The sequence below is a fragment of the Arthrobacter sp. 10N410 genome, from assembly GCF_056394945.1.
This window is the reverse complement of the sequence record NZ_JBFTIP010000001.1, coordinates 1-222701: the sequence shown is the minus strand read 5'-3', so window position 1 is coordinate 222701 and position 222701 is coordinate 1. Positions and strand designations below refer to the sequence as shown.

Genomic DNA, 222701 nt, shown 5'->3' with positions numbered 1-222701 from the left:
CGCTCGGCCGGCACTTCGAGGAGCCTGAAGAGCCCACCACACCCAACACCGAGATCGCTCCGTTGTGGTGGCAACGGATCGGCGGCGATCCGGAAGCGGCCAAGGACGCCGTACGTGCCGGCACTGGCAATGAAAATGGCTCCGCAGTCAATGTGGCGGTCATCGACAGCGGCATCGACGGCAAGCACCCCGACCTGAACGTCCAGGGAGGGATCGACTGCACCTCCGGGAAACCGGTCGAAGTGACGCCCATTGACGTGCTTGGCCACGGCACGTCGGTGGCCGGTGTCATCGGTGCCCGCAACAACGGCTCCGGCATCATCGGCGTGGCACCGGGCACCCCGCTCTGGTCCGTACGGGTCGTCTCCAACACCGGTTCCATCACCGAGGAGAGCCTGATCTGCGCCATTGACTGGGTGACCTCAACGCACAAGGACGACAACGAGGACAACGACATCGCCGTCGCCAATATCAGCATCGGCGGCCCGGGCTCCGACACCGCCAACTGCGGCAAGGGCACCGACCCGATGCACTACGCGATCTGCCGCTCGGTCAGGGCCGGCGTGGCGTACGCCGTCGCAGCCGGAAACTCGGCCGCAGACCTCGCCGGGACGGTCCCCGCGGCCTACCACGAGGTGCTGACCGCGACCGCCATGGCGGACTTCGACGGAAAGCCCGACGGACTCGCTGCCAGCCTGTGCGGCCGTGATGACTGGCGGCGCCTCGGACAGTTGGACGACCGGCCGGCGTTCTTCTCGAACTTCGCCGTCAACGCCAGGGACAAGGAGCACACGGTCGCCGCGCCGGGTGTGTGCATCCTGTCCACCGTGCCCGGTGGCTACGGCGTGAACCATGGCACCAGCTTCGCCAGTCCGGCAGTGGCAGGCGCAGTGGCCCTGTGCATCGACCAGGGAGCCTGCCAGGGATCGGGCGCGGAGCTCACCCAGCAGTTCCTGGACACCGCCGAGTCGTACAACAGCCGGCACCCGGACTTCGGGTTCATTGGAGATCCGCTCCGGCCGGCCGGTGCGAAGTACTACGGCTATCTGACTCAAATCACCCGGCTCTAAGGCGCCCGCCGCAGCCACGCTGCCCGTTTCGACGGTTCCCTGCCGAATCGACGTTTGGATACGTCGAGGGTGCACGGAACCGTCGAAACGGCGGAGCGGGAGCCGACGGCGGGTCAGGCCACCGGAGCGCCTGCGAGCCGGCCGGCCGGCGGCTCCGCCGCGACGCCGGCGTCGTTCGGATAGATCATCTCTGCGGGCGCGTTGGAGTTGCGCTTGGCCAGGGGGTAGAACACCAGGGCGGTGACCACAAGGCCCACCAGCCACGAGATGTCGGATCCACCCAGCACCTTGGTCATCGGGCCCGTGTAGAGCGTCTGCGCCAGGAACGGAATCTGGGCGACGATGCCGATCGCGTAGGAGATCAGCGCCGTTTTGTTCCACCGTCCGTAGCGGCCGTTCGGGTCGTACAGGGCCGGGATGTCGACCTTTTCCTTGGAGATCAGGTAGTAATCCACGAGGTTGATGGAGCTCCAGGGGATGAAGACCATAAGCAGCAGCAGCACGAAGTTCTTAAAGTTGGCGAGGAAGTCCGGGGAGGCCAGCATGGCGATCAGCACGGTGAGTCCGATGAAGCCGATCACGTAAGCGAACCGGGTCCGCGACCGGGCGGCGGTCTTGCGGGTGAAGGCCGTGACGGACGTCAGCATGGTCATGTAGCCGCCGTAGGCGTTCAGGGTGTTGACTGTCAGCTTCCCGGTCACAATGACCAAGTAGATGACGACGGCGATCAGGCCGCCGCCGCTGAGGTTGCCCAGGAAGGCAACCTGGCCGTCCAGGAACCGCTGGCCCTTGGGCAGCGCCAGCGACGCGAACAGCGCGCCGAGCGTCATGGACCACTGGGAGCCCAGCACGGTGCCGAGGAAGGCGGCCAGGAAGGTCTTCCGTGCCGGGGTTTTCGAGGGCAGGTAGCGCGAGTAGTCCGCGACGTAGGGACCGTAGGTCAGCTGCCAGCCGGCGCCCAGCGAGATGGCGAGCAGAAAAGTGGGGAACTCGAAGGTGCCGGAGGCGAGAAGGGCCCCGACGTCCTGGCTCGCGAAGAGCCGGATGCCAAGGTAGGTGAAACCCAGTACGCCGATGACGGTCGAGATGCGGCCCAGCACGTGGATGTACTTGTAGCCCAGCGTGGCCACAAGCACCGTTAGCGCGCCGAAGATCACCATGCCCACGGCGGGGGTTCCGGTGCGGGTGATTTGATCAATGGCCTGGCCTGCGAGGACGGTACCGGTCGCCGCGAAGCCGAGGTACATGATGATGACGAGCACCAGCGGAATCACCGCCCCGAAGACGCCGAACTGAGCCCGGCTGGAGATCATCTGCGGCAGGCCGAGCTTCGGTCCCTGGGCCGCGTGCAGAGCCATCACCGCGCCGCCGAGCAGATTGCCGATCAGAAGCCCCAGAATTGCCCAGAGCGCATCGGCGCCGAACAGCACGGCAAGGGCGCCGTCGACGATCGCCGTAATCTGCATGTTCGCCCCGAACCACAGCGTGAACTGCTGCCCGGGAGATCCGTGGCGTTCATTTTCCGGAACGAAGTCGATGGAGCGGCGCTCGACGCGCCGCCCGGCGGTTTCCGTTCGTGTCGAAGCTTGCATGCTCGTCCTCACTAGAGATCTGGGTGGGTTTGTCCGTCCATCTGAGCACGTCCCGTGATCTGCATCACGGGGGTAGCCGGCGCTTGTGTCCGGGATTCCGGACAGTTGGCAGACTGATGCCCACGCTCCCGCCCGATTCTTCCGCAGCCGGCCGGCACCCGTTTCGACGGTTCCCTGCCGGTTCGACGCTAGGAAACGTCCGGTGTGCACGGAACCGTCGAAACGGCGGGGGAACCGCGCCGGATAGCCGCCGTTTACCTCCCGGAAACAAACCCGACACGCGCCCTTCACGAAGGGACGATTTCTGTAACTTCCCCGCAACGTTGCGCCCGACTGCCTGAAACACGCCGCCGGGAGGATTGAACCCGGTTGGGGACCGGCGGCGAGGTGTCCCGGTACGGCGATTTGTTGGAAGGGAACGCAGGTGGAACTCACCGCGGGAAACGTCTGGATCATGTTCTCGGCAGCCCTAGTGCTGCTGATGACCCCCGCCCTCGGGCTCTTTTACGGCGGCATGACCCGGGCCAAGGCCTCCCTGAACATGATCATGATGAGCTTCGTCTCGGCCGGCATCGTGGGTGTCGTTTGGGTACTCTGGGGCTACTCGATGACCACCGGCAAGGGCTTCCTGGGCATCTTCGGGGATCCCTTCGCCAACTTCGGGCTGGCCAGGCTCATGGGCTCCCCCGACCTCCTCAAGGCCGGCTTCAGCGCAACCTTCGCGATCATCACCGTCGCCCTGATCAGCGGCGCCATCGCCGACCGCGCCAAGTTCACCGCCTGGGCGCTCTTCGTTCCGGTTTGGATCAGCGTCGTCTACTGCCCGCTGGCCTTCATGGTCTGGGGCGGCGGGCTGATGAGCGCCGGCGGTGCCGTGAGTTCCGTCTTCGGCCAGGTGATCGACTTCGCCGGCGGCACCGTGGTGGAAATCAGCTCCGGCACCGCCGCCCTGGTCCTGGTCCTGATCCTGGGCAACCGCCACGGCTTCGGCAAGGACCCGGCACACCGCCCGCACAACATCCCGTTCATCATGCTCGGCGCCGGGATCCTCTGGTTCGGCTGGTTCGGCTTCAACGCCGGTGCCGCGACGACGGTGGAACAGGCGGGCCTGATCTGGGTCAACACCCTCGCCGCCCCCGCGGCCGCCATGCTGAGCTGGCTCGTGGTCGAAAAGGTCCGCCACGGCCACCCCACCTCGCTCGGTGCGGCCTCCGGCGTGGTGGCCGGCCTCGTCGCGATCACTCCCTCCTGCGCCAACGTCAGCCCGCTCGCCGCCGTCGGACTGGGCCTGGTGGCCGGCGCCGCCTGCTGCGTGTTCGTGGACTTGAAGTACAAGTTCGGCTTCGATGACTCGCTCGACGTCGTCGGCGTCCACCTCGGCGGCGGGCTGATCGGCACGCTCGCGCTCGGCCTCATCGCCCTGCCGGCGGACGGACATGGCGGAGGGCTCTTCTACGGCGGCGGCCTGCACCAGCTGGTCGCCCAGACGGTCGCCGTGCTGATCACTGTCACGCTGTCCGGCCTGGCCACGGCGGTCATCGGGCTCGCGATCCACAAGGCCGTCGGTTTCCGTGTCAGCCACGAAGCCGAGGTGGCCGGCGTGGACCGCTCCGAGCACGCCGAAACCGCCTACGAATTCGACGGCCTGGCCCACAGCCGCTTCAACCCGTTCGGCCACCACGCCCAGGCGCACCACGCCGCCGCTGCACCGCACGGCCAGCAGGAGCGCGTCAAGGAAGACAGCCTCGCCTAAGCGCGGCCGGGCACGGAGCACGGCCGAATCAACCGCCTGACAGAATGGCCTCATGGAACTCGCCCTCGGACTGCTGGTTCTCGTGGCCGTTGTCTGTGCCGGCAGCGCACTGGGCCGGAAGCTCAACGTTTCCGTTCCCCTGCTGCTGGTGCTGGCCGGCGTCGCGGGGTCCTTCCTCCCCTTTGTCCCGCGCATTGAGCTGAACCCGGAGCTGGTCCTCGTCGGGCTGTTGCCCCCACTGCTTTACGCCGCCGCCTTGCGGACCTCGCTCTTCGATTTCGGTTCCAACCGCCGCGCCATCGCGCTGCTCTCGGTGGGCTACGTCATCTTCGGAACCCTCGCCGTCGGCTTCGTGGTCTGGTGGCTGTTCCCGGAAATCCCGCTGGCCGCCGCGATCGCCCTGGGCGCCGTCGTCGCACCGCCGGATGCCGTGGCCGCGACGGCCATCGCCCGGAAGGTGGGCATGCCCCGCCGGATTGTTACCATCCTGGAGGGCGAATCCCTGGTCAACGACGCCACCGCGCTGGTCTGCCTGCGCGCCGCCATCGCGGCGATCGCCGGGACCGTGTCCGCGGCCGGGATCGCCGGCGGCTTCCTGCTCGCGGCCGGCGGCGGGCTGGTGGTCGGCCTGGCTGCCGCCTACGTGCTGACCGAGCTCCGCAAGCGGATCCGCAACGTCGCGATCAACACCTCGACATCGCTGATGGCCCCGTTCGTCGCCTACCTTCCGGCCGAGGCGATCCACGCTTCCGGTGTCCTCGCCGTCGTCGTCACCGGGCTCGTAATGGGAACCAAAGCGCCGTCCATGCCCAACGGCGCGGCCCGGCTGAGCCAGCGAAGTAACTGGAACACGGTGCAGTTCCTGCTGGAAAACTCCGTGTTCCTGCTGATCGGACTGCAGGTCCGGACCATCATCGAGGGCATCCAGGACGACTCGCTTGGCGCCGGCCGGATCTGGGCGGGCTGCGCGGTGATTCTGCTGGCGGTGTTGCTGCTCCGGCCGGTGTGGGTCTTCCCGGCGACATACCTGCCCCGGCTGATTCCGAGCGTGCGGCGCGATGACCCGGCGCCGCCGTGGCAGTTCGCCGCGATCGTGTCCTGGGCCGGGATGCGCGGGGTGGTGACGCTGGCCGCGGTGCTGGTGCTGCCCGCGGACCTGGAGCACCGGTCCGTGCTGATCCTGGCCGCGATGGTGGTGGTCGGCGGGACGCTGGCGTTGCAGGGCTTCACCCTGCCGGCACTGGTCCGGCTGCTCCGGGTCCAGGGCCCGGACCAGCGCGAGGATGCCCTGAACCAGGCGTCCCTGATGCAGCTGGCTACCGCGGCCGGGGTGGAGCGGCTGCAGGAACTGCGCACCGACAACGACCCGCCGGAGGTGGTGGCCATGCTCAAGCGGCGCACCCAGGAGCGCGGGCTGGCGGCCTGGGAGCGGCTCGGCCGGCCGACCTCGGAGGCCGCGACCCCCAGCCAGCGCTATGCCCAGCTGCGGCTCGCCATGCTGGAAGCCGAACGGGCCAAGGTGCTGGAACTGCGGCGCGGCGGCGCCTACGCCCACGAGGTTCTCAGCGAGGTTCTGGACCGGCTGGACGTTGAGGAATCCATGCTGGACATCTCGCTTGAGGAGCTGGACACCCCCGCCGAGGGCGGCGGCGAAGGGATCGCGAGGCCCGGCGGGGTATGCGGCCACCTCGAGTCCGCACCCGACCCCGACGTTCCGCACGAGCCCTTCTGCGCGGACTGCCGCCGCGAAGGCACGACGCCGGTACACCTCAGGATGTGCCTGGCGTGCGGGAACGTGGGCTGCTGCGATTCCTCCCCCGGCACGCACGCCTCCCGGCACTTCGAAGCGACCGGCCACCCCGTCATGCGCAGCATCGAACCGGGCGAGGACTGGCGCTGGTGCTACGAGGACGACCTGCTCGGGTGATGCCAAGTCCGCCCGTCGCGCGTACCCTCGGTTTGTGGACATTGTTGAGTTTCTGTCCGAGCGCATTTCCGAGGACGAGGCGGCGGCCCGGACACTCCTCAGCGACCGGACCGTCTCCAAATCCGGCGAATGGTACGAACAACGGCTGCTGCTCGAATGCGAGGCAAAGCGGAGGCTGATCGGCGTCGTCGAAGCGGCTCGGCAGTCGGCGCTGGCCTCGATGGTCAGCGACTCACTCCAGGAGGCCCACTGGGCGCCGCGGTCGCTGGACTGGATGGAGCGCTCCCTGCAGGCCTTGGCGTTGCCCTATTACGACCACCCGGACTTCGAGCAAGGCTGGTTGCACCCCTGAACTGCGGCCCGCCACGCCCGGCCCGCGTCCCCTGAAATATCCGCGGCCGGGATGCCGTTAGCCCGGATATGACAACAATCGGAATCATCGGTGCAGGACACATTGGCAGCCAGCTCGCCCGGAAGGCGGTCCAGCTCGGCTACGACGTCGTGATCAGCAACTCCCGGGGGCCGGAAACCCTGGCGGAACTCGTCGCCGAACTGGGCCCGCATGCCCGCGCGGCAACCGCGGCGGAGGCTGCGGCGGCCGGCGATTTCGCCGTCGTCACGGTCCCGCTGAAGAACATCAAGGACATCCCGGCGGAACCGCTTGCGGGCAAGATCGTGGTCGACACGAACAACTACTACTGGGAGCGCGACGGACGGTTCCCGGCGCTCGACAACGGCGAGGCCACCACCTCGGGGCTGCTCCAGGAGCACTTGCCCAAATCCAAGGTCGCCAAGGGCTTCAACCACATCATGTCCACCCAGATCGCCACCGACGGCACCCCGGCCGGTACGGAGAACCGCCGCGCACTGGCCACCGCGAGCGACTTCCCGGAGGCGGCGGAGCTTGTGACGCGGCTCTACGACGAGTTCGGCTTCGACACCGTCAACATCGGCCCGCTCTCCGAAAGCTGGCGCGTGGAACGGGACCGCCCGGCCTACGTCGTCCGCCAGAATGCGGCCGAACTGCGGGAAAACCTGGCGAAGGCGCCGCGCACCGTCCGCGCGCACTAGCCCGCCGAGGTGACAGTTCACGGCAGTGTTCGGCCTGGACACTGCCGTGAACTGCCACTTCGTGCAGCCTGAACGGCCGGGTTCACCGTGGCGTGCGGCCGAGGGACGGTGCCCGCTTCGGCCAGGCAACGACCAGCAGCCACACGGACCACACCAGGATCAGGGCTATTCCTGCCAACGTGGGAATGGTGTTTGCCGCCGAGAATCCCTCGGAGCCGATGATCCAGCCCTGGGCAAGGTAGGCCAGCCCGGAGACCGCCATCGGATATCCGGCCAGTCGGGCGGTCCCGCCCGCGCCGACAACCACGGCGCCGGTCAGGACCAGCGCGGCGCCCAGCACATAGCTCTGGTAGCTCCGCATGCCCCACTCCAGCCACCGGACACCCTCGGCGGTCGCAAAGCGGGCTGCCTTCTCCGGTTCCGCCGCGGCAGCCCAGGCGTCCACGGCCTGCTTGAGGGCCACCCCGTCGACGGCCTGCAGCGCGGCGTACAGCGCCAGCGCGGTCACGGCCGCAACAGCACCGAACCGCGCCGCCCAGGCGATCGGCCCCTCCGGCGCCTTCAGCATCATCAGCAGGACCAGCAATCCGGCGACCAGAAGCGCCATACCGGCGAACTGACCCAGGTGGACCGCGGTCCAGATGCCGCTTCGGGCGTACTCGGCGAAGGTCGCCGGGTGGTCGTTCGCGCTGGCGGAATCGGCATGAAACAGCCCGGCAACCACGGAGACCGCGAAGCCGGCAAACGCCAGGGCGGAGCCTAGGCGCAACCGGGCAGGTGGCGGCTGCCCCGGTTCGGCAGAATCCGCCGGCCGCGGGCTTTGGCTGCCCTCGGTTCCCAACTTTTTCATGGGCATCGCCCGCCTCGTGCCGACGCGCAATTGCGCGATGGGTTCTTCTAATCGCAGGCTACGCTGGTTGGACGTTCGGGACCACAGCGTTCTAGCCGCGCTTCCAGAGCCGGCGCCACCAAGGCCGTTGCGGTTCCGGCTCGGCCGGGGCCACGACGGCGGCCCGGGCCGCCCGGCGGTCGCGCCAGCGGGCCACCTCGGCGTCGACGTCGCGGGTCTTGGTGATGACCGGGGGGCCGCCTTGGAGCTGCCGGCGGGCGTCGACCACGCGGGCGTTGAAGTCGGCCAGGATATCGCGCACCTGTTTCTCCGTGAACTGGGCATCCAGGCGGGCGTCGAGTCCGGCGTCCTCCGTGCGGAGCAGGATCGCCGCCGGGCCCAGGCCGGTGAGGTTCTCGCGCTGGAGCAAACCCTTCACCCACCAGTCCGGGTCGTAGACTTCGCCGAGGCCCGGGATGGGTTTGCCCGCGTACTTCAGGTTGTCGAACTTCCCCTGCGCCATGGCGTCGCGGATCAGGTATTCGGCCTTGGCGGCGTCGTCTACCTTTGCGCGTTTTTGCCGGAGTTCCTCCTCGGCGGCGCTCAACTCGTCGTTCTCCTGGACCGTGCTGCCGCTGGCCCGGATGGAGCGCAACTCGGCCGCCCGTTCCACCCGGCGCCGGAACGCCGAGCCTCCCCCGCCGCTCATGAGCCACCGTCCTTCCCGGCTGCCGGAATCCCAAATCTGGGTTCAAGTATGCGCAAATCAAGGCGGCGGCAAAAGGTGCGGCAGCGATGAGACGGGAACCTAACCCCCCGGTAACGCGGCGTTAATCCGCCCGTGCGAGGCTGGTGACTTCGGATTAGCACAGAACCCTTCCTGCACAGCAGATCCCAAGGAGTCTCAGCCGTGAACAGCCAAGAGCACAATCCGTCCGACAGCCCCCTGCCCTCCAGCGGCGGCGCTTCGCCCCACGAGCTGAGCAGCACGCACGTCACCCATGTCCGGGAAGACGTGGCCATGGCCGGCCGCTGCGCCAACGTCCATCTGCCCACCGGGCGCACCTGCACCCTGCCGGTCCGCCACCCGGGCGCGTGCAGCTTTGTCGGACCCGAGGAAGCGGAGACCATCGCAGTCCACTAGGCTCGCAACCGCGCGGGCACCCCGCGAAAACGGCCCCGCAAAAACGGCCCGCCCGCGGCACAGCCGCAGTTTTCTGCAAGGAAAAACGGCACCCTCGGCCGGGTGCGCCGTCCCACAGCTATGATCAGATTTTTAGCAGCCGATCTAGCTGAGGGAGATCAGGTGCCCCGTGAGGCCCTGCGGCTGCGCTCCGAAAGCGCGCCGTCTGAAGAACCACCCGCCGCCAACACCAGTGCGGCACCGCCATCCCGCCCTGCGCCACTCGACGCCACGTCGCTGACCCGAGCGGGTATTGCCGGCTGGGCCGCCCGGCTGGGACCCCCGGGCCGGAGGCGCCCAGGTCCCGTCGGCTGGCCCACGTGGGCGGCATCGCCGCCATCGCCGCCCTGGTCCTGTACCTGGCCTGGCGCCTGCTGTTCACTCTGCCGTCCGGCGAGTGGAACCTGACCATCGCCTGGATTCTGTTGACCTTCGAGGCCCTGCCGCTGGCCGGCCTGGTCCTGAAGGCGTGGTCCGTGTGGAACATCGACAGCCACCCGCCGGCCCCTGTGGCCGAAGCCCCCAACGGCATGCGGGTGGCAGTCCTGATCCCCACGTACAACGAGCCCATCGAAGTCCTAACGCCCACGGTGGCGGCGGCCTGTGAGCTTGCCCCGGCGCACGAAACGTGGGTTCTCGACGACGGTGACCGACCCTGGGTGGAGGAAATGTGCGCGGCCTACGGCGCCCGGTATGTCCGCCGCGAGGTCCACGACCATGCCAAGGCCGGCAACATGAACCACGCCCTGGGCCTTATGGCCGCAGACCGTGCCGCGGGCGGCCCCGGCATCGACATCATTGCGGTGCTCGACTGCGATCATGTTCCGCTTCCGACTTTCCTCACCGCTACCCTGGGCTGGTTCGAGGACCCAGAGGTCGCCCTGATCCAGGGTCCGCAGTCGTTCTACAACGGCGGCGCGTTCGACGACGATGGCATCACCGGCGAGCAGGGCACTTTCTTCAACGTCCTCATGGCCTCCCGTAACGTCCCCGGCGCAGGACCGTTCTGGTGCGGGTCGACGTCGTTGTTGCGTGTGAGTGCGCTGGAAGAGGTGGGCGGCGTCGCCACCGAAACCATCACCGAGGACATGCACACCACGCTGAAACTCATCCGGCGCGGCTGGCGGACCGTCTACCACCACCAGACCCTCGCCGTCGGGCTTGCACCGGCTACGCCGGACCAGTACCTGCTGCAGCGCCGGCGCTGGGGCATGGGGGCGATGCAGATCCTCGTGCACGAGAAGTTGTGGGCTGCAAAGGGCTGGATGTCGTGGCGGAATTACCACGAGTACCTCAACGGCACGCTGTGGTGGCTGGAGGGCATCGCAACGCTTGTGGCCTTCCTGATTCCGGTCCTGATCATGGTTTCCGGGGCGCAGACCTCCACCGCCGGGCCCCTTTTGTTCCTCGGGGTCTTCCTGGTCATGTTCACAGTGCGGCTTTGGGGTTCGAAGCAACTCATGCGGAACGAAATCCACTGGCCCACAGCCTTCGCTTTGCGGATCTTCCGCGTACCGGTGGGCCTGGCATGTTTCTGGTGGCTTATGTCCCGCAACGTCCTCGAGTTCCAGGTCACGCCTAAGGGAGCCGCGGATTCACGGCTCCGCGGCCGCACGCCACGCATCCTAATCGTGATGGTTGTCCTGATCACCGCAGTCATTCTCTACGCTGCGGCCGGGCTGGCCGGACTGGTTCCCTGGCGCACCACGGCAGGTTCCACGGTGGCGTCGGGCGCCTGGCTGGTGCTGGCCGGCGCTGTTCTGGTTCTGGGCACACGGCGGATCCGGGCCGTCGAATTCGCTACCTCCCGCCGCAACGCCTATCGCGTGGAAGTCGCGGCGCCGGTGGAGGCAGCGGGCACCAGGGGTGAACTGCTGGACATTTCAGTGGGTGGCGCGGCCGTCCGTTTCCCGCACGGAACACTTCCAGCGTCCGGCGTGATCATGCTCCGGCTGCCGGAGGCGGACCCGGTCCCGCTGCGGGTCGTCAGGCTCACGGAGCAACCGGACGGATCCCAGGTCGCCTCCCTGCGGGCAGCCGACGACGACTGGGCCGTCCACCGTGCGCTCTCGCTGTGGATCTTCCACACGCCCGCCGGGGCGCTGCCCGAATTCCCGCCCGGAGTACCCGCTGCCGCGTCCCTGCGGGGGCGCTGACAACAGGCCCCTTGGCCCCTCGCCGCGCGCAGCGAGATGACAGTTCGCGGCGGTGTTGCGCCCAAACATTGCCGCGAAGTGCCATCTCGGGGGCTTTTCAGTTGTTCAGGCAGAGCACGAAGCCGGGGAAGACATGGCGGCCGGGACGCCCGCCGACGACGTCGATCGCCCGGCCGAGCTCCTGCAGCTGGTCCACCGACATCTGCAGCGGCGGTTCGTCCGGCTGGTGGGTGGTGTAGATCGGGTAGTCGACGCCGGGTTCCCGCGACATTTCGATGTGGCAGCCGATGACATGGCTGACGGGGTGCGCGGCGCAGAATCGGATCAGCCGGTCGATCGTGTCCACAAACGCCGGCCAGTCGTGGATGTAGAGGCGCCCGGGGTAAACGGTGTCTCCGGTGAGCAGGATGCCGGTGTACGGGTCGTGGAAGGTGACGGCGGCGCTGTGGTGTCCCGGGCTGGGCCAGCACTTCAGGACCCGGCCGCCCAGGTCCACCTGGGCCCGCCGGTCTGCGGGACCGCCGGCGGGACCGCCGTCGTCGTCCCCAAATCCGAAGAACTCCCACGCGCTGCGCTGCTCAGCATCCACCACAAGGGTGCCCGGCCGGCCCGCGAACTGGGCATCGCCCGCAACATGGTCACCGTGCGGATGGGTGTGCAGGACCAGCAGCCCATAGCCCTCACGGGGGTGCGCGGCCAGCCAGGTGTCGATCAGTCCGTCGACGACGCGGCGCAGCGGGAAGAACTCCGCGGAGGCCGTGGCGCCGGTGTCGATCAGCACGGCCCGGGCATTGCCGAACAGCAGGAACATGAACGGCGCCTCGTAATTGACCGCCATATTCTGGCGCAGCACGAAGGTGTGCGCGTCATAGGCGTGCACCTGGATGTCGGGGTCCGTGTTGTGTTTCGCCGACTCCGAGCCGTGGATCCAGGACACGTTGAGGTCACCGGGACGGGGCACGTCGGAGGTGAAGTCGATCGCTGCGGATGCTCCCATGGCTACAGTCCCGGCAGGACTTGTTCGCGGACCTGCTTGCGGAGGATTTTGCCGAGCATGGAGCGGGGAAGATCCGGCACCGGGACGATCCGGCGCGGGACCTTGTAGCCGGCGAGGTGCTCGCGGCAGTGGGCGCGGAGGGCGTCTTCGTCCAGTGCGGTGCCCGGTTCAAGTTCGACGGCGGCCACCACCATTTCTCCGCCGCGCTCCAGCGGCTTGCCCACGACGGCGGCGTCCCTGACATCCGGGTGCAGGCGCAGCACCGCTTCCACCTCGGTGGGCGACACGTTGAAACCGCCGGTGATGATGAGTTCCTTGGCCCGGTCCACCACGGTGGTGAAGCCGTCCGGGTCCACGGTCACGACGTCGCCGGTGCGCAGCCAGCCGTCGGCGGTGAGGGTTTTCGCGGTTTCCTCGGGGTTGTTCCAGTAGCCCTGGAAGACCTGTGGCCCCTTGATCAGCAGCTCGCCAGGCTGGCCCTGCAGGACCTCCACGGTCGGGTCGTCGACGTCGACCACCTTCATCAGGGTCGACGGGAAGGGGACGCCGATGGTCCCGGTGCGGCGTGTGGGGTGGAAGGGGTTGCCGAGCGCCACCGGAGAGGACTCCGTCATGCCGTAGCCCTCCACGAGCAGGCCGCCGGAGACGGATTCCCAGAGCTCCACGACATGGTCCGGCAAGTTCATGGCGCCGGAGATGCAGTACCTGCAGGAGCGCAGCGAGACGCCCTTCTCCTTCGCGGCCATCGCGGTGCGCTCGTAGATCGGCGGGACCGCGCAGTACACGGTGGCGGGCGACTTCTTCATCGCGTCCAGCACCAGGTCCGGGTCGAACTTGGGGAAGAGGACCAGCAGGCCCTGTTTGCGGATGCCGTAGGTCAGATACAGCGTCATGCCGAAGGCGTGGAACATCGGCAGGATCGCGTAGAACACTTCCTTGCGGTACTCCGCGCCGGCCATCCAGGCTTCCCCCTGCAGGGCGTTGGAGTACAGGTTGAAGTGGGTGAGCATCGCACCCTTGGGCCGCCCGGTGGTGCCCGAGGTGTACTGGATCGCGGCGAGGTCGTTCACCGAGGGACGCGGGTGCGCGGGGTCGATCCTGCCGTGGCCCAGGAGCTGCTTCCACGGCGTGGTTCCCGGCGCTGGGGCGGTCAGCGAGGCCCGCGCTTCGCGCAGCTTCTTGACCGGCAGGGCCAAGGCCAGGCGCTTGGCCGCAGGGAACGCCTCAAGCAGGTTGACCGAGACCACGTGGTCGATTTCGATGTCTGCGGGGAACTCGCGGATGGCGGCGGCGGCCTTGTCCCAGGCGATCACGACGCGGGCCTGGTGGTCCTCGAACTGGTGCCGCAGTTCGCGGGAGGTGTAGAGCGGGTTATGTTCGACGACGACGGCGCCCAGGCGCAGCACCGCGTAAAAGGCGACGACGTGCTGCGGGCAGTTCGGCAGGATCAGCGCGACCCGGTCGCCGGCCCGGACACCAAGTCGGCGAAGCCCCTCGGCGGCCCGGTCCACCTGCTCGCCGAGCTCCGAGTAGCTGGTCCGGCGGCCGAAGAATTCCAGCGCGGGGGCGGTTCCGGCCTCGGCCACGGACCGCTCCAGCATCGCGACGAGCGACTCCGTGGGCAATTCGATCTCGGCCGGGACGCCCGGCTGGTAGTTCTTCACCCAGGGCTGCTGGTCGGTATGCTCCATGCCCACATCATTTCGCGAACTCCGGGCTGAGGGCGAATCCCGGGCCCCGCCCACCCAACTAGCTGGCAGTAGTTGTCGTTATGAGCCCTCAAAACGTCAACTACTGCCAGTCAGTTGGGCGTCCTACAGCGCGGACCAGCCGCCGTCGGACGCAAGGATGGCACCGTTGACGTTGGTGCCGTCGTCGCTGAGCAGGAAGGTGATCGAGGCCGCCAGCTGCGCCGCTGTGGCCGGGGTCGGGATGTTGGCGCCCATCAGCGGGCCCAGCCGCTCGGCGGCCAGCTGGGAGCCCCAGTCGGCGACGATGTTGGTGATCGTTGCCCCGGGCGCCACCGCGTTGAAGCGCAGCCCCTTCGGCCCGTACATCACCGTGGAGTTCTTGGTCAGGCCGACGACGGCGTGCTTGGACGCGGTATAGGCGGCGCCGGCGGCGGACCCCCGCAGCCCGGCCTCGGAAGTCACATTGACCACGGAGCCGGTGCCGGCCTCGAGCATCAGCGGCACAACGGCGCGGGTCAGGCGCTTCAGGGCGGTGACGTTGATCCGGAAGACCCGCTCCCAGACGGCGTCGTCCACCTCGTGGATCGGGGCGAAGTTGTCCATGATGCCTGCGACGTTCGCGAGCGCGTCCACGCGGCCGCCCGCGGCGGCCACGACGGCGGCGACCGTTTCCTCGGTGGAGATGTCGCCGGCCACCGGCACAAGATCCAGACCCGCGTTCCGGGTCACGAGGTCATCCAGACGTTCCTTGCTGATGTCCGCCGCGATGACCTTGCCGCCCTCCTTCGCGACGCGCAGCGCGGTGGCCAGGCCGATGCCGGAGCCGGCGCCCGTGACGATAACGGTCCTGCCGGCAAAACGGCCCGGAGTGATGGTTTCCTGCCATGAAGCTTCGTTGCCCATGATGTCCTTCCAGACGTAGATGACGGTGACGACTGCGCAAGGTCCCGCCGTCGTAGTTTGACGGGAGGGCGCACGGTTGTCCACAGTGGGTCAGTGCTCTTGAACGTTGAACAAAGCGCCCCGGGCACCCGTGCCCCCGGCACCCGCCCGCCGCGGCAGCAAATTGCGGCCCTCGTCGGTTTTCTGGCGGCTTCCTTGGCCGTATCGCTAATCGGTTCGCTGCCGATCAGGATGAACAGCGACTGGTACGCGGCCGCGGACACGGCGCCGTGGACCCCGCCGGGGTGGATGTTCGGCTCGGCGTGGCTGGTACTTTACGCGGCCATGGCCGTGGCGGCTTGGCTGGTGTGGCGGCAACGGCTCTTCCCGCGCCGCGCGGCGCTCAGAGTCTACGGCGGGCTGCTGCTGCTGAACCTTTTGTGGCCGCTGATGTTCTTCGGCCTTTATCCGGTGATGGGCACCGCGGCCCTGTGGCTGGCGCTGCTTGTGATCGCCGCCCACGCCGCGTTCGCGACCGTGGCCGTGCTGCACTTCGGGCCGATCAGCACGACTGCCGGGGTGCTGATGCTGCCGTACGTTTCGTGGCTGGTGTTCTCGGCCAGCCTGAACCTGTACGCGGCCTTGAACAACTAGTTCAAACCCAGAGGACGACGGCGGGCTGAGTTCCGCCGTCGTCCTCCTGGTTAACGCTGTGGCACGTTCGCCCGTCGCTCAGGCGTTGGCGTGCTCGGCGAGGATCGCGTCCACCTGGCCGAGGGCGCCCTTCATGCCCTCCTCCATTCCCATGGCGACGATCTTCTCCATCTGCTCCTCCGTCTCGAAGGTGGACAGCACGGTCATCCGGGTGCGGTCGCCGGTCGGCTCCAGCGTCACGACGCCATGGATCGTGCCCATCTCGGCCACCGGCTCGCCATTGTCGTCCGAGAAGCCGTCGTCGAACTCCAGGCCGCGCGGGGCATCGATGGCGACAAAGCGCCACCAGCCGCGGGCTTTCTCCCCGTCCGGTCCCGTCATGTAGTAGCTCGCCTCGCCGCCGGGGACAAAGTCGTGCTTCTCGAAGGTGGCCGGCCAGGTGGGCGGGCCCCACCAGCGCTCGAGCTGGCGCGGATCCGCCCAGATCTGCCAGACGCGCTCGACGCCGGCGTCGAACTCCGCGACGACGCTGAGGCTCAGGGCCTCAAGATTCTTGACTGAACTGATGACTGTCATGTCGAACCCTTCCTATGCTTCTGCTTCGGTGCCTTCTGCCTTGCCTGCTGACTTCTGGTTGGTTTGTGGATCCGCTTGCCCCAGCAACTCGGCGATCCGTTCGGTCCGCTGCCGCCAAATGACCTCGTACTCATCGAGCAGACTGCGGGCCTTGTGCAAGCCCGCGTGGTTGGCCCGCACGATCTGCTCCCTTCCGCGTTTCTCCTTGGTCACCAGGGAAGCGCGTTCCAGCACCGCCACATGCTTCTGTACGGCGGCGAAACTCATGGCGTAGAGCGCGGCGAGCCCGGAAACGGAGTACTCCCCCACCGTCACGCGGCGCACGATGTCCCGGCGGGTCGAGTCGGCGAACGCCTGGAACAAGCGGTCGACTGCTTCGTCACTCAACTGATCTACAACCATTTGGTTGTAGAATAGGCCCGCGCCAAAGGAGTGTCAATGGGTGGCCGTGCGCCTCACCCCAGGAACGTCCGGTGGATGTCGCTGCCGTAGCGGCCGATGATGTCCCGCTTGGCTCTCCTGAAAGCTTCGAGGTCTCCGGCGTGGCCGTGCTGCTCCACGCGGCGCCGGGCTAGCTCGTCCGCGATCACGTCCAGGAAGAGTTCGGCCAACAAAAGGCGCGCCGAATCGCGGAAGCGTCCACGGCCGTCAACGTACAGCTGGACCGTGGGCGCGGCGGTGTTGATGATGACCTTCCGTTCGTCCACGCTGTAGACGGCACGGTCGGCACTGTTGTGCAGGCTGCGGAACTCGTAGCCGGTGAAGAGGTCGACGCCGTGGTCCCGGCTCGGGCGGCGGGCCTCCGGGTGCGCCGCCGGCTGCACCGGCGCATCGGCGGGCACCGCATGATGCGGGGGCTGGTCGGCGCTGCGGTGCGAGGCGTGTTCGGCGATGACGATTTCGCACAACGCCCAGTAGTCGCCGGCACGGACGGTCACCTGGCCCCGTTCGTCCGGCCGCTCCCCCGTCACGGTCCATTCGAGCCGCCGCGCTTCCCCCAGCGCGCCGACGGCGATCGGGACAGGTTCCGGGTCGATCCGCAGCGTGCCGGGCAGGTCCACCTCGAACGTGAGCATTCCGTCGGGCAACCGGGCCGGATCCAGCAGCAGGGAAACACGGAACGGATGCCCCGGCGGACGGTAGTAGAAGGGGGTGGTGAAGCGCAACGCCGCGGGCCGCTCCCCCGCAGGGGAGCCGCCACCGGGCGCCGGGGAGGTTTCCAGGCCCAGGTCGACGACGGCGGCCTCGTTCATGTGCTGCAGCAGGTGCTCGATCATTTCGGCGGTGCGCCCGGAGGTGGTGGCGCGCTCAAGATGCGTGAGCTTTTCCTTCTCGGCCTGCACGGCGCCGGCGATCATCCGGCTGACGGCCTCGGAAAACGCCGCCACAAAGGGGTCCCGGGGGTTCAGTCCCTCGCGTTCGTCGCTGATGATCGCCCGGCCGCGGCCCAGCATCCCGGTCAGCGCGTCGCAGGATACGACGCCGAAGAGGTATTCGGTGCCCACCTGGTTTTCGAACGCGAACAGCTGGCAATCCAGTGCGGCCATCCCGGACAGAACGACGAGGCCGTTGGTGCGCTCGTCTCCCTTGAGTGTCAGCTCGGTCCCTGTGGCGCGTTTCAACGTCAGGGTGAACGGATACGCCCGGCCTTCAAAGCTGACGCTTCCGTCCTGGTCCGGGCCGAGCAGCAGGTCCGCAGGCGGCTCCTGGAACCTGACCGGCTCGCTTCGGTGGTCGCCCGATCCGGGCTGGCCGTGCTCCAGCTCCACGCTGCGCCGGCCCAGCACCGCACGCAGGTAGAAGTTGTCGGACAGGGACTGCAGCAGGGTGCTGTACTGGGTGATCCGGACGCGGGGATTGTCGACGACGATGCTCACCCGGGTGCCGCTGGCAGCCGGTGCTTCGTCGATCCCCAGCCGGGCGTAGTCGGCCGGGAACGCGCGGCGGTCCTCGCCGCCGTCGTCGTAGAGGTAGCCGCCGTTCTCGCCGCGGAAGACGTCGATCCGGGTGAAGCGGCCGCCCTGGATGGTCTCGATCCAACCGTGGCCCAGGCCGAAGATCGCTTGCTTGAGGCCGCGGCCGAAGTAGCCGCGGCCGTCACCCTCGCCGCGCGCGAGCGGGCTGTGCGCGCCGCCGTAGCTGAGGATCCGGCCGGCCTGATCGAAGGACATCCCTTCCGCCTGGTCGCTGACCATCAGCACGGCCCCGGTGAGGTGCCGCTCGTACCGGACATGGATCCGGCCACTGACGTGGGCGCCGGCCTTTTCGAGCCGCGCGTAGCTGTCGTCGCTGTTGGTAATCAGCTCCACGAGCGCTTTCTCCACCGAGGCGAAGCGCCGCGAGTCGATCCCGATCACGCGCTGGTCCACTTGGATTTCGGCAACCGTCATGCTGATTCCCTCGCTCACAACTGAAGTTGCTGCCGGCCGTTCCTCAACCCGTAGCCGCAGGTCCGGCCCGATACGTGGAGCGTAGCAGTTCCGGGCTATTTGGCGCGGGTGTGCGAAATCGAGGCAGCGGCGAGGGCGGTCGGCTGCTAGTGCGAGGCGGGCCTGGGAACCGAGGCTTCCAGGTCGTCCGTCCCAAGTTCTGCCGGGCTCTCGATAAAGCCGCTCAGCCACGCGACGGCGTCGGGCCGAGAGGTGAAGAATTCGTGAGGGTATTTTGTGTCCCGGCTCGTGGCAGCGGCCACGACGCGGTCGACAGCGCTGGAGCCAAGGACCGCAATGGCGAGAACGTCGACAGACTTGGCGAACTCGTACCGGGCGGCGGCGCTGATTTCCACGTCAGTCATGACGGAGAGCATCGGCATCTGCCGGCCCTGGCTGATCAACTCGGTGGCCCGCATGGCATCCCGGGCGTCACCGACGTCGACAAACGAGCCGGGGGCCCAGACGGACTCGATGATGCCGTCGCTGATGCGGAGGGAATTCTTCCCGTTCGCGGCGCGGATTGGTTCTGGCATCATCTGGCCAATTCTAGGCGCGCTCAGTCCGCTCGCGTGGACAACACGGCGCAGAAGCGTGCCTCCATCCTCGACCCTTTGCCGGCAAAGCCGCCGCCATGTGGGAAGCCGGCTGTTTACCAGCCCTCCATCAAGGGTTCATTACCGATAAGTAACTTGGGGTGGTCCTGTTGAGAACCATCCATTGAGAGGCTCCCCCATGAGCGCGACTCGAACCCGAGGCATCCTCACGGCCGCCGCAGCCTTCGTCCTGGCGGCGTCCGCAATCGGCGGCACGGCGGCAGCCCAGGCCGCCGGCACCAACGATCGGCCCAACGCAAACAGCGCCGGTTCCGGCAGCCACCGCGAAACGGACAGCGCGCTGGCCGAGGCCTTTAACGGCGTCGACCGCAGCACGAACTGGCAGCAGACCGGCAAGCTGAAGCTGAAGTTTCCGACGTACCACACGGAAGGAATCGCTTTCAGCCAGGAGCACATCTTCCTCTCGGCCGTGCAGATCATCGAGCCGACCACAAAGTTCCCGTCCCCGCAGGGAGGATTCGACCGCACGGCGGGCAAGGGCGTCGGCCACCTGTTCGTCATGGACAAGGCCGGGAATCTGCAGAAGGACATCATCCTGGGCGAGGGCGACATGTACCACCCCGGCGGCATCGACTTCGACGGCGCCAACGTCTGGGTCCCTGTTGCCCAGTACCGGCCCAGCAGCAGCGCCATCATCTACCGGGTGGACGCAAAAACCCTCGACGTGCACAAGCAGTTCGAGGTGAAAGACCACTTCGGCGGCATCGTCATGGACAAGCAGACCGGCCACCTCGTGGGCAACACCTGGGGATCGCGGCGCTTCGCCGAATGGGACCTGCGCGGCAGGCAGCTCTCCACCTGGCAGAACCCGAACTATTTCATCGACTACCAGGACTGCCAGTACGTGCCGACCTCGAAGATGCTCTGTGGGGGCATCACCAACCTCCCGCAGGCCCCCGGAGCTGGCGGCCCCGGCGCCAGCTACGAACTCGGCGGGATGGCCATGATCGATCTCAAGACCCGCAGCGTGACCCGCGACGTCCCGTTCCAGCAGTGGTCCACCGCCGGGCACGTGGCAACCCGCAACCCGTTCAAAATGACCGCCGACGGGAACCACCTCACCTTGAAGCTGGCCCCGGACAACGGTGACGAGGGCAACGGCACCGAGATCCTCACCTACGAAGCCACCGTCGCCCCCGCCAAGTAGCGCGCCCAACGCCTTGGAAAAGAAACGATTGGATACCCCCTTGCAGCACTTCTCCCCTAACCGCTTCACCCGTAAACGCTTCGTTGCCGCCACGAGCGCCACCGCTCTGGCGGCATCGGCGCTGGCCGCCGGCCTGATCGGCGTTGGCGTGGGCCCGGCATCCGCCGGCGAAAAACACGAAGGAACCGCAACGCCGATCAAGCATGTGGTGGTGATCTTCCAGGAAAACGTCTCGTTCGACCACTACTTCGCCACCTATCCGAAGGCCGCCAACATTCCCGGTGAAACCCAGCAGGGCACCGGCACCAAGGCGGCTGCGTTCACCGCGGCCAAGAACACGCCGAAGAAGATCAACACGCTCGCCACCGCGGGCCTGCTGGCTCCGGACAACCCGAACGCCGCGCAGCCGGCCCGGCTTTCGCCAATGCAGGCCGTCACCTGCGACCAGGACCACAACTACGGCGCCGAGCAGAAGGCCTACAACGGCGGCGCGATGGACAAATTCGTTGAGTACACCAGCCGGGACTCCTGCGGTACCAACCAGTACGGCCGCCCCGGGTTGACGATGGACTACTACGACGGAAACACCGTCACGGGCATCTGGAACTACGCCCAGAACTACGCTATGAGCGACAACCACTTCAGCACCGTATTCGGGCCCTCCACCCCGGGCGCGCTCAACCTGGTCTCCGGCCAGACCCACGGGGCCACCGAATACACTGCTGCCGGGCAGCCCGTGGCCACGCCGGCGGGCGGCAGCAGCACTGTCCGCCAGCCAGACGCGAACGGCGTTGGCACGGTCATCAACGACCCGGACCCGGTCTATGACGATTGCTCGAACAACAGCCACGCCAAGGCTGGCAACCTGGCCGGCATGAACGGCAAGAACATCGGCGACCTGCTCAGCGCAAAGGGCACGTCCTGGGGCTGGTTCCAGGGCGGCTTCACACCGACCACGCCCGCGACCGGAACCACCCCGGCGTCGTGCCTGTCCAGCCACACGAACGCCGCCGGCGCCAGCGTCGTTGACTACTCCCCCCACCACCAGCCGTTCCAGTACTACGCGTCCACCGCCAACCCGCACCACGTGGCGCCGGCGTCGGACGCAGAGATCGGCCACAACGGCAGGGCCAACCACCAGTACGACCTCACCGATTTCAACAAGGTGGTCAATACCGACAACATGCCGGCCGTCTCCTTCCTGAAGGCGGGGATGTACCAGGACGGCCACGCCGCCTACTCCGACCCGGTCGACGAGCAGAAGTTCATCACCAACACCGTCAACCAGATCCAGAAGTCCAAGAACTGGGAGAACACGGCCGTGGTGCTCGCCTACGACGACTCGGACGGCTGGTACGACCACGTCGCCGCCCAGGTGAAGAACTCTTCCAACAGTGCCGACGACGCCGCGTGGTGCCAGAGCGCCGCGGCCAGCGGCGTCCCGATGGCCGGCGGTTATGCCGACCGCTGCGGCCCGGGCCCGCGCCAGCCGCTGGTCGTTATTTCCCCCTTTGCGAAAAAGAACTTCGTGGACCACACCGAGACTGACCAGGCCTCGATCCTGCGTTTCATCGAGGACAACTGGCACACCGGCCGGATCGGCGACGCCTCCGCCGACGCCACCGCCGGCTCGGTGAATGGCATGTTCAACTTCAACAAGCAGCGCACCGGCAAGGTGCTGCTCGACGAACAGACCGGCGCGGTTGCGTCGATCACCAACAACGACGGCGACCCCAGCCGCCGGAGGTAACACGCGCCGCGACCTGCCGAAGGCGGGCGGCCATCCAGAGACGCCACCCGGCGATGGCCGGGTGGCGTCTCTGTGCTGGCTCATGGAAGCGCAATACCCGCCTCCAGGAATCAAACACCCTAGGATCTTCGACATGGAGACCTTCCTCTGGCCAGGCTGCGCGTCCGATCCCCAAGGTGAACCCAAGGTCGCCGTGCTTGTCCCGGGGGCGGGCTACAAAGTCGAATCTCCCCTACTGTTCTGGCCCGCGGAGCAGCTGAAGGACCGCGGATGGCAAGTTCACGGAATCCGCTGGACCGAGGACGACGAGCCCGGCGATGATCCCCGCGGCTTCGCCGCCCGGGCGGTCGAACAAGCGTTTGCCGGGGCCCCGCGCGCCGCCGAACGGCTCATCGTGGCCAAATCATTTGGAACCCTCGCTATTCCTTGGGCAGAAGAGGCTCAAGTACCGGGTGTTTGGCTTACGCCTATCCTCACGGATGGGGTGATTCGGAGAACGCTTACCGGCACTCGGAAACGTGATCTGCTGATCGGCGGCTCCAAAGACAAGCTATGGGTTATCGACGGCTTATCCGAGACTGCAGGCACGTTCGTCGAAATCCCGGGTGCCGACCACTCCCTGCAAATTCCGAACGATTGGCGCGCTTCCCTGTCGTCCCAAGTCCAGGCGTTCACTGCTGTCGAGAGCTTTCTGGCCGGCTAAGGCCGACGCCCTGGCCCAGCCCCGCGCAGCTCAGCCCAGGGCTACCAGGAACGCCAGGCCGGCCAGCACAAGGGACACCGGGACCATGACACGCCGTTCGTCCTTGCTCTTTGAGGCAAGGTTGGGCAGGACGCTGAACAGCAAATAGGCCGCGATCACCCACATAGCCACCACCGCAATGGAGGGCGCTGGCAGGACTGAAATGAATTCCGCCCGGTCCAGGGCAACCAGCGCAAAGGCAGCGTAAACGACGATCGACACGGCACTTCCGACGCGGAGCCGCGCCGGAAGCACCGCGCGTTGGCCGCCCCAGGCAAACCGGCCGAGCGGCAGCCCGACGATCAGCAGCAACTGAAACACGGCAAGTGCTCCGAGCACTGCACAGAACGCGAGGGGGATTTCCGGCACCATGAGCTGAAGACTAGCGGGCTGGACGGAGCGGCCGTGGTTACGGCGCGACCGTCAGCCGCGCTGCCGGTCCTTGCTCAGGCGATCAGCCGGGTGTCAAAGAACTCTTCCGCGAGCCGGATCAGGTGCTCAGGGACGTCGGCGTCCTCGCCATGGCCACCATGGCCGAGGATCACGGCGGTGCCCCGCGCGACGCCGGCGAGGTCCAGGCCGCAGTCGTTCATCAGTTGGGCGGCGCGCAGGTTCGCCGGGAGCTGGGTAATCACGCCTTCGGCGTTGAGGTAGACGTGCCAGTTTCCGCGGCTGACTCTTTCAAGGTCTCCGCCCACCAGCCCTTGTAGGGTTCGCTGGTCGGTTTCGATGGTTTCCACCCGGACAGGTTCGCTGATCCGGGCCGGGATTATCAGTGCTGTATATCTCTTAGTCATTTTAGGTCCGCTGTTAATAACAACGGCGTAGTTCGCCGTGTTCCCGGGGGCTGGAGGCAGCCCCGCCGCCCCGGGAGACCCTCAAAACGCAGGCGGACGACGGCGGGAGCTTCCCGCCGTCGTCCGCTTGCGTGGTTTGCCGGCAACCGCGCCGGCCGAATTCCGGTCAGACGGACAGCGGGACTTCCTCCGCCACGTCGTCCTGCGCAACCGGCTCCTGCCGCGCCGGGCGCATCGCCGCTACGGCGCCGCCCGCCACGAGAACCACGGCGCCGACGCCCATGTACAGCATGGAAGCTGTCCAGTGCGCGTCCAGCAGGGCGCCGGTGATGAGCGGGGCGACGATGGCGCCGACGCGGCCGATTCCGATCGCCCAGCCGACGCCGGTGCTCCGGACGGACGCGCCGTACAGGGCGGGGGTGATGGTGTACATGCCGGCGATGCAGCCGTTGATCAGCATGCCGACGACGCCGCCCGCGACGAACGCCAGGGCGAGGATGCCCGCGGTGGAGATGAACATCACCATGGTGGCGGCCGAGAGGACCGCAAACGCGATCATCACCTTGCGGCTGTTCCAGCGGATGGTGAGCAGGCCGTAGAGCAGGGAACCGAAGGTGCCGCCCAGGGTGAGCATGAGGCCGCCGATCACGCCCTGACTCTCGGTCATGCCGGCGGTGACGAGCAGCCGCGGCGTCCAGCTGTTCACGAAGTAGAACCCGAACATGGTGGCAAAGAAGGCCAGCCAGACGAGCCAGGTGGAACGGCGGTTGCCGGCGGTGAAGAGTTCAGAAAGCTTGTTCCTGTGCAGCGCCACTGCGGCGGACGCGGGGATCTGGGTCAGTTCGGGCTGGCCGATCTTGCGGGCAATCTTGTTGAGGCGATCGAGGACGTTGCGCGGGCGACGGCTGGTCAGGAAGTCCACCGATTCGGGCAGCAGGACCGCCAGCAGGACCAGGACGACGCCGGTGCAAATGCCGCCGAACACGAAGACCGAGCGCCAGCCGAAGTTTGCCTGGAGGGAGACCGCGGCAGCGCCGCCCAGCGTCGCGCCGATGCCGTAGCCGGCCGTGTAGATGCTGATGGCCAGCCCGCGCCAGCGTTTGGAGGAGTATTCGCTGGCGATCACGTTGGTGCAGGCCAGGATGCCGCCGATGCCCAGGCCCGTGACGACGCGCCAGATCCCCAACTCCACTGCCGAATGTGCCAGTGAGGCGAGCAGCATGCCGGCGGTGGCAAGGCCAACGGAGACCAAGACCATGGGCCGGCGGCCGATGACGTCGGCGAACGGTGCAAGGCCCAGCGACCCGATGGCCATGCCGACCAGGCCGGAGCTCAGCAGGATGCCCAGCTCGGCCCCGCTGAGGCCGAACTCGCGCGTGACGCTGTTGGCCGTGAAAGCCATGGCCAGAACGTCGAAGCCGTCGAGGGCGTTAAGGATGATGCACAATCCGACGATCAGCCATTGGTACAGGGACATGCGGGACGCGTCGATGCGTTCTTGGAGTTGCATGAGACTACTTTCTGGAGGCCGCGGACAGTCCGGGCGGGTACAAAGTTGCGTGCCGAACGGCGGGTGTGCGCCTTCGGTGCCAAAGCCCGCCGCCGGGGATCGTCGTCGAACTCCCGGTAGCCGGACAACTATCTATACTGATAGCTAGATGTGGCGTGAGACACAGCCTAACTATGAACATAGTTAGTTGACAAGAGTTTTGATGAAGCAGGGCCCGTATGTCGCGATGCGGCCGACGGGCCCGATGGAAAGGACCGGTGGCGAGGTGAGTCTGCGCTACGCCCTGCTTGCCCTGCTGACATCCCAGCCCCTGACGGGCTACGACGTGTTCAAGCAGTTCGAACAATCCGTCGGCTACGTCTGGCACGCTCCGGACTCGCAGATCTACCCGGAGCTCCGCCGCATGGAAAAGGACGGCCTGCTGCGCGGCGTCGAGGAAGCCTGGGGGAAGAAGGGCAAGAAGAAGCGCTACCACATCACCCCGGAGGGCGTTGAGGCCTTCCGCGCCTGGATCAACACCACCCTCGACTACACCCGCGAGCGGGACCCGATCCACCTCAAGGCGGCATACCTGGAGTGGGCCGAGCCGGATGCCGCGCGGGCGCAGATGCAGGCGCACATCGCCTACCACTCCTCGCGCGCACAGCAGTGGCAGGAGATGATTGCCGCCCTGGAGGACCGGAGCAATCCCATCCTGGCAACCCGCCTGGAGGCGGCGCCTGAAGCCGATAGGGCCAAGATTGCCGGCTACAAGATCTTCACCTACGAGGGCATGATCGAGCGCGCCAACGCCGAAATCCAGTGGGCCAGGCGCGGCTTGGAACTGATCGACAAACTGGAATCCTGACCGGAGAACGGCCCGGAAGCCGCAGGGCTTCCGGGCCTTTCGCATGCCCCGGCACGCCCGCCGTCGGAAACTCACCCCTTGCCACTACCTATGAACATAGTTATGCTGTGACGCAGACCACTACCTATGTAGATAGATATAGCGAAGGAATGACATGACCGCGATGATGCAGTCCGTTAGTTCGACAACCAACAAGGTGCTGGGGTACCCGCTTAATGCCTGGTATGTAGCCGCCTGGGACCATGAAGTGACCCGGAAGCCGATGTCCCGGCGGATCGCGGACCGCCCGCTCGCCCTGTACCGCACGGAGGACGGCAAGGCCGTGGCGCTGGCGGACGCATGCTGGCACCGGCTGGCTCCGCTTTCCATGGGCAAGACGCTTGCCGGGGATGAGATCCAGTGCCCGTACCACGGCATCGTTTACAACTCCGCCGGCCGCTGTGTCTCGATGCCGGCGCAGGAAACCATCAACCCCAGCGCCACGGTCCCGTCCTTCCCGGTAATCGAAAGGTACCGGTATGTCTGGGTCTGGCTGGGCGATCCGACCCAGGCCGACCCAACATTGGTCCCGGACATGCACCAGATGAGCTCGGATGAATGGGCCGGCGACGGCGAGACCATCTTTGCCCCGTGCAACTTCCAATTGGTGCTGGACAACCTGATGGACCTCACCCACGAGGAGTTCGTCCATTCGTCCTCGATCGGGCAGGACGAACTGAGCGAGTCCGATTTTAAGGTGACCCAGGACGGCGACACCGTCACCGTGTCCCGCTGGATGCTCGACATCGACGCGCCGCCGTTCTGGCTCAAGAACATGCGCGACAAGTTCCCTGGCTTCGAGGGCAAGGTGGACCGCTGGCAGATCATCACCTTCCAGTCGCCGTCGACGATCAACATCGACGTCGGCGTCGCGAAGGCAGGCACCGGGGCGCCGGAAGGCGACCGCAGCCAGGGCGTGAATGGCTTCGTCATGAACACCATCTCCCCCGAAACCGCCAAGACCTGCCACTACTTCTGGGCTTTCATGCGCAACTACCGGCTGGAGAGCCAGCTGATCACCACCCAGCTTCGCAACGGCGTCCACGGCGTCTTCGGCGAGGACGAGGCCATGCTCAAGGCGCAGCAGGAGGCGATCGACGCGAACCCGGACTACGAGTTCTACAACCTCAACATCGACGCCGGCGGGATGTGGGTCCGCAGGCTGATCGAGCGCCAGCTCGCCGCCGAGGGCCGGCTCATTCCCACCGTCTGACCGACCCCAGACCCGTCCAGCCCGGACCCCTCCAGCCCAGCGAGAAGTTAGAAGAAAGTCATGGCAGCAAGCAACATCGAAGTCTGGCAGACCGGAACCGTCGTCGAGGCGGAGTCCGTCACCGCCGAAACCCGGCGCCTGGTCCTGTCCCAGTCGCTACCGAAGAAGGCGGAGCCCGGCTCGCATATCGACGTCATGGTCACGATCAACGGGGAACGCCACAAGCGCTCCTACTCCGTGGTGGATTCCAGCGAGGATGGCCGGCGCGTGGCCATCAGCGTCTTCCGGGCGCCGCAGTCCCGGGGCGGCTCGGTCTTCATGCAGGGCCTGGAAGTCGGGGACCAACTGGAGATCACCCAGCCGCTGCAGAACTTCCCGCTCCGGGTGGGCGCCCCGCGCTACGTGCTTCTGGCCGGGGGCATAGGGATCACCGCGATGGTCAACATGGCGCGGGTGCTGCGCAACATCAAGGCGGACTACACCCTGGTCTACGCCGGCCGCAGCCGCGCCGCCATGGCCTACCTGCCCCAGCTGGAAGCGCTGCACGGCGACGCGCTGCGGGTGCACGTGGATGACGAGGGCACGGCGCTGAAGGTCGATGAGTTGCTGGCCGGGGTGGATCCGGAGACGGAGCTCTACATGTGCGGACCGATCCGGCTCATGGACGCGGTCAAACGCGGCTGGGACACGCGCGGCCTGAGCGTGCCGAACCTGAGGTACGAGACCTTCGGCAACAGCGGGTGGTTCGACCCGGAGGAGTTCGTCGTCCGCGTCCCCCGGCTGGGCGTGGAGACGACCGTCGGTCCCGGCGAGTCCATGCTGGAAGCCCTCGAGGGCGCGGGAGTGGACATGATGTTCGATTGCCGCAAGGGCGAATGCGGACTCTGTGAAGTGCGGCTGCTGGGCCTGCAGGGCACCGTCGACCACCGCGACGTGTTCTACAGCGAGCGCCAGCAGCAGGCTGCGGCGAAGATGTGCTGCTGCGTCTCACGGGCCGTCAGCTCGGAAACCGGAGCGCGGGCGGATGCAACAGGGGAACGCGCCGTCGTCACCATCGACGTCTGAGGTCACCCGGCGCCTGTTGCCTGCCGCCCATTCGATCGGTTCGATAGGCGCCGCGCGTCCGGTCCGGCACCAGCTCGGCTCCGAATCAACATGGAGACCGAAAGCAGAGGGGGCCCATGCGCGTTCAGCAGGAAGCGACTGCCGCCGAGGCAACAATGCTGTGGCGGCATGTCCTCCCGACGGAACTGGGTCCCTGCACTGTGCATGTCCAGTCGGGCCTCAAGCAACGAGGGCCGGCGTCGGCTACTGCGGACGTGTACCTTCACGGCGCCGCGGGATCCTGGACCACCTTCCAGCCCTTGCTCGCCGGAGTGCCGGACCGGGCGCGGGTGCTGATCGACCTGCCGGGCTGGGGTGGATCCACCGAAAATGCCCGGATGGAACACTTCAGCATCGATGCCGCGGGCCGGGCTGTCGCGGGGATCCTCGACTCGCTCGGGTACCGTCGGTGGAATCTGGTGGGGCACTCCATGGGAGGCTTCCTCGCGCTGCATATCGCCGCGGCCTGGCCCGAGCAGGTGGTCAGCGTCGCCGCCATTTCGGCTACCACCTTCGGTGTGTCCGAGGCGGCCCGGAACCCGCTGCGCGGCCTCGTCAGGCTCCCGGCGTTCGTGGGCATGCTCCTGCTCATGCGCACCCTGGCGGCCCTCGGCCCGGCCGGGTCAGCGCTGGTACGTGCGACCGGCAGGGCTCCCGTGATGCGGCCACTGATGTCCCCGTTTTTCGCAGCTCCCGCAGCCATCCCCGCAGGGGTTGTGCGCGGGCTTGGCGATGACGCCCGCCCGGCAAGCTTCTCCGCCGCCGCCCGGGCCGCGGCCCACTACGACTTGAACCGGTGGCGCAGCATCCGCTGCCCGGTGCTGGCGACCCGCGGGGACGTGGATGTCTTCACCCCGCAGTCCGATCTGCACCGTTTGGGCGAAGTGGTCCCGCACGCCCAACTGGTGACGATCCCGCGCTGCGGCCACTTCGCCACCTTCGAGCGCCCGCTGCAAGTAATGCGCCTGCTCGATGGTCTTTGGGGCCGCCGGATTCAACCCGCCCAGCGTTCCCAGTAGTCGTCCGCGGACTGCAGGAAGCGCCTGCGCCGGATTCGTTCTCCGAAGAGGGGGTGGCTTTCCGGCCTGCCCAGCGGGCTGGACGCATTGCCACTCGGGGTGAAGCTGACGGCGATGACTGCGGCAATTACGAATATGGACAGGAAGGTCAGCGCTGTGAGGATCAGCCCGTAGGCCGGCCCCGGCGGCTGGCCATGGCGGGTACGAAGCCGGAAGCCGCCAAGGTAGCTGCCAAGCGAAGTCCCGCGGGCATAGAGCGCCCAGTTGGTGGCCAAGGCGGTGAAGAGGATCAAGACAAGAGGGATCCAGCGGCCGGGCGCGAGTACGAACAGCAATACGGTCGGAGCCCAGACCAGAAGCGAATCGATAAGAAGCGCGAACAGCAGCGAAGGCCAGTCGACGATCGCTGGTTCGGGGGTATTCACGCAGTGATTCTTGCACGCGGCAATCGGTGGTCCGCCCATGCGACACCGGATCCGATCAGATTTGTTCAACGCCGCGCCCATCCGGCACCTGCCGTCTGCGGCTGTGACCAGTCTCACCCGCAATAATCGCCCTCTGGCTTGAGCCGGCCACTCGGCGCTGTGCATCATGAAAAGGCAGGCAGGGGCTCGAATCCCCGCCCGCGCAGCCCCGAGGTTCGCTCCGACGCTCCGCGTCCGAATCGAATCAGGGGCACCATCCTGGTGGACGCAATGAGGCCAAACCGGTGAGCTCGCAGAGCTGCCCACGGTCTCAGGCGTTCCTGGTTTGGCCTACGGCGGCTCCGCATCGGTGCGGCAGCCGGACACCCGGATTCATGAATGGAAGCACTGAACAATGACGTTTGAAACTGCCAACACTGTCACCCACAAGCTCTGGGACCGCTCCACGATGCACCACGAACTGGACGCCCTGGTCCACGATCTCTCGGTCCGGCACAACACCGCGAAGTCCAACATCGCGGTCCACGCCAGCGGCCCGAACACGTTCACGCTCAGCCTGGACCACGGCGCGGCCAACCTGGACTCGGCCTCCGCCTAAGAACACAGCGCAGCACTAAACGACGACGACGACGGCGGGAGCTTCCCGCCGTCGTCGTCGCGTTTGCGAGCGGGCGGCACAGCCGCCCACCGGTCAGGAGAACCGGGCCGGCCGGAAGGTGGCGAGCATGGGGTGCTTCTTCCCGGTCATGATCTCGCCCGCGAGGAGCTCGCCGGCAATAAGGCCAAGCGTCGCCCCCGAGTGGGTGAAGGCCACGAAGCAACCTGGCACCTGGCCGAGCTCCCCAAGGACCGGTTCGCCGTCGCCCGGGATGGGCTTGTACCCGATCTTCCACGAGGCCGGCTTGAGCTCAGGATGGCCGGCGATCAGCTTGGACGCTTCATCGGCGAGTTCCTGAACCACGTCGTCGGAAATGCTGAAGGTACCGTCGGCGTGTTCGCTGATGTGCTCTTCGTACCAGTCGTGGTCCAGGGCCAGGGCGTTTCCGGGGTTTGGCCGCACGGCCGCCCGCGGGGTGTTCAGCACGGCCTTCAGTCCGTGATCCACTGGCTTGGTCAGAACCAGCATGGAGACCGGGGAAGCGTTGGGGATGTCAACGCCCAGGGGAGCGACGACTGCGGGCGTCGCGGCGCCGCACGCCACCAGGATGGCATCCGCTGCGTAAGTATCGCCAGCGGCCGTCTGCACGCCGCTGGCCCGCCCGGCGTCGACCGCGACGGAGACCTTGCCGGCATTGAGCACCAGTTCACCGCCCAGCTCGTGGAACTCCTCCATCAGAAACTCCACCAGTTCAGGCAGGCTGACCCACCCCTCGCCGGGGTTGAAGATGGCACTCTCGGGCACGGCATCCGGGTCGACGCCGGGAACGGCTGAAGGGAGTTGTTCGGGCGCCAGCAGTTTGGAGTTGTAGCCGATGGACTCCTCGTAGTCATGGCGGGCGAGGGTGGCAGCCTGCTGTCCCGCGGCGTGCCACATGAGGCCGCCGCCGAACTGCAGCCAGTCCCGGTCCGGATCCGCAGCGAAGAGGGTTCGGTAGCGGTCCACGCCGGCGACCCGGAGTTGGTGGTACGGGGTGGAGCGTTCTCCGGCGGAGTTCAGCCAGGACAGCGAGCGGCCGGTGGCCTCGCTGGCCAGGCCGTGTTCGCTCAGCAGGACCACCGAGGCCCCTTCGCGGAGCAAGTGGACGGCGGTGGAGACGCCGAGGATACCGCCGCCGATGACGGCGACTCGTTTGGTTGAGGGCGTGGAGGACATGGGTCTCCCTTTCGTTCCGTAATGGGTGCTTGAAATTTCGCGCTGGCATTGCCCGGGCGGCGCGAGGTATGGCTAGGCGAAGGCGCGGAGGTTGTCGATAACCCTCAGGACCTCAAGTGACTCCTCGGGGTCGACCGGCAGCGGGCCCTCCCCTCGGAGCGCCGCGGCCAGCCGGGTATAGAACTCGGGGTAAGCGCCCGGCCGGGCAGGCACCGCCTCGGAGGTTCCGTTTACGCCGAGGACCCCCCAAGAGTCCTCGGGCTCCACGCCGTAGGCCGGATCCGACGGCAACATGCCGCCTGCCAGCGCGGGTTCCTGACTGTCCAGACCCCACTTGGTGTACCCGGCCCTGGAGCCCAGAACGTGGAATCGCGGGCCGACCCGGGCCGCCATGCCGTTCATCCAGAGCCGTGAGCGGACTCCGGATTCGTGGAGCAGGGACACGAAGGCTTCGGTATCGGCGCCGTCTGGGTGTCCGTGGTTGGCGGTCTCCCCGTAGCTCTCCGCGACGGGACCGAACAGCTGGACGGCTTGGTCGATCAGGTGGGCGCCCAAGTCGTTGAGGATGCCGCCGCCGTCGGACGCCGCTGCAGTGTCCCGCCAGTTCCCGAAACCGTCCGGCCGCCACCACTCAAAGCGCGACTCGAAGCTGCGGACGTCGCCCAGCGCTCCTTTCCTAACCAGTTCCCGGAGCGTCAGGAAGTCGGCGTCCCAGCGCCGGTTCTGAAAGACCGTGAGCTGCACGCCGGCGTCGGCCGCCCGGGAGATGAGAGCTTCACCGTCGGCCGGGCTGGTGACGAATGGTTTGTCCACCACGAGGTGCAGGCCGCGGTCCATTGCCGTTGCGGCGAGGTCGTAGTGGGTTTGCGGAGGCGTCCCGAGAACAACCAGGTCCAGGCTTCCGGCGAGGGTGAACAGTGCCTCCGGCGTCGGCACGATCCGGGCGTGCGGGTAGAGCCTGGCCGCCTCCCCGGCACGGGCCGGATCCGCGGTGACAATGACGTCCAGAGAGTAGCCGGGATGAGCCGCGATCAGCGGCGCGTGGAAGACCTTGCCGGAGACACCGAAGCCGACGACGGCGGTACGGATGGGCTCCGCTGCGCCGCTGCCCATCACAGCACCTCCGAGAGGAACCGCTGGAGCCGTTCGCTCTGCGGGTTGTCGAAGAGCTGGGCGGGGGTGCCGGATTCGACGACTTCGCCTTCGTCCATAAAGACGACCTGATCGGCGACTTTGCGGGCAAAGCCCATCTCGTGCGTGACCACCAACATGGTCATGCCGCGCCGGCCCAGTCCCGCCATGAGGTTCAGCACGCCCTTGACCAGTTCCGGATCCAGCGCGCTGGTGGCCTCGTCGAAGAGCATGACTTCCGGTTCCATAGCCAGGGCGCGGGCGATTGCGACGCGCTGCTGCTGTCCGCCGGAGAGGTCCCGGGGACGGTGGTCGGCGCGCTCGGCGAGGCCCACCTCGGCGAGGCGGCGGCGGGCGCGTTCCCGCGCTTCGGCTTTCGGCATTCCCTTGACGCTCCAGAGGGCCAGGGCGACGTTCTCAAGGGCGGTGTGGTCCGGAAAGAGGTTGAAGTGCTGGAAGACCATGCCGATGCGGGCCCGCAGGAGATCCGGTTTGACCTGCAGGGCGCTCTCACCGGCCAGGAGGACGTCCCCGCTTTTGGGTTCGTGCAGCCGGTTGACCCCGCGGAGCAGGGTGGACTTGCCGGAGCCGGAGGGCCCGATGATGCAGGTGGTGGTGCCCGGCGCAACGTTGAGGCTGACGTTCCGGAGCACCTCGATGTCCCCGTAGGCCATGGTCAGGTTTCTCAGTTCCAGGCTGGAACCGTGGAAGGTCTCAATGTCCGGCGCGGTATTGCTGGCGGTGTTGCTTGCGAGGCTCATGTGTTGCTCCCGGTGGTCAGCGGTGAGGCCGCGGCGAGTTCGTTGACTTCCTTGAGGCCGCTGCTGGGGGCGGCTGGGCGGCGTCGGCCGGTGCGGAAGCGGTTGTCGAAGTAGTTGACCAGGTGGGTCAGCGGGACCGTGACCACCAGGTAGAAGATCCCGGCCAGGACCAGCGGGGAGAGGTTGCCGGAGAGGACGGCGGCATCCTGGCCGACGCGGAACAGCTCCCGTTCGGAGACCAGCATGCCCAGGAAGTAGACCAGCGAGGAGTCCTTCACAATGGCGATGAACTGGTTGACCAAGGCGGGCAGGACCCGGCGGACACCCTGCGGGACAACCACGAGAGCCATCGACTTCGCGTAGCTCATGCCCAGCGCCCGGCAGGCTTCGCCCTGGCCTTTGTCCACGCTCTGGATACCGGCGCGGAAAATCTCGCCGATGTAGGCACTGGCAATCAGGCTCAGCGCGATGATTCCCAGGGGGTAGGGCGAGGGGCCGAATATCGACTGGCTGATGCGGGCGAATCCCTGGCCGATCAGCAGGATGGTCAGGATGGCCGGCAGCCCGCGGAACAGGTCCGTGTAGATCCGGGCCGGGACACGGAGCCAGGCCGACGGGGATATCCCCATCACGGCGACGACCATGCCGAGGGCAACACCGAGGATGGTGGCGGCGACGGAGATTATGAGGGTGTTGAGGAGGCCGACTCCCAGAAGCTGGGGCAGCACTTCGGCCATTGCGCCGAAGTCGAAAAAGGTGCGGGTGATGGTGCTTAACCAGTCCATGGTGTCTCTCAGACGTAGGTAGCTTGTGGATCCCGGGCGGGCCGCGTGGTGCGGCCCGCCCGGTCAGGTGGCAGCGGGGCGGCTGCCGGAGGTGTCCGCCGTGCGGCTTACTTGCTGGACGTGGGGCTCGGCGACGGGCTTGCCGCCTGCTCGGCCTTCGGCAGGTACTGCTTGGGCATCGGCGATCCCGGGAACCACTTCTGGTACAGCTTCTTCCAGGTGCCGTCCTCCATGGCGGCGGACAGTCCCTTGTTAAGCGCGTCCTTGAAGGCCGTCTTGCCCTTCGCCACGGCGAACCCGGCGGGGGCGTCGAAGGACGGGATGTCAGCCGCGCTGACCAGTCCGTATTTCTCTTCGTAGGCCTTGGCTGCCTCGTAGTCCAGGAAGTGGGCGTCCACGGATCCGCTGTTCACGGCAGAAATAGCGGTGTTGTTGTCCGGGAAGCGCACCAGGCTGGCCGAGGTGAAGTTCTTGACGGCGTAGGCCTCCTGGAGCGTTCCCTGCACGACACCGAGGCGTTTTCCGGCGAGCGCGTCAGCGTTGGCGATGCCCGAGTTCTTGGTGGTGATGACGGTCAGGTAGCCCGCCAGGTAGCCATCCGAGAAGTCGACGGTTTGCTTGCGCTTGTCCGTGATGCCGATCGCCGCGACGCCGGCGTCGAACTGGCCGTTGGCGACGGCGGCGAGCAGCCCGGAGAAGTCCTGACCGGTAAAGACGACCTTGTCGATACCGGCGCGGTGGGCGACATCCTTGAAGAGTTCGACGTCGAAGCCGGTGAAGTTCCCCTGCGCGTCGGCGAAGGTGTAGGGCTTGGAGTCACCGAGGCTGGCTACACGAATGGTGCCGGGCTCGATCAGACCGTAGGGGTTGTCCGCCGGCGACGACGAGGCGGAGGAGGCTCCGCCGCAGCCGGACAGTGCGAGAACCGCGGCAACAGCAGCGGCAATGAGCGCCCCGGGGCGCAGCTTGTTTCCTGTGTTCACAGCGTTTTCCAATCGTGGGGTGGGGAGCGGGTAGGCGGGCAGTGTGCCCCGTAGTGGGTAAGGGCCGATGCGGGTCTTGCTGAGTCCGGTCTCAGTCCCTAGGATTGAGACCGGACTCACATCGATTGCTAGAAATGTAATCGAAGCCACATGGGGCGTCAAGGGTCCGCTACGAAAGGCCGTCATGAAGAGTGATGCTTCCCGGCGCCGCGATGTCACCGTCGCCGACGTCGCCCGGGCTGCCCAGGTGTCCAAGGCCCAGGCGGCCCGTGCCCTGGGCAACTACGGCGCCGTGAGCGAGGACGTGCGCGAGCGGGTGCTGGCCGCCGCCGAGGAGCTTGACTACCGGCCTAATGAGCTCGCCCGCAGCATGAACACGGGAAAGTCGCACACCATCGGGGTGGTGGTGGGCGACATCGAGAACCCCCATTTCGGCCTCGCCACCCGGGGCATTACGGATACCGCCAAGCGCAGCGGCTACAACGTCATCCTGATCAACACCGACGAGGACACAGCCGCGGAAATCGATGCCGTGAGGGTGCTGCTGGACAAGCGCGTGGACGGTTTGATCGTGGCGCCCGCGTCTTCGGTCGAGACGCAACACCTGCGGCGCGTTCACGAGTCGGGCCGTCCGCTGGTCCTGCTGGACCGCAAGGCGCCCGGGCTCGATGTCGACACCATCGCCGTCGACATGGAGGATATCTCCCATGAGTCCACGAGTTACCTGATCAATACCGGCCACCGCAGAATCGCCTTCATCTCCACGCTCCGGACGGACGAGCCGTACCGCGAGGGGATGCCGTTGGACTCGTCCCAGATTTCGGACCGGCGCGCCGGCCTGCAACGCGCGTTCGCAGACGCTGGCCTGCAGCCGCCGGATGATCTGATCCGCCTCAACGCCGGCGATGACGAGTCGATCCGCAAGATCACCCGCGAGCTGCTGCAACGCCCGGACCCGGCGACGGCGATCATCGCCTCCGACGGGTTGATCGGGCTGAGTGTGGTCGAGGCTATCCAGGAGCTCGGCCTGTCGATTCCGGAGGATGTTTCTTTCCTCATGTACGACGACTTCGCCTGGACGCGGCTCACCACGCCTCCACTTACGGTCATCGCGCAGCCAGTGTACGAGATGGGCGTAGCCGCAGCCGCGGCCCTGATCCGGCAGATGGAGGGCCGGAAGGCGCCTGCGGCCGCGCCGGTGTTTACGGCCGAGCTGATCCGCCGGGGCTCCGTCGCGGCACCGGCGCGCGGTTAGGCGACGACGTCGGAAGCCTCGCGCAGGCTGCCGCGCGTTGGCCAGTTCGCGCTCGTAGCGCCGCCGCTCCGGGGCTGAGCAGAAGATCATAAGGTCCCGCGGTTCGGTCCTGTCCGCGGTCCGGGTCACCGAGAGCACCGGCCGGCGCTGCCCGCCGGGACCCAGGATCTCGATCGAAAGCTCGGCAAGGTGGCGGTCGCGTTCCAGCTTTGGTCCGGCATGCGAACTTGGCCTACTTGGTATAGGTGTAGGTTCCAAGATGCAGTACGGTTGTGGTCGGGGTTTTGACTAAGGCCCAGTCAACAACCAGCGGGGCCCTGCCGTCGGCATAGTAGAAGGTGGCCTGCGCCCCGTCGAAGACGACTTTCCCTTCTGCTACGTGAGCGGCTTGCATGTCGTTCCCGTTGATCAACGTCCAGCTGGCGTCGTTCGCAATGGTCAGATGAAAGTTCTCTGATACGGCCCCTCCCCCCTTCCAATGTCCTTCCACGCCCTCGGGTACAAGGGGCGTCGGAGTTGGGGTGACCGGCGGTGGCGTGCTTGAGACTACCGATGACGCGCCGACATACGCCGTTGAACTGCTGGCGGGTACAGGCGAAGGTGCCCCACCGGCAGGGAAGCCCGCGAGAGTGCCACTGGTGAATAGCGCCGTAACTAACGTTCCCGCCAAGGCGAATCCGCCGGTTATCCATGCGGCCTTAGCCGCCGTGTCCCTTTGCGACTGGTCCATGTCGCCTCCTGGTCTCAGCCCCTGTGCCCAGACTGATCCGTGGGTCAACAATGTGTCAACACCCAGCAGGCGAACAGCCTCACGGTCGCATTCACATTCAGGTGAGCTGCATCACATACTGGAACCCTGGCGGAAGCCCCGCCAAGAAGAAGGGCCAGTCGAGGGATGGGAGCAGAGCATGATGAGCCAGGACCACACGGCACCGGAGACCAAAGGTGTTAAGTCGGAGTTGCTTGCCACGGTTGACCTTGGCCCGGAGATCGAGGGCATGGCAGGGCGCCAGCTTCGAATGCGGATGGTGACCATCGAGCCGGGCGGCGTCTTCGGTCCGGTTCACGACCACAAAGGCCGGCCTGGCCTCGTCTACATTCTGCAGGGAACGATCACCGACCACCGGAATGGAGTCGCTACCGACTACGGGCCGGGGGCAGGATGGCCCGAGGATAGGGAAACTCTTCACTGGCTGGAGAACAGAGGAACCGTTCCGGCGGTGGAGATCTCGGTCGACATCGTCAGCCAGGAGTAATCCCGCGTCCTTCACGCCGAGACGCCAGCCATCCGGCGGCCTAGAGGGTTGCGGCTTCTTCCTGGGCCAGTCTGATCATCCGCAGCTCGTCCTCCACGGCTCGGGCGGGCCAGTAGTCCTTTGCCAACTCGTCGGCGCGGACTCGGTCTGCCGCCGGGAAGAGCTTGCCGAACAGGCCGGCCGCTTGCAGCAGGGCAATCAGCGCCGTGGTCCTAGCGTCGGGCGCGGGCGCAGCCGGCGTGCCGGCCCCGGTGGGCGTCCCGGCCACGGGCGTCCCTGCCGCGGACGTCCCGGCGTCGGGCCCCGTCGAAGGAGACGTCCCGGCGTCGGGCCCCGTCGAAGGAGGCGCCCCGGCGTCGGACGTTTTCGCATCAGGTGCGCCGGGGACCGGTGCGGCACCGCTGAGTGCAGCCTCGAGCTTCTTCAGAAGCGCAGCTTTCGAAGCGTGGTCCACCTCGGGGTACCGGGTGGACCGGAACACGCCGAGGTGTTTTTCGCCGACATGTTCCACGATGCCCAGTGCCGCCATCCGCTCGTAGACACGCTGCACTTCGGCGCGGCCCTCCAGCATGGCGACCCACCGTTTGGGAGTGTGAGGCCGTGATTTGCCGCGGATGAGCTCCAGCTCGTGCTGGAAATCCGTCGGCGGGGCGGCGCGGGTAGCCCGGACGTTCTTCCCCTGCAGCTCGATGGCACCGATCAGCTCCAGCTCGGCCAAGATTGCCCCCGCCAGCGTGGTTCTGAGTGCAAACACCGGCACCTCCGGTTTGCCGTCTTTGTCGTTCGTCGCCAACAGCAGGAAGGCCTGGGGAAGGTTCAGCTCCGCCGGCTTCGGCGTTTCAGCGTTCATACCAACATGGTGGCGCGGTTGGTCAGCCGCCGCATGAGGATTTCGTCCCGGGTCCCCGGAGATAAATGCCCTCGACTCCCGCCGTGCCGACCGGTAAGGTTCCCCGCATCTGTTCCGGACACTTCTGGAGGCCATGGTGCTCAAGCGAATCAGCAGGATGACAGGCGCACTGGCGGGGCTGCTGCTCACGCTCGGCATGATCGCACCATCAGTGCCGGCTGTAGCCTCGACGGGCTACGACATCGACTCCGCCTCCAGCCTGCAGGTGGTGGTCAACAAACACCGGCCGTTGGACCCCGCCACCTACGTGCCGGCCCGGCTGGTCAGGGTCCAGGGGGAACAGCTGCGGACCGAGGCCGCGGACGCCTACAAACAGTTAGCCAAAGCCGCCAAGTCGGCCGGCGTGAACATCATTCCGGTCAGCGGCTACCGTTCTTACAGCCAGCAGGCAAGCCTCTACGACAGCTACGTGCGCCAGTACGGCCAGGCGACGGCCGATACCCTCGCCGCGCGGCCCGGCTTCAGCGAACACCAGACCGGGCTGGCGATGGACATCGGCAACGCCAGTGGGGTCTGCGCCCTGCAGGCCTGCTTCGCAAACACCCCGGCCGGTAAGTGGGCGGCCGCGAATGCCGCGAGCTATGGATTCATCATCCGCTACCCCGCGGGGGCCGAGGACGTTACCGGCTACACCTACGAGCCTTGGCACCTGCGTTTCGTGGGAAAGGCCATCGCCCAGGAGATGAAGGACTTCCCCACCCTCGAGGATTACTTCGAGCTGGAACCCGCCCCTGATTACCTCTAAGCCAACGAACGCCCAGGACCCCGCGAGGCGATAACTTGGTGGAATGACGGCTAGCTATAGGTACGACGTCGAGATCCTGCACCTGCTCGTGTCGCCGGCGCACGCCTACTTCGGCCGCGCACGGGAGGGCGCCGCCGACGTCCCCACCGCAGACGCCGAGAAGGCCACGTTCTTGGCCGGCAAGGGCATCGTCGGCGACCGGTTCTTCGGCAAGGCCGCGCACATGGATGCCGCCGTCACCGTGTTCGCCGTCGAGGCCCTCGAAGCCATCGCCGCAGAGCTGGGAACGGCAGCCCTTGACCCACTGCTCACACGTCGCAATGTGCACATCAGGGGAGCCCACCTGGCCCCGCTGCTCCGTCACGAATTCGCGTTGGAATCCGGCGGCGAGCTGGTGCGGCTCAAGGCCGGGCGGCCGGCCCATCCGTGCGCCTGGATGGATGCGATGCTCGCCCCGGGCGCCCACAAAGCTATGCGCGGGCGGGGCGGTGTGCGGTGCCAGGTGCTTTCGGACGGGGTCCTGCACCGCGGCCCGGCAGTGCTGATCAGTCCGGTCCCGCTTGACCCGGACCGCGCGGGCGAACCGACGCTGCTGCGCCCATCGCGCTTGCCCTAGTCCGACGCATGCCGTCGACTCGCCGACGAAACACAGGGGCACGAGCAGACGGTATCCGAACGCCGGGCGGTCCTGACAAAAGAGGGCAAAGTCCCGGCCCGCCGGTTCGCGACACGGGACCGGTCAGCCAGGCCGGGCTTCGCTTTCGTAGACTCTAGGGAGATCCGACGTGTCCCCTCCGGAGACATGCCCGCCACAGGAAGAGTCATCGATGAAGATTATCGTCCTAGTCAAGGAGGTCCCCGACACCTACGGGGACCGAAAACTGAACCTTGAAACAGGCCTCGCCGACCGTGAAGCCAGCGAGACAGTCATTGATGAGATCGGCGAGCGGGCCCTGGAGCTGGCCCTGACGTATGCCGACGCGAACGAGGGCACCGAGGTGACCCTCCTTTCCCTCGCTCCCGAGGGCGCGACGGCCACCATCCGCAAGGGGCTGGCGATGGGTGCGGCGAGCGCCGTCCACGTCTCTGACGAGGCGCTCCGGGGCGCTGACCTGGGGCTTACCGCCGAAACCCTCGCAGCCGCGATCCGCCGCGTCGAGTTTGACCTGGTCATCACCGGCAACGTCTCCACCGATGGATCCGGCGGCATGATTCCCGCGATGCTCGCCGAGCTGCTTGACGTGCCGCTTGCTTCCGGTCTCAGCGCCGTGGAGATCAGCGACGGCGCGGTGTCCGGGACCCGGGGCGTGGAATCCGGCGTGCAGCAGGTATCGGCGAAGCTGCCTGCGGTTATTTCCATTACCGAGGCGCTTCCCGGGCCGCGCTTCCCCAACTTCAAGGGAATCATGGCCGCGAAGAAGAAGCCCCTTGAGGTGCTGACCCTTGGCGACCTCGGGATCTCGGCCGACAACCCGGACGCGGCGCGGTCGATCATGCTGGCGGTGGCCGAGAAGCCCCCGCACGCTGCCGGCGTCAAGATCGTTGACGAGGGTGATGCCGGCGAGAAGCTCGCCGACTTCCTGATCGAAAACCGACTGGCGTAGGAGTAACGACATGACTGAATTCCCTCGTGACGCAATCCTCGTCGTCGTGGAAGCCCTGGCTTCCGGTGAACTTGAGAAGGCTGCGGCCGGGCTCTTCGGCGCTGCCGCCGCGGTGGGCACGCCGGTTGCCCTGGTGCTTGCCGAGCCCGGCGCCGGAACGGCCGCCGCCGCGGAGGCCGCGGACCTGGGCGCCGCCCGCGTGCTGATCGCAGAGTCTACGGATCCGTCCGCGCTGGGCGTGCCGGGCGTCGACGCGCTTGCCACCGCGGCGGAGCAGGTGCAGCCGGACGCCATCCTGATTTCGCATTCCCTGAACGGACGGGACCTGGCCGGCCGGTACGCCGCCCGGTCACGGGCAGCGGTGTGCGTCGATGCCGTCGGTGTGTCCCGCGACGACGAGGGCGTGGTGGCACACCACTCCGTCTACGGCGGCGCCTACAACGTGACGTCGACGGCCACGTTTGGCGCGCCGGTCATCACGGTCCGCCAGGGCTCCATCGAAGCGCGGGCTGCGGCCCAGCCGCCGGCGTCGGAAACCCTGGCGGTGCCCCCCTCCGGGAAGCCGGCAGCGCGGGTCGACTCCTTCGAGGAGGCCGTCGCCGCCACCTCGCGGCCGGAGCTGCGCGGTGCCGCCAAGGTTGTCGCCGGTGGCCGCGGCCTCGGCTCGGCCGAACAGTTCGCCCTCGTTGATCAGCTCGCCGATACGCTCGGCGCTGCCGTTGGTGCTTCGCGTGCCGCGGTGGACGCAGGCTTCGTTCCGCAATCGCAGCAGGTCGGGCAGACCGGGGTTTCGGTGTCCTCCCAGTTGTATATCGCGCTTGGTATTTCCGGCGCGATCCAGCACCGGGCCGGCATGCAGACCGCGAAGACGATCGTCGCCATCAACAAGGACGCGGACGCGCCGATCTTCGAGATCGCCGACTTCGGCGTGGTGGGCGACGTGTTCAAGGTTGTCCCTCAGCTGATCAGCGCCCTTGAGGCCCGGAAGAAATAGCGATGGCAACTCATTCCGGGTCCATCCGACGGGGCCTGCCGCGCGTGCCGGGCGGCGAGCCCTGGCCGCCAGCAGGCCAAGCACCCGCGCGCCTGCTTTCCTCCGCGGCTGCTGCGCAGGAAACGGAACCAGATACGACGGCGCTGTCCGCTCCGGTGCCCGCAGTCAGCGCTCCTGCCGTGGACGTCCCGGCAGCAGCTGCGGGCGGGTGGCAGCTTCGCCGGGGCTTGCCGCGGGTGCCGGGCGGCGAGCCCTGGCCGCCCGCCGGCGAGGTCGCGGCACCGGTGGCATCCGTGTCAGAGGCTCCGGCCCCAGGCGGCGAGCCTGCGCCGACGCCGGCCGCGCCGGTCGCGCAAGCGAAGCTCGCCGCTGCCACCCCCCAAACGGAACCAGCGGCGACGTCGGCGGCGGCTGCTCCGGTCACCGCACCGGCCGCGCAGACGACGGCGGGAGCCACCCAGCTTCGCCGCGGACTCCCTCGCGTCCCCGGTGGCGAACCCTGGCCTCCAGCGGGCCTGGCTCCCGCGCGTGCTGCCAGCCCCGCTTCTGTTTCTGCGGTGCAGGCAGCCCCCGAGCCCGTCGTGCCGGCGCCTGCCCCGGCTGCCGCCGTCGTCGTCGCGGAGACCGTTGCCGAAGCGGAGCCACCGGCGCCGTCGAGTGAACCGGTCCCCATATCCCCCGCGATCACAGCCGCCCCGGCACCCGTGGCCACGCCCGTCGTCGCTGAAAAGCCCGCAAAGCCCGGAAGGCCGAAGGCCGCAGCAAGGCTCTACGGCTCCCGCACCCCGGCCCAGTGGGTCAAGCTCGCCGTCGTCGCCGTGGCCGCCGCCGCAATTCTTGTCCTCGCCGCGCGCGGAGTGACCACGCTGCCGGGCGTGCCGGAGTTCCTCGAGAGGTACCCCGGCGAATATAGCCTGCCCGACACCGCCGAGACCGGCTTCCCGTGGTGGGCGCAGTGGACGCATTTCCTGAACATTTTCCTGATGGTGCTCATCATCCGCTCCGGCTACCAGGTGCGCACGCAGCAGAAACCGCCCGCGTTCTGGACCCCAAAGCGCGGTGGCAAGAAGGTCAGCATCAACCTGTGGCTGCACCAGTCGCTCGACGTCTTGTGGTTGGCCAACGGGCTCATTTTCGCGGTGCTGCTGTTCGCCTCGGGCCGTTGGATGCGGATCGTCCCGACCAGCTGGGAGGTGTTCCCGAATGCGCTCTCTGCACTCCTGCAGTACATGACACTGGACTGGCCGGTCGAGAACGGCTGGGTGAACTACAACAGCCTGCAGCAGTTGATGTACTTCCTCGTGGTGTTCATTGCGGCCCCGCTCGCGGCAATCACGGGGGCTCGCATGAGCGAGTTCTGGCCCAAGAACGCGACAACGCTGAACAAGGCCTACCCGGTGGAGGTGGCGCGTGCGCTCCACTTCCCGACAATGCTGTTTTTCGTGCTGTTCATCCTGGTCCACGTGTTCCTGGTGTTCGCGACCGGTGCGCTGCGCAACCTGAACCACATGTTCGCCGGCACCGACGAGATGAACTGGGTGGGGTTCTGGCTCTTCGCGGCCGCCATCGCCATCACCACGGCCGGGTGGTACGCCGCCCGGCCGCTCGTGCTGGCACCCCTCGCCAAGCTGTTCGGCAAGGTGAGCAGCCGGTAGGCGTCAAACGACGGTCTGCCTCGATCGCGAATCGCTATCGAGGCAGACCGTCGAGGCTGGAACTATCGGTCCTGTTCCCTGTTTGCGCTGGATTCCGGAGAACGGGGGCCGGCCGCCGTCCAGCCATTCTGATCATCGAATAGGGGGCGCCTGACGGCCAACAAATGTTGTGCCAGCGCCACATCCGGCTGGCCGGGATACGTTTCCACGAGTCCGCTGAGATGTTGTCTTTCGCGCTCACGCTCCGGGTCGGCGTCCGCCATCAAGGCCCCAATGATGGTCATGGCCAGGCGTCGGATCTCCGGCATCCGCTTCTCGCCTGAAGCTCCGGTGGCCCTGTTGCCGTCGGGGCCGGAACACGAAATCCCGGGTCTGCCATGACTGCGTTCCGGAAGCGAAGACGGACTGGTTGGCATCTGGTGTCCCTTATTCCTGTTCCAGTAGAAGCTGGAACGGATCCACGGCCATACGCGCTCCTGGGAGCGGGTGCTCAACGCGGCGGACTCTATCACTATTGTACGCCCGTACCGCAAGGCCCCGCTTGGGCGACCAGCCAAACCGTGCAGCAGATCCCGCGTCTTGCCGTGACAGCAGAAAACAACTTGATGAGCGTTCCTAAAGATGATAATGACAGCCATCTTCTGCTGTTAGGGTTACGGAAGATCGGGCATTCGCTCGTCGATAAGGGCAAACCGGGTGCGAATCCGCGACGCAAAGCTACGGGGCCCTAGTGGTCGGCCGGGCCGCCAACAAGGGATTCCATCATGGTTTCGATCTCCTCCACCCCCGTTCGCCTCCGAAAACATAGCAGCGTCGCCTCCGGCGCCCGCCGCCTCCATTCACGACGCCGCACGGCGGCGGTCGCGATCGGCTTATCCGCCGCCTTGGGGTGGACCATCGTGAGTCAGTCCCCGGCCTTCGCCGCCGACGCCCCGTGGGGCTAGGAACGGCGGCCGCATACTCCGTCCTGGGCGGAACGACCGTTACCAACACCGGTCCCACGACACTGGCCGGAGAGCTCGGCGTCTACCCGGGCAGTGCAATCACCGGCTTCCTCCCCGGGGTCGCTGCAGGCGCTACCCACGCGGGTGACGCTCAGGCCGGTCAGGCACAGTCGGACTTGACCACCGCCTACAACGACGCAGCCGGCCGCGCCGCCACTGCCAGCGTCGCCGGTGACCTCGTCGGGCAAACCCTGACCCCCGGCGTCTACAAGTCCACCGGCCCCCTGGCCGTCGGTGGTGCCTTGACCCTGAACGGACAAGGGAACCCGAACTCAGTGTTCATCTTCCAGGTCGCCTCCACCCTCACGACAGCGTCGGCGAGCAGCATCGTCCTCACCAACAGCGCCCAGGCGTGCAACATCTACTGGCAGGTCGGCAGCTCCGCAACACTCGGCACTGCGTCAAGCTTCGTCGGAAACATCCTGGCCCTCACCTCAATCACCGCGACGACCGGCGCCACCGTCCAGGGACGGGCACTGGCCCGCAACGGTCAAGTCTCCCTGGATACCAACGTCTTCACCCTCCCCGGATGCGAAACAGGGTCCGCGGCACCGTCGCCCTCCGCTACCGCTTCACCTTCAGCCGGCGCGGCCCCCAGCCCCAGGGCCACTGAGGCAGGTACCGCGATCGGGGCGGTGCCCCGGACGGGCTCCGCCGGCGTCAGTGCGGGCTCAGGGACGGGTACGGGCACCAGTGCCGTGACGGGAGCGGAGAACGCCGGGACCGGCCTTGGAACAGGACCGGCCACCGGGCGGGGACGGAATATCGACACTGCGGTAGAAACCCATTCCCCTGGCACAGGGTTCGCCATCGGGGCGACCGCTGTGCTGACGGGCCTGATGGGAGCATTGATGCTGGCCCGGAGAAAGCGCTCGGCTCAAGGGAATAACTAAGAGAAGCGGCCCCTTTCGTGGACGCGGAAAAGCCGCCGCAAAAAGACCCCGTGGTTGGCGATCTCTCCTTGACCCGCTCTTCACGTGATGGTCATGCCGCCAAGGGCGGGTCCCGCACCGGACTACTCATTGGCGGCACATTGACCGCGCTTCTGCTGGCCGTTCTAGTCACCCTCATTGCCCCGCCAGGCCCGCCGGCCAGGTCGGCACCCACCCCAGCCATCACGCAACCCGCCGCCGTTCAAGGGGTATCGCCGTCGGCGCCGGGAGCCCAGGCCAAGCTGGGCTCGCCGCCGCTGCACATCGCCTACACCGGCATCGACATGAACCAGGACCTTTTGCCGCTGACACCGGCTCCTGGTCAGGGCTCCATCACTCCCCCCGATACGCTCGACGCCTACTGGCTGACGTCGTACGGCAGCCCGGGCTCCGCCGACACCACCTACATAATCGGCCACAGCTGGCAGGACCGGGACACGGCCTTCAACCACCTCAGTACCCGCGCGAAAGCCGGCGACCGGATCACGGTCACAACAAAGACAGGGCCTGCGATTTACACTGTCAAAACTGTCACCACCGAGAACAAAAACACCTTGAAAAACAGCAGAATCTGGGACAAGGTACCCAACCGCCTCATTCTGATTAGTTGCTACACCGCCGATCTGTGGGGCACGAACATCATCATCACCGCCGATCAGATACCCGGCTCGTGACGGCCGCTAGGCGGCCGATCCGCGGACGACGTCGGGAGCAGCCAGTACCCAATAAAGCTCATCATGCTTACTATTGAGGCTTCGGCTGCCAGCCAGCCGCGCGCTGCAGCAACCGCCCTATCCGAGGAGTGCCGATGTCGCTGAGCAAGGGAACACCCGTGGAATGGAACACGCCCCAAGGCACCACCCACGGCAAGATCGTGGAGAAAAAGGTCCGCGACTTCGAGCTGGACGGACACACCCACCGGGCCAGTGAAGACGAGCCGCAGTATGTCGTGGAGTCCGCCAGGACCGGGGCCCAGGCAGCGCACAAAGCCTCTGCCCTGACCGAAAAGAAGTAGCGCCATGGCCGGGCAACACCACGAGGTCATCATTATCGGCGGAGGTAACGCTGGCGTCTCCCTTGCGGCCCGCCTCCAGCGCTACGGACTGAAGGATGTGGCAGTGGTGGAGCCCGGCTCACATCACTACTACCAGCCGCTGTTTTCCCACGTCGCCGGCGGAAGGGCCAAGGCCAAGGACGCCGTCCGGCCGCAGGAGGCCGTCATGCCGCGGGGCGTGGAGTGGATTCGGGACAGCGCCACGGGCATCGACCCCGACGCCAACACGGTAATGCTGGCCTCGGGCGGCCAGTTGGGATACGGCCACCTCGTGGTCTGCCCCGGGATGCAGCTGGACTGGGACAAGATCCCGGGCCTGGCCGAAGCCGTTCATTCCCCGTCCGGCGCTTCCCACTATGAGTTCGAGCTGGCAACAAAAGCCTGGACGCTGCTCAAAGGCCTCAAGGCAGGGACCGCCGTTTTCACCATGCCCTCCGGCCCGATCAAATGCGGCGGCGCTGCGCAGAAGCCGATGTACCTGGCCTGCGATTACTGGCGAAAGCACGGGGTCCTCCAAGACATTCGGGTAGTGATGGTGCAGCCCTCCGACACGGTGTTCGGCGTGCCGGGAGTGGATGACGAGCTGAACCGCAAGATCGCCGAATACGGCATAGAACTGCGTCTGAACAGCGAAGTCGTTTCAGTGGAGCCATCGGCGCAGACCGTCCTGATCAAGAACAACGTCACCGGTATCGCCGAGGAACTGCGCTACGACGTGCTCAATGCCGTGCCGCCGCAGTCTGCGCCGGACTGGCTCAAGGCCACCGACCTGCCCGCCCCCGGCGACTCCGGCGGATTCGTGGAAGTGGACCCGCAGACGCTCCGGCACGTCCGGTTCCCGAGCATCTGGTCGCTGGGGGATGCCGCAGCCACCCTCAATTCCAAGTCCGGCGGCGCGTTGCGAAAGCAGACCAACGTCCTGGCCAAGAACCTGGTCGCGGCCCGAGAGGGAAACCCCCTGCCGGAAAAGTACGACGGCTACTCGGTGTGCCCCTTCACGGTGTCCCGGTCCACGGCTGTCTTCGCCGAGTTCGACGACGAATACCGGCCCATGCCCTCCATTCCGAAGGTGCCAACGTGGAAAGAGAGCCGCGCATCCTGGGTGGTGGACCGCGACATCTTTCCTCGGGTCTACTGGAACCTGATCCTGAAGGGACGCGCGTAGCCCCGCGCTCTACACTGGCTGGATGGAGGCTACGGTCCGCGGTGTTCCTGTGCATTACGTCGAGTCCGGCAGCGGTACGCCGGTTCTCGCTTTGCACGGCGTCGGCGTGGACCACCGCGAAATGGCCCATGCCCTCGAACCGGTCTTCACTGCAGCTTCTGGGTTTCGGCGCCTGTACCCTGACTTGCCGGGGATGGGCCTCACGCCGGCGCCCGCGGCCCTCGCCAGCAACGATGATGTCCTGGACCTCCTGCTCGGCTTCATCGACAACACCATCGGGGCTGGACCGCTTCTTGTCATAGGCCACTCCTATGGCGGGTATCTAGCCCGTGCCGTTGCCCAGCACAGACCGGAGCAGGTGATCGGGCTGGCGCTGGTCTGCCCGGTGGGGGCCCGCACCGGCAACGTGCCTGAACACACGGTTCTTGTGTCATCGGCCGGCCTTGGCGTCGAGCTCAGCCCGGAGCTCGAGGCTTCCTACCGCGGCTACTTTGTGGTCCAGACGGCTGAGACGCTGCGCCGGTTCCGGGACGCCGTGGCCCCGGCGGCGCAGCTCGTTGACGAATCCGCCCTGACGCGGATTTTTTCGCGCTGGGAACTGCAGGAGCGCCCGCAGAGTGTGAAGACCTATCCGCATCCCGTCCTGATCCTGGCGGGACGGCAGGATTCCACCGCCGGTTACGCCGCCCCGGCCGATCTCGCGGGGCAGTACCCGCGCTGCACCCTGGCCGTCCTCGATCACGCCGGCCATGCATTGTTGCATGAGCAGCCCGCCCTGGCTCAAGCCCTGATCGTTGAATGGCTCGCGCGGGTGCGTGAGCACTCCGCGGCCTGATACGCCCCCTCTAGAGTCCACCCGGAACCAGTTAATCCATTCGGTATAGTATTCCGATGGGCTGGCAGCTCTTGCACCGGTCCCCCTCACCCTCAGACCAAGGAGCCTCGTGGGCGTGCAAGCAACGGAACTGACGGTCTCCGACAACCGGCCGGGCCACGCCCCCGCCCGTGACGCAATGCTGGGCGGGCTGATCGGCATCCTGGCAGGGCTTCTCGGATTGGGCCCCTGGTTAATCACCGGGGCACAACTGCCCCTGCAGAACCTGTGGGCCGCCGACGTCGCTCCGGACCGGATGCCGGCGTCGCTTCTGCCGCTCAGCCAGTACGAGCTCACCACCCTCGTCGCCCTCCTCACGGTAGGCGGCGCGGTGGCCGGACTCGCGGTGCGTCTCTGGTCCCCCGCCCGACGCCGACTGGCGACGTGGTGCGCAGCAGCCGGGGTTCTCGGTGTCCAGTTCACCGCGTCCGTCCAGTCCTTCACCGTGCTCGACGGCGGACTCGCGGGCGGAACGATGGCCCGCCTGTACTTCGCCGGCCTGCTGGCGGGCGTGGTCCTGTCCGTCGCGGCGGCCCTCGTCGCCCTCCTGCTGGTCTCGTCGACGTCGCGGGCCCCGGTCGCACTGGGCGTCGGACTCATGGCGGTGCCGTTTGCGTCGTGGCTGGTGGAGTGGGTTGCGGGCGTCGTCGGGCCCCTCAACATCCCGGCAGCCGTGCCGACGGCCGCTCGCTGGATTCCCGCCATCCTGGTCGGCTGCGCTTTGGCGTGGTGCGGCCTTCGCCCTGCGCGTCGTGCCGTGGTGTGGCTGGTGGACCTGGCCCTGTTGTGGGTGGTTCCGGCCCTGTTTATCTCCGTCAATTACGTCCTCGGAACGCGCGTGGCGGCGGGCGACCTGCAGGAGATGCTGTTGATGAGCCGGCAGATCCTGGCGGCCACCCTGGGACCCGCGGGCGGGGCAGGACCCCTCGTCCTGCTGGCCTTCGTCCTCGCCCTGGCAGGGCTGGGTGCCCGGACCGTCGCAGTTGGCCGTCGGCGGGCCCTGCCCGCCGACTGACCCGGCCGTAACAGCGCAGCCGGCTTCCGCCAGGCCGCGGCTGTGTTCCTACCGGCCGGTCGTCATTACACTGGGACGCATGACCGAGCACGAACCGGTCCCGCCGCACACCGCTGTGGCCCCCGACGCCGTCGACGCCCCCTTGCGAAGTTCGAAGCAGCGCTCCCGCACCTTCTACGGGATCCTGCTGAACACCGGCCTGGCCAACATCACCACCAGTTACCTGTGGTTTGCGCTGACATTCTGGGTGTATTTGGGGACGCGCAACGTGATCGCCACCGGAGTAGTCGGCGGCGCGTACATGCTGCTGATCGCCCTTTCCAGCATCAGCTTCGGCACGTACGTCGACCGCTACCGCAAGCTGGCCGTCATGCGTTTTGCCGCCGCCTTCACCCTGGCGATGTTCGTGCTTTCGGGCGTGATGTTCCTGCTGACGCCCGCCGACTCGCTGCTGGACCTGACGCAGCCGTGGTTCTGGACATTCATGCTGATCGTCCTGCTCGGCGCCGTGGTGGAGAACATGCGCAACATCGCGCTCGCGGCCACGGTGACCATCCTGATCGACCCGGACCGGCGGGCCAACGCCAACGGGCTGGTCGGGATGGTGCAGGGGCTGATGTTCATCGTCACCTCGGTGTTTTCCGGTGTGTCGGTCGGGCTGCTGGGCATGGGCTGGACAATCGTCGTGGCCGTGGCGCTCACCGCGCTGGCCTTCGCCCACGTGCTCACCCTGCGCATGCCCGAGGAGGTCCGCGCCGCCGCCACGGACGCGCAGGGCGGCTTTGACCTGCGGGGCTCCCTCGCCGCCGTCGCCGCCGTTGCCGGACTGTTCGCGCTGATTCTCTTCTCCACGTTCAACAATTTCATCGGCGGCGTCTACATGGCCTTGATGGACCCCTACGGCCTGGAAATGTTCCCGGTAGAACTGTGGGGCACGTTCCTGGCACTGGGTGCCACCGGCTTCATCGTGGGAGGGGCGCTGGTCAACAAATTCGGACTGGGATCCAACCCGTTGCGCACCATGCTCCTCGCAGTGATCCTGATGGGCCTCCTCGGCGCGGTCTTCACGCTCCGGGAGTGGGCCTGGCTGTACGTCGCCGGCATCTGGCTGTACCTCGTCCTGGTCCCTGTCGTCGAGGCCGCCGAGCAGACGGTCATCCAGCGGGTGGTGCCGCTGCAGCGGCAGGGGCGCGTGTTCGGATTTGCCATGGCCTTCGAATCCGCCGCCGCGCCGATCACAGCGTTCCTGATCGCGCCGATCGCCCAGGTCTGGATCATCCCGTACGCGCGGTCCGCTGAGGGGGCCGCCCAACTGGCCCCGCTGCTGGGCGAGGGGACATCCCGCGGTATCGCCCTGGTGTTCCTGATCTCAGGAATCATCCTTATTGCGGCCGCGCTGCTGGCCTTCCTGGCCCCGGTCTACCGCCGGGTCTCGGCGTCGTACGCGGGGACGGATGCGGGTGTATCGCCGTTGGTGGACGGCCGCTAGGACGCGGGACCGGTTCCGTCAGGCAGGCTGGCATCGATTGGAAAGGTCATGAAGGCCGGGGTTTCGTACGGGTGCGCGGACAGTGCCGCGCTGACGACGGCGTTCCGCCGGGACCGCGGATAAATGGCTTCGATCCGCGTTTCCGGGACTTCCTCGGGGGAACCGACGGCGCCGATGGCCGGGGTCGCGCCCGGCAGCGGCGTGAAGCGCCCGGTCCCTTCGAGGCTGAACGAGCAGTGCGAGTAGTGACCCAGCCTGCCCGCCCCGGCATCGCCAATGGCTTGCCGGACGGCGTGCGCAGCGTCGGTGGGGACGTAGATGACCAGGCAATCCATAGGCTCCATGGCTGAAAGTCTGGCACGGGGCCGCCTCGGCCGCGCGGATAAGGCTGGCGCCGTCAGCTGGCGGGGTCGTACTGGAAAGCCCGCACCTCCTGCGCGCAACGGCAGGAGGCCGCGATCTTCGCTGCCCACTCCAAGGCCGCCTCGTACGAGGGCAACTCCAGCACCGAATAGCCGCCTTCAAGCTGCGCCGTCTGCGGGTAGGTGCCCTCGCGCACGGTCCCGTCGCCGTCGACCATGACAGGCGGGATGCTCTCGTCGATGCCGCCGCCGAACACCCAGACGCCTGCGTCCTTCGCCTCCTGGACCACCGCGTGCGACGCATCCGCTACGGACTATAGCTCTTCCTCGGGGAAAACCATGGCGGCACTCGGAAACGAGATCAGGTACTTGGTCATGGCGTCGACTCCTTCTTCGCAGCACAGGGATGGCGCTTATCCTTGCCGATGCCCCAATGCCGTGCAAGATCTCCGCGGCCCCGCAGAGCGCCACAGAAATCGCCCTCAATTAGTACGCGGAAAGAATCATCCCAGGGTGGGAGTATGTCAAAAGTATGGTCACCCACAAAAGGAGCATCAATGCCGCTGGAAGACCTCAAGGACAGCCCGAGCGACTTCGACTTCATCATCGGAAGCTGGACCGTGCGACACGAGCGACTCAACCAGCTCTTCGCGGCATGCACCGAGTGGACCGAGTTCTCCGGCTTATCGTCGACTTTCAAGACGCTCGGCGGTTACGGAAACCTTGAAGACAACCTCCTGAGATTCCCCGACGGCGATGCGCGGGCGATCGCCATTAGGTCGTACTCGCCAGACCTCGGGACATGGTCAATTTGGTGGTTGGACGGCCGCAACCCGGGCACCCTTGACACTCCGGTCATCGGAAAGTTCGATTCCGGCATCGGGACCTTCTTCGCGGACGACAACCTGAACGGCAGCCCTATTCGCGTGCGGTTTACCTGGTTCTCAACGACCCAGAATCCGCGGTGGGAGCAAGCGTTCTCCAACGACGGCGGAAAGTCCTGGGAGACGAATTGGCGGATGGAATTCAGTCCGGCCTAACGAAAACTTTGGTTCACGACCCCAGCTGGTCCCGGCGGCGCCGTAGTGTCGCAGCCTCGGCCGAGTTGCCGGCCAGTTCGATGGCTTTCTCGTACGCCGCCCGCGCCTCCAGGGCGCGGCCCAGCCTCCGCAGCAGCTCCGCGCGGGTGGCGTGGTATGCGTGATACCCGGCCAGGTCGGATTCAAGTCGGTCGACGGCGGCCAAGGCCACCTGCGGCCCGTCCAGTTCCCCCACCGCGACGGCGCGGTTGAGCGCGACGATCGGCGACGGGTCGATGGCCACCAGCTGGTCGTAGAGCGCGACGATCTGTGACCAGTCGGTGTCACGGAAGTCGCGGGCAGAGGTGTGAACGGCGTTGATCGCCGCGAGCAGCTGGTACGGCCCCGGCGCAGCCCCGGACGCCAGGCGCTCCCGCACCAGGCGGTGGCCTTCGGCGATCAGCGCCGCGTCCCAGGTTCCCCGGGCCTGCTCGTCAAGGGTCACCAGCTCGCCGCCTGCCGAGACCCGGGCAGCGCTGCGAGCCTCGGTCAGGAGCATCAGGGCCAGCAGCCCGGCCACCTCGCCGTCGTCGGGCATCAGGCCGCGGAGCAGGCGGGTGAGCCGGATGGCCTCGGCGGTCAGCTCGGAGCGGACGGGGTCGGTGTCGGGTCCCGTCGCCAGATAGCCCTCGTTGAAGACCAGGTAGAGCACGGCGAGCACGCCGGAGACACGCCCCGGCAGGTCCTCGGCGGCCGGCACGCGATACGGGATCCGCGCGGCCTTGATCTTGGCCTTGGCGCGGGTGATCCGCTGCCCCATGGCGCTCTCCTGCACCAGGAAGGCCCGGGCGATCTCCGGCACGGTAAGCCCGCCCACCATCCGCAGGGTCAGGGCCACGCGGGCCGGCAGGGCTAGGGCCGGGTGGCAGCAGGTGAAGATTAGCCGGAGCCGGTCGTCGTCGATGGCGGAGGGAGGTTCGGGAGGGTCGTCGTCGAACACCAACTGGGCCTCCTGGTGTTTGCCGTCGCGTTTGTTCTCGCGCCGGAGCCGGTCGATGGCCTTGCGCTTGGCCGTGGTGGTCAGCCAGGCGCCGGGGTTGGCGGGGACGCCGTCGGACGGCCACCGCTCAACGGCAGTGGCAAACGCCTCGGCCGCCGACTCCTCTGCGAGGTCGAGGTCGCCGAAGCGGCGGGTCAGGGCGGCTACCACCCGGGCCCAGTTCTCCCGGTAGGCCTGGCTGACGGCGCCGCCGATGTCGGGTCCGTTCACAGGAACGGCCGCACCTCGATTTTCCGGTTGCAGGCCTTCGATCCCTCGGCGGCGAGCTTCAGGGCGACGTCGAGATCGGGAGCCTCAATGATCCAGAACCCGGCGAGGTACTCCTTCGACTCCACGAAGGGCCCGTCGGTCATCACCGCGTCCCCGCTGCGGTTGTCTATGACGGTCGCCGTGTCCGGGAATCCGAGGCCGCCGGCGAAGACCCAGTGCCCGTCGGCCTGGAGCTGGTCGTTGAACTCGTCAATGGTCGCCATCTCCTCCGACGGCGCGAGCTCAAGCTTGTCGTTGATCACGGACAGCAAATACTGCATTTTGAGTCATCTCCTGCGGTTTGGGGCACCCCTTCTGGACGCCCGCTCACCCTTACTACGAACAACTCTGCCGCTATTCGACAGGAAATGGCAGCAGCCCGCACCGCGATTTCGCCCCGATCCAGGCGGCCCTAAACCCCACGGCCCGGATGCCGTAGCCTAGGACCCACCCACTCGAAGTGGAAGGACCGGCATTATGAGCTTTACCTCCTCCGGCCGCGCCCAAACCCCCGTCCTGGACATCGGCTACGAGTCCACCGGCGATCCGCGCGGGACGCCGGTGGTCCTGCTGCACGGATTCCCGTACGACGTCCGGGCCTACGACGACGTCGCCGCGATCCTCGCCGGTGAGGGCGCCTTTGTGCTGGCGCCGTACCTTCGCGGCTTCGGCCCGACGCGTTTCCTCGACCCCGCAACGATGCGCTCAGGACAGCAGGCGGCCCTGGCGCAGGATCTGCTCGACTTCCTGGATGCCCTCAACATTGAGAAGGCCGTCGTGGCCGGCTACGACTGGGGCGGCCGGGCGGCTTGCATCGTGGCGGCGCTGGAGCCCGACCGTGTCGCCGGCCTCGTCACCGTCAACGGCTACAACATGCACAACCTTGCCCGGTCCGGCGAGCCGGTGAACCCGGAGTGGGAGCGGAGCTACTGGTATCAGTACTACTTCCACTCGGAGCGCGGGCGCCGCGGGCTGGAACGGAACCGGGACGAACTGTGCGAGCTGCTGTGGCGCACATGGTCGCCGTCCTGGGTCGGGGCACGCGAGGCGTTTCCCGCCAGCGCCCCGAGTCTGCACAACCCCAACTTCGTCGACGTCGTTATCCACTCCTACCGCCACCGCTACGGACTGGCCGACGGCGACCCTCGGTATCAGCGGTTCGAGGACCTGATTGCCCAGGAGCCGAGCATCACCGTTCCCACGGTGGTGCTGGAGAGCGGGGACGACGGCGTCGGCGGCCCGGCGGCGAGCGAGGACCGGGACCATTTCACCGGCCCCTACAGCGAAATCCTGCTGCCGCGCATTGGACACAACGTCCCGCAGGAGGACCCGGGCGCGTTCGCGCAGGCCGTGGTGAGCCTGCTCGATTAGGGCGTATTGACGGGATTCATCAACGAGATCTGCCGTTTGATCTGTTCGAGCTCATCCTCGAGCCGGTCGACGGTGGCGCGGTACTTTCCGAACTCGGCCGCCCGGCGCCTGGCCATCGCGAAACTGATGCCGGCAGCGAGCACGGCCAGCGGGAACGACACCAGCAGGCCCCAGCCGGACACGGCCAGGAAGTCCAGCGCGACGGGAAGGGCGTGCTTGAAGGCCAGAAACTCATTCACCCCGCCCACCACGCTGTTCAGGGCCGAGTCCAGGGGAGCCAGAAATTCGCCCACGACGGGCGTCCCCGCGAACGACGGCGCGCTCAGCGGCTGCTCTCCCCCGGACCAGCGCGGATCACCGAAGTGGTTCAGGATGTAGATTCCGGCCCCCGCGTTGAGGGCCGCGAACAGCAGGACGGAGCCTAGCGCGGTCCAATGCAGCCGGCGCGGACGCCAGAGGCCCGCCGCGAGCGCGAAGACGGCAGCCGCAACCCAGGGGAAGATGCGCAGGTTGTCGAGGCTCATGCCGCCCAGTAAATCCAAGGAAATTGTCCGCCGCTCAAAGTTTGGTTCGCTGCTTGTTCCGATCGCAAGCGAGCTTATCCCAGTCATTGGCCGGCCTCCGACGGCGGGTGTGGCGGCAGCTGACCTACGTCGCCCAGTCGTCGTCCCCGTACGCCCGGCCGCGGAAGTGCGCACGGAGGTACTCCCCGACGACGGCGGCACCCAGGTCCCCGGTGTCAGGCGCCACCACCCGGCCGTCGACCCGCCGGGCCATCCGGGCGACGAAGCGTTCCAGGCCCGGATCATTGCCCAGCCGGAAGAACGTGGCCTGGACGCCGGCGCGGCCCAGCCGGTCCAGCTCGGCGACCGTGACCCGGATGGTCTCCGGGTCCGGCGGATACGAGAACCACGACTCGCCGTCGGACTCCAGGTGCGCGGTGGGTTCGCCGTCGGTCACCACCAGCAGGACCGGCTGCATCGACGGGTGCTGGCGGAAGAACCGGCCGGCCAGCAGCAGCCCGTGGTGCAGGTTGGTGCCCTGTTCCCGGAATGCAGGCAGGGCCGTGAGCTCGCCGATGTCCATGGTCTGCGCGTAGCGTCCGAACGTGATCAGCTGCAGCCGGTCGCCGCGGAACTTGGTGGACACGAGGTGGTGCAGGGCGAGCGCGGTGCGTTTCATCGGCACCCAGCGCCCCTCGGCGGCCATCGAGAAGGAGACGTCCACCAACAGCGCGACGGCGGCCTGCGTGCGTGCCTCCGTTTCGGTGACCTCGATGTCGTCCACGGCCAGGCGCAGGCCGTGGCGCGGGTCGCGGCCGTCGGCGATGGTGCGGCGGATGGCGTTGGTGATGGTGCGGGTGACGTCCCACGGTTCGGCGTTGCCGAACTCCCAGGGCCGGCTGGAGCCGGTCTGCTCGCCCGCCGCCCCGGCCACGCGCGTGTCCCGGCGGCCCTGACGGCCGGAGAGTTGCTTGGCGGTGTCGCGCAGCAGCGACCGGCCGAGCCGCCGCATGGCCTGCGGGGAGAGCTTCAGGTCGCCGTCGGCGCCGCGCTGCAGGAAGCCGCCGTCGTGCATGGCCCGCTCGATCTCCGCCAAAGTGCGGGCGGACACCGCCGCGTCCGGACCGAGCTGGCGGGCCAGGGCGTCCAGGTCCAGGTCGTCCAGGCGGGAGCCGTTGTAGGACTGCGAGAGCTGTTCCGCCAGCTCATCCAGCTCGGCAAGGTCCTGCAGCACGCCGGTGCCGTCGCCGAGGCCCAGCCCTTCCTCGCCCTCGAAGCGTTCGGAGCCGGACCAGTCCTCCCCGGGGCGCAGCGCCTGCAGGTTGGCATCGAGTTGACCCAGCTGTGCCATAAGCTCCGGCGATCCGAACGCCTGGGCGGAAAGCCGCATCAGTTCCTCGCGCTGCTCGGCGGACATGGACTGCATGAGCCGCTGCGCGGCGGCCGCGCGCTGGGCAAGCGCGTCGATTAGCTCCTCGACCGACTGCGGGTTCTCCTGGAAGTGCTGCCCATGGTTGGCCATGAACTCCTGGAAGTCCGCGTCGGTGTCCTCGCCGCGGCGATGCTTGTCGAGAAGTTCGTTGAGGTCGGCCAGCATCTCGGCGACGGCCGCGCGGTCTTCCTCCGTGGCGCCCTCCAGCGCCTCCTTCATCCCGGCGAACCGCTGGTCCAGGATTTCGCGGCCCAGCAGGTCCTTGATCTGCTCGTAGGCCTCGCGGGCGGTGCTGGACTGCCAATCGTAGGAGGCGAGCTCGTTGACCGCCGCCGCCGTGGATTTGGGCAGGTTCTGCAGCTGCATCTCGCGGAAGGCGCGGTCCGTGTCGTCCATCCGCACGTCGCGGGCCAGCTGTTTGCGCTCCTCCAGCACCGCGGTCTCCAGCAGTTTCTGGACCTCGTTGAGGGTGCCGTCCAGCCGGTGCTGGCCCAACAGGTCCCTGCGCCGCTGCTGGACGCGGCCGGCGAGCTCGTCGAGACCTTCCCGGTTCCGGCCGCCGCGGCGCAGGTACTCCTGCAGGGCGTGCCGGGGCGAGTAGCCGGCCATCACGTCCTCGGCGACGGCGTCCAGCGCCTCCGCGAGGTCCACCGGCGGCGCGAGCGGATCGGGCCCGCCCGCGTAGCGGCTGTAGCGGGACCGGTGGTGAGCGGTCATGGGCCCTCCTTAGGTGCCGTTACCCGTAGACGGTCGCCTCGTCGTCGGAGTCCTTGGAGATCCGGCGAGCGAGGTAGAGGCCTTCCAGGGCCAGTTCGACGGCGGCCGCGCGCTGCCCGTCGTTTTCCGCGCCGAGGCGCGCGCCGATGTCGTCGTAGAGGCTGGATCCGTTCAGCGGCGGGAGGTTGTCCAGGAACTCCCGCGCGGTGACCAGTTCCCCGGTGGTCACCGTGGTGTGGCCGTCCAGGGCGGCGACGAGGTCGCCCATGTCGAGGCCGTGGAAGTGCGCCCGGACGGCTTCGGCGGTGGCCATCCGCAGCAGGTGGTCCAGGATGTCCTGTTCCCGGCCTTCCTCCCCGGCTTCAAATTCGATCTTCCCGGCGAGGACTTCCACGGCGGCGTCCAGGTCGATGATCCGGGCGATGGCCTGGTCCTCGCCGCGCACGCTGGCGCGGCGCAGGGCGGCCGCGGCGACGGTTTCGGCGCCGGCGATCGCGAACCGGGCGGACACGCCGGAGGTCTGGTTGATCGCCGGTGACTGCCGCAGCGCCCGGGTGTAGCGGGCCAGGATTTCGAGGATGACGGGCGGGACGCCGGCCACCAGGTGGCCCTCCTGCCGGATGACGGCCACCTCGTCGTCGAGCTCGATCGGGTAGTGGGTGCGGATTTCGGCGCCGAAGCGGTCCCGCAGCGGCGTGATGATCCTGCCGCGGTTCGTGTAGTCCTCCGGGTTGGCGGACGCGACCACCAGGACGTCCAGCGGCAGCCGCAGCACGTAGCCGCGGATCTGGATGTCGCGTTCCTCCATCACGTTGAGCATGGAAACCTGGATCCGCTCGGCGAGGTCCGGGAGTTCGTTGATGGCGATGATGCCGCGGTTGGAGCGCGGCACCAGACCGTAGTGGATGGTTTCCGGGTCGCCCAGACGGCGGCCCTCGGCCACCCGCATCGGGTCGACGTCGCCGATCAGGTCCGCGACGGAGGTGTCCGGCGTCGCGAGCTTCTCGACGTACCGTTCGGAGCGGTGCCGCCATGCCACCCGCAGCCGGTCCCCCTCGGTGAGGACGCGGGCGCGGGAGTGCTCGGTGAGGGGTTCGTAGGGGTGTTCGTTCAGTTCCGAGTCCTCGATCACCGGCGACCACTCGTCCAGCAGCCCGGCCAGGGTCCGCAGCAGCCGGGTCTTGCCCTGGCCGCGTTCGCCGAGCAGGACGACGTCGTGCCCGGCGAGCAGGGCGCGTTCGAGCTGGGGCAGGACGGTGCGGCTGAAGCCGTACATCCCGGGCCACGGGTCGCGGCCGGCGGCGAGCGCGGCGAGCAGGTTGTCGCGGATTTCGCGGCGCAGGTCCTTGTGAACGTGGCCGGAGGCGCGCAGTTCACCAACAGTGAAGATTTCGGGGCGATCACTCACTCCTCCACCGTAGACCTGTACCCGGCGGGGAATCGAGGGATTTGGTGAGATTCCTGCGCACTGGGCGTCTGGGCGGCCTAGGCTGGATCTTGATGACTGCACCCACGTCCGGACCTTCAGCGCAGCCCCCGCCGCAGGGCACGCTTCTGCTTCTGGTGCGCCACGGGGAGACCCCGACGACGGGCATGGTGCTGCCGGGCAGGGCGCCGGGACTGCACCTGTCCGACCGCGGCCGGGCCCAGGCCGAGCGGGTGTCTGAACGGCTCTCCGGCCTGCCGGTGGACGCCCTCTATTCCTCGCCGCTGGAGCGGGCCTGCGAGACGGCGGAGCCGACGGCGGTGCGCACGGGTCTGGCAGTGAAGCACGACAACGGGCTGCTCGAGTGTGATTTCGGCGAGTGGACCGGCGCCGCAATCGCGGACCTGGCGGTCCTGCCGGAGTGGCAGACCGTGCAGCACAGCCCGTCTGCCTTCCGCTTCCCGAATGGTGAGAGCTTTCCGGAGATGCAGGCGCGGATTGTCGGGGCGATGGAGGCGCTGCGGGAGGCCCATGCCGGGGGCGTGGTGGTGTGCTTTTCGCACGCCGATCCGATCAAGGCCGCCGTCGCCCACGCCTTGGGCACGCCGCTGGATCTGTTCCAGCGGATTGTGATCAGCCCGGGCTCGGTCTCGGCCATCACGTTTGTGGACGGCCAGGATCCCGCGGTGCACATGGTGAACTCGACGTCGGAACCGCTCAGCGGCCTGAGGGCGTCATGAATAGGGGCAGTCGGTGTCCGGCCGGGAGCTGAGACTGCTCACCGAGGGCAGCATCGAACTGCTGGGCCTCATCCCGCGCAGCAGCAACCAGACGTTCCTAGTCCAGGTCACCTGCGGCGAGGACATCGGGTACGCGGTCTACAAACCGGAAGCCGGAGAAAGGCCGTTGTCCGACTTCGAACCTGGCCTCTATAAGCGCGAACTTGCCGCCTACCTGCTCAGCGAATCGCTGGGCTGGGGCTTAGTGCCCTTCACCGTCATTCGGGAGGACGCACCCCTGGGCGTCGGGTCGCTGCAGTGGTTCATCGACTGCGACTTCCAGGAGCACTACTTCACCCTGTTCGAAGGCGCCCCCGAGACCCACCGCGAGCTGGCCCGCATCGCGCTGTTCGACTACGTCGCCAACAACACGGACCGCAAAAGCGGCCACGTGCTGCGCGGCGACGATGGCCGAATCTGGGGCATCGACCACGGGCTCTGCTTCTCGGCAGCGTTCAAGCTGCGCACCGTGATCTGGGACTTCGCCGGCGACCCTATCCCCGGTGCCCTGCTGGAGGACATCGCCCCGCTCGCCGAGTTCGTCCCCGCCGAACTGGCGGAACTGCTCGACGACGATGAGGTCACCGCCCTGCAGCGCCGCGTCCAGCGCTTGCTAGTCGCGGGGGTGCTGCCAGTGGACCGCACGGGAATGCGCTACCCGTGGCCGCTCGTGTAAGCACGGCGCCCACGATTTTGCGATGTGCGCTCGGAGACCATGACGTTCTGAAGCCCAGCCGCTCGACCGGACGCTGCCTACAACTTCGTCAGAAAAACTTCAGAACGCACCTGACGACATTGGTCATGGTTCGCGACCCACAGCCAGCGTTGAAGACACAACGGCGGGGCGAGGCGCATGAGAGCGGCGGCGCGACCCGGACGATACATAGCTGACGTCCGTCGCTAGTCGCTCTTCGCCCCCTCGGTTTCAATTCGAAGCTCGACCGCCCGAGCAATGATTTGACGATTTGTCGTGCTTGCACCGAGGATCGCTATCCGGTTGGCGAACTCAGTCTCCCCGAGTTGCACGGCAAGTCTGCCCAGAACCTCATCCGCGAAACTTGAGGAAATCGTGTCGAGATGCGTCATGTTCAGAACAATCTGGGGGACACCTGCACTTAAGTAGTTCATGATTCGTGTCCGGATTTCGCTGCCCTCTTTCCTCGAGCCGATAGAGCTCTCAAGCTCGGCGGCATCGAGTTCGTAGTAACCGTCAACCGTCTCGATGGATTCAAGAAGGTCACTGGATGAAAATCGAGAACCCAAAACCTCACCGATACTTACTTTGGTTTCGCAGTTAAGCTGCCAATCCACAGTTGTGCCGTGGTGAGATTCCAAGTCCAAAAGCGGCCGATGAGCGTCGGAGACAGCCGTGGCAACGGCATGCTCCCTGAAGGTCCAAGTGCCTTTGCCAGAGTGGATACTGAGCGAACCACCATTGAGGTCGACAGACCGGCTGAGACCGAATAGTCCGTTTCCTTGGTTTTGACTGCCCTTACTCGTGATTCCCTGCTGGACTGCCAGCCCAATTGCCTGATCTGCGGTCTTGATGGAGTCGTAGGAAAATCTACCTGCTTTTGCCCCCATTCCCATGGCGCGGTGTATACCGATTCCCGAATCACTCACTGAAATCACGCACTGCCTGGTGACTGTATGGAGCTGCATCATCACGTAACCGCACGAAGCTTGGCTATGTTGAAATACATTGTCGAGAACTTCATAAATACACCAGTTCAAAGTGTCGAATACGCCCTCTTCGCAGGGCATTCGATCCAGGAGGGAACCCATGAAACGCCGGGTGAGCTCGCCCGCTTCCTTCTCATTCCGGTATTTCCAAACAACGTCCGTGAGTTGCGCTGTGTGGTCGGGGTCATCAGCAACGTTCATAGGGTTGAGAACGTGCGCAAGAGAACGTTCATGCCCCACTTTGCCAATGTGGAAGGTATGTCCTCGTTCCTTAAGAAAATCTAGCGCACAAGCAAAAGGAACAGCCCCGTTGGGATAGACCTTGTCTGTATGCTCGAAGTCCAAGCCTATTGATTGCTCGAGTGGCGTAGAAGCTACCCAGGACAGTAGCCTTCTAGCTGAAGCGGGGCCGGACAGGTCCCTAACCGCGAAATCGCGAACCTCCCTAGAGGACCGTCGTTCTGTTGTTTCCGTCAAGTGCGATCCCTCTTGGGTAGTTAGAAATACATATGTGTGTATTGAGAAACTGAGTGTATCCCGAGGCCTACCTCGGCAGCCGGGGAAATTTTGCTCCTTCGCCCGCCCTTTTATGTATAGGCGAACGCTCCAACTGCAGGATCGTCACGGCCGCCAGATGCACTTTCCAGCTGCAAAGGTAAATAATCCGAGCATCCGAGTAACTCCGTCCGATGCGTCGGCGGACAGACTCGGCCTATTCCGCGTGGCCCGACGACTCAGGGCGCAGTCCGAGTCCTGCGATTTCCTAAACACTGGCGGCGGCGAGCTCTCTAGCACCGCGCAAGTCTTTAGAAGCGGTGAACTCCTCGGCCGGGGCGTTTTCCTGATATTCGACGAGTTCGACGTGATGCTCCACTAGGGCTTCCTTGACCGCCGCCGGAGTCGCGTAGAAGTACTCGCGACGCAAGTTGACTAGGTTCACCCGCCGGCCAGAGAAGTGCTGGTGGAGCATGGTTTCGATGCCCACCGCGTCCTTTGAGAAGAAGAGTGCGTGCACGTCAAAGAGGAACGGAACGGAAGCATCTCCGAGTTCGCGCACACGATCCATGGGGTTGAGACGGCGCGTCATGCCGATCTTCACCACTCCGTCCCCGAAGGCTCCCAGGTTGGAGATAACGTACACGTACCCGGCACGGGTGTTCAGAGCGTTGTCTTCGGCGTCGGCAAGCTTCGCCTCGGCTTCGTCCAGCTGTTCCTGTACGCGCTGTACGCCCTCAAGGTCTCCGGATGCCTGGAGCTGGAGAAGCACATTGGCGTAGTGATCGACTTCCTTCTTCTGTTTGGCCTTAAGCGCTTCCCATTCGCGCTGGGCTTTGACCGCCTCACGTGCTTCAGCTCGGGCTTCCGCCTCGAGTTGCTTCTGAATGGCTACGGCCTCCAAGTGCCGGGCAGCGAGCTCGAGCTCCTTCTCGCGGAGAGCGTGGAAGGCGTTAGTGATTTGAAGGCCGATCATGGTGCCACGCTTAGCGATCTGCTCACGTGCCTTCTCAAGACGGGCCGAGGCGGTATGTAGGTTCCCGGCTTTCACCGTCTTAACGCAGTTCTCGGCCTCGGCGTTGTAGGCGCGCAGCAACAGCGCGGAAAGGTCTCGGACGAACTTGGATCCTTCCTTCGTGGAACCGTTGAAGGTGAACCCGGAGACTGTGGTGACCGCGGTCTTCTCACGCAGCTTGTCTTTGATGCGGGCGCGGACAGCCGCCAGCTCATCGGCGAGCTTCACCGAGGTCTCAGCGGGATGCTCGTAGTCGTAGAACCCGATGTTGTGCCGGTCGGCGACCTGCCGGACATCAAGGACTTCGCTTCGGACCGCCACGAGCTCGGCTTTCGCCGCAGCAAGCTCCCGCTCCGCCGTGGCAATGTTGCCCGCCAATTCGGCGACATGGCGTTCCTTGTCCAACGTATCCATGTCCCCAAACCTCTGCAGATCGGCGAGCATCTGAACATTGGCCAGGTACACCTCATCCGCGTACTGCTTCAGTCCGTTCGCTGGCAGTGGCGGGGCGCCGATGCCCGTTCGGTAAGTTTTCTCGGCACTTATCCCGAACCCTTCAGCTGGAGCTCCGAAGGATTTCTTGTACTGCTTCAAGATGTCAAGCAAGACCCACAGCACACCACCCGCCAGGATCAGACTGGCTAGGAACGCCTGAGTCGGAAGGATGGCCATGACGATGAGGCAAGTGGAGGCTAAAGCGATATGCCTCGCGAAGCCGACGGGCTTCTTCTTCGGTTTCTCAGGTTCTTGCGCAGGGCCGGATGACAAGTCAGACATGGTTCCCCCAATAGTCACGTGATTGTTTCTCGTACGGTAGCAGCACACGCAGACAGAAACGCCTTCAACGGCGGTGCGGTTGCTCCGCCCGATGTAACCGCGGCCAGCCGCCGTCGGACGCGAGAATGGCGCCGTTGTCGCCGTCGCGGAGCAGGCATGTCACGGAGGCAGCGACCTGAGCGGTGGTGGCTAGCGAAGAGACTGTGGCGTGCAAGATCGGGCCGGTTTCTTCACCGCGGTTCGGGATCCCTAGTTGGCCTCGATGTTGGTAGGAGAGGCCGAGGGTGACTGCGTTGAAACGCAGAACCCTCGGGCCGGGATCGGGATGCGATGTATGCGGCGCCCCACCGGGCCGTCGCAGCCGAGCCACTCTGGAAGCTGACTAGAGGTATGGGTCCCATCCTTGCAGCTTGCTGTTGAGCAACAGCGCGGCGGTGTCGAACATTCCAGGGTCGTCTACTTCTGATGCAGACGCGACGGTCCTCAAGCGCTCGGTGGTTTGCTGAGTGAGCGACTCTATCTCGCTTGGCCATGGCTTCAGAGATTCGAGCGTGATGTTGAGGGCCTTCGCATAGGAACCAAGGGCGATTTTGCTACTCACGCACGTAGCAGCGTCTATTCCCGCCTGCCTGCTGCTGAGCACGCCAGAGCATCGGTTTGTCCGGAAGTCATCGAAGTTCTCCGTGAGCTGAGGACGGATTTCAGCTACGGCGCTGGCCACTTCTGAGACAGTGCTGGTGGTCTCCGTCGGGGTAGGTGCCTCGGAGGGGGCGCTCGACACCGAAGGCTCCGCTGCCTGGGTGCTTGAGCTGCACCCGGCTAGGGCCAGTGTCAGCATGAGGGTAAGTCCGAGCGATCTTTTCAACAGAATCTTTCTGGCAGGAGAGCGGATAGGGACCGCTTCGAATATTGGATGCCCCTTGATGCAGCACCTGAGATCCAGTTGCTTTGAGCGGCACATGGCAGATTATCGGGGCCCGAGGTTTGACGGATAGCAGACACGCTGACTTTGGAAGCGTTGGCCGTCACACATTACGCCGAGAATCGGCTCCTAAACGGCCGCGAGGCTGAACCTTAGGACGCGGGCCCGTATTGAAGCACGCGGGTTGTCCGCTCGTGGGCTCCGCCTAGCGGCCAAGGGAGAGCGCCCCCTCAAACCTCAGCCACCGGAGCCGCGAACTGCGCCGCGTACAGCGCGGCGTACGCCCCGCCGGCCTCCAGCAGTGACGCGTGTGTCCCCTGTTCCACGATCTGGCCGGCTTCCATCACCAGGATGAGGTCGGCGTCGCGGATGGTGGAGAGCCGGTGCGCGATGACGAACGAGGTCCGGTCGGACCGCAGCGCGCTCATGGCCTTCTGCACCAGTACCTCGGTGCGGGTGTCCACGGAGGACGTCGCCTCGTCCAGGATCAGCACCGAGGGCCGGGCCAGGAACGCCCGGGCAATCGTCAGGAGCTGCTTCTCCCCCGCCGAGACGTTGGCGCCCTCGTCGTCGAGCACGGTGTCGTAGCCCTGCGGCAGGGACTTCACAAACCGGTCCACGTACGTCGCCTTCGCCGCCTCCAGGATCTCCGCCTCCGAAGCATCCGGCCGGCCGTAGGCGATGTTGTCCCGGATGGTCCCGCCGAACAGCCACGTATCCTGCAGCACCATCCCCATCCGCGAGCGCAGCGCGTGCCGGGACATCGCGGCGACGTCCACGCCGTCCAGCGTGATCCGCCCGGCGTCGAGTTCGTAGAAGCGCATCATCAGGTTCACCAGCGTGGTCTTGCCCGCCCCGGTCGGGCCCACAATCGCCACCGTCTGCCCCGGCTCCGCCACCAGGCTCAGCTTGGAAATCAGCGGCTTGTCCGGCGAGTAGGCAAAGGACACGTCCTCGAACACCAGCCGCCCCCGGCCCCCAGAAGGAGCCACGGACGGCACCGGGTCAGGCGACTGCTCCTCGGTGTCCAGCAGCTCGAACACCCGCTCCGCCGACGCCACGCCGGACTGCAGCAGGTTCGCCATCGAGCCCAGCTGGGCCAGCGGCTGGGTGAACTGCCGCGAGTACTGGATGAACGCCTGCACATCGCCCAGCTGCATCGCCCCGGACGCCACCTGCAGCCCGCCCACCACGGCGATCCCCACATAGACCAGGTTCCCGATGAACGTCATGGCCGGCATGATCAGCCCGGAAATGAACTGGGCGCCGAAGCTGGCCTGGTACAGCTCCACGTTCTTCTGCCGGAACGTCTCCTCCACCTCGCGCTGCCGGCCGAACACCTTCACCAGTGCGTGCCCGGTGTAGGTCTCCTCGATCTGGCCGTTCAGTTCGCCGGTGTTCTTCCACTGCGCCACAAACAGCTTCTGCGAGCGCTTGGCGATCACCGTCGTCGTCACCAGGGTCAGCGGAATGGTCACCAGGGCGATGATGGCCAGCGTGGGCGAGAGGATCACCATCATCACCAGCACCCCGGCCACGGTCAGCACCGAGGTCACCGCCTGGCTGATGGACTGCTGCAGGCTCTGGGAGATGTTGTCCACATCGTTGGTCACCCGACTGAGCAGCTCGCCGCGCTGCACGGTGTCGAAATAGCGCAGCGGCAGCCGGTTGATTTTCGCCTCGATCCGCTCGCGCAGCCGGTACACGGTGCGCTGCACCACGCCGTTGAGGATATATGCCTGCATCCACATAAACGCCGAGGCGAGCACATAGAGCACCAGCGCCCACAGCAGCACCGAGGACAGCGCGGCGAAGTCGATCCCGGTACCGGGCGTCAGCGCCATGGCGCTGAGCATGTCCGCCTTTTGGTTCTCCCCCGCGGCCCGCAGCTGCGCGATCAGCTGGGCCTTGCTCACCCCGGCGGGCAGCTGCTTGGACACGACACCGGCGAAAATCAGGTTGGTGCCCTCGCCCAGGAGCCGCGGCCCGATCACGGACAGTGTCACGCTCACGACGGCGAGCAGGAGTACCAGCGTCAGCCAGATCCGCTCGGGGCGGAGTTCGCCCAGCAGCCGTTTCGCGGACGGGCCGAAGTTCATCGCCTTCTCCGCGGGGATGTTCATCCCCGCGAACGGGCCGCCGTGGCCGGGGCCGCCGCGCGGTCGCGGGATCCGCAGCGGGGCCTCCTGGCCGGAGCCGGCCGGCTTCCCGCCGGCACCGCCGGCACCGCCACCCGAGCCTCCGGCGCCGCCGGAAGCAGAAGCCCGGGACTCGACCTTGCTCATACCGCCTCCTCCGCCGCGAGCTGGGAATTCACGATCTCGTTGTACGTCGGCGAGGTCTCCAGCAGCTCCTCGTGCGTGCCGTGCGCGACGATCCGGCCGTCGTCGAGCACCAGAATCTGGTCCGCATCCACAATGCTGGAAACCCGCTGGGCGATGATCACCAGCGTCGCGCCGGCAGTGTGCTGCCCGAGCGCCTGGCGGAGCCGGGCGTCCGTGGCGGTGTCCAGCGAGGAGAACGAGTCGTCAAAGATATAGAGCTCGGGGCGTTTCACCAGCGCCCGGGCAATCGCGATCCGCTGCCGCTGCCCGCCAGAGACGTTGGTGCCGCCCTGCGAGATGGGCGCGTCCAGGCCGCCCTCCATCTCCCGGACAAAGTCCTCCGCCTGCGCGATGGACAGCGCCCGCCAGAGCTCGTCCTCGGTGGCGTCGGGCTTGCCGTAGAGCAGGTTGCTGCGGACCGTGCCGGAGAACAGGTAGGGCTTCTGCGGGACCAGGCCGATGTGCCCCCAGAGCAGGTCCGGGTGCAGTTCCCGGACGTCCACGCCATCGATCCGCACCGAGCCGGAGGTGGCGTCGAAGAGCCGCGGCATCAGGTTCACCAGGGTGGTCTTCCCGGACCCCGTGGAGCCGATGATCGCCGTCGTCTGCCCGGCGCGGGCGGTGAAGTCCACGTCCGAGAGGACCGGCGCCTCGGCACCCGGGTAGGCGAACCCGACGTCGCGCATCTCCAGCTCGCCGCGGGCTGCACCGGCGAGGCTGACCGGGTGCTCCGGCGGCCGGACGCTGGATTCGGTGCCCAGCACCGCGCCGATCCGGTCCGCGGAGACGGCGGCGCGCGGGATCATGATCGCCATGAAGGTGGCCATCATGACGGACATCAGGATCTGCATCAGGTAGCTCAGGAACGCGATCATGGTGCCCACCTGCATGGAGCCGTCCTCGATCCGGAACGCGCCGAACCAGATCACGGCCACGGAGGAGACGTTGAGCACCAGCATTACGGTGGGGAACGCGAGCGCCATCAGCCGGCCGGCGCGCAGCGCGGTGTCCGTGACGTCCTCGTTGGCCCGGCCGAAGCGGGCGGTCTCGATGTCCTCGCGGACGAAAGCGCGGACCACGCGGATGCCGGTGAGCTGTTCGCGCAGCACCCGGTTGACCGTGTCGATCCGGGTTTGCATCAGCCGGAACAGCGGCACCATCCGGGTGACGATCAGGCCCACGGCGATGAGCAGCACCGGCACGCTGACCGCAATCAGCCAGGACAGCTGCACGTCCTGCCGGACCGCCATGATGACCCCGCCGATGCTCAGCATGGGCGCGGTGACCATCAGCGTGGCGGACATCAGCACCAGCTGCTGGACCTGCTGGACGTCGTTGGTGGATCGGGTGATCAGGCTGGGCGCGCCGAACCGGGTCACCTCCTGCTCGGAGAACTCCGCCACCCGGGTGAAGATCGCCCCGCGCACGTCCCGGCCCAGCGCCATCGCGGCCTTCGCGCCGAAGTAGACGGCGGCGATGGTGCAGGCGATCTGCAGCAGGGTGACCATCAGCATCACGCCGCCGACGCGCATGATGTAGTCCGTGTCCCCGCGCGCCACACCCTGGTCGATGATGTCAGCGTTCAGGGTGGGCAGGTACAACGAGGCGATGGACGCCGCCAGCTGGAAGACGACGACGGCGAGCAGCAGCCGCCGCTGCGGCCTCAGGTATTCGACGAGCAGTTTCCAGAGCATCCGGTCTCCAGTTCTTGCACGGTCCCCGGTTGGTGGTCCGGAGGTCAGTTTACGTCCGGATGCTGGGCGCGGACGGGGTTATTCTCTGGGCGGACTCGGCGCGCGTCGACGCGGGCGCCGCCAGATCTTGACACGGTCTTAATTTGATCCGCTGACCTGTCATTGGCACTGCGCAACGTCGAGTAGCGTTGCTCCCAATCGGCCAGAAACGGAAGGAAGTCTTGTCATGGAGTATGTCGTGCTGCAGGTGATCCTAAAAGAGAAGCTGTGGGGAACCGGCTCGGGAAACCTGACTTCTCTGGAGAAGACCCTCAACGATCAGGCCGCAAAAGGCTATCGCCTCCACACCATAACCACCGCCAGCAGCGGGAGCAAGGGACTCGGCGGCGGTGACCGCATACAGGCAACCATGGTGTTCGAGCGCCTCGGATAGTCGCACCTCGCTGTGGCGTCGGGACGCCATGGCATCCTCCGGCGAGTCCGTTCGCAGGAAAGCGGTCGTGCTCCAGATTGAGAGGAGGTCGAGGTTCGCTCACGGAATTTGACTGCCCGGAGGCAGGAGTTCGCTCAGCAGGCGACCCTGCGCCGTGATCAACTTCTTTCGGGAACAGCCGTCAGTTAATCCCGGACCAAGGTGTACCTTGGCCGAATGCTGAGCATTGGTTCGATCGTGATCAGGGTGGAAAACCTCGAACGCCAGATGGCTTTCTGGCAGGCCGCGCTGGGCTACGAGCCGCGGCACGAGCCCCTCGACGACTTTGTCATCCTGCAGCCGCCGGCCGGTGCCGGCACCTGCATCTCCCTAGACCGCGTTCCCGCGGCCCTCCAGATCCCGCCACGCCTGCATCTGGATCTTTACACCGACCAGCAGGACGCCGAAGTGCAGCGGCTCCTGGCCCTGGGCGCCACCCCGGTCGAGTGGAGCAAGCGGCCGGCGGACGCGGACTACGTGATCCTTGCCGACCCGGAGGGCAACCGGTTCTGCGTGGTGGACACCGCCGGGACGGACAACTCGCCGTCGTCCATTGAAGAAAGCGAACGTCTGAGTGCTGGCGCACATTCCTTAAGTCGGCGCCTCAGTCCGCTGGCTTGCGAGCCAATTACGACGGAGGATACGGGCTAGGAGGCGGGATCGGCGTCGTGTTTCGCGGGCTGATGGCCTTGGACGGCGGCGCGGACGTCGCCCTTTTGGTGCCCGTCCTTGTGTCCGCTGTCCTTCTTGCCGAACGGCAGCGCTTTGAGCAGCGGCTGCAGGATCGCCATCACGACGAGGCCCCAGGCGAGTCCGAGGACGGCCGAGCACAGGGTGTTCACGAGCCAGGCCAGGAAGCCGCCCGCCACCGGGATCCCGGCTACGGGGTGCTCGAGGGCGTGGACCAGATCGTAGGGCAGGTGCCAGCCGAGGTCGTGGGCGCCCTGCAGCATGATGTGCCCGCCCACCCACAGCATGGCGCCCGTCCCGACGACGGTAATCGTGGTCAGCACGGCGGGCATCCCCTTGACGAGCAGCTCGCCGAAGCGGTGGGAGCCCGCGGACTCCTTGGTGGTCAGGTGCAGGCCGATGTCGTCCATCTTGACGATGAGTGCGACGGCGCCGTACACGGCGGCCGTGATCGCGATCGCCACTGCGACCAGGATGGAGGCCCGAACCCACAGGGATTCGGCCGCCACCTCGTTCATCGCGATGACCATGATCTCGCAGGAAAGGATGAAGTCGGTGGTGATGGCGCCCTTGGTGACCTTGGCCTCCGCCTCCGGCCCCCGGTCGACCGCCGGGGTGTCTTCCTCGGCGTCGTGCTGTCCGCGGAGTTTGTGCCAGACCTTCTCGGCACCCTCGTAGCAGAGGTAGGTGCCGCCCGCCATGAGGATGAACGGAATGACGCCCGGGATGAAGGCGCTGATGAGCAGCAGTGCCGGCAGGATGATCAGGAGTTTGTTCCGCAGCGAGCCCCAGAAGATCTTCTTGATCATCGGCAGTTCGCGGGACGGGTCCGCCCCGGACACGTACTGAGGGGTGACTGCGGCATCGTCAATGACCACGCCCGCGGCCTTGGCCCCCGCCTTCGCCGCTCCGGCGGCGACGTCGTCCACCGAGGCGGCCGCGATCTTGGCCAGGGCTGCGATGTCGTCCAGCAGGGCGACCAGGCCGCCGCTCACAGCCCGCGTCCGTACTGTTTGGGGGCGGACGGCTGGACGGGGGTGCCCTGGTCGGGGTGCGTGATCGGCATGCTCAATTATATGAGGGATAGCCCGTCGGCTCTGGATCCGAACCGGGCCGGCTCGGTAGCGTGAAGAGCATGACCATCAAACTTGAGAACGTCGGCATCGCCGTGCGCAGCCTCGACGAGGCGATCGCGTTCTTCACCGACCTCGGTCTGGCGGTCGTTGGGCGGGACACCGTCAGCGGCGAATGGACCGACACCGCCGTCGGGCTTGACGGCAATCACGCCCACATTGCCATGCTCGAAACGCCGGACGGCCGTGGCCGCCTCGAGCTCTTTGAATACATCCATCCCGAGGCGATCGAGACGGCGCCCACCCGTCCCAACGAGATCGGCATGCACCGGGTCGCGTTCTCAGTCTCCGACATCGACCAAGCCCTGGAGATCGCCGCGCGGCATGGCTGTTATCCGCTGCGCGGCGTGGCGACCTACAAGGACGTTTACAAGCTCACGTACCTCCGCGGCCCCAGCGGCATCCTCGTGATGCTTGCCGAGGAGCTGAAGAAAAGCTGAGGGCCGGGCCAGTGCGCCCGTTCGCCGGACGGGCGCGCAGTCTGGTTCGATGAGCGGATGGAACATTCACAGTTGAATTTGCCCTCTCCGAAGCTCACCGCGGGCGATCGGGTCGCGGTTCTCTCGCCGTCCTTTGCCGCGCCTGGATTCGCCCCTGCCGTGCATGAGCAGGCCATGCGGCGCCTCATTGCGACCACGGGCCTGGTACCGGTGGAGTTCCCAACGACCCGCAAGCTCGGTTCCAGTCCAGAGGAACGGGCGGCGGACATCAATGCGGCGTTCGCCGATCCCAGCATCCGTGCGATTCTCGCGACCATCGGCGGCGACGACCAGATCACGGTCGTGCCGCATCTGGACGCCGCGGCGGCCGTAGCGGATCCGAAGATCTTCATCGGCTACAGCGACAACACCAATCTGCTCAACTGGCTGTGGTCCCTTGGGATACCCGCATATTACGGCGGTTCCACCCAGGTTCACCTCGGCGCCGGGCCGGGTGCGGACGACGTCCACCTCGCTTCCCTGCGTGCGGCGCTGCTCACCGGAGGCGAACTTGAGGTCACCGAACCGGGGGAATCAGAGGACTTCGGGCCGGATTGGCTCGAGCCACGGGCGCTCGTCGAATACGGCGACCGCGAACCCACCGAACCCTGGACGTGGACGGGTCCGGCATGCACCGTCTCCGGTCCCACATGGGGCGGCTGTATCGAAGTCCTCGACCAGCTGGCCATCGCCGACAGGCTGCCCGCCCTCGACGCACTCCGGGGCAGCATCCTGCTCCTCGAAACCAGCGAACTGCTGGCTCCCGCCGACTGGGTTAAGCGGTGGATTCGAGCGCTCGGCGAGCGTGGCGTCTTGGAGGCAGTCGACGGCGTGATGGTCGCCAGGCCACCCGTCAGCAGCCACGGGCAGATCCCGCCCGCCGTCGAACGGGCTCAGTTGCGCTCGGCACAGCGGGATGTGGCCGCCGCCGAAATCGCACGATACAACCCGGACGCCGTCGTCTGCATCGGGGTCCCGTTCGGGCATACCCGGCCACAGTGGATCATCCCCTATGGCGGTCAGATCCAACTCAACGGCGAAGCAAAGACGATCACCGCGAACTATTCCTAAGCGTCGCGGAGCTCGAAAGTCAGCGACCAAGTTGGCTAAGCGGCGAAGCCCGCGATCCGGGCGTTGGATCGCGTTCATCCTCGCCGGAGCGCCGATCCTGACCGTTCTGCTCTGTAGTCCTTGCGCTCCACTCCCGCCCGGAATACCGTCTCGAGAAGCAGGAGCAACCACGAGCGGAAGGCATGCCGTGCTGAAGCAAGTCGCTGAAGGGGTTTGGGTTCACCAGAGCGAGTTCCTGCAGAGCAACGCCGTCATCGTTCAGGGCCGGGCCGGTGTGCTGCTCATCGACCCCGGGATAACGCGCGGCGAAATGGCGGACCTCGCGGACGACCTTCGCGCGTTGGACCAGCCCGTCGTGGCAGGCTTTTCGACGCATCCGCATTGGGACCACGTGCTCTGGCACCCGGACTTCGGCGACGTGCCACGGTACGCCACGGCCCGCTGCGCGGCACCGATCCAGGACCTGCTGTCGCAGCCGGACTGGAAGGACCGCGTAGCCGGCGTGCTGCCGGCGGACTTCGCCGGGGAGATCCCGCTGGAACTCCTGGGCCTCATCACCGGCCTGCCCGCCGGAACCGCACAGCTTCCCTGGGACGGCCCCAGAGTCCGGATCATCGAGCACCAGGCCCACGCCGCGGGCCACGCCGCGCTGCTGATTGAGGACGGCGGGGTCCTTGTCGCCGGGGACATGCTTTCGGACATCCTGATGCCGTTCCTCGATCTGAAGTCCGCGGATCCGATCGGGGACTACCTCGCCGCCGTGCAGCTCTTCGAGGGCATTACAGGCGACGTCGCCGCCGTCGTCCCCGGCCACGGCTCAGTCGGCGGAGCCGAGCAGCTGCGGGCGCGGCTCCGGCAGGATCGCGCGTATGTGGAGGCCTTGCGGGACGGCGCTGAGCCGAATGACCCGCGGCTGGGCCCCTCGGCTCCCTTGGAATGGCTGGCCGGCGTGCATCAAGGGCAGGTACAACAGCTCGCCCAAAGAAACGGGAAGCCCGAATAGCGGCCCCGCGCTGAGCTACCCGCCGATCACCACGTTCGCCGGCGGTTCGTCCGCGAGCATGAGCTCGATCTGGCGCTGCAGGAGCTTGCCCATCCGTGGGCGCATGGCCGAGGTGGCGCCGCCGATGTGCGGGCTGATGATGACGCCGGGCGTGCCCCACAGCGGGTGGTCCTGCGGCAGCGGTTCGGGGTCGGTAACGTCCAGGGCGGCGCGGATTCGGCCGGAGGCGGTGTGCTTCACCAGGGCACCGGTGTCAGCGACCGGCCCGCGGGCGACGTTGACCAGCAGCGCGCCGTCGGGCATGGCGGCGAGGAAGGCGTCGTCGATCAGGTGGCGGGTGGAGTCGCTGAGCGGGACCACCACCACCACGATGTCGTGCTCCGGCAGCAGGCTGTGCAGTTCGTCGATGCCGTGGATCTGGCCGTGCGCGTCGGACCGCGCCTTGCTGGCCACCCGGGTCACGGTGGTTTCGAAAGCCAGCAGCCGGTCCTCGATCGCCTTGCCGACGCCGCCGTAGCCGACAATTATCACGCGCCGGTCCGCAAGGCTTGCGGTGGGACGGCTCTCCCAGCGGCCCTCCTGCTGGTTCTTCAGCATCCGGGGGAATTCACGCTGGCTGGCCAGGATCAGGGCCAGGGTCAGTTCGGCGGTGGACGCCTCGTGGACGCCCGCGGCATTCGCGAAAACGCGGCCGGCGGGCAGCACCTCTTCGACGCCGTCGTAGCCGATCGACTGGCTCTGCACCAGCCCGGTCTCCACGCCCTCCAGCCCGCGCAGCGCGGACCAGCCGCCCATGTAGGGCGGAACGACGATGTCAATGCTCGGCTGCGGCGCTTCGCCGGACAGGTCCCACTCGAGGACGGTGACATCCGGGTGGGGCTGGAGATATTCACGCAGGGTTGCGTCCGGCAGGCTGACAGTAATTTTCTTCGGCATAGTTGCCAGCCTAGTAGGCCGGCGCGGACGACGGCGGATGACCGCGGCAGGTGACTGCCGCCGTCGTCGTCCGCGACCGTGGTGAGTCACGGGCGCTGAGTGTGGACAGCGCCTAGTTCGAGCCAGCTCTGTTCAGCGCCGCTTCCAGCAACTCGATGTCGATCCGGGCATGCGCTAACCCTATGGCTGCCGCCTCGGCTTGGCGCTGCGCGCAAATAGCCTCAACGAGCCGCTCATGATCGGCTAACGCGCGGAGCTCCATTTCGCGCATGCCCTCAGGGAAACCCCAGAGATGGGCTGGCGCCGCGAGCCCGATCTGCGCTTCGAGCTCTAGGAGAATGCGTTTGAGAGTCAGGTTGTGTGACGCTTCCGCGATAGCCGTGTGGAGCCTCGCGTCGGCCTTTTGGGAGGCGGTGCCCGATTCGGCCCCCCGGTAGGCTTCCAGCCGCTCCCTGAGCACAGCAGCGTCAGCGTCGGTCCGGTTCTCTGCCGCGGCCCGGGCGATCGTGCCGTGAAGGTGGACCATGGCCTCGCAGGTGTCGCGCAGCGATTCCCAGCGGGACGAGAGAGTCCTTTGCACTGACGCGTTGGACGCCGCTGTCCATTGTTCCCGGACGAACGAGCCACCTGCACGGCCCCGCTGTGTCGATAGCAAGCCTTGGTCGACTAGACGGCCAATGGCGGCTCGGACCGTCATCCGTCCCACATGCAAGGACTTTGCCAGGTCGCGTTCCGACGGCAAGCGGGCGCCCGGCAAATATTCGCCTACCGCAATCGCCGTGATTAGCCGGTCGGTGATTTCATCGGCCCGGGACATCGCGGCCAGAGGCATGTCCAGCGACCCTTCGGGCCCGTCATCTTTGCTCTTGCCCATGGCACCAACTTATACATATTTGTAAAAGGTCTTGGAATTGGACCATTAGTGCGCAAGGATGATGCTCACGCCCGACCAAAGGATTTTGCGTGACAACCCTCACAACACATAGAGTCCCCTTCCGCCAGTGGGAGACCTGGGTGGCGATCTTCACCCCGGATCTCCCCCTAGCTGGAGCTCTCCCCCTTATCGTGCTTCACGGCGGACCGGGCATGGCTCATAACTACCTGCAGAACCTGGCGGCCCTGACGGAAACCGGCCGCACTGTCATCCTTTACGACCAGTTGGGCTGTGGAAACAGCTCGCATTTACCCGATGCCCCGGCGGATTTCTGGGTTCCGCAGCTGTTTGTCGATGAGTTCCTCAGCCTCCTTGCGCACTTCCAGATCGAGGACTTCCATCTTCTCGGGCAGTCCTGGGGTGGCATGCTGGGCGCGGAAATCGCCGTGCGACAGCCGCCAGGTTTGGCGAGCCTATCCATCTGCAACTCCCCCGCTTCAATGGGGCTGTGGGCGGACGCCGCCACAGATCTCAGGGAGCGGCTGCCCCGAGATGTCCAAGATGCGCTGACGTTCCACGAGAACGCGGGCACGGTAACTTCCCCTGCGTACGCTGCTGCCACCATGGCCTTCTACGAGCGCCATGTTTGCCGCACCACGCCTTTCCCAGCAGATTTCGAGGAGAGCGTGGCTCAGATGGAAGCCGAACCGACGGTCTACCACACAATGAACGGCCCCAACGAGTTCCACGTCATCGGAACACTGCGCAACTGGAGCATCGTCGACCGGTTGGAGCGGGTGACCGCCCCGACGCTGGTGGTAGCCGGTGAACATGACGAAGCAACCCCTGCTACCTGGGCACCTTTCATCGCCAATATTCCAGATGTCACCAGCCACGTCTTCGCCGGGGCAAGCCACTGCTCACACCTCGAACAACCCGAGGCTTTCCGGGCCGTCATCGCAGCCCACCTAGCCCGCCACGACCACCACACCCTTGTCTAGGACCACCACAACCACCTCACTCCCAGAAAGAACTCGATGGCAAACTCATCAAGCCCCCCTGAACTCAGCGCCCAACAGCAGCTCGAAGCCTTCGGCTACAAACAGGAACTCAAACGATCGGTTTCCACCACGGATCTACTGGTCTACGGACTCGTCTTCATGGTGCCGATCGCTCCGTGGGCGATCTTCGGCGTCGTCTACAACGCGGCGGGAGGGATGGTCCCGCTCGTATACGTGATCGGCCTTGTCGCTATGATCTTTACCGCCCTCGCTTATCAGCAAATGGCAAAGTCCATCCCGCTCGCCGGCTCTGTGTTCTCCTACGTGGGACGCGGAATCCATCCCACGGCCGGGTTCTTCGCGGGCTGGGCAATCCTGCTGGACTATCTTCTGGTCCCGACGCTGCTGTACGTATTCGCCGCCGAGTCGATGGTGGGGATCTTCCCCGATTCGCCGCGCTGGCTGTGGGCGCTGATCTTTGTGGCGGTCAACACCGTAGTCAACCTGCTTGGCATCAGCTCCATCAAGCGGATGAACCGCATCTTCCTTGCGATCGAACTCATCTTTGTCGTGATCTTCATCGTCATCGCGGTCAATGCCTTGGCCGGACACACCGTCCCCGGGGCCGAGCTGACAATGAACCCGATCTGGGACGCGAGTAAGGTCACGGGCCCGCTGATCGCCTCGGCACTGTCTATCGCAGTGTTGAGCTTCCTTGGATTTGACGGCATCTCGACCATGTCGGAGGAGGCTACCGGCGGCCGCAATGCGGCTGGCCGCGCAATGGTTCTGGCACTGTTCCTCGTGGCATTCCTGTTCATCGTGCAGACTTGGCTGGCCAGCGCCCTGGCGGCAGGCCGCCCCTCATTCAACGACGACGAGGTGGGCAACGCCTTCTTCACCATCGTTGAGGCTGCCTCCAACAGCGGCTGGATGACGGCCTTCTTTGTCGTCAACGTGCTCGCGATCGGCGTCGCAAACGCCATGGCGGCGCAGGCCGCCACCTCGCGGCTTCTCTACTCAATGAGCCGAGACCGTCAGCTGCCCAAGTTCCTGTCCCGGATCGATGCCCGCCAGGTACCCCGGAACGCCATCATTATGGTGTCCGCCATCTCGGCGATCCTAGTCCTGTTCTTCGTAGGACAGATCGACGTCATTTCCGCTCTTGTGAACTTCGGGGCATTGTTTGGGTTCCTGCTTCTGCACCTCTCAGTCATCGTTCACTACGTCGTGCGCAAAAAGTCGAAGAACTACCTCCTGCATCTTGCGGTGCCCATCCTGGGCTTCCTGATCATTGGCTATGTCCTGCTCAACGCGGCTCCCGAGGCCAAAATCGGCGGCGCTATCTGGCTCGTAGTGGGCGCTGCTGTCTTCGCCTACTACAAATTCACCGGGCGGACGCCGGACTTGTCGGACGGCAGCAGCGATGATCCAGAGCTCGTCATGAGCGGAAAGGAATCCCAGCCGTGACCGTAACCGCTGATCATTTCCTCGACAAATCCAACGGGAAATTCTCTTTCTCCGCACACGAGGAGCCCGCGCTTCGGATCGCTCCCGGGACCGGCGAGCGGATCGCCTTCGAGACGAACGACGCCGTGTACGCGGAATTGCACGAGCATCACGACCTGGACCAACTTTCCGTGGGCATCAACCCGGTCACGGGACCGGTTTTCGTGGACGGAGCGGAGCCTGGCGATGCCCTGGTCGTCACGATTCACGAGATCCTGCTCAAGGAATTCGGCTGGTCCGTTAGCCTGCCGGGAACGGGAGCGCTGCGCCACGTGATGGGCGAGGAGATGTTCACCCGCCGGATCCCTATCGATGCAGACGGCGTGCACGTGACCGACCGCCACATCTTCGATGCCCAGCCCATGATCGGCTGTATCGGCACGGCACCGGCCGAGGGGGAGAATTCAACTGTCATGCCGAGCTTCGCGGGGGGCGGCAATATGGACCTGACTGGCTGCCGGCCGGGCTCGAAGGTCTACCTTCCCGTCATGGTGGAGGGCGCTTACCTCTCTATCGGAGATATTCATGCCCTGATGGCGGAGGGGGAGTCTTCCTTCGTGGCAATTGAGGCTGAGGGAACAGCCGTCGTGAGCATCGAACTCGCCAAGGCGATGAATCTTCGGGCGCCCAGAATTGAAACCGGCGAGCACTGGATCTTCGTTGGCCTAGGGGACCCTGTGCAGGAAAGCATCACCCGCGGCTACGAGGATATGTTCCACTTCCTCGTCCAAGACCATGGCTGGCAACGGGAAGACGCTTACGCCGTTCTGAGCGCCGTCGGGGACTCCCGGCTAGGCGGTCCGACCGGGTCCTCGACACCGGATCCGCTCCATCCTTTCAGTCCGGTGGGAGCAGTCACCGTCCACCGCCTGCCCAAGAGTGTGCTGAAAGCCCATTCCTGAGTCCAAACCCCGAGAGGCTGAGCCCGGCGCGATACCGCGGCGGGCTCAGCCTCTTAGTCGAAGGGCCGGCGCGGACGACGGCGGCAGGTGCCGGCCGCCGTCGTCGTCCGCGTCCCGGAGTGCCTAGCGGCCGAAGAGCTTGGCGAAGAAGCCGGTCTTGGGCTCGTCTGCGTGGCCCTTGCAGCGGTCGGCGCTCTTGACGCCGCGCATGACCTGGTCCACGTGCTGGCCGCAGCCGGCCCACGTGGTCTTGCCGCACTTCTTGCATGCAACCTGTCGGCACATCTGGTGTCTCCCTTTGTCGGTATGGGTCTACCCCTCCACTATACCCCGGGGGGTATGTTGCGCAAGTTCATGGAACACCATTCCGCCCAAGGGCGTTAGTTTCCTACAGTGGGACCCGTCGACGGGACGCACGCACTGACTTCAGACCGTACCGAGAGGATCGCTTCATGGCATACATCAAGGTTGGAACCGAGAACAGCACCGACGTCGAGCTCTACTACGAGGACCACGGCGCCGGGCAGCCGGTGGTCCTGATCCACGGCTACCCGCTGGACGGCTCGTCCTGGGAGAAACAGACCGCCGCGCTCCTGGCCGCCGGCTACCGCGTGATCACCTACGACCGGCGCGGCTTCGGCCAGTCCAGCAAGCCCACCGACGGCTACGACTACGACATCTTCGCCGCCGACCTGAACACCCTGATGACCGGCTTGGACCTCAACGACGCCGTGCTGGTGGGCTTCTCGATGGGCACCGGCGAAGTGGGCCGCTACCTCGGCAGCTACGGCTCGGCGCGCGTGGCCAAGGCCGTCTTCCTCGGCTCACTGGAACCATACGTGCTGCAGACCGAGGACAACCCCGACGGCGTCCCGCAGTCCGTGTTCGACGGCCTGATGGAAGCGGTCACGGCCGACCGCTACGCCTTCTTCACCGACTTCTTCAAGAACTTCTACAACAGCGACACCTTCCTGGGCACACCGCGGCTCAGCGAGGAAGTCATGCGGGCTGGCTGGAACCTCGCCACTGCGGGCGGCCCGACGGCGTCCGCTGCCGCGCAGCCCACCTGGCTCACCGACTTCCGCGGCGACATCCCCAAGATCGACGTCCCGGCCCTGATCGTCCACGGCACCGCGGACCGGATCCTGCCGATCGACGTCACCGGCCGCCGCTTCACCAAGGCCCTGCCGGACGCGGAGTACGTGGAGATCGACGGCGCCCCGCACGGGATGCTCTGGACCCACGCCGCCGAGGTCAACAAGGTGCTGCTGGGGTTCCTGGCCAAGTAGGCCGCAGCGGCGGTTTCCGCGCCGGTTCAGGACGGGCGCACCTCGGGTCCGGGGTGCGCCCGTCCGCGTCCGTAGCGGTTTTCCGGAAGCGTCGGAGGGGCTGGCGCATGCGGGTCCACAGGCGCACGATTAACGTACCGGGAATGCCCTGGCGCAGACCCCCGGCCGACGCCCTATTTAGCACGGGCGAGCTAATCGAAACTGGACGGACGTGCCACCGCGACTGCGGTGCCACCGCGGCGTGATCGTGACGGGCACACGCCGTCCGACCCTCTTGAACCGCATCCTCCAGTAGGAGCACCAAAAGAAATGTCCATCACCACATCACCAACCACGTCCCACCCCCGGGCGGCCAAGTTCACCTTGGTCTCGGCCATCACCCTGGGGCTCATCGGCGGCCCCGTCGCCTTGGCCGCACCGGCTGACGCGTCGACCCGCCAGGGTGGCTGCACCGTCGACCCGTTGAGGCCAACCGACCGTAGCCACTGGGTCGATTTCCGCATCAAGGTGGACTGCCGGGACAACAGGACCGTGCAGATAAGGCAGTTGCGTTATGAAGACGAGCGCGGCCGCAGGCACGACGATTTCCTGGGCGGCTCAACGTTCTGGGAGTCCTTCAACCGGCGCCACGAGTCGACGACCGTCCACAGCTACCGCTTCGTCCCTGACCGCCGCGGCGAGGAAAAGGTTTACCAGCTCGTCTCGTTCCGCGTCCGCGTGGGCAACCACTGGTCCAACTGGACCCGCTGGGAGAAGAGCGAGGTGGCAACGCTCCGGCACTGAACGTCTTCCACGAAAGTGCCAATACACCGGAAAGCCAAGGGGTTCCCTTGGCTTTCCGGTGTGCTGCGCGCTAGACCTCGTCGTCCCACCCGCCGGCGCCGACGGCGTCTTCCGGCTTGTCGTCCGACGTCGGGTCGCCGGACCCGATGTACGCCGCGGGCACCGTTCCGGCGGCCTGGGTCTGCTGTTCCTCGCGGATGTTGCCGGCGCGGCCCGGCTCGGTGTGGCCCGGCTCGGCGTGCGGCTGGCGGGCCTCGACGTCGTCGGAGTCGCCCTGCTGCTGGCGCTCCTTCGCGGCCTCGGGGTCGCCGGGACCGCGCAGGCCGGCGGGGTCGTTGCTTGGCTCATTCGGATCACTCATTGCACTGCCTTTCATCCGCGGATGGACTTCTCCCACACTAACTTGGAGCCTTACCGGGCGGCGCCGGACGCGATCAGTTCTTCCAGCCCGCGCTTGAACCCGGACCGGCCGCCGTGGGCGGGATGCCTGATTTTCGGCACGTCCAGCCCGCTGCGCTGCAGGCTGCGGTGCGCCACGTTGCCGACGGCCACCACCGTCTCGATCGCAAATTCCTGCTTCAGCGCCTGCCAAAAGGGGGTTCCCAGCGCCGCTTCGGACGCCGTGGGGGTGCGGTTGGACAGGGGCCGCCCGGGCACGTGGGTGTGCCACGGGCAGGCGCTCCAGAGCAGCGGAAGGAACTCCAGCTCGGCCAGCACCTCCCACATCACCGTCGCGGTCGGCTCGGCGGCAATGCCCGCAGCGTCCGGCGGCAGAACGTAGCCCTTGCCCGGTCCGAACAGGCCAAAAGCGTTGGCTGGCCCCTCCAAAATGGGGCGGTTGGTGAACGGAACCCCGGTGATCCGCATGCCCCTGAAACCCGGGGCCTCCCCCACCAGCAGCACCTTGGGCGAACGGTCCCGCAGTTCCTGCAGGTAGATCGCCAGATTGCGCCGGCGCTGCTCATTCGCGGGCTCGCTGTGGTCGAAAAAGTTGGCGCACCCCGGCCCGGTTTCCACGGACGCGAGCCGGTGCACAAAGTCCTCGATGGAGGGTGCAATCATTCCGGACCTGCCCTCCTGGCGGCTCGTGGGTCACCCAGGCTATCCGCGGAACTTCCGCACGGGCGCCGGCGCCGCCCTAGCATGGGGACATGACGGACACGACCATCTTTACGGTGGGGCACTCCACTCACCCCATCGACGAATTCATCGGCATCCTCAAGGCCCACGGCATTAAGAAGCTGATCGACGTCCGCACCGTCCCGAAGTCGCGGCACAACCCGCAGTTCAACGCGGACGCACTCGCAGCGAGCGTGCGGGCCAACGGCATCACCTACCGGCGGATGGAATCCCTCGGCGGTTTGCGGCACACCAGCAAGGACAGTGCCAATGGCGCCTGGCGCAACGCCTCGTTCCGGGGCTACGCGGATTACATGCAGACCGAGGAGTTTTCCGCCGCCGTCGGCCAGCTGCTGGAGCACGGGCGGAGCAACGATGCGGCGATCATGTGCGCGGAAGCCGTCCCGTGGCGCTGCCACCGTTCGCTGATCGGTGACGCGCTCCTGGTCCGCAATGCCGAGGTGCTGGACATCATGAGTGAAAAGTCCGCCAAACCCCACACCCTGACCTCGTTCGCCCGCGTCGACGGCCACCGGGTCTGGTACCCGGCGGAGTGACAGCCGGGGCGCCAACCGGACCGCCCCCTACCAGCGCGGGTGGACGGATTCGCGGAAGTAGCGGTCGTAGATTTCGTGGACGCCGACGTCGAAAGTTGAGTCAATGCCGCTGACCGACGCCGCCTCCGCGTTCGCGCGGGCCTGCTCGACGTTCCGGGCCCCCGGGATCACCGTGCTGACGCCCTCCTGCGCCGCGATCCAGGCGAGGGCCGCCTGGGCGGTGCTGACGCCGTCGGGCACCAGTTCCTGGAACTCGGCCACCGCCTTGAGGCCCTCCCCGAAGTCCACGCCGGAGAAGGTCTCCCCCACGTCGAACGCCGCGCCGGCGCGGTTGTAGTTCCGGTGGTCGTCCGCCGCGAAGGACGTGTCCGCCGTGTACTTGCCGGAAAGCAGCCCCGAGGCGAGCGGCACGCGGGCGATGATGCCGACGCCGGCGGCCACCGCCGCGGGCAGCACCTCGTCCAGCGGCTTGAGCCGGAAGGCGTTGAGGATGATCTGCACGGTGGCGGTGCCGTCGTGGCGCATGGCCTCGAGGGCTTCGTCAGCCCGTTCCACGCTGACGCCGTAGTTCCGGATGGCACCCTCGGCCACCAGGGTGTCCAGCGCGTCGTACACCTCGGCGTTGCTGTAGACGGCGGTGGGCGGGCAGTGCAGCTGGACCAGGTCGAGCTGCTCGACGCCGAGGTTCCGCCGGGACCGGTCCGTCCATTCGCGGAAGTTGGCGAGGTTGTAGTTTTCCGGCCGCTGCTCCATCCGGCGGCCCATTTTGGTGGCCACCGTGATATCCAGGCCGGGGTTGTCCGCCAGGAAGGCGCCGATGGCCTGCTCGCTGCGGCCGTCGCCGTAGACGTCGGCGGTGTCGAAGAACGTGACGCCGGCTTCCGCGGAGGCGGCCAGGATGGCCTGCGCCTGCGCCGGGTCCACGTTGCCCCAGTCCGCTCCGAGCTGCCAGGTGCCCAGCCCGATGATGGAAACGTTCCGACCGGTCTTGCCCAAGATTCTTTGTTCCATGATCCGACTATAGGGTGTTGCCTTGCTAGCCTGAGGCTGTGAAGTACGAGAGGCTGTGGATCGGAATGCTGGTTGGCGCTGCCCTCGGCTTTGCCATCGGCGTGGCCACGGCCGACAAGCCTTTTACCGGGCTCCTGATCGGGGTGGCCGTCGGGGCGCTGATCGGCCTGGCTGCCCGCAAGGACCCCACGAAGCGGTAGGGCCGCTCCTGCATCTGAAGGAACCCTCATGACCTTTTCGGTGAACTGCTCCATCATGCTCGCCGAGCTGCCGCTCCTGGAGCGCCCGGCCGCGGTGAAGGCTGCCGGTTTTGACGCCGTCGAGTTCTGGTGGCCGTTCGCCAGCTCCGTCCCGGGCGACGCCGAGCTCAGCCGCTTCGAGCACGCGATCACGGACGCGGGGGTCCAGCTGGTCGGCCTGAACTTCAACGCCGGCGACATGCCCGCCGGCGACCGCGGCCTGGTGTCCTGGCTGGGCCGGTCCGACGAGTTCCGGGACAACATCGATGTGGTGGCCGGCATCGGCGGACGGCTCGGCTGCACGTCCTTCAACGCTCTCTACGGCAACCGGCAGGCGGGGCACGCCCCCAAGGCCCAGGACGAACTGGCAGTCCGGAACCTGGCCGCGGCGGCCGCGGCGGTGGCCCGCATCGGCGGCACCGTGCTGCTTGAACCCGTCAGCGGCGCCCCGGACTACCCGCTCCGCACCGCCGACGACGCCCTCCGGGTCATCGCCAGGGTCAAGGAGGAAACCGGTGCCGGGAACATCAGGCTGCTCGCCGACTTCTATCACCTCTCGGTCAACGGTGACGACGTCGACGCCGTGATCGAAGCCCACGCCAAAGACTTTGGCCACATCCAGATCGCTGACGCCCCCGGCCGAGGAGCCCCCGGGACCGGTCAGTTGCCTCTGGCGGCATGGACCGCCCGCAGCCGCGAACTCGGTTACGCGGGCCGCATCGGCCTGGAATACCAGGCGCCCGCGGCCACGGCGTTCGACTGGGCCCGCCGGCAACCCGCGGCCCGCTGAGGGACCGACGTCGGGCAAGCCGGCACCGCGACGGCGCGCCGCCCTTAGCGCGTTCCGGCCCGCTTGCGCCGGTCCTTGCCGCCGCGGAGGTCGCGGTTGAGGCGGCGGTCGCCGTAATAGAGGATTCCCTCCCAGTTGACCTCTTCGGGCGTCTTGGGAACGATGCTGGGAGCCGCGGGGGCGGCCTGTTTTGGCTTGATGTAGAGCCAGTTGAGGACTCCGAGCCAGATGTCCACAACCGAGTTCCGCAGCCCGATGTAGGCGCGGATGGCGTACGCGGCCATAACGGCGTTGAAGGCAGCGAAGGCGGCATTGGTCCAGTTTTGCTGCATGGCATCGCGCCAGACCGTGAATAGGGAGAACGCGACAATGGCGTACGGCGCCAAAACGTAGATCGCCGGGGCGGCCGTCCGGTCCTTGACCTTGGGGGTCCGCGCAAACGGGATCTTGTCACCCGTGACGGCCTGCTGCAGTGATTTCATGACGCCGGCGAGGTTCACCGGCATCAGCACCAGATTGAACCCGTAGATCCGGAAGATGTCGCTGAAGCGGTGGCCGGATTCACGCAGGTCGCTGCCCATGGCCAGGAAGTATGGCAGGGCCGCCGCAAAGACCAGGGGGCTCAGTAGCCTGCTGTCGTAGGGGTAAGCCAGCAGGAACAGCAGCCCGAAGCTCGCCCAGGTGATCGACGCCATGTAGTTGACGCGGAGCATGATTTCCCGGCTACGCATGGCCTGGTCGGTGCCCCGGCGGTGCCGGATCGTGTCCCAGAGTTTCGGCAGGATCAGCAGGCCGCCGTTGGCCCACCGCCGGCGCTGGACCACGAGGGAACCAAAATCCGGGGGTGTGGCGCTGTAGCTCAACCGTTCCGGATAGTTGACGAGTTCCCAGCCCTCGCGGCCCAGGTCCACACTCGATTCGGTGTCTTCGATCACGGTCCGGTCCTGGATATAGGTCCGCACTTCGAACCCGCCTTCGGCGGAGACTTCCACGATGTCTTCCAGCGCGACCTTGCGGATGACGGCGTTGGCGCCGACCCAGAAGGTGGACCCGTACCGCGTCATGCCCTGGTGCTGGACGTGCTGGAGGTCGGTGGTGGCGCCGGCGACACGTTCGATCCGGGTGGGCGCACCCCTGAAGGACGAATATGGCGTCTGGGTCACGGCCACCCGCTCGTTTCCGGGCGATTCCAGGAAGTGGACCAGACGCAGGCAGTAGTCCCGCAGCAGCAGCGAATCGGCGTCCAGGGTCAGGACGTAGGTGCTGTCCTCGACGATGAGGTCATCGCCCGCCGGCACGGTGGACGGCCGGAGCACGGTGCCGTCGGCGGTGTGTTCGCTCCGCCAGCGGTGTCCCATCAGGCTCAAGTAAGCGTTCAGGTTCATGGCCTTGTTCGCCTCGTGCGACAGGCTGGCGTACTTCTTGCGCTCGAACGTGGAGACGCGGGCGTTGAAGATCCAGGTCAGCCGGGCGTACAGCTCCCGCATGCGGGGCACCTCCGGCTCCGTGCCCTGCGCCTGAGCCGCGTGGAGGGCCGTCAGGACGAGCCGCAGTTCACGGGCGAGGCCCATGAGGACGAGGTCCACGAAGAACTCATCGACGTGGTCATCCACCCGTTCCGTCTCGGCCATGGCCTCGATCCAGTCCGCGGCGTACTCGTACTCGGCGATGAGCGCCGGCAGTCCGCCGGCGGCCTTGCCCTTGCTGGCGCGGAGGTTAAACGAGTCGCTCGCGGCGTTTAGGCGGCTGGCCGGCTCGTGGAGGGCCCGGTTGATACCGGCGGCGAGCTCCCGTGTCGCCTGCAGCCGCTCCTGGTCCTGAGGGTCCGCGGGGAACGGCGGGTCGTCGAGCAAGAGGACGACGGACAGGTCCGGGAATTCCTGCAGCGCGGCGGACCACAGCGTGGCCCGGACAACCTGCGGTTCCTCGGCATACGAGGGCACAAGCACGGTGACGGCCTTGTCGTAATCGACGAAATGGCGGTCCAGCTCTCCGCGGGGAACCCTGCGGTGCTCACGGAACCGGTTCAGCGCACCCTGCCGGGCCAGGAGGTACATCAGGGCAGAAAACGTCAGGAATGTTACGACGACGACATACGACACCGCTTCCGCCCGGAATCTGAATCCCGCCGTCGGGTCATTGACCAGCGCCCTGAGCACTGTGGTCACCACATAGCCGACCCAGGCCAGCACCGTAACAAGAATGCCGACCCTGCCCAGAATAATTTTCCGGCGCGAGGGTTCGGGGTGCACGATTGCCAACGGCTCCGAGCGCCGTTCCGCACCCCATTGGCGCTTACGGCTCTTTGCACTCTCGTCATCGGCCGTAGTTTCATCCGGCCGCGAATTGGCCAAAAGGTTAGACATGCATCCCCATCCACGTCATGCGTGCCCCCAGCGGACACACAGGAGGTCATCCTCCCGTCAAATCGGGTCCTGACCTGCCCTTATACTAAGCGCACGACCCCTAACTATTTACCAGTGATCATCAGATGGCTGGAAAGTACTTCGATGGGCCGCGATCCACGCGGCCGGGGCAGTAAAAACGTTGACAAGTAGTGGGGTATACCTGTGTCGAACCGCTTTCCCGGGCGCCGCCTTTCCAAATTGCGGCTCGGAATTCTGCTGCTTGTTGTCGCTGCCCTTACGGGTGGCTCTATTTTGGGTCTTCGCTCATTCCAGGACGCAAACGCGGCCTCCTCAATTCCTTCGGTCTTCTCCGGCTATGTGGATGTGACGGCCACGCCGCGGTACTCGTTTGAGTCCGCGGCCACTCCCGAGGCCAAGAGCGTGGTCCTGTCGTTCATTGTTTCGGACAAGGGTGACCCCTGCGCGCCGTCGTGGGGCGCCGCGTACAGCCTTACTGCGGCCGAAGCAGAGCTGGACCTGGATCGGCGGATCGCCCGGCTTCGGCAGTCCGGCGGAGCCGTGTCCATTTCCTTCGGCGGCGCCATCAACACCGAGCTGTCCGTTGGGTGCACCGATCCGGCCCGTCTCACCGGCGCCTACCGCGATGTTGTGGAGCGCTACGACGTGAGCTCCATCGACCTCGACATCGAGGGCACCGCCCTTGCCGACACAGCCTCAGTCGACCGCCGGGCCCAGGCCGTGGCGGCGCTCCAGGCGGACCGGAAGAAGATGGGAAAGACTCTCGATGTGTGGCTGACCCTCCCTGCCGATCCGGCCGGGCTGACCCAGACGGGGCGCGACGTCGTCGCACGGACGCTTCGCGCCGGCGTCGACGTCACCGGCGTCAACATCATGACCATGGACTTTGGCGGCAGCAAGCCGGCCGGCCAGTCCATGTATGACGCGTCCGCGTCCGCAGCGGAGGCGGCGCACGCCCAGCTGCAGACCCTGTACCGCGCGAACGGCCAGGACATCGGATCGGACACGGCCTGGCGCCGGCTCGGGATCACCCCGATGATCGGACAAAACGATGTTGCGGGAGAAGTCTTTACGCTCGACGACGCGTCCGCGCTCAACGCCTATGCCAAGTCCAAGGGCGTGGGCCGGGTGTCCATGTGGTCGCTCAACCGGGACCGTACCTGCGGGAGCAACTACCCGAACGTGGCTAAAGTCTCCGACAGCTGCAGCGGCATCAACCAGGGCGACGCGCTGTTCTCCACCGTCCTGGGTGCGGACGTGATCCCCACGGGTTTCGCCGCCGCCCAGACCGCGCCGCCCTCCGCCAGCCCCAGCCCCACCGTCACGGATGACCCCTCCACCAGCCCGTATCCGGTCTGGAACGAGTCGGCCCGCTACGTTGGCGGCGACCGAATCGTGTGGCACGGGAATGTCTACGAGGCCAAGTGGTGGACCCAGGGCGACAGCCCGGACAACCCCGTGGACCAGGGCGCCACGGTTCCCTGGAAACTCATCGGCCCCGTGCTTCCCGGCGACCGCCCCAGCCCTCGGACCACTGTCGCCGCCGGCACGTTCCCGGAATGGTCCTCGACGACGGTCTACAAACGCGGCTCGCGGATCCTGTTCGACGGCTACGCCTTCGAAGCCAAGTGGTGGACACAGTCGGACAGCCCTCAGGCCATGCTCGAAGGCGCGCCAGACTCGCCCTGGATGAAGCTGACACCAGCCCAAATCCAGTCCCCCGCGGCAAAGTAGCCGGGGTGGTCGGCCGGCGCGCAATGTCCGCGGCGGCCCAGCGGAATACCGGATCCGCCCGGAATGTTGTGCATCACAGACCAACTTCCAGCCGCCCTCCAAGCGAAGGACTCTCCCATGAGCCAGAACCTCACCGTCAAGCTTCAGCCCGGAACCCCGGCCCCCGATTTCACGCTGCCCGACGCCGAGGGCAAGCCGGTTTCCCTGGCCGACTACCGCGGCAAGAACGTCATCGTGTACTTCTACCCGCAGGCCGCCACCCCGGGCTGCACCACCGAGGCCTGCGATTTCCGCGACAGCTTGGCCTCCCTGCAGGGCTCCGGCTATGAAGTCCTGGGCATCTCCCCGGACGCCCCCGAGGCACTGGCGCACTTCACCGGCGACTTCGCCCTGACCTTCCCGCTGCTGGCCGACGAGGACCACGCCGTGGCCCTCGCCTACGGCGCCTGGGGCGAGAAACTGGTCCGCGGCGAGATCACCGAGGGCATCGTCCGCTCCACCGTCGTCCTCGATCCCGAGGGCAAGGTGAAGCTGGCGCAGTACCAGGTCAAGGCCGAGGGCCACGTCGCCGCGCTCAAGGACGAACTCGGCGTCTAGGAATTCCGCCGCGGCCCAGGAAATCCGCACCGGTTTCGGACAGGCGCGCACCTAATCCGGCCTGCCTGCGTCCGAAAGCGCAGCGAAAATCCGCAGCCACAGCCGGACTTGTCCACATCCGCCGTCGTGCCCGTTGCCGACGACCGGGCGGCCGGAGAGCATCGGGGCATGGAACTTCCCCGACTCATTCTCAGCAGCGACTCGGCACGGCTCGGCCGGGACGCGCGCGAGCTGTGCCGCCGGGCCGCGGCGGGCGAGCTGCGCCGCATCAGGCGGGGCGTCTACGTTCAGTCGGTGGCATGGGACGCGCTGCCGAGCTGGAACCGGTACACGCTCCTCATCCAGGCGGCCGCGTCGACGCTGCAAAGCCGTACCGTGTTCTGCCGGAAGTCCTCGGCCGCGCTGTGGGACCTTCCGGTGCTGGGGCGCCCCACGCTGGTGCATGCCTGCACGTCCGACGACGGCGGCGGCCGCTCGCGGGCGGGTGTCCGGCGGCATTACACCGATCCGCTGACCCTGCAGGTCGAAGAGCGCCGGGGGCTGCTGGTCACGGGGCGGCTCCGGACCGTCCTGGATCTGGCGGCGTTCGAGTCATTTGAACAGGCCGCCGCTGCGCTGGACCACGTGCTGCGTCCGCAGCCGGGGCTGCCCGCTCTGAGCAAGGAGGAGCTCGACGGCGGCATCGGAGCCGATTACAGCGCGGCAGCGGTGCGCAGAATCCGGGCCGCGATCGACTTCGCAGACCCGGCATCGGGATCACCCGGCGAATCGGTGAGCCGTGCCCTAATGTATCGGCTGGGCTTCGAGCCCCCTCGGCTGCAAACCCCCATCCGCGATGCCCGCGGACTGGCCGCCTACACGGACTTCGAATGGCCGGAGCAGGGGCTGTGCGGGGAATTCGACGGCCTGGTCAAGTACCAGAAAGCCGAATACCTGCAGGGACGGACCACCTCCGAAGTCGTCATCGACGAGAAGGCCCGCGAGGACCGGATACGCGCCACCGGCCGGCGGGTTATCCGTTGGACCTGGACCGAGATCTCCGGGCCGGCGAAATTCGCCGCGTTTCTCACTTCCCACGGGGTCCCGAGGCTGACCAAGCCGGCCTGCCGCCGGTGATGGCGCGCCGGCATCGGAAATCCGCGCCGGTTCCGGTCAGCCGCTCCCCGGATCCGGGGCGCACCAGTCCGAAACCGGCGCGGAAACGCCGCGGCCCAGGGCCTACGCCTTGGTGCCCCCCACGATCGTCGCCGCTGACCGGAGCCTGAGCGCGCCCTGGTGCTCGTAGCGTCCCAGCAGCTGGAAGACATCGGAGCGGATCAGCGCCCGCGCTTCCTTGTCCGCCTTCGCCAGGCCCGTGGCCACCGTGGCCGCGATATCAGTGATGAATTCCCAGTAGCTGTCCGGGGAGTCGTGCACCAGGTCCGTGCTGACCTTGTGCTCGGCCACGTCCACCAAGCCGGCATCCCGGAACAGCCGGGTCATGAAGCCGGGCGCGGAGCAACGGAACAGCCCCGGCATGACATCGGGCCGCCGCGGCAGCTCCGCATGCTGAGCGAGTGAGCCAAGGACGAGGGCGGCCCAGGGGTTTTCCGCGGTCCGGCCCCAGACGGCCGCGCTGATCCTCGCCCCGGGCTTGGCCGCCCGCACCATTTCCCGCACGGCGCCCCGCATGTCGGGAAAGTAGTTGAAGCCGAAACGGCACAGGACGGCGTCGAACGTCGCGTCCTCGAAGGGCAGCTCCGCGGCATCACATACGTTGAAGCTCACATTGGCCAGCCCTTGGGCGGAGGCCTTCTCCTCGGCCACGTGCAGCATGCCGGCCGAGATGTCGGTGAGCACCACCTCGCCGTCGGGCACCAGGGCGGCCGCCGTGAGCCCGGGCTCGCCGGTGCCCGACGCAACATCGAGCACAATCGAGTCCGGTCGGAGCCGTGCGTCCTTGATCACGGCGTCGCCGAAAGGGCGTTGCCAGCCGAGCAGTTCCGCGTCCCACTTTTTCCAGCCTGCCGCGAACTGGTCCCAGATGATGCGCTGCCGGTCCCGGATACTGTCCGCTGCAACTGCCATGGTAGGTCCTTAAAAGTCCGGACCGCACCCTCCCCCACCCCCTAGTGTGCTCCGCCGCCCGAGTTCCCGCTAGGGTCCCGGATTTCCGCCACGGAATCGGTCCTCCGCGCCGCGGATCCCCACAGCGGCGGTCCGCAAACGGCGCGAAAATGCCCGGCGAAAAAGCAGCGCCCGCGCGGGCAGTAGGCTTAACGGCATGGCTCCTGAAGACACCCCCGTTGCGCCCGAACGCCGCTCCGTCACCGTCCGCCGCGCTCCGAGATACGTCCCGTTCCTGATCCTGGGCGGCCTGCTGGGCGTCGTAGTGGCCGCCGTTATCGCTTACGGCCTGCCGGCCGACGAGGGCTACGACGCCAACTCCGTCTTCGGCTTCTTCCTGACCTTCTGCATCGCGGGCGGGGCCATCCTGGGCGCCGCCGTCGCACTGGTGCTGGACCGGCTGAGCGTCCGCCGCGCCGAGCGCGCCGTCGTCGAGTCCGTCCCGGACTCTGTTCCGGACACCGACGGCGAGGACCGCGCCTAAGCAGGCGAAGGCCGGCCGGCAGGTCATAAACCGGCCTCCGGAAAAGTCCTAGCGCACAACGTGAGATAATCGACCAGTGGCACGCGGCGATGGAAAACTTTCTCATGACCTTCTCTCTGGCGAAAAAGGCCCGCAGGACGCATGTGGCGTCTTCGGGGTCTGGGCTCCCGGCGAAGAGGTAGCAAAACTCACCTATTACGGGCTGTACGCGCTGCAGCACCGCGGTCAGGAGTCGGCTGGTATTGCCACCAGCGACGGCAAGCGGATCAACGTCTACAAGGACATGGGGCTCGTGTCCCAGGTCTTCGACGAGACCACGCTGAACACCCTGACCGGGCACCTGGCCGTCGGCCACTGCCGCTACTCCACCACCGGCGCCAGCCACTGGGCCAACGCCCAGCCCACCCTCGGCGCCACCGCCACCGGCACGGTCGCCCTGGCGCACAACGGCAACCTCACCAACACCGCCGAGCTCAAGGCCATGATCGTGGACCGCAACGGCGGCCAGCTCACCGGCGAAATGAAGCAGGGCAACACCTCGGACACCGCCTTGGTCACGGCCCTGTTGGAGGGCGAGGAGGGCAAGTCCCTCGAACAGACCTCGCTGGAACTGCTGCCCAAGATCAAGGGCGGCTTCTGCTTCGTCTACATGGACGAAGGCACCCTCTACGCTGCCCGCGACACCTACGGCATCCGCCCGCTGGTCCTGGGCCGGCTGGAGCGCGGCTGGGTGGTGGCGTCCGAGCAGTCCGCCCTCGCCACGGTCGGCGCGAGCTTCATCCGCGAGATCGAACCGGGCGAATTCATCGCCATCGACGAACAGGGCGTCCGCTCCCAGCGCTTCGCCGAGCCGACGCCGGCCGGCTGCGTCTTCGAGTACGTCTACCTCGCCCGCCCGGACGCCGCGATTGCCGGCCGCTCGGTGTACGAATCCCGCGTGGAAATGGGCCGCCAACTGGCCCGCGAGAACACCCAGGAAGCGGACATCGTCATCCCCGTGCCGGAATCCGGCACCCCGGCCGCCGTCGGCTACGCCGAGGAATCCGGCATCCCGTTCGCGCACGGCTTCGTCAAGAACGCCTACGTGGGCCGCACCTTCATCCAGCCCTCGCAGACGCTCCGCCAGCTCGGCATCCGGCTCAAGCTCAACGCCCTGGAGTCTGTAATCCGCGGCAAGCGCGTGGTGGTGGTGGACGACTCGATCGTCCGCGGCAACACCCAGCGCGCCATCGTGCGGATGCTCCGGGAAGCCGGCGCCGCGGCCGTGCACATCAAAATTTCCTCCCCGCCGGTGAAGTGGCCCTGCTTCTACGGCATCGACTTCGCCTCCCGCGCTGAGCTGATCGCCAACGGCGCCACGATCGACGAGATCTCCCAGGCCATCGGCGCGGACTCGCTCGCGTACATCTCCGAGGACGGCATGATCGGCGCCACCCGGCAGCCGCGCGAACGCCTGTGCACGGCCTGCTTCACCGGGCAGTACCCGATCGAGCTGCCCGGCGCCGACAAGCTCGGCAAGAACCTGCTGGAGCGCCCCGACTCTGTCGGACAGCCTGTCGGACTGCCCGCCACGGCGGCCCCCGCAGCGCCCGGGAGCGCGGCCGCCGGGATTCCCGCGGCCGACGCTGCCGCCAACGCGGCGTCCGACGCCGCCATCCCGGCCGACGAGGATCCGGCTGAGAAGGCCGGCGCCACGGGTTGCGATCCGGGGCCCGACGCCGAGTTCGAAGAACTGCTCACCGACGCCGACCGCGTACCCGCCGACAAGCTTGATGCCGACAAGAAAGAGCCAGTATGACTTCCGCCTCCACGGCCGCTGACATGAACGACGCCCAGAACACCGGCATCACCTACGCCTCCGCCGGCGTCGACGTCGAAGCGGGCGACCGCGCCGTCGAACTCATGAAGGACGCCGTCAAGGCGACCCACAACTCCTCGGTGATCGGCGGTGTTGGCGGCTTCGCCGGCCTGTACGACGTCTCCAAGCTGCTCACCTACAAGCGGCCGCTGCTGGCCACCTCCACCGACGGCGTCGGCACCAAAGTCGCCATCGCCCAGGCCATGGACATCCACGACACCATCGGTTTCGACCTCGTGGGCATGGTGGTGGACGACATCGTGGTGGTGGGCGCCGAGCCGCTCTACATGACCGACTACATCGCCTGCGGCAAGGTGGTCCCGGAGCGGATCGCCGACATTGTCCGCGGCATCGCGGCCGCCTGCTCGGTCGCCGGTACCGCCCTGGTGGGCGGCGAAACCGCCGAGCACCCGGGCCTGCTCGGTGAGCACGAGTACGACGTCGCCGGTGCCGCCACCGGCGTGGTCGAGGCCGACTCGCTGCTGGGTCCGGAGCGCGTACGCGCCGGCGACGTGGTGATCGGCATGGCCTCCTCCGGCCTGCACTCCAACGGCTACTCGCTGGTCCGGCGCGTCGTCAACCACGCCGGCTGGGCCTTGGACCGCCACGTCTCCGAATTCGAGCGCACCCTGGGCGAGGAGCTCCTGGAGCCCACCCGGGTGTACGCCGCGGACTGCCTGGATCTGGCCCGCACGTTCCCGGTGGACGGCTCCGCTGCCGGCCGGGCCGTGCACGGCTTCAGCCACGTCACCGGCGGCGGACTGGCCGCCAACCTGGCCCGTGTCCTGCCGCAGGGCCTGCTGGCCACAGTGGACCGCGCCACCTGGGAGCTGCCGCCCATCTTCAAGCTGGTCTCCGAGCTGGGCAACGTCCCACTGGCCGACCTCGAGCGCACCCTCAACGTGGGCGTCGGCATGGTCGCGATCGTCTCCCCCGAGGCCGCCGACGCCGCCGTGAACCACCTGAATGCCCGCGGCTTGCCGTCGTGGATCATGGGCACCGTCGGGGAAAACTCCGACTCGGTTCTCAAGTCCGGCCCGGACTACGTCCAGGGCGCCAAGGGCGTCGACGGCGGCGCCGTCCGGATGGTCAACGCCTACGCCTAGCCTTACTGCTGCGTCGGCAGCGTAAGGATTTCGGCGCCGTCGTCGGTAATCGCGATGGTGTGTTCGCTGTGCGCGGTCCGGCAGCCGGTCGCGCTTCGGAGGGTCCACCCGTCGGCGTCGGTGACGAGCTTGGCGGTGTCCGCCATGACCCACGGTTCCAGCGCGAGCAGCAGCCCGGGGCGCAGGGTGTAACCCCGGCCTGGCCGGCCGGTGTTGGGAACATGCGGGTCCTGGTGCATCGTCGATCCGATGCCGTGCCCGCCGAACTCCGTGTTGATCGGATACCCGGCCTCGCTGAGGACCGCGCCGATGGCATGGGAGATGTCCCCGATGCGGGCTCCCGGTCCGGCCGCGGCTATCCCGGCGCTCAGTGCGCGTTCGGTGGCGTCGATCATGGCGACACTCCCGGCCGGCCGCGTCCCACCCACGATGAAGCTGATGGCGGAGTCCGAGGCCACCCCGTCCTTGGCGACGGCGAGGTCCAGAGTCAGCAGGTCCCCGTCGGCCAACGCGTAGTCGTGGGGGCGTCCGTGGAGGACGGCGTCGTTGACGCCCGTGCAGATGTAGTGGCCGAACGGCCCGCGCCCGAACGACGGCGCGTAATCGACGTAGCAGGACTCCGCCGCGGCGTCGGCGATCAATTCCGACGTCCACCGGTCGATGTCCAGCAGGTTGGTGCCGATGGAGCTCCGCAATTTCAGCGTCTGCAGGATGTCTGCGACCAGGCGGCCCGTCACTTTCGCACGCGCCAACTCGGTGTGGTTCAGGAACTCGATCATGTGACGCCCTTTCGTCCAAAACCAATAACTATACCGGTCATATTATCCCGGTATTAGAATTGGATCCATGGTCAGATTGCCGCTCACATCCGCTGAAGTCGAGCGCGGACAGCGCCTCGGTGTCCTGCTGCGCCGCGCGAGGGGTGACCGCTCCATGCTTGAAGTTGCCCTCGATGCGCGCGTCTCGCCCGAAACCCTTCGAAAGATCGAGTCTGGCCGCGTGGCCACGCCGGCCTTTCCGACCATAGCCGCGATCGCCGGCGTCCTGGGCCTCTCCCTCGATGCCGTGTGGGCCGAGGTGAGCCCGCCCGGGTCCGGCGATGAAGCTGCGGGCCCTGGCAGCACCGCACGCGCGCGGCTTGCCTCGTAGGCGTTCCGGCTCTCTTTCGGGGGCCCGGCTAAACCTCCAGCACGCTGAACACGCCGCCCTGCGGGTCCCGGAGCGTCGCAATGGCACCGGCTTCATCGTCCGCCGGTTCAATGAGGACGACGCCGCCCGCAGCGCGCGCCGTCGCCACGGCTTCGGCGACGCTGGGAACCCCGAAATACACCTGCCAGCCCGGCTCAAGGTTGCGCTCGGCCGCGGGCACGGTGGCGATCCCGGCGACCTCTGTGCCGTCCACCATCAGGGTCGTGTACGTTCCTCCGTCGTCCTGCGGGTACTCGGTCACCTCGTGGCGGAAAAGCTGCTGGAAGAACCCGACGGCGGCCTGCGGCTCGGGCGTGAGCAACTCGACCCAGGCCAGGGCGCCCGCTTCCTCGCTCCGCGCCGTGCCGAAGTGCGTGCCGGCCTGCCAGGCGCCCGTGGTCCCACCGCCGGGCGGGGCGAAGAAGACCATCACGCCGGTTCCGTCCACAGCTTCCGGCCCAAACTCGAGCACCCCGCCGGTGTGCGGCAGTTCGGCGGCGAGCCCGGCGGCGTCGTCGACGGCGAAGTAGACGTTCCACTGTCCCGGGGCCGCCGCCCGCTGCTGCTGCGGGTTCTGCGGCGCGATGACGGTAACCAGTTCCTGGCCCAGAAACGCCTGGGCGAAGCTGCGTCCGTCGGGGGTGGGCTGGTCCTCGTATCGCCAGCCGAAGATGGCGGCGTAAAACTCCTTGGCCGCAGCCACATCGGACGTCTGGAGGTCGGCCCAACAGACCTCGCCTTCGGCATACCCCGAACGAATCGCCATGGAAAGTCCTTCCCAGAGAAATGCCGGACAGCCCGGCAAGTCCAAACTAGCCCGGGGCGCTTGGCCCAGCAACCGATCCTCGCCCGCCGTTTCGATGGTTCCCTGCCCACAAGTCGTTTAGAAGCATCGACTGGGCGCGGAACCGTCTAAGCGGCGGTTCAGCGGCGGGGCAGCGGGGCCGGCACGGAGGGAGGGCGGCAGGGGCGGGTGGTTGCCGGACGCAAAAAACCCGCCAGGCACGCCCCGAAGAGGGCGTGGCCGGCGGGCCTGTAAAACTTGGTCGGCACCCTCGTTTGGCAAGGGGTGACCGGAAGAAGTGTCGACTAACCTATCCGACGGGAATCTACCTCGTCGTCGTCCTCTTCCACATCGTCCGCGTACTTATCCACATAAGCCGAATAATCCGGCTCAACGGGCTCACTCGAGAAGCGACTCGGCGCACGACCCTCCGAGCTCTTGAGCTCACGCTGAAGCGCAGAGTAGTCAGTGTTCGGGGAATAGTACTTAATATCCCGAGCCTGCTTGGTAGCTTTTGCCTTTTGACGGCCGCGCCCCATGGCGTGACCCCCTTTTGTACTCGGACCGGAGGTGGTCACCATTGGCGTTCGGTGAGGCCCCGGAATGTTTGGTCAATTTGTCGTACACCTAGATTACATGCTTTCGGCGGTCACTGCTCGCCGCCCGAGCGCCTCCGCATGCGGCCCGGCAGCCTTCTTCGATAGAGTCTCTTGATGGGCTCCCGGAAACGCGGCCCGGAGCCGGGCATCCAGCCCCGGCAAAGACGCACGGAAGAGGTGAATTCCCGAGTGACCGAAAAGCCTGCGAGCGACGAGAACGCCAGGCGCGGCGATGCCGGAATGCCTGACGTTCCCCCTGCGGACAGCCCCGGAGAGCGGCCGGTCCCGGCCCCGCCGGCACGCATGCCCTCTTCCGTCCGCATCCCGCCCCGGCCTTCCGCGCCGCCGACGTCCGCCGTCCCGCTTGTCCCGCGCAGCATCGCCTCAAGCACCCCTCCCTCAAGCACCACTCCTTCAAGCACCACTCCCCTAAGCAGCACCGCGCCGGGCGCCACTGCCCCTGCACCTACCGCACCCGCCGCGCCGTCCTCCCGGCGGGCCGCTGCCCGGTCCGAAGCCCGGGCGGGAGCCGAAACCTTGGCGGCAGCCGAAACCCGGTCCACGACGCCGGCCGCAGGCGGCGGACGCGCCGGCGTCGAGGCCCCGAAGCGGAAGGCCGGGAACCGGAAGACCACCTCCGGCGCGTCCCAATTCGGCAAGCTGCTCTCCGCCCAGGTGGCGCAACTCAGGACCTCAGACCTGGGGCCCCGCGCCCGGCAGCTCGGCGGCAGGCTGGGCGCGAGCGCCCGACGCGCGGGCCGGACCCTCTGGGCCGCCGCCCAACGGCTGGGCCTGGCGAAGGTCGGCACCGCCCTGGCCGCCGTCGTCGTGCTGGGGCTGGTGATCTGGTGGCTGACCTCGCTGGGTGCCGCCACCCAGCAACCCAAGGCCGGCGCCTCGTCCGCTCCGGCCGGGTCCTCGTCCGCGGCCCCCGCGGCCCGGGGCCCGCTGCCGCTGGAAGGCGTCAACCCGATGGACTTCCGGCTCGGCGACTGCTTCAAGGACTTCGACGCAAACGCCCCCACCTCCACTGTCGTGGCCTGTGACACCGGACATTCGGCCCAGTTGGTGGCAGTGGACAGTTACGCCGCCGCCGACGCCTACCCGGGCCGTGACCCGCTGAAGCAGAAGGCGCTGGACACCTGCAAGGCGGCCCAGCTCACCGACAAGTCCGGGAACTACCAGTTCAGCTACAAACTGGCCTATCCGAGCTCCTCCAGCTGGGGCACCGGCGACCGGCGGGTGGACTGCTACTTCGTGGCCGACGGCGGAAACGTCATCAAGGAATCCCTGATCCCGCGGCTCTAGGGCTCCGTCAGCGTATTCTTCACGCCCGGCGGCGGGTTTTTCATGGACACCAGCGGAACCAACGGTACCTTTGAGGTGTTGCTGAATCTCTCGGCTGCCCATTCAGGAGGAGACATGGTCGTGGCACCGGATTCTGTCGACGGTGGAAAGGGGAGCGTCAAACTCCTCGCTGACGGCTACATCCACCTGCAGTGGCTACCCGGGATCAGCATTGAGGTCGCGGATGCCCGGGCGGCGATGGCGAAAGTGAACGAGGCCTGCCAGGGCGTCCCCCATCCGATGCTTGTCGACATGGCGGCGGTGGCTTCCGTCAGCCGTGAAGCCCGAAGCATCTGGTCCATCCCGTGCAGCGCTTCCCGCATCGCCCTGCTGGGACGGTCGCCCGTGGACCGGGTCCTGGCGAACTTCTTCCTGGGGGTTCATATACCGCCTTGCCCAACACGGTTTTTCACCTCGCGCAACGACGCCATGGAATGGCTCAGTGCCGACCGGTGAAAGGGGTCGGCAACGACAAGACAGCATCGCAACTGTCGACGTTCCTGAGACTCTTCCCTACACGGCTCCGGCCGACGGGGCTGTAGACGGCCGCCTGCAACTGCTGGTCGACGGCATCGTCCGGCTTGCTGCCGGCGAGCTGAGTGCGCGGATCGAACCCTCGGACCAACGCGATGAGATTGATGCCGTCATTACCGGCGTCAATCTCCTCGCCGAAGAACTCGGCTATATCCATTCGGACCTGGAAGAACGGGTGGCTGCCCGCACCGCCATGTTGCGGCGCACCCAGGTGGAGCTGGAGCAGATGGCCAAAACCGATGCTTTGACGGGCCTGGCCAATCGGACCCTGCTCAGCGAGCGAATCCAGGACGCGATCAGCGCCAGCGCACAGGGCGGCAGCGCCGCGGCCGTTCTCGTGTTGGATCTGGATTCCTTCAAAGCAATCAACGACACCATGGGGCACAGCGCCGGGGATGCTGTGCTTGTGGAGGTCTCCAGCCGTCTGCGCTCCGTGGTCCGGACCTCGGACACCGTGGCGCGCCTCGGCGGGGATGAATTCGCCGTCCTCATTGCAGGGGCGACCGAAGAGGAAGTCGTCCACATTGCGCAGCGGGCGCGGGAAGCCCTGCAGGAGTGCATACACGTGGGATCCGAAACGGTCTGGACCACGGCGAGCATCGGGATCTGCCTTCGCAATCCCGGACATAGCTCGGAGGAACTCATGCGCGATGCCGACATCGCCATGTATCAAGCCAAGGCCCAGGGCCGGAACAGAATCGAGCGCTTCCACCCGGATATGCTCGACGCCGTCAGGGAGCGATCGCGGATAACAGCCGAGTTGCGCACGGCGGCTTCCGAGGGACAGCTGGCACTTCTCTACCAGCCGGTCATTGAACTCGCCTCCGGGCGAGTCGCCGGCGTGGAGGCCCTCGTCCGGTGGCACCACCCGGTCCACGGAACCATCATGCCGGACAACTTCATCGGCATCGCGGAAGAAACCGGCCTCATCGTCGAGCTGGGTCGATGGATCCTGCACGAAGGAATCTCTCAGCTGAGCCGGTGGAAAAGGGAGGCACCGGATCTCACCGATTTCCGGCTGCACATCAATCTCTCGGCCGCCGAGCTCCTCAGAGGCGACCTGCTGCAGGACATCCGGGACACGTTGGAAAAGAACGACGTGCAACCGGGCCGGCTGGTGCTTGAGATCACCGAAACCGTCCTGATGTCCCCCGGAGCGGGAGAGGAACAGGTGCTGAGAGCCCTCCGCGCCATGGGTGTGGGACTGCAGATTGACGACTTCGGCACCGGGTACTCGTCCATCAGCTACCTCCGGACGCTTCCCGCAGACACAGTCAAGGTGGACCACTCCCTCATCAAGGACCTTGAGTCCGACCCCCGGCAGCAGAAATTCGTTTCTGCCATCCTCCAGCTGATCTCAGCGGCCGAGCTCGAGGCGATTGTGGAGGGCATCGAAACGGCCGGGCAGGCCGCAGAACTCCGGGCTATGGGTTGTCTCTACGGGCAGGGCTACTACTTCGGACGTCCGGAGCCCGCTGTAGACGCACTTAATCGGCTCCGCGCTGCCGGACAGCAAAGGTAAAGTGACGGCATGGCAAAGCTCTGGGACCGCATGCGGCTTATCCCGACAGTGGTTCGTCTCGCATCCCGGGCACCGAGGGATCCGCATGCCGCCTGGGACAAGTACTGGAAGGGCATCGACACGACGGGCAGGGCCGGAGACGTTCTCTGGGACGCCGATTCCGCTGCGGAGCGCGGGCAGTACGCCGATCTGATCCGCGCCCACTTTGATCCGGCTCTTCCGGTCGTTGACGTGGGTTGCGGCAATGGGACGTACACCCGGTGGCTGGCCGGGCTTTTTCCACGGGTGATCGGAATCGATGTGTCCGCCGGCGCCATCGACAGAGCGGCTGCGGAATCAGAAAATGTCCCCAATGCTGAGTTTATGGTCCTGGATGCTGCGGATACAGGCACGGGAGGACTTGGCTTGGAGCGGCTGGGCGCAGCCAACGTCTTCGTCCGCGGGGTCTTTCACGTCCTGAAACCCGACAAGCAAGCCGCCATGGTGGAAAACCTGCGGACGGCAGTCGGGGACAAGGGCCGGATCTTTTTGGCGGAAACCAATTTCCCCGGCAACAGCCTCGACTATTTGGCGGAGCTCGGGGCCACCCGAGAGAACGTACCGCGCCAGCTGCGCCGGGCGCTGGAAAACCTGCCACGTCCGGGCCGCTTCGGTGCCCGCGAACGCCATGCCTTGTTCCCGGACGCGGACTGGCAGCTCATCGAGGACGGCCCGATCAGCATCGAGGTGGTCCCCATGAGGTCCGAGAATGCCCGCCAAAGCGTTCCGGGATATTTCGCCCTTATGGCGGGAACCGGCAAAGCCCCGGGCCAGCAGAGCTGACATTCAACGAAAAGGCCGCCCGCCGGTGGAATCCGGCGGGCGGCCCTTGCCGTTCGCGGCGTGACTCCTTGCGTTACTCCTTGCGGCGGACCGAGAGCCCGCTGCCGGTGGACGCTCCGCCGTCGGGCCGCGCGGACACGTCCGCGCCGCCCATGGTGAGCTCCATCAGATCCGGGGCGGTGTCCACCAGGACCGTGTCGCCGTCGGCGATCTCGCCGGCCAGGATGGACTTGGCCAGCCGGTCTCCGATCTCCCGCTGCACCAAGCGGCGCAGCGGCCGGGCGCCGTAGGCAGGGTCGAAGCCGGTGACGGCCAGCCAGGCCCGCGCGCCTTCCGATACTTCGAGAGTCAGGCGGCGGCCCTTGAGCCGTTCGCCCAGCTCCTTGACCTGCAGCTCGACGATCTCGGCGAGTTCCTCGACGCTCAGCGGGTCGAAAAGCACCACCTCGTCGAGCCGGTTCAGGAATTCGGGCTTGAAGGAGGCGTGCACCGTGGCCATGACCGCATCCCGCTTGGCGGCGGCGTCGAGGTTCGGGTCCACGAGGAACTGGCTGCCCAGGTTGGAGGTCAGGACCAGGATCACGTTCCGGAAGTCCACGGTGCGGCCCTGGCCGTCGGTGAGGCGGCCGTCGTCGAGCACCTGCAGGAGGATGTCGAAGACCTCCGGGTGGGCCTTCTCCACCTCGTCGAGCAACAGGACGGAGTACGGACGACGGCGGACAGCCTCGGTCAGCTGGCCGCCCTCCTCGTAGCCCACGTAGCCCGGAGGCGCCCCGACCAGCCGCGCCACGGAGTGCTTCTCCGAGTACTCGGACATATCGATCCGCACCATGGCCCGCTCGTCGTCGAAGAGGAAGTCCGCGAGCGACTTGGCCAGCTCGGTCTTGCCGACGCCGGTCGGGCCCAGGAACAGGAAGGATCCGGTGGGCCGGTTGGGGTCGCTGATACCGGCGCGGGCCCGGCGCACGGCGTCGGAGACGGCGGTGACCGCCTTGGTCTGGCCGATCAGCCGTTCGCCCAGGACGCGCTCCATCTCCAGCAGCTTCTGGCTCTCGCCCTGCAGCATGCGCCCGGCCGGGATGCCGGTCCACGCGGAGATCACCTCGGCGATGTCATCCGCGGTCACCTCGTCGGCCACCATCTGCCCGGACTTGTCGGTCACGGCCGCTTCGGCCTCGGCCGCGGCCTTGAGTTCACGTTCCAGGGCCGGGATCTCGCCGTAGAGGATCCGGGACGCCGTCTCGAAGTCGCCCTCGCGCTCAGCTTTTTCCTCCGCGGACCGCAGCTCATCCAGCTTGGCGCGCAGGTCGCCGGCACGGTTCAGGCCCGCCTTCTCGGTCTCCCAGCGGGCGTTCAGGGCCGCGAGCTCCTCCTTCTTGTCCGCCATATCGGCGCGCAGAGCGGCAAGGCGTTCCACCGAGGCCGGGTCGGTCTCGCCGGCCAGGGCCAGTTCCTCCATGGTCAGCCGGTCCACCTGGCGGCGCAGCTGGTCGATCTCCTCCGGGGCGGAGTCGATCTCCATCCGCAGCCGGGACGCGGCCTCATCGACGAGGTCGATCGCCTTGTCCGGCAGCTGCCGGCCGGAGATGTACCGGTTGGACAGGGTCGCCGCGGCCACGAGGGCGGAGTCGGAGATGGAAACCTTGTGGTGCGCCTCGTAGCGTTCCTTCAGTCCGCGCAGGATGCCGATCGTGTCATCCACGCTCGGTTCGCCGACGAAGACCTGCTGGAAGCGGCGTTCCAGCGCCGGGTCCTTTTCGATGTTCTCGCGGTATTCGTCGAGCGTGGTGGCGCCGATCAGCCGGAGTTCACCGCGGGCGAGCATGGGCTTGAGCATGTTGCCGGCGTCCATCGAGCTGTCCCCGGAGGCGCCCGCGCCGACCACGGTGTGGAGCTCGTCGATGAAGGTGACGATCTGGCCCTCGGAGCTCTTGATCTCCTCCAGCACCGCCTTGAGCCGCTCCTCGAATTCGCCGCGGTACTTGGCGCCCGCCACCATCGAGGCCAGGTCCAGGGCAACCAGGGTCTTGCCGCGCAGGCTCTCGGGCACGTCGCCGGCCACGATCCGCTGGGCCAGGCCTTCGACGACGGCGGTCTTGCCGACGCCGGGTTCGCCGATGATCACCGGGTTGTTCTTGGTGCGGCGGCTGAGGACCTGGATGATGCGGCGGATCTCGGCGTCGCGCCCGATCACCGGGTCCAGCTTGCCGGAGCGCGCGATCGCGGTCAGGTCGGTGCCGAACTTCTCCAGCGCTTGGAAGGTGTTTTCGGGGTCGGCGTTGTCCACCTTGCGGTCGCCGCGGACCCCGGGCAGCGCTGCGAGCAGCGCCTCGTGGGAGGCGCCGGCATCGCGGAGCAGCCGCCCGACGTCGTCGCTGCCGGAGGCGAGGCCCAGCAGCAGGTGCTCGGTGGAGACGAAGGTGTCGCCGAGCCGTTCCGCCTCGTTCTGCGCGTTCTTGATGGCCTGCATCGCGGCGCGGGAAAGCTGGGCCTGCTGCACGGAGCCGCCCGAGGTGGAGGGGAGGGCCTTGATGGCGGAGCTGGCCTGGACGCTGACGGCATCCGGATCGGTTCCGGTGGCGCGGAGGAGCGCGACGGCGACCCCCTCGCGCTGGTCCATGAGCGCCTTAAGCAGATGGGCCGGTTCCAGCTGCGGGTTTCCGGCCGTCGAGGCGTTCATGGCTGCTGCCGAAAGAGCCTCCTGGCTCTTGGTAGTGAATTTCGCGTCCAAAGAGAGCTCCTTCCGGGATAAAACTGTCGTCAAAGTTGAGTCTAGCCCGCTCAACTTTGGAATTGGCTCCTTTAGCTCCATGTTTGCCCACGGCGAAACTGCTGTCTAGGGCCGGAGTCCTCCGGCGCGGCCGGGCGTCCTTACGGACATGCCCATCCTTCGCGCGGGGCGCTGGGCATGCCCGGCCTCAGCCCTTCGAGCGTCCGGACATGCCCATCCTTCGCGCGGGGCGCTGGGCATGCTCAGCCGCCACCCTTCGAGCTTCCGGACATGCCCATCCTTGGCTCGGGGCGCTGGGCATGCCCGGCCTCAGCCCTTGGAGCGTCCGGACATGCCCATTCCTCGCGCCTACGAATGGACATAGTCCGGATATGTCTACTGGCCGAGTCCAAGGATGGGCATGTCCGTTGGGCTGGCTGCGGAAACCGAGCGAACCCAGGCCAGAGCATGTCCGTCGGACCGGATGCCACACCCGGACATCCCACCCCACATCACTTAACGTTGCTTAACGTTGCGCGGGCTAATTACTGTAACTGAGGTCACAGGGACCGAAACCGACGCGAAGGAGGGTCAGAATGCAGGAACAGGCCACCACCGTTGCCGCCGATGGCCCCGTTGCGCCGGTATCAGCAGCCGCAGTGGCCCGCGCGGCCGGCGTCTCCTCCGCCGCGGTGTCCTACGTCCTCAACGGCAAGGGCGGTGTCTCGCCGGAGACCCGGCGCCACATCATCCACGTGGCGAACGAGCTGGGCTTCAGGCCCCGTAAGTCCTCCCAGTCCACCGATCTGCAGCGCACCCGCGTGATCGGCCTGATCTTGCCCAACATCATCAACCCGATGTTCCCGCGCTGGGCGCAGGGCGTCATTTCCGCGGCAGCCGATTCCGGCTACGAGGTCTTTGTCGCCACCACCCAGGACGATCCGGAGGTCCTCGCCCAGGTCACGTCCACGCTCGCGAACCGCAACGTGGACGGCGTCATCCTCGCCGCCTCGCTCCGGGACGATGCGCGCGCCCTCCGCACCCTGAGGTCCGCCCGGATCCCCTACGTCTGCCTGTCCCGCCGGGCGGACTTCCTCGATTCAGACTTTGTCGGGATCGACGACGACGCCGCCGCGACGCTGCTGATGCAGCACATGCTCGCCCACGGCTACACCGAGATCGCCACCGTGATCGGCCCCCGTTTTTCCACCGCTTCACTGGCCCGGGAACAGGCCTTCGTGCGGACGGCGGCCGCCGCCGGCGTCGTCATCAGCGGGGACCGCAAGATCAGCACCCGGGTGAACAACGAAGGCGGCCGGCTGGCCGCGGAACGTCTCTTCGCCTCCGGAAACCCGCCGCAGGCAGTGGTCTGCGGCAGCGACGAGCTCGCCATCGGCGTGATGGAGTACGCCCTGGCGCGGGGCCTGCGGATCCCGGAGGACGTGGCCGTGGCCGGCTGCGACGGGCTGCCGCACAGCCGCTCCGGACTGATCAACCTGACCAGCATTGTCCAGCCGCAGCAGGAGATGGCCCATGAGGCCTTCGCCATGCTGCTCAAACGCATCGAAGCCCCGTCCCGGAACTACACCTCGCTGGTGTGCCGGCACCGCCTCCATATCGGCCGCACCTGCGGCTGTACCCCCGCCCTCACCTAGTCACCACACCAACCGCAACTCCCCAAACGCACCACCTCGCAGCGTCGGCTGCCGATTGAACGCTGCCCGCTGTCCGCCCTGACCATCAATCCTGACCTCAATTCAAGGACGAAGACCCATGTCAGTTGTATCCGCACCAACGAAGATGCGCACACCGCAGGAAATTAACGGCGTGATCCTGCGCCGAGTCATGCCGCTGCTGATCGGCGCCTACATCATGGCGTTCCTGGACCGCACCAACATCGGTATGGCCAAGGACCGCCTGGAGATTGACCTCGGCATCTCCGCCACCGCCTACGGCATCGGCGCCGGCCTGTTCTTCCTGACCTACGCCCTCTCCGAAATCCCCTCGAACCTGATCATGCACAAGGTGGGCGCACGCTTCTGGATCATGCGGATCATGATCACCTGGGGCATCATCTCGGCCGGCATGGCCTTCGTGCAGGGAGAGTGGTCCTTCTACATCATGCGGATGCTGCTCGGCGTCGCCGAGGCCGGGCTCTTCCCAGGCGTTATGTACTTCCTGACCCAGTGGTTCGTGGTCAAGGACCGCGCCAAGGCCAACGGCATGTTCTTGCTGGGCGTCTCGATCGCCAACATCGTCGGAGCCCCGCTCGGCGGGCTGCTGCTGACCCTGGACGGCCTCGGCGGCCTGCACGGCTGGCAGTGGATGTTCCTCGTCGAGGGCCTGCCGGCCTGCGTCCTGGCCTACGTCGTCTGGAAGAAGCTCCCGGACCGGCCCAGCAAAGCCACGTTCCTCAGCCCCGAGGAGGCCGCCGACCTCGAGGCCCGGATCGCCGCCGAAGAGAAGGCCGGCGCGGAAGCCTCCGGCAACCACCGCCTCCGCGACGTCCTGAAAGACAAGCAGATCCTCCTGGTCGTGGGCGTCTATTTCACCCACCAGATTGCCGTCTACGCCCTGTCCTACTTCCTGCCCTCCATCATCGGCACCTACGGCAAGCTCAACCCGCTGCAGATCGGCCTGCTGACCGCCATCCCGTGGATCTTCTCCGCGGCCGGCGCGCTGCTGGTTCCCCGCTTCGCCACCGACGGCAAACGCTCCCGCCTCCTGGTCACCGGCACCATGATCGGCATCATCGCCGGCTTCGCGCTCGGCGCCGTCGGCGGCCCGCTGCTCGGCATGATCGGCTTCTGCCTGGCAGCCTTCAACTTCTTCGCCCTGCAGCCGATCCTCTTCACCTACCCGGCCACCCGCCTCAGCGGCGCCGCCCTCGCTGGCGGCATCGCGTTCGTCAACACCATCGGCCTGCTCGGCGGCTTCCTCGGCCCCTACGTCATGGGCTTCATGCAGGATGCCACCGGCTCCAAGCTCTCCGGCCTGTGGTTCATCGTGGGCATGTGCATCATCGGTGCACTGCTGTCCCTGATGCTCAAGCGCGGCACCGAGAAGCCCGACGTCGTCCCCGCTGCCCACTAAGCGCCCGACGCCGGCCGCCACCGAACGCTCCACCGCCAACGCTCTGCCGGCGCCCCTGCGCGCCGGCGGAGCGGCTCACCGAACCACCACCGCAAGGAATACCCATGGATTTCACCGCAAAACGCGTTCTGGTCACCGCCGGCGCCAACGGCATCGGCCTGGCCATCGCGAGCAAGTTCCAGCAACTCGGCGCCGCCGTCTTCGTCACCGACATTGACCCCGACGCCGTCGAGAAGGCCCGCGTCAACGGCCTCGCCGCTGCGGTCAGCGACGTCTCCGACGAAGCCCAGGTGCGCGCCCTCATGGCCACCGTGGCCGAGGAACTGGGAGGGCTGGACGTGCTGGTCAACAACGCCGGCATCGCCGGCCCCACCGGCCCGCTCGAAACCCTCGACGCCGCCGCCTGGAAGGCCACCTTCGACGTCAACATCCACGGCCAGTTCTACTGCATCAAGCACGCGCTGCCCCTGCTCCGGCAGGGCACCGGCGCCTCGATCGTGAACCTCTCCTCCGCGGCGGGACGGCTCGGCATGGCCGGGCGCAGCGCCTACTCCGCGTCCAAGTGGGCCGTCGTCGGGCTGACCAAGACGCTCGCAATCGAACTGGGCCCGGACCGGATCCGGGTCAACGCGATCTGCCCCGGCGCCGTCAACGGGCCCCGGATCGACGCCGTCATCGCGGCCAAGGCGCAGATGCTGGACCTCCCGGCGGACCAGGTTTCCGAGCTCTACCACAACCAGTCCTCCCTCGGCCGGCTGATCGAGGCCGAGGACATCGCGAACATGGCCGCCTTCGCCGCGAGCGACCTGGCCCGCAACGTCAACGGCCAGGCCCTCGCCGTCGACGGCAACACCGAAAAGCTTTACTGAGCCCCGAAGGAGCAACCCCCATGGCTGCTGCACGCAAAGTCATCATCACCAGCGCCGTCACCGGCGCCATCCACACCCCGTCCATGTCCCCACACTTGCCGGTCTCCCCGGACGAAATCGCCGACGCCGCGATCGGCGCCGCAGAGGCCGGCGCTGCGATCGTCCACATGCATGCCCGCGACCCGAAGGACGGCCGGCCCTCGCAGGACCCGGAGCACTTCGCCCCGATCCTGGACAAACTCAAGCGCAACACCGATGCCGTCATCAACATCACCACCGGCGGCTCCCCCCACATGACCGTGGAGGAGCGCATGCAGCCTGCCGCGCTGTTCAAGCCCGAACTGGCCTCGCTGAACATGGGGTCGATGAACTTCGGCCTCTACCCGATGCTGGACCGTTTCACGGACTTCGGGCACGAGTGGGAGCGCGAAGGACTCGAAAAGAGCCGCGACCTGGTCTTCAAGAACACCTTCCAGGACATTGAAACCATCTTAGGGCTGGGCAACGAGAACGGCACCCGGTTCGAATTCGAGTGCTACGACATCTCCCACCTGAACAACCTGGCCCACTTCCACGCCCGCGGCCTGGCCCGCGGCCCCCTGTTCGTCCAGTCCGTTTTCGGCCTGCTCGGCGGGATCGGCGCCCACCCGGAAGACCTCATGCACATGCGCCGCACCGCTGACCGGCTGCTGGGCGATGATTACCAGTGGTCCATCCTGGGCGCCGGCAAGAACCAGATGCCGCTCGCAACGATCGGTGCGGCCATGGGTTCGCATGTCCGCGTCGGACTGGAGGACTCGCTCTGGATCGGCCCCGGCCAGCTCGCCACGTCCAACGCCCAGCAGGTCACCCGGATCCGCACCATCCTGGAGGCGCTCAACTTCGAGATCGCCACCCCGGACGAGGCCCGCGAAATGCTGCAGCTCAAGGGCCGCGACAAAGTGGGATTCTAGGCCGGTGAGCATCCTCGTTGCCCCGGACAGTTTCAAGGGGACCTTCCCGGCAGCGGACGTCTGCGCCCACATCGCTGCCGGGATCCGCGCGGCCGGGGCGGCCGCCGTCCAACTGCCGGTGGCCGACGGCGGCGAGGGGACCTTCGACGTGCTGGTCCGGGGCCTCGACGCCCGGCCGGTCCGGGTTCGCACGGTGGGACCCTGGGGCGATGACGTCGAGGCGGTCATCGCGCTGGCCCCGGACGGGACCGCCGTCGTCGAACTTGCGTTTGCCAGCGGCCTGAACCTGCCCAGCACCGGCGACCGGGACCCCGTCCGTGCCAGCACGTACGGCACCGGGGTGATGATGGCGGAGGCCGTCCGGCTCGGTGCCCGGCGGGTGCTGGTGGCGGCCGGCGGCTCCGCGACCACCGACGGCGGGGCCGGGGCCATCGCCGCCATCGAGGAGCGCGGCGGCCTGGACGGCGCCGAGGTGGTGGTGCTCAGCGACGTGACCACCCGCTTCGCCGACGCCGCCCGGGTCTTCGGCCCGCAGAAGGGCGCGGACCCGGCAACGGTGGAGGTACTCACGTGGCGGCTCAACGAGCTGGCGGACGGGTTTGCCCGCGAACTGGGCCGGGACCCCCGGCCGTTGGAGCGGACCGGGGCCGCCGGCGGCTTCTCCGGCGGCATGTGGGCGAAGTACGGGGCCCGCCTGGTCTCCGGCGCCGACCATGTGCTGGACGTGCTCGGCTTCGAGGCCCACGCCGCCGCCAGCACCGCGGTGGTGGTCGGGGAGGGCCGGCTGGACTCCCAGACCGGCCAAGGCAAGATCATCGCCGCCATCCTGGCCCGCAGCGGCACGACGCCCGTGTACGCCGTCGTCGGTTCCGTCCACGAGGACCTGGGCGACTATGCCGACCACTTTGCCGGCGTAATCGTGGCCAGCGATGCGAAAGCCCTGGTGGCCGCGGGGTCGCAGGTGGCACGCATCGCCGGACACGCCCTGCCCTGACCCGGGGCCGCTCCCCCGGAGGACGGACATGCCCATTCCCGGCCTCGAACGGTGGGCATAATCCCACTATGTCCATTCTTCGTGCCAAGGGTTGGGCATGTCCCAGGGGCGGCCGCGGGGAGAGGGGGCATGCGCGGCGGCAGGCGTCGAGGGTTGGACATGTCCCGCAAAAAGAAGCGATCCGGCGGTCGGCTCCCCCAAGGAACCGACCACCGGATCGAATTATGGCTACACGCAAAGCTTGTCACACGTTTGACAACTTTGTCACATGACGCGCGGGCGGTACTGGCCGGACCTCTGTAATCTGGGAGTCATGGATGAGACTCCGGCACCCGGGCACAGCACCCGCAGCGTTTTCCTGGACAAGGCGCACCCCGCCGCGTGGCGCGCGCTCAACGGCCTGGGCCTGAAGGCCAAGGAAGCCGCGGAGGAGGCAGGGCTGGACCAGACGCTGATCGAGTTGCTGAACGTCCGCATCTCGCAGATCAACGGCTGTGCCTTCTGCCTGGACCTTCACGTGGGGGACGCGGTCAAGAACGGTGAATCAGCCCAGCGCCTGTCGGTGCTCCCGGCCTGGCGCGACACCACCCTTTTCAGCGAAAAGGAACGTGCGGCCCTGACTCTGGCCGAGGCGATCACCAACATCTCCGACGCCGAGGCCCGCGAGCGCGAAGGAGGCCGGGCGCGCAGGCACCTCACCGACGTCGAGTTCTCCGCCATCAGCTGGCTGGCGATCACGATGAACGCCTTCAACCGCGTCTCGATCGTCAGCCAGCACCCGGTGCGGAACAAGGCCCAGGGCAGCAAGGACCAGGAAACCCAACCCAAGTAACCGGCGGCTACGGGATCAGCCGGTCCGCCCGGAGCCGGTCAAAGAGCACTGTGAACGAGTCCAGGGTCCGGCGGTATCCGGTGAAGCCCGCGAGGCGGCTCTTGCTCATGTCGGCCAGCACCTCGATGTTGCGTCCCAGGGCGCCGTCGGTGTGCCACCACGAGGAGACCCGCGCGAGGTCCGGTTCGGCGAGTCCATGCCGGGCGGCCAAATCTGCCCACACCGTTTCCATGCCCCGCATCTGCTCTTCCAGCGGCCTGGGTTCGTTCTCGAAGCCAACGGCTTCGACGCCGAAATATGCGGCAAGGCGCGGCCACATCCAGCGCCAGCGGAAGACGTCGCCGTCGACGATGTTGTACGCCTGATTGCCTGCCGACTCCGCGGTGGCTGCCCAGAGCATGTGCTCTGCCAGCAGTCCACTGTCGGTCATATCGGTGAGGCTGTTCCACTGCGTCTCCGAGCCGGGGAAGATGAACGGCCGGTTCAGCTCCTTGCAGAGTGACGCCTGTACCGCGAGGGTGGTCCCCATGTTCATGGCGTTGCCCACCGCGTGGCCGATGACCGTGTGCGCACGGTGAACCGACCAGCTGAACCCCTGTCGTTCGGCCGCGGCCCACAGTTCGTCCTCCTGGGCGTAGTAGAAGTTGGGCACCGGCAGCCGCGGTTCCTCCTCATGGAAGGGCGTGTCCGGCATTTCCCCCGCGGCGTAGGCCTCAAAGGGGCCCAGATAGTGCTTCAGCCCGGTCATCAGGGCAACGTGTTCCACCGGGCTGTCGCGCAGGGCGTTAAGCAGGTTCCGCAGCAGCGCGGCGTTGACTTCGATGTTTTCCCGTTCGGTGTCCTGCCGCGACCAGGCGGTGAAGAACACGTGGGTCGGGCTTTCGCCGACCAGCGCGGCCGTAAGGCTCTCCGGTGAGCTGAGGTCCGCACTAACGGGCCGCACCCCGGGACGGGCAACGACGCCGCGGGACAGGGCCAAGACGTCCCAGCCTGTTTCCGCAAGGAGGGTGACGAGGGCGGACCCGGCGATGCCGCTGGCTCCGACCACCAGGGCGGTGCGTCCATGGGCTGGGGCTGGGTTGTTCTGCACGAGATTCCTCCTGGTTGCGGGGCGGGCCTCTCTCCACCCTAGGCCGTGGGGCCGGCCCGGCTGATACCGGGGCGTGGCCCAGAGCCGCCGGGACCGGGGCGTGGCCCAGACCCGGCCGGCACTCCAGTGGCCCTACGCCGGGTAAATCGACACCGCCGCTGCCTTGACCACGAAATAGACGCCCACTCCGGGCGCCAGGCCAAGGTCCGCCGACGCGGCGGGCGTCACATCCGCGGACAGTTCCCCGGCCCGGACCCGGATCTGGTCGCCATGCGGTTCCAAGTCGGTGACCGTGACCGGGAACGAGTTGCGCGGGCTGCCGTGTGCTTCGCTGAGGAAGACTGAGACGGCCGACGGCGGGAAGGCCGCCACGCCGCTTTGGCCGGGAACCGGCGGATCCTCATGCCGGCCAGCGAATTCCTGGCCCGCGGCCGTCCGGAGCCCGGCCGCGGTGACGGTGCCGGCCACGAGGTTCAGCCCGGCCAGCCCGGCGGCGAAGCGGCTGCGGGGCCGCTGGAGCACGTCCCGGGTGGGGCCGTCCTCGGTGATCCGGCCCTGTTCCAGCACGATCACGCGGTCGGCGAGCATGTAGGCGTCCAGGACATCGTGCGTGACGATGATGGCCCGGCGCCCGGCCAGGACCCGCTTCAGCAGCCGCCGCAGCAGCGGGGCTGCGTGGACGTCCAGGGCGGCCATCGGCTCGTCCAGCAGGAGCAGCCCGGGATCGGCGGCCAGCGCCCGGGCCACCGCGACCCGCTGGGCCTGGCCGCCGGAGAGTTCCCCGGGCCTCCGTCCGGCGAGGTCCGCCGCGTCGACCTCCGCGAGCCAGCGCCGGGCCGTCTCCCTCGCCTGGGCCCTGGCGGCCCCAGCGCTCCGGGGGCCGAAGGCAACGTTTTCGAGGACCGTCAGATGCGGAAATAGCAGCGGCTCCTGGGCCAGCAGGGCGGTGCCGCGGCGGTGCGGCGCGGTCCAGGTGTTCTGCCCGGGCCCCAGCTCGAAGAGGATCCGGCCGTCCACCTGCGCCCGCCCGGCATCGGGGCGGAGCAGGCCCGCGACCACGGAGAGCAGGGTGGACTTCCCGGCCCCGTTCGGCCCGAGCACGGCCACAGTCTCCGCGTCCGCCAGGCTCAGCGAGACGTCAAACCCGCGGGCGGCGACGGCGGCGTCGAGCGTGAACGTCATCCCCGCACCTGCCCGGCGGCCGCGGGGCTGCCCGCCCGGCGGCCGGCCGCTGCCGGTCCCCGGTAGCTGAGCCCGACGACGATGACCGCCACCGCGACGAGCAGCAGCGAGAGGGCGACGGCGGCGTCGGCGTCGGTCTCGCGCTGCAGGTAGATTTCCAGCGGCAGGGTGCGGGTGACGCCCTGGAGGCTGCCGGCGAAGGTGAGGGTGGCGCCGAATTCGCCGAGGCTGCGGGCGAAGGAGAGCACGGCCCCTGAGGCGAGGCCCGGCAGGACCAGCGGTACGGTGACACGGCGCAGCACCGTGGTGGGACGGGCGCCGAGGGTTGCCGCCACCGCCTCGTAACGGCTGCCCGCGGAGCGCAGCGCACCTTCGAGGCTCACCACGAGGAAGGGCAGCGCGACGAAGGCCTGGGCGAGCACCACCGCCGTCGTCGAGAACGCGATCTGGATGCCGGCCACCTCGAGGCTCCGGCCCAGCAGGCCCTGCCGGCCGAAGGTGTAGAGCAGCGCGATGCCGCCCACCACCGGCGGCAGCACCAGCGGCAGCAGCACGAACGAGCGCAGCAGCCGCTGGCCCGGGAAGGCGCCCCGGGCCAGCACCAGGGCCAGCGGGACGCCGAGCAGCACGCAGAGCACGGTACTCGCCGCTGCCGTGCGCAGGCTGAGCCCCAGGGCCGTGAGCGAGGCTTCCGAGGTGAGCAGCGGGACGAACTGCGGCCAGTTGACCCTGGCGACCATGGCGGCGAGGGGCAGCAGGACGAACAGCGCCCCGGCCGCGGCGATGGCCTGCACCCAGCGCGGAATGCCGCTGTAGCCGTGGCGCGTCACGGGCTGCCGAAGCCCGCGTCGGCGAGGACCTTCCGGCCCCCGGCTGCGGTGACCAGCGAAATGAAGGCGTCCGAGAGTTCCTGGTTTCTGCTGGTCTTCAGCGCGGCGATCGGATAGTGGTTGACGGCGGCGGCCGCCTCGGGGAACGGGATCCCCCTGACCTTGCTCCCGGCCGCCCGGACGTCGGTGACATAGACGAGTCCGGCGTCGGCTTCTCCCGAGGTGACCTTGCCCAGCACGTCGGTGACGGAGGATTCCTCACTGACGGGCTTCAGGGCCACGCCGCTCTTCCCCTCGACCGACTTCGCCGCCGCTCCGCACGGGACCTGGGCCGCGCACACCACCACTTTGACGCCGGGTTTCGCCAGATCGGCGAAGGAGCCGATGCCCGCGGGGTTGGCCGGAGGCACGGCGATGGCGAGGACGTTGCTGGCGAAGTTCCGGGGCGCGCCTGCCACCAAGCCTGCGTCGGCGACCTTGGCCATGTTCTTCAGGTCCGCGGAGGCGAACACGTCCGCGGGTGCGCCTTGGCTGAGCTGCGTGGCGAGGTCGGCGGACCCGGCGAAGCTGAGTACCACCTTGGTTCCCGGGTGGCCGGCCTCAAACTCCCGGGCCAGGGCAGTGAACGGCGCCTTGAGCGAGGCCGCCGCGAACACTGTCAGGTTCTTCTCCGCCCCTCCCCCGCCGGCCGGTGCGGCGCAGGCGGCGGTCCCTGCCGCGAGGGCTCCCGCCAGCAGGAGGGCGGCGGCCTTCCGGAGCCGGCTCATACGAGGGCCCTTCCATGCGGGCTTTCGATGATCACCGTGGTGGCTTTCACGACGGCGGTGGCCACGGAGCCCAGTTCCAGGCCGAGTTCGCGGACCGCCTCGCTGCTCATCAGCGACACCACCCGGAAGGGCCCGCACTGCAGCTCCACCTGGGCCATGACGGTGTCGGCCGTAATGGCGGTGACCAGTCCGACGAAGCGGTTCCGGGCCGAACTCCCGGCGCGGGCAGGGTCCTCGGGCAGTTTCGCCTGCTCCCGGGCGAGGGTGGCGAGCTCGAGCCCGTCCACGGCGAGCCGGCCCGATTCATCCCTGAGCGGCGCGAGGCTCCCGTTTTCGGTCCAGCGGCGGACGGTGTCGTCGCTGACGCCGAGGAACCGGGCGGCTTCCGAGACGCGAAAAGTAGGCATAGAGACACTGTAACCCGCATTTGCGGAGAATCCGGCCGTTTTCCTTTTCATCTCCGGGTCACCGCCCAATTCGGCCGCCTCGTAGACTTCCTGCATGGCCGTATACCTCGATCCCCCGCTCTGGCCCGCCCACGGAACGCACTTTTCGCACCTCATCTCGGACAGCTCGCTGGATGAGCTCCACACCTTCGCGCGGGCCGCGGGCATCCCGGAGCGGGCGTTCGACGGCGACCACTACGACGTGGCCGAGGCCCGCTACGACGCCCTGGTGGCGGCCGGCGCCCTCCCCGTCGAGGGCCGGATCCTGGTCCGCAAACTGATCGAAAGCGGCCTGCGGATTCCTGCGCGGCGACGCAACGGATCGCTGAAACTGCCGCTGCTGACCCGCTGGAACGAGGCCCTCCCCGGCCACGACGCGCTCTTCCTCGACCTGCTGGACCGCTGGGGCGAGGAGCACCGGAAGTACCACGGCCGCACCCACCTGCTCGCCGTGCTGGAGGCCCTGGACCGGCTGACCGCGCCGGCACGGCCACCGCGGACCGTGCTGCTCGCGGCCTGGTTCCACGACGCCGTCTACCTCGGCATCGCCGGCGAAGACGAGGAGGAGTCTGCCCGGCTCGCCGAGGAGCGGCTGGAGCGCGCGGGGCTTCCCGCCGACGAGGTCGACGAGGTCGCGCGGCTGGTCAGGATGACGGCGGACCATCGGCCGGATCCCGACGACGAACCCGCCGCCCTGCTCAGCGATGCCGACCTCTCCGTCCTGGCCGGCGATCCCGGCGCCTACGCCCGCTATCTTGCGGCCGTCCGCGAAGACTTCGCCCACATAGGAGACACCGATTTCGCCGCCGGACGCGCCGCCGTCGTCCGCCAGCTCCTTGAACTGGACCCCCTCTTCCACACCGCGCGCGGCCGCGAACTGTGGCAGGACACGGCCCGCCGGAACCTGCAGGGCGAACTTGCCTGACTCGGTCCCGCCACCACATCGCGGGGTCACTTAGCGCCTATTAATCCCTTTGGGATGGCGCTAAGTGACCCCGCGATGCTTGGTTGTTTCAGGCCGCCTTGCGGAGGTGGTCGGCGAGACGGTCGAAGGACTCCCGCCAGCCGGTGCCGTTGCTGTCCCGGTTCTCCGCCGTGTCAAAGGGTCCCTGCGTGAACGTCATCCGGGTACCGCCGTCGATCTCCTCCAGCCGGAAAGTCACCTCGGTCTCAAAGCCGCGGGTGCCGTCGGCCTTGTCCCAGGCATGGGTGAACACGAACAGGTTCGGCGGTTCGATGTCCGTGTGTACGCCGCTCCACCAGTACTGCTGGCCAGTGGCGTCCTGGACCATGCAGGCGCGGTAGAGGCCGCCAATTTCCAGGTCGGCATCGATGCTCTCCCGCGGGGTATGGAAACCGCGCGGCCCCCACCACGCGGGCGCCTGTTCCGGGTCGGTCAGGGCGGACCATACCGCCGAAATCGGGACCTGGAACTCGCGGGTGATGACCAGCATCAGTTCATCGTTACTGTTCTCTGCCTCCGGGATTGTTGGCTCTGGCATTGCTCTTCCCTCGGCTTCCTGTGGTTGTCCGGACCGGGCGCGCCCTAGCGGTAGCTGACGGCAAACGGCCGGTCTGTGGGCACGATCTGCTTGCCCAGCGGCATCAGGGATACCGGAATGAGCTTGAGGTTGGCGATGGCCAGCGGGATGCCGACAATAGTGATGGCCATGGCGAAGGCCGTGACAACGTGCCCGATCGCGATCCAGATGCCCGCCACGAGCAGCCAGATGACGTTGCCCAGCAGGGTGAACACGCCGTTTCCGCCGGGCTTGTCCACCACCATGCGGCCGAACGGCCACAGGGTGTAGGACGCAATACGGAACGAGGCCAGCCCCCACGGAATGGTGATGACCAGCAGGCAGCAGACGATGCCGGCAAGGAAATACCCGAGCGCAAGCCAGAGGCCGCCGAAAAGCAGCCAGATGATGTTGAGCAGTGTCTTCATGGCTTCATTGTCTCCCGCGAGCCGCAGATTCGGATCAGGGGTTGGCCCTGATCAATCCCTGATCTTCGGACCGTTCTTAGGTGTCAGCCTGCTTGACCATGGCCGCTTCGACGTTGATCTTGACCTTGTCGCTGACGAGCAGTCCGCCCGCCTCGAGGGCGGCATTCCAGGTCAGGCCGAATTCCTTGCGGCTGATGTCCGCCTCGGCGCTGAAGCCGGCCCGGGTCGCTCCGAAGGGATCCACCGCGACGCCGGTGAACTCGACTTCGAGGTCCACCGGCTTGGTGACGCCGCGGATGGTGAGGTCGCCGGTGAGCACGTAGTCCTCGCCGTCGCCCCGGACGGACGTTGCGCGGAAGGTCATCTCGGGGAAGTTCTCGACATCGAAAAAGTCCGGTCCGCGGACATGGCCGTCGCGGTTGGCGTCGCCGGAATCGAAGCTCGCGGTCTTGATCGTGGCGTGCAGGCTGGCATCGGCCAGGGAATCCCGGACCCGGGCCTCCGCAGTGGCCTCGTTGAAGCGCCCCCGGACCTTGCTGATCCCGGCATGACGAACGCTGAAGCCGATCTCACTGTGGGACATGTCCAGCGTCCAGACGCCGGGGGTCAATCCATTGGGCAGGGTCATCGCCGTTTCTCCTTCACGTGGGTGACGAGGGGGCTCGCCTGGATTCGGAGGGCCTAAGAAGCATGCTAACGAGGAAGCCCGCACGGCGATAGGTCCGTCCGCCGGATGGTGCCGCCTCACGCCGTCGGGCCGCCGTCGGGACGTCAACTGGCCGTCAGAACCCTTTGGCCGCCGCCACGAAATCCCGGATTTTCGCGAGGTCCTTGACCCCCCGGGATTGCTCGACGCCGGAGGAGACGTCCACGCCCCAGGCGCCGGCCGCCGCGGCCGCCCCGGCCACGTTTTCCGGGTCCAGCCCGCCGGCCAGCAGCCATTCCCGGCCCTCCAGCCCCAAGGCGCGGACCGACGCGTAGTCCCAGGCCTCACCGGAACCGGGAACCGCCGCGTCGATGAGCAGCAGCTCCTCGCCCCAGTCCGCAAACGCGTCCGGAGCCGCGGACATGGTGACGGCGCGGATAATTTTGAGGCCGGCGTCGTGCACCGTGCGGACATCATCGGCGGTGCGGTCGCCGTGCAGCTGCACCCATTCCAGCCCGGCTTCGCGGGCCACGGCGACGGCGTCGGCCGCCGCCTCGTGCCGGAAGACACCTACCGCGGGAAGCCCGCGCGGCACCGCGGCGAGCAGTTCACGGACGAGGTCCGGGGACACCTCGCGCGGGCTGCGGGTCAGCACGAAGCCGAGCGCATCGGCCCCGGCGTCGACCGCGGCCAGCACCGATTCTGGGGTGCTGAGGCCGCACACTTTGACGAACATTCCGGCTCCCTACGCAGTTTTTCGCTGCTTTGACGTTAGCAAGCCCGCACCGGCCGTGCTGACGTTACGTTCATTGGGCCCCGCGCCGGGAGGTCCCCGGGGGCCTGCGGCCGGCGGCTAGGCTGGGTTGATGGAGATCATCCGGTATGCCGAGCTCAAGCCCCGCCCCTGGAGCAACGGCGGCGGGGTGACCCGCGAACTGGCCAGGTTCCCGGAATCAGCCGCCGGGCGGGCTGCCGCTGCGGATGACGCCTGGGACTGGCGGGTGAGCATCGCCGAGGTGGCGCGGGCCGGCGCTTTCTCCCGCTTTGCCGGGATGGAGCGGGTCCTCACGGTGGTCGAGGGCGAGTTGCTGCTCCTGACCGTGGACGGCGCCGAGCATCCGCTGGAGAAATACCGGCCGTTCCGGTTCTCCGGCGACGCGGACGCCGCCGGCGCCCTGCCTACCGGCGACATCCGGGATCTGAACGTGATCACCCGCACGGGCGCCTTCAAGGGCTACACCTCCATCATCGAACTCTCCAAGAAGCGCGCCCACCCGGTCTTTGCCGGCCAGTTCGGCATCCTGATGCAGGGACAGGCCACCGTCAGCGTCGGTGACACAGCCGACCCGGCGCCGCAACCGCTCGGCCGGTACGACGCCGTCGTAGGCTCCGACAGCGACACCCCGGAAATCCTGGGCCGCGGCTTCCTCGCCGTCGTGTCAATCGACCCGGCTGAGCCGGCCGGCGAGGGCACCGGCTAGCTTTCGTCGGCCTTCGCCCTCGCCGCACCGACCCCCACGGATTCGGCCGAGAGCCGCTGCGCCAGCCAGATCGGGACGATTGAAACAACGATCAGCACAACGGCCACGACGTTGACCACCGGCGCCTGGTTAGGCCGGAAGAGGTTCTGCAGGATCCAGATCGGCAGCGTCGTATCGCCGGCGCCGATGGTGAACGTGGTCACGATGATCTCGTCGAAGCTCAGGGCAAATGCGAGCAGGCCTCCGGCCAGCAGCGCCGAGCGGAGTTGCGGGAAAGTCACCAGCCGGAAGGTGGTGAACACCCCGGCGCCCAGGTCAGCGGAGGCTTCCTCCAGGCCCCCGTGCATCCGGCGGAGCCGGGCAATAACGTTGTTGAACACGGTTACCATGCAGAACGTGGCGTGCGCTATCACCACTGTCCAAAGGCTGAGCGATACGCCGAGGATGGTGGTGAACATGTTGTTTAGGGCGATGCCAGTGACGATTCCGGGCAGGGCGATCGGCAGGATCACCAGCAGGCTGATGACGTCCCGGCCGAAGAACTTGTAGCGTTGCAGGGCGATCGCCAGGAGGGTCCCCAGCACCAGCGAAATGACAGTGGACACCACCGCCACCCAGACCGAGGACAGCAGAGCCTCCCGCACGCCGGTGGAATCGAGGGCCCGGCCCCACCACTCCAGGGTGAAACCCTTGGGCGGCCAGCCGAACGTCCGGTCCGAGTTGAAGGAGTTCACCACCACCAGCAGCAGCGGGAGGTAAATGAAGAGCAGCACCAGTGCGGTGACGACGCCGAGGATGGCCTTGGCGCTTCGGGAAAGTCTCACGGTGCTCCTTATTTCCGGCGGTCGTCAAAGGTTGTTGAGGGCGCCCGAGCGACGGACGATGAACAGGTAAGCCATGATGATGACGATCGGAACGAGGGACACCGCCGCGGCCAGCGGCAGGTTGTTCGCGGCGCCGACATTGGCGTACACCACGGTGCCCAGCATCTGGGTGGTTCCGCCGACAATCTGGGCCGTGATGTAGTCGCCCAGCGAGAGCGAAAACGTGAAGATCGTCCCGGCGATGATGGAGGGCACCAGCAGTGGCAGCATGACTAGCCGCATGGTCGCCAGAGGTTTCGCGCCGAGGTCGCCGGACGCCTCCAGGAGCGAGTCCGGGACACGGTCGAAGCCAGCGTAAATGGGCAGAATCATGTACGGCAGCCAGATGTAGGACAGGGTCAGAATGACGGCGGTCTCGCTGTAGCCGGGCGACGCCAGGCCGATCGGTGCTCCCACCCACTCCAGCAGGCCGCCCTCGGCGAGGACATTGCGCCAGGCGTAGGCCTTGACCAGGTAACTGGCCCACAGCGGCATCAGCACCGCGATTACCAGCAGCTTCTGCCAGCGGGCACTGGCCACCTTGGCGATGAAGAACGCCATCGGCAGCGCGATGACCATGTCGATCACGGTCACGGCCGCCGCGATCCACAGAGTCCGGAGCGCGATCCGCTGGTAGACCGGATCGGTCACCACCGTCACCAGGTTGTCAGTTGTCCAGACCGTGGACACCTTCCCGGTGAACGTGTCCACGGTCCACAGCGAGGTGATCAGCAGGGCCGCGAGCGCGGCGATGTACACGAGCACCAGCCAGCCGGCGGGAGCCGTGATCAGCCCCGCCAGCCGTAATCCGGGCGAGCGGTGCAACATCGCTGAGAACTTGTTGGGACGTGCCCGCGGCACGCCGGCGGCCGGCGGCGAGCCGGGCGCCGGGTGCAGCGTCTGCAATGCCATGTCAGCCCTTGATCTCGGTCCAGGCCTTGGTCCATTCGGAGTAATCCGTGCACTTGGCGTCCTTGCGGCCGTCAAGGCATTCGGCCACCGGCGTGGTCCAGTACCAGATCTTCTCTGCGTACGCCGCGTCACCCGAGTGGTAGGTTTCGCAGTGCTTCTTATCCTTGGTCAGCTCGCAGGCCTTCGGGTTTGCTGGTGACTCACCGAAGTATTCGGCCACCGCAGCATTGGCCTTCGGGCTGGCGATGTAGTCCAGCCACTTGTACGCGCAGTTCTTGTTCTTGGACTGCGCCCCGATCATCCAAGTGTCAGACCAGCCGGTGGCACCCTCCTGCGGGAGCACGGTCGCTACCTTGGTCCCGTTAGCGGCGGCGATATTGGCACCCACCTGCCACGTGGTTCCGACCACGGTGCTACCGCCGGCGAAAGCCTGGACCTCCTTGACGACGTCGCTCCAGTATTCGCCGATGTGCTTGCGCTGCTGCTTGAGCAGATCCACGGCGGCGGCAAGCTGGTCCTTGTCCAAGGCGTAGGGGTTCTTTATGCCGAGTTCCGGCTTGTGCGCCATCAGGTACACGGCGGCGTCGGCGATGTAGATGGGTGAGTCGTAGGCCGTGACCTTCCCGGTGTACTTGTCGGCGTCGTCAAAGACGGCGCTCCAGGAGGTGGGGGCGGGCGTGACCTTGGTGGTGGAGTACATCAGCAGGTTTGCGCCCCAGCCGTGGGGCATCCCGTAGTTCTTGCCGTCCACCGTGTTCCAGGCCTTGTCCTTGAGGAACGGGTAAACGTCGGCGTAGTTCTTGAGCAGGCTCATGTTGACCGGCTCCACGTTGTTGCCGGCGATCAGGCGCAGGGAGGCGTCACCGGAGGCCGAGACGACGTCGTACTGGCCGGTCCGCATCAGCGTCACCGCTTCGTCGGACGTGCCGAAGGGCTTGAAGCTGACCTTGCACTGGGTCTCTTTTTCGAAGGGCGTGACCCAGTCGACGGCGGGGTCGTTGCTCCCGTTCTCGACGTAGCCGGGCCACGCGAGGATCGAGAGCTGCCCTTCGCCCTGGCCGATTTCGGTTTTGAGCGGCTGCGCCGACGGGGCGGCCCCGCCGCCGCCGCTGGTTCCGCAACCCGCCAAGGCGAGGGCGGCTGCGGCCACCCCGGCCACGAGGGAGGCCTTCATTCTTGTAGCCATGATTCTTACCTTTCGTTGTGGGGTGGAAAGTTACCTGCGGTCCGGCCTCAGGCGACGTCGGACGGCAGCAAGACGACGGCGTCGTCGTCCCAGCTCACCGACACGCGGCGCCCCAGCAGCTCGACATCGCTGCCCGGCAGCGAATCCGGCTCTAGGACAACGACGACGGGGCCGTCGTCGAGCTGTACCCGTACCTGCGTGGCGTGCCCCACGTACACGAGCGAGGTCACAGTGCCGGGACGAGCCGTGACACCGACGCCCGTCTCCGGCGCGCCCGACCAGGACAGGCGCAGCCGTTCGGGGCGGACGCACACGGGCTCGGGGCGGCCGTAGAGCTGCCGGGCGTGTGCGGCGTCGAAGATGTTGGAGGTCCCCACGAAGTTGGCCACGAAGGTCCCCGCCGGGCGTTCGTAGATCTCATGGGCGGTACCGATCTGTTCCAGGCTGCCGTTGTTGAAGACGCCGATCCGGTCGCTCATGGTCAGCGCCTCCTCCTGGTCGTGGGTGACGAAGATGAAGGTGATGCCCAGCGAGCGCTGCAGTTCCTTGAGTTCCACCTGCATCTGCTGGCGGAGTTTGAGGTCGAGCGCGCCGAGTGGCTCGTCCAAAAGCAACACTTTGGGTTCCACCACGAGCGCCCGGGCCAGGGCTACCCGCTGGCGCTGGCCGCCGGAGAGCTGGGCCGGTTTGCGGCCCACGAATTTGCCCAGTTGCACTCGTTCCAGGGCCTCGCGGGCACGTTCACGGCGCTCGGCCCTCGGCACTCCCCGCACCCTCAGGCCGTACGCGACGTTGTCCACGAGGGACATGTGCGGGAACAAGGCGTAGTCCTGGAAGACCGTGTTGACGTCGCGTTCGAAGGGAGCCAGCCTCGTGACGTCCCGGCCCTCCAGTTCGATGCTCCCCGAGGTCGGCAGTTCGAATCCTGCGATCAGCCGCAGCACGGTGGTTTTCCCGGAGCCGGACGGGCCCAGCATGGAGAAAAATTCGCCCTGCCGAATGTCCAGGTCGATGCCGTCGACGGCGACCGTGTCTCCGAAGACCTTGGTGAGTTTGCGCAGGCGGATAGCCGGGACGCTGCCGGAGGCGGTCGACGTTCCGGCCGTGCGCGTTTCGGTCATGTGGATGCCTAACTCAGTTGCCGGAAGACCGTTGCCGGACCTCCGGTAAGGTGACGCCGCGTGATGTGATTCACGCCACAATGCGGTATTGGGCCAAATACTATTACTTCATAGGTTTTGTGTATAGACCCTGGCCACGGGCGGCCATAGGATGGCATCACCCGCCGCGCGGCCGGCAACCGCACCGCTTCCGGAAACCGCGGGCGGACCGGACGGGAGACGCCAGACCGGAGTGCGAGGGAGGAACGGATGCTGCTTTCACCACAGGGCGCATCCCGCAGCCTTGCAGCGGTGTTTACCCCCATCAAGTCCCGCGGCCTGGTCGACGAGGTGTGCGGGAGAATCGAGCAGGCGGTCGAGACCGGACTGCTCACCAGCGGTCAGCGGCTTCCCAACGAGACCGAACTCGCCTCCGCGCTCGGCGTTTCAGCCGTTACAGCCCGCGAGGCCCTGTCCCAACTCCGTTCCTCGGGGATCATCCGGACCGTCCGCGGGCGCAGCGGCGGAAGCTTTATCGCTGACAATGTCCTGCCATCCCGGGAACGCGCCCTGGAGCAACTCGATGAGCTGACCCGGCTCCAGATCAGCGACCTGGGGCTGCACTATCAGGCCATCGCTTCCGTCTGCGCCAGCCTCGCGGCACGCCGCTCCGACGCGGCCGACGTGGATACCCTGCGCTCCTTCATCCCGGCCACCGACGCCGACCCGCTGAGTTGGCGGCTGGCGCTCTCGGAGTTCCTGCTGGAGGTGGCCGCCATAGCCCGCTCCGCACGACTGGCCCGCGAACTCATCCGCCTACAGGCCGACCTGGGCACGCTGACACTCCTGCCGTGCGCCGACGCCGGCTACCGGAACGCGTCCGCCCGGATTCTGGAGGGGACCGCCGGCGCCATCGAGGCACACCAGCCGGCCGAGGCGGAAACCGGAGTCAAGTCGCTCATTTCGACAACGACTAGTTGGCTCCTGGCCGAGCACGCCAGGCGCATTTGAATGCCTGCGCCGCCATCTCCAGACCGAGGGAAGGATCCCAATGACGGATAGCTCCACTTTCAGCTCCGGCGGTGCCGATTCTGCCGCTACCGACGACGCCGCCCGGGCCGCGGCGTGCGAGCTGGACGCCGTCGTCGTCGAAATCGAGTCGAGGCTCTCGGTCTGGGCCCGGGAGGCAGGTGCGGCCTTGGCGGCACTGGACGGCAAAGTGTCCGGAACTGCGGTGGACAAGCTTATCCGGCCGGTGGTGGAGGGACTGGTTCGCACCCCGGAGGGCTACGCCGCGGGCGCCGGCTTCCTTGCCAATGCCGGGCTGCTTGGTCCCGAGCGCAGCTACATCGCTTGGTGGCAGGGAACCGAGATGGAGCATGTGGACGCCCTGGCCAATTTCAGCCCGAACGCCATCAGCCGCTACGTGCGGGCCGAGTGGTTCCGAATTCCGGTGGAAACCGGCCAGCCACACGTCACGGGACCCTACGTTGATTTCCTCTGCACGGACGAAAATGTCCTGACTTTCACCCACCCGGTGTTTTGCCGCCCGGACGGCCCGGTGGCAGGCATTGTGGGCATGGACGTCACCGTTCAGCGCCTGGAACGCGGTGCAGTGCCGGCGCTGAGGCGCATCGGGGACCGCGCCACTCTCGTCAACCAGGACGGCCGTGCAATCGTGTCCGCGGCGTCCGATATCGACGCCGGGGATCTCGCCGTCGCCGCTGAGGGATGCCGGGTCTTCGGGGTGGGCCGACGCTTCAGTATCTGGAGCGGCGCCGCGGGTATCTAAGCTTGCTACGCTGGAATCAAGGCCATCCCCCTCGGCGGCCTCCGGACGACGGTTCAGTACCCGGCACGCGACAAGACTGGCCACAGGAGCAGTCATGTCGTGGTTGATTCTCATCCTTTCCGGGTCGCTGGAAGCCGTGTGGGCCGCAGCCCTGCACCGGACCTCGCAGGCCACCGGCCGCGGCCGGATCGCGCCGGCCGCCGTCTTCCTCGTGTCCGTGCTGGCCAGCACCGGCGGGCTCGCCATCGCCATGCAGTCCATCCCGACCGGCACCGCCTACGCCGTCTGGGTGGGCGTCGGCGTCGTGCTGACCGCCGTCTACGCGATGGTCACGAAAGTGGAGTCGGCGACCCGCGGCAGGATCCTGCTGCTCGGCGGAATTGTTGTCTGCGTGGCCGGCCTGAAGGTCGTGGCGTGATGGCAGCGGACCGCACACCCGCGGCGGCAAAGGCACCGGCGGCGACGCTGGCCTGGCTGATCCTGCTCGCCTCCGCCGTGCTGGAGGCTGTCTGGGCCACGGCCCTGGGCGAATCAGACGGCTTCACCCGCCTTTTGCCGACGGTGATCTTCGCCCTGGCCGCCACCCTGAGCATGGTGGGGCTGGGCCTGGCCGTGAAGCGCATCCCGCTCGGCACCGCCTACGCCGTCTGGGTGGGGATCGGCGCGGCCCTGACGGTCGGCTGGGCGATGGCGACCGGCGTCGAGCCCGCCAGCCCGCTAAAGCTGGTGTTTATTGCCGGAATTGTGGGCTGCGCGGCCGGGCTGAAGCTGTTGCCGGCCGGGAAATCCTAGGCATCCTAGGCGCTCCCGCCCAGTTAATGCGCGCCCCGAGCGGTAATCCCGGGCGACACGCCGTGGCTCCGGACCGCCCGCCGGCATGAACTGGGCTGGAGCGCCGGAATAGCCGCGCGCCTGCCGCGGTTCTTGGCTGGGACGGCAAATTCCGGCAGCGATAGGAGATCAAAGATGACTTCAGCAACAGTCCAGCTCGGCGACGGACTCAGCGTCAGCCCGCTGGGGTTCGGCGGCATGGCCCTGACCCCGGTGTACGGGGAAGTGGATCCTGCGGAGGCCCTGGCCACCCTGCACCACGCGGTGGACGCGGGCGTGAGCTTCATCGACACGGCGGACATCTACGGCGGCGGCAGCAACGAGGAACTGATCGCCCAGCTGCTCAAGGATCGCCGCGGCGAGGTGCAGCTGGCCACCAAGTTCGGCCTGGTGGGAACCCCGTCGACCGGCTACTCGGACATCCGCGGTGACGCCGCCTACGTGAAGCAGGCGGTCGACCGCAGCCTGCAGCGCCTGGGCACCGACACCATCGACCTGTACTACATGCACCGCCGCGACCTCCGCGTTCCGATTGTGGAAACCGTGGAGGCCATGGCGGAGCTGGTGCAGGCCGGGAAGGTGCGGCACCTTGGACTGTCCGAAGTGACGGCCGAGGAACTGCGGGACGCCAGCAGCGTCCACCCGATCGCCGCAGTCCAGAGCGAGTGGTCCATCTGGAGCCGCGACGTGGAACGCAACGTTGTTCCTGCCGCCGCCGAACTTGGCGTAGGTTTTGTGCCCTACTCGCCGCTGGGCCGGGGATTCCTCACCGGCACAGTCGACGCCTCGAAGCTGGGCAGCAACGACTTCCGCCGGAACATCCCGCGCTTCGCCGAGACCGCGTTGGACGCCAACCAGGCCGTAGTCGCCGCGGTCCAGTCGGTCGCAGCGGAGCTCAGCAGCCCCGGTCACGCCGCGACGCCGGCCCAGGTGGCGCTGGCCTGGCTGCTCGCGCAGGGCCGGAAACTGGGGCTGCCGGTGGTCCCGATCCCCGGGACGCGCAAGGCCTCCCGGATTGATGAAAACCTCGGCGCCCTGTCGCTCGACCTGACCCCGGCGCAACTGGAGAGGCTCGACGCCGCCGCGGACGCCGTCGTCGGCTCCCGCTCGGCAGACCCCAACTGGGTCTCCCAGGGCCGCGAATAGGCCGTCCTAGACTAATGCCCATGGACTCGCTCATTCATTCACTTCGTGACATCACCATCCGCCGGATTTCGGTCAGCGAGATGGACAACAACGTGTACCTGCTCACCGCCAAGGCGTCCGGCGCGCAGCTCCTGATCGATGCGGCCGATGATCTGGCCGCCATCCAGGGGCTGCTGGCCGACGCCGCCGCGGATACCGCCGCGACGCCGAAACTTGCTCTGATTGCCACCACCCACCAGCACTGGGACCACGTCCGTGCGCTGCCGGGCCTGGTGGAAGCGACCGGGGTGAAGACGGCTGCCGGGACGGATGACGCCCCGGAACTGCCGGTGAAGGTCGATGTGCTGCTCGATCACGGCGACGTCGGCAACTTCGACGGGTTCGACGTAACGGCGGTGCACCTGCGCGGCCACACCCCGGGTTCGGTGGCATTCGTGTACCAGGACCCGGAGGGACCGGCGCACATCTTCTCCGGCGACTCGCTGTTCCCCGGTGGAGTGGGCAATACACAGCAGGATCCGGAGCGGTTTGCCCAGCTGCTCACGGATGTCAGCGAGCGGCTGTTCGACGTGTATCCGGACGACACCGTGGTGCACCCGGGCCACGGGAAGCCGACCACTCTGGGCGCGGAACGCCCGCACCTGGAAGAGTGGCGCGCCCGCGGCTGGTAACTGGCGCTAGAGGTTGTGACTGGCGCTGCGCATAATGCCGGTCGCTGCGGGAATTCCCGTAGCGACCGGCATTTTGCGCGTCATCAGCTAATTTATCTAGCGCACAAGCGACCTTAGCGGCTGCGGCGTTCGTTCGACGCCGGGGCCGACGCGCGGCGGGGTCCGCCGCTGCGGGCCGGACCGCCTTCGCCGGAGCGGCCGTTGCCGCCGCCTGCGTAGGATCCGCCGGAGGTGCCGCCGGTATTGGAGGACCAAACCGCTGCGGAGCCGCCGGACTTGGCGCCTGCCGCGGCACGCTGGCCGGTAGCGGGACGTCCGCCGCGCTGGCCGCCGGCCGAGGCGCCGGTACGGCCTGCACCGGCGCGGGGTGCCCCGCCGGTGCGCGGTGCCGAACCGGTGCGGGGTGCGGAACCGCCGCGGGAGTCGCTACGACCCTCCGCAGCGCGACCGTCCGAGCCACGGCCAGCCGAGGCGCGGCCGCCGGCTGCGGGAACATCGTTGTGGTGCGCGTAGGCCGTGGTGCGGCCACGGCCCCGGGCGTTGCGACGCTCGGCGCGCTCGGCGTCGGCCCGGTCCTGGTTCTTTTCCGCGACGCGCTCTGCGGCGTTGCGGGCAGCGGCCTGGCCTTCGTAGGCCACGGCGCGGCGCTCGGCACGGGGAAGATCGGTACGGGGAGCCTCGGCTCCGACGCGTCCTCGTCCGCCACGGCCGCCACGGCCACCCGCGGTGGGTGCAGCCTGGGTGGTGCGGCGGGCGCGCTTGCGCTCGGCGTTGGCACCGGTGGAGGTGCCGCCGCCCTGCTGCTTGGCCTTGGTGGCCAGCAGCGCGGCGCGGGTGCGCGGATCGATCTTATCGGCCATCTCGCCGACCAGCTCGGCAACCAGCGGGGAGTTGGCAGTGACGCGCTCGAAGTTGACCTCGACGCCGGCAGCCTTCATCAGCTTCTTGACGTCGGACTGCTGCTCCGGCAGGGTCAGCGTGACCACGGTGCCGTCGGAACCGGCGCGGGCGGTACGGCCCGAGCGGTGCAGGTACGCCTTGTGCTCCGTGGGCGGATCCACGTGGATGACCAGCTCGACGTCGTCGACGTGGACGCCGCGGGCGGCGACGTCGGTGGCCACCAGCACGCGGACGTCGCCGGAGGAGAACTCGGCGAGGTTGCGGTCACGGGCGTTCTGCGAGAGGTTGCCGTGCAGATCGACCGCGGGGATGCCGGCGTCGGTCAGGGTCTTCGCCAGCTTGCGGGCATGGTGCTTGGTGCGCATGAAGAGCACCCGGCGGCCGGCGCCCGAGGCGAGCTCGACGATCAGCTGCTTCTTGACGGTCTGGTCGTTGACGACCAGGACGTGGTGCTCCATGGTGGTGACCGCAGCCTGTGATTCGTCCACGGCGTGGGTCAGCGGGTTGGAGAGGTAGCGCTGCACGATCTTGTCCACGCCGTTGTCCAAGGTGGCGGAGAAGAGCAGCCGCTGGCCCTGGCTGGGGGTCATGTCCATGAGCTTCTTGACCACCGGGAGGAAGCCGAGGTCGGCCATGTGGTCTGCCTCGTCCAGGACGGTGATCTCGACGGCTTCGAGGGTCAGGATGCGCTGGCGGATCAGGTCCTCCAGGCGGCCCGGGCAGGCGATGACAATGTCGACGCCGGAGCGCAGCGCCTTTTCCTGGCGGGCCTGGGAGATGCCGCCGAAAATGACGTTGGTGGTCAGGCCCATGGCCTTGGCCATCGGCTCGATGGTCGCGTTGATCTGGGTGGCCAGCTCGCGGGTGGGCGCCAGGACCAGGCCCATCGGGCGGCCGGGCTTGCGGAAGTGCGCGGCTTCCCGCTCGGCGAGCCGTGCCACCAGCGGAATGGCGAAGGCGATGGTCTTGCCGGAGCCGGTACGGCCGCGGCCCAGGACGTCGCGTCCGGCCAGGGTGTCCGGGAGCGTCTTGACCTGGATGGGGAACGGTTCAACGATCCCCTGGGCGGTGAGGGTGTCGGCGAGGGCCTTGGGCGTGCCGAGGGCAGCAAAAGTAGTCATGTGTTTCAAAGGTCTTTCAGGCGGTATCCAAGCGGATATCGGCCCCCGGTGCCGGTTGGCCCAGGGGTTCGCCGAAGAAAAGTCAGGTGATCAACCGGGCCGCTTGCAAAGTTTTGCAGGCCGCCGGGACCAAATAGAACGCGTTCATCGACGCAGGATGTGCCTCTCACATGAATAAAGCCCACGGCCTGCATTTGGAGTCCGGAGGAATCCTGCAGGGGATCCGGCCGGTGAACCGAGGCTGACCAAACCGAATCCAAAGTGGGCATCACTGCACATCAAGTTCCTCCAGTCTAGCATCTGCGCGTGCCCTCCCGTTTTCAGGGCCTCCCAACTAGCTCGCAGTTGTTGTCGTTTTGCGCGCTCATAACGACAACTATTGCGAGTCAGTTGGGCGGGCCTGCGGCGCCTAGGCTCGCCCGGATCCGGACACCCGGGGAGCGACCGCCACGCCCGCCACGCCGATCGCCGCAGTAAGCGCGAAGACCCCCGCGAAGGGCGCGACGCCGGTGCCGGCCGCCGTCGTGAACGCCGCGAAGACGATCCCCGTCGCGGCCAGCGCCAGGGCGCCGCCGAGGGAGTCGGAGATGGACATTGCCGAGCTGTTGAAGCCCTCGGTGTCCTTCGTGGACAGCGCCAGGGTCATCACACTCAGCCGCGGGTACATCAGCCCCATCCCGCCGCCGGCGAAGATCCAGCCGGTGATCGCGACGGCGGCCGGCCACGCCAGGAGCGTGGTCGCCAGCGCCAGCAGCACGGCGCCGAGGACCAGCGCCGAGCCGATCCTGATCGCGCGGCGGTGGTCCAGCCTGGCCCCGAGCCGGCCCTGGATCGCGGAGGCCGCGGCCCAGGCGAGCGCTCCACCGGTGAGGGTCAGGCCGGCGAAGGTGGGCGAGAAGACATAGCGCTCCACCAGCAGGTAGGGCAGGTACACCTCGGCGCCGAAGAACGCCGCGGACGCGAGCCCGCGGGCGAGGATGACGGCGGGCAGGCCGCGGCGGGCCGTCAGCGTCCCGCTGGGCACCAGGGGGCGGACGGCCACCAGCGCGACGACGACGGCGGCCGCCGCCAGCACCCAGCCGGCCGCCGGCAGCTCCACGGACAGGTTCAGCCCCAGCACGGCGAGCGCCGCGAGGCCGGCCCAGGCCAGCCGTCCGTAGTCCCACGGTCTGGGCGACGCCGCGCCGTCCTCGGCGCCGCCGGAGAGTCCGCGCAGGGCCGGGACGATCATCAGCAGGGCCGGCACCACCAGCCCCACCACACCGAGGAAGACCCAGTGCCAGCTGGCCAACTGGGCGACCAGCCCGGCGGCGAAGGGGCCCACCAGCGAAGGAATGACCCAGGCCGCGGCGAAGGCGGCGAAGATCTTGGGGTGCAGCACGGGCGGATAGACGCGGGCCACCACCACGTAGAGGGCCACCGTCACCGCGCCGCCGCCGAGCCCCTGGACCAGCCGTCCGGCCAGGAGCATGGCCATGGTCCCGGCCGATCCGGCGATCAGCAGGCCCAGGACGAACAGCGCCACGGAAGCATAGAGCGGGCCCACCGGGCCGCGCCGGTCCGACCAGTTCCCGGCGGCCACCATCCCGATGACGCCGGTCGCCAGCGGCCCGGCGAATGCGAGGGCGTAAAGGCTGGCGCCATCCAGTTCGCGGCTGACCAGCGGCATGATGGTGGTTACCGCCAGCGATTCAAAGGCCGCCAGGAAGACGAGGGCCAGGGCGCCCAGGGTCACCAGCAGGTAGCTGCGGTGGAAGATGCCGCCGGTATCCGGGGCGGTATCAGTGCCCGGTACGGGAGGGTCTATTTGAGGCACGTGCCACAGCCTACTAGAGGGGTGCCGGGCGGGTGCCCCAGCCGGGACGGAGCGCCCAGCCCGCCGGACGGTCCCCGGCCATCACCGAAATGCTCACCCGGGCGCGTCGAGCCCCTGGGCCGAAACCACCACGGCGCCGCTCGCCCTGGAATCCGGATTCAGCATCCAGCCCACCCGTTTGACCGTGCTGAGCATGACGACGCTTTCGACCAGTTCGATCCCGGGCACCTTCTCCTGCAGCGCCAACTCGATGCCCATGACATCCGCCAGGGACTGCAGCCACATGATGATCACGAAGTTGGTGGGACCTGTGGTGGAAGCGCTGAGCCGCACATTCCGCATCGTCTTCAGCTCGGCGGCCGCCGCCTCGTGCCGGCCGGCCGGGACGTTGACGAACCACTGGCAAGTGACGGGGAAAGCCGAAAACCTCTGGGCGACCTCGCAGCGGAAAGACAGGATCCCGCTCGCGAGCACCCGGTTCAGCTGGCGCTGGACGGTGGCCGGGTGCCTGCCCAGTCCGCGCGCGACCTCCGCCGCCGTGGCCCGGCCGTCCTTGGCCAGGAACGGCAGGAGCGCCAGGTGGCTGGCCGGCAGGCTCTCCCTGGCGGCAGTCGGGGCGACGCCAGTGGCCTCGGGGCCGGCCATTGCCTTCACGGCGGCCTGCTGTGCGCGGCTGAGCACGTTGAGCCGCCAGGACCCGCCGCTTGCGTGCAGCCTGGTGCACAGCGCGGTCTGGTATTTGAGCAAGCCGTCAATCTCCTTCAGCCGTTGGATCACTTGCGTGCCGAACTCGTCCAGGGAGGGCGTGATAACGGTCAGCATCAGGTCCCGGTTGCTGGCCGCCTCCTCGACCGTGATGATTTCCGGCATCCTGGCGAGCCTGGCCGTGACTTCAGCGCGCCGGTGCATTTCGCAGTCAACGGCAACGAACGCCAGGCACATCTGATGGGGGTCGCCGATCAGGTGGGCGGTAATCCAGGAGACGCCGGAAGCCCGCAGCCGTTCCCAGCGGGCGGCCAGGGTGGTGGCGTGGACGCCCAGCACCTCCGCGGCATCCGCCCAGCTCAGGCGCGGCGCGATCTGCAGGACGTTGATCAGGGCGAGGTCGTCCTCGCTGAGTTCCACCATTCACTCCTTCACTCATGCACAAAAACTGTGATGCAGATCAGTTCCTGCATATTTCCAGCCCTTTGGCCGCCTGTGAACCACGTCACTTCAGAATAGACGAGAAAGCCGAACCCACCACATAGGAGAACATGTGCCGATCACCGCAGACGCCCGGGAAATGCAGGCTGACCTTGCCCGGTTCCGCCACGAGCTGCACCAGGAGCCCGAGATCGGACTGACCCTGCCCCGCACCCAGGAGAAGGTGCTCCAGGCACTCGACGGGCTCGGCTACGAGGTCACCCTCGGCACGGACACGACGTCCATCACCGCGGTTCTGCGCGGCCAGGCGGCCGGAAACGGCGCGGATACCCGCCCGGCGGTACTCCTGCGCGCGGACATGGACGGCCTGCCGGTGCAGGAGAAAACCGGCGTGGAGTTCACGTCCAGGGTCGACGGCGCCATGCACGCCTGCGGCCACGACCTCCACACCGCCATGCTCACCGGCGCCGCGACCCTTCTGGCCGAGCGGCGGCACCGGCTGGCTGGCGACGTCGTGCTGATGTTCCAGCCCGGCGAGGAGGGCTTCGACGGCGCCGGCCACATGATCCGCGAGGGCGTGCTCGATGCCGCCGGCCGGCGCGTGGACGCTGCCTACGGCATGCACGTGTTCTCCGCGCTGGAACCGCACGGCACCTTCTGCACCAAGCCGGGCGTCATGCTCAGCTCCTCCGACGGACTGATGGTCACCGTGCTCGGCGCCGGCGGCCACGGCTCGGCCCCGCATTCAGCCAAGGACCCGGTCACGGCCGCCGCCGAAATGGTCACCGCCCTCCAGGTCATGGTCACCCGCCAGTTCAACATGTTCGACCCCGTTGTCTTGTCCGTGGGGGTGCTCCAGGCCGGCACCAAGCGCAACATCATCCCGGAAACCGCGCGCATCGAGGCCACCATCAGGACCTTCTCCGAGCAGTCCCGGCAGAAAATGATGGACACCGTGCCGCGCCTGCTGAAGGGCATCGCCGCGGCGCACGGCCTCGACGTCGACGTCGACTACCAGCAGGAATACCCCCTCACCATCACCGACGAGGACGAGACGCGCACCGCGGAAACCGTCATCGAGGGCCTGTTCGGCGACTCCCGGCTCGCCCGCTGGGCCACCCCGCTGAGCGGCTCCGAGGACTTCTCGAGGGTCCTCGCCGAGGTCCCCGGCACCTTCATCGGGCTGAGCGCCGTCCCCCGCGACGCCGACCACGCCACCGCCGCGTTCAACCACTCCCCGTACGCGACGTTCGACGACGGTGTGCTGGCCGACGGTGCCGCGCTCTACGCGGAGCTCGCCATTTCCCGGCTTGCCGCACTTGCGGCAGCCAACGCCCCCGCCGCGGCCACGGCCGCCGGCTCCACCCTTTCCTAGCCCCACCCCCTGAGGGAGAAGACCATGACAGCAACCGCGTCCATGCCGACGGCAACCCGGACCTCCACCCGCAAGACAATCATCGGCACCGGCATCGGCAACGCCGTCGAATGGTACGACTGGGCCATCTACGCCACGTTCACGCCATTCATCGCCAGCCAGCTCTTCAGCAAGGCCGATCCCGCCTCGGCGGTGCTGTCGACGCTGGCGATTTTCGCCGTCGGCTTCGTGGCCCGGCCCTTCGGCGGCTTCCTGTTCGGCTGGATCGGTGACCGGATCGGCCGCAAGGCTTCGATGACCCTGGCCGTGGGGCTAGCCTCGGTGGGCAGCCTGATGATCGGCATCGCGCCGACCTTCGCTGCGGTCGGCGCGTGGGCCTCGCTCATGCTCCTGGTGGCGCGCCTGGTCCAGGGGCTGGCCCACGGCGGCGAGCTGCCGTCGTCGCAGACGTACCTGTCCGAGATGGCGCCGAGGGAACACCGCGGCTTCTGGGCCACCCTGATCTACACCTCCGGCACGGTGGGAATCCTGTTCGGAACCCTGCTGGGCGCCGTGCTGAACATGGTCCTCAGCACCGAAGTGATGAACGCCTGGGGCTGGCGCATCCCGTTCCTGGTCGGCGCAGCCATGGGCCTCTACGCACTGATCATGCGGTCCCGGCTGCACGAAACGGACGTCTTTGCCGGCGAAGCCTCGGCGGAGAAGCACGCTCCGATCTGGCCGCAGATCGTCCGCCACCGCAAGCAGGCCCTGCAGGTGATCGGATTGACGGTCGGCTTGACGGTGATCTACTACATCTGGGGTGTTGTCGCTCCCAGCTACGCCACCACGGCCCTGAAGATTGACCGCGGCGAAGCCCTGTGGGCCGGCGTGATCGGCAACATCGTCTTCATCGCGGCACTGCCCTTCTGGGGCAAGCTCTCCGACCGGATCGGCCGCAAGAAGGTCCTGTGGGCCGGGGCGATCGGCGCAGGCATCATGCACTTCCCGATGACCGCGCTGCTCAAGGACTCCGCCTGGCAGCTGGCCGTCAGCATGTCCGTGATGCTGGTCTTCATCGCCGCCAGCGCTGCGATCGTTCCGGCCGTCTACGCCGAACTGTTCCCCACGAGCATCCGCACTGTCGGCGTCGGCGTTCCCTACTCGATCTGTGTGGCGCTGTTCGGCGGCACCGCGCCCTACCTGCAGCAGTGGCTCGGAACCAGCCTGCAGATGCCGCAGCTGTTCAACGTCTACGCCGTGCTGCTGCTCGCCATCTCCGCCGTCTTCGTCTTCACCATCCCGGAAACGAAGGGCAAGGACCTCACCCTCTGAGGTGGCGCGCCAGGGCCGGCCTGCGTCAGTCGCCGACGAAACGATCCTTGCCGGCCCGGTACCCGAACACGGCGGCCAGCGAGCCGACCACCAGGAAGAGCACGCCCGCCGCGGCGAAGGATCCGGTGGCCTGGTGCAACTGTCCGACCAGCAGGGTTCCGGCCGAGCCGACGCCGTAGCCCACCCCCTGCATCATGCCGGACAGGTGGGCGGCGGTGTGGCCGTCGCGGGTGCGGAGCATGATCATGGTCAGGGCCACCGCGGTGAGGCTGCCCTGTCCCAACCCCAGCAGCCCGGTCCACACCCAGACCAGGTCCAGGGGGCCGAAGATGCTCAGGGCGAAGCCGCCGCCGGTCATCAGCGCCACCACCGTGTTGATGGCGCGCTGGTCCCGGAGCCGGGCGGCGAGGGCGGGGGCAAACAGGGATCCGAGCATCTGCAGCACGATCGAGGCGGACACGATCAGGCCGGCCGTACCGCCGTCGACCCCGCGCTCGCGCAGGATCGGCGCCAGCCAGGCGAAAACGCTGAAGGACATCATGGCCTGGAGCACCATGAACCCGGTCACCTGCCAGGCGACCGCCGAGCGCCACACGTTGATCCCGCTGGCCGCGATCTGGTGCCGCCCGTGGCGCTGGGCCGCCGCCAGCGGCAGGAACAGCAGGAGTACGACGCCGGCCGGCAGCGCCCAGAACCACAGCGCCGCCGTCCACTGGCCGCTCGCGCTGAACAGCGGGTAGGTGAAGCCGGCGCCGAGGGCCGCGGACGCGCAGATCGCGGTGGTGTAGAGCCCGCCCATCAGGCCGAGCCGGTGCGGGAAGTCGCGCTTCACGAGGCCCGGAAGCAGGACGTTGCAGAGCGAGATGGCAGCGCCGCAGGCCGCCGTGCCGGCCAGGAGCGCGGGCAGGTGGCCCAGGCCGGGTACGTCCAGGGGGCGCAGCAGCAGGCCTGCGGTCAGCACGGCCATGGCTCCAAGCAGCACCCGTTCGGCCCCGAACCGGCGGGCCAGCCGCGGCGCGAGCGGGGCGAACACACCAAGCAGGGTCACCGGCGCCGTGGTCAGCGCGACGACGGCCCAGCCGGGCAGGCCGACGTCGGCCGTCACTTCCGGAAGGACCGCGGCGAAACTGGAGAAGACGGTGCGCAGGTTCAGTCCGATCAGCACCAGGCACACGCCCAAATAGGCCAGTGCGCGGCGGCTGCCGAGTAGGGTGGGCTCCGCGGCGGGAACGTCGTCGATCTCCGCGTCCACCAGGGGATCCAGCCGCTGGTGCGGGTGGCCGCCGGCAGCGGTGCGGGCGGGCACGGGTGCGTTTCCAGGTGTCGTCACCGACCTATTCTGGCAGGCGCGGGGCGCCGCTTCGAAAGAATGGCGGAGCGACGCATGGACGCCCGGACCGTCCTCCGCGTGGCCGTATGGTGGTTCCCCGGTCCGTCGGGCCTGCGCGAACTCCACTATTCTGGGAGTGATGAGCGAATCCCCAGAATCCCCCCAGACGCCGCAGCCTCCCCGCCCGGTTACTCCCGGCAGCCAGGCATCGTTCGGCACCTACGGCGGCCGGCCGGTCAGCTTCGTACGCCGCGGCACCCGCCTGCAGGGACGCCGCCAGGCCGCGTGGGAAGAGCACTCGGACCGGTGGGCGGTGGAGGTCCCCCGGCACATCGCCAACACGTCCGTGCACCCCGCTTACGTGTTCGACGCCGAGGCCGAGTTCGGCCGGACGGCTCCCTTGATTGTCGAGATCGGCTCGGGGCTGGGCGACGCCGTCTGCCACGCGGCCGAGGAGAACCCGGACAAGGACTTCCTGGCCGTGGAGGTCTACACCCCGGGCCTGGCCAACACCCTCATCAAGATCAACAGCCGCGGGCTGAGCAACGTCCGGGTGGTGGAGGCCAACGCCCCCGAGGTGCTTGCCACCATGCTCCCGGCGGGCTCGGTCACCGAGCTCTGGGTCTTCTTTCCCGACCCCTGGCACAAGTCGCGGCACCACAAGCGGCGCCTTATCCAGCCGGCCTTCGCCGAGCTCGCGGCCCGGGCGCTCAAGCCCGGCGGTATCTGGCGGATCGCGACCGACTGGTCCAACTACGCCGTGCACGTACGCGAGGTCCTGGCCGGCTCCGCCGACTTCGAGAACCTGCACGAGGGCGAGCGCAGCGGCGCTGACAGCCCGCTCACGCAGGTCTGGGAGTCCGGGGTGGAGTCCGTTGTGGGCGGGGCCCCGGTCAAGGAGGGCCGCGCGCCGGTCAGCACCGAACACACCGGGCCCAACGAAGGCGTCGACGAGACCGGCGGCTGGGCGCCTCGGTTCGAGGGCCGGATCCTGACGAGCTTCGAGAACAAAGCCCACGAAGCGGGCCGGCTGATCTTCGACCTCTGCTACCGGCGCCGCTGACACACGCACCCGCCCGGTCCCGGTGCCGGGACAGCGGCCGGCGTGGCACAAGTGCTGTTGCGCAGCAGGTTCCCGTGGCACGATTACCGAAGATGCATGGCTAGCGGCGGCACGAAGGCGCCGGCCGAGCCAGAAGACGCGAAGGACCGATCATCAAAAAAGAACTTAAGGACGCCGCGGAAGTCGCCGAGGACGTCACCAACTCCAAGCCACTCGAGTACGCGGCACGGGCAGGGTTCGCCGTTTCCGGCGTCCTGCACTTCCTGATCGGGCTCGTCGCGATCCGGCTCGCGATGGGCGGGCAGGGGCAGGCTGATGTCAGCGGCGCCGTTGAGGAACTCGCCAAGCAGCCGGCTGGACCGGCGCTGCTGTGGAGCGCCTTCGCGGCCTGCGTCGCCCTGGCCATCTGGCAGACCAGCGACGCGGTGTTCGACTTCAACCGCCTGCCCACCAAGGACAAGGTCGGCAAGAAGCTCAAGGCCGCCCTCCAGGCCGTGGTCTATGCCGGGTTCGGGCTCACGCTGGCGTCCGTGGCCCTCGGGGCCCACGCAGACCACCGCCGCTCCACCAGCGACCTCACGGTCCAGCTCATGAAGGCCCCGGCCGGCGTGCTGCTGCTGATCGTCATCGGCGCTGCCATCGCGGTCACCGGCGTCGTCTACGCCATCCGTGGCTTCCGGAAATCGTTCCTCAAGTACCTGCGCCTGCCCGCCAACGAGCACACCCGCACCGCGGTGACCGTCGCCGGTGTCGCCGGCTATGCCGCCAAGGGTGTGGCCCTGCTGTTGACCGGGCTGCTGATAGTCATCGCCACCGTGAAGGCTAACCCGGCGGAATCAACCGGGCTCGACGGCGGGCTGAAGGCCCTGCGCGAGCAGCCGCTCGGGATGTACATGCTCGCCGCCGTCGGCGCGGGCCTGATCTGCTACGGCATCTTCCTGGCCGTCCGGGCCCGGCTCGCCCGGATGTAGGGGCTTCCCTACCGCGGCGGCACGGTGATGACCGCGACGGTCTGCTGCTGGCCGTTACGCATCTCGATGCTGGCGATGCTGGCCAGCTGCAGCGGCGTGGCCCCGGTGATGCGCACCTTGCCGCTGGGGGTGGCCGTCCAGGCGCACGCCCGGTCCTCGCCGCCGTCGCGGCCCTTCACCCAGAGCGAGAGGGTGCCGTCCACTGGCATGCTCCTGCCATCGACTGCCAACTCGGTGCCCCACGTTTTCTTCACGAGGCCGACGGTGAACTGCGGCCCGTTGCCGGCCGCCACGGAATAACTGGCGTCCGGCTGGGGCTGCTGTGCCAGCAGCGGCCCGGCCAGGAAACCTACCGCCAGACAGGCCGCGGCAACCGCCGCCAGCGCCGCCGACCACAGCCGTCGCGCCTTCCGCCGGCGGGCCGCGAGCGCGGCCAGCAGCCCCCGAGGGACGGACACCGGAGCAGCCTCGGCGGCCGGGGCGGGCCGCGTGAGTGTGGTGAGCGCGACGGCGTCGGGCACGGGGACGGCGTCGAGCAGCGCCGGGAGGCTGGCGAGTTCGTCGAGGGCCGTGCGGCAGTCCCGGCAATCGGCCAGATGCCGTTCGAAAGCCGCAGCCTCACCGGGTTCCAGGCCGCCGAGCAGATACGCGCCAAGCAGCTGGTGGAGTTCGGTTCCGTTCACTGCTGCACCCCCATTTCGTCGAGGATCGTCCGCAGGGCCCGCACCGCGTAAAAGGCCCGGGACTTCACCGTACCGGCTGGAATGTTCAGGTGCGCGGCGGCTTCCTGGACGGTGAAGCGGCGGTAGTGGAGGGCGACCAGGACGTCCCGGTGCTCGGCACTGAGGCGCAGCAACGCCTCCTCCATCAGGACCCGGTTGAGCAGCTCATCGACGCGTTCCGCGGCGCCCGCAGGGTCGGCGACCTCACGCTCGGCGGCCTCCCGCGGCCGGCGCTGGGCCTTGCGGTAGTTGTCGATCATGATGTTGCGGGCGGTCCGGAATAGATAGCTGCGCAGGCTGCCGGTGATCTGCGGCGCCTGCTGCCAGACGCGCAGCACCGTTTCCTGCACGACGTCGTCCGCCAGCTGCGGGTCGTGGCACGCGCCCAGGACGAACCGCCGCAGCGCCGTTCCGTGCTCGCGATAGATCGCGGCCACCACGTCTTCATCCAGCGGCATGCGGCACCTCCCGGGCTTGGTCCCTCTGCCCCACTAGGACGTACACGCCGGCCCGAAAGTTCAACGGAACACCCTTGAACCATTCTTCACCCGCCGCCGTCGTAACAGCTAGCCGGACAGCGAGATGGCCGGCACCTAGCCTAGGAGCCAACAATGACAAAGCACTTCGGCGCCACCCTGTCTGCCCTCGCTCTTGCCGTCGTCGTTTCCGGCTGCGCTGGGGGCAGCGGGACCACGACGCCGGCGCCGGCTGCCGGCACAACGGCGGCCTCCGCCACCACAGCGGCTGCCTCCCCGGCGCCGGCAACTTCGGCGACCGGCACCTCCGGGTCCAGCGCCCCGGCGTCGGCCGCTGAGCTTAAGACTGCCGCGACCAGCGCCGGGCAGGTGGTCGTGGACGCCAAGGGCATGAGCGTCTACCTCTTCGCCAAGGACACCAAGGACTCCGGCACGAGTGCCTGCACCGGTTCCTGCATCGCCGCCTGGCCGCCGGTGCTTGCCGGCTCCGACGCACCGGCGGCGGAAGGCGTCACCGGCAAGGTGGGCACCATCCCCACGCCGGACGGCAAGAAGCAACTGACCATTAACGGGATGCCCTTGTACTACTATGCCAAGGACCGGGCGCCCGGTGACACCACCGGCCAGGGCGTCGGGAACGTTTGGTACCTCGTCAACCCTGCCGGTGAAATGATCACTTCCGCCGCTGGCGGCGGCTACTAGGCCCCGGACGCGAGGCCGTCGTCGGACTCGTCCTCGAACTCGACGGCGGCCACGATCTCCCGGGTCTCCGGGTGGATCATGTACGCCTCCTCGTCGTCCTCCAGCATGAGGAACTCGCCCTGGTCCGTGGTGAAGTGCCAGGCCAGGACGCGTTCGCCGTTGTGGTCATGGTTCGGGTCGCCCATGGTGATCTTGAGCAAGGTGTGTCCGGCCACCTCGCAGAGCTCCCGGATGATCAGCTCAAACTCCGGCGCGCTGCTGAGTTCCTCCTCGGTCGCCGCTGCCTGACGCTCCGACAGGTTCGGGATCCGGGACACCCGCTCGTGGATGTGCCGGTCGAGTTCGTCCTCGTCCAGGACCAGCAGGTCCGGCTGGCCGCGGAGCCAGGCGGCATTGAGCGCGACAATGTCCTCGGTTTCCAGCAGCGGCTCGAATTCGTCGTCGAGCTGCTCCAGGAGCTGGACCGCCTCGGGTACCGCCGCCGCACCGCCGTCTTCACCACCCAGCTCGGCGTCGCCGTCGAGATAGGCCTCCGCTTCCTCCTCCGAGAGCGAGTCATAGGCTGCCACGCTGCGGTTGAACAGGTCCAGGTGCGCGGCGGCGCCCATGCCGGCCAGCCCTTCGCGGACGTACTCGTCGATCTCCTCGCGCTCCGGCACGGTGAAGACGTACTGGGCGAAGCCGCCGCCGAGCGACTGCGTCAGATAGAAGTCCACGTAATAGCTGCGCAAGGCGTTGGCCGCGATTTCCTCGGCATCCAGCAGTTCCGCGTACATGGCGTTGACGACGTCGACGTTGTTGTCCACGATGTCCACGTTGCCGCCGTTGAGGCTCTCCCTGGTCAGCACCGGGGCATGGCTGGTGGCGGTCGGGCTCTGGGTCGGGCTGGTGCTCATGGGGATCCTCACGGTGGTGGGGTGTGCTGCTCCGGTCCCTTCCACGGTAGGCCCGCCCGGTTCCGGGGCGCCCGAGCGCGAGGTGAACGTCAGGCGAAGTTTCCGGGCACCGCCAGGCTGGCTAAGATGGATCAGATGACCAACTGCTGGAAGTAGTGCGCACATGCCATCCCATCCGGACGAGAGTGCGGCACTGGCAATACAGACCCCCGCAATCAACGACCGCTCCCTCGCGGCCGGACTTGCTTACGCCATGGGGAGCCGGGTTTCCGGGATTTCCTTCGACGCCGCCACCGGGCTGATGCTGGGCAAGGTCCGCGGCGGCGCGGACGTGCCGTATTCGACGACGGCGAAGCTGGTCCGCAAGGGCGGCGGCTGGAGCTGCACCGTCGGTGTCTGCAGCTGCCCGGTGCGCAAGGACTGCAAGCACGTGGCGGCCCTGCTGTTTGCCGCCGAGGACAACCCGGCGACCCGCGTCCAGCTGCTCGCGCCCGCGGAATCCTCCCGGCTGTCGCGCCAGCCCTCGGCGCTGGACCTGCCGGACTGGGAGCAGGCCCTGAGCCCGCTAATCGCCCGGCCTGGGATCACCCAGTCGACCAACGGCGTGCCGCTGGCACTGCAGTTCGAGATCGAGGAACCGGCCCCGCACTTCTCCTACACGGGCCGCCGGGACCCGCTGCGCAGCGTCCGCCAGCTCAAGGCCCGGCCCGTCATCATGGGGGCCAAGGGCAAGTGGATCCGGGGCGACGTCTCCTGGAACACCCTGAGCTACCTGAACTACCGGCGCGAATGCAACGAAGCCCACGTGGAGTGGATGCAGGAATTCCTCGCCTCGCACACGGCCCTGGCCAACCGACAGCACGCCGGCACCGCGCCCTGGCTGGGACTGAACACTTACGCCGGCAAGAACCTCTGGAGCCTGCTGGCCGAGGCCCGGAAGATCGGCCTCGCCCTGGTCCACGGCCGGGGCGACGAACCCGTACGGCTGGCCGACGAGCCAGCCGCCGTCGGACTCAACCTGACCCGGCTCGGCGCCGAGGAGGCCGACGGCGGCGGGCTGGCGCTCGCACCGACGATCACCGTCGAGGGCGCGGTGGTGGATCCGGCATCGGTCGGGACCATCGGCCGCCCGGCCCACGGCATCTTCCTGACCTCCGGCGCCGACGCGCTGCCCGGCGTCGCCCCGGGCGACTCCGCGATCACCCTCGCACCCCTGGAGGCCGGACTCAGCGAGGAACTCCTGACCTTCGTCACCGCCGGCACCACGCTACATATTCCGTCCCGGGACGAGGGGCGCTTCCTCACCGGCTTCTATCCCAAGCTCAAGCAGACCGCCCGGGTGACCGCCTCCGACGAATCCGTCGAGCTGCCCGCCCTGGCCGTCCCCACCCTGTCCCTGCTGGCCAACTACGGCGCGGACCACCGGGTCCGGCTGCACTGGGAGTGGCACTACAAGGCCGGAACCCTGGTCACGGCCCAGCCGCTGTGGCGGCACCCCGGCGACCACGGCTACCGCGACGACACCGCCGAGGCCCGCATCCTGGAAACCGTGGGCCAGCCGTGGGACATTGTGCCGAAGCTCGGCGAATCCGCTACCGGAGGCTGGGGCACTCCGCGGCTGGCGGCGTCCGCGGAGCTCAGCGGCCTGGACACCCTCGCCTTCACCGAGGAGGTCCTCCCTAAGCTGCGCGAGCTTCCGGAAGTTTCCGTGGACACGGCCGGCGAGATTGCCGACTACCGCGAGGCCGAGGAAGCCCCGGTGGTGTCGATCTCCACCAAGGCCACCGACCAGCGGGACTGGTTCGACCTGGGCATCCAGATTTCGCTCGAGGGCCAGCCGGTGTCCTTCGCCGCCGTTTTCTCCGCCCTGGCGTCGGGCCAAACCAAGATGCTGCTGCCCAGCGGCGCGTACTTCTCCCTGGACCTGCCCGAGCTGCACCAGCTGCGCGCCCTGATCGAAGAGGCGCGGGAACTGCAGGACAACAAGGACGCGCCGCTGCAGATCAGCCGGTTCCAGGCCGGGCTCTGGGACGAGCTGGCACAGCTGGGCATCGTCGACGAACAGGCCGCCGCGTGGCGCGAGGCCGTCGGCGGGCTGCTCGAGGGCGGCGTCAAGGGCCTGCCGCTGCCCGACACCCTGGACGCCGAGCTGCGCCCGTACCAGCTCGAGGGCTTCAACTGGCTCAGCTTCCTCTACCGCCACGGGCTCGGCGGCGTCCTGGCGGATGACATGGGCCTGGGCAAGACCGTCCAGGCGCTGGCGCTGATCTGCGCCGCCAAGGTCGCCGCCGCCGAGACCGCCGCGTCCGCCGTCGCCGCCACTGTCGCCCCCGGGGCCGCGGCCGACGTCGTCGTCAGCCCGCCCGGCGGCGCACCCGGCGGGGCGCCCTTCCTGGTGGTCGCGCCCACCAGTGTGGTCGGCAACTGGCAGGCTGAAACCGCGCGGTTCGCGCCGGGCCTGACGGTGCGGGCCATCAGCGAGACCTTCGCGAAAAGCGGCTCGGTGCCGGCCGAGGCAATGGCCGGGGCCGACATTGTGATCACCTCCTACGCGCTGTTCCGGATCGACTACGAGGCCTACGCCTCCCGGCAGTGGGCGGGGCTGGTGCTCGACGAGGCGCAGTTCGTAAAGAACCACCAATCCAAGGCCTACCAGTGCGCCCGGAAGCTCCCGGCCGCCTTCAAGCTGGCGATCACCGGCACACCGCTGGAGAACAACCTGATGGAGTTCTGGGCGCTGACCTCGATCGTGGCGCCGGGACTCTTTTCCAGCCCCAAGCGCTTCGCCGAGTACTACCAGAAGCCCGTGGAGAAGAACGGGGACCGGGCACAGCTGGAGAAGCTCAGGCGCCGGGTCCGGCCGCTGATGATGCGCCGCACCAAGGAACAGGTCATCCACGACCTGCCGCCCAAGCAGGAGCAGGTCCTCGAGGTCGTGCTGAACCCGCGGCACCAGAAGGTCTACCAGACGCATCTGCAGCGCGAGCGGCAGAAGATCCTGGGCCTGATCGAGGACGTCAACAAGAACCGTTTCACGATCTTCCAGTCGCTGACCCTGCTGCGGCAGCTCAGCCTGGACCCGTCCCTGATCGACCCCTCGCTCTCGGGGGTGCGCTCCAGCAAGCTGGACGTGTTGTTCGAGCAGTTGGAGGACCTCGTGGCCGAGGGCCACCGCGCGCTGATCTTCAGCCAGTTCACCGGCTTCCTCGGCAAGGTCCGCGAACGGCTCATCGAGGAAAATATCGAGTTCTGCTACCTCGACGGCAGCACCCGCAACCGCACCGACGTCGTCAACGAGTTCAAGAACGGCGCCGCACCGGTGTTCCTGATCAGCCTCAAGGCAGGCGGCTTCGGCCTGAACCTGACCGAGGCGGATTATGTGTTCCTGCTGGATCCCTGGTGGAACCCGGCCTCCGAAGCGCAGGCCGTGGACCGGACGCACCGGATCGGGCAGGCCCGCAACGTGATGGTCTACCGGCTTGTGGCGAAGGACACCATCGAGGAAAAAGTCATGGCGCTCAAGGCCAAGAAGTCCCAGCTGTTCGCCGACGTGATGGAAGGCGACGCCCTCTCCGGCGGCGCACTGACGGCGGAGGATCTGGCCGGGCTGTTCACCGACTGACGCCCGGACCGGCCCGTCCGCGCAGGGGCGTCCAGCCCTAGCGGAGGGCGTCGATCCGGGTGTCCAATGGTGCGTATCGGGAAGAGCCTGGGCGAAGGAGCGGGTGGCCATGGCCGCGCGTATGAGGTTCATTGGCACCGCGGCGCACCCGCGGCGGCCCGCATCGGCGCTGGCGTCGGTGGTGGCAGCCTTGGCGCTGGTTTTGGGCCTGCTGCCGGCCACCGCTCCGCCGGCGCAGGCGGCCGCCCTGTACGGACATGACATCTCCTGGCCGCAATGCCCGACGGCGGTCGGCGGCCTGGGCCTGCCGTTGCCTCCGGCGACTACCCAGTTCGTGGTGCTGGGCCTGACCCGGGGACTGCCCTTCACCGAGAACCCGTGCCTGGCCAGCCAGGTGGCCTGGGTCGGCACCAATAACAAGCGCGCCCACGCCTACACCATGGCGGCTTTCCCCACCGCCGCCCAGCTTGCCACCTACCGCGCGCAGGGGCCGTGGTCCGCCAGTACCCGGGCCGGAGAGCTCTCCAACGTCGGTTACGCCGAAGCCCGCTACGCCCTCGCCAGCCTCCAGCGGGTGAGCTTCCGGCCACCCGTCGTCTGGATCGATGTGGAGCCGCGGCCGGCCCAGCCCTGGCCCGCCGCCACCGCGGTGCAACGGCGCGAGAACCGGTACGTGGTGGAAGGCCTGATGCGGGGCCTCCGGGACGCGGGATACTCCTACGGCCTCTACTCCTTCGCCTCCGGCTGGCAGGACATCACCGGCTCGTGGAGGTTGCCGGGGGTGCCGGTCTGGGCCACCGCCGGGCGCCTCGACTACCCGTCCGAAGCCCTGGACCGGTGCCGGCAGGCCAGCTTCTCCGGCGGCCGGGTCTTCCTGTCACAGTGGTACGACGACGTCCGCGACTACGACCTCACCTGCGCCCCCTACGCGTTTACCGCGCTGCCCGTGCCGGCCTCCGCGCTCTCGGGGGCGACCGCGGATTTCAACGGCAACTGGAACAACGATGTCCTGGCCCGGGTCGCCGCCACCGGCGAGCTGCGGCTGTACCCGGGGACGGGGCGCGGCGGGCTGTTTCCGGGCATCCGGATTGGGGCGGGCTGGGCCGCGTACAACGCCCTCGAGACTCCCGGGGACTTCAACGGCGACGGCCCCCTGGACGTCCTGGCACGGGAGGCCGCGACCGGCAAGTTGTGGCTGTACCGCGGCAACGGCACCGGCGGATGGCTCAGCCGTATCCTGGCCGGCAATGGCTGGCAGATCATGAATGGCATCCTCGGCCCGGGCGATTTCAACGGCGACCAGCGCGTCGACGTGCTGGCCCGAGAGGCAGCGACCGGCTTCCTCTGGCTCTACCCGGGCAACGGCGCCGGCGGCTGGCTCCCGCGGGTGCGGGTCGGGGGCGGCTGGAACATCTTTAATGCGCTGGTGGCCCCGGGCGATTTCGACGGCGACGGCGCCGCGGATGTCGTGGCGCGGGAGACTGCCACCGGCCGGCTGTGGCTGTACCGCGGCAGCGGCACGGGCGGCTGGCTCCCCCGGGTGCTGCTCGGCGGCGGCTGGAACGGCATGACCGCCCTGATGAGTCCCGGGGATCTCAACGGTGACCGCACACCGGACATCCTGGCCCGCGATAGCGCCGGAAACCTCTGGCTTTACCCGCGAAGCAGTGGCGGCACGTGGCTGGCGCGGGTGCGGGTCGGAGGCGGCTGGAACACCCTCAACGCGATTTTTTGAGCCGGCGCCCCGGGGATCACACGGCGGCGGATGCCACAGCCCGCGGCGCCGGCAGGCTCTTGCGGAGCCAGCGTCCCAGGGCCTTGCCCTTGCCCGTCCACCAGCTGTCCTCGTCCGTGTCGTGGTGCCAGCGGAAGATCACCGCAACCAGGACGAAGACCCCGGCGGCCACCTGTTCCCAGGCGCCGGACGCGGCATGGACCAGCACAACGAGGGACATGCAGAGGATGGACGGAAGCGCCAGCGTCCGGAACACGGTGTTGGCTACGTAGCGCCGCCTGGAGCGCGGCACCGAGACTGCCCGGACCATATCGAAACAGACGCAGACCACCACAACGGATTGGCCAAGGGTGAGCAGGAGCAGGCCCGGCAGGGAATGTCCGAAGAGTGCGACGGCGTACAGTCCGCTGTTCATGGCCGGCCCGCGATCGCTGCGGACGCCGGCGCTGCTGCGTCCGGAATAGTTGACTGAAGCATGTGCTGTGCCCCCCGACATTTTGCACTGGAGCCGAGTCATATCGGCTGTCCACTCGGCGGCCACCCGGCTGCCAAGACCATTCAACCGGCCGCGCAGGCGGGAAGTCACTGCCTGGCGGTACCCGACTATGCGGATTAGGCCACCCGAATTTGCGACCGAGTACTCAGTTCGCCCGGGCCGACTACTTGGAGGCGGTCAGGGCGTCTCATGCGGCCGCCATACCACCAGGGCCTGCGAACGGGCGCGGGGCCGCTGTCCGCGGGCCAATGTGACGACGTCGCCGGCTGCCCCCGCGGCGAAAATGCGGGAGTCCAGCGGCTGCCGGCGCCGGCCCAGTTCCTCGGTCAGCTCGGTGACCCGGCGCTGCAGCGCCGCAACCTGGTTTTCCAGTTGCAGGATCCGCTTGATGCCCTCGAGTGAGACGCCCTCCTGGGAGAGCCGCTGCACCTCGCGGAGCATGTTCACGTCGCGCTGCGAGTACCGCCGGGACTTGCCGGGGGCGCGGCTGGGCGAGACGATGCCGAGCCGGTCGTACTGGCGCAGCGTCTGCGGGTGCATGTCCGCCAGTTCCGCGGCGACGGAGATGACGAAGATCGGCTGGTCGAACTCGATGTCCATGGCAGGACTCCTACAGCCGGGCCTTGGCTGCCAGGCCGGCGCGGACGTCCTCGCCGGAGGTGGCCGCGGCGAAAGCCTTCACGGCTTCCTCGGCGTCCTTGCTCAGCTTCTTCGGCACGGCGACGTCGATGGTCACCAGCAGGTCACCGGTGGCCTTGGTGTGCTTGACGCCGCGTCCCTTGACGCGGAGCGTGCGCCCTGACGGGGTGCCGGCGGGAACGCGGACCCTGACCTTGTCCCCGTCGATGGTCGGAACCTCGATGTCGGCGCCCAGGGCGGCCTCGGCGAAGGTGACCGGGACATGGATGCGCAGGTTGTCGCCGTCGCGGGTGTAGAAGTCGTGCGGTTTCACCGTGACGGTGACCATGAGGTCGCCGTTGCCGGCCGGACCGTACTGGCCCTTGCCGCGGACGCGGACCTTCTGGCCGTCCTTGATGCCGGCCGGGATGCGCACGTCGATGACTTCGCCGTCCGGTTCGCGCAGCCCGATGGTGGTGCCGCGGATGGACCCGGCGAAGGAGATGCTGGTGGACGCGGTCCGGTCAGCACCCTTCTGGGGTGCGCGCTGGAAGGACTGGCCACCGCCGCCGAAGCCGCCGCCGCCAAACAGGTCGGCGAACTCGGGCGGGATGCCGCCGGCGGTGCTGTAGCCGCCGGAGTGGCGTCCGCCGCCGCCGGTGAACAGTCCGCCGAAAAGGTCCTCGAAGCCGGCACCGCCGGCCGCCCCGCCGGCGCCGCCGGGGGCGAAGCGGGCGCCGCCGCCCATGGCCCGGATGGCGTCGTACTGCTGGCGCTCGTCGGCGTCGGAAAGCACCGAGTAGGCCTCGGAGATGTCTTTGAACTTCTTCTCCGATGCAGTATCCCCGGCGTTGGTGTCCGGGTGATGCTGCCGCGCGAGCTTCCGGTAGGCCTTCTTGATGTCGGCGTCGGAAGCGTCCTTGGCGACACCAAGGATCTTGTAGAAGTCCTTGTCCACCCAGTCTTGGCTAGCCAATGGCGTTTCCTTTCAAAAGTGTGTGCCGAGATGACAGTTCACGCCAATGTTTGCGGGAAACACCGGCGCGAACTGTCATCTCGATGACGTGCTGCTAGGCAGGGACGGCCACGATGACCTGGGCCGCGCGGAGCACCCGGTCGCCGGACTTGTAGCCCGAGCGCAGGACCTGGCTGACGGTGTCGGTCTCGACATCCGGGCCGGGCTGCTGGATGAGGGCCTCGTGGATCGTGGGATCGAACTCCACGCCGGTCTCATCGATGCGCACCAGGCCGTACGTCTTCAGCGCGTTCTCCAGCTTCGCGGCGATCGCGGCGAACGGTCCGTCCGCCAGGTCGCCGTGCTGCCGGGCGGCGTCGACGTCGTCCAGCACCGGAAGCAGGGCGTTGAGGACGCCGATGACGGCCATCTCCCCTGCCACGGCGCGGTCACGTTCAACGCGCTTGCGGTAGTTGACGTACTCGGCCTGCAGGCGGCGGAGGTCGTTCTTCAGTTCCTCCGCCTCCCCGGCACCTGCGTCCTGCGCCACGGACTCCGCTGCCGGAACCTCGACGCTATTGAGGATGTCCTCGGCCTGGGACAGTGCGTCCCCGGAATCGGGCTCCCCTGCGGCGGCGCGCTCCTGGTCGGGATGGCGTGCCTGGCCGGTCTTCGGATCAACCTTGCGGTTGTCGTGGATCACCGGCTTCTGGCTGTCATCACGGCTCTCGTCGCCGTGCTCTTCTTCGTTACCGTGGTGCGGCATGATTACTTCTTCTCGTCTTCGTCAACGATCTCGGCATCAACGATGTCCTCGTCGGAAGCCGCCTGCTCGCCGGCCGGAGCACCCTGGGCGCCAGCGGCACCGTCGGGGGAACCGGGCTGGGCGTAGATGGCCTCGCCGAGCTTGGTCTGGGAAGCCTGCAGCTTCTCAAACGCGGTCTTGACGGCGGCGTCGTCGGTGCCTTCGAGCGCTGCCTTGAGGGCGTCGACGTCGGCCTGGACCTCGGTCTTGACCTCTTCCGGCAGCTTGTCGGCGTTGTCGGCGATCAGCTTGTCCACGGAGTACGCGAGCTGCTCGGCAGTGTTGCGGGTGTCGGTCGCCTCGCGGCGGGCCTTGTCCTCTGCTGCGTGCTCCTCGGCGTCGCGGACCATGCGGTCGATGTCTTCCTTGGAGAGGCTGGAGCCGCCCGTGATGGTCATCGACTGTTCCTTGCCGGTGCCCTTGTCCTTCGCGGAGACGTGCACAATGCCGTTCGCATCGATGTCGAAGGTGACCTCGACCTGCGGCACGCCGCGCGGGGCGGGTGCGATGCCGGTCAGTTCGAAGGTGCCCAGCGGCTTGTTGTCGCGGGTGAACTCACGCTCGCCCTGGAAGACCTGGATCGCCACGGACGGCTGGTTGTCGTCCGCCGTGGTGAAGGTTTCGCTGCGCTTGGTGGGGATGGCCGTGTTGCGCTCGATCAGGTGCGTCATGACACCGCCCTTGGTCTCGATGCCCAGGGACAGCGGGGTGACGTCGATCAGCAGCACGTCCTTGCGCTCACCCTTCAGCACACCGGCCTGCAGTGCGGCGCCGACGGCGACGACCTCGTCCGGGTTGACGCCCTTGTTCGGCTCCTTGCCGCCGGCGAGTTCCTTGACCAGCTCGGAGACGGCGGGCATACGGGTGGAGCCGCCGACCAGCACGATGTGGTCGATGTCGGAGAGCTTGATGCCGGCTTCCTTGATGACGTCGTGGAAGGGCTTCTTCGTGCGCTCCAGCAGGTCCTTGGTGAGGTCCTGGAACTTCGCGCGGGTCAGCTGCTCGTCCAGGTGGACCGGGCCGTCGGGGGTGACGGAGAGGTACTGGAGCGAGACGTTGGTGCTCGAGGAGGAGGAGAGTTCCTTCTTGGCCTGCTCGGCAGCTTCACGCAGGCGCTGCAGGGCGATCTTGTCCTTGGAGAGGTCGATGCCCTTGACCTTGAGCTGGTTCAGCAGGTAATCCACGACGCGCTGGTCCCAGTCGTCGCCGCCGAGGCGGTTGTCACCGGCGGTGGCGCGCACCTGGATGGTGGAGAAGTCGTCTTCGTCCTTGCCGACTTCGAGGAGGGACACGTCGAAGGTTCCGCCGCCGAGGTCGAAGACGAGGATGAGCTCGTCTTCCTTGCCCTTATCCAGGCCGTAGGCCAAGGCAGCCGCAGTGGGCTCGTTGACGATGCGCAGGACCTTGAGGCCAGCGATCTCGCCGGCTTCCTTGGTGGCCTGGCGCTCGGCGTCGTTGAAGTATGCAGGAACGGTGATCACGGCGTCCGTGACCTTTTCACCGAGGTAGGACTCGGCGTCGTTCTTGAGCTTCATCAGGATGCGCGCGGAAATTTCCTGGGCGGTGTACTTCTTGTCATCGATCGCGACGTTCCAGTCGGTGCCCATGTGGCGCTTGACCGAGGCGATGGTGCGGTCGATGTTGTTGACGGCCTGGCGCTTGGCGATCTCGCCGACCAGGACTTCGCCGGACTTGGAGAATGCAACAACCGACGGCGTGGTGCGGCCACCCTCGGCGTTGGCAATGACGGTGGGCTCGCCACCTTCGAGAACGGAGACGACGGAGTTAGTGGTTCCGAGGTCAATACCTACTGCACGTGACATGTGTTGCTTCCTTCTTTCCTTGGAAACTTGCTGGCCCCCGGCAATCGGGCGGGTGCCCGGCGGCCGGGCCATACCCGGCGATCGAGCCCGTCGAAAACGAGGCGCGCCCACTTATTGAGCGCTCTGCACTCAACTTTACCCAGCCCGGGATGGATGTCAATCCGAAGTTGAGTCCATTCGACTCAACTTGGAGTTACGAGTGGTGCTTCCGGGCCGGGAAGCGCCGCAAAGCCGCGGATTTGAGCGGATTTAGGGCAGCGCAAACGCTCCGCAGCCGTGATTTCGCTGTGCGAGAACGGGCCCGCGCCAGGTGCGGCAGCGGAACTAGAGCTCCTCGCGGCCCGCATCGTCCCGGACGGTGCCATCCCGCCCTGCCGGTTCGTCGTGGGCGGCATCCTGGGTGCGGCGGCCTGTGCGCTGGGCGCCCGCGGCCCCGGCGGCCCCATAGTCGCCCTCCGGATATTCGCCCTCCTCGACGCCGGCGGCGTCCGGACCGGTTGCGCCCGCCGCCCCGTAGTTGCCTTCGGGGTAGTCCCCCTCTTCGGCGCCGACGGTGGAGCCGCTGGCTACTCCGGCCCGGCCGTAATCCCCTTCTGCATATTCACCCTCGGGGGCCGCTGCCGGATTCTCCCCCGCAACGCCCGCCCGGCCGTAGTCGCCCTCGACGTACTGGCCGGCGTCGCCCTCGGTCGCCGGTTCTTCGGCGGCAGCCGGAACCGGGGCGGTGCCGTGCTGCTTCTCTGCTGCCGTTCGATCAAACTCACTGTTTTCAGACATGTTTGGATCCCTCCTGCAAGCGTGGGCGCCCGCGCGGGCGCAGTCGCAGTCTATCGAGCGCCGCGGGGAGGCAACAGGGGTCCGCCCGAGCGTGCGGCACCCCGGCTGCCCCCCGGCGCCGCTTAACGAAGCAGCCGCCGCCACCGCACCTGGTGGGGGCCAGGGACGGTGACGGCGGCTGCGGCAGGGGGTTCGCCGGGTTCCGGCTAGCGGAGCCCCGCCTCGGCGGATTCCGGCTCCGGGGCGGCCGGCAGCTCGCGTGCCGCGGCATCGGATGAGGGCCGTCCCAGCTTGCTCGGCCACCAGATCCGCGGGCCAATGTCGTAGGCCAGGGCAGGGACCAGCAGGGACCGGACCAGGACGGTGTCCAGCAGCACGCCGAACGCGACGATGAAGGCCAGCTGCACCAGGAACATGATCGGAATGACGCTCAGCGCCGCGAAGGTGGCCGCCAGGACCACGCCGGCCGAAGTGATCACGCCGCCGGTGACGCCGAGGCCCCGCAGGATGCCCGGACGGGTGCCGTGTTTGAGGGACTCCTCGCGGACCCGGCTCATCAGGAAGATGTTGTAGTCCACGCCCAGCGCCACGAGGAAGACAAAGCCGAAGAGCGGGACCGTGGCATCGGCCCCCGGGAATCCGAGGATGTGGTTGAAGACCACGGCGGAGACGCCCATCGCGGCCCCGTAGGAGAGCACCACCGAGGCGACCAGCAGGACCGGCGCCAGCACGGAGCGCAGCAGCAGCATCAGGATTACCAGGATGACCGCGAGGACCACCGGGATGATGGTGACGAGGTCACGCTGGGCCGTGGTGTTGGTGTCCAGGGCCGTGGCGGTCACACCGCCGACGAGGGCGCCGCCGTCGATCTTCTTCAGTTCCTGCCGCAGGTTTAGCACGACATTTTCGGCCTCATTTGAGTCCGCGGCGTAGTTCAGCGTGGCGTTGATCAGCACCTTGCCATCCCTGACCGCCGGGGCGGTGGGGGCTGCGGGGGCGCCGGGGGCGCCCTGCGCGCCGGGGATGATCGGCACGTTGCCTTCGGCCAGCAGGTAGGCATCCCCGACGCCGTCGCTCGTCTTGGTCCTGTCCAGCACCTCCTGCGCCTTGGCCTGGTCGGCGACGATCACGGCGGGGCTGCCGGAGCCGGCGTCGAAGTGCCGGGCCAGGGCGTCCTGGCCGTCCACCGCGTTGGAGGCTGCGAGGATGACGTCGGTCTGCGGTACCCCGTTGGCCTTGAGCTGGAGGACGCCGGCGGATGCCACCAGGAGCAGCAGTACGGAGGCGATCCAGACGGTGCGGGGCCGGCGGGACACCAGGGACCCGGTGGCGCGCCAAATGCCCTTCTGGCCCTCCAGGCCGGTGACGAGTTCGGGTTCGCGCTCTGTCTCCGGGAGCAGCTTGGGACGGAACGGCCAGAAGGCGACGCGGCCCAGCAGCGCCATCATCGCCGGCAGCAGGGTCAGTGCCGCGAAGAGCGAGCACAGGATGCCCGCGGCCGCCACCGGGCCGAGGGCCTTGTTCGAGTTGAGGTCGGAGAAGAGCAGGCAGAGGAGCGCGATGATGACCGTGGCGCCCGAGGCCAGGATCGGCTCCCAGGCGGCCTTCCACGCCGTGAGCGCCGCGGCCGTGCGGTTGGCGGTGTGCGTCAGGGCTTCCCGGAAGCGTGCCACGTAGAGCAGTGCGTAGTCTGTGGCGGCGCCGATCACCAGAATGGAGAGGATGCCCTGGCTCTGCCCGTTGAGCTGGATCCAGCCCAGCTTCGCCATGCCGAAGACCAGCAGGATGGCGGCGCAGAGCGCGAACACGGAGGTGAACAGCACGGCGATCGGCAGCAAGAGCGAGCGGTAGACGACCAGCAGGATCAGGAAGACCGCCGCCAGTGCCACGAGCAGCAGGATGCCGTCGATGCCGGCGAAAGCACTGACCAGGTCCGCCGTCAGCCCGGCCGGGCCGGTCACAAAGGTCTGCATTCCCTCCGGAGCGGAGGACTTCACCTCGTCCCGAAGTTCCTTGATGACGGTCTTCACCTCATCGGAGGACGCGATGGGCACCACGAACTGCACCGCCTTCGCGTCCTCCGACGGGATGGGTCCGATCACGGTGCTGCCAAGCTGCAGGGCTTCGAGTTTGCCCTTCAGCGCAGCGGCCTCGCCGAGCTGGGCCCGGGTGAACTCGGTATCGCTTTCGATCACAATAACGGCCGGGATCTCCTTGGAGTCCCGGAATTTAGCCTGCCAGTCCTGCGCCTCGGTGGCCTCGGCGCCCGCGGGAAGGAACGACGCCTGGTCGTTGGAGGAGACCTCGCTTAGCCGCCCGAACGTGGGGCCGCCGATCCCGGCGATAGCGAGCCAGGCGACGACGAGTACCACGGGCACCAGCCAGCGCAGCCAGAACGGGACACGGGTGGAGTTTTGCCGGTTGCGTTTCATGGTGTCCTTCTCGGGGTGGCGGTGCGGAGTAGACTTTAGTAAATCATAGATTATCTCCATGATCGATATAAGTGACAGGCTAGAAAGATTTTGACCGTGAAGGCTTACGGGCTGGAGTAAACTCCGGAAGGCGCGAACCGCGCAGGCCTCCCGAGGCGCCGAGCAGGAAGGGTGAAATGTCAACAGAGATGCCGGCAATCCCCGACGCCGCCGGCCCGCCCCCGCTGGTCAGTCTGCTTCAGGAGTTCAGCCTCGAAGCCAACCGCTACGCGGACTCGGCGGGCGCCCGCAACGACATGCACCGCACCGACCTCAACGCGTTGTCCGTGATCATGCAGCACACCGCGAAGAACCAGGTGGTCACGCCGGGCGTGCTGCGTAGGGAGCTCTATCTCAGCTCGCCCGCCACCACCGCGCTGATCGACCGGCTGGACAAGTCCGGGCACGTGGTCCGGGAACGGCAGGGCACGGACCGCCGGCAGGTCCAGCTCAGGATGACCCCCAAGGCGTACCGCGACGGCGGCGCCATGTTCCTGCCGCTCGCCCGGCACATGGGGGCCGCCCTGGAGGAGTTCACCCCGGCCGAGCTGGAAATCGCCACCCGGTTCCTGCACGCGATGATCGATGCCACGGTCCGCGCCGGCGAGGAAGCCGCCGCGGCCCCGACTGACTCGCAGTAGTCGCCGGCAACTGGCGCCGGTCAGTTGGGCCCGCCCCGGCCGCGGGAGGCGTAGCGTTTCCTTATGAGTGCCGAGCAGCCTGACGATGTCTACACCCACGGCCACCACGAGTCGGTGGTCCGCGCGCACGCCTCGCGAACGGCGGAGAACTCCGCAGCGTTCGTCCTCCCGCATTTGACCCCCGGAGTTTCGGTGCTCGACGTCGGTTGCGGGCCCGGCAGCATCACCTGCGATTTCGCCGCGCTCGTCGCCCCCGGCGAGGTCACCGGAGTGGACCGCTCCCCCGAGATCATCGCCCACGCGGGCGCCCTGGCCGCGGAGCGCGGCGTGGCCAACGTCCGCTTTGTCGCCGGCAACCTCTACGAGCTGGACTTCCCGAACGAGACGTTCGACGTCGTGCACGCGCACCAGGTGCTGCAGCACCTCACCGATCCGGTGGCCGCCCTGCGGGAAATGCGCCGGGTGGCCAAGGCCGGCGGGATCGTGGCGGTCCGCGACGCCGACTTCCACGGCATGAGCTGGTACCCGGCCGTGCCGGAGTTGGACGAGTGGATGGAGCTCTACCAGCGGATCGCCCGACGGAACGGCGCCGAGCCCGACGCCGGACGGCGGCTCGTGTCCTGGGCGCAGGCCGCCGGGTTCACCGACGTCGCGCCGTCGAGCAGCAACTGGCTCTACGCAACCGGCCAGCAGCGGCGCTGGCAGGCCCGGGTCTGGGGCGAGCGCGTGCTGCACTCGGCCTTCGCAGACCAAGCGCTCGAGTACGGTTTCGCCACCGAAGCGGACCTGGCCCGGATTTCCGCGGGCTGGCACCGTTGGGGCTCCACGGACGACGGCTGGTTCCTGATCCCCAACGGCGAAGTGATCGCCCGGGCGTGAGCCACAAAGCAGGTTCCCGCCAGCCATTCCCTGCTTTCCAAACTCCCGCTAGGGTGCACTCAAAGACCCAGCAGCGAGGAGAAACCATGCGCAAAGTGACGGCCGGCCTGTTCAGTTCCGTGGACGGAGTGGTTGAAGACCCGTTCTTGTGGCAGTTCGACAGCTTCGACGAGGAACTGGGGGCCGGGATGGGCGAGATGATGGGCCGGATCGACACCGGGATTCTGGGCCGGGTCGGGTACCAGCAATGGGCGCAGTACTGGCCCAACGCCGAAGCGGACGCGGATTTCGCAGGGTTCATCAACCCGCTGCCCAAATTTGTGGCGTCCCGGACCCTGACCGGTGACCTGGAATGGCAAAACTCCCGGCTGATCGGAGGCCCCTTGGAGGACTTCGTCGCGGACCTGAAACAGGGCGAGGGCGGCGACATCGGCATCTTCAGCAGCATCTCGCTGGTCCACCAATTGCTGTTCGCCGGCCTGCTGGACAGCCTGATGCTGATCGTCCATCCGGTGATCGCGGGCAGCGGCCGGCGGCTCTTCAACGACGGCGATCCCCTGACGCGGCTTGAACTGCAGTCGTCCCAGCAGACCAGCAAGGGCAACATGATTCTCAGCTACGGCCTCCGCGAGGGCTGACGACGGGCAGAGCCGCGTCATCAGGCAGGGCAGCCGGGGCCGGAACCGTAGACTTGGTAGGTGCAACTTTCCCTCTGGCTGGCCCTGGCCGGCGCCGGCGTCCTGATCAGCTTCACGCCGGGTGCGGGCGCCATCAACACCATGAGCAACTCCCTGAACTCCGGCTTCCGGCGTTCCATCTGGGGCATCCTTGGCCAGCAGGCCGCCTTGGTGGTGCACATCCTGATCGTGGCCCTTGGCGTCGGGGTGCTGGTGGCGAGCTCGCCGCTGGCCTTCAACATCATCCGCTACGCCGGAGCCGCCTACCTCGTCTACCTGGGCATCCAGCAGTTCCGGCACAAACCCGATCTGGACCAGGATAAGGCCGCCGCGCTCCGCAACGAGCCGGCGCTCTCAATGTTCCGCCGCGGCCTGTGGGTCAACCTGCTCAACCCCAAGGCGATCGTCTTCTTCCTCGCCTTCATGCCGCAGTTCATCCGCCCGGACCAGCCACTCCTGCCGCAGTACCTCGTGCTGTCCGCCACCGTGATCGTGATCGACATCCTGGTCATGTGGTTCTTCTTCGCGGCAGCCGCCACGAGCTTCCAGCGCTTCACCCACGACGCCCGCGGGCAGCGGATCCTCAACCGGACCTTCGGCGTGCTGTTCATGGCCGTCGGCGTGCTGCTGGCGCTGATCCACTAGCCGCCGCGGACCCGGGCCGCTACTGTCCGTTCGCCGTAGTCAGTTTCCGCAGATCTGCCTTCCGGATCTTGCCGCTGGCGGTCCGGGGCATTTCGGCCACGAAAACCACGGACTTGGGGATCTTGTACCGGGCCAGCCGGCCTTCCAGGTGGCTGCGCAACTGCTCTTCGGTAAGCCGGGCGCCGTCGCGAAGCAACACCACGGCCCGCGGCACCTCACCCCACCTCTCGTCCGGCACGCCGATCACCGCGACGCTTCCGACGGCGTCGAGCTCGGCGATCGCCTGCTCCACCTCGGCCGGGTAGATGTTCTCCCCGCCGGAAATGATCATGTCCTTGAGCCGGTCGGAGATGAACACGAAGCCGTCCGGGTCCTTGTAGCCCATGTCACCGGACTTGAACCAGCCATCCGGGGTGTAGGAATCGGCCGAGGCCTCAGGACGGTTCCAGTACTCCCGAATGACGTTCGGGCCCTTGATCTGGATCTCCCCGACCGTTCCGGGCGCGGCCGGGCCGGCCTCCGGATCAATGGGGTCGGCCACCCGGACATCCGTGAAGAAATGCGGCAGCCCCGATGACCCGGCCTTGTCCCGGGACCGCGCGGCAGGCAGGGTGGTGGCACCCGGGGCCGTTTCGGTCATGCCATAGCCGTTGGAGAACCGCAGGCCCCGCCGCTCGTAGGCCTCCAGGACGCGCATCGGCACCGCGGAGCCGCCGCAGGTCAGCTTGTTCAGCGAGCCGAGGTCCGTGGCGTCCCAGTCCGGGTGCTCACACAGCATCTGGTAGGTGGTGGGAACCCCGCTGATGGTCGTGGCGCGGTGCTGCTGGATCAGTTCCAGCGTCCGGCGCGGATCGAACTTGGCTTCCAGCACCACGGTGCCGCCCTTCAGGAGCGTCGGCAGCACGCCCATATCCAGCGAGGCCACGTGGAACATCGGAGAGATCATCAGGGCCACGTCGGTGGAGGAGAAATCGAAATCCACCAGCACGTTGAGGCAGTTCCAGGTGATATTGCCGTGCGTCAGCAGCGCCCCCTTGGGGTTGCCGGTTGTTCCCGAGGTGTAGAGAATCATGGCCCCGTCGTCGAGGCCCACGGGCTCATCCGGCGCCAGCTCGGAACCGGACGCCACCACGTCTTCAAAAGCCTCGACGCTGCTGGAATCGGACCCTGTGCCCTCGGTACCGCCGTCGGGCGCTGCCCCGTCGGGCAACGGCGAGTCGACGACGACGATGCGGGCACGCACCTCGGTCGCCGCCGAGCCGCGCTCCGCGAGCCCGGCGAGCGCCGCCGCGTGGACCAGAAGCGCGGCGCCGCTGTCCCGGAGCTGGAACTGGATCTCGGGCGGAGCCAGCCGGGTGTTGAGCGGCACGAAGACCGCACCGAGCAGCCCGGCGGCAAACAGTGTTTCCAGGAAGGACGGATCGTTCTCCCCGAGGTAGGCCACCCTGTCACCTTTGACCACCCCGCGATCGCGGAAGGCGTTGGCGAGGCGGGCGGCCCGCCGGGCAAGCTCCTCGTAGCTGAGCTCCCGTGTTCCGGCGATGACGGCAGTCTTAGTGCCCGACTTTGGTCTGCGTCGTTGCAGCCACGAGCCGATGCCAAGATTCTCCACGGCAAATCCTTTCTAGTTAGACGGTAATGCCTGCGGGGCCGGTTAGGACCGGACGGCTTCCAGAACGTTGTTCTTCGGCTCCCGCGTCAGCAGGATGAAGACGATCGATACGACAGACATGATGGCGAGGTACCAGACGACGGACGAGGTGTTCTGGCCGGAATCCTTGAAGATCTGCGCCACAATCCCAGGCGTGAACCCTGCCCCCAGGAGGGTGGCGAGCTGGTAGCCCAGCGACGCGCCCGTGTAACGGGAGGTGGTGCCGAACTGTTCGGAGACAAAGGCCGCGAGCGGGCCGAACAGCGTCGAGTGGATCATCAGGCCCACCGCGAACGCCACGAAGATCAGGCCGATGTTGTTTGAGGACAGCAGTTGGAACATCGGGACGAGGTACGCGATGAAGAGGAGCAGCCCGCCGATCATCACGGGCCGGCGGCCCAGCTTGTCGGAGAGCCGGCCGCCCATGACCACGAAGATGATGGAAACGAACGACGCCGCCGCGAAGGCGTAGAGCACGCCCTGCCGGTCGGCGCCCTTGGACACCGCGTAGGTCACGGAGAAGGTCGCCAGCACCACCTGCAGCGCAAATCCCGCCGCACCGGCCAGCATGGTGAAGATGAGGGTCTTGGGCCGCCGCAGGACCTGGAGCAGCGGGATTTCGCGGCGCCCGGCGCCCTCTTCGGCCTGTTCGGCTGTTTCCTGCTCGAGGGCAGCCTTGAAGATCGGGCTTTCGGAGACCTTGAGCCGGACAAACATGCCCACCCCCAGCAGGACGAAGGACAGCAGGAACGGCACGCGCCAGCCCCAGGCGAGGAACTGTGCGTTTGGCAGGGCGGAGAAGGCGCCCATCACGAGGGTGCCAAGCACGGCGCCGGTGGGGGCGCCCGCGTTGACGAAGGACGCGGCGAAGCCGCGCTTTCCGGACTCCGAGTGTTCCAGCGCCATCAGGGCGGCCCCGCCCCATTCGCCGCCGACGGCGATGCCCTGGAACACCCGCAGGATCACCAGCAGAACCGCACCCCAGGGGCCGGCCACCGAGGCGTCCGGTACGAGCCCGATCAGGGTGGAGGCAATCCCCATCACCAGCATCGAGACGATGAGCATGCCCTTGCGGCCCAGCTTGTCGCCGAAGTGGCCAAAGATGATGCCGCCCAGGGGACGCGCGACGTAGCCCGCGGCAAAGGTGCCATAGGCGGCTACGACGCCCACCCAATCGTCCATGCCGGAAAAGAAGACCTTGGGGAAGACCACGGCGGCAGCCGTGGCATAGAGCAGGAAGTCGTAATACTCGATGGTGCTGCCGAGGTAGCTGGAGGCGATGACGGTCCGCGCCTCCCTGCGACGCGTGCCAGCGTCCATGGACTGCAACTGGGAAATCTGGGACATCGTTGTTCCTTGGGGCGGTGGGGATACTGGGGGTGAACGGTTTACTTGTAGAAGCGGGCGAGGAATTCGGCGACGACGGCGGGTCGTTCCTGGCCTTCGATCTCGATGGTGTTGGAGACCTTGATCTGGGCGCCGCCCTTGACCTCGGTCACTTCGGCGATCGTGGCGCGCATCCGGATCCGCGACCCCACTTTGACCGGGGAGGTGAAGCGGACCTTGTCGAGGCCGTAGTTCACCTTGGTGGTGACGCCTTCGACGTCGAACAATTCGCCCCAAAACGGGATGATGAGCGAGAGCGTCAGGAAGCCGTGCGCGATCGGGGCGCCGAAGGGCCCCTCCTTGGCGCGCTCCGGATCCACGTGGATCCACTGGTCATCGCCGGTGGCGTCGGCGAATTTGTTGATCTGTTCCTGGGTGATTTCGCGGTATTCGGTGACGCCGAGGTCGGTGCCGGCGAGGGTGAGCAGTTTGTCGAAGTCGACGACGAGGTTGGGCATCTTTGGCTCCTGGTGTAGGTGGGTGGGGCGACGGCGGACCCGGCTGGAGGGCACCGCCTGGTGGCAAGAGGGTGGACGCTTAGTGGGTGAAGGCGCTGTGCCCGGTGAGTGCGCGTCCGATGATCAGGGCATTGATTTCGTGGGTGCCTTCATAGGAATAGACGGCCTCGGCGTCGGCATGGAACCGGGCGACGTCGGCCTCGAGCGTGATGCCGTTGCCGCCCACCACTTCACGGGCGAGCGCCACCGTTTCGCGCATCAGCAGGGAAGTCTGCATCTTTGCCAGGGCCGAGTCCTGGTCCCGGTAGATGCCTTTGGCTTGTTGTTCGGTCAGCCTGACCACGAGGGACAGGGCCGAGGTGACGTTGCCGAGCATCCGGGCGAGCTTCTCCTGGACGAGCTGGAAAGACCCCAGGGACCGGCCGAACTGCTCCCGCTGCGTGACGTAGCGGGTAGCTGCCTCGAACGCGCCGGCGGCCACGCCGGTTGCGATCCAGGCGACGTCCGAGCGCATGGCCCGGAGCATGGCGGCCACATCCCGGAACGAGTTGACGTTGTGCAGGCGCATGGACTCGGGGACGCGGACCTCTTCGAGCGTGATGTGCGCATTCTGCATCATCCGCAGGGATGTCTTGCCGTGGATTTTCTCCAGGGTCACCCCGGCGGCCTCACGGTCCACGAGGAACGCTTTGACCTGTGCGTCCGCCTCGTCGCGGGCGAACACCGCCAGGACGTCGGCGGTGGCTGCTCCCCCGATCCAGCGCTTGGCGCCGTTGATGACCCAGGTGTCGCCCTCCCGCCGGGCGCTCGTGGAGAGCCCGCCGGCGATGTCCGAGCCGGACTCCGGTTCGGTCAGCGAAAAGACGCCTTTGAGGGAGAAATCGAGGACCTTGGGCATCCACTCGGCCTGCTGTTCCGCGGAGGCGCCGACCCGGATGGTGGTCCGGAACAGCCCGGCCTGGGCCGTGTAGAACGTGGCCAGGGACGCATCGGTTCTGGCGAGTTCGAAGATCCGGAAGCCGTGGTAGATGCCGCGGGCGGGTGTTTGCCCCGCACCCGGGGCGCCTGTCAGTTCCGCGGGCTCCATCAGGTCCAGGTCGATCAGCGGCCGGGCCAGCTGGTCCGGGAACTCGCCGCGCTCCCAGTACTCGGCGAGCAGCGGCCGGGCCTGTTCGTCCAGGAAGGCGCGCAGCCGGCCCAGGACCCGCCGTTCGGCGGGGGTGAGCAGGGATTCCGCGTCGTAGAAATCGCAGACGCCGTAGAGCCGCTCCTGCGCGGCGAGTTCCGAGTCCACGCTCACCTCAGGCCTCCAGACCGAGCAGGCGGACGGCGTTGTCCTTGAGGATCTTGGGCCGGACCTCGTCCTTCAGCGGCAGGTCCGCGAAGGCGCCCAGCCATTTCTGCGGGGTGATCAGCGGGAAGTCGGTGCCGAACAGCACTTTGTCCTGAAGCACCGAGTTGGCCATCCGGACCAGCGACTCGGGGAAGTACTTCGGGGACCAGCCGGACAGGTCGATGAACACGTTGGACTTGTGCGTGGCGATCGAGTTGGCCTCGTCCTGCCACGGCACCGAGGGGTGCGCCATGATGATCTGAAGCTCCGGGAAGTCTGCGGCGACGGCGTCGAGCAGGAGCGGGTTGGAGTAGGCGAGCTTGATGCCGAATCCGCCGGGCAGTCCTGCGCCCATGCCGTTCTGGCCGGTGTGGAAGATCGCCGGCAGGCCCAGTTCCTGGAGGGCTTCCCAGAGCGGATAAAACTGCTCGTTCGAGGGGTCGAAGCCCTGCAGGCTGGGATGGAACTTGAAGCCGCGTGCGCCGAGATCCACGGCCTGGTGCTTGGCGCCCTGGATGGCCTCGGCGCCGGTGCGCGGGTCAACGCTGCCGAACGGAATCAGCACATCGTTGTTCCGGGCCGCCCCGGCGATCAGCTCGGGAATGCTGTTGGGTTCGTGCTTGAGCTGGGTGCGGGCGTCGACGGTGAAGATGACGGCTGCCATGTTCAACTCACGGTAAATCTCCGCGATCCGGTCCAGTGACGGCGTCCGGTCCTCGGCTTTGAAGTACTTGGCCGAGGCTTCGGTGAGTTGGTCCGGCAGGGAGCCGTGGCCGTGGCCGTCGACCTCGAGGTGGACGTGCATGTCGATCGCAGCGAGCTTTGCGGCGTCGACGCCGAGTTCGTAGCGTGCGACGGTCATGGCTGGCCGACCTTCGCAGGTGCCGCTGCCGGTTCCGGCTGCAGGTCCTCCGGCAGCGGCAGGAACTCCTCCCCCACGCTCTGCAGTTTGTCGCCGAAGAGCGCGCCGAAGTTCTCGACAAGGTCCTGGTAGCCCCAGCCGCCCTCGCGGTACTCGGTGGCCGCCGCCTCGGGATGCGTCCAGAGCTGCAACCTGTCGCCGCCTGCGCCGATTGCCTGGCCGCTGATTCCGGAGGCAGCGTCGGAGGCCAGGAAGGCTACCAGCCCGGCGACGTCGTCGGCGGTGCCGAAGCCGAGGTCGTGGCGGAAGAAGGCCGGCATGGCCTCGCCGCGTTCGTCCACCTCGACGGCCTTCTGGAAGAACGGCACGGTCTTGGTCATCGCCGTGGCGGCCACCGGGATGACGGCGTTGGCGGTGACGCCCGCCTTCTTCATCTCCAGCGCCCAGGTGCGGACCATGCCCACGATTCCGGCCTTGGCGGCGGCATAGTTGGTCTGGCCGAAGTTGCCGCGCTGGCCGGTGGGAGAGCCGATGGTGATGATCCGGCCGGGGATCCCGTTCTCCTTGAAGTAGCCGAACGCTTCCCGGGCACAGGTGAAGGTGCCGCGCAGGTGGACGTTGATGACGGCGTCAAAATCGTCATCGGTCATCTTCAGCAGTGACTTGTCCCGCAGGATTCCCGCGTTCGTGACCAGGATGTCCAGCCGGCCAAACTCAGTAACGGCGGCCTGCACCAGCTGCCTGGCGACCTCGGAGCTGCCCACCGGCGCGACGACGGCGGCCGCCCGTCCGCCGTCGGACTCAATGGTCCGGACCGCATCGGCCGCGACACCTTCATCCACATCGTTGATCACGACGGCGGCGCCCTGCCGGGCCAGCTCCCGGGCGTAGGCCAGGCCCAGGCCGCGGCCGCTTCCCGTGACGATTGCTACTTTTCCTGCCAGGCTCATCGCTGCTCCTTTGCTAGCTGCCGTGTGCATCCTGCCGCTCGGCATGGGATGCTGTTCTGCATCCATGAAAGTATGGATAATTGAGAATGTCAATGATTTATTTTCTGGACTATTGGAGTGGGCATGACGACCGAAGTAGACGAAGGGCCGGGCACCCGGGCCGCGGACAAGCTCGTGGCGGCGTCGATCAGCCTGGATGCCGGTTTCCTGCTGGCCAAGCTGCACGCCGCCGGCTCGATCCTCAACAACCGGGCACTGGCCGAATTCGGACTCAAGGAACGCTCCTACTCGGTACTGGCCCTGGCCAACAGCGGACTGGAGCCCACGCAGCGCGAAATGGCGGAATTCCTGAGCCTCGATCCCAGCCAGATCGTGGCCCTCATAGATGAACTCGAGAAGCGCGGCCTGGTGCTCCGCGCACCCGGAAGACAGGACCGCCGGGCCAAAATTGTTTCCGCCACGGCGGAGGGATCCGCCGTCTTCCGGCAGGCCGAGGCAGCCGCACGGGCGGCCGAATCCGAGGCCCTCGCCGGTCTCAGCCACGCCGAGGTCGGCGAGCTGAAGGGCCTGCTCCGGAAGGCGCTCTGGAACGAATAACCCTGAGTCCCCGGATCGGTTCGGCCCTGCCCTAGCCTTGTGAGCATGACCCAACAGCAATGGCGGAAATACTCTGAGTGGCCCATGTTCGCGGCCGCTTTGCTGTTCTTGGCTGCATACTCCGTTCAAGTCATCGCGAATCTGCCCGATAGCCAGGGCGAAATCCTCGAAGTGATCATCTGGATCACATGGGGCGCGTTCGCAGTTGACTACGGCGCCAACCTGTACCTAGCGCCGCGGCGGGGCCACTGGTTTCTTAGCAACCTCCATGAGTTGGCAATCCTCGTACTGCCCGTACTTCGGCCACTCAGACTGCTGCGGCTGGTGACGCTGCTGCGAATTCTCCACCGAACCGGCGGCAATGCCCTACGCGGCCGACTCGTCACTTATGTCCTCGTATCAGCCCTGTTCTTGGTTTACGCAGGAGGGCTCGCTGTTCTCGACGCTGAAGAGAACGCCCCCGGTTCAAATATCACGACCGTCGGGGACGCTCTCTGGTGGGCGATGACGACGATCACCACGGTGGGCTACGGCGACCACTATCCAGTGACACCCATCGGCAGGCTTGTCGCCACCGGTCTGATGGTCGGAGGCGTCGCGGTCCTTGGCGTCGTGACGGCGTCAGTCGCATCTTGGCTCGTGGAACAGGTCGCGGTCGAAACGGCCGCCGACGTCGAAGCCAACGAGGAGCCGCTCCGGAGGGAACTTGCCCGGCTGACGCAGGAGGTAGAACAGCTCAGGACTCAGCTGACGAAGAACGAACAACTAGACGAGTCGCTCGAATAGGTTGGCCCGCACACCCGCGGGCGGGATCAGCCGCCCGCGCGAAGGCCCGGCAGCAGCGCCCTGACCGTGTCCGCCGCAATCGCGAAGCTGATCCCGTTCGCAGCGGTCCGCGAGGTCGACGTGGCCACCATTGTGTTGATGCCGACCACGCGGCCCCCGGCGTCAAGCAAGGGGCCGCCGGAGTCGCCCGAGCTGATCGGCGCATCCGTCTGCAGCAGATTCACCAGCCGGGACTTCCTGCCGAAGCCGGCCTCTGCCGCGGTGGTCCGCCCGGTGGCCGAGATGATGCCGGTGGTGACGCTGGGTCCCCCGTCTAACCCCAAGGCGTAGCCGATGGCAACGACGGCGTCCCCGGGCGCCGCAGACCCCGAGTCGCCCAGCTCCAGCACCGGCAGGTTCTTCACGCCCTCGACCCTCAACAGCGCCAGGTCGTGATCGCCGTCCGCGGCGACGATGCGGGCGGCGCGCGTGCTCGAGTCGTGGAAGGTCACGGTCACGCTTGAGGCTCCGCCGGCCACGCCCCTGACCACATGGGCGTTGGTCAGGATTTCCCCCGAGCTGCCGATTACTATCCCCGTCCCCTCGGCCGTCGCCCGGCCGCCGCCGCCGGGATCCAGGAACGGGTTGGACTGCGTGGTGGTGGCCTTCACGGCGACCACCGCGGGCAGGGCTGCCGCGAGCAGTGCCTTGATATCGGCGGGATGGTCGGACACCCCGCCGCCGGTGACGTACTGCTTGACCACGGTTTCGGCTCCCCAGCCACTGGCGCGGGCAACAAGCAGGGCCGAACCGGCTCCGGCGAGCGCGGCGACCAGGAGGATGCCCAGCAGCTGCAACAGACCCAGCGAGAACCGGTTGGCCCGGCCGCCGGATGCTTTTGTCCCTGTCCGCGCGGCGGCCGCCTCTGCAGATGGCGCAGGCCTGGCTGGCCCGGCCGTACCGCCCGTCCCGTCCGACCCGTCCCTCCCGTCCGAGGCGGCCTCCGGCGCAGCCCCGTACGGCGCGTCCCCGTCCGCGGCTCCGAACCCAGGCGTTTGGACCGGGGAATCCTGATCCGTCATGGGACACAGTCTGGGAGCGGCACCGACGGCGGTCCAGAGCATTAGGGCCCGCCGGGACCGCCAAGGGCGGCGGCCCCGCCAACAGCGGCAGTCCGGCACACTTGACGCGAACGGAAAGCCGTATGACAGGACTTGTAATATTGCTCGGGTTCCGGCTAGCCAAGAGGCCTCGGCATCCGCCATGCTTAGTCATGACCTCAATGTCGAGCCAGTACCGGATCATCACGGTCTGCACCGGAAACATCTGCCGGTCCCCGATGGCCGAACTGATGCTGGCGGAGGCCGCGGCCGCTGCCGGGCTTACCGGCGTCGACGTCGATTCTGCCGGCATCACCTCCTACGAGGCGGGCCGCCCGATCGATCCCCGGGCCGCCCGCAAACTGGCAGCCCACAACATCCCCTCCGAGCTGCATGTCGCGCGCGAGTGGCGCAGCGAGTGGTTCCACTCGCGCGAGCTGATCCTGGCCCTTGATGTGGACCATTACGGCTGGCTGCGCCAGGCCGCGCCGGATCAGGCCTCGCTGGCGAAGATCCGAATGTTGCGCAGCTTCGACCCCGCGGTCGCCGACAGGGATCCGCTGGATCAAGGCATCGAAGACCCCTGGTTTGGCGGGCACACCGACTTCGACAACACCTGGGAGCTGATCCACGCCGCCGTCCCCGGCATCCTCAAGCACGTTCGCGCCGCCCAGCTGCAGGCCCGGGCAGGGCAGCCGAAGCAGCAACAAGACCAGCCGCACCGGGACGACGCGGGGCACCGGGTACGCTCTAGTTCATGAGCCGCGCACCCGTCATCATCGCCATCGACGGGCGCTCCGGCGCAGGAAAGACCACCCTCGCGATCGAACTCGCGGCCCGGCTCCGGGAGCACCATAAGGTCTCGCTCTTCCACCTGGAGGACATCTACCCGGGCTGGAACGGCCTGGCCGCCGGCATCGAACGCTATGCCGCCACCGTGCTTGCCCCGCTGCGCCGCGGCGAACCGGCCCGTTGGGTCAGCTGGGACTGGGTACAGCACTACGACGGCGCGATCCGCCTCACCCAGCCGGCCGAAATCGTCCTGGTCGAGGGTGTGGGCGCTGCCGCCGCGGCCGCCATGCCGTTCCTCGACGCCGTCGTCTGGGCCGATTCCCCCGAGCAGGAGCGCCGCACCCGGGCCCTTGGCCGCGACGGCGCGAGCTATGAACCCTACTGGGAGCAATGGGCCGGGCAGGAAGACGAATGGCTGGCCGCCGACGATGTGCCCTCCCGCGCCGACGTGCGGGTACTCAACCGCGCCGACGGTGCTGCGCCGAGCGAGGTGCTGCAGGCCCTCCAGTACCTCCCAGCCCTGGCCCCGGTGCTGCTTCCCGAGCTGTCGGCCCGCCGCGGACTCCAGTTGACCGCCGAGCGGATCGATGCCGCGCCGGACCCCGCCCGGCTCTTCGAAACGCTCTACGGCCGTTCGCCGAATGCGGTCTGGCTCGACTCCTCCCTGCCCCCGGACGGCCGGGACGGCGAGGACGGCGAGGACGGCCGGGCCTGGGCCCGGGAGGCCGCCGAACGCAGCCGCTTCAGCATCCTGGCGGACGACGGCGGCAGCTACGGCCAGTCGGTCCGGCACCGCTCCGGCCGGACCCGGGTGCGTGTCGGCAACGCCACCGTGCAGACCGAGGGAGGGTTCTTCCGCTGGCTCGACGGGGTCTGGGGGCGCCGGGCCCTGCGCGCCCCGGAGGGCTACCCGTGCGAGTTCACCCTCGGCTGGCTCGGCTACCTCGGCTATGAACTCAAGCGTGAGACCGGCGGCAGCGACGTCGAAGCCGACACCCCGGATGCCAGCCTGATCTTCGCCGGCCGCGCCGTGGTGCTGGACCACCGGGAACGCACGGTGTGGCTGCTCGCCCTCGACGCCCCGGACGCCGGCGACTGGCTGGCCGCGGCACGCGCGGCCGTCGCGGCGGCGGCCACGGACCTGGAACCGGGCGGCGGCAGCGGCGGCGGCGCCGCCGGGAACACCCCGGCCGCGGAGTTCAGCGCCCGGGACACCGAAGCCGCGTACAAGGCCAAGATCGCCGCGGCGCAGCACGAAATTACCGAGGGCAACAGCTACGAGGTCTGCCTGACGACGGCGCTGACGGCCACCGCGGCCGCCGGGGAGCTCGATCCGTGGCAGGCATACCTGGCGCTGCGCCGTCGCAACCCGGCACCGTTCGCGAGCTACCTGCGCCTGGCCGGCCTCACCGTCGCCAGCACCTCCCCGGAGCGCTTCCTGCGGATCGCCGCCGACGGCGCGATGCGCGCCGAGCCGATCAAGGGCACCCGGCGCCGGGCTTCCGACGCCGCCCGCGACGAGCTGCTGCGCCGCGAGCTGGAAACTTCACCCAAGGACCGGGCCGAGAACATCATGATCGTGGACCTGCTCCGCAACGACCTGAGCCACTTCGCGGTGCCCGGTTCCGTATCGGTCAGCAGGCTGTGCGCGATCGAAAGCTACGCCACCGTCCACCAGATGGTCAGCACCATCGATGCGCGTCTCCGGCCGGGCATGCCGCGGGCCGAGGCCGTGGCGGCCTGCTTCCCGGCCGGCTCCATGACCGGTGCCCCCAAGGTCAGCACCATGGCCATCCTGGACCGGCTTGAGGCGGCACCGCGGGGCGTCTATTCCGGGGCGATCGGCTACTTCTCGCTCAGCGGGGCCACCGACCTCGCGGTGGCGATCCGGACCCTGGTGGTGGCGGCGGGCGCGGACCGGGGAACCACACTCAGCCTCGGCGTCGGCGGCGCCATCACCGCGGATTCCTCACCCCAGGAGGAGTACGAGGAGATCCGGACCAAGGCCTTCGGCGTGCTCTCGGCGCTCGGCGCGGAGTTCCCGGCGGGCTAGTCCACGCGTGAGCCGGCCTGGCTACTGCAGGGTCGACGTGAGCCGGGCGACGTTGTCCACGTACTTGACCCCCATGGGCCGCTTCATCCAGTCCTCGAGCGTCAACTCCCTCGAAATGCCGCGGTACGTGTCCTCGACGGCGCTGATCCGCTGCACGATGTCCTCGCCCAGGAGCATCACCGAGACCTCGAGGTTCAGCGAGAAGGAGCGCATATCCATGTTGCTCGAACCCAGCACGGCAACCTCGTTGTCGATCGTGAAGTGCTTGGCGTGCAGCACGAACGGGGCCTTGTAGAGGTAAATCCGCACCCCGGCCTCCAGCAGCGCCTCGTAGTAGGACTGCTGGGCGTGGTGGACCAGGAACTGGTCGCCCTTTTCCGAGACGAAGAGTTCGACGTCGACGCCGCGCTGCGCCGCCGTCGTCACCGCGTAGAGCAGCGAGTCGTCCGGGACGAAGTACGGGCTGCAAATGGAGATCGTGCGCTGCGCCGAGTAGATCAGCGTGTTGAACAGGCGCAGGTTGTTTTCGGTGATGAAGCCGGGACCGCTGGGCACCACCTGGGCGGTGATGTTGCCGGCGTGCAGTTCGGGCCGGTGGGCGAGCTGGTGCTCCAGGGATTCGTCGGTCTCACTGAGCCAGTCGGTGGCGAAGACCACGTTGAGGGTGGTGACGATCGGCCCGCGCAGGCAGGCCATCAGCTCGACCCATTCCCGGCCGATCTTGCGGTGCCGCGGGTTGTTGTAGGACGGTTCGATCAGGTTCTGCGACCCGGTGAAGGCGACCTCGCCGTCGATCACCATGATCTTGCGGTGGTTGCGCAGGTCCGGGCGGCGCCACTGGCCGTGCACGGGCCGCAGCGGCAGCATGGGCCGCCAGCGGATCTTGCTGGCCTTGAGCCGGGCGATGAGCTTGCTGTACCCCTTAATCCGCAGGGTGCCCAAGTGGTCGAACAGGAGGCGGACTTCGACGCCGCGCTCGGCGGCCTCTTCCATCGCCGTCAGCAGGTCATCCGTGATGTGGTCCGAGCTGAGGATGTAGAACTCGGCGTTGATAAAGGACTCGGCTTCGCGCACCGCCGCCGCCATCGCCTTAATCGAATCCGGGTAGCCGGGCAGGAGCTCCACGTGGTTGCCGTCCACCATGGGCAGGGAACCGAGCGTCTTGTTCAGCTCCGCTGCGGAGGACACCCATTCCGGGCCCTCGTACTTGCTTTCCACCATGGCCAGTTCCGACGTGCCGGCCCGCACCCGGGTGTTCACCGCGTCCTGCTGCGCCCGGCGCTTGCGGGAGAGCCGGAAGTTGCCGAAGAGCAGGAAGAGGACCACGCCCACGGCCGGAACGAAAAAGATGATCAGGAGCCAAGCCATGGCCGTGGTGGGGCGGCGGTTGCCCGGGATGATGCCGAGGGCAACGACCCGGATACCGAGGTCGATGACGGTCAGGATCAGGATCACCCAGGACGGAAGTGACCCCGCCAGCGAAAATGGCCACAGCACAGGCAAACCCCTCAAGCTCCAGACCCGCGGAACAGTTCCGGAACGGGCAACCCGCACAGCTTATCCCGACCCGGGCCGCACTAAGCTGAAGGCATGACTACCCCCGCCTCTGTTCCGGCCCGCGCGACAGTGCTGGTGTTCCTCGATCCCGCGTTTGAGAAGGGCCGCGTCGCCGACTCGTCCAAGCCGCAGCTGATGGCCACCGACCAGGGTGCCACCCGCGGCGACGGCGTTTTCGAGTCGCTGCTGGTGGTGGGGGGACGCCCGCGCAAGCTGCAGGCCCACCTGACCCGGCTGGCCGGCTCGGCGCGCGCGCTGGAGTTGGACATCCCGGCGGAGGACGCCTGGCGGCGCGCGATCGAGACCGCGGTCAGCGAATACCGCGGCCGGGCCGCCACGGCGGTCGGAGCCGCCGGCGACGGGGCCGGCGGAGCGGACGAGGTCGTGGTGAAGCTGCTCGCCAGCCGCGGCGTGGAGGGCGCGGCCACGCCGACGTGCTGGGTGCAGGCCTCGCCGCCGCCGGAAGCCGGCCGCCGGCAGCGCGAGACCGGCATCGACGTCATCCTGCTGGACCGCGGCTACGACAGCGAGGTGGGCGAACGCGCCCCGTGGCTGCTGCTGGGCGCCAAGACCCTGTCCTACGCGGTCAACATGGCGGCGCTCCGGTACGCCCACCACCAGGGCGCGGACGACGTCATCTTCACCTCCGCCGACGGCCGGGTCCTGGAGGGCCCGACGTCGACCGTGCTGCTGGCGCACCTGGAGACCAGCGACGACGGCGCGGGCGGCGTCCGCACCGTGCGCCGGCTGATCACCCCGCAGCTGGACAGCGGAATCCTCCCGGGCACCTCGCAGGGCGCCCTGTTCACCGCGGCCAAGGCCGCCGGGTGGGAGCTCGGCTACGGCCCGCTGGTACCTGCCGATCTGTACGACGCCGACGCCGTCTGGCTCATCTCAAGCATCCGGCTCCTCGCCCCGGTGAACCACATCGACGGCAAGGAGATCGGCACCCCCGAACTGCGGCGGCAGCTCACGGCCGAGCTCAACGAACTGTTCGCCACGATCGAGTAGGAGCCGGCCGGTCCCGGGTGATGCTGCTCCGCCCCCGGAAAGGTGCCATGCCAGCGTCCGCGTGACTTAACATGACGACGCCGCCGGTGCCGCCGGCGTCGTAAGTGCTACGTTTTTGGGGAGTAATGAGACCCGGCGCCAAGCCCTGACTGGCCGGTCGGCAACCCTCCCTTTCGCGGCGGGGTGCCTCAGGTGAATACTCGGCATATCGACCATTCGAGCTGCAAGCGTGAAAGTAAGGAGATCCGTCGTGCCCGACGCATCCGCACCCGCTGTGCCCGCCACAGCCCCCGCCCAATCCCCCGCCGCACCCGGACCCGCCGAGGAAAGACTGGCGTACCGGCTGTTCACCGGGCCCGATGACCGCAGCTTCTGCGAGCGCGTTTCGGCCGCCCTGGCCGAGGGCTACGTCCTGCACGGCAGCCCCTCCGCCACCTTCAACGGCAGCACCGTGATCGTGGCCCAGGCCGTCGTGCTGCCGGCCGCGATCGCGAGCGCCGACGCCGCCGTCGCCAACGCGGTGGATGAGCTCGACGGCGCCGAGTTCACCGGCGAGGGCCACGCATGAGTTACGCCGGAGACCTGAGCCCGCAGGAAGCCTGGGCCAAGGTCGGGGCGGGCGCCATCCTGGTGGACGTCCGCACCGAGGCGGAATGGTCGCAGATCGGCGTCCCGGTCACCGGGGCCGGCACCGAAGACCGGCAGGATCCGCTGTTCGTCCAGTGGACCCTGGCCGGCGGAGCCCCCAACCCGCACTTCCTGGAGCAACTGCAGCGGCAACTCCAGCGGCAACTGCGGCAGCACGCGCCTGGCGCCACGGCGGCCGAGCTCATCTTCCTGTGCCGTTCCGGCGCCCGCTCGGTCGCCGCCGCGAACGCCGCCACGGCGGCCGGCTTCACCGCCTACAACGTCCTCGAGGGCTTCGAAGGCGAACCGGGCCCGACCGGCGCCCGGACCGTGAACGGCTGGAAGAACCACGGCCTGCCGACCAACCTGGAAAGCACTAAGTGAGCTTCAATCCCGATGCCCAGGGCTGGAGCCCGGACACCCAGGCCGTCCGCGGCGGACTCGACCGCACCGGGTTCCAGGAAACCACCGAACCGATCTTCCTGAACTCGGGCTTCGTCTACGAATCCGCCGCCGCGGCTGAGCGCGCCTTCACCGGCGAGGACGAACGGTTTGTCTATTCCCGCTACGGCAACCCCTCGGTGGCCACCTTCCAGGAACGCCTCCGGCTGTTGGAGGGAACCGAGGCGTGCTTTGCGACGGCGTCGGGCATGTCTGCGGTGTTCACCGCTCTCGGGGCATTGCTGGGGGCCGGCGACCGCGTGGTCGCCGCCCGCTCGCTCTTCGGATCCTGCTTCGTCATCCTCAATGAGATCCTGCCGCGCTGGGGCGTGGAGACAGTCTTCGTGGACGGCCCGGACCTCGAGCAGTGGCGGTCGGCGCTGGCCGTGCCGACGACGGCCGTGTTCTTCGAATCTCCCTCGAACCCCATGCAGGAAATTGTGGACATCGCCGCCGTGAGCGAACTGGCGCACGCCGCCGGTGCGACCGTGGTGGTGGACAACGTCTTCGCCACTCCCCTGCTGCAGCGGTGCGGGGAGCTGGGCGCGGACGTGGTCGTGTACTCCGGCACCAAGCACATCGATGGCCAGGGCCGGGTGCTCGGCGGCGCGATCCTGGGCACCCGGGAATTCATCGAGGGCCCGGTCAAGCAGCTCATGCGCCACACCGGCCCGGCATTGTCCGCCTTCAACGCCTGGGTGCTGAGTAAGGGACTGGAGACGATGGCCCTGCGGGTGAACCACTCGTCCGCCTCGGCGCTTCGGCTGGCCGAATGGCTGGAGGCCCAGCCCGCGGTCAGCTGGGTTAAGTACCCGCTGCTGCCGTCCCACCCGCAGTACGAGCTGGCCGCCAGGCAGATGAAAGCCGGCGGCACGGTGTTGACTCTGGAGCTTTCGCCCTCGCCCGGCCGCTCCGCCAAGGAAGCCGCGTTCGCGCTGCTGGACGCGTTGCGGATCATCGATATTTCCAACAACCTCGGTGATTCAAAGTCCCTGATCACGCATCCGGCCACCACCACGCACCGCGCCATGGGCCCGGAGGGGCGCGCGGCTATCGGGCTGAGCGACGGCGTCGTGCGGCTCTCGGTGGGGCTGGAAGACGTCGAGGACCTGATCCGCGACCTCGGGCAGGCGCTCAAGCAGGTCTAGCCCCGGCGCACCCGCGAAAGCACGGGGGCCGGTTCTGACATTCCCTCGGCGTCCGCACCGTGCATCGTGACCCGCACGGCATGGGCGACGACGGCGGCCAGGCCGGCGTCGTCGGAGGGGGTGTCCAGCCCCGGAGCGCAGAGCGCCTGGCGCTGCAACTGCGAGCCCGTGCCGTGCGCCAGGACGCGGTCCACGCCGCGGCGCACCAGGTCCAGCTCCCCTTGCTCCGCTAGGACGGGGGCCACGAAGTCGACCAGGGCGTGCGCCACCTCGCCGGCGGGAGCGGGACGGAAGCTGCCGAAGTCCAGCAGCTCGCCGCGCAGCCCGCAGTTGCTGGCCTGCCACGCGGCCATTTTTAGCAGGACCGTCGGCACCGGGGCCGGATCCACACCGTCGCGCCACTCCCGGCTGGCGGACTCCACGAGGGCGCGCACCAGCACCGCGATCAGCGCCGCGTCCTCCGCCCGCAGGCAGACATCCGCGACCCGGACCTCCACAGTGGGGTGGTGCCGGGCCAGCCGGGCATCAAAATAGATCATCCCTTCGTCGAACAGCACCCCGCTTTCCAGCAGCCTCGTGACCACCCGCCGGTAGACCGGAAGGCTCCCAAATATCATGGAGGGCCCCGCCGCCGGCCAGCGGTTCCAGGCCTGGGTGCGGTAGCTTTCGAAGCCGGTCTCCGTCCCGTTCCAAAAGGGTGAGTTGGCGCTGAGCGCGATCAGCACCGCCAGTTTGTCCCGGATCCGGTCGAGGACGGCGACGCCCTCCTCCGGGGACTCGATGAAGGTATGGACGTGGAAGCCGCACGTCAGCTGCTCCTGCACCGTAAGGCCGAAGCGCTTCTGCATGGTGGCGTACCGCGGGTTGGGCGTCGTGTGGGTGGCAGCTGCCAGCGGCGATGTGGCCAGGGCTGCCACCCGGGCTCCGTGCATCCGGGCTACGCGGCCCGCGAAAGCCCGGGACTGCCTGATTTGCTGGAGCAGCGCGCTGTGGTCAAGGCAGGGCACGGTCTGGGTCTCGATCTGCTCCAGCTTGAGCTCGAAACTGAAGCCCGAGTCATCGTGGTTCGGATCCGCGGCAGACGCCGCGGCCGCTGCCGCGGTGGCGGGTTTCAGTCCGCGCAACAGTGCGTCGGCCAGTGCCAGCGGGACCCCGGTAACGGGATCCACGATCAGCAGTTCCTCCTCTACGCCAAAGGTGCGCATGCAACCATTGTGCGTCAGCACCCGCCCCGGCGCGCTACCCCAAAATCGCCGCTCAGACGATTCAGTCCTGGAAATACTCGATCTTGGCGCCGATGGTGTTAAGCCGCTCGGCCAGGTCCTCGTAGCCGCGTTCGATCACGTAAATGTTGCGCAGCTCTGACACGCCCCGCGCGGCGAGCATGGCCAGCAGCAGGCAGGCAGCCGGGCGCAGGGCCGGCGGGCAGCCGACTTCCGCGGCCCGCCACTTGGTGGGCCCGTTGACGTAGATCCGGTGCGGATCCAGCAGCTGGACCTGGGCGCCCAGCTTGTTCAGCTCGGTCAGGTAGATGGCCCGGTTCTCGTAGACCCAGTCATGGATCATCGTCTGGCCGTGGGCGTTGGCGGCGATGACGGCGAAGAACGGCAGGTTGTCGATGTTCAGGCCGGGGAACGGCATCGGGTGGATCTTGTCCGTTGGCGCCCGCAGCTCGGAGGGTTTGGTGGTGACGTCCACCAGCCGGGTGCGGCCGTTGCGGGCAAGATACTCCGCGGATACCTCCAGCCGCTGGCCCATCTGCTCGAGGGTCGCCAGTTCGATCTCCATGAACTCGATCGGGACGCGGCGGATCGTGACTTCGGAGTTGGTCACGATGCCGGCGGTGATCAGGCTCATCGCCTCGATCGGGTCCTCGGACGGGAAATACTCGATGTCTGCGTCGATCGACGGGCGGCCGACGATCTTCAGCGTCGTGGTTCCCACGCCGTCGATCTCCACGCCCAGCATCTGCAGGTAGAAGCAGAGGTCCTGGACCATGTAGTTTGGGCTGGCGTTGCGAATGATGGTGGTGCCGCGGCGGTGGGCGGCGGCCATGATGGCGTTTTCGGTCACGGTGTCGCCGCGCTCGCTCAGGACGAAGGAACGGTCGTGGCCGTCTGCGGGCGGTGCCTGCACGCTGTAGAAGCCGGACTTCGCCTCGACGCTGAGGCCGAACTGGCGCAGGGCCTGCATGTGCGGCTCCACGGTGCGGGTGCCAAGGTCGCAGCCACCGGCGTAGGGCAGCCGGTATTCGCTGGACTCATCGAGCAACGGGCCGAGGAGCATGATGACGCTGCGGGTGCGGCGGGCGGCCTCGACGTCCATCGAGTCGAGGTCCAGCACGGCCGGTCGGCGGATCTGCAGGTCGTTCGCGTCGAGCCAGGTGCACTCGACGCCGATGCTGGTCAGGACCTCCACGATCCGGTTGACCTCTTCGATCCGGGCCAGCCGCCGCAGGACGGTGGTGCCGCGGTTGATGAGACTCGCGCACAGCAGCGCGACGCCGGCGTTCTTGCTGCTGTTGACGTCCACGGCGCCGGAGAGCGTGCGGCCGCCCTCCACCCGCAGGTGGGTCATCTGCGGCCGGCCGACTTTGACGATGGCGCGGCCGAAAATGGATTCGAGCCGCTCAATCATTTTCAGGCTCAGGTTCTGCTTGCCCTGCTCCATCCGGGCGATGGCGCTCTGGCTGGTTCCCAGCTCGGCCGCGAGCTGTCCCTGGGTCCAGCCCTTCTCGCCGCGGGCGTCCCGGAGTACGGCGCCGACATATTCAGCAGTCTGTTGAGTCATATGCAATAAATATCACGGATGAGCTATTTTGACGGGCCAAATCCCCAGAACTGCAATAAAGCTCACAGAATATCCATCTCGTGCGATATGTAGCGGCTACTGCTGGCCGAGGAACACCATGTTCCACGTCCCGGCAGCGACGGCTGCGGCCACGGCGGCACCTGAGATCAGCAGGCCCCCGAGAACCACCCACGCGTCCAGCCGGCTGAACGTCGCCTTCCGGGCCCAGGTCCGCTGCGCGCCGCCAAAGCCCCGTGCTTCCATGGTCACGGCGAGCCGGGAGGCGCGGCGGACGGCCTGGACCATCAACCCGAAGCTTTGCCCCAGCGTGGCCCTGAGCCGCTGCACCGGGTTTCCGTGCGAGCCGACACCGCGGGCTCGCCGGGCCATGCCGATGGTCTGCCATTCCTCGGCCATGAGCCCCACCAGCCGCATCGCGGCCAGGGTGCCGAGCACGAAACGGTGCGGCAGCTTCGCCTGCTGCGCCAGGGCGTCGGCCAGGTCCGTGGGGTCGGTGCAGCTCATCAGCAGCACCGCCGGTAGCGCGATCGCGAGGCCGCGCAGCAGGAAGCCCAGCCCGAGCTGCAGCGAGCCCTCGCTGATGGACCAGACGCCGACGTCGAGCAGTATCCTGCCGTGGTCCGGGGCCAGGATCGCGGTGCTCCAGCCGCCCACGGCGGCCGCGAGGATCAGCGGCCAGCCGCGCTGCCAGAGCAGGGCCAGGGTCAGGCCCGCCAGCGGGAACAGCAGCAGTTCGAAGGCGAGCGCCACGGACGCGGACACCCAGTCGATGGACAGCGCCAGCGCGACCGTGATGAGCACGACGCCGGAGAATTTCGCCAGCGGGTTGGCGCGGGTCAGCAGAGCGTGGTTTCCGCGCAGGGTCAGGGCGTCCCTCATGGCGCCGCCACCCCCGGATTCGTCCTGCCGGGTAGTCCCGGCGCGCCCGACTGCGGTGCGCCGAGCTTCAGCTCGGTGCCGCCCAGGACCTCGCTGAACTCCGCGTCGTGGGTCACCGAGACCACCGCGGTCCCGGCGTCGAGAAGCTCGGAGAGGAAGGAGGCCAGTTCCGCCCAGGTGTTGGCGTCCTGGCCGAAGGTGGGTTCGTCCAGCACCAGCACCTGCGGGTGGGCAGCCAGCACGGTGGCCACGGAGAGCCGCCGTTTCTCGCCGCCGGAGAGCGTGTAGGGGTTGGCATCCACGAGCTCGCGGAGCCGGAGCCGTTCCAGCAGCTCCTCGACCCGTTCTTCGCCGCGGCCCAGCTGACGGGGACCGAACATCAGTTCGTCCAGCACCCTGCCGGTGACGAACTGGTGCTCGGGTTCCTGGAACACCGTGCCGATCCTGGCGATCAACTGCTGGGCCCTCCATTTGTACGGATCGATGCCTGCGCCGGCGCTCAGCTCGGTGGTGGCGGACACCGCGCCGGAGACCGGGGAGAGCAGGCCTGCCAGGGTCAGGGCGAAGGTCGACTTCCCGGAACCGTTGGGGCCGGTGACGGTCAACGCCTGGCCGGACCGGACCCGGGCCGTGATGCCGGACTGCACCGGGACGGGTGTTACCGTGCTGAAGCCCCGCAGCAAACCGGTGCGGCGGGGCCGTTCGCGGGACACGGCCAGTTCCTCTGCGGCCAGCAGCAGCTGGCCGGCCCCGGCGTCCCCTTCCGGTCCTGTTCGGCCGCGGCGGGCCCGGGTGGCGGGCACATGGCCCGGCACCCAGACGCCGGCGGAGATGAGCATGTCCCGCGCCTGCTCCAGGACCAGGTCCGGGGGCCCGTCCAGCAGCACGGCGGAGTCCGTGGCGGATCCGGGCTGCAGCACGACGATCCGGTCCACAAGGTCTTTCCAGACAGCAACCCGGTGCTCCACCACCACCAGGGTGGCCCCGGTCTTGTCCAGGCACCGTCCCACGGCGTCGCGGACCTCCAGGACACCGGCCGGGTCAAGGTTGGCGGTGGGCTCATCGAGGAGCAGCAGCCCGGGCCGCATCGCGAGGATCCCGGCGAGCGCCAGCCGTTGCTTCTGGCCTCCGGAGAGCGACGACGTCGGGTGATGCAGCGGCAGGCCGCCCAGCCCGACGTCGTCGAGCGCCTCCCCCACCCGCCGCCAGATGTCCGCCGGGGGCACCGAGAGGTTTTCGGCCCCGAAGGCCACGTCGTCGCCGAGCCGCGACAGCACCACCTGGGTCTCCGGGTCCTGCTGCATCAGCCCGGCCCGCCCGCGCCGGGCCCTGGGCGGGGCTCCGTCGATCAGCAGGCTGCCGGTCTCATCGGAGTCCTCGGCATCAGCGGAAGCAGCAGCGGACGCGGCTGCCGCAGTGCTGTCCCCCAGCACACCGGCCAGGGCGTGCAACAGCGTGGACTTGCCGGCGCCGGACGGGCCCAGCAACAGCACGCGCTCGCCCGGACGGATGTCCAGGTCCAGGCCGCTCACGGCGGGCCGGGCCCGGCCGGCGTGCCGCCAGCCCCAGCCGCGGGCGCTGACCGCGGCCGGGCGTACGTCGTCGACAGACCTCATGCGTGTGCGGGCATCAGGAGAAGACGGGTTCCGATGCCGCCTTGCGGGACCCGAACGAGGCCAGCACCCCGGTCTTGGCCAGGCCGCGGGTGGCGAGCCAGGACAGTCCCCCGGCAATCACCGCTCCGGAGATGGCGCAGAAGATGATGTAGGCGAGCTTGTCACCGGTTTCGTACGCGATGTTCCAGCCCCAGGGCAGGAAGGAGTCGTTCAGGCCGCAGAACAGGCCCGCACCGGCACCGGCCAGCAGGGACACCGGAAGGTTGAACTTCTTGTACAGGAACGCGGCAAAGATGAGTTCGGCGCCCAGGCCCTGCAGGATGCCGGAGATCAGCACGGTGGTGCCGTACTGCGAGCCCATGATCAGCTCGCCGGTGGCGGCCACCGCTTCGCAGAACAGCGCCGCCCCGGGCTTGCGGATAACGAGCATGCCCAGCACCGCCGGGATCATCCAGCCGCCGGCGTAGAGCCCGGTCAGCGGCGGGTAGACCGCGTTGAGCGGGACGGAAACAAGGTTGGAACCCTGGGACCAGGCCCAGAAAATCACACCGCCGGCAACAGCGATCAACGCGGCCACCACAATGTCGACCACGCGCCAGCTGTATTTGCCGGTGGTCAGTGTCTGCTTCGCAGAAATGTCAGTCATATCGTCCTCCTGAGGAACAGGAGGGGAGGGTGCTCCGGCGGCACCGCGGCCTTCGCCACGGGTGCCGGGCACCCTGAGAACTCGACTCCCTTGCGCCGGTACTAACCGGATCAGGTTCGAGGGTCTGCGGCTGTCCGCACTCTCAGCGCCCACCTACGGTTACCTTGGATTTCTCCAGTGATGCCCGACGGCGGCGCTCCCCTGTCGTATCTAAATCGCCCTTGTGGGCTGGCTCAGTTTACACCCGGCGGCACTCCCAAGTGACTCGCAGTCGTTGTCGTTTTGAGGGCTCATAACGGCAACAACTGCGAGTCAGTTGGGCTTGCGCGGCGGCGGCCACCTAACGGAAGCTGAGTCCCATGACCGACGCACCAGTGCCTTCCCCCGAGTACGACCCGGACTCCGCGGAACCACAGCCGCCGGGATCCCTGGCCGCGCTCATCGGCCGCATCCTGGCCGAAATCGACGAACTGCAGTTCCGGTCCTTCAGCAAGGACGACGCGCTGGACCTGGGCCTCCTCCTGGTCCAACTCGGCCGCCAGCGCTCCTACCCGATCGCCATCGACATCAGCAAGGGCGATCAGGTCCTCTTCCACGCCGCACTGGAGGGCGCCACCCCGGACAATGAGCGCTGGATCAAGGCCAAACAGCGCACCGCGGTGCGGTATGAAGTCCCGTCGCTGCTGGTGGGCCTGCGGGCGCGTGCTGCCGGTCAGAGGATCGAGGACAACGCCTGGTTCGACCAGCGGGAGTTTGCAGCCCACGGCGGCTCGTTCCCCATCTACCTGCGCGGAACCGGGGTGGTAGGCACCGTCACGGTGTCGGGGCTGCCGCAGAAGGACGACCACGAGCTGGTGGTCGAGGCACTGACCGAAATCCTCGGCCGCCCGGGGACGCTAGGCTAGGGGAAGCCCTGTTTCCTCCCGCAAGGAGTACGAAGTATGAACATCTTCATCAAACTGCTTGGCACCGGCGTCAGCCTCCTCGCCGGCTTCGTCGGCACCAAGGTAGTCGACACCGTCTGGGAAAAGACCACCGGCAACAAACCGCCCAAGGGCCACGACGACGACGTCCCCACCACCCTGCGCCAGGCCCTGACCTTCGCCCTCATTTCGGCCTCGGTCAGCGCCATCATCCAGGTCCTCGCCAACCGCGGCACGCAGCGGGCGATCACCCGCTTCGCCAAGACCCAGGACCTGGTCTAAGCCATATCGCCGCCGGCGGCGTTACTCGTCGTCGTCGTCCGTGAATCCGCGCTTGCCGGCCGCCTGCTGCACCACGGCTTCCAGCTCGTCGGCGCTCAGCAGCTCGGGGTGCAGGTGCTTGGTGCGGTAGCCGGCGCGGCCAACCATGTGGGCGGAGACCGGCACTGTGAGCAGCTGGAAGATCCACGCGACCACCAGCACCGGCCACACCCACCAGGTGCGCAGCTGCAGCCCCACGGCGCAGAGCAGCAGGAAAAGCCCCAGCACCTGCGGCTTGGTCGCGGCGTGCATCCGGCTCATGAGGTCGGGGAACCGCAGCAGGCCGATGGCCGCGCCGAGGGACATCAGCGCCCCGACCACCATGAACACAGCCGAGACGGTGTCGATTACGGCGTCGGCGGAAATCGTGTCAGGACTCATTGGGCTGCTTCCTCCGGTCGGCCACGAATCGGGCCACCGTCACCGAACCGACAAAGCCGATGATCGAGATGGACACCAGCAGCATCAGGTTGTTCAGGTGCCGGTTCACGGCCATGTCGATGCACAGCGCCGCGCCTAGGATGGCCAGCAGCACGTCGGCGGCCAGCACCCGGTCCAGCAGCGAGGGCCCCCGCGCGATGCGGATGATCGCGCCGGCCGCGGCGAGCGACAGCACGACCGCGGTAATGGTCAAAACCAGCGGCATCATGCCCCGGCCTCCTGCTTCAGTGCGGACAGTTCGGCCCTGGTGCCCATGATCCGGATCAGCCCGGCCTCGGTGTCGCGGACCTCCTTGCGGAGCTTGGCCGCGTCCTCGGCGTCTCGGACATTGATGCCGTGGATGTAGAGCGTGGACGTGGACCTGTCCACCTCCACCACCACGGACCCCGGGATCAGGGAGATGACGTGTCCCGTGGCGGTCACCAGCAGGTCTGAATGGCTGCGGAGCGGGACGGCTATGACGGCGCTGATCACCCGCGGACCACGGACCACGGCCAGGTACAGGACCTGGAAGCTGGCCGCCACGACCTTGGCCAGGAAGACCAGCGCGAACGGCACGGCGCGCAGCACGTTGAAGCGGCCCCCCAGTTCCACCGGCGGCAGGTAGAACAGCCGGGCCACCACCACCGCGATCAGGGCGCCGAAGAGCAGGTTTCCGGCGCTGAAGTCCTGCCACAGGGCGCCCCAGACAATAACGAGCCAGACCAGCAGCGGCAGCTCCTGGCGCAGCGAGACCCTCTTCCGTGTCATTTGCCGCCCTCCTGCCGCATCGGCTGGGCGATTACCGGAACCGGCGCCTCGTCCCCAAGCACGGCCTGGATATAGGCGGACCGGTTCAGCATCTCCCCGGCGGACTGGTCCGCCACCCGGAAGAGCGGCCCGGCAAACACCGTCAGCGCCACCCCGAACAGCACCAGGCCCAGAGTGGAGCCCACCATGGTCCGCGGCAGCAGGGTCACGTTCTGCTGGCCCGCGCGGTGGCCGGTGGCCGCGTCGGCGGGGGCGGCGAGCAGCACGGGATCGGGATGTTCGGCGTCCTCGGGCTTGCGCCAGAAGGCGCGGTTCCAGACGCGTGCGATGGCCAGCAGGGTCAGCAGGCTGGTCAGCACGCCGCCGGCCACGAGTGCGTAGGCCAGCGGGGTGCCGAGGGCGACGCCGGCCTGCAGGAGGCCCAGTTTGCCGAGGAACCCGGAGAACGGCGGGATCCCGGCCAGGTTCATGGCCGGCACGAAGAACAGCACCGCCAGCAGCGGCGAGAGCTTGGCCAGCCCGGCGATCCGGTCCACCGAGGAACTCCCGGCGCGGCGCTCGATCAGGCCGGTCACGAGGAACAGGCTGGTCTGGATGGTGATGTGGTGCGCCACGTAGAACACCGCGGCCCCCAGCCCCGCCACGGACGACATCGCCAGGCCGAACACCATGTAACCGATGTGGCTGACCAGGGTGAAGGAGAGCAGTCGCTTGATGTCGCTCTGCGCCAGGGCGCCCAGGATCCCCACCACCATGGTCAGCAGGGCAGCGACCATCAGCGGGGTGTTGAACGTGTCCCCCGGGAAGAGCAGGGTCTCGGTCCGGACCATGGCGTAGACCCCCACCTTGGTGAGCAGGCCAGCAAACACGGCGGTGACCGGGGCGGGGGCCGTCGGATACGAGTCCGGGAGCCAGAAACTCAGCGGGAACACGGCGGCCTTGATGCCGAACGCCACGAGCAGCAGCACGTGCAGCAGGTTCCGGGTGCCCTGGTCCAGATCCATCAGCTTGATGGCAAGGTCCGCCATGTTGATGGTTCCGGTGGCGCCGTAGATCATGGCGATCGCGATCAGGAACAGCACCGAGGAGACCACCGAGACCACCACGTACGTCACACCCGCGCGGATCCGCGGACCCGTCCCGCCCAGGGTCATCAGCACGTAGCTGGCGGTCAGCAGGATCTCGAAGCCCACGTAGAGGTTGAAGAGATCACCGGAGAGGAACGCGTTGGACACGCCCGCCACCAGGATCAGGTAGGTGGGGTGGAAGATCGAGACGGGCGCGTCGCGGTCGCCGTCGGCCATGCCCTGCCCGGTGGCGTAGACCAGCACGGCAAGGCTGACGGTCGAGGACACCACCAGCATGAGCGAGGAGAACTGGTCCACCACCATCACGATGCCCCAGGGCGGCAGCCAGCCGCCGATGTTGACCGCCGCCGTGCCGCCCTGCCAGACGGAGGCCAGCAGCAGGCATTCGAGCAGTAGCGTCAGCGAGAGGAGGGCGATGCTGACGGTCCGTTGCGCCCGTGGTTGCCGGATCAGCAGGAAGGTCAGGGCGGCCCCCAGGATGGGGAGGACGACGGCGAGCGGGGCAAAGCTTGCGATGTTCACTTGGTCCCTCCTTCCGGGCCGGGCGTGATGTTGCGGGATCCGGGTTGTTCCTCGGAGGCGGCGTCCATGGCCGGCATCCGGCGGGCGCCCGCCTGCACGGTCTCCGTCGGGTCGGGTCCCCCCGCAGCGTCCGTCGGATCGGCCGCCACGAGAGGGAACTCCGAGGTCTCCGCCGGGATGACGGCGTCGTCCTCGGCGTCGAAGCTGGGGGTCTCGGCCACCCGGCGGTCCTCGGCGTCGTCCTGGATTTCGTCCTGCCGGGCCAGCACCCAGGTGCGGTAGATGATGCCCAGCATGAAGGCCGTGACGGCGAAGGAGATCACGATCGAGGTCAGGATCAGCGCCTGCGGGAGCGGGTCGCTGTAGTCGCCGGCGGCCGTGTCTTTGTTGAACAGCGGTGCGAGGCCCGCATAGCCGCCAGTGGCCAGGATCAGCAGGTTGGTGGCGTTGGCCAGCAGCATCAGGCCCAGCAGGACCCGGGTGAGGCTGCGTTCCAGGATCAAATAGATGCCGCAGGCGTAGAGGGCTCCCATGACCGTCAGCAGGGTCAGATTGACGCTCATGCGCTCCCCTTGGCGGTGGTTTCGGCCGGGACGCCGTCGGCTTCCCGGTCGTCGGACGGCTCCGCGGGTTCTGCCGCGGGCTGTTCCTCGAAATGTTCGTCGATTTCCGCGCCGAGGCTGCGGAGCACGTCCAGCGCCAGGCCGACAACGACGATGTAGACGCCGATGTCGAAGATGGTGGAGGTGACGAACTTGATGTCGCCGAAGACCGGCAGCCAGAGTTCGATCACGGCACTTTGGAAGACCTGGCCGCCAAGCAGCAGCGGCGCGACGCCGGACGCCGCGGCCGTCGCGAGCCCGATCCCCAGCAGGGCGCCGGCGCTGACCGGGGTGGCCTCGCGCAGCTCAAAGCGGCCCCCGGCGAGGTAGCGGATGGTGAGGGCGAGCCCGGCCGTGAGCCCGCCGGCGAAACCGCCGCCGGGAAGGTTGTGTCCGGCGAGCAGCAGGTAGATGGAGAAGACGATCATCGAATGGAAGATCAGCCGGGTGACGACTTCAAAAATGATCGACCGCCGCTCCGGGGCCATGGTCCGTCCCGCCACTAGCCACGCGTCGCGAGTCGACGCGGCAAACCGCCGGCTCAAGGCCAGCGCCGCGTTGTCCCTGGTATGGGCGGGCTGATGCGTCCGGCGGCCGACGGTTCCTTCCGCCACGGACGACGAGGGCCCGATGCGGTCGCCGCGGCCGCGGACGAAGATCAGGCTGGCGACGCCGGTGGCGGCGAGCGCCAGCACGGAGATCTCGCCAAAGGTGTCCCAGGCCCGGATGTCCACGAGGGTGACGTTGACGACGTTCAGTCCCCCGCCGCCCTCGTAGGCCAGGCGCGGGAACTCCAGCGAAACCGGAGTGGCGACCCGGGAGCTGAGGGCATAGATCGCTACGAAGACCATGGTGAGGCCGAACGCCGCGCCGATGATCACCCGGGTCACCCGGTACTTACCGCCGGTGCGGTCCCGCAGCTCCGCCGGCAGGCTCCGCATGGCGAGGACGAAGGCCACCAGGATGATGGTTTCCACCAGCATCTGGGTCAGGGCCAGGTCCGGGGCGCCCTGGAGCGCGAACATCAAGGCGATGCCGTAGCCGGTGACCGACACCATCAGCACGGCCAGGAAGCGCTTGTTGGCCCGGACCGCGGCGAGTGCGCCGATCACGATGCCGGCGCCCGCGACGAGCTGCAGCGGCGAACCGGGGTCGATGAAGTACAGGCCGCCGGGCAGCGGCTTGTTGGCCAGCAGCATCGCCGTGAGCGGCAGGACGAAGGCCACCGTCAGGATGACGGCCAGGTAGAAGAAGAGTGAGCCTCGCTGGGTGCGGCCGGTGACCCAGACGGCGACGTCGTCGAGGGCGCCGATGGTGCGCTGGTAGCTGCGGTCGCCGTCGATCCAGCCGGGCACCAGCGCCTGCGCACGGGAAACGGCGTTGCGTCCGTAGAACATCGCCAGTCCAAGGGCGAACGTGATCGCGGTCAGGCCCAGCGCCGGGGTGAACCCGTGCCACAGCGCGAGGTGCCCGGCGGCGTCGGGATCCACGCCACCGGCTTCGGCGTGGCCGGCGAAGAGCGCCGCGTACGGCTGGATCCAGGCGTCCACCGGCGCCGGCCACATGCCGTAGAGGAGGGTCAGCAGGCTCAGCACGGCGGGGGCGGCAAGGAATGCCGGCTTGACGGCCTTGAAACGGGTGGCCGGCACGCCGGATTTGACCGCGAAGGCGCCCCACATGAAACGTGCGCTGTAGGCGAAGGTCAGGATGGAGCCCAGCACCAGGCCGACCAGGATAACCAAACCCCACGGCCCGGTCCCGGCCTGATGCACGAAGGCCTCGAAGACGGATTCCTTCGCCACGAAACCTGCCAGCGGCGGCACTCCGGCCATCGATGCGGCACCGATCGCAGCCACCACGGCCAGGGCGCGGGAGGACCGGTAAACCCCGGAGAGCTTGCGGATGTCGCGGGTCCCCGCCTGGTGGTCGATGATGCCGACCACGAGGAACAGCGTGGCCTTGAAGAGGCCGTGGGCCAGCAGCAGGGCGAGGCCGGCGAGCGCCGCGTCGGGCTTGCCGAGCCCCACCACCATGGTCAGGAAGCCGAGCTGGCTGACCGTGCCGTAGGCGAGGATGAGCTTGATGTCCGTCTGGCGCAGGGCCCGGTAACCGCCCACCAGCATGGTGGCCAGGCCGAGGGCCAGCACCAGCGGGAGCCAGTACGCCGTCTCGGCGAACCCGGGGGCAAGCCGCGCCACGAGGTAGATGCCCGCCTTCACCATGGCGGCGGCGTGCAGGTACGCGCTCACCGGCGTCGGCGCGGCCATCGCCCCGGGGAGCCAGAAGTGGAACGGGACCAGCGCGGACTTGGTGATCGCGCCCACCAGGACCAGCACGACGGCGGCCGCCACGGCGGCCGCGGCCGGTCCCGTCACCAGCTCGGGCGCCATCTGCAGGATGGTCGAGATCCGGTAGGTACCCGCGGTTGAGCCCAGCATGATCAGGCCCACCAGCATGGCCAGGCCGCCTGCAGTGGTCACCACCAACGCCTGCAGCGCCGAGCGACGGGCCGACAACCTCGTGCGGGCGTAGCCGATCAGCAGGTAGGACAGGACCGTGGTGAGTTCCCAGAAAATAAACATCAGGAGCAGGTCGTCGGCGGTGACCAGGCCGAACATGGCCCCGGCAAACGCCAGCAGTTGGGCTCCGAAGCCGCCGAGATGGCTGTCCTTGTCCTTGAAGTACCGGGCACAGTAGACCAGGACCAGCGCACCGACACCCAGGACCAGCAGGGACATGACCCAGGCCAGGGCATCCATCCGGAACGCCAGCTCCAGCCGGAGGTCCGGAATCCACGGGAGGGTCACCGCGGTGGACCCGGCGTATGAATACACCGCGCCGTGCTGGAGGAGCAGCCAGACGAACGAGCCTGCGGGCACCGCGGCCAGCGCGAAGAACGCGTTCCTGCCCAGCCTGCGGAAGAGGAACGGCGCCACAGCAGCCACCGCGAAGTGCACGGCAAGGACTGTGATCACTGGTATCTCCGCAACGTCAGGAATTCGATTGTCAAAAAGTTGGAGCAGGCGGGGCAATTGGTTAGGTTCGGTGCGGCTAGTTTACCAAGCGTGCACAAATTGTTTTTACGGTGACGTGCGCGGAGGACGCCAGCCATTGGAGCCGCGGTTCCACCGGCCCGGCAACGAAGACCCGGCGTTGCCTAGCCGTTTCTCCGCCGGCGGTCCGCCGCGGACGGCTAACATTCAGGCTATGAACTCCGCCACTGCCCCCGAGGCCATGCGTCCGGCCTCGGAACTCGAGTCCGGCAGCCATGCCACCGGCAAGGGCCGGGTCGTGGCCTGGGCCGCCTGGGACTGGGGCTCCGCGGCCTTCAATGCGGTCATGACCACCTTCGTCTTCACCGTCTACCTGACCTCCAAGGCCTTCGGCGGCGAAGACGAAGCCTCGGCGGTCCTCGGCTCCGCCCTGGCCATCGCCGGGGCGGCCATCGCCCTGCTGGCCCCGGTCACCGGCCAGCGTTCGGACAGCGGAGGCCGCCGCAAGCTGTGGCTGGGGGTCAACACGGCCGCCGTCGCGCTGCTGACGGGGCTCTGCTTCTTTGTCTTCCCGCGTCCCGAATTCCTGCTCCTCGGGGTGACCCTGATCGCGCTTGGCAACGTGTTCTTCGAATTCGCCGGCGTCAATTACAACGCCATGCTCGCCCAGATCTCCACGCCCGCGAACATCGGCAAGATCAGCGGCTTCGGCTGGGCCTCTGGCTACCTCGGCGGCATTGTCGCGTTGCTGATCGTGCTCCAGCTCTTCGTCCAGCCCAGCTTCGAGTGGTTCGGGGCATCCACCGAGGAGAGCCTGAACATCCGTCTTGTGGCGGTGTTCTCCGCGCTCTGGTTCCTGGTCTTCGCGATTCCGGTGATGCTCGCAGTCCCGGAAGTGCCCAAGGCCCGGCAGTCCGGTCTGGGGTTCTTCGCCTCCTACAGCCTGCTCGTGCGCCGCATCCGCGCCATCTACCGGACAAGCCCGCACACCATTTACTTCCTGCTGGCCAGCGCCATCTTCCGCGACGGGCTGGCCGCGGTGTTCACCTTTGGCGGGATCATCGCCGCCGGCACTTTCGGCTTCGAACTCAAGCAGGTCATCTTCTTCGCCATCTTCGGCAACGTTGTGGCCGCGGTTGGCGCGCTGCTGGGCGGTTTGCTGGACGACCGGGTAGGGCCCAAGGCGGTCATCATCGGTTCGCTGATCGGCCTGCTGATCGCGGGCAGCGTGCTCCTGGCGCTGGGGAACGGGAACTATTCCTTCTTCGGCATGGACTGGGCCGGAAGCACGACGTTCTGGGTGTTCGGCCTGTTCCTGTGCCTCTTCGTGGGTCCGGCCCAGTCCTCGTCCCGCGCCTACCTGGCCCGGCTCGCGCCGCACGGTGAATCGGGCGAGCTCTTCGGCCTGTACGCCACCACCGGCCGGGCCGTCAGCTTCCTAGCGCCGGCACTCTTCACCCTGTGCATCGCGGTCGCGACGCCCCTGGTTGCGCCCGGCGAAGCGCAGCGGTGGGGCATCCTCGGCATCATGGTGGTCCTGCTGGCCGGGCTGCTGGTGATGCTGCCCGTCAAGCCGCCGGGCAGGACGGAAATCGCCGTCGTGCCGGGGGCCTGAACCCGCCCCAAAACTCCGCCGGGACACTAGGCTGGAGGCATGAACGTGGATGAGACAGACCTTCCCGGCCTGGGCCGGCGCAAGGACTTCATGACCGCCTCGGGACGCCGGATCGGCGTCGTCGAGTACCGCGAAGGCCAGACCGAGCTGATCGTCTCGACCTGGGACGACCCGGACACCTGCCAGGCCTCCATCCCGCTGACCGCCGACGAGGCCGCCGCCCTCGGCAACCTTCTGGGCGGACAGCGCATTGCCATGCAGCTGTCCGAAGCGCACCGGGAGATCCCCGGGATCGTCACCCGGCAGTTCTCCATCGCCGCGGATTCCCCCTTCCAGAACCAGCCCATGGGCAAAGCCTGCATCCGGACCCGCAGCGGCGCCTCGATCGTGGCCATCATGCGCGAGGGCGAAGTCCTCCCCTCGCCGGGCCCCGACGTCGTCCTGCACCCCGGCGACCTCCTCGTCGCCGTCGGCACGCAAGAAGGCCTGGACACGGCAGCCAGCATCCTGCGCAACGGATAAGCGGCATGGATCCGCTCGCCCTGACCCTCATCGAACTGGGGGCCGTCGTGTTCTGTCTTGGCCTGCTGGCCAGACTGGCCGGGCGGATCGGCATGTCCCCCATTCCGCTTTACCTCGTCGGCGGCCTGTTCTTCGGGGCCGGCGGTCTGGTCAAGCTGGAAGGGATGCACGAGTTCGCCCATCTCTCCAGTGAGATCGGCGTCATCCTCCTTCTGCTTATGCTCGGGTTGGAATATACGGCGGCCGAGCTGGTGACAGGCCTGCGGCGGTCCTGGCAGGCCGGCGTCCTGGACCTGGTGCTGAACTTCCTGCCGGGGGCGGGCCTGGCACTGCTCCTCGGCTGGGGGCTGGTGGGGGCGATGGTGATGGGCGGTGTCACTTACATTTCCTCGTCCGGGATCGCCGCGAAAGTCATCACGGACCTCGGCCGGATCGGTAACCGCGAGACACCCGTGATCCTGTCCATCCTGGTCTTCGAGGACCTGGCCATGGCCGTCTACCTGCCAATCCTGACGGCCACTCTCGCCGGAGTCAGTTTCCTGGTGGGGCTGCAGACGGTGGGGATCTCACTCGCCGTCGTCACCCTGGTGCTGGTGGTCGCCTTGCGGCACGGCCACCACGTGTCCAAGGCCGTCCACAGCGAAAACTCCGAGGTGTTCCTGCTCAACCTGCTAGGGGCCGCGCTGTTGGTCGCGGGACTGGCCGCCGCCATGCAGGTCTCCGCCGCCGTCGGCGCCTTCATGCTCGGGATCGCGATCTCCGGAGCCACCGCGCACAGCGCCACACGGATCCTTGAACCCCTGCGTGACCTTTTCGCCGCGATCTTCTTCGTGGTCTTTGGCCTCAACACGGACCCGACGTCCATCCCGCCCGTGCTTGGCTGGGCCCTGGTCCTGGCCGTCCTGACGGCGGCCACCAAGATGATCACCGGAATCTGGGCAGCCAAGCGGGCCGGCATCGCCCTGCCGGGCCGCTTCCGTGCCGGGGCGGCCCTGATCGCCCGCGGAGAATTCTCCATTGTGATCGCCGGGCTCGCGGTGGCTTCCGGCGTGGTGCCCAGGGAGCTCGCTGCCCTGGCCACCGCCTATGTGTTGATCATGGCCGTGATGGGTCCGCTAGCTGCCCGCTTCGTGGAGCCGATCGTGCGGACGCTGCGCCGCCCGGACAGGCGCACTGCCCTCCCGGTCCGGCCCGCAGGCTAGGACCCTTCCGGCCCGCCTAGATCTCGGTGCGGTGGAAGTTCAGGTGGCTGCGGCTTGCCGTCGGGCCGCGCTGGCCCTGATAGCGGTTGCCATACTCGCCGGAACCATACGGGTGTTCGGCGGCCGAGGACAGCCGGAAGAAGCAGAGCTGCCCGATTTTCATGCCCGGCCAGAGCTTGATCGGCAGGGTGGCCATGTTGGAGAGCTCCAGTGTGACGTGTCCGGAAAATCCGGGGTCGATGAACCCCGCCGTCGAATGCGTCAGCAGGCCAAGGCGGCCCAGCGAGGACTTACCCTCGAGCCGCGCCGCAATATCGTCCGGCAGCGTGACGGTCTCGTAGGTGGAGCCCAGCACGAACTCGCCCGGGTGCAGGATGAACGGCTCGCCCGCGTCAACCTCCACCAGGCGGGTCAGCTCGGGCTGGTCCTCGGCAGGGTCAATATGCGCGTACTTGTGGTTATCGAAAAGCCGGAAAAAGCGGTCAATCCGCACGTCCACCGACGACGGTTGAACCATGTCAGGGTCGAACGGCTCCAGCACAATCCGCTGGGAGTCGATTTCGGTACGAATGTCGCGGTCAGAGATCAGCACAGGATCAAAAATACCCCAGTAATTGCCGGCTGGTCCGCGTGGGGCAAGTGTTACTCCCGTGAGGCCCTATGCGGCGGCCCGCTGGTGCTCCAGCACGGCCTTGAGCCGCTCGAGCTGCGCGACCTGCGCCTTCATGGCCCGGCGCACCCTTGGATACATCAGTACCCCGGCGCCGGGCGGCCGGTACCGGAGGGCGAAGCGGACGCGGGTGCTGCCTCCCTCTGTGCTCAGGTAGTAGCCGCCGTGCGGACGCGCCGGTCCGGCAATGACCTGGAACTGGATCTCGGCTCCGGGCCGGGTCGCGGTGAGTTCGAAGTCGGCAACCGCCGGCCGCCCCGTGCCGGCAAAGACCGGGCGGTAGACCGCCCCCATCGATCCCGCTGCGCCGGAAATGAGTTCAACACCGCTGATCCCGTCCCGCCAGGACGCCAGGTTCCGGGGATCCAGCAGGAAGTTGTAAACGCTCATCGCGTCGCGTTGGATCACGACTTCGTACTCGGCAAAGGCCACGGAAATCCTCGTTAGGCGGACGGCTAATGGACGTAGCCCGTTCCCCGGAGACTGCAGCTAACCCCTTCAGGGTACCCAGCAGGGCCCGGCACACCACCCCTGCGCGGCAGGCCTTTACCGAAGAGTTACCGACGGAGTTGGTGTCCGGGCATCACGGTGGGGCCGGTCCCGGCTGCGTAGCCGATGCGAAAAGTCATCGCCCCTCAGTACGCGCCGACGGGGCTGCGCATGGCCCTGAAAGTCCTCCACATGATGATGAGGTCGCCGGTGAGGGACCAGTTCTCCACGTAGTACAGATCCAACCGGACGCTCTCCTCCCACGGAAGAGTGGAACGGCCATTAACCTGCCACAGTCCGGTGATTCCAGGCTTGATGAGCAGTCGGCGGTTGGTGAACTTCTCATACCGTTCAACTTCCGATGGCAGCGGCGGCCGAGGGCCGACCAAGCTCATCTCACCGGTCAGCACGTTCCAGAACTGCGGGAGCTCATCCAAGGAGTACTTGCGCATCCAGCGTCCGCACCTGGTGACCCGCGGATCGTTCCGGATTTTGAACAGCAGTCCGGATCCTTCGTTGAGTTCCCGCACGGACTCCAGGTCCTTTTCGGCGGTTTGGACCATCGATCGGAACTTCAGCATGTAGAAAGGCTCGCCGTTTCTGCCTGCCCTCAACTGGCGGAAGAAGATGGGGCCGGCGCTGTCCCGCTTGACGATGATGGCGAGAACCAGCATGAGCGGCGACAGCACCAGCAATGCCAGCGACGCGACGGCGATGTCGATGACGCGCTTGAGAACGTGCTTGCCGCCCGCATATTGGGGAAGCTCGACGTGCACGAGCGGCAATCCATCAACCGGACGCCAGTGGATTCGCGGACCGGCAACGTTGGTGAGGGTGGAAGCCAGGACGAGTTCCGTCGCCGTCGCCTCCAGCTTCCATCCCAGCTCCCGGATGTACTGGCTGCCACCGGGTACCCGTCCCGCGACGATGACCGCGTCCGCGCCCGCGACTTCTACCATCCTCGACACGTCCGCCAGGGTGGACACCACCGGGATCCGGTACCAAGGCGACCGGAGCTCGGTGGACTTCTCCAGGGTCGGCAACCCCACGCCGGAAATTTCGTAGCCGGCGGTAGGGTTCTTTTCGATCTGGTTGATGACGTACTCGACGTCGCTCCGGTCTCCGATCACTATCACCCGCGACAGGTACTTGCCTTCCGCCCTCTTGCGGTTCAACCACCGGCGCCAGAGCCAGCGGTTGCCGGTAAGCAGCAGGAGCCCCAGGGGCAACGCCACAGCGAAGTAGCCGCGAACCACTTCAAAGCGGAAGAAAACCATCGCAATGGCCAGGGCGCCGAACAGCTTGAGGGTGGCCTGTGCAACTCTCTTGTATTCGGCTCCGCCGACGCCAAACGTCCGGCAATCGCGGGTGTGGTAAATCTCGAGGGAAGCGATCCAGGCAACAAGGAGCAGTGTGGAGACCACCAGATATTTCGCTTCAAATTCCGCCCCGGCCGAGGTTGTTGCTTCGGAGCCGAACCTGAACACGTAAGCCGACGCCACCGCGACGGCAATGGCTGCCCCGTCGGTGATTCGAAGGCGGTTGGCGAAGTTCCTCCACCGAAGTGAGACCGCCCTCCTGGAGGCCGCCATGTCAATCCGGGATTCGTCGTCCCACACCGAGTGCTGCGGCCTCGCCGAAGCCAACTTGCGCTGCGGGATGCTCGCTGGGGCGGCCAACCGGGCCGCTGCGTGCAAAGGCCGGCGGTGTTTGAGTTCGCTCATGACCGCCGCCGCGCGGAGCCGGAAGCCTCTTCAGCCCTTTGAGCGAGGGGCTGGACATTGTCAAAGCCAGAGCCCCGCCATTTGCCTATATCCAATAGTCGGACAACAGGAACAGGGATAAGCGCTCCACGAACCATGATGAGACCTTCTAGCGACTAGGGGTTGGCTGCGATCTCCCCTAGTCAAGTGGATGGTCTTTGGGGGCACACGAGTGTGGGCTACCTCTTTTTGCCTTCTGACCACGCGACAGTGGAGGCAGGTATACGCGCATCTGAGATGGGTCTACCCGTTGAAATTCGAGTCCGTCCTGAATTGGCAAAGCGAGGTGTCCGCCGGACGGGAAGGGGAGGCCGGAGATCCGGTCTTCCAGGGGTAGAGGCCCTGGGCTCCTCGCAGAATGGCCCCGGTGTGGCTGTTCCAAGTGGGCTTCAGACTGCGGTAGTGTAAATCTCGTTGTTTTCGCCGGGATTATTGGCCAGATTATTGGCCAGTCCCACTGCGGCTGTAGCTCAATGGTAGAGCGCTAGCTTCCCAAGCTTGATACGCGGGTTCGATTCCCGTCAGCCGCTCCAGTTCGTCCACCGCTCCGCGCCCGCACCACTGCACCGGAGTCGGTTAGGTAGCTACCTGTATCGTCAGGAGTCAGGAACCTCTTCGGTTCCGCTACAGGAGCAATCATGGCTGACAAGTCCCCCCGTCAAGCAGCATCCAAGAAGTCCGGCAAGTCCATCAAGGAAAAGCGCGCTGACAAGAGGGCCGCCGCGGCGCCGCCCAGCTCCCTCGACAAAGTGACCGCCGCCAAGACGGCGAGCCCCAAAAAGAAGTGACCGGTTCCCCGAACCACCTCACCCTCGGTGTCCTGGCCACCACACGCAAGCCGGACGAACGCCGCCTTCCCATCCATCCCCGGCACTTTGAACGCATTGCCCCGGAGCTCAGGCAGCAACTGATCCTGGAAGAAGGCTACGGCGAGCGCTTTGGCGTTTCGGACGCCCACTTGGCCGGTCTCGTGGGCGGCATCGTGCCGCGGGCGCAGCTGTTGGCCGAGGCCGACGTCGTACTGCTGCCCAAGCCGCAGCCGGAGGACCTCGCCGAATTGCGCGACGGGCAGGTCCTCTGGGGCTGGCCGCACTGCGTCCAGGATGCGGCGATCACCCAGCTGGCGATCGACAAGAAGCTCACGCTCATCGCGTTTGAGGCGATGAACCACTGGGCCAGCGACGGCGGCTTCGGCCTGCACGTCTTCCATAAGAACAACGAGTTGGCTGGCTACTGCTCGGTGCTGCATGCCCTGGCCCTGACCGGCACCACGGGGGACTACGGCCGCCGGCTGAGCGCCGTCGTAATCGGTTTCGGCGCCACCGCCCGCGGCGCCGTGACGGCCCTCAACGCCCACGGCGTCCACGACGTGCAGGTGCTGACCAACCGCGGAGTCGCCGCGGTGGGTTCACCCATCCACTCGGTGCGGATCGCGCAGTTCGACCACGACAATGAGGCGCCGTTCCTGAGCGAAGTCATCACCGAACGGGGCCGGGTGCCGCTGGCGCCCTTCCTCGCGGAGAGCGACATCGTGGTCAACTGCACCCTGCAGGACCCGAACGCTCCGCTGACCTACCTGCGCACCGAAGACCTGGACGCTTTCCGGCCGGGCAGCCTGATCGTGGACGTGTCCTGCGACGAAGGCATGGGCTTCAGTTGGGCGAAAACCACCACCTTTACCGAGCCCATGTTTACGGTAGGCGACCACATCGACTACTACGCGGTGGACCACAGCCCGTCCTACCTCTGGAACTCGGCCAGTTCCGAGATCAGCGAGGCGCTGCTGCCGTTCCTGGAGACTGTGCTCGCCGGGCCCGCAGCCTGGGACAGCAACGAAACCATCCGCCGCGCGATTGAAATCCGCGACGGCGTGGTGCTCAACCCGGATGTGCTGGAGTTCCAGCAGCGGCAGTCGGGGTACCCGCACCTGCCCGTGGCCGGCTAGCAGCTTCGCGCCGCACCCGGTTTTCTGCTCCGTTTCCGGTCAGCCGCTACGCCGATCCGCGTAGCGGCTGTCCGTTTTCGGCGCGAAAAGTCGTAGCCGGCGCGGAAAGCCTAGGCCGGGACGATCCGGAGCAGGCGCCGCCGGTCCTTCAGGTCCACCTTGAGCGTCAGCTCGCCACGCCGGGCCAGCACGACGGCGACCACCGCGGCCGCCAGCGCGGGCACGCCGCCGGAAACCAGGATCGCCGTGCGGGGATCCAGGTGCTCTGCCAGCCATCCCATCAGCGGACCGCCGATCGCCTGCCCGCCGATCAGCACCATGATGTACAGGCTCATGACCCGGCCGCGGATTCCCATGTTGGCGCTGACCTGGACGAGCTGGTTGGCCGCGGTGAGGAACATCAGGCACCAGAAGCCGGCCAGCACCATGGCCGCACCGAACCACTCCCTCGAAGGTGCCGCGGCGGCCAGGCAGAGCATCAGCCCGTACATTCCTGCCCCCAGCATGACCGAGCGCAGCCGGAGCTGCCGGCGCCGGGCGGATGTGATGGCCCCGGCCAGTGCCCCGAGTGCCACCAAAGAGTTGAGCAGCCCGTAGCCGCCCGCACCGGCGTGGTACACGTGGTCGGCGAAGGCCGCCAGCAGCACCGGCAGGCTCATCGCGAACACCGCGACGAAGCCCGCCATCAGCCAGGGCCAGTAGATCGTGGGCTTGGCCAGGGCGTAGCGCAGCCCCTCTTTGAGCATGCCCTTCCGTTTGGCGGCCGGCAGCGTGAGGTGCAGCTCGTCCCTGCGCAGGACCAGGAGCATCGTCAGCGTGGAACAGCATGCCACCGCATTGGCGGCGAACGCCCAGCCCGCCCCCACCGCGCTGAGCAGGACCCCCGCAACGGCCGGGCCGATCAAGCCGCCGAGCTGGAAGATGGTGGAGTTCACGCTGATGGCGTTCCGCAGATACGCCGGGCCCACGAGTTCGTTGACGAAGACCTGCCGCGCCGGCTGGTCCAGCACCGTGACCAGACCCAGGACCAGCGCGATCGTGTAGACGTGCCAGACCTCGATCCGCTGCGTCAGGGCCAGGCTTGCGAGGGTTGCCGCCAGGACCGCGGCCGCGCACTGGCACAGCACCAGGATTTTCCGCTTGGCGAAGCGGTCGGCCATCATGCCGCCCCAGGGGCCCAGAAGAAGCGAGGGCAGGAACTGCAGGGCCACGGTGACGCCGACGGCGGTGACGGAACCGGAGAGCTGGAGCACCAGCCAGTCCTGGGCGATCCGTTGCATCCACAGGGCGACGACCGCGATGAAGTGCCCGACCGCGAAAATCCGGAAGTTGCGGACCTTGAGTGAAATGAAGGTGTGCCGCCACGGCAGCCGCTCACTGACGACGCCGACCGGCTGGGTGACAGGTGGCAGCGAGAGCTGCGCGGGGTGGTCATGCTGGGAATCGGCGGCCTGAAGAGGCGGAGGGGGTGGCACGGAAGATCCTCAGGGGAACGGGGCCTACGGGGGTTGGCTTAACGCTAAGCTAGCCGCAATCGATAATGGAAGGCTATTCAGCGCATAACTAGCATCACGAAACGCAATGGACTGGGGGCGATGGTGGACCGAGCAAGAGACGCACTGACCGGGAGGCCGCATGTTTGAACCCGCCCAGCTCCGTTCCTTCCTGGCGGTGGCCGAGACGCTGAGCTTCACGAGGGCGGCAGAACGCCTCGGACTGGCGCAGCCGACCGTGAGCCAGCACGTCAGGAAACTGGAGGCCGCGGCCAGGCGCACCCTGATAGCCCGCGATACCCGCGATGTGCGCCTGACGGACAACGGCGACGCCATGGCCGGCTTCGCGCGCAGCATCCTTGCCGCCCACGATTCCGCCGCCCGCTACTTCTCCGGATCGGCCATGCGCGGCCGGCTGCGCTTCGGCACAGCGGACGACCTGGCGATCACCGGGCTCCCCCGGATCCTGCGCGAGTTCCGCCAGATCTACCCACAGATCAACCTCGAACTCACGGTGGGCCAAAGCGACCAGCTCTACAAACGGCTCAATGCCGGCCAGCTGGACCTCGTCTTCGTCAAGTGGGTGGCCGGGGCCAAGGACGGCACCGTGGTGCAGCAGGACTCCTTCTCCTGGGTGGGGCTGGAGCAAACTGTCCTGGACCCGGGCAATCCGGTGCCGCTGATCGCCTACCCCGCGCCCAGCCTGAGCAGGAAGCTGGCCATCGACGCCCTCGAAGCCACCGGCCGGACCTGGCGCATCACCTGCACCACCCGGCAGATCAGCGGCGTGCTCGCCGCCGTCCGGGCAGGCATCGGCGTCGCCGTGATGCCGTCCTCTCTGGTTCCGGAGGACCTGAAAATCATCACCCGGCGTTTCGACCTGCCGCCCGTCGGCGACGTCGACTTCACCCTGATTCGCAACCCGCTGGCCAACACGGAGGTCATTGAAGCGCTCACCCAGACCATTGTTGGCCGGGCCCTCAACCGCTCCACCTAGCTCGCCTACCCGGGTACCTACTCAGCCGGGACCCGGTACCTACTCCCAAATTACTCGGCCGGACGGGTCGGTACGCACCCATTGAACACAGGTGGTACTTGCCCTATCCTGACCTTGTTGAAGGTCAAGCAGAGGCCCGCCACCACTATTCGAAAAACGAACGCTCTCCCCTGTCGCTCCGAGCGGCAACGGCGGAAAGCGCTCGGGATAGGCCAGCAATGACGCCAGCCATAAACCACCCCCACCCCACAGTGCGGTCCAGCCGCCCGCTGAATGCCGCCCGGCCCCTGGCGGCAACGGCACGCCTCGAGAGCGTGCCGCATCCCGGCCTCGGCCGGCTCGACCCGCACGCCCCCCTCGCCCGGAGCGACGACGACTTCGTCGGGATCCCCTATTGCGAGCGGTGCGGGACCGACGAGTTTGTGTACCTCGAGACGTTCGTTCCCGCCAAGCACCGCCGGGATGGCTCCGTCAGCAGACTGGGCGAGGTCACCTACTTCTGCTCGGGATGCGAGGACTTCTCAGCGCACGCCGTCCCGGCGTCCTGGGTGCCGCCAGGCTGGTACCTAGGCTGAGAACTGCACCCGGGCTGCTGGAACCGCACGCCCCTTAAACGGCCATCGCCGCCGCTCCCGCACCCTGGTGCGGTTGCGGCGGCGATGCTGTCTGCCGGGAAACTCTACCTGCCTCGGCGGCGCCACGGCCCGGGAGAACTAGGCCGGGCCCGGAGAGTCAGACCAGCCCGTCCGAGAGGTGGTTGGCGGTGCCGAAGCGGTGCGCCGTGATGCTGACGGCCTGCTCGTGCAGGAACGGCAGCAGCTCCACCCGCCCGGCCTCCGTCACCGGGTGGGAGTAGACGGCCAGGTCGGGACGGCCGCCGGTGGCGTCTGCCAGCGCCTTCGCGTCCCCGCCGATCAGGCGGATCCGCGTCACGGACGGCTTAGCGGCCCCGGCGAGCCGGGCCACGGAGGTCAGCCAGTCGGCGTCGTTCTCCACCGTGATCGCGATGCCCAGGCCGGCGAGTACGGCGCGCAACTGGGACGGCAGCTCGACGGCGCTGGACACCGCGAGCGTTGATCCCGCCTGGACGCCGGCGGCAACGGTCCGGACGAGTTCGCCAAGCGGTTTCCCTTCGGAGAGGCGCACCGTGACCGGCAGCGGGCGGTAGCGGAACACGTTGCGTTCGGCGCTCAACCCGGAGACGTCCTTGGCGGTGCCGAACTCCCCGGCCCAGGCCACGGCATCGGAGGCCAGCGAGCGCTGCAGCGGGGCCAGTTCCTCGGCGGTCAGGAAACCCTTGGCCGCGTCCTCGATCCGGCGGACGCCGGAGTGCAGCGGGGCGGGGGCCACCGCCCCGGTCTCGGCTGCGGTGCTGGGCTTGCTGACCCATTCGCCGAGTCCGGCGAGGTAGTTGGGTCCGCCGGCCTTGGTGCCGGCACCCACTGCGGACTTCTTCCAGCCGCCGAACGGCTGGCGCTGCACGATCGCGCCGGTGATGCCGCGGTTGACGTAGAGGTTTCCGGCCTCGACGGTGTCCAGCCAGAGTGCCAGTTCGTCCGAGTTGAGCGAGTGCAGGCCGGAGGTCAGGCCGTACTCGATCTGGTTCTGGATCGCGATGGCCTCCTCCAGGGTCTCGGCGGTCATGACGCCGAGCACCGGGCCGAAGAACTCGGTGAGGTGGAAGTAGGACCCGCGCCGGACGCCGTGGCGCACACCCGGGCTCCAGAGCTTGCCGGAGTCGTCCAGCTGCTTCGGCTCCACGGCCCAGGCTTCACCCTCGCCGAGGGTGGTCAGCGCATTGAGGAGCTTGCCGCTGGCGGGTTCGATAATCGGGCCCATCTGGCTGGCCGGGTCCTCCGGGTAGCCGACCTTGAGCGAGGTCACGGCGTCGATCAGCTGGTTGTGGAAGCGCTTGGACTTCGCGACGGACCCCACGAGGATCACCAGGGACGCCGCGGAGCACTTCTGGCCGGCGTGGCCGAAGGCGGAGTAGGCAACGTCCTTCGCCGCCAGGTCCAGGTCGGCGCTCGGGGTGACGATGATGGCGTTCTTGCCGCTGGTTTCGGCAAGCAGCGGCAGGTCCTTGCGGAAGGAGCGGAACAGTTCGGCCGTCTCGTAACCGCCGGTCAGGATGACGCGGTCCACGGCGGGGTGGGAGATCAGCTGCCGCCCGAGCTCACGCTCGCCCAGTTGCACCATGGTGAGCACGTCGCGCGGGACGCCGGCCTCCCACAGGGCCTCGATCATCACGGCGCCGCTGCGGCGGGCCTGCTTTGCCGGCTTGATGACGACGGCGGACCCGGCGGCGAGTGCCGCGAGGGTGGAACCGGCCGGGATGGCCACCGGGAAGTTCCACGGCGGCGTCACCACGGTCAGCTTCGCCGGCACGAAGGTAGCGCCGTCGACGTCGTCGAGCTTGCGGGCCGACTCGGCGTAGTAGTGCGCGAAGTCCACGGCTTCGCTGACCTCGGGGTCGCCCTGGTCGATCGTCTTGCCGGTTTCGCTGGCCATCACCTCGAGGAGATCGGCGCGGCGGGCTTCGAGCACGTCACCGGCGCGGTGCAGGATCTCGGCCCGCTCGGCGCCGGAGAGGGCGCCCCAGGCTTTGCCCTTCTCAAGGGCGGTATCGATGACGGCGTTGAGCGTTGCCTCGTCGTTGATCGTGGCTGCTTCGACGGCGGCATTGCCCAGGGTCGACGTCGCCACGCGGCCCAGGATGGCACGGCCCCAGTCGCGGTTCGCGGGCAGCGACGGATCGGTATCCGGGGTGTTCTCGAACGAGTCGTGCGGCATCGGCGCGGCCGGAAGGGCGCGGTTCTGCCGGCGGTTGGGGGCCGGGACCTCGTCGTCGAGCTTGGCGAGGGAGGCGAGGAAGCGCTGCTTCTCACGCTCGAAGAGGGATTCGTTTTCGCTGAGTTCGAAGACCGCGGACATGAAGTTGTCCTGGCTGGCGCCCTCTTCGAGGCGGCGGATCAGGTAGGCGATCGCGACGTCGAACTCGGCCGGGTGGACCACCGGCGTGTAGAGCAGGAGCGAGCCGACGTCCTGCTTGACCGCTTCGGCCTGGCCCTGGGCCATGCCGAGCAGCATCTCGAACTCGATACCCTGCTGTGCGGTATCCGCGATGCCGCGCTGCTTGGCCAGCAGCCAGGCGAAGGCGATATCGAAGAGGTTGTGGCCGGCGACGCCGATCCGGATGTTGCGGATCCGGTCCGGGTGCAGCGCGTAGTTGATGACGCGCTTGTAGTTGGTGTCCGAGTCCTGCTTGGTGCTCCAGGTGGCGAGCGGCCAGTCGTGCAGCGAGGCTTCGACCTGTTCCATCGGCAGGTTGGCGCCCTTGACCACGCGGACCTTGATGGCGGCACCGCCGTCGGCGCGCCGGGCGGCAGCCCAGTCCTGGAGGCGGATCATGGCGGCGAGGGCGTCCGGCAGGTACGCCTGGAGCACGATGCCGGCCTCGAGGTTCTTGAACTCGGGCTTGTCCAGGATCCGGGTGAAGACCGCGATGGTCATGTCCAGGTCCTTGTATTCCTCCATGTCCAGGTTGATGAACTTGGCTTTCTGCCCGTCGGTGGCAAAGGATGCGGCGCGGGTGAAGAGCGGGGTGAGCTTTTCGACCACGTGCTCCACGGCCTCGTCGAAAGCCCAGGCGGAGTGCGGGGCCACGGTGGAGGAAACCTTGATCGAGACGTAGTCCACATCGGGCCGGGCAAGCAGGGTGTGCGTGCCTTCGAGCCGGCGGGAGGCCTCGTGTTCGCCAAGCACGGCCTCGCCGAGGAGGTTGACGTTCAGCTTGATGCCGTCCTTGCGGATCTTCGCGATGGCCGGGCCCAGCTTGGCGTCGGTAGCGTCGACAATGAGGTGGCCGACCATTTCGCGGAGCACCCGGCGTGCGATCGGGATGACCACCCGGGGCAGTGCCGGGGCCATCGTTCCGCCGAGGCGGACGGCGCTGCGCATGTACCACGGCAGGAACGCCGGGACTTTGGGGGCGAGGGCGGCGAGGTTGCGGGCGGCGACCTGCAGATCCTCGGGGCGCACGACGCCGTCGACGAATCCGACGGTGAAGTCCAGGCCGTTCGGGTCCTTCAACACACCGGCGAGCTGCGCGGCGGAGGCGTCGACGGGGACCTTGGCTGCCGCCGTGAGCCAGCGGCGGACCAGCGAGATGGCCTCCTCGGCGAGGGCTGCAGCCTCAAGCACGGGCGAGCCTTCCGAAACGGCGGCGTGCGTGGCTCCCTTGCCCGCGTGCGCGCCGGCGTTCAGGCCGGATTCCGTTGAGGTGTTGGTCATGGTGGCACTCGTTCTTTCTCAATATGTGGACCGTTCTTGAATCAGTATGCGACCGGATTTTCATAAGATAAAGCGATGTTTTCCGAGCAATACTGGTTAGGAAAATCGCACGTTCCAGCGCCCCTCCCCCACCTCGGGCACACCAACGGCGAACCCTCCCCCACGAGGTGAGGGAGGGTTCGCCGGAATTGGGCCGGATCTGACGGAGCACCCGGATAAGGGCCGCAGACCGTGAGGGAGCGTAGGCGGTTTAGCCGACGTGGCGGTGCATCTCCACGGCTTCTTCATGCCGCGGGCTGTCCGGGTTCATCAGCGAGTGCTTCCGGCCGTAGCCGAAGTAGATGGCCAGCCCGACGACCAGCCAGACGCCGAACCGGACCCAGGTCTCCCAGTGCAGCTGAAGCATCAGGAACGCGGACGCGAGCATGCCGAAGAGCGGAACCACCGGCATGAAGGGCAGCCGGAAGGTGCGCGGGGCGTCCGGACGCTTGTAGCGGAAGATGATCACCGAGAGGCAGACGACGACGAACGCGGCCAGGATGCCGATGTTCGTCAGGTCGGCCACGGCCTTGATCGGGAAGACGCCGGCCAGCACGGCCGAGGCCACGCCCGCGATCCAGGTGACGCGTTGCGGGGTGCCGTGCCGGTCGGTCTTGGCGAACCAGCCCGGCAGCAGCCCGTCGCGGCTCATCGAGAACCAGACGCGGGTGACGCCGAGCAGGAAGGTCAGCATGACGGTCAGGATGGACAGCACGGCGAAGACGGAGATGATCGTGGCGATCACCGGCAGGCCGACACCGTTGAAGGCGGACGCGAAGCCGGCCTTGGGATCGATGTCCTTGTAGTTCTGCATGCCGGTGAGGACCAGGGTCGCCGCGACGTAGAGGAGCATGGCCACGATCAGGGACAGGATGATCGCCTTCGGCATGTGCTTCTTGCCGTCCGTGGCCTCCTCCGCAGCCGTACTCATCGCGTCGTAGCCGAACACGGCAAAGAACACGGTGGCGGAGCCGGCCAGCACCGGGCCGAAGCCGCTGGGCATGAACGGGTTGTAGTTGTTGGTGTTGATGTAGAAAATGCCCAGGCCGATGATGAACAGGATCAGGACGACCTTGATGGCGACGGCCACGAGCTCGAAGCGCCCGAAGGTCTTGGTGCCGCGGGAGAGGATCCAGGTCACGAGCAGGCAGACGGCAATCGCGGGGAGGTTGACGATGCCGCCCTTGCCCTCGTCGAACGTGGAGGTCATCCAGGTCGGCATGTGGATGCCAATGCCGGAGAGAAACGCGTCGAAGTAGCCGGAGATACCAATGGCCACCACCGCCACGATGGCAATGTATTCCAGCAGCAGGTCCCAGCCGATGAACCAGCCGATCACCTCGCCCAGGGCCACGTACCCGTAGGTGTAGGCCGAACCGGCGCGGGGGATCATGCCCGCGAATTCAGCGTAGGACAGGGCGGCGGCCGCGGAGGCCAGGCCGGCGATCAGGAAGGAGAACAGCACGGCGGGGCCGACGCCGGGTTCACTCTCGCTGCCGTGGGCGACGAGGCCCGCGAGCGAGAAGATGCCGACGCCGATAATGCCGCCGACGCCGATGGCCGTCAGCTGCCAGAGGCCAAGGCTTTTGAACAGGCCGCTGTGCTTGTTCTCTTCTTCGATGTCGTCGATGGGCTTGCGCCGCATGATTGATTTGGTTAAATCTCTGGTGCTCATCAGGGTCTCCTGCTCGGAAGTGGCGCCCATCAATCCACCCTGTGATGGGGGTAACTCAGTGACAACAGTATGCAAGCCCGATTGCATTAGATAAAGTGAATTCTCCTAATCAATAACCATTAGAATTCACAAAGGAATAGCGATGCTCGACGTCCGGCGGCTGCGCCTCTTGCGCGAACTCAAGATCCGGGGCACCCTCGCCGAAGTCGCCGAAGCTCTGCAGTACAGCCCGTCCTCGGTCTCGCAGCAGCTGGCGTTGCTGGAAAAGGAAGCCGGCGTCGAGCTCCTGCGGAAGACGGGCCGCCGGGTGCAGCTCACCCCGCAGGCCGAAGTGCTGGTCGCCCACACCGCCCAGCTGCTGGAAACCCTGGAGCAGGCGGAGGCCGATCTCGCAGCCTCGCTGACCACCGTGACCGGAACGGTGCGGATCGCCGTCTTCCAATCCGCGGCCCTGGCCCTGATGCCCGATGCCCTGACCCGGATGTCCGCAAGCTATCCGGAGGTCCGGATCGAGATGATCCAGCGCGAACCCGAAACGGCCCTGCATGAAACCTGGGCGCGGGACTTCGACCTGGTCATCGCCGAGCAGTATCCGGGCCACGCGGCACCCCGCTACGCCGAACTGGACCGGATCCGCCTGACCGGCGATGCGATCCGCCTGGCAGTGCCGCCCGCTTCCCCGGAGCGTCCCGCCGTCACGTGCCTGGCCGACACCGCGGGGATGTCCTGGGTGATGGAACCCCGCGGTGCGGCGTCCCGGCACTGGGCCGAGCAGGCCTGCCGGAGCGCGGGGTTCGAGCCGGACGTGCGCTTTGAAACCGCCGACCTGCAGGCCCAGATCCGGCTCATCGAGTCGGGCAATGCGGTGGCGCTGATGCCGGACCTGGTCTGGACCGGGCGAGGCACGACGGCGCAACTGATCGATCTCCCGGGGGACCCGCACCGCACCGTCTTCACCTCCGTCCGCCGCTCCAGCGCTACGCGCCCGGCCATCCTGGCGGCGCGCGAGGTCCTCGCCGAGACGGCCGCTTCCATCGCCCCCGCGGCCTGACACGGGCCTCCTCGGCGGTGTTTCCTGGCTCACAGCGCGCCGCGTGCGCCGGCGTTAGACTGGTGACGTTATGAATCGCACAATGTTCAAGTCCAAAATCCACCGCGCCACGGTCACCCACGCGGACCTTCACTATGTCGGCTCGGTCACCGTGGACCTGGACCTGCTGGAGGCCGCCGACATCCTGCCAGGCGAACTCGTGGCGATCGTTGATGTCACCAACGGTGCCCGGCTTGAGACGTACACGATCGCCGGCGAGCGCGGCTCCGGTGTCATTGGCATCAATGGCGCGGCCGCTCACCTGATGCACGAAAATGACATCGTCATCCTGATCACCTATGCCCAGATGACCACGGAAGAGGCCAAGGCCTACACCCCCAGGGTGGTCCATGTGGACAAGGACAACAAGGTGGTCCAGATCGGCAGCGACCCCGCGGAGGGCCACACCGCCGGCCTGACGCGCCCGCCGCACGCACTGAACAACGCCGCGCTGAACTAACGCGCCAGCCGCAGACCCCGCCGAAAGTTCCCGGGACGCTCCCGCGCGGACAGGTTCATGTCGCCCCGTTGCCAGCCCTGAAGGGTTGGCGGGGAAAATCTGATTATTGTGGGACGGTGCCTGACACCCTTGACCCGACCACGCCGTCACGGACTGCCGCATGCTAGGCGTCCTGGCCGGCTTCTTCGTCGTCTGGTTCATCATCCTGGTCGGCATGTTCGTCGGCCGGCGCAACATTCTGGGCGATAACGCCCGCTCCGTCCTGAGCGCGCTGACATTCTTCGTGGCGAGCCCGGCCCTGCTGTTCGAGACGCTCAGCAAAGCCAGGCTGAACGACGTCTTCGCCGCTCCACTACTGGTGACGGCGGTGGGGGCGGTCACGACGGCGGCCATCTACTTCGGCGTCGTGCGCCTTCTGCTAAAGCGCTCCCTGCCCGAAGCCCTGGTCTCCTCCATGAGCGCGTCCCTGGCCAACTCCGCCAACCTTGGCATTCCGATCGCCGTATATGTCCTGGGTGACGCCAGCTATGTGGCGCCCTTGTTGATCTTCCAGCTGGCCTTCTTTACGCCTCTGTTCCTCATGCTCCTGGATGCCACCACTAGCGCCCACCGGACAACGCCGCTGAGTTTTGCCCTGATGATCCTGCGGAATCCCATGATCGTTGGTTCCGGGCTCGGGCTGCTGGTGGCCGGGACGGGCTGGGAGATTCCGCAACTCATCTTGCAGCCCATCCACCTGATCGGAGGCGCCGCGATCCCGGCCATGTTGTTGTCCTTCGGTATGAGCCTGAACGGCTCCCGGCCGCTGCAGGCCTCGGCGGAACGCCGGACCGACACCCTGCTGGCCAGCGGTTTCAAGCTCATCGTCCACCCGCTGCTGGCTTTCCTCTTCGCCCGGTTCGCCCTTGGCCTGCAGGACCAGGCACTCTTCGCCGTGGTGGTGACCTCCGCGTTGCCGACGGCGCAGAACGTCTTTGTGGTGGCCAATCGGTACAGAACCGGGCTCACCGTCGCCAAAGACACCGTGCTGATCACCACCGTGGTGGCCGTCCCCGCGATGATCGGGGTGGCCCTGCTCCTCGCCTGAGAAGCACCCGGCGCGGGCGGACGACGGCGCCCAGCACCTGCGTGATGCGCCGCTCCTTAGCCCGGGGCAGTAGCCACTGAGATGCTGTAGGGCGGCAGCGTTATGGTGGCGTGCCTGTCCGTGCCTACGCTGGTGCTCACCGGCGGGTCATTCGGGTCCGGATACCCTCCGTTGCCCCTGCCGTGTGACGGGTTCCACTTGTACTGCTCGGCCGAGTACTGGTCGAGCTCCAGGCCGCCCTTAACAACCTGGGAATTGCCGTCTTTTTCCTGCATCAGCCGGACGGTGATGGCCCGTTTGGGATCCTTGTTGAACAGGAGCACGCTGAGCTTGCCGTCGGGGCGTCGCACCGTATAGGCAGTGACCAGCTCCTGGCCCTTCGCGTTGCGCACGTCACTGGTGGTCTGGAACATGGTGTGGCTGCCGGTGCCGGCCTCCAGCCAACTGTGGTTCACCAGCCTGGCAGCTTGGTAGGCGGCCACGGGCCGGATTTCCCACTCATCGTAGAACTGGAACAGCATCAGGTTGCCCCGCGTATCGCATTTCTCGCCGACTTCGTCCTGGAACACCCAGTTCGGCTCAATGCCGTAGAAGTAGCTGCTCTCCCCGCCCATCGCCAGGAACATGGCGGACGTTTCCGCGTTGACTATGGCGCCGGGCAGCTCCAGTTCGACCTGTCCGACAAACGAGGAATAGCCGTACTCCGTGATGACCTTGGGAACTTCGGCGGGCAGGCCGGCATCCTCCTCGCGTTTGAGCAGCCGCCTCAGCAACTCCGGGTTCTGCGGCAGAGTCCCGGCGGGGTCGGCACACACATTATCGAAGGGGTACCACTCGAAGGAAAAGAAGTCGAAGTCCGACATTGCGTCGCGGTGCCGCAGGTAGGAAACAAAGCGACCGGTCCAGGACCGGACCCCCTTGTCGTCCGGCCAGTGCACCCAGTCGGGCAGTGTGGTCTGGTAGCCCGGGCCGCCGAACTCCAGGGACGGGTTCACAGCCCGCATGGCCGCGGCCATCTGGACGTACAGCGCCCCGTAGTGCTCCGGCTGTGCGAGCTGACCGTCCGGTTCCTCACCGATCTCAATCCGTTTGATCGGATAGCCGCGCTTACCGAGGTAGCGGGCCAGGGCCGCGGCGTCGTCGGGCGTTCCGTACAGGGCCGGAACCGGGACCATCATGGGCTCGTCCTTGGTAATCCCGCTGGCAAGAAGCCGCTCGAAGCTGGCGTGCTCATAATCTTTGTCGATGTCGTCCTTGCTGTGCCACGGGTCCGTCGAGGAGGTCCACATGACCGTTTGCCGTTGGGACGTCCGGTGCCGAACGTGGTCGAGGAACGCACCGCCTTGCTGCTGCCCGATATAGATTTCTCGCACGGCCACCCCCAGCCGGTCGCGGATGTCGCGGGACCCAGCAGGGGCGGTGTTCGAGTCCGCAGTGAACAGGATGCGCACGTATTGGGCGTTTATCGGCGTGGAAGCGATCCGTACCGTCTGGGTCCCCCCGGTTCCCTGCTGCACGGCCTGCGGGAAGTCACGCCAGGTGCCCTTGTCAACGGGGAAGCGCGCGTCGCGGCCGGTCCAGTACTGCACCTTGAACCGGGTGGCGTACGGGGTACCCCAATCGAAGCGGACGGTGTCCATCGGCAGGGCCTGCGGGAACTCAACCATGATCCACTGCGGATTGAGGCTGTCAGGTTCTCCGGTGAAGTGGGCGTCCAGGTAGGGGTTGCTCTTCCAGAAGGTGTCAACGTCGCCGTCGTTCAAGCGGGAGTGGCCGCTGTTCTTTCCTTGATCGATGGTGTTGCCGCGCCGGGGAAGGCGGTAGCCGTACGAGACCCCATAATCTTCCGCGGGCTCGGACGACGACGTCCAGTACCCCTGCTCCTTGTCCGGCTGGCTCCACGTCCCGTGCGGGTTCCAGTGCCACGCCTTGACGCCCAGTTCGGTGCGCAGCCGGTAACTCACCGGGCCGAATCCGGCTGACTTCATGGCTTGGACATTCGGTGGCGACCACACCCGGTCGATCTCGTTTTCTTCGAGGCCGTCGACGCCGACCCCCATGGCGCGGTGGCCATCGAACTTGTTCACCGGATTGTCCATCTCGATGCTAATGATGCCGTCGGCGTGCGGAAGCGGCTCTGGCCCCGCGCCCCGCATCGCGACGGTCGAACCAAGCCAGAGACCCACCGCAGCAAGGGCCGCCACGGAGATCATGGTTGCACGCCGAGATGGTCGAAGAGTCCGCTTCTTACGCTCGGGGTCAGGCGCCATGGCATCCTCGGGTCCGGTGTTGTCCGTTCAAGGCTCGGGGGAACTTGTTGGGGCAGCCCCGGCCTCATGCCGCGCGCCACCCGCCCCCAAAGGGCATCGCTGTACTGGTTGTTGACGATCAAATCCCAGTGTGCACGGACGTGCCGGAAATAGCTACGGACTTCTTGCCCTTCCCCGCTGCATGACCGAGCGGTCCCTCGCCCGCCGGGACCCCGGCGTGGCACCGGCCCGACGTCGGGGACTCCGCCGGTAGGCTGTGAAAGGCCGGACACCGGCCCGCCGACGGGCAAGCAGTGGGGCAAGCAGCGGGGCAAGTAATGGGGGAAGAATTGCGCAGGATTAATACACGCGGAGCTGGTAACGGGCGGGTTCCATCCGACACCGGCCGCCGCAGGGGCGCCGTCGACTGGATCGCCTGCGGCGTCGCCGGGCTGCTGCTGGTCTCGTCCACCGCCTGCGCCGGAACCGCAGCTGTCCCCGGTAAGTCCGCCGTCGAGAGTGCATCACCTGGTGTGGCGCCCCCCGGGTCCGCCACGTCCCGTTCCGCTCCGACGCCGGTGGCCGCGCCCACAGCCGCTTTGACCGGGGCGTCGGCCCCGCATAAGCAGCCGGCCTACGCCAGCAAGGCGCTTGAGGTGCTGGCCACGCTGCCGGTCAAGGGGAGGGCGCCCAAGACCGGGTACTCCCGTGACCAGTTCGGACAGGCCTGGGCCGACGTCGACCGGAACGGCTGCGACACCCGCAACGACACGCTGCGCCGCGACCTCACAGCGGAGGCGCTCAAGCCCGGAACCCGGGGCTGCGTGGTGCTTTCCGGGATTCTGAAGGACCCCTACACCGCGAGGCTCATCAACTTCCGCCGCGGAGCCGACACCAGCAGCGCGGTCCAGATCGACCACGTCGTGGCCCTCAGTGACGCCTGGCAAAAAGGCGCACAGCGGCTGAGCCCCGCCCAGCGGCTCGCCTTCGCCAACGATCCGCTCAACCTCCTGGCCGTGGACGGCCCGGCGAACATGCAGAAGAGCGACGGCGACGCCGCCACCTGGTTGCCGCCGAACAAGTCCTACCGCTGCGCTTACGTGGCGCGCCAGATCTCGGTCAAGGCCAGCTACGCATTGTGGGTCACCCGGGCCGAGCACGACGCGATGGCGCGGATCCTGGCGGACTGCCCGGGCGCCCTGGCCCCCACCAGCCGGCAGCCGACGACTCCCGCGCCGGCCGCTCCGCCGTCGCGGAAAGCCCCGGCCACGGCACCCGCCCCGGTGGCACCCGCCCCGCCTGCGCCCGTTCCGGCAGCGTCCGTTCCGGCAGCGGTGTACTACGCAAACTGCACTGCCGTCAGGGCCGCGGGCGCCGCACCCATCCGGCTGGGGCAGCCCGGTTACAGCAGCAAATTGGACCGCGACGGCGACGGCGTCGGCTGCGAGTAGCCCACGCCTGAAAGGCTGATCGAGGCGCCCTTCAGGGCACCGAGCGGGCGCGTCTGGCGGGCGCTATCCCGGCTCAGACCCGGGCGAGCCCGGCCACCTCCGCGAGGAGCTCCACGGAACGCAGCCTGTCCTCCACTCCGGCGCTCTGGTGCGCGACGATCAGTTCGTCGGCGTCGGCGTGCGCCGTGAACTCGTCCAGGTATTCCAGCACTGCGCCCGGGGTGCCCACGGCGGAGTACTTCATCATCTGCGCCATGTGCTGGCCCTGCGGGGAGTCCAGGATCATATCCGCCTCGTCGTCGCTGAAAACGCGGCCGTTGCCGAAGAAGAGCGAGACCCGGGCCCGTTTGGTGGCCTGGAACATTGCCTGCGCGTCGGCGGCGGAATCCGCGGCGATCACGTTGACGCCGGCGATCACGTGCGGGGCCTCCAGCTGCGCGGACGGCCGGAATTCACGGCGGTAGAGCGCTACGGCGTCCTGCAGGGCGTCGGGGGCGAAGTGCGAGGCGAAGGCGTAGGGCAGGCCCAGTTGCGCCGCCAGCTTCGCCCCGAACAGCGAGGAGCCGAGAATGTAGAGCGGCACGTTGGTGCCCTTGCCGGGGGTGGCCTCCACACCGGGGATGCGGGTAGGACCGGTCAGGTAGCCCTGCAGTTCCAGGACATCCTGCGGGAAGCTGTCAGCGCTCATCGGGTCGCGGCGCAGGGCGCGCATGGTGTTCTGGTCACTGCCGGGGGCCCGGCCCAGGCCGAGGTCGATCCGGCCCGGGTGCAGGGTCTCGAGCGTGCCGAACTGCTCGGCGATGGTCAGCGGCGCGTGGTTGGGCAGCATTACACCGCCGGATCCGAGCCGGATGGTCTTGGTATGCGCGGCGATGTGGGCGATCAGCACGCTCGTCGCGGAGGAGGCGATGGACGACATGTTGTGGTGCTCGGCGTACCAGATCCGGCGGTAGCCCAGTTCCTCGGCGCGCTGCGCCATGGCCACGCTGCCGGCGAAGCTTTCCGCCGCCGTCTGGCCCTTGCCGATGATTGCCAGGTCAAGGATGGAAAGCGGAACAGTCACGGAAAAGCCGGCCTTTCGTAGCGGAGCAGGGTGTCTGGAAAATCTGGCGCAAGCCGGATTCCGGCAGGCGCATACTGGTGCCAACGACGGCGGGGCCGGGCTTATTTCTGCGCGGCCGGAATCACCGGCAGGAGTGCGCGGAAGGAATACTCAGCACCCTTAGTGGGTTGCCGCCCTTATGAGCCACGACAACCCACAGCATCCGGAATCATCCGCAACGATCGAGTTGAAGGACCTGGGCACGGTGCACCGCCTGGGCTTCGGCGCGATGCGCATCGTCGGCGACGGTGTCTGGGGCGAACCCGCTGACCGGGGCACGGCCATCGCCGTCGTCCGCCGGGCCGTCGAGCTCGGCGTCGACTTCATCGACACGGCCGACTCCTACGGGCCCAATATCAGCGAGGAGATCCTTGCGGAGGCCCTGCATCCCTACAAGCACGGCCTCAAAATCGCGACCAAGGTCGGATTCACGCGCACCGGTCCGAACGAATGGGTGCCGCTGGGCCGGGCCGAGTACCTGCGCCAGCAGACCGAGCTGAGCCTGCGCAAGCTCAAGGTGGACGCGCTGGATCTGCTGCAGCTGCACCGGATTGATCCCAAAGTCGATCCGGAAGAGCAGTTCAGTGTCCTCCGCGACCTGCAGAAAGAAGGCAAGGTCAAGGCCCTGGGCCTGTCCCAGGTCAGCGTGGCCGAGCTGGAGCAGGCCAGCCAGTACTTCACCGTCTCCACCGTGCAGAACCGCTACAACCTGACGGATCGCAGCTCGGAGGATGTCCTCGACTACGCGGAGGAGCACGGCATCGGCTTCATCCCGTGGGCCCCGATCTCGGCCGGCGAACTTTCCCGTCCGGGCGGCCCCCTGGATGAGGCCGCCACGCGGCTGGGCGCCACCACCTCCCAGGTGGCCCTCGCCTGGCTGCTTCGCCGCTCACCCGTCATGATGCCGATCCCGGGCACCGGCTCGGTCAAGCACCTCGAAGAGAACCTGGCCGCCGCCGGCGTCGTCCTCGATGACGCGACGTTCGCCGAACTCGAAGCCGCACGCTAAGAACCCACCCCCATCCCCACCTTTGACCGGCTCCTTGGCCGGCAGAACAGGAGCAAGAACATGGCTAACATCCTGATGGTCGTATCCGCAGCAGATTCCCTCACCATGCGCGACGGCAGCAAGCACCCCACCGGTTACTGGGCCGAGGAACTCGTGGTCTCCCACCAGACCCTGCTGGGCGCCGGACACACCGTCCGCATCGCCACTCCGGCCGGCGCCAAGCCCACCGTGGACGAGGTCAGCCTGGCCGCAGAATCCGCCGGCGGCCAGGACCGCGCCGACGGCTTCCGCAAGTACCTGGCCGAGATCGACGCCGAGCTCTCCGCCCCGCTGGTGCTGGCCGACGTCGACCTTTCCGGGTACGACGCGATCGTGATGCCCGGCGGCCACGGCCCCATGGCCGACCTGTTTGAGGATGCGGACCTCGGCCGGCTGCTGATCGAGGCGAACAAGGCCGGCAAGGTCATCGCGCCTTTCTGCCACGGTCCCGCCGGCCTGCTGAGCGCCGTCGACGACGCCGGGAACTTCGCCTTCGCGGGGCGCCGTCTCACCGTGTTCACCAATGAAGAGGAACTGGGTGGCGGCACCGGGGAGAACACGCCGTGGTTCGTCGAGGACGAGCTGAAGGAAAAGGGCTCAGTCGTGGAAAACGGGGCCGCCTGGAGTTCACACGTGGTCCGCGACGGCAACCTCATCTCCGGACAGAACCCGCAGTCCAGCGAGGACGTGGCGAAGGAAGTCCTCAAGGCCCTCGCCGAATAACGACGTCGGCGAAGCAGAAAAATAAACATCGGCCGTGGCCGGGTCCGGTCTTCCGGACCCGGCTAAGCTAACGGCATGGCCATCAAATCCACTGCAGATAAAGTCGCCACCATCCAGAAGGGTTACACCCTGGAGGGGCCCACGATTGAGCTGGGGGCCGCGATCGTCGACGGCGAGCTCCACAAGGAAGCCCCTGTCCGGTTGCCGCTGGCCATGATGAACCGCCATGGCCTGGTGGCGGGTGCGACCGGGACCGGCAAAACCGTCACCCTGCACATGATGGCTGAGCAGCTCTCCACCGCCGGTGTCCCGGTGTTCCTCGCGGACATCAAGGGCGACCTCTCCGGCCTCGCCACGGCCGCCGCCGGTTCAGAGAAACTCAGGGCGCGTACCGACAGCATCGGGCAGGCCTGGTCCGGCAAGACTTTCCCGGTGGAATTCCTGGCCCTCGGCGGCGACGGCGCCGGCATACCGGTCCGGTCCACCATCACTTCCTTCGGCCCCATCCTGCTGTCCCGCGTGATGGAGCTCAACGAAACCCAGGAGTCCAGCCTGCAGCTGGTCTTCCACTTCGCGGACAAGAACAACCTCGAACTGATCGACCTGAAAGACCTGCGCGCGGTCATCCAGTTCCTGACCTCGGACGAGGGCAAGGACGAACTGGAGAACCTCGGCGGCCTCTCGAAGTCCACCGCCGGCGTCATCCTGCGCGAACTCATCACGCTTGAGGCGCAGGGGATGGAGAAGTTCTTCGGCGAGCCCGAGTTCGACACCGCTGAACTGCTGCGGACCGCCCCCGACGGCCGCGGCGTCGTGACCTGCCTGGAGCTGCCGACCCTGCAGACGAAGCCCATGCTGTTCTCCACCTTCCTGATGTGGCTGCTGGCGGACCTGTTCGAGGACCTGCCCGAGGCGGGCGACTTGGACAAACCGAAACTCGTGTTCTTCCTGGACGAGGCGCACCTGCTGTTCAACGGCGCCTCCAAGGCTTTCCTTGACGCGATCACCACGACGGTCCGGCTGATCCGGTCCAAGGGCGTGGGCATCTTCTTCGTGACCCAGACACCGAAGGATGTCCCCGCGGACGTCCTGGGCCAGCTGGCGAACCGGGTGCAACATGCCCTGCGCGCCTTCACCCCCGAGGACGCCAAGGCACTCAAGGCAACGGTTTCCACGTTCCCGATCAGTGACTACGACCTTGAGGAGACGCTGACCTCGGCCGGAATCGGCGAGGCCGTGATCACGGTCATGAATGAGAAGGGCGCGCCCACCCCGGTGGCCCTGACCCGGCTGCGGGCGCCGGAGTCCGTGATGGGACCGAGCGATGATGCGCTAATAGCCAGCACTGTGGCCGGGTCCGCCCTGCTCGCCAAATACGGCACCGCCGTGGACAACGTCTCCGCCTATGAGAAGCTCGCGAGCCAGTCGGCAGCGTCCACCGGCCCCGCCGCCGGGTCCGACGCCGGTTCGGGTTCCGGCACCGGCCTGGACCCCAACGCCGTCGATGCCGACGCCCGGCGGATCGAGGAAGAAATCCTCGGCCGACCCAGCAGCCGCTCCACACAGTCGCCGACGCCCGATCGGGAACGCACCCCGCAGCGTCGCGCCCCGCAGCCGCAGGAATCCAGCGGCGGAATGGCCGGCGACCTCGCCGGCGCGCTGGGCGGCGCCCTCGGCGGTGGGCTCAAGAGCATGGCACGTTCGCTGGGCACGCAAATCGGCCGGGAGCTGCTCCGGGGCGTCTTCGGCACCTCATCCCGGCGGCGCAGGCGCTAGGCGGTCTTCCGCAACCGGGCCGCCGCGGCCGGGACCGCCCGGCGGGCATGGTGCACGTCACAACGGGCGCCCGTGACACCTGCGTTCAGCGGGCGTGCAGGTAACGTAAGGTACGTGCAGATGAGTCAGGCGTTGGTCAGGATTGCAGCCGTGTGGCTGTTGGGCCTGATGCTCGCCATAGCCGGCGCGGTCGTCGCGATCAATCTGGTGAACAATTCCATTGCCAGCCCCCAGCAGCCGGTCCGCGAGTATCTGGACGCGCTGCAGAAGGGCGAAGGCGAGAAGGCGCTCGGCCTTCTTCACGCCTCCGTGCCGCAGAGCAACCCGGCGATGCTGGACGGAGAGGCGCTGAAGACCGCCGCCGCGAGGATATCCGACGTGAAGATCGGCAACGCGCAGGACCAGGGCGGCAACCAGGTCATGGTTCCGATCGATTACACCATCGACGGCAGCCAGTTGCGCACCGAGTTCCTGCTGCAACGGTCCGGCACCCAGTGGCTCTTCTTCCATGACTGGTCCTTCGTCCCGGCCGCGCTGCCGGTGATCGACGTCACCGTCGTGAATTCGAACCAGGCCCTGCTCAACGGGGTCCCGGTCAACATGCCCAACGGTCGCAACTCCTTTGCCGTGTTCTACCCCGGCGAGTACGAGGCGGCCCTGAACGGCCAGTTCTTCGCCGCCCCCGCGACCCGGACAACCGTGACCAGTCGGGATATGCCCTCGGCGCCGTTGAACCTGCTCACCCAGGCCACGGACGGGCTCAAGGACGCCGTCACCGCGAAGGTCAAGGAGTTCCTGGACAGCTGCGCGGAGCAGGCGGACAAGCAGCAGCGGCTTCAGCCGGACTGCCCGTTCTACCACGCCACCAACAACCGGGTCGTGGACGGCACGATCGACTGGAGCATCGCCGACTATCCGGCCGTCAGCATCGAGCCCTTCGGCGGCCGCTGGGTCGTCGCGCCGCTGGACGGCAAGGCACGGATCAAGGCACGTCAGGTGGACCTGTTCACCGGCGCGGTTACGGAGCTCAACGCAGTCCACGATTTCAGCTTCACCACGCGCCTGGACATCGACGGCGACACGGTCAAGCTCACCCCGCAGCTAAGCAACTAAGCCTGCTGTGCGGCGGCCGCGGCCGCCGGCTCCCCCGGACACGCAAAAGGCTGCCGTCCGTGACACCCAAGCCACGGACGGCAGCCTCACAGCGCCAAGTACCTCAGGACTCCAGCCGGCCGCTTAGTCCATGCCGCGCAGGTCCAGGACCAGCTCGGTGTCCCCGTCGGCCTGCAGCAGCACCGGGATGCCCCAGTCCTGCTGGTACAGGTGGCACGCCGCGTGATCCGGGATCTCCCCGTCCTCGGTCTCCGGACCGTCGCAAGCCGCGGCCCGTGCGGTTATGTGCAGCACGCCCTCGGGGACGTCGGAGGCGAGCTCCAGGGTGCGGAGCAGGCCCACGGAGGTCCCGCCGCCGGCCACCAGCAGCTCCGGCGGGGTGGAGGAAATCTTCAGCTGCGTCGGGTCACCCCAACGGTCATCCAGCTTCTGCCCGGTCGGGGCCGTGAACCGCACGGTCAAGGACAGCAGACCTGGGGCCACCGGGCTCTTGGGCCGGTGGGTCTGCGCCGCCCCTTCGTCCACCTGCTGCGCTTCCTTGGGGATGGGCACATAGACCAGCTGGTGCTTGTTCGCCTCGACCACCACCAGCAGCGGCTCGGTGCCGGCCACCTGGGTGTGGTCCACGATGACGTCGGAGGGCTCGGACAGCCCCCGCGCGAGCGTTGACACCGTGCCGGTAGCGGGGTCGTAGCGCCGGACGGCACCGTTGTAGGTGTCCGCGATCGCCACCGAACCGTCGGGCAGGACTGTCACACCCAGCGGGTGCTGGAGCCGGGCCTCGGCCGCCGGTCCGTCGCGGAAGCCGAAATCGAACAATCCCTTGCCGACGGCGGACTCGACCGTGATGGCGCCGTCGTCGGCGATCACGAGTTTGCGCAGTGCCGAGGTCTCCGAGTCGGCGACCCAGATGTTGCCGTCGGCGTCTTCGGCGAGGCCGGAGGACTGGGCGAACCAGGCCTCCGCGGCCGGGCCGTCGAGCAAACCTTCGAGGCCGTTGCCGGCGATGATGGACACAGCACCGGTAACCGGGTCGAAGCTGAAGATCTGGTGCACGCCGGCCATCGCCACCACGACGGCGTTGAGCTTGCTGGACCAGACGACGTCCCAGGGCGAGCTCAGCGAGACCTGCAGCGGATCCGCTTCAAGCCGGCCACCGTAGGCGGCGCCCTCTTCGTCCACGCGCGCCGGACCGGTCTCGAGCAGCCGCTGTACCCCGTTGCCGGCAAGGGTGGTGGCGCTGCCGTCCGCGAGGAAAAGCCCGCGGAGCCGGTGGTTGACCGTGTCGGCAATCACGACGTCGTAGCCGGCCTTCGCGGCCACGTCCTCCGGAAGCAGGACCAGGCCCTGCGGTTCGTTGAAGCGGGCCTCGGCGGCACCGCCGTCGGCGTGGCCTTTCTCGCCCGAACCATAGGTGCCCAGCACCGTCTCAAAGTCGGTGGACAGCTCCACCAGGCGGTGGTGGCCGGTGTCGGTCACCAGCCAGGAGCCGGCGTCGGCCGCTGCGGCCGAGTCGCCGCGGCCGGCCGGAAGGTAAAGGGCCTTGCCCGGGAACCGCAGCGTGCCCGACGTCGGCTCCGGGGCCACGTACGGGCCGTCGCCGCGGTGCAGGGTGCCCTTCGCTTCGTGCTCGGCGATCAGTTCGGGGATGAGCACGGCCAGGCCGTCCGCATGGCCTTCACCGGAAAGGTGCGCCACGATGTAGCCCTCGGGGTCGATGACCACCAGGGTGGGCCATGCACGGGCGGTGTACGCCTTCCACGTGTCCAGCTCCGGGTCGTCCAGGACCGGGTGGCGGATCTCGTAGCGCTCCACGGCGGCCGCCAGGGCCACCGGATCTGCTTCGTGCTCGAACTTGGGCGAGTGCACGCCGACGGTCACGAGGACGTCCGAGTACTGCTGCTCGAGCGGCCGGAGCTCGTCCAGGACATGGAGGCAGTTGATGCAGCAGAAGGTCCAGAAGTCGAGCAGCACGATCTTGCCGCGCAGGGATTCGAGGTCCAGGGATTTGCCGCCGGTGTTCAACCAGCCTCGGCCTACGAGTTCGGAGGCCCGGACCCGGAGGTGGGTGCGTACGGTTTCGCTCATCAGCGTCCTTCCAGCTTTGAATTGCGTTCTGCCAGCTTCGCGTCGCGTTCGGCGAGCTGGGCAAACATATCGTTGTAAGCGGTGAGATCGGCGTCGTTATTCCTGTCCGCGGCACGGTCGGTCCGTTTGGACTCCCGTGCGTCGGAGCGGGACCACATGACGGCGACGCCGATCGCCACCAGCAGGGTGGGCACTTCGCCGATCCCCCAGGCCACCGCGCCGCCCATCTGCTGGTCCAGCAGGGCCGAGGGGCCCCAGCTGCGGCCCAGGTTGCCGAAGTAGTCGGCGGCCAGCAGCCCGGTGCCGCCCATGATGGCGACGCCGAAGAAGGCGTGGAAGCCCATGGTGGCCAGCAGGAGGAGCAGCCGCATCGGGTACGCCGCCCGGCGGGGCAACGGGTCTGTGCCGATCATGGTCAGCACGAAGATGTAACCGGTCAGGGCGAAGTGCAGGTTCATCAGTTCGTGGCCCACGTGGTCGCGCATGGCGTAGCCGAAGGCATCCGAGTAGTAGAACAGCACAATCGACCCGGCAAAGTTCGCCGCGGCGAAGAGCGGGTGAGTGACGAGCTGCGAGAACTTCGAGTGCACGAAGATCAACAGCCATTCCCTCGGCCCGCGGGAGCTGTCCCGCCGCGCGGCCAGTGCCCGCAGCGCCAGCGTGACGGGGGCACCGAGGACCAGGAAGATTGGGGCCACCATGGTCAGCGCCATGTGGTCGACCATGTGCGCCGAGAACAGGACCCGGCCGTAGACCGAGGGCGGGCCGGAGGTCACGTAGGTGAGGACCACCAGGCCGATGACCCAGTTGACGGTCCGGAACCAGGACCAGGCGTCGCCGCGCTGGCGGACTTTGCGGATGCCCAGGAAGTAGGACACCAGGCCAAAGACGGCGACGGCGACCCAAAGCCAGTCGAGCCGCCACTCCGTGAGCCAGCGTTGCGGGGTCAGCTCGGGAGGCAGTTCGTAGCCGGAGAGGATGAAGGCCGGCGACGCGTCCGCGGCGAAGGTGCTGGGCTGCGGCGGGGCCGAGCGGCCGAGCGCGACGGCGATTCCCGACGTCGCACCCATGATCAGCAGCTCCACGAGCACCAGCTGCCAGAGCACACGGCGGGCGGTCAGGCCGGCCCCCTTGACGCCCAACTGAGGGATGACCCATTGGCGGTGCATGAATCCCACGCCGCCCAGGACGAGCGCGGCCACCGTCTTGGCCAGGATCAGCTGTCCGTAAGCCGACCCGAACAGGTCTGCCCAGCTGGAGATCCTGATGCTGGCGTTGACCACGCCGGAGGCGAAGACCAGTGCGAAGGCGAAGCCGGCCAGGGCCGAGAAGCGGTGGAGGGTCGGTTCCGTGATGTCGGCCCGGCCCGGGGCTCCGGCGGCCGTAGCGGCACCAAGAACGCCGGAGAGGAGGGCCAGCACAATGATGCCTCCCACCCAGGCCGAGACTCCCAAGAGGTGAAGGCCCAGGGAGTTGATCGCGCCTTCGTGGTCGCTTGAGCTGGACGAGTGGCCGATCAGCGCCGCCGGCACCAGCCCTATGACGGCAAGGATCAGCGTGAACGCCAGTGCACCCCTCGAACGGACGCCGAACAGCGCAGTGGTGGTCACAGCAGCGATGATGACGACGGCCAGCCAGGCCCTGCCGGTTTCGATGTCGGTCATGAAGTAGACGAGGGACTTGGTGAATTCCGGGTCCCCTGAGATCGCCTGGCCCGCGATGTCCGAGTAGCTCAGGACAAGCACTGCAACCGCTGAGAGGGTCCAGGCGATGCCGGCGACGGCGGCGACGGCCAGGGCGCGTGTGAAGGCGGGATGCTCGGGGGCGGCTTTGTCCTTGGACTGGCGGCCGGAGAGATCCTTGGGCAGGATGCCGACGGCGAAGATGAGGCCGCCGATTACCGTGGCGAGGGAGACGTTGTGGATGGCCTTGCTGATGGGCAGCCCCCAGCGGACCAGCGCGCCGGGATCCGAAACTTCGCGGGCTCCGGCCGCCCCGGAGAAGAGCAGTGCCGCCACCAGGCCCAGGAACAGCGCGGCCAGGCCGGCGAGCTGCCAGGGCCCGGAGATTCCCGGCGCTCCGGCACCTCGGCCGCGCGCTCCGCCCGTCGGGGTGGGCGCTGGTGAAGTCTGGGGTTTCGCTGCGGAAGGCACAACTCCATTGTCCGCTACCCCTGCCCGCGCGCCGAATCCTCTCGGCGGCGGTTAACGCAAAGGAGCGGCAACCCGAGGGGTTGCCGCTCCTTTCAAGCGTTTGAAGAAGACTACTTCTTCTTGGCGACTGCAGCCTTCAGCTTGGAACCGGCGGTCAGCTTGACGCTGTGGCCGGCGGCGATCTGGATGGTCTCGCCGGTCTGCGGGTTGCGGCCGGTGCGGGCTGCACGGTCGGTGCGCTCGACGGCGAGCCAGCCCGGGATGGTGATCTTTTCGCCCGCGGCGACAGAGGTCTCGAAAACCTCGAACAGTGCATCGAGCACGGAGTTGACGGCTGCCTGGCTGGTGCCGGCCTTGCCAGCTACCTCTGCAACAAGTTCACTACGGTTCTTAGCCATTTATGTCCTCCTGGACGGTTCTAATTTCTGAAGCCTGCACGCGGCATGCGTGCAAGCCACTCTTCGAAAACTTACCAGCTTGCCGCCGCCGAGGTGGCAAATTCCGCGTGTTTTCGCCCTTTTTTGGGAAAAATTCCGGATTTCGAGGGCCTTGGAGTACCTTTTCAGCCGTCAGCGGACGCTACCCGGGCCGGTGCCGGCCGACGACGCAGCGGCGGCGGTGCGCGACGGCGGTGGGCGGGTGCCGTGGTGGGTGGTTTTGGGGTTAAAGGGGGAGAGCCTCCAACCTGGTGGTTGGAGGCTCTCGACCTAATGTATGTCCGGCGGTGACCTACTCTCCCACACCCTCCCGGGTGCAGTACCATCGGCGCTGTGGGTCTTAGCTTCCGGGTTCGGGATGGGACCGGGCGTTTCCCCCAC

General features: G+C 67.5%; 210 protein-coding genes, 1 tRNA gene, 1 rRNA gene and 4 riboswitches (1 of these 216 running past the window's edge). Of the genes, 109 read left to right on the top strand and 103 right to left on the bottom strand.

Going from position 1 to position 222701, the window contains the following annotated elements; genetic code table 11:
• Positions 1–1070, top strand: the 3' portion of a protein-coding gene (locus AC1DB8_RS01060) for a S8 family peptidase (protein ID WP_476891977.1). Its footprint begins 388 nt before the window's first position; the window shows 1070 of its 1458 coding nt (coding positions 389–1458); its start codon lies beyond the left edge, outside the window; its stop codon occupies positions 1068–1070.
• A gap of 113 nt (positions 1071–1183) precedes the next feature.
• Here AC1DB8_RS01060 and AC1DB8_RS01055 read toward each other — a convergent pair whose 3' ends face one another.
• A complete protein-coding gene (locus tag AC1DB8_RS01055) occupies positions 1184–2662 on the bottom strand; it encodes a purine-cytosine permease family protein (RefSeq protein WP_441416741.1) in 1479 nt (492 codons plus the stop codon).
• A gap of 424 nt (positions 2663–3086) precedes the next feature.
• Here AC1DB8_RS01055 and AC1DB8_RS01050 point away from each other — a divergent pair, with 424 nt between their 5' ends.
• The 4 genes from AC1DB8_RS01050 (at position 3087) to AC1DB8_RS01035 (ending at position 7413) form a co-directional block, all read left to right on the top strand.
• Entirely contained in the window at positions 3087–4415 is a 1329-nt protein-coding gene (locus AC1DB8_RS01050; RefSeq protein WP_476891976.1) for an ammonium transporter, read from the top strand.
• A gap of 52 nt (positions 4416–4467) precedes the next feature.
• A complete protein-coding gene (locus AC1DB8_RS01045; RefSeq protein WP_441416739.1) occupies positions 4468–6342 on the top strand; it encodes a Na+/H+ antiporter in 1875 nt (624 codons plus the stop codon).
• Between the two features lie 34 nt (positions 6343–6376).
• The gene (locus AC1DB8_RS01040) at positions 6377–6694 is read left to right on the top strand and encodes a DUF6221 family protein (RefSeq protein ID WP_175323884.1); all 318 of its coding nucleotides are present in this window, start codon (positions 6377–6379) and stop codon (positions 6692–6694) included.
• 68 nt (positions 6695–6762) lie between these two features.
• Positions 6763–7413, top strand: coding sequence for an NADPH-dependent F420 reductase (locus tag AC1DB8_RS01035; RefSeq protein WP_441416738.1), 651 nt, complete (start codon positions 6763–6765; stop codon positions 7411–7413).
• 82 nt (positions 7414–7495) lie between these two features.
• On the opposite strand, the gene AC1DB8_RS01030 is transcribed toward AC1DB8_RS01035, so the two are convergent.
• Both AC1DB8_RS01030 and AC1DB8_RS01025 read right to left on the bottom strand, forming a co-directional pair.
• Entirely contained in the window at positions 7496–8263 is a 768-nt protein-coding gene (locus tag AC1DB8_RS01030; RefSeq protein WP_441416737.1) for a hypothetical protein, read from the bottom strand.
• Positions 8264–8354: 91 nt separating this feature from the next.
• Positions 8355–8951, bottom strand: coding sequence for a DnaJ family domain-containing protein (locus AC1DB8_RS01025; RefSeq protein ID WP_441416736.1), 597 nt, complete (start codon positions 8949–8951; stop codon positions 8355–8357).
• 201 nt (positions 8952–9152) lie between these two features.
• Here AC1DB8_RS01025 and AC1DB8_RS01020 point away from each other — a divergent pair, with 201 nt between their 5' ends.
• Together AC1DB8_RS01020 and AC1DB8_RS01015 are read left to right on the top strand one after the other, a co-directional pair.
• Positions 9153–9386, top strand: a complete 234-nt coding sequence (locus AC1DB8_RS01020) for a hypothetical protein (protein ID WP_441416735.1) — start codon at positions 9153–9155, stop codon at positions 9384–9386.
• Positions 9387–9745: 359 nt separating this feature from the next.
• Entirely contained in the window at positions 9746–11581 is a 1836-nt protein-coding gene (locus tag AC1DB8_RS01015) for a glycosyltransferase family 2 protein (RefSeq protein ID WP_476891975.1), read from the top strand.
• 97 nt (positions 11582–11678) lie between these two features.
• On the opposite strand, the gene AC1DB8_RS01010 is transcribed toward AC1DB8_RS01015, so the two are convergent.
• From AC1DB8_RS01010 to AC1DB8_RS01000, 3 genes are all read right to left on the bottom strand, one after another.
• The gene (locus tag AC1DB8_RS01010) at positions 11679–12578 is read right to left on the bottom strand and encodes an MBL fold metallo-hydrolase (protein ID WP_441416733.1); all 900 of its coding nucleotides are present in this window, start codon (positions 12576–12578) and stop codon (positions 11679–11681) included.
• Positions 12579–12580: 2 nt separating this feature from the next.
• Positions 12581–14269: a long-chain-fatty-acid--CoA ligase gene (locus AC1DB8_RS01005; protein ID WP_441416732.1), complete on the bottom strand. Its 1689-nt coding sequence runs from the start codon at positions 14267–14269 to the stop codon at positions 12581–12583.
• Between the two features lie 123 nt (positions 14270–14392).
• Positions 14393–15172: an SDR family NAD(P)-dependent oxidoreductase gene (locus tag AC1DB8_RS01000; protein ID WP_476891974.1), complete on the bottom strand. Its 780-nt coding sequence runs from the start codon at positions 15170–15172 to the stop codon at positions 14393–14395.
• 93 nt (positions 15173–15265) lie between these two features.
• On the opposite strand from AC1DB8_RS01000, the gene AC1DB8_RS00995 reads away from it, so the two are divergent.
• Positions 15266–15805 carry a TspO/MBR family protein gene (locus tag AC1DB8_RS00995; protein WP_476891973.1) on the top strand — a complete coding sequence of 180 codons (540 nt, stop codon included), beginning with the start codon at positions 15266–15268 and terminating at the stop codon, positions 15803–15805.
• 78 nt (positions 15806–15883) lie between these two features.
• On the opposite strand, the gene AC1DB8_RS00990 is transcribed toward AC1DB8_RS00995, so the two are convergent.
• The 4 genes from AC1DB8_RS00990 to AC1DB8_RS00975 form a co-directional block, all read right to left on the bottom strand.
• Positions 15884–16381, bottom strand: coding sequence for an SRPBCC family protein (locus AC1DB8_RS00990; protein ID WP_441416729.1), 498 nt, complete (start codon positions 16379–16381; stop codon positions 15884–15886).
• Positions 16382–16393: 12 nt separating this feature from the next.
• The gene (locus tag AC1DB8_RS00985) at positions 16394–16783 is read right to left on the bottom strand and encodes an ArsR/SmtB family transcription factor (protein WP_441416728.1); all 390 of its coding nucleotides are present in this window, start codon (positions 16781–16783) and stop codon (positions 16394–16396) included.
• Between the two features lie 53 nt (positions 16784–16836).
• Positions 16837–18771 (bottom strand): ATP-binding protein, encoded by a 1935-nt coding sequence (locus AC1DB8_RS00980; protein ID WP_441416727.1) that lies wholly within the window; start codon positions 18769–18771, stop codon positions 16837–16839.
• 146 nt (positions 18772–18917) lie between these two features.
• Positions 18918–19349: a DUF7793 family protein gene (locus AC1DB8_RS00975; protein WP_441416726.1), complete on the bottom strand. Its 432-nt coding sequence runs from the start codon at positions 19347–19349 to the stop codon at positions 18918–18920.
• Between the two features lie 196 nt (positions 19350–19545).
• Between AC1DB8_RS00975 and AC1DB8_RS00970 the strand changes: the two genes are divergently transcribed.
• The 3 genes from AC1DB8_RS00970 (at position 19546) to AC1DB8_RS00960 (ending at position 23027) form a co-directional block, all read left to right on the top strand.
• Positions 19546–20574 carry a DUF6454 family protein gene (locus tag AC1DB8_RS00970; RefSeq protein WP_441416725.1) on the top strand — a complete coding sequence of 343 codons (1029 nt, stop codon included), beginning with the start codon at positions 19546–19548 and terminating at the stop codon, positions 20572–20574.
• A 28-nt stretch (positions 20575–20602) separates the two neighbouring features.
• Positions 20603–22324: a phospholipase C gene (locus tag AC1DB8_RS00965; RefSeq protein ID WP_441416724.1), complete on the top strand. Its 1722-nt coding sequence runs from the start codon at positions 20603–20605 to the stop codon at positions 22322–22324.
• Positions 22325–22457: 133 nt separating this feature from the next.
• Positions 22458–23027, top strand: a complete 570-nt coding sequence (locus tag AC1DB8_RS00960; protein ID WP_441416723.1) for an acyl-CoA dehydrogenase family protein — start codon at positions 22458–22460, stop codon at positions 23025–23027.
• A 30-nt stretch (positions 23028–23057) separates the two neighbouring features.
• Here AC1DB8_RS00960 and AC1DB8_RS00955 read toward each other — a convergent pair whose 3' ends face one another.
• From AC1DB8_RS00955 to AC1DB8_RS00945, 3 genes are all read right to left on the bottom strand, one after another.
• The gene (locus tag AC1DB8_RS00955) at positions 23058–23438 is read right to left on the bottom strand and encodes a hypothetical protein (protein ID WP_441416722.1); all 381 of its coding nucleotides are present in this window, start codon (positions 23436–23438) and stop codon (positions 23058–23060) included.
• A 74-nt stretch (positions 23439–23512) separates the two neighbouring features.
• Positions 23513–23863, bottom strand: a complete 351-nt coding sequence (locus AC1DB8_RS00950) for a DUF3846 domain-containing protein (RefSeq protein ID WP_441416721.1) — start codon at positions 23861–23863, stop codon at positions 23513–23515.
• 166 nt (positions 23864–24029) lie between these two features.
• Entirely contained in the window at positions 24030–25373 is a 1344-nt protein-coding gene (locus AC1DB8_RS00945) for an MFS transporter (RefSeq protein ID WP_441416720.1), read from the bottom strand.
• A 265-nt stretch (positions 25374–25638) separates the two neighbouring features.
• Between AC1DB8_RS00945 and AC1DB8_RS00940 the strand changes: the two genes are divergently transcribed.
• The 4 genes from AC1DB8_RS00940 to AC1DB8_RS00925 all read left to right on the top strand — a co-directional run bounded on the left by AC1DB8_RS00940 (position 25639) and on the right by AC1DB8_RS00925 (position 29595).
• A complete protein-coding gene (locus tag AC1DB8_RS00940; RefSeq protein WP_441416719.1) occupies positions 25639–26220 on the top strand; it encodes a PadR family transcriptional regulator in 582 nt (193 codons plus the stop codon).
• Between the two features lie 154 nt (positions 26221–26374).
• Positions 26375–27472, top strand: coding sequence for an aromatic ring-hydroxylating oxygenase subunit alpha (locus AC1DB8_RS00935; protein ID WP_476891972.1), 1098 nt, complete (start codon positions 26375–26377; stop codon positions 27470–27472).
• 60 nt (positions 27473–27532) lie between these two features.
• Positions 27533–28537 (top strand): PDR/VanB family oxidoreductase, encoded by a 1005-nt coding sequence (locus tag AC1DB8_RS00930; protein WP_441416717.1) that lies wholly within the window; start codon positions 27533–27535, stop codon positions 28535–28537.
• A 254-nt stretch (positions 28538–28791) separates the two neighbouring features.
• Entirely contained in the window at positions 28792–29595 is an 804-nt protein-coding gene (locus tag AC1DB8_RS00925; RefSeq protein WP_476891971.1) for an alpha/beta fold hydrolase, read from the top strand.
• Here AC1DB8_RS00925 and AC1DB8_RS00920 read toward each other — a convergent pair.
• Positions 29571–30020 (bottom strand): RDD family protein, encoded by a 450-nt coding sequence (locus tag AC1DB8_RS00920; RefSeq protein ID WP_476891970.1) that lies wholly within the window; start codon positions 30018–30020, stop codon positions 29571–29573. The genes AC1DB8_RS00925 and AC1DB8_RS00920 overlap by 25 nt on opposite strands.
• Positions 30021–30414: 394 nt before the next feature.
• Here AC1DB8_RS00920 and AC1DB8_RS00915 point away from each other — a divergent pair, with 394 nt between their 5' ends.
• The gene (locus AC1DB8_RS00915) at positions 30415–30618 is read left to right on the top strand and encodes a hypothetical protein (protein WP_476891969.1); all 204 of its coding nucleotides are present in this window, start codon (positions 30415–30417) and stop codon (positions 30616–30618) included.
• A gap of 93 nt (positions 30619–30711) precedes the next feature.
• Here the strand turns inward: AC1DB8_RS00915 and AC1DB8_RS00910 are convergent, their stop codons facing one another.
• The 5 genes from AC1DB8_RS00910 to AC1DB8_RS00890 all read right to left on the bottom strand — a co-directional run bounded on the left by AC1DB8_RS00910 (position 30712) and on the right by AC1DB8_RS00890 (position 35505).
• Positions 30712–31833 (bottom strand): NAD(P)/FAD-dependent oxidoreductase, encoded by a 1122-nt coding sequence (locus tag AC1DB8_RS00910; RefSeq protein ID WP_476891968.1) that lies wholly within the window; start codon positions 31831–31833, stop codon positions 30712–30714.
• Between the two features lie 72 nt (positions 31834–31905).
• Positions 31906–32946: a Gfo/Idh/MocA family protein gene (locus AC1DB8_RS00905; protein ID WP_476891967.1), complete on the bottom strand. Its 1041-nt coding sequence runs from the start codon at positions 32944–32946 to the stop codon at positions 31906–31908.
• Positions 32946–33725, bottom strand: coding sequence for an amino acid ABC transporter ATP-binding protein (locus AC1DB8_RS00900; RefSeq protein ID WP_346957928.1), 780 nt, complete (start codon positions 33723–33725; stop codon positions 32946–32948). Before AC1DB8_RS00900 ends, AC1DB8_RS00905 begins: the two co-directional genes overlap by 1 nt.
• Complete coding sequence (locus AC1DB8_RS00895; RefSeq protein WP_175323740.1) at positions 33722–34510, bottom strand: amino acid ABC transporter permease; 789 nt, start codon at positions 34508–34510, stop codon at positions 33722–33724. The genes AC1DB8_RS00900 and AC1DB8_RS00895 overlap by 4 nt, the downstream gene beginning before the upstream one ends.
• 107 nt (positions 34511–34617) lie before the next feature.
• Entirely contained in the window at positions 34618–35505 is an 888-nt protein-coding gene (locus AC1DB8_RS00890; RefSeq protein ID WP_441416711.1) for an ABC transporter substrate-binding protein, read from the bottom strand.
• A gap of 172 nt (positions 35506–35677) precedes the next feature.
• Between AC1DB8_RS00890 and AC1DB8_RS00885 the strand changes: the two genes are divergently transcribed.
• Together AC1DB8_RS00885 and AC1DB8_RS00880 are read left to right on the top strand one after the other, a co-directional pair.
• Positions 35678–36748 carry a LacI family DNA-binding transcriptional regulator gene (locus tag AC1DB8_RS00885; protein WP_441416710.1) on the top strand — a complete coding sequence of 357 codons (1071 nt, stop codon included), beginning with the start codon at positions 35678–35680 and terminating at the stop codon, positions 36746–36748.
• Between the two features lie 908 nt (positions 36749–37656).
• Positions 37657–38004 (top strand): cupin domain-containing protein, encoded by a 348-nt coding sequence (locus AC1DB8_RS00880; protein ID WP_441416706.1) that lies wholly within the window; start codon positions 37657–37659, stop codon positions 38002–38004.
• 40 nt (positions 38005–38044) lie between these two features.
• Here the strand turns inward: AC1DB8_RS00880 and AC1DB8_RS00875 are convergent, their stop codons facing one another.
• Complete coding sequence (locus AC1DB8_RS00875; RefSeq protein ID WP_476891966.1) at positions 38045–38854, bottom strand: GOLPH3/VPS74 family protein; 810 nt, start codon at positions 38852–38854, stop codon at positions 38045–38047.
• A 157-nt stretch (positions 38855–39011) separates the two neighbouring features.
• Between AC1DB8_RS00875 and AC1DB8_RS00870 the strand changes: the two genes are divergently transcribed.
• The 12 genes from AC1DB8_RS00870 (at position 39012) to AC1DB8_RS00815 (ending at position 51445) form a co-directional block, all read left to right on the top strand.
• Positions 39012–39659, top strand: a complete 648-nt coding sequence (locus tag AC1DB8_RS00870) for a M15 family metallopeptidase (RefSeq protein ID WP_476891965.1) — start codon at positions 39012–39014, stop codon at positions 39657–39659.
• A gap of 43 nt (positions 39660–39702) precedes the next feature.
• The gene (locus AC1DB8_RS00865; RefSeq protein ID WP_476891964.1) at positions 39703–40275 is read left to right on the top strand and encodes an MOSC domain-containing protein; all 573 of its coding nucleotides are present in this window, start codon (positions 39703–39705) and stop codon (positions 40273–40275) included.
• A 211-nt stretch (positions 40276–40486) separates the two neighbouring features.
• On the top strand, positions 40487–41263 hold the full coding sequence (locus AC1DB8_RS00860; protein ID WP_441416702.1) for an electron transfer flavoprotein subunit beta/FixA family protein: 777 nt from the start codon (positions 40487–40489) through the stop codon (positions 41261–41263).
• 10 nt (positions 41264–41273) lie between these two features.
• A complete protein-coding gene (locus AC1DB8_RS00855) occupies positions 41274–42257 on the top strand; it encodes an electron transfer flavoprotein subunit alpha/FixB family protein (protein ID WP_476891963.1) in 984 nt (327 codons plus the stop codon).
• 557 nt (positions 42258–42814) lie between these two features.
• Positions 42815–43912, top strand: a complete 1098-nt coding sequence (locus tag AC1DB8_RS00850) for a cytochrome b/b6 domain-containing protein (RefSeq protein WP_476891962.1) — start codon at positions 42815–42817, stop codon at positions 43910–43912.
• 676 nt (positions 43913–44588) lie between these two features.
• Positions 44589–44663, top strand: a riboswitch (cyclic di-GMP riboswitch).
• Positions 44664–44801: 138 nt separating this feature from the next.
• Positions 44802–45809, top strand: a complete 1008-nt coding sequence (locus tag AC1DB8_RS00845; RefSeq protein WP_476891961.1) for an ice-binding family protein — start codon at positions 44802–44804, stop codon at positions 45807–45809.
• Between the two features lie 17 nt (positions 45810–45826).
• On the top strand, positions 45827–46522 hold the full coding sequence (locus AC1DB8_RS00840) for a class F sortase (protein WP_476891960.1): 696 nt from the start codon (positions 45827–45829) through the stop codon (positions 46520–46522).
• Between the two features lie 134 nt (positions 46523–46656).
• Positions 46657–46863 (top strand): hypervirulence associated TUDOR domain-containing protein, encoded by a 207-nt coding sequence (locus tag AC1DB8_RS00835; protein WP_476891959.1) that lies wholly within the window; start codon positions 46657–46659, stop codon positions 46861–46863.
• A gap of 4 nt (positions 46864–46867) precedes the next feature.
• On the top strand, positions 46868–48067 hold the full coding sequence (locus AC1DB8_RS00830; protein WP_476891958.1) for an NAD(P)/FAD-dependent oxidoreductase: 1200 nt from the start codon (positions 46868–46870) through the stop codon (positions 48065–48067).
• A 22-nt stretch (positions 48068–48089) separates the two neighbouring features.
• On the top strand, positions 48090–48902 hold the full coding sequence (locus AC1DB8_RS00825) for an alpha/beta fold hydrolase (protein ID WP_476891957.1): 813 nt from the start codon (positions 48090–48092) through the stop codon (positions 48900–48902).
• Between the two features lie 115 nt (positions 48903–49017).
• Positions 49018–49956, top strand: coding sequence for a hypothetical protein (locus AC1DB8_RS00820; RefSeq protein WP_476891956.1), 939 nt, complete (start codon positions 49018–49020; stop codon positions 49954–49956).
• A gap of 79 nt (positions 49957–50035) precedes the next feature.
• On the top strand, positions 50036–51445 hold the full coding sequence (locus tag AC1DB8_RS00815) for an MFS transporter (RefSeq protein WP_476891955.1): 1410 nt from the start codon (positions 50036–50038) through the stop codon (positions 51443–51445).
• Here the strand turns inward: AC1DB8_RS00815 and AC1DB8_RS00810 are convergent.
• Both AC1DB8_RS00810 and AC1DB8_RS00805 read right to left on the bottom strand, forming a co-directional pair.
• Positions 51442–51780 (bottom strand): hypothetical protein, encoded by a 339-nt coding sequence (locus tag AC1DB8_RS00810; protein ID WP_476892282.1) that lies wholly within the window; start codon positions 51778–51780, stop codon positions 51442–51444. The genes AC1DB8_RS00815 and AC1DB8_RS00810 overlap by 4 nt on opposite strands.
• Before the next feature lie 62 nt (positions 51781–51842).
• A complete protein-coding gene (locus AC1DB8_RS00805) occupies positions 51843–52097 on the bottom strand; it encodes a YciI family protein (protein ID WP_476891954.1) in 255 nt (84 codons plus the stop codon).
• A 267-nt stretch (positions 52098–52364) separates the two neighbouring features.
• On the opposite strand from AC1DB8_RS00805, the gene AC1DB8_RS00800 reads away from it, so the two are divergent.
• Positions 52365–52847 carry a hypothetical protein gene (locus tag AC1DB8_RS00800; protein ID WP_476891953.1) on the top strand — a complete coding sequence of 161 codons (483 nt, stop codon included), beginning with the start codon at positions 52365–52367 and terminating at the stop codon, positions 52845–52847.
• A 13-nt stretch (positions 52848–52860) separates the two neighbouring features.
• Here the strand turns inward: AC1DB8_RS00800 and AC1DB8_RS00795 are convergent, their stop codons facing one another.
• Both AC1DB8_RS00795 and AC1DB8_RS00790 read right to left on the bottom strand, forming a co-directional pair.
• Positions 52861–54096, bottom strand: a complete 1236-nt coding sequence (locus AC1DB8_RS00795; protein ID WP_441416689.1) for an RNA polymerase sigma factor — start codon at positions 54094–54096, stop codon at positions 52861–52863.
• Positions 54093–54416 (bottom strand): YciI family protein, encoded by a 324-nt coding sequence (locus AC1DB8_RS00790; protein WP_441416688.1) that lies wholly within the window; start codon positions 54414–54416, stop codon positions 54093–54095. The genes AC1DB8_RS00795 and AC1DB8_RS00790 overlap by 4 nt, the downstream gene beginning before the upstream one ends.
• A 196-nt stretch (positions 54417–54612) precedes the next feature.
• On the opposite strand from AC1DB8_RS00790, the gene AC1DB8_RS00785 reads away from it, so the two are divergent.
• Entirely contained in the window at positions 54613–55506 is an 894-nt protein-coding gene (locus tag AC1DB8_RS00785) for an alpha/beta fold hydrolase (RefSeq protein ID WP_441416687.1), read from the top strand.
• Here AC1DB8_RS00785 and AC1DB8_RS00780 read toward each other — a convergent pair.
• From AC1DB8_RS00780 to AC1DB8_RS00770, 3 genes are all read right to left on the bottom strand, one after another.
• Positions 55503–56030 carry a hypothetical protein gene (locus tag AC1DB8_RS00780; protein WP_441416686.1) on the bottom strand — a complete coding sequence of 176 codons (528 nt, stop codon included), beginning with the start codon at positions 56028–56030 and terminating at the stop codon, positions 55503–55505. The two genes, AC1DB8_RS00785 and AC1DB8_RS00780, sit on opposite strands and share 4 nt — an antisense overlap.
• A 124-nt stretch (positions 56031–56154) precedes the next feature.
• Positions 56155–58158, bottom strand: a complete 2004-nt coding sequence (locus tag AC1DB8_RS00775) for a vWA domain-containing protein (protein WP_476891952.1) — start codon at positions 58156–58158, stop codon at positions 56155–56157.
• Between the two features lie 19 nt (positions 58159–58177).
• Positions 58178–59566, bottom strand: coding sequence for a sigma 54-interacting transcriptional regulator (locus AC1DB8_RS00770; protein WP_441416684.1), 1389 nt, complete (start codon positions 59564–59566; stop codon positions 58178–58180).
• A gap of 92 nt (positions 59567–59658) precedes the next feature.
• Here AC1DB8_RS00770 and AC1DB8_RS00765 point away from each other — a divergent pair, with 92 nt between their 5' ends.
• Both AC1DB8_RS00765 and AC1DB8_RS00760 read left to right on the top strand, forming a co-directional pair.
• The gene (locus tag AC1DB8_RS00765) at positions 59659–60324 is read left to right on the top strand and encodes an MSMEG_4193 family putative phosphomutase (protein ID WP_441416683.1); all 666 of its coding nucleotides are present in this window, start codon (positions 59659–59661) and stop codon (positions 60322–60324) included.
• 13 nt (positions 60325–60337) lie between these two features.
• The gene (locus AC1DB8_RS00760) at positions 60338–61039 is read left to right on the top strand and encodes an SCO1664 family protein (protein WP_441416682.1); all 702 of its coding nucleotides are present in this window, start codon (positions 60338–60340) and stop codon (positions 61037–61039) included.
• Between the two features lie 224 nt (positions 61040–61263).
• On the opposite strand, the gene AC1DB8_RS00755 is transcribed toward AC1DB8_RS00760, so the two are convergent.
• The 5 genes from AC1DB8_RS00755 to AC1DB8_RS00735 all read right to left on the bottom strand — a co-directional run bounded on the left by AC1DB8_RS00755 (position 61264) and on the right by AC1DB8_RS00735 (position 69273).
• On the bottom strand, positions 61264–62391 hold the full coding sequence (locus AC1DB8_RS00755) for an ATP-binding protein (RefSeq protein ID WP_476891951.1): 1128 nt from the start codon (positions 62389–62391) through the stop codon (positions 61264–61266).
• A gap of 418 nt (positions 62392–62809) precedes the next feature.
• Positions 62810–64333 carry an SNIPE associated domain-containing protein gene (locus AC1DB8_RS00750; RefSeq protein WP_441416680.1) on the bottom strand — a complete coding sequence of 508 codons (1524 nt, stop codon included), beginning with the start codon at positions 64331–64333 and terminating at the stop codon, positions 62810–62812.
• 382 nt (positions 64334–64715) lie between these two features.
• Positions 64716–64934 (bottom strand): hypothetical protein, encoded by a 219-nt coding sequence (locus AC1DB8_RS00745; RefSeq protein ID WP_441416679.1) that lies wholly within the window; start codon positions 64932–64934, stop codon positions 64716–64718.
• A 551-nt stretch (positions 64935–65485) separates the two neighbouring features.
• Entirely contained in the window at positions 65486–67540 is a 2055-nt protein-coding gene (locus AC1DB8_RS00740; protein ID WP_476891950.1) for an ABC transporter ATP-binding protein, read from the bottom strand.
• On the bottom strand, positions 67537–69273 hold the full coding sequence (locus AC1DB8_RS00735; RefSeq protein ID WP_476891949.1) for an ABC transporter ATP-binding protein: 1737 nt from the start codon (positions 69271–69273) through the stop codon (positions 67537–67539). The genes AC1DB8_RS00740 and AC1DB8_RS00735 overlap by 4 nt, the downstream gene beginning before the upstream one ends.
• A gap of 226 nt (positions 69274–69499) precedes the next feature.
• On the opposite strand from AC1DB8_RS00735, the gene AC1DB8_RS00730 reads away from it, so the two are divergent.
• Positions 69500–69706 (top strand): DUF4177 domain-containing protein, encoded by a 207-nt coding sequence (locus AC1DB8_RS00730; protein ID WP_441416677.1) that lies wholly within the window; start codon positions 69500–69502, stop codon positions 69704–69706.
• Positions 69707–69922: 216 nt separating this feature from the next.
• A complete protein-coding gene (locus tag AC1DB8_RS00725) occupies positions 69923–70396 on the top strand; it encodes a VOC family protein (protein ID WP_441416676.1) in 474 nt (157 codons plus the stop codon).
• Here AC1DB8_RS00725 and AC1DB8_RS00720 read toward each other — a convergent pair.
• Positions 70393–71430: a DUF808 domain-containing protein gene (locus AC1DB8_RS00720; RefSeq protein ID WP_441416675.1), complete on the bottom strand. Its 1038-nt coding sequence runs from the start codon at positions 71428–71430 to the stop codon at positions 70393–70395. The genes AC1DB8_RS00725 and AC1DB8_RS00720 overlap by 4 nt on opposite strands.
• A gap of 140 nt (positions 71431–71570) precedes the next feature.
• On the opposite strand from AC1DB8_RS00720, the gene AC1DB8_RS00715 reads away from it, so the two are divergent.
• From AC1DB8_RS00715 to AC1DB8_RS00705, 3 genes are all read left to right on the top strand, one after another.
• On the top strand, positions 71571–72008 hold the full coding sequence (locus AC1DB8_RS00715) for a VOC family protein (protein ID WP_441416674.1): 438 nt from the start codon (positions 71571–71573) through the stop codon (positions 72006–72008).
• A gap of 57 nt (positions 72009–72065) precedes the next feature.
• Positions 72066–73118: a S66 family peptidase gene (locus tag AC1DB8_RS00710; protein WP_476891948.1), complete on the top strand. Its 1053-nt coding sequence runs from the start codon at positions 72066–72068 to the stop codon at positions 73116–73118.
• Positions 73119–73305: 187 nt separating this feature from the next.
• On the top strand, positions 73306–74121 hold the full coding sequence (locus AC1DB8_RS00705) for an MBL fold metallo-hydrolase (protein ID WP_476891947.1): 816 nt from the start codon (positions 73306–73308) through the stop codon (positions 74119–74121).
• A gap of 15 nt (positions 74122–74136) precedes the next feature.
• Here the strand turns inward: AC1DB8_RS00705 and AC1DB8_RS00700 are convergent, their stop codons facing one another.
• The gene (locus AC1DB8_RS00700) at positions 74137–75057 is read right to left on the bottom strand and encodes a 2-hydroxyacid dehydrogenase (protein ID WP_476891946.1); all 921 of its coding nucleotides are present in this window, start codon (positions 75055–75057) and stop codon (positions 74137–74139) included.
• Between the two features lie 112 nt (positions 75058–75169).
• Entirely contained in the window at positions 75170–75931 is a 762-nt protein-coding gene (locus tag AC1DB8_RS00695) for a FadR/GntR family transcriptional regulator (RefSeq protein WP_476891945.1), read from the bottom strand.
• A 140-nt stretch (positions 75932–76071) separates the two neighbouring features.
• On the opposite strand from AC1DB8_RS00695, the gene AC1DB8_RS00690 reads away from it, so the two are divergent.
• Genes AC1DB8_RS00690 through AC1DB8_RS00680 form a run of 3 tightly spaced genes read left to right on the top strand, consistent with a single transcriptional unit; the run spans position 76072 to position 79343 of the window.
• Entirely contained in the window at positions 76072–76932 is an 861-nt protein-coding gene (locus AC1DB8_RS00690; RefSeq protein ID WP_476891944.1) for a proline iminopeptidase-family hydrolase, read from the top strand.
• 36 nt (positions 76933–76968) lie between these two features.
• Positions 76969–78402, top strand: coding sequence for an APC family permease (locus AC1DB8_RS00685; RefSeq protein WP_476891943.1), 1434 nt, complete (start codon positions 76969–76971; stop codon positions 78400–78402).
• Entirely contained in the window at positions 78399–79343 is a 945-nt protein-coding gene (locus AC1DB8_RS00680; RefSeq protein WP_476891942.1) for an acetamidase/formamidase family protein, read from the top strand. Before AC1DB8_RS00685 ends, AC1DB8_RS00680 begins: the two co-directional genes overlap by 4 nt.
• A gap of 123 nt (positions 79344–79466) precedes the next feature.
• On the opposite strand, the gene AC1DB8_RS00675 is transcribed toward AC1DB8_RS00680, so the two are convergent.
• A complete protein-coding gene (locus AC1DB8_RS00675) occupies positions 79467–79628 on the bottom strand; it encodes a hypothetical protein (protein WP_175322402.1) in 162 nt (53 codons plus the stop codon).
• 167 nt (positions 79629–79795) lie between these two features.
• On the opposite strand from AC1DB8_RS00675, the gene AC1DB8_RS00670 reads away from it, so the two are divergent.
• The gene (locus AC1DB8_RS00670; RefSeq protein WP_476891941.1) at positions 79796–80632 is read left to right on the top strand and encodes an alpha/beta fold hydrolase; all 837 of its coding nucleotides are present in this window, start codon (positions 79796–79798) and stop codon (positions 80630–80632) included.
• 309 nt (positions 80633–80941) lie between these two features.
• A complete protein-coding gene (locus AC1DB8_RS00665) occupies positions 80942–81415 on the top strand; it encodes a hypothetical protein (RefSeq protein WP_476891940.1) in 474 nt (157 codons plus the stop codon).
• A gap of 70 nt (positions 81416–81485) precedes the next feature.
• Here the strand turns inward: AC1DB8_RS00665 and AC1DB8_RS00660 are convergent, their stop codons facing one another.
• Both AC1DB8_RS00660 and AC1DB8_RS00655 read right to left on the bottom strand, forming a co-directional pair.
• Entirely contained in the window at positions 81486–81776 is a 291-nt protein-coding gene (locus tag AC1DB8_RS00660) for a hypothetical protein (RefSeq protein ID WP_476891939.1), read from the bottom strand.
• 50 nt (positions 81777–81826) lie between these two features.
• Entirely contained in the window at positions 81827–82477 is a 651-nt protein-coding gene (locus tag AC1DB8_RS00655; protein WP_476891938.1) for a uracil-DNA glycosylase, read from the bottom strand.
• An 89-nt stretch (positions 82478–82566) separates the two neighbouring features.
• Here AC1DB8_RS00655 and AC1DB8_RS00650 point away from each other — a divergent pair, with 89 nt between their 5' ends.
• Positions 82567–83091, top strand: a complete 525-nt coding sequence (locus AC1DB8_RS00650) for a DUF488 domain-containing protein (RefSeq protein WP_476891937.1) — start codon at positions 82567–82569, stop codon at positions 83089–83091.
• A gap of 27 nt (positions 83092–83118) precedes the next feature.
• On the opposite strand, the gene AC1DB8_RS00645 is transcribed toward AC1DB8_RS00650, so the two are convergent.
• On the bottom strand, positions 83119–84102 hold the full coding sequence (locus AC1DB8_RS00645; protein ID WP_476891936.1) for an aldo/keto reductase: 984 nt from the start codon (positions 84100–84102) through the stop codon (positions 83119–83121).
• A 38-nt stretch (positions 84103–84140) separates the two neighbouring features.
• On the opposite strand from AC1DB8_RS00645, the gene AC1DB8_RS00640 reads away from it, so the two are divergent.
• Both AC1DB8_RS00640 and AC1DB8_RS00635 read left to right on the top strand, forming a co-directional pair.
• Positions 84141–84302, top strand: a complete 162-nt coding sequence (locus AC1DB8_RS00640; RefSeq protein WP_441416662.1) for a hypothetical protein — start codon at positions 84141–84143, stop codon at positions 84300–84302.
• Positions 84303–84330: 28 nt separating this feature from the next.
• Entirely contained in the window at positions 84331–85131 is an 801-nt protein-coding gene (locus AC1DB8_RS00635; RefSeq protein WP_476891935.1) for a hydroxypyruvate isomerase family protein, read from the top strand.
• Between the two features lie 44 nt (positions 85132–85175).
• Here AC1DB8_RS00635 and AC1DB8_RS00630 read toward each other — a convergent pair whose 3' ends face one another.
• Positions 85176–87497: a glycosyltransferase family 2 protein gene (locus AC1DB8_RS00630; RefSeq protein ID WP_441416660.1), complete on the bottom strand. Its 2322-nt coding sequence runs from the start codon at positions 87495–87497 to the stop codon at positions 85176–85178.
• Positions 87498–87791: 294 nt separating this feature from the next.
• On the opposite strand from AC1DB8_RS00630, the gene AC1DB8_RS00625 reads away from it, so the two are divergent.
• The 3 genes from AC1DB8_RS00625 (at position 87792) to AC1DB8_RS00615 (ending at position 90965) form a co-directional block, all read left to right on the top strand.
• Positions 87792–89252 (top strand): chitinase, encoded by a 1461-nt coding sequence (locus AC1DB8_RS00625; RefSeq protein ID WP_441416659.1) that lies wholly within the window; start codon positions 87792–87794, stop codon positions 89250–89252.
• A gap of 117 nt (positions 89253–89369) precedes the next feature.
• Positions 89370–89849: a thioredoxin-dependent thiol peroxidase gene (bcp, locus tag AC1DB8_RS00620; RefSeq protein ID WP_175322394.1), complete on the top strand. Its 480-nt coding sequence runs from the start codon at positions 89370–89372 to the stop codon at positions 89847–89849.
• Positions 89850–90017: 168 nt separating this feature from the next.
• Complete coding sequence (locus tag AC1DB8_RS00615) at positions 90018–90965, top strand: hypothetical protein (protein ID WP_476891934.1); 948 nt, start codon at positions 90018–90020, stop codon at positions 90963–90965.
• A 102-nt stretch (positions 90966–91067) separates the two neighbouring features.
• Here AC1DB8_RS00615 and AC1DB8_RS00610 read toward each other — a convergent pair whose 3' ends face one another.
• On the bottom strand, positions 91068–91916 hold the full coding sequence (locus AC1DB8_RS00610) for a class I SAM-dependent methyltransferase (protein ID WP_441416657.1): 849 nt from the start codon (positions 91914–91916) through the stop codon (positions 91068–91070).
• 196 nt (positions 91917–92112) lie between these two features.
• Between AC1DB8_RS00610 and AC1DB8_RS00605 the strand changes: the two genes are divergently transcribed.
• The 3 genes from AC1DB8_RS00605 (at position 92113) to purM (ending at position 95403) form a co-directional block, all read left to right on the top strand.
• A complete protein-coding gene (locus AC1DB8_RS00605; RefSeq protein WP_441416656.1) occupies positions 92113–92439 on the top strand; it encodes a hypothetical protein in 327 nt (108 codons plus the stop codon).
• Positions 92440–92515: 76 nt separating this feature from the next.
• The gene (purF, locus tag AC1DB8_RS00600; protein WP_441416655.1) at positions 92516–94237 is read left to right on the top strand and encodes an amidophosphoribosyltransferase; all 1722 of its coding nucleotides are present in this window, start codon (positions 92516–92518) and stop codon (positions 94235–94237) included.
• Positions 94234–95403, top strand: coding sequence for a phosphoribosylformylglycinamidine cyclo-ligase (purM, locus tag AC1DB8_RS00595; RefSeq protein ID WP_441416654.1), 1170 nt, complete (start codon positions 94234–94236; stop codon positions 95401–95403). Before purF ends, purM begins: the two co-directional genes overlap by 4 nt.
• A gap of 2 nt (positions 95404–95405) precedes the next feature.
• Here the strand turns inward: purM and map are convergent, their stop codons facing one another.
• Positions 95406–96182, bottom strand: a complete 777-nt coding sequence (map, locus tag AC1DB8_RS00590) for a type I methionyl aminopeptidase (RefSeq protein ID WP_476891933.1) — start codon at positions 96180–96182, stop codon at positions 95406–95408.
• A 67-nt stretch (positions 96183–96249) separates the two neighbouring features.
• On the opposite strand from map, the gene AC1DB8_RS00585 reads away from it, so the two are divergent.
• On the top strand, positions 96250–96552 hold the full coding sequence (locus tag AC1DB8_RS00585; RefSeq protein WP_441416652.1) for a helix-turn-helix domain-containing protein: 303 nt from the start codon (positions 96250–96252) through the stop codon (positions 96550–96552).
• Positions 96553–96580: 28 nt separating this feature from the next.
• Here AC1DB8_RS00585 and AC1DB8_RS00580 read toward each other — a convergent pair whose 3' ends face one another.
• Both AC1DB8_RS00580 and AC1DB8_RS00575 read right to left on the bottom strand, forming a co-directional pair.
• Entirely contained in the window at positions 96581–97357 is a 777-nt protein-coding gene (locus tag AC1DB8_RS00580; protein WP_476891932.1) for a VOC family protein, read from the bottom strand.
• Positions 97358–97680: 323 nt separating this feature from the next.
• Positions 97681–97914: a DUF3073 domain-containing protein gene (locus tag AC1DB8_RS00575; protein ID WP_082492711.1), complete on the bottom strand. Its 234-nt coding sequence runs from the start codon at positions 97912–97914 to the stop codon at positions 97681–97683.
• A gap of 597 nt (positions 97915–98511) precedes the next feature.
• On the opposite strand from AC1DB8_RS00575, the gene AC1DB8_RS00570 reads away from it, so the two are divergent.
• The 4 genes from AC1DB8_RS00570 (at position 98512) to AC1DB8_RS00555 (ending at position 102199) form a co-directional block, all read left to right on the top strand.
• The gene (locus AC1DB8_RS00570) at positions 98512–99282 is read left to right on the top strand and encodes a septum formation family protein (protein WP_476891931.1); all 771 of its coding nucleotides are present in this window, start codon (positions 98512–98514) and stop codon (positions 99280–99282) included.
• Positions 99283–99396: 114 nt separating this feature from the next.
• On the top strand, positions 99397–99777 hold the full coding sequence (locus AC1DB8_RS00565) for a DUF7793 family protein (protein WP_476892281.1): 381 nt from the start codon (positions 99397–99399) through the stop codon (positions 99775–99777).
• Positions 99764–101377: a putative bifunctional diguanylate cyclase/phosphodiesterase gene (locus tag AC1DB8_RS00560; RefSeq protein WP_476891930.1), complete on the top strand. Its 1614-nt coding sequence runs from the start codon at positions 99764–99766 to the stop codon at positions 101375–101377. Before AC1DB8_RS00565 ends, AC1DB8_RS00560 begins: the two co-directional genes overlap by 14 nt.
• A 9-nt stretch (positions 101378–101386) precedes the next feature.
• The gene (locus AC1DB8_RS00555; protein ID WP_441416647.1) at positions 101387–102199 is read left to right on the top strand and encodes a class I SAM-dependent methyltransferase; all 813 of its coding nucleotides are present in this window, start codon (positions 101387–101389) and stop codon (positions 102197–102199) included.
• A 73-nt stretch (positions 102200–102272) separates the two neighbouring features.
• Here the strand turns inward: AC1DB8_RS00555 and clpB are convergent, their stop codons facing one another.
• Entirely contained in the window at positions 102273–104930 is a 2658-nt protein-coding gene (gene clpB / locus AC1DB8_RS00550) for an ATP-dependent chaperone ClpB (RefSeq protein ID WP_441416646.1), read from the bottom strand.
• Between the two features lie 575 nt (positions 104931–105505).
• Here clpB and AC1DB8_RS00545 point away from each other — a divergent pair.
• The 6 genes from AC1DB8_RS00545 to AC1DB8_RS00520 all read left to right on the top strand — a co-directional run bounded on the left by AC1DB8_RS00545 (position 105506) and on the right by AC1DB8_RS00520 (position 111650).
• Entirely contained in the window at positions 105506–106564 is a 1059-nt protein-coding gene (locus AC1DB8_RS00545) for a LacI family DNA-binding transcriptional regulator (protein WP_476891929.1), read from the top strand.
• A 118-nt stretch (positions 106565–106682) separates the two neighbouring features.
• Positions 106683–108002: an MFS transporter gene (locus AC1DB8_RS00540; protein WP_441416644.1), complete on the top strand. Its 1320-nt coding sequence runs from the start codon at positions 106683–106685 to the stop codon at positions 108000–108002.
• Between the two features lie 104 nt (positions 108003–108106).
• Complete coding sequence (locus tag AC1DB8_RS00535; RefSeq protein WP_441416643.1) at positions 108107–108871, top strand: SDR family oxidoreductase; 765 nt, start codon at positions 108107–108109, stop codon at positions 108869–108871.
• 20 nt (positions 108872–108891) lie between these two features.
• Entirely contained in the window at positions 108892–109824 is a 933-nt protein-coding gene (gene kce, locus AC1DB8_RS00530) for a 3,5-dioxohexanoate:acetyl-CoA acetone transferase (protein ID WP_441416642.1), read from the top strand.
• A gap of 4 nt (positions 109825–109828) precedes the next feature.
• The gene (locus AC1DB8_RS00525) at positions 109829–110818 is read left to right on the top strand and encodes a glycerate kinase (RefSeq protein ID WP_441416641.1); all 990 of its coding nucleotides are present in this window, start codon (positions 109829–109831) and stop codon (positions 110816–110818) included.
• A gap of 313 nt (positions 110819–111131) precedes the next feature.
• On the top strand, positions 111132–111650 hold the full coding sequence (locus AC1DB8_RS00520; RefSeq protein ID WP_441416640.1) for a carboxymuconolactone decarboxylase family protein: 519 nt from the start codon (positions 111132–111134) through the stop codon (positions 111648–111650).
• Positions 111651–111657: 7 nt separating this feature from the next.
• Here AC1DB8_RS00520 and AC1DB8_RS00515 read toward each other — a convergent pair whose 3' ends face one another.
• The 5 genes from AC1DB8_RS00515 to AC1DB8_RS00495 form a co-directional block, all read right to left on the bottom strand.
• Positions 111658–112740 (bottom strand): SDR family oxidoreductase, encoded by a 1083-nt coding sequence (locus tag AC1DB8_RS00515; RefSeq protein WP_476891928.1) that lies wholly within the window; start codon positions 112738–112740, stop codon positions 111658–111660.
• A 132-nt stretch (positions 112741–112872) separates the two neighbouring features.
• Positions 112873–113922, bottom strand: coding sequence for a sulfate/molybdate ABC transporter ATP-binding protein (locus tag AC1DB8_RS00510; RefSeq protein WP_476891927.1), 1050 nt, complete (start codon positions 113920–113922; stop codon positions 112873–112875).
• Positions 113919–114752: an ABC transporter permease gene (locus AC1DB8_RS00505; RefSeq protein ID WP_476891926.1), complete on the bottom strand. Its 834-nt coding sequence runs from the start codon at positions 114750–114752 to the stop codon at positions 113919–113921. Before AC1DB8_RS00505 ends, AC1DB8_RS00510 begins: the two co-directional genes overlap by 4 nt.
• The gene (gene modA / locus AC1DB8_RS00500; RefSeq protein ID WP_476891925.1) at positions 114749–115519 is read right to left on the bottom strand and encodes a molybdate ABC transporter substrate-binding protein; all 771 of its coding nucleotides are present in this window, start codon (positions 115517–115519) and stop codon (positions 114749–114751) included. The genes AC1DB8_RS00505 and modA overlap by 4 nt, the downstream gene beginning before the upstream one ends.
• Entirely contained in the window at positions 115516–115926 is a 411-nt protein-coding gene (locus AC1DB8_RS00495) for a TOBE domain-containing protein (protein WP_476891924.1), read from the bottom strand. The genes modA and AC1DB8_RS00495 overlap by 4 nt, the downstream gene beginning before the upstream one ends.
• A 94-nt stretch (positions 115927–116020) precedes the next feature.
• Between AC1DB8_RS00495 and AC1DB8_RS00490 the strand changes: the two genes are divergently transcribed.
• Positions 116021–116890 (top strand): DUF4031 domain-containing protein, encoded by an 870-nt coding sequence (locus AC1DB8_RS00490; protein ID WP_476891923.1) that lies wholly within the window; start codon positions 116021–116023, stop codon positions 116888–116890.
• 88 nt (positions 116891–116978) lie between these two features.
• Here AC1DB8_RS00490 and AC1DB8_RS00485 read toward each other — a convergent pair whose 3' ends face one another.
• The 4 genes from AC1DB8_RS00485 to AC1DB8_RS00470 form a co-directional block, all read right to left on the bottom strand.
• The gene (locus tag AC1DB8_RS00485; protein WP_476891922.1) at positions 116979–117467 is read right to left on the bottom strand and encodes an SRPBCC family protein; all 489 of its coding nucleotides are present in this window, start codon (positions 117465–117467) and stop codon (positions 116979–116981) included.
• A gap of 44 nt (positions 117468–117511) precedes the next feature.
• Positions 117512–117913 carry a YccF domain-containing protein gene (locus AC1DB8_RS00480; protein ID WP_476891921.1) on the bottom strand — a complete coding sequence of 134 codons (402 nt, stop codon included), beginning with the start codon at positions 117911–117913 and terminating at the stop codon, positions 117512–117514.
• A 76-nt stretch (positions 117914–117989) separates the two neighbouring features.
• The gene (locus AC1DB8_RS00475; RefSeq protein ID WP_476891920.1) at positions 117990–118541 is read right to left on the bottom strand and encodes a YceI family protein; all 552 of its coding nucleotides are present in this window, start codon (positions 118539–118541) and stop codon (positions 117990–117992) included.
• 154 nt (positions 118542–118695) lie between these two features.
• A complete protein-coding gene (locus AC1DB8_RS00470) occupies positions 118696–119295 on the bottom strand; it encodes a phosphoribosylanthranilate isomerase (RefSeq protein ID WP_476891919.1) in 600 nt (199 codons plus the stop codon).
• Positions 119296–119425: 130 nt separating this feature from the next.
• On the opposite strand from AC1DB8_RS00470, the gene AC1DB8_RS00465 reads away from it, so the two are divergent.
• Entirely contained in the window at positions 119426–120040 is a 615-nt protein-coding gene (locus tag AC1DB8_RS00465; RefSeq protein WP_476891918.1) for a HutD/Ves family protein, read from the top strand.
• On the opposite strand, the gene AC1DB8_RS00460 is transcribed toward AC1DB8_RS00465, so the two are convergent.
• Genes AC1DB8_RS00460 through AC1DB8_RS00445 form a run of 4 tightly spaced genes read right to left on the bottom strand, consistent with a single transcriptional unit; the run spans position 120037 to position 124122 of the window.
• A complete protein-coding gene (locus AC1DB8_RS00460; RefSeq protein WP_441416628.1) occupies positions 120037–120864 on the bottom strand; it encodes an ABC transporter permease in 828 nt (275 codons plus the stop codon). The two genes, AC1DB8_RS00465 and AC1DB8_RS00460, sit on opposite strands and share 4 nt — an antisense overlap.
• A 24-nt stretch (positions 120865–120888) precedes the next feature.
• Entirely contained in the window at positions 120889–121815 is a 927-nt protein-coding gene (locus AC1DB8_RS00455) for an ABC transporter permease (protein WP_441416627.1), read from the bottom strand.
• Position 121816: 1 nt separating this feature from the next.
• The gene (locus AC1DB8_RS00450; RefSeq protein WP_441416626.1) at positions 121817–123001 is read right to left on the bottom strand and encodes an ABC transporter substrate-binding protein; all 1185 of its coding nucleotides are present in this window, start codon (positions 122999–123001) and stop codon (positions 121817–121819) included.
• Between the two features lie 47 nt (positions 123002–123048).
• Complete coding sequence (locus AC1DB8_RS00445) at positions 123049–124122, bottom strand: ABC transporter ATP-binding protein (RefSeq protein WP_476891917.1); 1074 nt, start codon at positions 124120–124122, stop codon at positions 123049–123051.
• A gap of 249 nt (positions 124123–124371) precedes the next feature.
• Here AC1DB8_RS00445 and AC1DB8_RS00440 point away from each other — a divergent pair, with 249 nt between their 5' ends.
• The 6 genes from AC1DB8_RS00440 (at position 124372) to AC1DB8_RS00415 (ending at position 128541) form a co-directional block, all read left to right on the top strand.
• Positions 124372–125112, top strand: a complete 741-nt coding sequence (locus tag AC1DB8_RS00440; RefSeq protein WP_441416624.1) for a FadR/GntR family transcriptional regulator — start codon at positions 124372–124374, stop codon at positions 125110–125112.
• 40 nt (positions 125113–125152) lie between these two features.
• Entirely contained in the window at positions 125153–125893 is a 741-nt protein-coding gene (locus AC1DB8_RS00435; RefSeq protein WP_441416623.1) for a cache domain-containing protein, read from the top strand.
• A 16-nt stretch (positions 125894–125909) separates the two neighbouring features.
• A riboswitch (guanidine-III (ykkC-III) riboswitch) is annotated at positions 125910–125978 on the top strand.
• Between the two features lie 9 nt (positions 125979–125987).
• Positions 125988–126311 carry a DMT family transporter gene (locus tag AC1DB8_RS00430; protein WP_441416622.1) on the top strand — a complete coding sequence of 108 codons (324 nt, stop codon included), beginning with the start codon at positions 125988–125990 and terminating at the stop codon, positions 126309–126311.
• Positions 126311–126685, top strand: coding sequence for a DMT family transporter (locus AC1DB8_RS00425; protein WP_476892280.1), 375 nt, complete (start codon positions 126311–126313; stop codon positions 126683–126685). Before AC1DB8_RS00430 ends, AC1DB8_RS00425 begins: the two co-directional genes overlap by 1 nt.
• A 174-nt stretch (positions 126686–126859) precedes the next feature.
• A complete protein-coding gene (locus AC1DB8_RS00420) occupies positions 126860–127870 on the top strand; it encodes an aldo/keto reductase (RefSeq protein WP_476891916.1) in 1011 nt (336 codons plus the stop codon).
• A gap of 20 nt (positions 127871–127890) precedes the next feature.
• A complete protein-coding gene (locus AC1DB8_RS00415) occupies positions 127891–128541 on the top strand; it encodes an MBL fold metallo-hydrolase (protein ID WP_476891915.1) in 651 nt (216 codons plus the stop codon).
• Positions 128542–128654: 113 nt separating this feature from the next.
• On the opposite strand, the gene AC1DB8_RS00410 is transcribed toward AC1DB8_RS00415, so the two are convergent.
• From AC1DB8_RS00410 to AC1DB8_RS00400, 3 genes are all read right to left on the bottom strand, one after another.
• A complete protein-coding gene (locus AC1DB8_RS00410; RefSeq protein ID WP_476891914.1) occupies positions 128655–130562 on the bottom strand; it encodes a DEAD/DEAH box helicase in 1908 nt (635 codons plus the stop codon).
• Between the two features lie 409 nt (positions 130563–130971).
• On the bottom strand, positions 130972–132378 hold the full coding sequence (locus AC1DB8_RS00405; protein ID WP_441416618.1) for an MFS transporter: 1407 nt from the start codon (positions 132376–132378) through the stop codon (positions 130972–130974).
• A gap of 93 nt (positions 132379–132471) precedes the next feature.
• Positions 132472–133506 (bottom strand): Lrp/AsnC family transcriptional regulator, encoded by a 1035-nt coding sequence (locus tag AC1DB8_RS00400; RefSeq protein WP_476891913.1) that lies wholly within the window; start codon positions 133504–133506, stop codon positions 132472–132474.
• A 130-nt stretch (positions 133507–133636) separates the two neighbouring features.
• On the opposite strand from AC1DB8_RS00400, the gene AC1DB8_RS00395 reads away from it, so the two are divergent.
• Both AC1DB8_RS00395 and AC1DB8_RS00390 read left to right on the top strand, forming a co-directional pair.
• Positions 133637–134899, top strand: coding sequence for a M20 metallopeptidase family protein (locus AC1DB8_RS00395; RefSeq protein WP_476891912.1), 1263 nt, complete (start codon positions 133637–133639; stop codon positions 134897–134899).
• A gap of 24 nt (positions 134900–134923) precedes the next feature.
• Positions 134924–136213: an MFS transporter gene (locus AC1DB8_RS00390; protein WP_476891911.1), complete on the top strand. Its 1290-nt coding sequence runs from the start codon at positions 134924–134926 to the stop codon at positions 136211–136213.
• Between the two features lie 25 nt (positions 136214–136238).
• Here the strand turns inward: AC1DB8_RS00390 and AC1DB8_RS00385 are convergent, their stop codons facing one another.
• Complete coding sequence (locus tag AC1DB8_RS00385) at positions 136239–137519, bottom strand: MFS transporter (RefSeq protein ID WP_476892279.1); 1281 nt, start codon at positions 137517–137519, stop codon at positions 136239–136241.
• A 163-nt stretch (positions 137520–137682) separates the two neighbouring features.
• On the opposite strand from AC1DB8_RS00385, the gene trmB reads away from it, so the two are divergent.
• Complete coding sequence (gene trmB / locus AC1DB8_RS00380) at positions 137683–138606, top strand: tRNA (guanosine(46)-N7)-methyltransferase TrmB (RefSeq protein WP_441416614.1); 924 nt, start codon at positions 137683–137685, stop codon at positions 138604–138606.
• 152 nt (positions 138607–138758) lie between these two features.
• Positions 138759–139577, top strand: a complete 819-nt coding sequence (locus tag AC1DB8_RS00375; RefSeq protein ID WP_441417822.1) for a DUF1206 domain-containing protein — start codon at positions 138759–138761, stop codon at positions 139575–139577.
• 8 nt (positions 139578–139585) lie between these two features.
• Here the strand turns inward: AC1DB8_RS00375 and AC1DB8_RS00370 are convergent, their stop codons facing one another.
• Both AC1DB8_RS00370 and AC1DB8_RS00365 read right to left on the bottom strand, forming a co-directional pair.
• Complete coding sequence (locus tag AC1DB8_RS00370) at positions 139586–140260, bottom strand: anti-sigma factor family protein (protein ID WP_441416613.1); 675 nt, start codon at positions 140258–140260, stop codon at positions 139586–139588.
• Entirely contained in the window at positions 140257–140757 is a 501-nt protein-coding gene (locus AC1DB8_RS00365; RefSeq protein WP_441416612.1) for a sigma-70 family RNA polymerase sigma factor, read from the bottom strand. The genes AC1DB8_RS00370 and AC1DB8_RS00365 overlap by 4 nt, the downstream gene beginning before the upstream one ends.
• Before the next feature lie 153 nt (positions 140758–140910).
• Between AC1DB8_RS00365 and AC1DB8_RS00360 the strand changes: the two genes are divergently transcribed.
• Positions 140911–141477, top strand: coding sequence for a COG4315 family predicted lipoprotein (locus AC1DB8_RS00360; RefSeq protein ID WP_441416611.1), 567 nt, complete (start codon positions 140911–140913; stop codon positions 141475–141477).
• Here the strand turns inward: AC1DB8_RS00360 and AC1DB8_RS00355 are convergent.
• A complete protein-coding gene (locus tag AC1DB8_RS00355; RefSeq protein ID WP_476891910.1) occupies positions 141474–142373 on the bottom strand; it encodes a DMP19 family protein in 900 nt (299 codons plus the stop codon). The two genes, AC1DB8_RS00360 and AC1DB8_RS00355, sit on opposite strands and share 4 nt — an antisense overlap.
• A 163-nt stretch (positions 142374–142536) precedes the next feature.
• Between AC1DB8_RS00355 and AC1DB8_RS00350 the strand changes: the two genes are divergently transcribed.
• The gene (locus AC1DB8_RS00350) at positions 142537–145995 is read left to right on the top strand and encodes a DEAD/DEAH box helicase (RefSeq protein ID WP_441416609.1); all 3459 of its coding nucleotides are present in this window, start codon (positions 142537–142539) and stop codon (positions 145993–145995) included.
• A 109-nt stretch (positions 145996–146104) separates the two neighbouring features.
• Positions 146105–147730: an FG-GAP repeat domain-containing protein gene (locus tag AC1DB8_RS00345; protein ID WP_476891909.1), complete on the top strand. Its 1626-nt coding sequence runs from the start codon at positions 146105–146107 to the stop codon at positions 147728–147730.
• Between the two features lie 16 nt (positions 147731–147746).
• On the opposite strand, the gene AC1DB8_RS00340 is transcribed toward AC1DB8_RS00345, so the two are convergent.
• The 7 genes from AC1DB8_RS00340 to AC1DB8_RS00310 all read right to left on the bottom strand — a co-directional run bounded on the left by AC1DB8_RS00340 (position 147747) and on the right by AC1DB8_RS00310 (position 155636).
• Positions 147747–148145: a hypothetical protein gene (locus tag AC1DB8_RS00340; protein ID WP_441416607.1), complete on the bottom strand. Its 399-nt coding sequence runs from the start codon at positions 148143–148145 to the stop codon at positions 147747–147749.
• Between the two features lie 258 nt (positions 148146–148403).
• Positions 148404–148826 (bottom strand): heat shock protein transcriptional repressor HspR, encoded by a 423-nt coding sequence (locus AC1DB8_RS00335; RefSeq protein ID WP_441416606.1) that lies wholly within the window; start codon positions 148824–148826, stop codon positions 148404–148406.
• Positions 148827–148836: 10 nt separating this feature from the next.
• Entirely contained in the window at positions 148837–149820 is a 984-nt protein-coding gene (locus AC1DB8_RS00330) for a DnaJ C-terminal domain-containing protein (protein ID WP_441416605.1), read from the bottom strand.
• A gap of 94 nt (positions 149821–149914) precedes the next feature.
• Positions 149915–150565 (bottom strand): nucleotide exchange factor GrpE, encoded by a 651-nt coding sequence (locus tag AC1DB8_RS00325; protein WP_441416604.1) that lies wholly within the window; start codon positions 150563–150565, stop codon positions 149915–149917.
• A gap of 2 nt (positions 150566–150567) precedes the next feature.
• Positions 150568–152427 carry a molecular chaperone DnaK gene (gene dnaK, locus AC1DB8_RS00320; RefSeq protein WP_175322345.1) on the bottom strand — a complete coding sequence of 620 codons (1860 nt, stop codon included), beginning with the start codon at positions 152425–152427 and terminating at the stop codon, positions 150568–150570.
• Positions 152428–152751: 324 nt separating this feature from the next.
• Complete coding sequence (locus AC1DB8_RS00315) at positions 152752–153204, bottom strand: hypothetical protein (RefSeq protein WP_441416603.1); 453 nt, start codon at positions 153202–153204, stop codon at positions 152752–152754.
• A 206-nt stretch (positions 153205–153410) separates the two neighbouring features.
• On the bottom strand, positions 153411–155636 hold the full coding sequence (locus AC1DB8_RS00310; protein WP_476891908.1) for an MMPL family transporter: 2226 nt from the start codon (positions 155634–155636) through the stop codon (positions 153411–153413).
• A gap of 176 nt (positions 155637–155812) precedes the next feature.
• On the opposite strand from AC1DB8_RS00310, the gene AC1DB8_RS00305 reads away from it, so the two are divergent.
• The 4 genes from AC1DB8_RS00305 (at position 155813) to AC1DB8_RS00290 (ending at position 158517) form a co-directional block, all read left to right on the top strand.
• A complete protein-coding gene (locus AC1DB8_RS00305; protein WP_476891907.1) occupies positions 155813–156316 on the top strand; it encodes a MarR family winged helix-turn-helix transcriptional regulator in 504 nt (167 codons plus the stop codon).
• A 63-nt stretch (positions 156317–156379) separates the two neighbouring features.
• Entirely contained in the window at positions 156380–157195 is an 816-nt protein-coding gene (locus AC1DB8_RS00300; protein WP_476891906.1) for a methyltransferase domain-containing protein, read from the top strand.
• Between the two features lie 86 nt (positions 157196–157281).
• A complete protein-coding gene (locus tag AC1DB8_RS00295; RefSeq protein ID WP_476891905.1) occupies positions 157282–157833 on the top strand; it encodes a dihydrofolate reductase family protein in 552 nt (183 codons plus the stop codon).
• Positions 157834–157893: 60 nt separating this feature from the next.
• Positions 157894–158517 (top strand): LysE family transporter, encoded by a 624-nt coding sequence (locus AC1DB8_RS00290; protein WP_476891904.1) that lies wholly within the window; start codon positions 157894–157896, stop codon positions 158515–158517.
• A gap of 19 nt (positions 158518–158536) precedes the next feature.
• Here AC1DB8_RS00290 and AC1DB8_RS00285 read toward each other — a convergent pair whose 3' ends face one another.
• The 6 genes from AC1DB8_RS00285 to AC1DB8_RS00260 all read right to left on the bottom strand — a co-directional run bounded on the left by AC1DB8_RS00285 (position 158537) and on the right by AC1DB8_RS00260 (position 165157).
• A complete protein-coding gene (locus tag AC1DB8_RS00285) occupies positions 158537–160129 on the bottom strand; it encodes an acyl-CoA synthetase (protein ID WP_476891903.1) in 1593 nt (530 codons plus the stop codon).
• A gap of 42 nt (positions 160130–160171) precedes the next feature.
• Positions 160172–161515 (bottom strand): MFS transporter, encoded by a 1344-nt coding sequence (locus tag AC1DB8_RS00280; protein WP_476891902.1) that lies wholly within the window; start codon positions 161513–161515, stop codon positions 160172–160174.
• 41 nt (positions 161516–161556) lie between these two features.
• A complete protein-coding gene (locus tag AC1DB8_RS00275) occupies positions 161557–162012 on the bottom strand; it encodes a MaoC family dehydratase (protein ID WP_441416595.1) in 456 nt (151 codons plus the stop codon).
• A gap of 79 nt (positions 162013–162091) precedes the next feature.
• Complete coding sequence (locus AC1DB8_RS00270) at positions 162092–163312, bottom strand: acyl-CoA dehydrogenase family protein (RefSeq protein WP_476891901.1); 1221 nt, start codon at positions 163310–163312, stop codon at positions 162092–162094.
• A gap of 1 nt (position 163313) precedes the next feature.
• Complete coding sequence (locus AC1DB8_RS00265) at positions 163314–164207, bottom strand: amidohydrolase family protein (protein WP_476891900.1); 894 nt, start codon at positions 164205–164207, stop codon at positions 163314–163316.
• Positions 164204–165157, bottom strand: a complete 954-nt coding sequence (locus tag AC1DB8_RS00260) for an SDR family NAD(P)-dependent oxidoreductase (RefSeq protein WP_476891899.1) — start codon at positions 165155–165157, stop codon at positions 164204–164206. Before AC1DB8_RS00260 ends, AC1DB8_RS00265 begins: the two co-directional genes overlap by 4 nt.
• A gap of 123 nt (positions 165158–165280) precedes the next feature.
• Between AC1DB8_RS00260 and AC1DB8_RS00255 the strand changes: the two genes are divergently transcribed.
• Together AC1DB8_RS00255 and AC1DB8_RS00250 are read left to right on the top strand one after the other, a co-directional pair.
• Positions 165281–165754 (top strand): MarR family winged helix-turn-helix transcriptional regulator, encoded by a 474-nt coding sequence (locus AC1DB8_RS00255; protein WP_476891898.1) that lies wholly within the window; start codon positions 165281–165283, stop codon positions 165752–165754.
• A gap of 45 nt (positions 165755–165799) precedes the next feature.
• The gene (locus tag AC1DB8_RS00250) at positions 165800–166540 is read left to right on the top strand and encodes an ion channel (protein ID WP_476891897.1); all 741 of its coding nucleotides are present in this window, start codon (positions 165800–165802) and stop codon (positions 166538–166540) included.
• A gap of 26 nt (positions 166541–166566) precedes the next feature.
• On the opposite strand, the gene AC1DB8_RS00245 is transcribed toward AC1DB8_RS00250, so the two are convergent.
• A complete protein-coding gene (locus AC1DB8_RS00245) occupies positions 166567–167601 on the bottom strand; it encodes a S1C family serine protease (protein WP_476891896.1) in 1035 nt (344 codons plus the stop codon).
• 191 nt (positions 167602–167792) lie between these two features.
• On the opposite strand from AC1DB8_RS00245, the gene AC1DB8_RS00240 reads away from it, so the two are divergent.
• Both AC1DB8_RS00240 and pabB read left to right on the top strand, forming a co-directional pair.
• Positions 167793–168380 carry a low molecular weight protein-tyrosine-phosphatase gene (locus AC1DB8_RS00240; protein WP_441416589.1) on the top strand — a complete coding sequence of 196 codons (588 nt, stop codon included), beginning with the start codon at positions 167793–167795 and terminating at the stop codon, positions 168378–168380.
• Positions 168377–170464, top strand: coding sequence for an aminodeoxychorismate synthase component I (pabB, locus tag AC1DB8_RS00235; protein ID WP_476891895.1), 2088 nt, complete (start codon positions 168377–168379; stop codon positions 170462–170464). The genes AC1DB8_RS00240 and pabB overlap by 4 nt, the downstream gene beginning before the upstream one ends.
• Before the next feature lie 21 nt (positions 170465–170485).
• Here pabB and cls read toward each other — a convergent pair whose 3' ends face one another.
• Positions 170486–171961 carry a cardiolipin synthase gene (gene cls / locus AC1DB8_RS00230; protein WP_441416587.1) on the bottom strand — a complete coding sequence of 492 codons (1476 nt, stop codon included), beginning with the start codon at positions 171959–171961 and terminating at the stop codon, positions 170486–170488.
• A gap of 93 nt (positions 171962–172054) precedes the next feature.
• On the opposite strand from cls, the gene AC1DB8_RS00225 reads away from it, so the two are divergent.
• The 4 genes from AC1DB8_RS00225 (at position 172055) to AC1DB8_RS00210 (ending at position 175248) form a co-directional block, all read left to right on the top strand.
• Positions 172055–173032, top strand: a complete 978-nt coding sequence (locus tag AC1DB8_RS00225) for an aminodeoxychorismate lyase (protein WP_476891894.1) — start codon at positions 172055–172057, stop codon at positions 173030–173032.
• A gap of 121 nt (positions 173033–173153) precedes the next feature.
• A riboswitch (SAM riboswitch) is annotated at positions 173154–173268 on the top strand.
• Between the two features lie 14 nt (positions 173269–173282).
• Positions 173283–173600: a DUF1737 domain-containing protein gene (locus AC1DB8_RS00220; protein ID WP_441416585.1), complete on the top strand. Its 318-nt coding sequence runs from the start codon at positions 173283–173285 to the stop codon at positions 173598–173600.
• Positions 173597–174043, top strand: a complete 447-nt coding sequence (locus AC1DB8_RS00215) for a rhodanese-like domain-containing protein (protein ID WP_476891893.1) — start codon at positions 173597–173599, stop codon at positions 174041–174043. Before AC1DB8_RS00220 ends, AC1DB8_RS00215 begins: the two co-directional genes overlap by 4 nt.
• Positions 174040–175248, top strand: coding sequence for an O-succinylhomoserine sulfhydrylase (locus tag AC1DB8_RS00210; RefSeq protein ID WP_476891892.1), 1209 nt, complete (start codon positions 174040–174042; stop codon positions 175246–175248). The genes AC1DB8_RS00215 and AC1DB8_RS00210 overlap by 4 nt, the downstream gene beginning before the upstream one ends.
• Here AC1DB8_RS00210 and AC1DB8_RS00205 read toward each other — a convergent pair.
• The 5 genes from AC1DB8_RS00205 to AC1DB8_RS00185 all read right to left on the bottom strand — a co-directional run bounded on the left by AC1DB8_RS00205 (position 175245) and on the right by AC1DB8_RS00185 (position 181200).
• Positions 175245–176453 carry a glutamate--cysteine ligase 2 gene (locus AC1DB8_RS00205; protein ID WP_476891891.1) on the bottom strand — a complete coding sequence of 403 codons (1209 nt, stop codon included), beginning with the start codon at positions 176451–176453 and terminating at the stop codon, positions 175245–175247. The two genes, AC1DB8_RS00210 and AC1DB8_RS00205, sit on opposite strands and share 4 nt — an antisense overlap.
• A 61-nt stretch (positions 176454–176514) precedes the next feature.
• Complete coding sequence (locus tag AC1DB8_RS00200) at positions 176515–178038, bottom strand: UDP-N-acetylglucosamine 1-carboxyvinyltransferase (RefSeq protein WP_441416581.1); 1524 nt, start codon at positions 178036–178038, stop codon at positions 176515–176517.
• A 96-nt stretch (positions 178039–178134) separates the two neighbouring features.
• Positions 178135–178938 (bottom strand): energy-coupling factor transporter transmembrane component T family protein, encoded by an 804-nt coding sequence (locus tag AC1DB8_RS00195; RefSeq protein WP_476891890.1) that lies wholly within the window; start codon positions 178936–178938, stop codon positions 178135–178137.
• Positions 178935–180554, bottom strand: a complete 1620-nt coding sequence (locus tag AC1DB8_RS00190; protein ID WP_476891889.1) for an ABC transporter ATP-binding protein — start codon at positions 180552–180554, stop codon at positions 178935–178937. Before AC1DB8_RS00190 ends, AC1DB8_RS00195 begins: the two co-directional genes overlap by 4 nt.
• A gap of 13 nt (positions 180555–180567) precedes the next feature.
• Positions 180568–181200: an ECF transporter S component gene (locus tag AC1DB8_RS00185; protein ID WP_476891888.1), complete on the bottom strand. Its 633-nt coding sequence runs from the start codon at positions 181198–181200 to the stop codon at positions 180568–180570.
• Between the two features lie 69 nt (positions 181201–181269).
• A riboswitch (TPP riboswitch) is annotated at positions 181270–181413 on the bottom strand.
• A 146-nt stretch (positions 181414–181559) separates the two neighbouring features.
• Here AC1DB8_RS00185 and AC1DB8_RS00180 point away from each other — a divergent pair.
• Positions 181560–182105 (top strand): heme-degrading domain-containing protein, encoded by a 546-nt coding sequence (locus AC1DB8_RS00180; RefSeq protein ID WP_441416577.1) that lies wholly within the window; start codon positions 181560–181562, stop codon positions 182103–182105.
• Between the two features lie 36 nt (positions 182106–182141).
• Positions 182142–182405: a DUF4235 domain-containing protein gene (locus AC1DB8_RS00175; RefSeq protein ID WP_441416576.1), complete on the top strand. Its 264-nt coding sequence runs from the start codon at positions 182142–182144 to the stop codon at positions 182403–182405.
• 21 nt (positions 182406–182426) lie between these two features.
• Here AC1DB8_RS00175 and mnhG read toward each other — a convergent pair whose 3' ends face one another.
• From mnhG to AC1DB8_RS00145, 6 genes are read right to left on the bottom strand one after another with little or no spacing between them, the layout of a single operon-like run.
• The gene (gene mnhG / locus AC1DB8_RS00170) at positions 182427–182825 is read right to left on the bottom strand and encodes a monovalent cation/H(+) antiporter subunit G (protein ID WP_441416575.1); all 399 of its coding nucleotides are present in this window, start codon (positions 182823–182825) and stop codon (positions 182427–182429) included.
• Positions 182815–183093, bottom strand: a complete 279-nt coding sequence (locus tag AC1DB8_RS00165; protein ID WP_175322314.1) for an MrpF/PhaF family protein — start codon at positions 183091–183093, stop codon at positions 182815–182817. The genes mnhG and AC1DB8_RS00165 overlap by 11 nt, the downstream gene beginning before the upstream one ends.
• Positions 183090–183635, bottom strand: coding sequence for a Na+/H+ antiporter subunit E (locus AC1DB8_RS00160; RefSeq protein WP_441416574.1), 546 nt, complete (start codon positions 183633–183635; stop codon positions 183090–183092). Before AC1DB8_RS00160 ends, AC1DB8_RS00165 begins: the two co-directional genes overlap by 4 nt.
• Positions 183632–185245, bottom strand: a complete 1614-nt coding sequence (locus tag AC1DB8_RS00155) for a Na+/H+ antiporter subunit D (RefSeq protein ID WP_476891887.1) — start codon at positions 185243–185245, stop codon at positions 183632–183634. Before AC1DB8_RS00155 ends, AC1DB8_RS00160 begins: the two co-directional genes overlap by 4 nt.
• The gene (locus AC1DB8_RS00150) at positions 185242–185808 is read right to left on the bottom strand and encodes a Na(+)/H(+) antiporter subunit C (RefSeq protein ID WP_441416572.1); all 567 of its coding nucleotides are present in this window, start codon (positions 185806–185808) and stop codon (positions 185242–185244) included. Before AC1DB8_RS00150 ends, AC1DB8_RS00155 begins: the two co-directional genes overlap by 4 nt.
• Complete coding sequence (locus tag AC1DB8_RS00145) at positions 185805–188822, bottom strand: Na+/H+ antiporter subunit A (protein WP_441416571.1); 3018 nt, start codon at positions 188820–188822, stop codon at positions 185805–185807. The genes AC1DB8_RS00150 and AC1DB8_RS00145 overlap by 4 nt, the downstream gene beginning before the upstream one ends.
• Before the next feature lie 232 nt (positions 188823–189054).
• Between AC1DB8_RS00145 and AC1DB8_RS00140 the strand changes: the two genes are divergently transcribed.
• Genes AC1DB8_RS00140 through AC1DB8_RS00130 form a run of 3 tightly spaced genes read left to right on the top strand, consistent with a single transcriptional unit; the run spans position 189055 to position 192179 of the window.
• On the top strand, positions 189055–190455 hold the full coding sequence (locus AC1DB8_RS00140; protein ID WP_441416570.1) for an MFS transporter: 1401 nt from the start codon (positions 189055–189057) through the stop codon (positions 190453–190455).
• Between the two features lie 39 nt (positions 190456–190494).
• On the top strand, positions 190495–190977 hold the full coding sequence (locus tag AC1DB8_RS00135) for a cation:proton antiporter regulatory subunit (RefSeq protein WP_441416569.1): 483 nt from the start codon (positions 190495–190497) through the stop codon (positions 190975–190977).
• Positions 190978–190982: 5 nt separating this feature from the next.
• Complete coding sequence (locus AC1DB8_RS00130; protein WP_441416568.1) at positions 190983–192179, top strand: cation:proton antiporter; 1197 nt, start codon at positions 190983–190985, stop codon at positions 192177–192179.
• A gap of 16 nt (positions 192180–192195) precedes the next feature.
• On the opposite strand, the gene dcd is transcribed toward AC1DB8_RS00130, so the two are convergent.
• The 3 genes from dcd to AC1DB8_RS00115 all read right to left on the bottom strand — a co-directional run bounded on the left by dcd (position 192196) and on the right by AC1DB8_RS00115 (position 195062).
• Positions 192196–192771: a dCTP deaminase gene (dcd, locus tag AC1DB8_RS00125; RefSeq protein ID WP_441416567.1), complete on the bottom strand. Its 576-nt coding sequence runs from the start codon at positions 192769–192771 to the stop codon at positions 192196–192198.
• Between the two features lie 66 nt (positions 192772–192837).
• Positions 192838–193281, bottom strand: a complete 444-nt coding sequence (locus tag AC1DB8_RS00120) for an SRPBCC family protein (protein ID WP_441416566.1) — start codon at positions 193279–193281, stop codon at positions 192838–192840.
• Positions 193282–193484: 203 nt separating this feature from the next.
• Positions 193485–195062, bottom strand: a complete 1578-nt coding sequence (locus AC1DB8_RS00115) for a sugar transferase (protein ID WP_441416565.1) — start codon at positions 195060–195062, stop codon at positions 193485–193487.
• A gap of 498 nt (positions 195063–195560) precedes the next feature.
• Between AC1DB8_RS00115 and AC1DB8_RS00110 the strand changes: the two genes are divergently transcribed.
• The 3 genes from AC1DB8_RS00110 to AC1DB8_RS00100 all read left to right on the top strand — a co-directional run bounded on the left by AC1DB8_RS00110 (position 195561) and on the right by AC1DB8_RS00100 (position 197046).
• Positions 195561–195634: transfer RNA gene (locus AC1DB8_RS00110), tRNA-Gly, on the top strand.
• A gap of 105 nt (positions 195635–195739) precedes the next feature.
• On the top strand, positions 195740–195889 hold the full coding sequence (locus tag AC1DB8_RS00105) for a hypothetical protein (protein WP_441416564.1): 150 nt from the start codon (positions 195740–195742) through the stop codon (positions 195887–195889).
• Positions 195886–197046, top strand: coding sequence for a N(5)-(carboxyethyl)ornithine synthase (locus AC1DB8_RS00100; RefSeq protein ID WP_441416563.1), 1161 nt, complete (start codon positions 195886–195888; stop codon positions 197044–197046). Before AC1DB8_RS00105 ends, AC1DB8_RS00100 begins: the two co-directional genes overlap by 4 nt.
• A 110-nt stretch (positions 197047–197156) precedes the next feature.
• Here AC1DB8_RS00100 and AC1DB8_RS00095 read toward each other — a convergent pair whose 3' ends face one another.
• Entirely contained in the window at positions 197157–198521 is a 1365-nt protein-coding gene (locus tag AC1DB8_RS00095; protein WP_441416562.1) for an MFS transporter, read from the bottom strand.
• 160 nt (positions 198522–198681) lie between these two features.
• On the opposite strand from AC1DB8_RS00095, the gene AC1DB8_RS00090 reads away from it, so the two are divergent.
• Positions 198682–199536, top strand: coding sequence for a LysR substrate-binding domain-containing protein (locus AC1DB8_RS00090; RefSeq protein ID WP_441416561.1), 855 nt, complete (start codon positions 198682–198684; stop codon positions 199534–199536).
• Positions 199537–199754: 218 nt separating this feature from the next.
• Positions 199755–200111 carry a hypothetical protein gene (locus AC1DB8_RS00085; RefSeq protein WP_441416560.1) on the top strand — a complete coding sequence of 119 codons (357 nt, stop codon included), beginning with the start codon at positions 199755–199757 and terminating at the stop codon, positions 200109–200111.
• 157 nt (positions 200112–200268) lie between these two features.
• Here AC1DB8_RS00085 and AC1DB8_RS00080 read toward each other — a convergent pair whose 3' ends face one another.
• Positions 200269–203829 carry a bifunctional proline dehydrogenase/L-glutamate gamma-semialdehyde dehydrogenase gene (locus AC1DB8_RS00080; RefSeq protein ID WP_441416559.1) on the bottom strand — a complete coding sequence of 1187 codons (3561 nt, stop codon included), beginning with the start codon at positions 203827–203829 and terminating at the stop codon, positions 200269–200271.
• A gap of 250 nt (positions 203830–204079) precedes the next feature.
• Positions 204080–205543: an amino acid permease gene (locus tag AC1DB8_RS00075; protein ID WP_441417821.1), complete on the bottom strand. Its 1464-nt coding sequence runs from the start codon at positions 205541–205543 to the stop codon at positions 204080–204082.
• A 142-nt stretch (positions 205544–205685) separates the two neighbouring features.
• On the opposite strand from AC1DB8_RS00075, the gene AC1DB8_RS00070 reads away from it, so the two are divergent.
• The 3 genes from AC1DB8_RS00070 (at position 205686) to AC1DB8_RS00060 (ending at position 208180) form a co-directional block, all read left to right on the top strand.
• A complete protein-coding gene (locus AC1DB8_RS00070) occupies positions 205686–206594 on the top strand; it encodes a LysR substrate-binding domain-containing protein (RefSeq protein ID WP_441416558.1) in 909 nt (302 codons plus the stop codon).
• A 70-nt stretch (positions 206595–206664) separates the two neighbouring features.
• Positions 206665–207093, top strand: coding sequence for an aspartate 1-decarboxylase (gene panD, locus AC1DB8_RS00065; protein ID WP_441416557.1), 429 nt, complete (start codon positions 206665–206667; stop codon positions 207091–207093).
• Positions 207094–207253: 160 nt separating this feature from the next.
• Positions 207254–208180: an AEC family transporter gene (locus tag AC1DB8_RS00060; protein ID WP_441416556.1), complete on the top strand. Its 927-nt coding sequence runs from the start codon at positions 207254–207256 to the stop codon at positions 208178–208180.
• 56 nt (positions 208181–208236) lie between these two features.
• Here the strand turns inward: AC1DB8_RS00060 and AC1DB8_RS00055 are convergent, their stop codons facing one another.
• Complete coding sequence (locus AC1DB8_RS00055; RefSeq protein WP_441416555.1) at positions 208237–210384, bottom strand: discoidin domain-containing protein; 2148 nt, start codon at positions 210382–210384, stop codon at positions 208237–208239.
• Between the two features lie 383 nt (positions 210385–210767).
• Between AC1DB8_RS00055 and AC1DB8_RS00050 the strand changes: the two genes are divergently transcribed.
• The gene (locus tag AC1DB8_RS00050) at positions 210768–211880 is read left to right on the top strand and encodes a GmrSD restriction endonuclease domain-containing protein (protein ID WP_476891886.1); all 1113 of its coding nucleotides are present in this window, start codon (positions 210768–210770) and stop codon (positions 211878–211880) included.
• A gap of 73 nt (positions 211881–211953) precedes the next feature.
• Here the strand turns inward: AC1DB8_RS00050 and AC1DB8_RS00045 are convergent, their stop codons facing one another.
• On the bottom strand, positions 211954–212943 hold the full coding sequence (locus AC1DB8_RS00045; protein ID WP_476891885.1) for an LLM class flavin-dependent oxidoreductase: 990 nt from the start codon (positions 212941–212943) through the stop codon (positions 211954–211956).
• 178 nt (positions 212944–213121) lie between these two features.
• Between AC1DB8_RS00045 and AC1DB8_RS00040 the strand changes: the two genes are divergently transcribed.
• The 4 genes from AC1DB8_RS00040 to AC1DB8_RS00025 all read left to right on the top strand — a co-directional run bounded on the left by AC1DB8_RS00040 (position 213122) and on the right by AC1DB8_RS00025 (position 217642).
• A complete protein-coding gene (locus AC1DB8_RS00040) occupies positions 213122–213991 on the top strand; it encodes an aldo/keto reductase (protein ID WP_476891884.1) in 870 nt (289 codons plus the stop codon).
• Positions 213992–214051: 60 nt separating this feature from the next.
• Positions 214052–214753 carry a type 1 glutamine amidotransferase domain-containing protein gene (locus AC1DB8_RS00035; protein ID WP_441416551.1) on the top strand — a complete coding sequence of 234 codons (702 nt, stop codon included), beginning with the start codon at positions 214052–214054 and terminating at the stop codon, positions 214751–214753.
• 75 nt (positions 214754–214828) lie between these two features.
• Entirely contained in the window at positions 214829–216529 is a 1701-nt protein-coding gene (locus tag AC1DB8_RS00030) for a helicase HerA-like domain-containing protein (RefSeq protein WP_476891883.1), read from the top strand.
• Between the two features lie 120 nt (positions 216530–216649).
• Positions 216650–217642: a hypothetical protein gene (locus AC1DB8_RS00025; RefSeq protein ID WP_441416549.1), complete on the top strand. Its 993-nt coding sequence runs from the start codon at positions 216650–216652 to the stop codon at positions 217640–217642.
• A gap of 123 nt (positions 217643–217765) precedes the next feature.
• Here the strand turns inward: AC1DB8_RS00025 and AC1DB8_RS00020 are convergent, their stop codons facing one another.
• From AC1DB8_RS00020 to rrf, 4 genes are all read right to left on the bottom strand, one after another.
• Positions 217766–219730 (bottom strand): NHL domain-containing thioredoxin family protein, encoded by a 1965-nt coding sequence (locus tag AC1DB8_RS00020; RefSeq protein ID WP_476891882.1) that lies wholly within the window; start codon positions 219728–219730, stop codon positions 217766–217768.
• Positions 219730–221883 (bottom strand): bifunctional copper resistance protein CopD/cytochrome c oxidase assembly protein, encoded by a 2154-nt coding sequence (locus tag AC1DB8_RS00015; RefSeq protein ID WP_476891881.1) that lies wholly within the window; start codon positions 221881–221883, stop codon positions 219730–219732. Before AC1DB8_RS00015 ends, AC1DB8_RS00020 begins: the two co-directional genes overlap by 1 nt.
• Positions 221884–221993: 110 nt before the next feature.
• Positions 221994–222281 carry an HU family DNA-binding protein gene (locus tag AC1DB8_RS00010; RefSeq protein ID WP_011776355.1) on the bottom strand — a complete coding sequence of 96 codons (288 nt, stop codon included), beginning with the start codon at positions 222279–222281 and terminating at the stop codon, positions 221994–221996.
• A 318-nt stretch (positions 222282–222599) separates the two neighbouring features.
• Positions 222600–222701, bottom strand: a 5S ribosomal RNA gene (gene rrf, locus AC1DB8_RS00005); the annotation flags it as partial.

Excerpts from the sequence above, each read along its gene's own strand:
- AC1DB8_RS00455 (WP_441416627.1), bottom strand. The coding sequence starts at position 121,815 with ATGGCATTGCAGACGCTGCACCCGGCGCCCGGCTCGCCGCCGGCCGCC.
- AC1DB8_RS00485 (WP_476891922.1), bottom strand. The coding sequence starts at position 117,467 with ATGCCAGAGCCAACAATCCCGGAGGCAGAGAACAGTAACGATGAACTG.
- AC1DB8_RS00800 (WP_476891953.1), top strand. The coding sequence starts at position 52,365 with ATGCCGCTGGAAGACCTCAAGGACAGCCCGAGCGACTTCGACTTCATC.
- AC1DB8_RS00185 (WP_476891888.1), bottom strand. The coding sequence starts at position 181,200 with ATGACTGACATTTCTGCGAAGCAGACACTGACCACCGGCAAATACAGC.
- AC1DB8_RS00480 (WP_476891921.1), bottom strand. The coding sequence starts at position 117,913 with ATGAAGACACTGCTCAACATCATCTGGCTGCTTTTCGGCGGCCTCTGG.
- AC1DB8_RS00660 (WP_476891939.1), bottom strand. The coding sequence starts at position 81,776 with ATGAGTGATCCGAATGAGCCAAGCAACGACCCCGCCGGCCTGCGCGGT.
- AC1DB8_RS00605 (WP_441416656.1), top strand. The coding sequence starts at position 92,113 with ATGGCTCCTGAAGACACCCCCGTTGCGCCCGAACGCCGCTCCGTCACC.
- AC1DB8_RS01025 (WP_441416736.1), bottom strand. The coding sequence starts at position 8,951 with ATGAGCGGCGGGGGAGGCTCGGCGTTCCGGCGCCGGGTGGAACGGGCG.
- AC1DB8_RS01030 (WP_441416737.1), bottom strand. The coding sequence starts at position 8,263 with ATGAAAAAGTTGGGAACCGAGGGCAGCCAAAGCCCGCGGCCGGCGGAT.
- AC1DB8_RS00450 (WP_441416626.1), bottom strand. The coding sequence starts at position 123,001 with ATGGCTACAAGAATGAAGGCCTCCCTCGTGGCCGGGGTGGCCGCAGCC.
- AC1DB8_RS00475 (WP_476891920.1), bottom strand. The coding sequence starts at position 118,541 with ATGACCCTGCCCAATGGATTGACCCCCGGCGTCTGGACGCTGGACATG.
- AC1DB8_RS00950 (WP_441416721.1), bottom strand. The coding sequence starts at position 23,863 with ATGACTAAGAGATATACAGCACTGATAATCCCGGCCCGGATCAGCGAA.
- AC1DB8_RS00700 (WP_476891946.1), bottom strand. The coding sequence starts at position 75,057 with ATGCCGAAGAAAATTACTGTCAGCCTGCCGGACGCAACCCTGCGTGAA.
- AC1DB8_RS01055 (WP_441416741.1), bottom strand. The coding sequence starts at position 2,662 with ATGCAAGCTTCGACACGAACGGAAACCGCCGGGCGGCGCGTCGAGCGC.
- AC1DB8_RS00265 (WP_476891900.1), bottom strand. The coding sequence starts at position 164,207 with ATGACCGTCGCACGCTACGAACTCGGCGTCGACGCCGCAAAGCTCGCT.
- AC1DB8_RS00435 (WP_441416623.1), top strand. The coding sequence starts at position 125,153 with ATGACGGATAGCTCCACTTTCAGCTCCGGCGGTGCCGATTCTGCCGCT.
- AC1DB8_RS00130 (WP_441416568.1), top strand. The coding sequence starts at position 190,983 with ATGGATCCGCTCGCCCTGACCCTCATCGAACTGGGGGCCGTCGTGTTC.
- AC1DB8_RS00315 (WP_441416603.1), bottom strand. The coding sequence starts at position 153,204 with ATGTCTGAAAACAGTGAGTTTGATCGAACGGCAGCAGAGAAGCAGCAC.
- AC1DB8_RS00725 (WP_441416676.1), top strand. The coding sequence starts at position 69,923 with ATGCTGAGCATTGGTTCGATCGTGATCAGGGTGGAAAACCTCGAACGC.
- AC1DB8_RS00020 (WP_476891882.1), bottom strand. The coding sequence starts at position 219,730 with ATGAGCGAAACCGTACGCACCCACCTCCGGGTCCGGGCCTCCGAACTC.
- AC1DB8_RS00900 (WP_346957928.1), bottom strand. The coding sequence starts at position 33,725 with ATGAGCCTCGCAAGCAACACCGCCAGCAATACCGCGCCGGACATTGAG.
- AC1DB8_RS00225 (WP_476891894.1), top strand. The coding sequence starts at position 172,055 with ATGACTACCCCCGCCTCTGTTCCGGCCCGCGCGACAGTGCTGGTGTTC.
- AC1DB8_RS00180 (WP_441416577.1), top strand. The coding sequence starts at position 181,560 with ATGACCGACGCACCAGTGCCTTCCCCCGAGTACGACCCGGACTCCGCG.
- AC1DB8_RS00425 (WP_476892280.1), top strand. The coding sequence starts at position 126,311 with ATGGCAGCGGACCGCACACCCGCGGCGGCAAAGGCACCGGCGGCGACG.
- AC1DB8_RS00630 (WP_441416660.1), bottom strand. The coding sequence starts at position 87,497 with ATGTCTAACCTTTTGGCCAATTCGCGGCCGGATGAAACTACGGCCGAT.
- AC1DB8_RS00240 (WP_441416589.1), top strand. The coding sequence starts at position 167,793 with ATGACCTCAATGTCGAGCCAGTACCGGATCATCACGGTCTGCACCGGA.
- AC1DB8_RS00670 (WP_476891941.1), top strand. The coding sequence starts at position 79,796 with ATGGCATACATCAAGGTTGGAACCGAGAACAGCACCGACGTCGAGCTC.
- AC1DB8_RS00205 (WP_476891891.1), bottom strand. The coding sequence starts at position 176,453 with ATGCGCACCTTTGGCGTAGAGGAGGAACTGCTGATCGTGGATCCCGTT.
- AC1DB8_RS00790 (WP_441416688.1), bottom strand. The coding sequence starts at position 54,416 with ATGCAGTATTTGCTGTCCGTGATCAACGACAAGCTTGAGCTCGCGCCG.
- AC1DB8_RS00785 (WP_441416687.1), top strand. The coding sequence starts at position 54,613 with ATGAGCTTTACCTCCTCCGGCCGCGCCCAAACCCCCGTCCTGGACATC.
- AC1DB8_RS00535 (WP_441416643.1), top strand. The coding sequence starts at position 108,107 with ATGGATTTCACCGCAAAACGCGTTCTGGTCACCGCCGGCGCCAACGGC.
- AC1DB8_RS00870 (WP_476891965.1), top strand. The coding sequence starts at position 39,012 with ATGACAGGCGCACTGGCGGGGCTGCTGCTCACGCTCGGCATGATCGCA.
- AC1DB8_RS00715 (WP_441416674.1), top strand. The coding sequence starts at position 71,571 with ATGACCATCAAACTTGAGAACGTCGGCATCGCCGTGCGCAGCCTCGAC.
- AC1DB8_RS00365 (WP_441416612.1), bottom strand. The coding sequence starts at position 140,757 with ATGCCGCTGGATGAAGACGTGGTGGCCGCGATCTATCGCGAGCACGGA.
- AC1DB8_RS00070 (WP_441416558.1), top strand. The coding sequence starts at position 205,686 with ATGCTCGACGTCCGGCGGCTGCGCCTCTTGCGCGAACTCAAGATCCGG.
- AC1DB8_RS00030 (WP_476891883.1), top strand. The coding sequence starts at position 214,829 with ATGGCCATCAAATCCACTGCAGATAAAGTCGCCACCATCCAGAAGGGT.
- AC1DB8_RS00675 (WP_175322402.1), bottom strand. The coding sequence starts at position 79,628 with ATGTGCCGACAGGTTGCATGCAAGAAGTGCGGCAAGACCACGTGGGCC.
- AC1DB8_RS00275 (WP_441416595.1), bottom strand. The coding sequence starts at position 162,012 with ATGCCCAACCTCGTCGTCGACTTCGACAAACTGCTCACCCTCGCCGGC.
- AC1DB8_RS00780 (WP_441416686.1), bottom strand. The coding sequence starts at position 56,030 with ATGAGCCTCGACAACCTGCGCATCTTCCCCTGGGTTGCGGCTGCCGTC.
- AC1DB8_RS01000 (WP_476891974.1), bottom strand. The coding sequence starts at position 15,172 with ATGGGCAACGAAGCTTCATGGCAGGAAACCATCACTCCGGGCCGTTTT.
- kce (WP_441416642.1), top strand. The coding sequence starts at position 108,892 with ATGGCTGCTGCACGCAAAGTCATCATCACCAGCGCCGTCACCGGCGCC.
- AC1DB8_RS00490 (WP_476891923.1), top strand. The coding sequence starts at position 116,021 with ATGGCCGTATACCTCGATCCCCCGCTCTGGCCCGCCCACGGAACGCAC.
- AC1DB8_RS00905 (WP_476891967.1), bottom strand. The coding sequence starts at position 32,946 with ATGGGCAGCGGCGCAGCGGAGCCCATCCGTACCGCCGTCGTCGGCTTC.
- AC1DB8_RS00985 (WP_441416728.1), bottom strand. The coding sequence starts at position 16,783 with ATGGTTGTAGATCAGTTGAGTGACGAAGCAGTCGACCGCTTGTTCCAG.
- AC1DB8_RS00935 (WP_476891972.1), top strand. The coding sequence starts at position 26,375 with ATGACCGCGATGATGCAGTCCGTTAGTTCGACAACCAACAAGGTGCTG.
- AC1DB8_RS00885 (WP_441416710.1), top strand. The coding sequence starts at position 35,678 with ATGAAGAGTGATGCTTCCCGGCGCCGCGATGTCACCGTCGCCGACGTC.
- AC1DB8_RS00645 (WP_476891936.1), bottom strand. The coding sequence starts at position 84,102 with ATGGAACAAAGAATCTTGGGCAAGACCGGTCGGAACGTTTCCATCATC.
- AC1DB8_RS00510 (WP_476891927.1), bottom strand. The coding sequence starts at position 113,922 with ATGACGTTCACGCTCGACGCCGCCGTCGCCGCCCGCGGGTTTGACGTC.
- AC1DB8_RS00260 (WP_476891899.1), bottom strand. The coding sequence starts at position 165,157 with ATGAGCCTGGCAGGAAAAGTAGCAATCGTCACGGGAAGCGGCCGCGGC.
- AC1DB8_RS00400 (WP_476891913.1), bottom strand. The coding sequence starts at position 133,506 with ATGGTGGAACTCAGCGAGGACGACCTCGCCCTGATCAACGTCCTGCAG.
- AC1DB8_RS00975 (WP_441416726.1), bottom strand. The coding sequence starts at position 19,349 with ATGATGCCAGAACCAATCCGCGCCGCGAACGGGAAGAATTCCCTCCGC.
- AC1DB8_RS00195 (WP_476891890.1), bottom strand. The coding sequence starts at position 178,938 with ATGAGGGACGCCCTGACCCTGCGCGGAAACCACGCTCTGCTGACCCGC.
- AC1DB8_RS00615 (WP_476891934.1), top strand. The coding sequence starts at position 90,018 with ATGGAACTTCCCCGACTCATTCTCAGCAGCGACTCGGCACGGCTCGGC.
- AC1DB8_RS00440 (WP_441416624.1), top strand. The coding sequence starts at position 124,372 with ATGCTGCTTTCACCACAGGGCGCATCCCGCAGCCTTGCAGCGGTGTTT.
- AC1DB8_RS00610 (WP_441416657.1), bottom strand. The coding sequence starts at position 91,916 with ATGGCAGTTGCAGCGGACAGTATCCGGGACCGGCAGCGCATCATCTGG.
- AC1DB8_RS00860 (WP_441416702.1), top strand. The coding sequence starts at position 40,487 with ATGAAGATTATCGTCCTAGTCAAGGAGGTCCCCGACACCTACGGGGAC.
- AC1DB8_RS00060 (WP_441416556.1), top strand. The coding sequence starts at position 207,254 with ATGCTAGGCGTCCTGGCCGGCTTCTTCGTCGTCTGGTTCATCATCCTG.
- AC1DB8_RS00105 (WP_441416564.1), top strand. The coding sequence starts at position 195,740 with ATGGCTGACAAGTCCCCCCGTCAAGCAGCATCCAAGAAGTCCGGCAAG.
- AC1DB8_RS00835 (WP_476891959.1), top strand. The coding sequence starts at position 46,657 with ATGTCGCTGAGCAAGGGAACACCCGTGGAATGGAACACGCCCCAAGGC.
- AC1DB8_RS00730 (WP_441416677.1), top strand. The coding sequence starts at position 69,500 with ATGGAGTATGTCGTGCTGCAGGTGATCCTAAAAGAGAAGCTGTGGGGA.
- panD (WP_441416557.1), top strand. The coding sequence starts at position 206,665 with ATGAATCGCACAATGTTCAAGTCCAAAATCCACCGCGCCACGGTCACC.
- AC1DB8_RS00750 (WP_441416680.1), bottom strand. The coding sequence starts at position 64,333 with ATGTCTGACTTGTCATCCGGCCCTGCGCAAGAACCTGAGAAACCGAAG.
- AC1DB8_RS00175 (WP_441416576.1), top strand. The coding sequence starts at position 182,142 with ATGAACATCTTCATCAAACTGCTTGGCACCGGCGTCAGCCTCCTCGCC.
- AC1DB8_RS00665 (WP_476891940.1), top strand. The coding sequence starts at position 80,942 with ATGTCCATCACCACATCACCAACCACGTCCCACCCCCGGGCGGCCAAG.
- AC1DB8_RS01045 (WP_441416739.1), top strand. The coding sequence starts at position 4,468 with ATGGAACTCGCCCTCGGACTGCTGGTTCTCGTGGCCGTTGTCTGTGCC.
- AC1DB8_RS00150 (WP_441416572.1), bottom strand. The coding sequence starts at position 185,808 with ATGAGCGTCAATCTGACCCTGCTGACGGTCATGGGAGCCCTCTACGCC.
- AC1DB8_RS00300 (WP_476891906.1), top strand. The coding sequence starts at position 156,380 with ATGAGTGCCGAGCAGCCTGACGATGTCTACACCCACGGCCACCACGAG.
- AC1DB8_RS00340 (WP_441416607.1), bottom strand. The coding sequence starts at position 148,145 with ATGAACAGCGGACTGTACGCCGTCGCACTCTTCGGACATTCCCTGCCG.
- modA (WP_476891925.1), bottom strand. The coding sequence starts at position 115,519 with ATGAGCCGGCTCCGGAAGGCCGCCGCCCTCCTGCTGGCGGGAGCCCTC.
- AC1DB8_RS00775 (WP_476891952.1), bottom strand. The coding sequence starts at position 58,158 with ATGACCGCTCACCACCGGTCCCGCTACAGCCGCTACGCGGGCGGGCCC.
- AC1DB8_RS00035 (WP_441416551.1), top strand. The coding sequence starts at position 214,052 with ATGGCTAACATCCTGATGGTCGTATCCGCAGCAGATTCCCTCACCATG.
- AC1DB8_RS00190 (WP_476891889.1), bottom strand. The coding sequence starts at position 180,554 with ATGAGGTCTGTCGACGACGTACGCCCGGCCGCGGTCAGCGCCCGCGGC.
- AC1DB8_RS00980 (WP_441416727.1), bottom strand. The coding sequence starts at position 18,771 with ATGACGGTTGCCGAAATCCAAGTGGACCAGCGCGTGATCGGGATCGAC.
- AC1DB8_RS00765 (WP_441416683.1), top strand. The coding sequence starts at position 59,659 with ATGACTGCACCCACGTCCGGACCTTCAGCGCAGCCCCCGCCGCAGGGC.
- AC1DB8_RS00470 (WP_476891919.1), bottom strand. The coding sequence starts at position 119,295 with ATGTTCGTCAAAGTGTGCGGCCTCAGCACCCCAGAATCGGTGCTGGCC.
- AC1DB8_RS00895 (WP_175323740.1), bottom strand. The coding sequence starts at position 34,510 with ATGGACTGGTTAAGCACCATCACCCGCACCTTTTTCGACTTCGGCGCA.
- AC1DB8_RS00810 (WP_476892282.1), bottom strand. The coding sequence starts at position 51,780 with ATGGATTGCCTGGTCATCTACGTCCCCACCGACGCTGCGCACGCCGTC.
- AC1DB8_RS00955 (WP_441416722.1), bottom strand. The coding sequence starts at position 23,438 with ATGGTGCCGGAAATCCCCCTCGCGTTCTGTGCAGTGCTCGGAGCACTT.
- AC1DB8_RS00025 (WP_441416549.1), top strand. The coding sequence starts at position 216,650 with ATGAGTCAGGCGTTGGTCAGGATTGCAGCCGTGTGGCTGTTGGGCCTG.
- AC1DB8_RS01005 (WP_441416732.1), bottom strand. The coding sequence starts at position 14,269 with ATGGAGCATACCGACCAGCAGCCCTGGGTGAAGAACTACCAGCCGGGC.
- AC1DB8_RS00200 (WP_441416581.1), bottom strand. The coding sequence starts at position 178,038 with ATGACTCAACAGACTGCTGAATATGTCGGCGCCGTACTCCGGGACGCC.
- AC1DB8_RS00160 (WP_441416574.1), bottom strand. The coding sequence starts at position 183,635 with ATGACACGGAAGAGGGTCTCGCTGCGCCAGGAGCTGCCGCTGCTGGTC.
- AC1DB8_RS00970 (WP_441416725.1), top strand. The coding sequence starts at position 19,546 with ATGAGCGCGACTCGAACCCGAGGCATCCTCACGGCCGCCGCAGCCTTC.
- AC1DB8_RS00075 (WP_441417821.1), bottom strand. The coding sequence starts at position 205,543 with ATGAGCACCAGAGATTTAACCAAATCAATCATGCGGCGCAAGCCCATC.
- AC1DB8_RS00245 (WP_476891896.1), bottom strand. The coding sequence starts at position 167,601 with ATGACGGATCAGGATTCCCCGGTCCAAACGCCTGGGTTCGGAGCCGCG.
- AC1DB8_RS00430 (WP_441416622.1), top strand. The coding sequence starts at position 125,988 with ATGTCGTGGTTGATTCTCATCCTTTCCGGGTCGCTGGAAGCCGTGTGG.
- trmB (WP_441416614.1), top strand. The coding sequence starts at position 137,683 with ATGAGCGAATCCCCAGAATCCCCCCAGACGCCGCAGCCTCCCCGCCCG.
- AC1DB8_RS00990 (WP_441416729.1), bottom strand. The coding sequence starts at position 16,381 with ATGACAGTCATCAGTTCAGTCAAGAATCTTGAGGCCCTGAGCCTCAGC.
- AC1DB8_RS00545 (WP_476891929.1), top strand. The coding sequence starts at position 105,506 with ATGCAGGAACAGGCCACCACCGTTGCCGCCGATGGCCCCGTTGCGCCG.
- AC1DB8_RS00735 (WP_476891949.1), bottom strand. The coding sequence starts at position 69,273 with ATGCTCTGGAAACTGCTCGTCGAATACCTGAGGCCGCAGCGGCGGCTG.
- AC1DB8_RS00710 (WP_476891948.1), top strand. The coding sequence starts at position 72,066 with ATGGAACATTCACAGTTGAATTTGCCCTCTCCGAAGCTCACCGCGGGC.
- AC1DB8_RS00010 (WP_011776355.1), bottom strand. The coding sequence starts at position 222,281 with ATGGCTAAGAACCGTAGTGAACTTGTTGCAGAGGTAGCTGGCAAGGCC.
- AC1DB8_RS00325 (WP_441416604.1), bottom strand. The coding sequence starts at position 150,565 with ATGCCGCACCACGGTAACGAAGAAGAGCACGGCGACGAGAGCCGTGAT.
- bcp (WP_175322394.1), top strand. The coding sequence starts at position 89,370 with ATGAGCCAGAACCTCACCGTCAAGCTTCAGCCCGGAACCCCGGCCCCC.
- AC1DB8_RS00335 (WP_441416606.1), bottom strand. The coding sequence starts at position 148,826 with ATGGACATCGAGTTCGACCAGCCGATCTTCGTCATCTCCGTCGCCGCG.
- mnhG (WP_441416575.1), bottom strand. The coding sequence starts at position 182,825 with ATGAGTCCTGACACGATTTCCGCCGACGCCGTAATCGACACCGTCTCG.
- AC1DB8_RS00685 (WP_476891943.1), top strand. The coding sequence starts at position 76,969 with ATGGCAAACTCATCAAGCCCCCCTGAACTCAGCGCCCAACAGCAGCTC.
- AC1DB8_RS00960 (WP_441416723.1), top strand. The coding sequence starts at position 22,458 with ATGGAGACCTTCCTCTGGCCAGGCTGCGCGTCCGATCCCCAAGGTGAA.
- AC1DB8_RS00350 (WP_441416609.1), top strand. The coding sequence starts at position 142,537 with ATGCCATCCCATCCGGACGAGAGTGCGGCACTGGCAATACAGACCCCC.
- AC1DB8_RS00280 (WP_476891902.1), bottom strand. The coding sequence starts at position 161,515 with ATGTCCCAGATTTCCCAGTTGCAGTCCATGGACGCTGGCACGCGTCGC.
- AC1DB8_RS00540 (WP_441416644.1), top strand. The coding sequence starts at position 106,683 with ATGTCAGTTGTATCCGCACCAACGAAGATGCGCACACCGCAGGAAATT.
- AC1DB8_RS01035 (WP_441416738.1), top strand. The coding sequence starts at position 6,763 with ATGACAACAATCGGAATCATCGGTGCAGGACACATTGGCAGCCAGCTC.
- AC1DB8_RS00855 (WP_476891963.1), top strand. The coding sequence starts at position 41,274 with ATGACTGAATTCCCTCGTGACGCAATCCTCGTCGTCGTGGAAGCCCTG.
- AC1DB8_RS00135 (WP_441416569.1), top strand. The coding sequence starts at position 190,495 with ATGAACGTGGATGAGACAGACCTTCCCGGCCTGGGCCGGCGCAAGGAC.
- AC1DB8_RS00080 (WP_441416559.1), bottom strand. The coding sequence starts at position 203,829 with ATGACCAACACCTCAACGGAATCCGGCCTGAACGCCGGCGCGCACGCG.
- AC1DB8_RS00880 (WP_441416706.1), top strand. The coding sequence starts at position 37,657 with ATGATGAGCCAGGACCACACGGCACCGGAGACCAAAGGTGTTAAGTCG.
- map (WP_476891933.1), bottom strand. The coding sequence starts at position 96,182 with ATGATCGAGTTCCTGAACCACACCGAGTTGGCGCGTGCGAAAGTGACG.
- AC1DB8_RS01010 (WP_441416733.1), bottom strand. The coding sequence starts at position 12,578 with ATGGGAGCATCCGCAGCGATCGACTTCACCTCCGACGTGCCCCGTCCC.
- AC1DB8_RS00140 (WP_441416570.1), top strand. The coding sequence starts at position 189,055 with ATGAACTCCGCCACTGCCCCCGAGGCCATGCGTCCGGCCTCGGAACTC.
- AC1DB8_RS00915 (WP_476891969.1), top strand. The coding sequence starts at position 30,415 with ATGACGTTTGAAACTGCCAACACTGTCACCCACAAGCTCTGGGACCGC.
- AC1DB8_RS00825 (WP_476891957.1), top strand. The coding sequence starts at position 48,090 with ATGGAGGCTACGGTCCGCGGTGTTCCTGTGCATTACGTCGAGTCCGGC.
- AC1DB8_RS00390 (WP_476891911.1), top strand. The coding sequence starts at position 134,924 with ATGACAGCAACCGCGTCCATGCCGACGGCAACCCGGACCTCCACCCGC.
- AC1DB8_RS00580 (WP_476891932.1), bottom strand. The coding sequence starts at position 97,357 with ATGGCGATTCGTTCGGGGTATGCCGAAGGCGAGGTCTGTTGGGCCGAC.
- AC1DB8_RS00520 (WP_441416640.1), top strand. The coding sequence starts at position 111,132 with ATGGATGAGACTCCGGCACCCGGGCACAGCACCCGCAGCGTTTTCCTG.
- AC1DB8_RS00310 (WP_476891908.1), bottom strand. The coding sequence starts at position 155,636 with ATGAAACGCAACCGGCAAAACTCCACCCGTGTCCCGTTCTGGCTGCGC.
- AC1DB8_RS00085 (WP_441416560.1), top strand. The coding sequence starts at position 199,755 with ATGACGCCAGCCATAAACCACCCCCACCCCACAGTGCGGTCCAGCCGC.
- AC1DB8_RS00650 (WP_476891937.1), top strand. The coding sequence starts at position 82,567 with ATGACGGACACGACCATCTTTACGGTGGGGCACTCCACTCACCCCATC.
- AC1DB8_RS00815 (WP_476891955.1), top strand. The coding sequence starts at position 50,036 with ATGACCGAGCACGAACCGGTCCCGCCGCACACCGCTGTGGCCCCCGAC.
- AC1DB8_RS00695 (WP_476891945.1), bottom strand. The coding sequence starts at position 75,931 with ATGGGCAAGAGCAAAGATGACGGGCCCGAAGGGTCGCTGGACATGCCT.
- AC1DB8_RS00115 (WP_441416565.1), bottom strand. The coding sequence starts at position 195,062 with ATGAGCGAACTCAAACACCGCCGGCCTTTGCACGCAGCGGCCCGGTTG.
- AC1DB8_RS00830 (WP_476891958.1), top strand. The coding sequence starts at position 46,868 with ATGGCCGGGCAACACCACGAGGTCATCATTATCGGCGGAGGTAACGCT.
- AC1DB8_RS00555 (WP_441416647.1), top strand. The coding sequence starts at position 101,387 with ATGGCAAAGCTCTGGGACCGCATGCGGCTTATCCCGACAGTGGTTCGT.
- AC1DB8_RS00565 (WP_476892281.1), top strand. The coding sequence starts at position 99,397 with ATGGTCGTGGCACCGGATTCTGTCGACGGTGGAAAGGGGAGCGTCAAA.
- AC1DB8_RS00215 (WP_476891893.1), top strand. The coding sequence starts at position 173,597 with ATGAGTTACGCCGGAGACCTGAGCCCGCAGGAAGCCTGGGCCAAGGTC.
- AC1DB8_RS00575 (WP_082492711.1), bottom strand. The coding sequence starts at position 97,914 with ATGGGGCGCGGCCGTCAAAAGGCAAAAGCTACCAAGCAGGCTCGGGAT.
- AC1DB8_RS00465 (WP_476891918.1), top strand. The coding sequence starts at position 119,426 with ATGGAGATCATCCGGTATGCCGAGCTCAAGCCCCGCCCCTGGAGCAAC.
- AC1DB8_RS00740 (WP_476891950.1), bottom strand. The coding sequence starts at position 67,540 with ATGAGCAAGGTCGAGTCCCGGGCTTCTGCTTCCGGCGGCGCCGGAGGC.
- AC1DB8_RS00930 (WP_441416717.1), top strand. The coding sequence starts at position 27,533 with ATGGCAGCAAGCAACATCGAAGTCTGGCAGACCGGAACCGTCGTCGAG.
- AC1DB8_RS00255 (WP_476891898.1), top strand. The coding sequence starts at position 165,281 with ATGACGACCGAAGTAGACGAAGGGCCGGGCACCCGGGCCGCGGACAAG.
- AC1DB8_RS00040 (WP_476891884.1), top strand. The coding sequence starts at position 213,122 with ATGAGCCACGACAACCCACAGCATCCGGAATCATCCGCAACGATCGAG.
- AC1DB8_RS00250 (WP_476891897.1), top strand. The coding sequence starts at position 165,800 with ATGACCCAACAGCAATGGCGGAAATACTCTGAGTGGCCCATGTTCGCG.
- AC1DB8_RS00585 (WP_441416652.1), top strand. The coding sequence starts at position 96,250 with ATGGTCAGATTGCCGCTCACATCCGCTGAAGTCGAGCGCGGACAGCGC.
- AC1DB8_RS00865 (WP_476891964.1), top strand. The coding sequence starts at position 39,703 with ATGACGGCTAGCTATAGGTACGACGTCGAGATCCTGCACCTGCTCGTG.
- AC1DB8_RS00445 (WP_476891917.1), bottom strand. The coding sequence starts at position 124,122 with ATGACCGAAACGCGCACGGCCGGAACGTCGACCGCCTCCGGCAGCGTC.
- AC1DB8_RS00495 (WP_476891924.1), bottom strand. The coding sequence starts at position 115,926 with ATGCCTACTTTTCGCGTCTCGGAAGCCGCCCGGTTCCTCGGCGTCAGC.
- pabB (WP_476891895.1), top strand. The coding sequence starts at position 168,377 with ATGAGCCGCGCACCCGTCATCATCGCCATCGACGGGCGCTCCGGCGCA.
- AC1DB8_RS00875 (WP_476891966.1), bottom strand. The coding sequence starts at position 38,854 with ATGAACGCTGAAACGCCGAAGCCGGCGGAGCTGAACCTTCCCCAGGCC.
- purM (WP_441416654.1), top strand. The coding sequence starts at position 94,234 with ATGACTTCCGCCTCCACGGCCGCTGACATGAACGACGCCCAGAACACC.
- AC1DB8_RS00945 (WP_441416720.1), bottom strand. The coding sequence starts at position 25,373 with ATGCAACTCCAAGAACGCATCGACGCGTCCCGCATGTCCCTGTACCAA.
- AC1DB8_RS00910 (WP_476891968.1), bottom strand. The coding sequence starts at position 31,833 with ATGTCCTCCACGCCCTCAACCAAACGAGTCGCCGTCATCGGCGGCGGT.
- AC1DB8_RS00360 (WP_441416611.1), top strand. The coding sequence starts at position 140,911 with ATGACAAAGCACTTCGGCGCCACCCTGTCTGCCCTCGCTCTTGCCGTC.
- dnaK (WP_175322345.1), bottom strand. The coding sequence starts at position 152,427 with ATGTCACGTGCAGTAGGTATTGACCTCGGAACCACTAACTCCGTCGTC.
- AC1DB8_RS00305 (WP_476891907.1), top strand. The coding sequence starts at position 155,813 with ATGTCAACAGAGATGCCGGCAATCCCCGACGCCGCCGGCCCGCCCCCG.
- AC1DB8_RS00090 (WP_441416561.1), top strand. The coding sequence starts at position 198,682 with ATGTTTGAACCCGCCCAGCTCCGTTCCTTCCTGGCGGTGGCCGAGACG.
- AC1DB8_RS00355 (WP_476891910.1), bottom strand. The coding sequence starts at position 142,373 with ATGAGCACCAGCCCGACCCAGAGCCCGACCGCCACCAGCCATGCCCCG.
- AC1DB8_RS00655 (WP_476891938.1), bottom strand. The coding sequence starts at position 82,477 with ATGATTGCACCCTCCATCGAGGACTTTGTGCACCGGCTCGCGTCCGTG.
- AC1DB8_RS00295 (WP_476891905.1), top strand. The coding sequence starts at position 157,282 with ATGCGCAAAGTGACGGCCGGCCTGTTCAGTTCCGTGGACGGAGTGGTT.
- AC1DB8_RS00410 (WP_476891914.1), bottom strand. The coding sequence starts at position 130,562 with ATGACTACTTTTGCTGCCCTCGGCACGCCCAAGGCCCTCGCCGACACC.
- AC1DB8_RS00345 (WP_476891909.1), top strand. The coding sequence starts at position 146,105 with ATGGCCGCGCGTATGAGGTTCATTGGCACCGCGGCGCACCCGCGGCGG.
- AC1DB8_RS00050 (WP_476891886.1), top strand. The coding sequence starts at position 210,768 with ATGGGGGAAGAATTGCGCAGGATTAATACACGCGGAGCTGGTAACGGG.
- AC1DB8_RS00415 (WP_476891915.1), top strand. The coding sequence starts at position 127,891 with ATGGACTCGCTCATTCATTCACTTCGTGACATCACCATCCGCCGGATT.
- AC1DB8_RS00635 (WP_476891935.1), top strand. The coding sequence starts at position 84,331 with ATGACCTTTTCGGTGAACTGCTCCATCATGCTCGCCGAGCTGCCGCTC.
- AC1DB8_RS00420 (WP_476891916.1), top strand. The coding sequence starts at position 126,860 with ATGACTTCAGCAACAGTCCAGCTCGGCGACGGACTCAGCGTCAGCCCG.
- AC1DB8_RS00165 (WP_175322314.1), bottom strand. The coding sequence starts at position 183,093 with ATGATGCCGCTGGTTTTGACCATTACCGCGGTCGTGCTGTCGCTCGCC.